The sequence below is a fragment of the Streptomyces caniscabiei genome (assembly GCF_014930365.1).
Taxonomy (GTDB): domain Bacteria; phylum Actinomycetota; class Actinomycetes; order Streptomycetales; family Streptomycetaceae; genus Streptomyces; species Streptomyces caniscabiei.
The window spans coordinates 1-230,686 of the sequence record NZ_JABXWI010000002.1 but is presented as its reverse complement, the minus strand read 5'-3'; the positions used below and the strand labels follow the sequence as shown (position 1 = coordinate 230,686).

The window sequence follows — 230,686 nt, the reverse complement described above, 5'->3', positions numbered from 1 at the left end:
CCATGCCAAGGGCTCGCAGGACGGGCGGATGCAGGCGGTGGGAGCGGCGGCTCGCGCTTCCGAATGCCGCGGTGATGTGGTCGTCCACGGCTGGGTCAATGGCGAGTCGTGCGACCTCGTACTCGTCCTTGTATGCCATGAGCTTGTGGAGGCAGCGGGCGACAGCCTCGGTCAGCTCGGTCGAGCCGTAGGCGGCAGCGCGCTCCGTGGCCGCCACCGTCTGGACGAAGTCGACGTAGGCGCGGGCGTAGCGCCTGTCCTGGTAGTCGATGAGGTCGGCCACACGCACGGTGAGGAGGCGATGCAGCTCCGATTCCTCATCATCGGTGACCAACGCCACGAGCTCGGTGGTCCCGGCGGGCAGTCGCAGTTCCACGTCTGGGAGCGTCGGGTCGGCAAGCGTGGCACTCAGCGCTTCGGGGTCGGCGACCGTCTGGCGGCCTCGCCGGAAGGCCTGCACATTGCGTTCCACGGCGACTGCGTTCAGGGTGATGGCCTCTTCGATGGCTGAAGCCGACATCGGCAGCAGCCCGGCCTGGTAAGCGGCGCCCACCAGGAGCATGTTGGCGTGCTGCTCGTCGCCGAACAACTGCTCGGCCAGCGCGCCGGAGTCCAGAGCGATGAGCTGGCGCATCGCGTCGTGGACGGCATGACGTACGACATCGGGAGCCGGGAAGCCGACGGCGGTGTCGACCACCATCTGCCCGGTGGGTATCTCGGTCGTGGTCATGACGGCGACGGTGCGGTCCGCGGAGGCGACGGAGAGGTACTTCGGGTCGGTCGCGACGAGCGGATCGCACGCGAGGTAGAGGTCGCACTGCCCCTCGGCGATCTTGGCGCCCTGTTCGACGACACCCTCGGTGATCTTGATGTCGGAGACGACCGCGCCGCCCTTCTGGGCCAGTCCGGTCTGGTCGAGGCTGCGGGCGTGGCGGCCGTCGATGACGGCCGCGGTCGCCAGCACCTGCGAGGTGGTGACGATGCCGGTTCCCCCGATCCCGGTGATCCGCATGCCGAAGGAGTCGGCGCCGACCGCGCGGACAGGCTCGGCGATGTCGGTGGCCCCCAGGGCGGGAAGCTCGGCGCGCTTCGGCTTGCCGGCGGGTGTGATGGTCATGAACGCCGGGCAGTCGCCGTCGAGGCACGAGTAGTCCAGGTTGCACGAGGATTGGTCGATCCTGGTCTTGCGGCCGAACTCGGTCGGGACCGGGTGGACGGACAGACAGTTCGACTTGCGGCCGCAGTCACCGCAACCCTCGCAGATGCGCTCGTTGATCCACACGCGCGTCGTCGGCGCCTCGGCCTTGCCGCGCCGACGCGCACGCCGTTTCTCGGCGGCGCATTCCTGGTCATGGATGAGGACGGTGACACCGGCAGTGGCCTTCAGCTCCGCCAGCGCCTCCTCGATCTCGGCCCGGTCGAGAACCTTCACCGACTTCGGAAGCCGGGCCCGGGGGATGCGGGCCCTGTCCTCGGTCGTGATGATCACCTTGGCCACGCCTTCGTCGAGGAGCGTGGCGGCGAGCCGGTCGACCGGCAGGGCGCCGACGGCGTCCTGGCCGCCGGTCATGGCGACCGTTCCGTTGTAGAGCAGCTTGAACGTGACGTTCACCCCCGCGGCGATCGCCGCCCGCACGGCCAGGCTGCCCGAATGCATGAAGGTTCCGTCACCGATGTTCTGCACGAAGTGGTCGGCGTCGACGAACGGTTCCAACCCGATCCACTGAGCACCTTCCCCGCCCATCTGGGTCATGCCGACGACCGAGCCGACCTGTTCGGGATCCATGAACACGACCATGGAGTGGCAGCCGATCCCAGCGCCGACCAGTGAGTCCCCGCCGGCGGTGGTCGAGGTGTTGTGCGGACACCCCGAGCAGTAGTACGGGCTGCGGGCCAGAAGCGGCAGCGCCAACGTCGTACGCGCTTTGGGCCGCTGACGCCATGCGCGGGCGGCTTCGATGCCGAGCGGAGCGAGCACCCTGGACAGTCCGGTGGCGATGCTGTCCACGTCGAGCTCTCCTGAGCGACTGAACAGCGATCGCCCGTCCTGGTCCTGTTTGCCGTGGACGACCGGGGCGTCGGTGCGGCCGTAGAGGATCTCCTTGACGGCGGTTTCGAGGAACGGCCGTTTCTCCTCGACGACGACCAGCTGGTCGAGACCGTCCGCGAACTCGATGACTGCCTCGCGTTCGAGGGGGAAGATCATGCCGAGCTTGAGGATCCTGATGCCGTACCGTGCGAGGTCTGTGTCGGTGAGGCCGATGATGCGGAGGCCCTCGCGGACGTCGAGGTAGGTCTTGCCGGATGTCAGGATGCCGATCGTGTCCGACGGCCCGCGCTGGACCAGGCGGTTGAGGCGGTTGAGGCGGGCGTACGCCACGGCACGAGGGAGGCGGATGTCGTGCAGGCTGCGTTCGAGGGCCATGAGGTTGGCGCCCAGCAGCATGGAGCTCGGCTTGTGCGGGCTGGGGCTCCCGTCGCCCTCGGTGCCCGTGATCCGATCGCGTGCCACGACGGCCGTGCACGCTGAGTCCGCCACGGCGGTGGTGATCTTCAGGCCCGACCACAGGCCGCTGAACCGGGAGAGGAACTGCGCGTGGAGCCCGAAGTCGAGGACGTCCTGGGCATCGGCCGGGTACAGCGTCGGGATCGCCAGGTCCGCGAGCGTCGACTCGCTGGCACACGGCACGCTGGACGACTTGGCTCCCGGGTCGTCGCCGACCAGCGCGACGGCACCGCCGGAAGGGCCGGTTCCCACCAGGTTCGCGTGGCGGAGAGCGTCGGAGGCGCGATCGAGGCCGGGGGACTTGCCGTACCAGATGCCCACGACGCCGTCGCACCGCGAAGCGCCGACCTGGCCGGCCAACTGGCTGCCCATGACGGCGGTCGCGGCGAGCTCCTCGTTCAGCCCCGGTTTGTGGACGATGTCGTGCTCGTGCAACAACGCCCCGCGTCGGCCCAACTCGATGTCGTAGCCGGCGAGTGGTGATCCCTCGTATCCCGAGACGAATGTCGCGGTACGCAGTCCGTTCGCGTTGTCACGCCGGGAGCGGTCCAGCAGAACGCGGACGAGAGCCTGGATCCCGGAGAGGTGCACGACGCCTTCCTCGCGGCGGTAGCGGTCATCCAGACGGAAGCGTCGGCTGCCCGGCTGCTCGGTCTCGGTGATGGGTGCAGTCATCGTCCTCTTCCTCACAACGATCTGGGGCTGCTAAAGGTCCCGCCCGTCTGCGCGTGCGGAGAGACGGCTTCCTCGCGGTCAGGCTGGTTCGCCCAGCCGAGCAGTCGCCCAGCCGAGCAGTGCGCCGCGGAACGCCGATACCAGTCGGCGCGTGATCTGAGCGGGCGGCAGTGAGAGCGTGTCACGCAGGTCGAAGATCTCCCGAGGGTCGAAGAGGACGTTCCACAGGAAGGCGGCCTCGTCCTCGACGCCGGCGAGCTCGCCCACCCCGAGAATCGCCACGAGTTCGCGGATGGGGCGGGCGAGGGCCTCCGCCTGGCCTTCCAAGTACGGCTCCTGGGCCTTGTACCGCGCGAGGAATCCTTCCGAGGACCGGCGGTGCACCAGCGCCGCGCCTTCGGCGAGGATGAGGTCCACCCAGAAGCCGCAGACACTCTCGAGCAGGGCCAGACCGCTGCTCGGCTGCTCGAGACTGTGATCGCGGAACTTGGTCACGATGTCCCGTCGGTAGGCGCTGAGGGCGTCGTCCGCGGACTCGAAGTGCCGGTAAGCCGTCGCGACCGACACATCCGCCTGCCGAGCGATGTCGGCGAGGCTGATCGGCTGCTCGCAACGCTCGAAAAGCTCTGCGGCGGCCTGGATCAGCTTGGCGTTGTTCAACCGCTGATCCCTGCGCATGCGCGTCCTCTTCATCTACGCGGCTCATTTCGTGGGTGCTTGCTTGGCCTGCGTGCGCATGCCCTGCTCGGATTCCGCGATCCGCGCCAGCTCGGCGGCGATTTCATGTGCCTTCTTCAGGGGCACTGCGACGACGCCGTCGGCGTCGGCCACGACCACGTCACCGGGGTTGATGACGACACCACCGATGGCGATGGGCGTCCCGACGGCTCCCGGGCCGTGTTTCCAGGGCCCTGCCGGCGTGACCGAGCGCGACCAAACGGGGAACTGCTGCTGCCGGATCTCGTCGCGGTCCCTGACGGCTCCGTCGACGATCGCTCCCACGGCTCCCCGCGAGGAGAAGTACTGGCTGAGGATGTCGCCCATCACGGCCCGGCCCGGGTAACCGAATCCGTTGATGACGAGGAAGTCGCCGGGTTCGATGTGCGCGACGGCGTCGATCACGGCCAGATCGTCTCCGGCGACCGTCAGGACCGTCAGGGCGCTGCCCACGGCACGGCAGCCGTCCCAGAGAGGTGTGATGCCACCGTCGGGCATACCGAGGCGCCCGAGTGCGTCTCCGATGTTTGCGACCGAGTGCCGCTGGAAATGCGCGAGCAACTCCCCGTCAGGGCGCTGCCATTTCGGGCCGACCTCGATGTTGGGCGAGCCGGCCGATGTCGGCGCGTAGGTCATTTCTGTCCTTCCCCTGTCACGTGATGAATGGGTGCCTGGACGACGTCGATCTCGAGGGAGGCGTCCCGGAGTCCGTGTGCCCGGCCTGTGACGGTGATCCGTCCCGTTTCCCCGGTGGCCCGGACGATCGCCAGGGCACGTCCCTTGAACGACGTGGCGGAATCGTCGAGGAAGCTCTCCTCGGTGGCCGGAGCTCCCGTACCGAATCCCTGGAGGACCCCGGGACCGTCGACCCGGATCGTGATCTTCGTGTCCCGGGCCGGGTTGAGCACACCGTTGCCGTCGACCAGGGTGATGCTGATGTGGGCCAAACGCTGAGGATCGGCGGCGAGTTCGGCGCGGTCCGTCTCCAGGCGCAGGCGCGTGGGCTCGCCGGCGGTGCGCAGCGCCGAGCGTCCCACTTCCGCTCCGTCGCGGTACGCCACGACCTCCAGGACGCCGGGCTCGTAGGGCACGTCGGCTTCGGCGACGAAGTTCCGCTCGGTACCGACGGGCACGGTCGCGACGGTGGTGCCGTTGAGCCGGAACTCGACCTCTTCGGCTGCCACGTAGGCCTCGACATGGAGCGGCGAGCCGACGGGAACGTCGAAGGTCCAGCTGGGGGAGACATCGGTCCAGGTCCATGCCCTGGGCTTGATGACATAGCCGTCGTCTCGGGGGTGTCGCACGGCGAGGTAGGGCGTCTGTGTGAGCCCGTAGACGATCTCGCGGTAGTACGAGATCGGGTGACGCTGCCCGATGATGTCGATGTCCCCGCATTCGGCGGTGAGCCACGGGTAGGGGGCGCGGTGTACCTGCTGGTCCTCGGGATAGACGTGCCGGCCGGTTCCGACCTCGCCGAGGAAGTCCCATGCGGTCCAGGTGAAGTCGCCGATGACGTGGGGGTTCTCGGTGACGAGCTGCCACAGCCGGTCGATCTTCGTCGGGAAGGTCTCCGAGCCCACGACGACGCGGTTGGGGTACGCCTCCTTGTCCAGCACGTACCGGCTCTCGCCGTAGTTGAGCCCCACGACGTCGAGAACGGAGGCAGGTTCGGCGAGTCGCTCTCCGACGACCGGCGAGGCCATGAGGGCGTCGATCAGATGTGTCACCTGGCCCAGGTAGTCGTTCAGGCCCCGGACAGGGGCGGCGTCCTGGCCCAGTTCGGCCTTCAGCGCGGGGATCTTGTCGCGAGCGATGTACATGCCCTGGAGCGCGTGGGTGACCAGGCGGGTGGAATCCTGCTCGCGTACCCGGTCGGCGATGCGGCGGCCCAGGCGCGTACCGTGGGCGGTTCCGGCTTCGATGATCTCGTTGCCGATCGAGTACATGATCACGCTGGGGTGGTTGAAGTCCTTCGCCACGAGCGAGTCGACGTCGCGTTCCCACCACTGCGGGAATCTGCGCGAGTAGTCGTCACCGGACTTCGCGACCGTCCACACGTCGAACAGCTCGTCCATGACGAGCATGCCGAGGCGGTCGCACGCGTCGAGCAGGGCGACGCTCATCGGATTGTGCGCGGAGCGTACGGCGTTGAAGCCCGCGGCCTTCAGCATCCGCACCCGCCGCTCGGCGGCGTCGGCGAAGTCGGCGGCGCCGAGGATGCCGTTGTCGTGGTGGATCGCACCGCCCCGGAGATTGACGGTCTCGCCGTTGATCCGCAGGCCGCGGATCGGGTCGGCGGTGACGGTGCGGATACCGAAGTGCGTGGAAGCCTCGTCGAGCGGGCCGCTGTCGTCGGAGAGGCGCACGGACGCGTGGTAGAGGTGGGGTGATTCGACGCTCCACAGTGACGGCCGTTGGACGTACGCCCGCTGGTGGGTGGTGATCCTGTCGCCCGCCAGGAGCGTGACCCGGGCCCGGTCGGACGTCACGACCTCGCCCCCGGCGTCCAGGATCTCGAGAAGCACTTCGACGACGCGAGTGGAGACGTCCTCGTTGACGATCTCGGTCGCCGCCACCACGGTGGCGAGATCGGCGTCGATGTCCGGCGTGGTGAGTCGCAGCCCGGTCGGGGTGACATGGACGAGGTCGCCGACGAGGACGCTGACGGGGCGGTGGAGGCCACCTCCCGAGTACCAGCGGGAGTCCTGGTGTGCCTGTGCGTCCACCCGGACGGTGTTGGCCCGGCCGTACTGCAGGAAGGGGTCCGCGCTGACGTGGAAGCGGGAGTATCCGCCTGCCCACTGTCCGGCGAGAGCACCGTTGATGTAGACCATCGCGTCGCGGTAGACGCCTTCGAACTCGAAGGTGACTCGCTTCGTCGCCCATTCCTCCGGAACGTCGAACTGCTTCTCGTAGGTCCACTTTCCGTCGCGGAAGTAACCCGTCTGCGGTCCACCGGAGTTCTCCGCGGACCGCCCTCCCCCCAGCATGGCGTCGTGCGGCAGGGTGACTTCTTCCTCACCGGCGCCAGCGACCACGATCGCCTCGTGAACGGACACGAGAGGGCCGACGCGCCACGCGTCGTTGAACGGGATGCGGATCATTGGAACTTCCTTGCTCGAGCGTTCTAGAGGGTCGCGGCCGTGGGGTCCCAGTTCTCGTCCAGGGGGGCCGGCGATGCCACGGTGGATTCGAGGGTCAGTGGTGTCCCGGCTCGTGCCGCCTCCTCGATGGCGAGGAGCACGTCGAGAACGTGGCAGGCGAGAGCGCCGGAGGCGCGTTCCGGTACGTCGTCGCGTATCGAGCGAGCGAGGTCCAGCACTCCCACTCCCCGGCCCCACGTGGACCCGACAGCGGGTACGTCTTCCGGTTCCGCATGGAGAGGGACGAACCTGCCTGTTCCAGCGAAGCGGTTGGGGTTGGGGACCTCGAGTGAAGCTTCCGTGCCGTGCAGTTCGAGGAGGTCGCGGCGGATCCCCGAATCGAAGCTCGTGACGAGGGTCGCCCGAGCGCCGGAGGCGAACTCGAGCAGAGCCATGTGCTGACTCGGTACGCGCACGTCGAACTCGGTCCCGGCGTCCGCGCCGACCAGGACGCGCCTGGCGGCTCGTGCGGTTGAGGAAACCGAGCTCACGCGCCGGACGGCACCCAAGGTCTGCACGAGCGCGGTGACGTGGTACGGCCCCATGTCCAACAGTGGGCCGGCTCCCTGGTCGTAATAGAAGGCGGGATTCGGGTGGGTGCCTTCCGGCCCCGGGGACTGCATGATCGACAGCGCGCTCTTCGGTTCACCGATGCGGCCCGCGAGGACCGCTCGTTGTGCCGTCTGCAGGGCACCACCGAGGAACGTGTCGGGCGCGCAGGCCACGCGAAGTCCTCTCCGACCGGCCTTGTCCAGCAGCAACCGTGCTTCGCGGCGGCTGATGGCGAGGGGCTTCTCGCTCCAGACGTGCTTGCCGCCCGCGAGGATCCGGGCCGACACGACGAAGTGGGCGGAGGGGACGGTGAGGTTCAGCACGATCTCGATGTCGTCGTGGGCCAGGAGCTCGTGGACGAGCAGGGGCCGCAACCCGAACTCCCGCGCACGAGCACGGGCGCGCTCCTGGTCGAGGTCCGCTATCGCGACCACGTTCAGATCAGGGAACCGCGTCAGGTTCTCGAGGTAGTGGCTGCTGATGACGCCGGCGCCGATGACGCCGACACCCACTCGCTTGTCGTTCACCGGTCGACCTCCACCAGAAAACGCAGGCTCTGCTGCACGGCTTCGAACGGGTCGCCCACGTAGTCGTCCAGTTCCACGACGCGGACCGCGTCCGGTGCGGCCTTCAGGATGTCCGCCACCGGCATCGCACCCTGGCCGACAGGCTGCTGCTCCAGGAGGGCTGTGGTGTACGGGCCGTCCTTGACGTGCAGGAACCTGACGCGCGCCCCGAGCCGGGAGATCAACTCCACGGCGGAAGCGCCACCGACCTCGGCCCAGAAGGTGTCGAGTTCCAGGACGACGTCCTCGTCCAGCGCCTCCGCGAAGACTTCGAGGCCGGTCCTGCCGCCGAAGCCCTGACGGACCTCGTGGTCGTGGTTGTGGTACCCGATGGTGACGCCTGCGTCCCGGGCAAGCCTCGCGACGCCGTTCAGACTCGCAGCCGCCGCTTCGATGTCCGCCCGCGTGGTCCAGCGCTGAGCGATGATGTGCGGTTCGATGAGCGTGCCGATTCCGAGCTCTGCTGCCATGCGGACAGCCGCGGAAGCGTTTCCATCGACAAGGCTCGCGTGTGCGCTGAGCGGGCGCAGCGGTGTCTCGGTCAGCGCACGCCGGTACGCGTCGCGGTACTGCTCGAACCTCCACAGCTCCACGTTCTCGAATCCCATCGAGGCAACACGCGCGAGCGTCCCCGGGAGATCGGTCTCGATGGCGTTGCGCAGCGTATAGAGCTGCACTGAGTACAGGCGCTCCGTCATCCGCGTTCTCCCTGGTCCAGTCCGAGTTCTCCCGCATGAGCCGTTGTCACTGTTTCGGCGAGGACGGCGAGCGCTTGGTCGACCGGTTCCACTGAAGAGGGCAGGTTCAGGAAGCCGTGCAGCACGCCGGGCACCGTGACATGCCGTACGGGTGCGCCCGACTTCACGAGTGCGGCCGCGAACGCCTCGCTGCTCGCGCGCAGATCGTCGTACTCGGCGTCGAGCACCAGGGTGGGGCAGAGTCCGTCCAGGACGGCGCTCGCGGGGAAGGCGTAGCCGTGCGGATCCGGCGTGCCGCCCAGGTAGTCGGCGCTCATCCCGGCCACGTCCTCCGGCAGGATCCGGACCATGCGCGGCAACGGCGCGAAGGCTTCGGCCAGGGCCGGCGCGAGGGGCGGGGAGACGGAGTCCATGGTCGCATAGGCCAGTACCAGGGTGGTGGGCAGCCAGTTGTCGTCGTCCCGCAGGCGAAGTACGGCTCCTGCGGCGAGGTTCGCCCCCGCGCTCGCACCGCCGACGGTGATCCGCGCCGGTTCGATGCCGAGCACCGCGGCGTTCTCGCGCACCCATCGGACGCCCGCCACGACGTCGTCGTGCGGCACCGGATACCTCACGCCGTCGACCGCGAGCCGGTAGTCCACGCTCACGACCACGGCGTCGGCCCTGGCGCACACCTCGCGGGCGGTCCAGTCGGCCTCGTGCATGTCGAGATCGCCGAAGACCCAGCCGCCGCCGTGCACCCAGACCAGGCCGGGGCGAGGCCGCTGCGGTGCTGACGGCGGCCGGTAGACGCGGACGGCTATCGGGCCGTGCGGGCCGGGAATGCTCTCGTCGCTGGTTTCGACGGAGGGCATTGCCGGTGCCGCCTTCCAGGTCCGGTATTCCTGCAGGCGCGGTTGCACAGCCGGATCGGCGAGTGCCTCGCGCCAGGACGGGAGGTCCTCGATCAGGCTGAGCCGCGCGGAGATGCTGGGATGCAGGGCCATCAGGGTCAGGTCTCCAGGGGTGTGGGGGAAATCGGGTGCAGCGCGCGTAGGCGGGAGGAGGTGGGGATGTCCGTTCAGCCTCGTGGCCGGCCGGAATCGCCGGGCGGGCAGGCCTACTTCACGCTCCCGGCGGCCAGTCCGGAGCGCCAGAACCGCTGCAGGACGAGAAACGCGACGATCAGGGGGATCACCGAGAGGAACGCGCCGGTGATGGTGATGTTGTAGGGGATGCCTTGGTTCACCCCTTCCCGCCAGTTGGCCAGCCCGACGGTGACCGGCTGGAGTTCGTCGCTGTTGAGCATGAGCAGGGGCAGCAGGTAGTTGTTCCAGATGCTGACGAACTGGAACAGGAAGATGGTGACCAGCGCGGGCGACATGATCGGCATGGCGACCCGCCAGAAGATCCGGGCCTCGCCGGCACCGTCGAGTCGCGCGGCTTCGATCAGTTCGTCCGGTACCGACGCTCCGGCGTAGATGCGTGACAGGTAGACCCCGAACGGGCTGACGATGCTGGGCAGGAAGACGGCCCAGTAGGTGTTGACGAGGTGGACCTGGCTGAACATCAGGTACAGCGGCAGCGCGAACATGACGTCCGGGATCAGGACGGCACCGAGGATGACGTTGAAGGTCAGGTCGCGACCGCGGAAGGGGTACTTGGCCAGCGCGTACCCGGCCATGGCGGACAGCGTCGTGCTCACCGCCGCGCCGCCGACGCTGTAGAGGGCGCTGTTCAGCAGCCACCGGGCGAAGATGCCGTCCTGTTCCTGGAAGACGTCACGGATGTTGGTCCACAGGTCGAAGTGGGAGAACCACAGCCCGTTCGTGGTGAACAGGTAGCCGCTGTTCTTCGTCGCGGTGACCAGCAGCCACCAGACCGGGATGAGCGTGTACAGGGCGAAGAGCGCCATGACCGCGAACACGCCCGCCCGGCCGGCCAGCGATGACGTACGCAGTCGGCCGGGAGGCCCGGCGGCGGCACGTGCTGCTGAGGGAGTGACGGTCGTCATGCGAAGGTGCCCTTCCGCTGGGTGAACTTGAGGAAGCCGAACGACAGCACGAAGGTCAGCAGGGCGAGGATGACCGACTGGGTGGCCGCGTAGTTGTAGTTGTTGATGTCCGCCGACTGCTGCGTGGCCAGGATCGGCGTGTAGGTGGGGGAGACGGTCGGGGCGACCTGACTCAGCACCGCGGGCTCGTTGAACAGCTGGGCGGTACCGATGATGGAGAACACCGTGGTGAGGATCAGCGCAGGCCGCACCGCGGGAATTTTCACGTGCCAGGCGACCCGCCACCCGGAACAGCCGTCCATCACAGCGGCTTCGGTCAGTTCGCCGGGGATCGCCTGCAAGGCCGAGTAGATGATCAGCATGTTGAAGCCGGTCCAGGCCCACGTCATCATGTTGCCGATCGAGGCGAGCACGAGGTCGTCGGACAGGAAGTTCACTTCGAGCCCGACGTGCCGCAGGGCAGCGGTGAACGGGCTGACGCTCGGCGCGTACAGGAACGACCACATGATCGCGGCGATCACGCCCGGCAGCGCGTAGGGCAGGAAGTAGATCTGCCGGAAGAACTTCTTGAACACGGAGCCACGCGAGTCCAGCAGCAGCGCCAGCAGAAGTGCCAGGCCCAGCATCACCGGCACCTGCACGATGCCGAGCGTGAACACCCGCAGGAACGACGACATGAACCGGCTGTCGTGCAGAGCCGTCACGTAGTTGTCGAACCCGGCGAAGACAGTCGTCGACGGTCCCAGTCCGAGGCCGCTGCGGCGCGTCCTGAAGAAGCTCTGGTACACCGCGTAGCCGATCGGTGCGAGCAACATCGCCGTGAACAACAGCCCGAACGGTGCCAGGAAGAGCACCGCTGAACGAGTGTGGCCACGGCCGGGGGTGCGCTTCGCTACCGAGCCGGCGATGGGGTGGGCGAGAGCGTCGCCAGGCGTTCTTGTCGCCATGCCTGCTCCTAGCTCGTGAAGTGGTCCCGTGACGTGGGGACCGGCTGGTCATTGGTGCTGGTCGGGCTGGTCGTCGCCCTGCGGCGGCGGCGCGGGCGGTGGTGGCACGGGGGAGGACGGATCCCCGCATGTCGGGGCAGAGGGCGTGAAGCGGCGGCGCCGGTGCCCGGCAGGTCAGGAAGGCCGCCGGGCGCCAGCCGTCGTTCTCCGCGCGCGTCACTTCCCGACGCTCAGTCCCTGGCTCTTCATGGCCGCGACGGTGCTGTCCTGGACGGAGGTCACGGCCTTCGGGATGGTGCCCTGCCCGGCTCCGGCCTTCTTGAGCCCGTCCTTCATGTCGGACTGAACCTGGCTCATCGTCGGGCCCCACACCCAGCCCGTGCTCGTGTTCGCGGCCGCGGTCTTGAACACGTCGTAGATGTTCTGTCCGCCGAAGTACGCCGACGGCTGGTCCACGGCAGGCAGCTGCTGTCCGCTCGTCGCGGCCGGGTAGATGCCCGTGTTCTTGATCAGACTGGTGACGCTGTCGCTGTCGGTGCTCATCCAGGTCGCGAACTCCGTGGCTTCCTTAGGGTGCTCGCACCCCTTGAGCACCACGGTCGCCGAGCCTCCGCGGTTACCGGCCGCCTTCTGCCCGGCGGACCACTGGGGCATGGGCGCCACGGCCCACTTGCCGGACAGCTCGGGCAGGTTCTTGGAGATCAGCGGAGCCGCCCACACGGCGCTGACGAGCGACAGCAGCTGCCCGTCCTGCACCTTCTTGAACCAGGCCGTGTCCAGCATCGGGTCACTGATGACCAGCTTCTTGTCCAGCAAGCCCTGCCAGTACTGTGCGACCTTGCTCGTCTGCGGGTTGTCGATGGTCACCTGCCACCGGTCGTTCGCGGTACCGAACCACTTGCCTCCGGCCTGCCAGGTCAGTGCCCCCAGGTCATAGGCGTCCTGCGGCGTGGTCGTCAGATAGGCCGAGGGGTTGGCGCTGTGGACCTTCTGCGCGGCCGCGGCGAAATCGTCCCAGGTCTTCGGTGGCGAGATCTTGTACTTCTTGAACAGGTCGGTGCGGTAGTACATCGCCATGGGCCCGGTGTCGACGGGGATGCCGAACACCCTGTCGCCGACGCTGGACATCTGCCAGGTCCACGGCACGAACTTGTCCTTGGCGGAGTCGGCGTACTGGGAGATGTCCTCCAGCGCGCCGGTGGCGATGAAGTTCGAGAGGGTGTCGTAGCCCACCTGTCCGAGACAGGGTGCGTTGCCGGCCTTCACCGCGTTCTGCATCTTGGCGTAGCCGCCGATGCTGCCCGCAGGGATCTGGCTGTACTTGACCTTGATGTCGGGGTGGGACTTGTTCCACAGCGCCACGGACTTGTCGAGGCCGACCGCCGCCCCCCAGAACTCCACCGTCACCGGCTTGCCGCCGGAACTCGAACCGCCCGAGTCGCCGGACCCGCTGCAGGCGCTGAGCGTGACGAGCGAGGCAACGGTCAACATGACCCCAGCCCCCTTCACCCACCGTGAAGCCATGGGAACTCCTTCCGTCGGCCGTCCGCCTTGCGGAGCTTGCCGGTTGATCTGCGAGCGGCGTGTCGCGCACGGAGTCGTTGAGAGCGTCCCGTCATCGGGGACTCGTCCCTACGAACACTGCCGAACGGCTTGCGATTGGGGTTTCACTTGAGGTGTGCGCCAGCCCTTGTTGGCCCGTCTGGCCTACGTGATGTGCTGGCCCCGCGGAGCAGAGTCCGAGGTTCGGAGTGCTTGCGTTCGAACCGAACTGCTCACTCTGAAGTGCGAAGCGAATCTCAGTTGCGTTGACTATGGGGCCGGGTGCGCCGCCTGTCAACGCTTTCTCGTCGACTTTTGGTAAAGAGCCTGGCTCACCGAAAGGGTCGCTGGGCAGCACGGACTTCGGGACCTCTGTGACGCACTCGAGATCCCCGGGGTCCATGCGTATGCGCGCTGTCGCCCGGGCTGATATGTGATCGAAATCGAGGGGGCAGTGCTAAAGCGCGTTGATGACGTGCGTAAAGCGGCGCAGACCCTCTTCGAGTGCCGCTTCGTCCGTGGCGAAGGACAGGCGTACGTGTCCCTCGCCCGACGGGCCGAATTCGGACCCGGCGCGTACGAGCACGCCTCCGTCGGCGAACCGTTGCACGAGTTCGACGGAGGACAGGGCGCTGTCGATACGAGGGAATGCGTAGAACGCTCCGAGAGGCCGGACGACGCTCACCGCGTCGAGACCGTCGAGGTGCCGCATGACCAGATCTCGGCGGTGCTGGAAGCGCGCCGAGAGTGCGTGCAGATCCTTGTCGGGAATGCGTAGCGCCTCGACGGCCGCGTCCTGGACGAAGGTGTTCAGAGGCCCGTTGATCGTCCGGTGAACGAGGTTGATCTTTTCGGCGACCGCGGCCGCGGCGCAGATGAAACCGATGCGCCAGCCGGTCATCGAGTACGACTTGGAGAACGTGCCGGAGAGCAACACCCGGTCCCGCACGGAGATCAGTTCGGATGCCGAGGTGAACGCGATCCCGTCGAAGACGATGTCGCTGTATGCCTCGTCCGACAGGAGGTAGAGGTCGGGGTGATCGCGGAGAATGGCGCCGACTCCTTCGATATCGGCTTTGGAGAACACCATTCCGGTGGGGTTCACGGGATTGCACAGGATGAGCATCCGGGCACCGGGTGCCGCCGCCGCGAGTTTGTGCAGGTCGATCGAGCCGTCAGGCCGCGTGGAGATCCACTCGACCTTGGCCCCTGCCATGGCCGCGTGGTCCGCGTACAGGGAGTAGGTCGGTTCGGGGAGCAGCACTCGATCGCCCGGGTTCAGCAGAGCGAGGACGGTGGCGGCGAGGCCGGCGCTGCCACCGTGAGTGACGACGACATTCGCCGGGTCGATCCCGAGGCCCTGGAAACGCGCCAGGTGGGAGGCGATTTCCTGGCGGAGATCCGGAGACCCCGTGATCTGCGAGTAACGAGTGCGACCGGCGCGCAACGCCCGGACGGCAGCCTCCACCACTGGCTGCGGGGTGTTGCTGTCCGGTTCACCCATGGCCAGAGAGATGGCGCCCGGCACCGCACCGCCCAGCGTTTTGGGCCGCCTCGATGCTGCTCTGATGCGTTCCGGGAGAGAGTCGGCGGTGCGGGAGGGGAGGGCGCTCATCCGATCTCCAGGGAGTCACGAGATGTAAAGTGCGAGAACGTTCTCACATTGAGATGAGCGGTTCAAGGGTTGGGGCGCGGCTGGATCGGCCGGAGGCAGGTGGTGGCACATGCCCGAGCGGGTGCGCGGTGTGCGCGCTGTGGGGCGCTCTGGACGAGCTGGGGTCCGGTGGGCATGACCTGAAGCCCGCCGGAGACGCCGTGGGTGGTTGGTTCCTGGTGCTGAGCTACGGCAACCGCGGGGGAGCCGCTCCTCACCGGCTGCCGGTCGTGTGCCTCAGGCGCCGGCCCAGCCCCGGAGAGCCCCGTAGTAGGCCGTCGTCAGACGGCTGATCGCTTCCTCCTCCGGGAGGCCGGTGCTGATCAGGTCCAGGATCTCGCGTGGATCGAACATGGCGTTGTACAGGAACAACGCGTGATCGAAATGCTCGTCCGGCACGTCCAGGTGCCGCATCACGCTGCGAATGGGGCGCTCCCAGGCGTCCCGGACCGGGGTGATCACCTCATCGTTGCTGCGCAGGCGGGTGAGGAAGCCCGTGCGCGATCGGATCTGGACCATGGCGGGGCCGTAGCTGCGGACCAGGCGAGCCCATTCCCGCACCACGTCCTCGAACAGGGCCGGGCCGGTCTTGGGGCAGTCGTGGCTGTAGTTGCGCAGCTGGACGATCACGCCGAGCAGGTAGGCCTTGAGGAGTTCCTCGACCGACGGGAAGTACCGGTAGGCCGTGGCCAGCGACAGGTCGGCCCGCTCCGCGATGACCCCCATGGTCATCGCGCCGGGCTCGGTCCTGAGGGCTTCCCCCACGGCCTCCAGGAGCTTGCGCCGGTTGCGGATCGCGTCGCGGCGCATGCCGCGCCCAGCACCCTGTTCCTCGTTCTTGACTGTCAGGGGGAGCCTCCCGGGATGCCTCATCGGAGAGAGGTGTCTCACCTCTGGGCAGGACGATAGTGAGGTCCGTCCGAGTCGCTCAAGCGGCGGGGCCTCGCCCGGTGCCGGGATGTGGGTGAAGGGCTTGGCCGATCTGCCTCGGTGCCCCCAGGGGCCTCTGTCCCGGAGGCCTGGGCGAGCAGATCTCAACGCGGAAGGATCGTCACCTCGGCCCGGTTGAAGCGGGAGCTGTTACCCCTGGTGTGGAACGGCACGTAGTCAGGGCTGGGGCCCGTGCTCGACGTCTCGGCCTGCGGCGAGTACTGCTGGTGCGGGTTGCCGGTGCCCAGTACGAGGGGAATCGTCAAGCGTCCCTGGGCGTCGGCGGTGGCCGACCACGCTGAAGCGCCCTCGTGGCCGCGGACGGTGACGCGATACCGCGTGCCCGGGCCAGCCAGTGAGGGCGTCCGTACCGTGGCCGAGCCGTTCCCGACCACTGTGAAGCGGCGCTTACGGGCCACCTCCAGTGCACTGAACTCGGTGACTTCCCGCCGCATCCTTACGGTCCAGTCGTAGGCGCTGTACTGCGGCCTGATCGACGAGAAGGTGAACGACCGGGGAGTGGCGCGGTGCCGCGCGCGGCGGGCGAAGTGGGCCTTCAGGTGCGGTATCCAGGCGCGGAGGTCGGCCTGCCAGTAGGGCCATGTGTGGCTGCCGGGTCCGTAGTCGTGCCACCGGTGTCGGATGTCGAGATCCAGCAGGCGCTCGTGGAAGGACACGTTCTCCTGCTGGATTCTTTGTTCCGTGGGGTCCACGGCCTCGCCGTCGTGCCGGGGCCGGCCGTTGCCCGTGTACAGGGACACGTCCGTGTGGGCCAGATTGGCCGCCAGGTCCCAGGGGTTGTCCCCGCGCCAGCGGACTTCCTGCGTCGCCCACGGGCCCCAGAGGGAAGGGTGGAGCTGCTCGATGATGGTGCGCATCTGGACGTTCTGGTGGTCGACGTCTCCGGAGAACGAGCCGACGGCACCGAAGAGGTCGGGGTGCCGGGCGGCGTACGAGACGGCCCCGAACCCGCCCATCGACAGTCCGGCGGCAGCCCGGGCCCCGCGCTCGGGGATCGTGCGGTAGTGCTCGTCCACCCAGGGGAGGAGCCTGTTGATGTGGAAGGTCTCCCACATCGGCCGGCCGTGGTGGCCGTTGTTCCACCAGTCGGCATACCACTGCGTGGAGCCGGCGTCCGGCATCACCACGATCGCGGGCAAGCCGGCCGTGATCACCTCCGCGTTACCGTCCTGCGTCCAGCTCGAAGCGCTCTGCCCGCCACCGTGGTAGAGGTACAGGACGGGATAACGGCGCCCCTTCTGCGCGTCGTAGCCGCGGGGGAGCAGTACGCGCACCTTGGTCGTGCCGTCGAGAGCGGACGAGGTGAAGGTCAGCTCGCTGAGCCGCGGCGAGAGTCGCTTCTTGTTCACCAGCGCGATGCCGGTTTCGGTGCGGGTTGCCTCGGCTGTCCGGGCTGCCTCGGCTGTCTGGGCGGGAGGGTGACCGCATCCGAAGACCATCACCGCCCCCAGAGCGAGTGCCGCGGGAATCCTCACGCGCCTGCCGTTCAAGATGGTCCGTCTCCTTGTGGTCATGCTTCGCTTCTCTGTCCGTGCCGGGCTCGCGGCGCCCGGGGACACGGGACGGCGGCTGTCTCCGGGGTCGGCGTGCCGCCGTCCCGGTGTTCGGCGATGATCGGGGGCGCGGCGTCCGTGGATGTCGTAGCCGCGCGCTGCGACGTTTCCGTGACCCGCCGCCGTCGATGTCGCCGCGGCATCTGGCGTCGTGCGCTCAAGCCGCTTCGAGACGGGTCGGCCGACCAGGCGCGAGCACGCTCATGGCTCGCCTGGTCGCCGACAAGGAGCCGGATCCCAGTCTCGCCGGTGCGCGGACACACAGGTCGGCCGCGCCCGGAGGAGCCTCGGCGGCCTTCAGCGGGAGCGTCGCCGGGGTCTTCGATACGTGTCGGCAGGGTGCTCGTCGACGAAGGCATGTCCGATCCGATCGATGCCTTGGTCGCCTGCGCCTTCGGATGTGCCGTACCTGGGGAAGTGCTCGCCGGCCTCCGCCACGCCGGGTGCGGTGGGGGTCGCGCGCCGACGAGGCCGGCGGAGAGCCGGGCGGCCGGTTCGGGGCCTTCGCCGCAGACCGGTACCGGACGAGGTCACATCGTGGACCGTGCTCGGGGCGGGTGCGGCGGCGTCGGCCAACGGCGCGGATGCAGCGGATGTCTCGGCCGGGGTGCGAGCCTCGGATGGCCGAGAGCGAGGCATGTGAGGTCTCCTTGACTGCGCGTGTGCGATCGGCGAACCGTCCACCTCAATCTCGAAATTAGATTCGTGCTTCGAGATTGAGGTGGACGCTAGCACACGGTTTCAGTCGCATGGAAGTTCTCAGGTCTCGTCGTCGACTACCCCTGCGAGGAAGGCCTCGATGCCTGTCGACACGTCCACCGCGCCCGGGTTGTACAGCCACTGCATCTGAAGTCCGTCGATGGATGCGATGAGCAGGTTCGCGAGGACCTCCGGCCTGGTGTCGACCTTCAGGCGTCCGCGACCGCGCAACTCGGCGAAGATCCGGGTCAGGTGCAGGCGCAGGCTGTCGTAGCGGGCCCGGTACAGCTCGTGAGCGGGATGCCCGTCGGCTGTGGCCTCGCTCGAGATGATGCTGTGCAGCTGGATCAGTCCGGGTCGGGCCTTGTTGGCGTGTACGACCCGCAGTTGAGTCTGCAGAACATCCAGGTCATCGGCTTCCCGGACGATCGCGGCCGTCTCCCGCTCATGTGCGGCGAGAACCTCGACCAGCAGTTCCGCCTTGCTGCCGAAGTGGTGCAGCAGGCCGGTCTGGCTGATGCCGGCTCGCTCTGCGATGTCCTTCATGGTGGCGCCGTGGAAGCCTCCGGCGCCGAATGCCTCGACGCAGGCGTCGAGGATCTTCTGCCGCACCTCCGCGGTCTTCGCATAGGACCCCCTGGGGCCGCGGGCCCCGCTGCTCGCTGCCTTCGCCTGCTTTGCCACGGGTCGAGCATAGAGCGGTGCCTTGCCCCTGACTTAATTCATCAACGTTCTTCAGTTTTAGCGTGGCGAGGCGGCGAGGCCGCCGCCCGGACGACCTCCTAGTAGGTGACCACGGCGCGGAAGCGGACGGTGCCCTTGGCGACCTTGTCGACCGCCGTGGCCACCTGCTCCTTCGGGAACGTCTCGACCATGGGGGTGACCTTTCCCGCAGCGGCGAGGTCGAGGGCCTCCCGGAGGTACTGCGGCCCGTTGTGGGTGGAACCGATCACCTGCATCCGCATGCCCATGAACGGAAGGCTCCTGCCAGCGGGCGGGACGGTGAAGGGGTCGGTGCCGTCGATGCCCGACAGGACCAGTCGCCCGCCGGGCCGCAGGCCCGTCATCGCCTCCGCCGCGGCCGGATACGAACCGGCGGTCGCCAAGATGACGTCGACGCCGCCCGCTGCGCGCAATTCGACGCCGTTCGCCACGACCTCGTCCGCGCCCAGCCGCCGTGCCACGTCGTGTTTGTCCGGTGAGCTCGTCATCGCGATCGTCTCGAGGCCGCAGGCGTGCGCGAACTGCACCGCCAGATGGCCCACCGCGCCGATACCGAGCACGGCGACCCGCTCGTGCGGCTCGGGCTCCGCGGCGCGCAGGGCGGACCAGCCCGTGTAACCCGCGCACAAGATGGGTGCGGCCGACTCGAAGGCGAGCCCGTCGGGCAGGAGTACCGTCTCGTCGGCGCCCACGACCATGTACTCGGCATGCCCTCCCTGCACGCTGAAACCGGTCGTGGTGGGTGCCGCGCACGCGAAGGCGGCCTGCCCGGTCACCGGCAGGCCCAGACGGCAGTAATCGCACCGTCCGCACGCGGCCCGTACCCAGTGGGTTCCCACCCGGTCACCGACGCGGCGCGTGGTGACCCCCGGCCCGACCGCGACGACCTCGCCCGCCGGCTCGTGTCCGGTGATCGCAGGGTCGACCGAGGGGAACCGGATCGCCCCGGTGGTGGCCAGGACGTCGTTGACGCATACGCCGGAGGCGCGCACCCGCATCAGCACCTCGCCGGGCCCTGGCTGTGGAGTAGGCACCTCGCGCAGTTCCCACCCGCCGTTGACCTCGGGTATCACGGCTGCCTTCACGGAGTTGACCTTTCTTGTGCGACGGATGAGACGGATGAAAGGAGGGCGCGGATGTCGTCGACCACCGACGGCGCAGGAGGGACGCGCGCGTCACGACATGGTCACAGCGTGCTGACGTCGGTGCGACGGCGGTCCTCCTTCATGGGCAGGGAGGTGACGGTGGCGCGGAGCTCGCGCTGGGCGGTGCCGGGGTTCCCCCACAGCACCGTCACCTCGGTGCCCGGTGCCGCCAGGTCGCGATCGATGACGCAGAGGGAGATGGTGCGGCGCAGGTGCGTGCTGTACGTGCGGGAGGTCGAGACGCCTACCGGGTTTCCGTTGACCAGCACCTGGTCGAGGCTGGCGCCGATCTTGCGGGGCATCTCCATGGGATCGGGCAACGGGCCGTCGCCGAACTGGGAGGCGAACAGGGCGATCACGTCCTCGTTGTTCCAGTGCAGGCCTGCCAGGTGGCGCGCCGGGCCGCCTTCGGCCGCCTCCGCGGCCAGCGCGTCGCGTCCGATGAAGTCGTAGGAGGTGAGGGCTCCGCGACGGCCCCAGCCGAGCTCACCGGGGCGGCGGAAGTACTCCGTCACGTCGGTTGGGATGAAACTGCCGTCCGGCATTCCGCGGGGAAAGAGCTTGGGCGCCCCTGGCGTGATGATCGACGAAGGCAGGTAGTCGATGCCGACGGTCGCGATGCCCGCCTCGATGTGGGCCACGAGTTGGGAGCGCATCCCCAGTTGGCGGATGCCGTGCTCGGCCCCGGCCTCGACGACCGCCGTCCAGACCGCGTTGGCGTCGTCGGCGGACCCGTGCAGTTCGTACCCCAGCTCCCCGGAGATCCCCGAGCGCAGAATCCGCACGGGGATGCCGCTGATACTGGTCATGCGGCTCCGGTTGAAGCCGATGTCGCGCAGGCTCTCGCCGGTCGCGGCCTCGAGTGCGAACAGCGACGTCGGCCCCTGGATCTCGAAGATGAACATGTCGGGGCTGATCACCTCGCTCTTGGCGTCCCAGCCGCCCTGGTCGATCTGCCAGGCGGTCCAGTCGACGCCGCCGCCGCTGTAGACGAACTCCTCCTCGGCCACCCGGTACAGCAGGCCCTCGGAGGCGATGTGGCCGCGTTCGTCCAGCTGGACGTGATGCTTGATCTGGCCGGGCTCGAAGCGTGACAGGTTGTTCATGCCGATGCGGGTGAGCGCGGTCAGGGCCTCGGTCCCGTGGACGCGGAGTTTGCCGATGGCCGACCAGTCGCCGATGTAGCACGACTGCGCATGGGCCAGGCTCTCCTCGCCCCAGTTGGTGTACTCGTACGGGATGAAAACGGGCGTCCACCGGAAGAGCAGACCCTTGACGTTCGCCTCGTCCTGGGCGGCGGCCGCCGGGCTGAACACCGCCGGCCGCTCCACGTCGAAGGGACGGTCGGCCAGTTCCAGCAAAGCCTGGTAGCGGTCGCGCTGCCGGTCGATCAGATGCTCCATGGAATTCCTCCGGCGGTGATGGTGGTACGGCATTTCTGACCCGGAATCGTTTCGCCGGGAAGCCGTCATTTCGCTGAGCGCCATACTCACGAGAAAGCTGGACGGCGCGGCCTGTGCCACTGCGCAGGCAGGCGACGACTGCTTGGCCGGGTTCGGCGGCCGAGGGGTCTCGCCGTCGATACACCGCACTGGTCGCGCGGTCACGTCGTCACGTCGCCGACTTCCAGACCCTTCAGCTGCTCCAGGTAGGACGCCATCCACTCCATGGAAAAGCCGCCGTTCAGCCGCAGGGCGAAGTTGTAGAGCAGGAAGGGGTGGACACCGAGCTGGAACAACTCGCGGATGTCGGTCCTGGCCAACGCCTCGCGCTCCTGGTCGGTCAGGTCGCGGTCGGCGAGGGCGGCCTCCGGGACTTCCTTCAGCTGCTGCGCCAGGTCGCCGTCGGCGGCGACCTCCCACAGCACTCGGTTGGTGGCGTACCGGCTCATGGGGCCACCACGTCCGATGCGGGGGCGGACGCATGGTCACCCCAGGCCAGGAAACCGGTCGGCGGGGCGAAGGTGCTGGCTACCTTCTCGGCGTAGTCCGGGGTGACTCCGCCCACAGCGCCGAGCGCGAAGAGGAAGTCGAGGAATCCAGGGGTGCCGCTGCCGATCGCTGCCAGCGACTCGTAGGTGGTCTCCTTGATCAGCGACTCCGTGTCACCGGCGGTGATCTGCCCCCATACCCGTTTGTCCCACTCTGTCTCCGGCTCGGTCTGGAACCGTGCCATGGCCGGGTTGCCGATCGCGTTGGACAGGTGCCCGCTGGCGATGATCGCCACCCGCAGGTCGGCGGGGTGCGCCTCCACCATCTCGACGATTGCGGCGCCGAGGTCGTAGAAACGACGCCCGGTGGCCACCGGCGGAGCCATCACGTTGGTGAAGATCGGAACGACCGGTAGGTCCTGCTCGGGCCTGAGGAAGCTCAACGGGACGGTGAACCCGTGGTCGAGCAGGAAGTCATCGCTGTAGGAGAAGTCGATCCCGCGCTCGAAGCCACCGCGCAGCAGGTGCCGCGCGATGTCCCCTTCCAGGGCGGTGTCGTAGGACCCGATGCCGAACAGCTCCTGCTCGTGCGGGAACGGGCCACGCGCCCGGACCGCCTTGCCGATCAGGAAGGTCGGCATGTTGTCGTAGAACCACTGGTTGAAGTGGTCCCCGGAAACCACCACCAGCACGTCGGGCCGCGCGGCGGCGAGCCGTGCCCGCAGTTCCGCGAAATGGGCTATTGATCGCCGCAGCGGCTCGGGAGCCGCCGATCCGCCGGCGGCAACGCCGGGGAGCAGCGGGTCATGGGGAGTGCACAGCACTTGGACGACGCTGGCCATCGCTCACCTTTCAGCATGGAACCCTCCAGGCAGACCAGCCGTACAGAGGGGACCTCCACATTCGGTGGTAACAGCGTGAGCGGTGCGACGTCGTTGTGGAATAGCGGAACCGGTATGCGCACTATCCGCGGAGCGTATGGTCCGACGACGTTCGTCATGTGGGAGGGTGCGCCGAGTTCGTGGCAGCTGAGGCCGCCCGGTGGAGCATGCCCACCAGCAGCTCGTCACCGAACCGGGGCGCAGCCCGGCCAAGGCATTGCTGGTGGCCGACTGGATGAGCCCGACGACCTCGCCGGCCCGTGTGACGCACCATTCCCCGGAGCAGCGCCACCAGCACCGGAGGGGACACCAGATCCTTTGATGCCGGCCCGTGACGCGAGCTGCATCGAAGGGCAGACACGGCGTGCGGCCGGGTATTCATCTGGTCCATGGCTGCGATATGAAACCACGTATTGGACGTGGCCCAGGCCACCCACAAGATGGTGCTGCACCACGGGAGTTCAGGGCATCCGCAGCGGAGCCGCCGGGCCTCCCGGTGCTCACCGACGCTCGTTGGCATTCGGCCCGGACGTCTCTCATCGCCCTGCACCGATCTCCTCAACCTGCCCTGACGCTCTCGGGAGTCCTGCCATGACCAGCATCCAGAACGCGCTCATCGTCGGCGGGGGCATCGCCGGCCTGACCACCGCGACTGCCCTGTCCCGTACAGGAATCTCCTGTGAGGTCGTCGACCTGGCAGACGGTCCGGCCGGGGCCGCCATCTCACTGCTCAACCGGGCCGTCGACGGTCTCGCCGAGATTGGAGTCCTGGATCAGTGCCTGGACAAGGGGCTGGCGGTGTCCCCGCAGGACATCTTCGCCTACTTCGATGCGGCGGGGAAACCGGTGTCTACGCCGCCCATGCCTCCCGCACCGACGTCCGCTCTACCGCACGGCATCCTCATCTACCGGCCGACCCTGGCGAACATCCTCCGGCGAGCCGCGGAGCAGGCCGGCGCGAGCGTCCGGAACGGCGTGGGTCTAGCCGGGCTGCGGCAGACGGAAGACTCCGTCACCGCCACCCTCACCGACGGCTCGGAGCGGTCGTACGACCTGGCCATCGGCGCGGACGGCATCCGGTCGAAGACGCGTTCGCTCATCCTGGGGAACCAGGTGACCCCGACCTACTCCGGCCTCACGATGTTCCGATGGGTCGCCGACGGGGTGCCGGACGTCGGCCCGATCGGGCACTACGAGTCTGAGTACCTCTGCGTGACCCGGCGGCAGCGGGACGGCGGCCTCTACCTCGCAACCGGCCGCGAGTTCCCGGAGCGCCCGCGCATCGATGCGGCACAGGCCCGCCAGATCGTCCGGGAGAACCTCCGCGCTTTCGCCGCGCCGCTGATGCGCGCGCTGGAGGAGCGGCTCACGGACGACACGAAGATCATCGTCAACGACTACGACTGGCTGCTCGTGTCCGAGCCCTGGTACCGGGGCCGGGTCCTGCTGATCGGCGACGCCGCGCACGCCACCACCGCCCACCTCGGTGCCGGAGGGGGGATGGCGATCGAGGACGGCGTGGTCCTCGGTCAGGAATGCGCGGCCGGCGGCCCGCTCGAGGACGTGTTCAAGCGCTTCATGACGCGGCGCTTCGAGCGGGCTCGCCTGGTCGTGCAGACCAGCGTCGAACTGGACCGCATGCAGCAGCGGGGAGAGCCGATCGCCGCCCAGAACAAGGTGCGGGGGCGGGCGATGGAGGCTCTCTCCAGCCCCTACTAAGCCCCGTGCCCGGCACATGCGGACCGACGACCACGGGAGCCGGCGAGCATGACGACGCACGACCACCGGACCGGGCGCCGCCCCTGACGGACGGCGCCCGGCGGTGCGCTCATCGACGCGCGCCTTCGCGCTCACCGGACTTCGACCCCCGTCGAAGCACCACGCTCGCGTCACCGCCCGCTCACGACAGCCGCTTTCTCGCCCGTGGCCGTGTCCGGGCGGCGCGGACCGGCGGCAGCTGGAGGCCGGGGACGACCCGGTTGCGGATGGTACCGATGCCCTCGACGGTCATCTCCACGACGTCGCCGGGCCGCAGCGGCGGCGGGTCCGGGCGGCCACGGAGGCCCCACAGCTCTGCCAGGCAACCGCCGTTCCCGCAGGTGCCCGAGCCGAGGACGTCCCCGGCGCGGACCTCGCTGCCGCGGGATGCGTAGGAGACCAGCTCCTCGAACGGCCAGCCCATGTTGGACAGCAGGTCATGCCCGATCTCGGTGCCGTTCACGGAGACCCGCATCTCGAGGGACAGGAAGCCCTCGCCGTCTCGGTACGGCTCCAGCTCGTCGGCGGTGACCAGCCACGGGCCCAGGGTGCCGGCGAAGTCCTTGCCCTTGGCCGGGCCCAGGCCGACCTTCATCTCCCGGCGCTGCAGGTCGCGCGCAGACCAGTCGTTGAGCACCGTGTAGCCGAAGACGGCATCACGGGCTTGCTCCGGACTCAGAGACGTGCCGCCCCTGCCGACGACGGCGGCGACCTCGAGCTCGAAGTCGAGCAGCTGCGAGCCGGGCGGGACGGCGACGTCGTCATGGGCACCGACGAGCGCGTAGGGGTTGGTGAAGTAGAAGGTGGGCGCCTCGTACCACTCCGACATCACTCCGCCGTCGGTCATGCTCCGTACCACCCCCTCCACATGCTCCTCGAAGGCCACGAAGTCCCGCACGGTGGGCGGGGCGAGCGGCGGCAGCAGCCGGACGCCGTCCGCCGGCACGGCCCGCGTCTCCAGCGCCGTGCCGCCCGTCTCCAGCGCGGCCGGCAGCCCCGCACGTACGAGGTCGAGCACTGTCGTCCCCTCCGGGAGGGCGTGCAGCCCTGCCTGGGAGACGACACCCGAAAACGTTCTGCCCTGGGACTCCCAGGTCGCGAACTTCATCGACCCGGACCGGCGAGGTGGAGGGGCGGCGGAGTGAGCGTGTTCGACGGACGCCGGACGACGATGACGTCGTGCACCACGGGCACGGTGGGCTCCTTACCCGTCATTTGACGGCGAGGGGGTTGACCGGTGCGCCGACGGCGCCGGTCACGGGTAGGGGGGCGGCCACGAGAAGGAACTCGTAGACGCCGTCGGCGGCGCAGTCGGCCGCCAGGGTGTCGAGGTCCCACAGCTCTCCGATGAACAGGCCGATGTGTGGGATGGCGACCTGATGCAGCGGTTGGAAGGCGACATCGAACTCGTTGGGGCGAACCTCGAAGCCCCAGGTGTCGGTGGCGATCCCGGCGATCTCGGAGGAGTGCAGCCAGTCGGCCGTGGCGAACGACAGACCGGGGGCGGGGCCGCCCGCGTAGTCGCCCCAGCCGTCGCCCGCGGCGATGCCGCGCCGAACGCGGGTGAGCTGGCCGGTCCGGACCAGCAGCAGGTCGCCGCGGCCGACCCGGGCGGTCTCACCTTGCGCGGTGATGGTCGCCTCGAGGTGTTCGGCGGTGATGGCGAAGCCGTCCGGCAGATCGCCCTCGGCACCGATCGCCCTGCCGACGTCGAGCAGCACGCCCCGGCCGGCGATCCTGTCGGCCACGGTCTCGATGCCGGTGAGCCTGTCTCCCTCGCTGGTCACCACCTGTGAGGCGCGGCGTCCGTTGTAGGCCGTGCCGTGGTCGAAGATGTGGCCGAGGCCGTCCCACTGGGTGGAGGCCTGCAGCGGCATGAACACCACGTCGTCCGCGCCGCCGAGCCCGTGCGGGAACTCCGCCGGGCCGAATTCTGCGTCCAGGCCGGAAGAGAGCATGGTGTGCACCGGGTTGGTGCGCCGCCGCCACCCCTTCTGCGGACCTTCCGCGTCGAAGCGCTGGGCCAGCGAGAAGCTCACGCCGCGGCGGGCCAGCCGCGCGCCCTGTGCCCGTTTGGCCTCGTCGAGGAAGTTCAGCGTGCCGAGGACGTCATCGGCGCCCCAGCGGCCCCAGTTGGAGACGCGCTTCGCCGCGGCCGCGATGGCCCCTTCGGGATCGGAGCGGTCGAACGTGGTCACAGGTCTTCCTCCGTGGAGTTCCGATCAAGGATCGGCAGCAAGGTCATCGGGGCTTCGTCATGAGTGCGCGGTTCCCACCGTCGGGATCGGACCCAGGAGGCGGGCGGCGTTGCCACCGCGGATGGCGTCAGTCGCGGCCTGATCGAAGCCAGCCGCCTCCAGGCGGTCGACCGGGTCGACCACGCCCATGTCGAAGGGGTAGTCGCTGCCGAGGGTCACCTGACTCGCGCCCATCGAGCCGACCAGGTGCCGCAGCTGCTCAGTGGTGTAGACCAGCGAGTCGACGAAGGTGCGGCGCAGCAGCGCGGACGGCGGCTCGACGGTGGTGTGCGCGTCGGAGCGGGCCGCCCAGGCGTGGTCGGCGCGGACCATGTAACTGGCCAGGTAGCCACCGCCGTGCGCGGACCAGATCTTCAGCCGCGGGTGCCGCTCGAGCAGTCCGGAGAACACGATCCGGGACAGCGCGAGAGCGGTTTCGGTCGGGTTACCCACGCTGTTGAACAGGTAGTAGGCATTCAGCCGCTCGCCGAGGGTGCAGCCCCAGGGGTGGATGAGCACGGCGGCGCCCAGTTCCTCGGCGGCGGCCCAGAAGTCGGCCAGCGACGGGTCGTCGAGCTCCCGGCCCGGGCCGGCGGAGGTCGAGATCTGCACCCCCCGCATACCGAGGTCGCGGACCGCTGTCACCAGCTGCCCGACCGCCAGGTCGGGGTGCTGCAGCGCTACGGCTCCGATCGGAAGCAGCCGAGTCGGTTCCTTCGCGCACAACGCGGCGATGCCCTCGTTGCCCACCGCGATGATGCGGGTGGCCAGCTCCCGGTCGGCCCACGCATGGGGCAGCGGTACTGCGCTGACCGCCTGCACCTGCACACGCGCGGCGTCCATCGCGGCCAGCCGCAGCTCGAGGTCGACCAGCTTCGGCCCGAGCTCGGCGATCTGCTCCAGGTTCACCGCCAGGGACGCCCGGCCGAGGGTGGCCGCGTCGATCTCCCGCTGCCGTGCCAGGCCCGGCTGCCCCTCGATCAGCGCGTCGACGGCCGGTACGCCCGCATGGGCGTGCACATCGACGGTGGGCACGCTCACGGCGCCACCACCTCATCCGTCCGTGCCGGCTGACAGCGCTGATCCCAGCCGTTGTCCCAGCCGATCAACCTGTCCAGGGACACGGGCCCGGGGCCAGCGAGCAGCACGAGGATGAAGCCCGCCATGATGAGGAGTGGAACCTGCGCGCCGATGCTCTCCGCCGTGTTCTCCGGCGCGAGCCCGAACTGCACCTCCCACGAGAGGGCGAGCGCCATGTGCACGATCGCCGGGATCGCGACGATCCGCGACAGCAGGCCGAGGACGAACATGCCGCCTCCGGCCACTTGCAGCAGGATCGCCGCCCAGCCGATGAGGCCGGGGAACGGCAAGCCGAAAGCCTGGCGGGCGAGTTGGCCGAACTCTGCGGGAGAGTAGTGGAAGCCGTGCGCGATCAGGGTGACCCCGGCGGCCACGCGTACGACGAGTGGTGCCAGAGGTCTGAGGCGCTGGACAGGTGGCAGGGAAACGATCGCCATGTCTGTTTCTCTTCCCGTGGGGTGACGGAGTGGATGAGCGTTGGGGAAAGCCGCGCTCGTGGATCGGCGACCGGATCAAGCGGTCGCTCGCGAGCCGCGGCCGCCCACGGGCCGCACTAGAAAGGCGGGTCGGACGAGGGGGCAGTTGTCGTGGTCGGCCGAGCTCCGGAGACGGACCGGCGCCCTCTCGAAGCCCCTGCCCAGCAGGCCCACGTCGTTCTGGGGCTCACCGGCGAGCTCGGTGGACGTCGTCCTGGCCAGGATCTCCTCCAACACGACCCTCATCTCCAAGCGGGCCAGCGGGGCACCGACGCACTTGTGGACGCCGTGGCCGAAGCCGAGGTGGCGGTTCTGGCTCCGGTCGAGGACGAACTCGTCGGGGTTGTCGAAGGCCTCGGGGGCGCGGTTGGCGGCGGCGATGTTGAGCCCAACGGGGCAGCCCCGCGGGATGGTGCGGCCGTGCAGTTCGACGTCGGGGGCGGCCATCCGGCCGAGTTCGTGGAGGGGCAGGGCGAGGCTGATCATCTCCTCCACTGCCGTCGGTATGAGGTCGGGCCGCGACCGTAGAGTCTCCTGCAGCCCGGGGACGGTGGCCACCCGGTGGATCGCCGACCCGAGTGTCTCCGCAGTCGTGAAGTGCCCGGCGGCGATCATCGCTATGGCGATTTTGATGACCTGGTCGTCGGTGAGTTTGGTGCCGTTGATCTCGGTGGCCAGGGTGCCGCTGATCATGTCGTCGTCGGGATCGAGCGGTGCGGCCCGTCGCTGCGCGACGACGACACCGGCGTACTGGGCGGAGACGCCGAACATGACGTCGTTGAATTTCTCGACGTCGTATTCCGTGTCCAGCACGATCTGCCAGTGGTCGAGCAGCTCCCGCGCGGCCTCTTCGGGAAGGTTGAGCAGCGCCGCCAAGGCCTGGGCCGAGACATGCCTGCAGAGCGTGGGATTCATGTCGGCCTCCCCGGCTGCGAGGAGCGTCTCGATGTGCTCGACGGCGTAGCGCCGGATGAGCGGCTCGAGCGCGGCCATGCGGTCCGGCCTGAAGTAGCGGTTGAGCATGCGCCGGAACAGGCCGTGCTCGGCGAGTTCAAGGTGATGGGGATCTGGTCGCCGAGCGGCATCCCGATGAACGGGGTGGTCGAGGGGTCGCTGCGGAAGCGTGCTGTGTCCAGGGCGGCGGCGCTGACGTCCGTGTACCGGGTCAGGGTCGCGTGCGTTTCGGAGGTGTCGCTGAAGGCGACCGGGCACTCGCGGCGCAGACGGGTGTACTCGGCGTACCGCTCGGGTGAGCGGATCCCACCACCGAGGGAACGGCCCCCTAGGTCCTCCTCTGGGTACCAGTCCGGTTCGACATGTGTCTCGGCGGTGGACGACATGGTGCACCTCGCTGTCCGGTGGATCAGAAATCGCTTGGGTGGGGCCAACCAGGCTGGCCGACCGAGCTCAGTCGGTCGGGAAGCGGCCGAAGTGGGGCTTGCGGCCCTGCAGGACCTCGGCGACGCAGCGGTTGCGCTGCCGTCCGAGGTAGGTGATCTCACTGTCGATGACGTCTCCGTCGTGCAGGAAGCGACCGTGGTGCTTGCCGTTCCCGGGCGGAGAGCCCATGAAGATGATGTCCCCGGGCGTCAGCCGGACGTGCTCGGAGGCGTACGCCACGAACTGCGCCGGGTCGAAGATCATGTCGCCGGTCGGCCAGTCCTGCATGACCTGGCCGTTGACCTTCAATGTGGTCCGGATGGTGTCGTCGAGCGTGAAGAACTGTGCGGGCACGACGAACGGCCCCGCCGGCTTGAACGCAGGCTGGTGCTTGCCCATCCAGTCGAAGCCCCAAGGGATGTCGGTGCGGCGGAACTGGTCGACTGTGCCTAGGTCGTTGACGATCGTGTAGCCGGCGATCAGCCCTGTCGCCTCGTCCGGGGTGAGGAACCGACCGGTGCCGCCGACGACGACCCCGAGTTCGAGCTCCCAGTCGGGCTCGTCGCCCAGGGCTGGCAGCACAACGTCGTCGGTCGCCCCCACGAGCGAGGAGTGCATCCCGACCCAGGTGAAGGGAATCCCCTCTCGCGACCGGCGCTCCATGAACGCGAGATTGCGCTGGAAGAACTCCTCGTCGGTCTCGCCCGCTCGGCGGTTGTGCTGATTGAAGGCGTTCTTCGTCAGCATCTGCGCCGAATGCGTCTTGTAGTTGGCGCCGGCGCCCAGGAGGTTGGGATGGCTGAGCGGCGGCAGCGCACGCAGCTCCGCCAACGGCCGCGTCGGTCGGGAGGAGTCGGTCCACACCTCCTCGAGGAACTGGAGGTTCGTCGTCCAGTCGGCGAAGACCTCGTGCAGGTCGTGGAACCGGTCGGACAGGTCGGTGACCATGCCGTCGGCGGTCACGAGGGCCGGGAAGGCAGGCGTCTCGCCGGCGAAGGTACCGAGGGCGAAGGTTCCCGCGCGCAGCCCGGTCGCCGGGTCGACCGGGTGTTCCGGAGCGCGCGTGACAGGGGTGGTCTCAGTCATGGGTCACGTTTCCGTTTCGGTGACGCTGGGTCGTGCGGGACGCACGACACCTGGACGGCGAAAAGTCATGGATCACCTTTCGCCATTGGTCTGTCCGACCGTTCCGGCGGACGACAAGGAGCCCGGAGGGCGGGCCGGCCGGAGGATGATCTGATTGTGAACCGGGCCACGAGGCCCGGGATATGCTCAGCCTTGTATGTGACCCATCGACGGAACGGATGCTCAGCATCGATCGGCCGGTGCGGGTCGTTCGGCGAAGCCCTCGGAGCCGCACTGCTGTGCTGGTGGGCTCGCCGAACCGCGCCTGAAACAGAAGCCGGGGGAGGACACCGCGGTGATGTACAACTCGACTCCAAGCCCCTCGGCAGGTGGACGCACCTCAGAGCCGTCAGGCCGGATACTGCGCAACCAGGACGTGGCGACCCTGCCCGTCCTGCGTGCCCTGCTGGTCGAGCGCAACGTCACCCGGGCCGGCGAGTCCGTCGGCCTGAGCCAGCCCGCCACCAGCGCGGTGCTGGCCCGCCTTCGTCGCCGGTTCGGCGACCAGCTGCTGATCCGGGTGGGCCGGGACTACGAGCTCACGCCGCTGGCCGCCAGCCTGCTGTCACGGATCGAGTCGGCCACCGAGGCGCTGGAGCGGGTGTTCGGCGATGACTTCGACCCCGCGACGACCAACCGGCAGTTCTCCCTCGCGCTCTCCGACTACACCGTCGCCATCCTGTTCGAGGAACTCAACCGGATTCTGGCCGAGGAGGCCCCCGGCGCCGGACTCGACCTTCGCCCCCTCACCACCAGCTCCCACCTCGACGCCGACGCCCTGATCCGGCACACCGACGGGGTGGTCCTGCCGCACGAGCTGGTGCAGGGCTATCCCGGCCGGCTCCTGCTGCGCGACCGCTGGGTGTGCGTCGTGGCCGACAGCAACACCGTGATCAGCAGCGAGCCGACCCTGGCCGAACTCGCCCTCCTGCCGTGGGTGAGCCAGTTCACCCACTCCGACCCGGCCAGCTTCCCGGCGCTGCGCCACCTGCGGTCGAACGGCATTGAGCCGCACGTGGAGGTGGTGACCGACAGCTTCCTCTCGGTCCCGTTCCTGCTCGCCGGCAGCAACCGCGTCGCCTTCCTTCAGGAGAGACTCGCGCGACGCCTTGCACCCGTGGCGCCCGTGCGGATCCTGTCGAGCCCGGTGGACATCGGGCCTCTCAACCTGTCGCTGCGATGGCACCCGACCATGAGCGACGATCCAGGCCACCGATGGTTCCGCGATGTCCTGGGGCGTGCGGCGGAACGCGTCGCCTAGCGAATCGTCGCCCAGCCGATGCCGGTATCCGACGCATCCGGACGGCGAGCCCGTTGCCGCCGACGGTGGTGCGCGTCACGTGGGTTCGCCGCCCACTGCCGCGGTCGTGGGTCATCGGGGTACGGTTCGCGCGGTTCACAGCCGCCGCCGCGCAGCCGTCCTGGCACGCGCCAGCCCGATCTCCTCGCGGCACTCGTGACATGCGTCGAGAAGGGCGAGGCCCAGAAAACCCAGTGGCGGTAGTCCACCTCGGTCAATGTTCCACCCCAGCCAATGTTCTACAGAACCTTGACGCATTTGGATTCTTCTGTAGAAGATCTGTTCATCGGTATCCGTACTGGCGCGAGGAGGCGCTCGTCATGGTGGTGGTGTCCTTCGACCGCAGTCCGGACGCGTACCGGCACTGGAAGCTGAGCATCGACGGCCCGGTCGCATGGCTGGAGATGGACGTCGACGAGCAGGGCGGCCTGGTTCCCGGGTACGAGCTGAAGCTCAACTCCTACGACCTGGGCGTGGACATCGAGCTCTACGACGCTCTCCAGCGGCTGCGGTTCGAGCACCCCGAAGTGCGCTCGGTGGTGCTGACCAGTGCCAAGGAGAACGTCTTCTGCGCCGGGGCGAACATCCGGATGCTGGCGGCCTCCTCGCACCACTGGAAGGTGAACTTCTGCAAGTTCACCAACGAGACCCGCAACAGCATGGAGGACGCCTCGGAGAACTCCGGGCTCACCTTCATCGCCGCCGTCAACGGCTCCTGCGCGGGGGGCGGCTACGAGCTCGCGCTGGCCTGCGACCGGATCTTGCTGATCGACGACAACTCCTCGGCGGTGGCGCTGCCCGAGGTCCCGCTGCTGGGCGTGCTGCCCGGCACCGGCGGGCTCACCCGGGTCACCGACAAGCGGCGCGTGCGCAAGGACCTGGCCGACCTCTTCGCCACCCGCCCAGACGGCGTCCGCGGCAAGACGGCGGTGGACTGGCGGCTGGTCGACGAGGTCGTCCCGCGCCGGGACTTCCGTACGATTGTCGAGCAACGCGCCCGGGAAGCAGCCGAACACAGCTCCCGCCCGGCCGACGCCCAGGGCGTCGAGCTGACCCCGCTGGGGCGCGACGTCACCGAGGGCGGCATCGCCTACCGGTACGTCCGCGCCGAGTACGACCGCCCGCTCGGCCTGGTCCGCATCACCGTGCGGGGGCCCGACGGGGACGCTCCCGCCGACGCCGCCGCGATCCACGGCCAGGGCGCCGACGGTTGGCTGCTCGCCCTCACCCGGGAGCTCGACGATCTGATCCTGCGGCTGCGGGCGAACGAGATCGAGCTGGGCACGTGGGTGCTGTGCACGGACGGCGACCCCGAGCGCGTACTGGCCCATGAGCGGGCCGTACTCGCAGCCGCCGCCGAGGGCGACTGGCTGGCGGGCGAGATCGTGCACTACTTCAAGCGCACCGTGAAACGGCTCGACGTCACGAGCCGTAGCCTCATCGCGCTGATCGAGCCGGGGAGCTGCTTCGCCGGGCTGTTCCTGGAGCTGGCCCTCGCCTGCGACCTCCAGTACATGCTGGACGGCCCTCCCGTGGACGACCCGGACAGTGACGTCCGTGCCCAACTCACCCTCTCCGAGGCGAACTTCGGCGCCTTCCCCATGGGTAACGGCCTGACCCGTCTCCAGTCCCGCTTCTACCAGGAGGACGACCACCTCGACTGGTTGCGCCGCGAAACCGGGCAGCCCCTGAACCCCGCCCAGGCCCGCGAACTCGGCCTCGTCACCGACGCGCCCGACGACATCGACTGGGAGGACGAGATCCGCATCGTCCTGGAGAGCCGGGCGGCACTGAGTCCGGACGCGCTGACCGGCATGGAGGCCAACCACCGGTTCGTGGGCCCGGAAACCCTCGAGACCAAGATCTTCGGCCGGCTCACCGCCTGGCAGAACTGGATCTTCATACGCCCCAACGCCTCCGGCCCGGAGGGCGCGCTGCGCCGCTACGGCACCGGTCAGAAGGCGGTCTACGACCGGAAGCGAGTGTGACCCGATGGCCACGAAGATCGACTACGACTCCCGGATCCCCAACAACGTCGCCCTCGCCGACGACCGGCGCCTGCAGCGGGCGCTGGAGGGCTGGCAGCCCAAGTTCCTCAACTGGTGGGGCGAGATGGGCCCGACCCTGGAGAACCACGGCGTCTACCTGCGCACCGCCGTGGCCGTCGGACGTGACGGGTGGGCCCACTTCGACCACGTCAACGTGCCCGACTACCGGTGGGGCATCTTCCTCTCCGAGCGCGACCCCGACCGCCGTATCGCCTTCGGCGAGCACAAGGGACAGCCGGTCTGGCAGCAGGTGCCCGGCGAGTACCGCGCCGACCTGCAGCGACTGATCGTCGTCCAGGGCGACACCGAGCCCGCCTCGGTCGAGCAGCAGCGGCTGCTGGGACTGACCGCGCCGAGCCTGTACGACCTGCGCAACCTCTTCCAGGTCAACGTGGAGGAGGGCCGGCACCTGTGGGCGATGGTGTACCTGCTGCACGCCTACTTCGGCAGGGAGGGCCGAGAGGAGGCCGAGGCGCTGCTCTTCCGCAACTCCGGCAGCCCCGACTCGCCGCGCATCCTGGGCGCGTTCAACGAGGAGACCGCCGACTGGCTGGCCTTCTACATGTTCACGTACTTCACCGACCGGGACGGCAAGTACCAGCTCGGTTCGCTGAAGGAGAGCGCCTTCGACCCGCTGTCGCGGACCTGCACCTTCATGCTGAAGGAGGAGGCGCACCACATGATGGTCGGCACCACCGGCGTCGACCGCGTGGTGACCCGCAGCGCCCAGCTGATCCGTGAGCACGACACCCTTGACATCGCGGCCTGCGGCGGCATCCCGCTGGACATCATCCAGAAGTACGTCAACTTCCACTACACGGTCTCCCTGGACCTCTTCGGCGGCGAGACCTCCACCAACGCGGCGAACTACTACACCGCCGGGCTCAAGGGCCGCTGGCAGGAGGAGCGCCGCAAGGACGACCACCGGCTCACCGACGACAGTGCGTTTCTGGACAGGCCGGAGTCCGACGGGAGTTGGTCCCGGGAGGAGGTTCCCGCGCTGCTCGCCCTCAACCTGGACCTGCGCGACGAGTACATCGCCGACTGCGAGAACGGCCTCAAGCGGTGGAACCGGATCCTGGAGGATCATGGCGTCGACTTCCGGCTTAAGCTGCCGCACCCTGCTTTCAACCGGAACGTCGGCCTCGCCGCCGGACACCACGTCGCCCCCGACGGCACGATCGTCGACGAGCAGATCTGGGAGTCCGGCCGCCGTCACTGGCTGCCCACCGCCGAGGACCTGGCGTTCGTCCGGTCGCTGATGCAGCCGGTGTACGAGCGGGGGAAGATCGCCCACTGGGTCGCGCCTCCGGTCAACGGCATCAACGGCCAGGCGTTCGACTACGAGTACGTCCGACTGGTGTGAGGTGAGCCAGGATGCCTGAGGTGTTCAACACGGCGGACTACCTGGTCGACCGGCACCTGCGGGAGGGCAACGGCGCCCGCACGGCCCTGGTCACTCCCACGCGGGCGCTGACCTACGAGGAGCTGGCGGCGGAGGTCCGCCGGGTCGCGGCCGGGCTGCGGGCCCTGGGCGTACGGCCGGAGGAGCGTGTCCTGTTGTGCATGGTGGACGACGTGGAACTCTTCACGGGAATCCTCGCCGCCTTCCACATCGGCGCCGTGGCCGTCCCTGCCTCGACCATGCTCACCGGCCCCGAGCTGGGCAAGCTGATGGCGGACTCCCGTTGCCGGTTCGTGCTGGGCTCCGCCGAGTTCGCCCCCGTCGTCCGGGCGGCACTCCAGGAGGCGCCGGATGCGGAGCACGCCGTCCTGACCGGCGATGACTGCACAGGACTGCCGGTCCACATCCGGGGGCGCACCTGGCAGCAGATGGTGGACGCGGCAGGGGACAGCGAGCCGTATCCGACCTGGCCGGACTCGCCCGCCCTGTGGCTGTACACCTCCGGCACCACGGGCACGCCCAAGGCGGCCATGCACCGGCACATCGACATCAAGGTGGTCGCCGAGAACTACGGGCGGCAGGTGCTGGGCATCCGGCCCGAGGACCGCTGCCTGTCGGTCGCGAAGCTCTTCTTCGCGTACGGCATCGGAAACTCCATGTTCTTCCCGCTGGCGGCTGGCGGCACGGCACTGCTGGAACCCTCCAGACCGTCCGCCGCGCTGTTTGCCAAGCGGGCGGGTGGCGACCGGGCCACGGTCCTGTTCGGCACGCCCAGCTTCTTCGGGCCCCTGCTCGCGAGCGCCGACATCCCGGACGACGCCTTCGCGACCGTACGGCTGGGCGTCTCGGCCGGTGAGGCACTGCCCGCGCGGATGTACCACGGGATGCGGCGACGGTTCGGTGTCGAGGTGCTGGACGGCATCGGCTCCACAGAGATGCTGCACATCTTCATCTCCAACCGGCCGGGCAGGATCCACCCGGGCTCCTCCGGCGAACCCGTCCCCGGCTACACGGTGCAGCTGCGCGACGTCGAGGGCCGCGTGGTGGAGGGCGACGGGGCCCCCGGAGAGCTCTACGTCCGCGGCGAGTCCGCCGCCACCGGCTACTGGTGCCGGGCCGGGACCACCCGCCAGGTCTTCCTCGGCGACTGGGTGCGCACCGGCGACACCTACCTCCGCAACGTCGACGGCACCTATACCTGCATGGGCCGCACCAACGACCTGCTCAAGGCGGGCGGCATCTGGGTCGCCCCGGCCGAGGTGGAGGAACGCCTCCTCGCTCACCCGGACGTGGCCGAGGTCGCCGTAGTGGGCATACCGGACGCTGACGGTCTGGACAAGCCGGTCGCGTGTGTGGTGCCGAAGCCCGGCCGAGAGGTCGATGCGGAGGCGCTCGTCGCCTGGTGCCGGGAGGGCCTGGCCGCGTTCAAGCGACCGCGCGGGGTGATCGGGCTGCCGGAGCTGCCGCGTACGCCCACGGGGAAGATCCGCCGCAATGTGCTGCGGGCGATGGCGCGTGACGGGTCGTGGGCAGAGTCGCCCGCGTCACCGGTGTCCCGGGGTTGAGCCGACGGCGTCTTCGCCCCTACGCCCCGGACCCCCTCTCCTCGGACGCCGGAGAGGCTGACAACCCTCCGCCGGAGGGCTGATTCCACCATGCGACAAGGAGGACGCGCATGTCCCCGCCGCCTGCGGATCACAGCACGGATCTGCTCATCGTCGGCGCCGGCCCCACTGGTCTCTTCGCCACCTACTACGCCGGTTTCCGCGGTCTGTCGGTGACCGTGCTGGACTCGCTGCCAGAGCCGGGCGGCCAGATCAACGCCATGTACCCGGAGAAGCTGATCTTCGACATCGCCGGGTTCCCCGCAGTGCGGGGACGGGAGCTTGTCGACCGGCTCCTGGAGCAGGCGGCACCCTACGACCCGCACTACCTGCTCGGTCACCGGGCCGAGACGCTGGAACGGACCGCCGAGCGCGGCTTCGCCGTGACCACGCACCAGGGCGTGCGGGTGCGGGCCAGGTCCGTGCTCGTCACGGGCGGCATCGGCACCTTCACCCCCCGCCCGCTGTCGGCCGCCGCCGCGTACGAGGGGGCCGGGCTGGCGTACTTCGTGCGCCGGCCGGAGGAGTACGCGGGCCATGACGTGGTGATCGTCGGCGGCGGGGACAGCGCCTTCGACTGGGCCCTCACCCTGCACCCGCTGGCCGCGTCCGTCACCCTGGTCCACCGACGCGAAGCCTTCCGCGCACACCCTGCCACGGTGGCCGCCGTACAAGCCCTCGGCGTGGAGATCATCACCGAGGCCGAGCTGACCGGTGCCGTGGGCGACGGACGGCGCCTCGAGGCCGTCGAGATCACGCAGCGCGACGGGCGGACTCACCGCCTGTCCTGCCGGCGGATCATCGCCGCACTCGGCTTCACCGCCAACCTCGGACCGCTCCTCGGCTGGGGCCTCGACATCGCGAACCGGCGCCACATCCCGGTCGACTCGGCCATGCGGACGTCCGTCCCCGGGATATACGCGGCCGGCGACATCAACGACTACCCCGGCAAGGTGCGGCTGATCGCGGTGGGCCTCGGCGAGGCGGCGACCGCCGTCAACAACGCCGCGCACCACATCGACCCCGAACAGCCGGTGTTCCCCGGCCACTCCACCGACGTTCCCACAGCGGCTGCGACCGCCGCCTAGCACGGAAAAGGCCCTCATGCCCTACGTCATCGCCGAACCGTGCATCGACGTCATGGACCGCTCCTGCATGGAGGAGTGCCCCGTCGACTGCATCTACGAAGGCGACCGCAAGCTCTACATCAACCCGCTGGAATGCATCGACTGCGGCAACTGCGAGCCCGTCTGCCCGGTGCAGGCGATCGCGCAGGACCGCCGGGTGCCACCGGAGCTGAAGGACTTCGTCACCGACAACAAGCGGTTCTTCGCCGAACCGCTGCCGGGCCGGGACGAGCCGATCGGCGCGCCCGGAGGCGCCACGGGCCACGGCGCGGTCGGCGCGGACACCGAACTCGTCGCCGCGTACGCCTCGCGCGGCTGAGCACCCGAGCGGGGAGCGCCGTGAGCGACGGTGAGAGCGTGGTCGACGCGCACGTCCACGCTCCGAGACTGTCCACGCTCAAGCCGGCCTGGTTCGAGTGGGCGGACACCTCGCCGAAGCCGAGGAACGACGGCCGGTGGGGCCGGCCGGCAACACCAGCGGGCTGAGCGTCGACGATCTGGCCGCGCCGCTGCGGCGACCCGGCGGCCCCTTCGCAGCAGACATCGTCGTCCGCGACGCACCGGGTTTCGCCACCAGCTGCCTCGGGGCGGCGATCGGCCTGGAGGCCACGCGGATACTCGAGAAGGGCGTGGCCTCGGCCGAGGGCGTAGACCGTGCGATGCAGCTGGGTCATCGCCACCCGACGTGGCCACTGCGGCTGAGCGACCTCGTCGGACTCGACGTCCGCCTCGACATCGCCCGGCACCTGGCCAAGACGTACGGCCCTCGCTTCGAACCGCCAAGGAACCTGCTGGAGCAGGTCGCCGTGGTGGAGCTCGGCCGGAAGACCGGCAGGGGTTTCCGAACTGGAGCGGCGCGTGATCCCTGCGGGCCCCGTGGACTTCTCCGGGGCCGTGTGGCGCCTCCAGGTGCCTCAGGCCTGGCCGTGACTCCCGGTCAGCTCATTCCACCGCTCCAGCGCCGCCGGGCTCCATTCGGCGTGCCTGCTGTGGAAGAGGTCGGCCGCCTTGGCGCCGCTCCAGTTGGCCGGCAGCAGCTTCGGTGGAAGCCGCGGGTCGAGGAAGGGGAAGCGGCGCCATTCGTGCACCAGCATGGTCTGGGTGTGCAGCATGGCGTCGCCGTCGGCGGGGCGCAGGCCGGTGAACTCGTCGATGAACGCCTCGTAGCGTTCCTCCACGTCGCTGAGGTCCCAGGCGCGGGCCACCATGACCGCCTCGCTGCCCACAGCTCCGTAGGCGGCGGTGAAGGACATCGCGTCGTCGGCGAGCCCCAGTTCCTTCAGCACGCTGAGCGCCTCCGCCTCGCGGTCGGCGTGTGGTGTGATCCACACGCCGGGCTCCGGGGAGCCGAAGCCGGCCCAGTTGAGCCGGGTGCGCACCTGGTGGCGTAGATCCCGCTTGGTCTCAGGCACCGAAACCAGCACCATCAGCCAGATGTCGTCCCAGGTGCGCTCGCCGCCGCCGAAGTCGTAGATGCGCCGCGCGCCCTCGGTCAGCAGGCGCCGCCCCGGCGGGGTGAGCGCCCAGCGCACCCGGCGTCCGACTCGCTCGGAGGCCAGCCATCCCTCGGCGGCGGTGCGGGCCAGCGCCTGGCGGGCCGACTTCTCCTCGACGTCGAACTTCGCCAGCGCGTCCACCAACGCCGAGGTCCACACCGGGCGGCCCTGGGGGAGCACGTACTCGCCGAGCATGGTCATCAGCAGCGACCGTGCGCTGACGTCACCGATCTCCCGGCGCCGGCTGACCACCGGCCGCGCACCTGTTGCGGGGACATGGCCGGTGCGGGTGCTCCGGCGGGGCCCGCGCGACGCGGCATCCACCATGGTCCCTCACTTCCCTTGCTGCCAGGCCGTCCTGCGGTGTCACGCCGTCGCGTGGCACCGGTTTCATCAGCGTATCCGGGCGCTTCGGCGGGGGAGCGGGGAGGGCCGCTCTTTACTTATACATTATCTTGTCGCAAAGTGAATTATCAGTAGAGTGTTTATCGGGTCGGCGGGTGATCGGCCCGACAGGCGAGCGAGGTGGCGGTCATGCCGGTCTATGCCCCTCGGGCCTGATGAGCCGGACATTCATTCCAGCGCCTTCGTCCACCCCGACGCCGTCGTGATCGGGAGCGTGTCGATCGGCGCGGAAGCCAGCGTCTGGCCCGGTGCTGTCCTGCGCGGAGACCTCGGTGGACGCATCGAGGTGGGCGCCCGCACCAGCATCCAGGACGGCGCCGTCCTGCACACCACCGAGCAGTGGCCGACCGTGATCGGCCCCGAGTGCGTGGTCGGCCACAACGCCCACCTGGAGGGATGCACGGTGGAGCGCCACTGTCTCATCGGCTCCGGCTCTGTGGTCCTCAATCGGGCCATCGTGCACGAGGGGGCCGTGGTCGGCGCCGCCGCACTGGTTCCGGAGGACCTCGAGATCCCGCCCAGGGCCATGGCCCTGGGGGTTCCGGTCCGGCTGCGCGAGGGGGAAGTCGATCCCTCATGGGTGGAGTACGCCGTACGCACCTACGTCGAGGCGGGCGCGCGCCATCGGCGCGACCTCAGGCGCATCGACCGCAGCTCTTCGGACTGCCGGGTGGATGAACGCTCACCTGGTTCAAGGTGAGCGGAAATCGACGAGAGAAGAGCAAGGCCCGGCGGCCGGCGTCATCGTGAACGGCTCCGGGGGGGCGAGTCGCCGCCTGAGTGGCCGTCGGTGCGCCGGCGACGCTCGCCGCGATCGGCGGCGGCAGGCCGCTGCTGCGCATGGTGACGGCCAAGGGTTGTTCGTTGTGGGCGTGTGTAGGTCCGCCGGCCGCTCCCGTGAGTGTGGGGGGTGGCCGGCGGACCTGGCGGGTGCTGCCGTCGCGCGGGTTATGCGGGGTTGCCTTGGGCCTGGGTGGAGATGTCGGCCCATTCCTGCCAGGTCTTGAGGCGCTCGGCGTAGATGTGGGGGACGAGGTGGAGGGGGGCGGTGCCGAAGAAGACGCGCAGGGGCGGGTTGTCGGCGTCGACGATCTTCAGCAGGGCGGGGCCGGTTGCGGCGGGGTCTCCGGACTTGACGTCGCTCCAGGCGGCGGCGACGGCGGTGCGCAGGTCGTCGTAGGCGGGCAGCTGTGTGGCGAAGGTGGCGGAGGAGCCGGCCCAGTCGGTTTCGAAGCCGCCGGGCTCGACGAGGGTGACCTTGATGCCGAAGCCGGCGACCTCCTGGGCGAGGGCTTCGGTCAGGCCTTCCAGGGCCCACTTGGAGGCGTTGTAGCCGCCCAGGTTGGGGAAGGAGGTGACGCCGCCGACCGTGGAGATCTGCACGATGTGGCCGCTGCCCTGGGCCCGCAGGAGGGGCAGGGCGGCCTGGGTGACCCACAGGGCGCCGTAGAAGTTGGTCTCCATCTGGTCGCGGACCTGCTGTTCCGTCAGCTCCTCGACCGCGCCGAACAGGCCGTGTCCGGCGTTGTTGACGATCACGTCCAGGCGGCCGAAGTGCTCGTGTGCCTGCTTGACGGCCTCGAATGCGGCGGCCTTGTCGGTGACGTCCAGCGTCAGCGGCAGGACCGCCTCGCCGTGGGCGGCCACCAGATCCGCCAGGGAGTCGGCGTTGCGGGCGGTGGCCGCGACCTTGTCACCACGCTCCAGGGCCGCCTGGACGAACTGACGACCGAAGCCACGCGAGGAACCGGTGACGAACCAGGTCTTGCTCATGGGAAAGCTCTCTCCTTCGAGGTGAAGTCTTATGGGAAGACCGTACATCGGACTGATACCGAGTATCAAGTCGAGTCGCGATATCGACGCTTGTGGACAGTAAGAGTGGCGAGGACGGCGGAGAGCCGGCGAGCAGAGGCGAGGGAGAGCGCGGCTGAGACGGTGAGGCCCCACCGGAAGCCTGGGTTCTGGGAGTCGTCGCAACACCCCAGTTCAAGGGGTGAGATGGAGTTCGAGATCCGCAAGGTGCGGACGGTGGCGGTTTCCTTGGTGACCTGCCGTTCGGCGCAGGTCTGCCGGTGGCGTCAGACTCGCACCCGGTAGAGCGCAGCGAGTTCCGCGGCCACGGCGGCGAGTTCGGCGCGGGCCACGGGCGGGTCGAGGACCTCGACGGCGGCGCCCAGGGAGAGCAGGCCGCGTACGTCGGGTAGTTCGCGGAAGGCGAGTTCCGCACGGGCCCAGCCGTCCTCCATGGGGTGGGGCGGGGCGACCAGCTGGGAGGCGAACAGGCGCTGGAAGATCTCCAGTTGCTCGCGGCGTACGCGGCAGTGGACGCGGATGCCGTCCGGCAGGCTCTCGAAGCGTGCGCGCAGTAGGGCCCAGACGGTGGCCAGGTTCTGGCCGGGGCGGCGGTGCGCGGGTTCGTCGGTGACCGCGGCGGCCTCGACGCGGTCGGCGCGGAACAGCCGGGGCTCACCGTCCCGGTCGGCGACCAGGTACCAGACGCCTGCCTTGCTGACCAGCCCGTACGGGTCCACGGTGTGACGGCGCGGCTCGCGGGCGTCCTGCCGTTTTCCGACATCGCCGCCGCCCGCGCGGCCGAGAAGGCGATGACGGCGAACCTTCCCATGTACGAGCCGGACCGGCCGGTCGACGTCCGTGCCGCTGTTGTCCCGGGGCCTGACGGCGCAGCGCAGGTCCCGGTCCGGATCTACGCCCCGGCCGGGGCCGAAGCGGCGGGCAGCGGCCTGCCCGGCCTGGTGTACCTGCACGGCGGCGGCTATGTGCTCGGCAGTCCGGACTTCTGCCACTCCGACCTGCTGCGGATCGCCGACCAGGTCGGCGCGGTGGTGGTCTCGGTGGACTACCGGCTCGCGCCCGAGCATCCCTTCCCGGCCGGACTGGAGGACTCCTTCGCCGCACTGGTCTGGACGGCCGGGCACGCGACGGAGCTGGGCATCGACCCGGCCCGACTGGCCATCGGCGGCGACAGCGCGGGCGGCGGGCTCGCCACGGCCGTGGCCCTGATGGCCCGGGACCGCGGTGGTCCGGCGCTCCGCATGCAGTACCTGGGCGTTCCGATGCTGGACGACCGGGTGGAGACACCGTCGATGCGGGCCTTCACCGACACCCCGGTGTGGAACCGCCCCATCGCCGAGATCTGCTGGAGCCACTACCTGGGCGGCGAAGGCCGCCTCGGAGGCCCCGACATCCCCGCGTATGCGGCCCCGGCCCGTGCCGCGGACCTCTCGGGGTTGCCGCCGGCGTTCGTCTACGTCTGCGAGTTCGACCCCCTGCGGGACGAAGGGATCAGCTACGCGCAGCGGTTGGTACAGGCGGGGGTCTCCACCGAGCTCCACCTCTACCCGGGAACGTTCCACGGCTCCGCAGGGCTCCCCGGCACGGCGATCAGCCAGGCGATGCTCGCAGGTGTGCTGGACGGCCTCCGGCGAGGACTGCGTGTGCGCTCGGCGGCGTAGCAGCACTTTTCACGGTGGCAGAGTGAGTCTGGAAACGCGCCGACGGGCCCGGTGACCACCTGCTTTCCCGACGGCTTGACGCCACACTTCGACAGGCGGGGCACCGGCGGGCGTGCCAGGCGGAGGCGCCCGCCCCGCGTGCACCAGCGGTACGGCGAGCCGGGCAGAGCGGCCCACGTCGAACACGAGGAACCGGGGGTGGCACGCTCGCGTCGGTGGCCTGCGCGGCCACGGCTCGGTGGCGCGACGTGTGAACCTCGGGCGGCGCCGTCGACTTCGCGCAGCGCCGATTGGCGGGCAGCGGAGCTGGAGGGCCGCGTCGTGCTGACGCAGCATCAGACCGCCGTGAACAACTCCGGCTCCCTCCCGCCCGGGCGGGAATCCCGGCGTGGCCGGTTCAGCGCCACCAGGTGTTCGCGATCCTGGAGGCGCCGCGGCGCCATCGTCATCAACCGGCGAAATCGGGTGCATCCCGCGCAAGGGCGCGTAGGGGAGCGGGGTGTGCCCACTGTAGGTGGTGACGAGGGGCCAGGTCGGCGGACGGCAACTCGTTGTCCACGCTGTCGTCGGACTCCGCCACCACGCAGACTCAGCGGACCTGGACCAAGGGCTCGCTGGGACAGCCGCGGACGGCCTCCCGCGGCAGGGTGATCGCGTCGTCGCGCCGGATCAGGGCCTTGACGTCGACCACGTCCACAGCCGGACCAGCAGAGTGGCGGCGAACGACGTGAGCTCGTAGGCGCGGTCGAAGCGGGCGAGCAGGTCCTCAACGAAGCGCCGCCGCAACCGGGTCGGCGCCGCACTCGTCGCGGGTCGGCGCCTCACGGCGCACGTGGACCGAGGCTTGGAGCTGGTCCGCTGGCTGGGGTCCGGTAGGCGGCTCAGTAGGAGGACGTCGGTGGCTCGCCATCCGTCCTGTGGATTGGTGGCATACCAGTTCGACCATTCCGCATCGGTGCGGCTGTTGTCACTATCAACGACGTCGGCGGGACGAGCAGGCACCGAAAGCCCGGCGCGTCGCCGGCGGCCCCACCCCACCTCCTGCCGCCCGGCCGAGAGTCGGACGGCAGCCCGCCCCAGGAGAAGACGACGATGGTGGTATCCGAAGGGACCCCTGTGCCTCCCGCGCAGGTCGCCGCTGACGCGAGCGGGTCACAACGGCCGCGCAGCCGCTTCGCCGCGCAGCCGGCCCGCCGGGACGGCCGCTGGGACCTGGACCGCCTGGCAACCTTCGGTCCACCCGCGGAGGGAATCCTGTACCGGACTTGGGGCGACAGCTACGACGTCAACACCGTCCGGGCCGCCCCGACGGCCGCCTGTGCCGAGCACGGGATGCGGCTCCTCGGTGTTCCCGACCAGCCCGGCGAACCGGCGCGGACCGCCGTCAGCCGCCTGGGTGAGAAGCGCGTCGCGGCGGAGGAAGTCGCGGCCGTGCAGGTCGACGCCACAGGACCAGCCCAGTTCCCCAGGGGTGCGGAGCAGGTCGCCGATGCCGCCGATGGGGATGAAGCCGCCGCTCGGCTTCGTCGCCGGAAACAGCGTTCACGTCGCTGTTCGCCGCTCAGTTCGGCGACGGACCGGTGCCTGAAACCATTACATGCCGCGCCGAGCCGTTCGGGCCATTCGTCGTGCCGGCGCCCTTGGCCGACCGCGACGCCGTGCGGATCGTCCTACAGGTCAACGGCGAGGTGACGCAGGACTGGCCGCCGACGAGATGGTCCTTCACGGGTGCGGCTCCAGGACCTCGTCCTTGAGGGTCTCCGGCCGGGAAACGGTGCCCACCACGGCGGCCGCTTCTTCTCTGCCGTCGACGTCGCCGGCAGCTCCATCATCGGCCCCGGCCGTCAGCGCAACCGCTGCGTGAACGAGGACCTCCGCGGCGGGTGACCAGTGAACGGAGTCGCCCCGAGCATGCCAGGCCCGGGCGGTGCCCTCTCCGCGCGCTCCAGCGCGACGCACTGCCCGGCATCTCGTCGCAGCGACCCCGGCGCCCCGCCGACCACCACCCACCCAGGAGGCACCCCGTGACCGACCAACCGCACGTCGAGACCCTGCAGCAGCGCATCGACCGCAGCGGGGGCCCGCTGGCGATGCTGCGGACCAATCCCGCCACGCACTACCCGTTCACCTACGCCCAGGAGTACACGAGCTGGCACAACGAGCAGTGGGCCTGGAAGAACGCTTGCGTCCTGTTCGACCAGTCCCACCACATGACCGAGGTGCACATCACTGGGCCCGACGTGAAGCGCTTGATCAGCGACACCGGCGTCAACAGCCCGGCAACCCTCGGCCGCGACCGCGCCAAGCAGTTCGTCGCCGTCGGGCCGGACGGCCGCTACATCGGCGACTGCATCCTGTTCGGCCTCGAGGAGGACCACCTGAGCTTGGTCGGTGTCCCCCAGGCGGCCAACTGGGTGCAGTTCCAAGCTCAACAGGGCGACTACGACGTCGAGTTCAGCGTGGACCCGGCGTCGGTCTACAACCCGCTGGGCCGCCGACAGCACTACCGATACCAGCTCAACGGCCCTCGCACCCAGGAGATCCTGGAACGCGCCGTCGGCGGCCCGATCGATCGCATTCCGTTCTTCCGCATGGGCTCCTTCGAGATCGCGGGGACCCCGGTTCGCGCCCTGAACCACACGATGGCGGGCGTGCCGGGCGAGGAGTACACCGGCCTGGAGCTCTTCGGCCCGGTGGAGCACGGCCCCCGCGTCCTGGAGACGCTGTTGTACGCCGGCGCGCAGAGCGGCCTGCGCCAGGGCGGGGCCGTGTCCTACCTGTCCTCGACGGTCGAGTCCGGGTGGATCCCCGCCGTCCCGTCCGCCGTCTACAGCTCCCCGGAGACGGCCGCCTACCGGCAGCACCTGCCCGGTTTCGGGATGGAGGGCATGATCACCATCGAGGGCAGTTACGTCTCGGACGACATCCAGGACTACTACTTCTACCCCTGGGAGCTGGGCTACGGCTCCATCGTCAAGCTCGACCACGACTTCATCGGCCGCACAGCCCTCGAGCAGGCGGCCCAGGGACCCAAGCGCCTCAAGCGCTGGCTGGAGTGGGACACCGACGACGTCATGGAGGTGGTCCGGGCCGGCTTCTTCGGAGACGGTCCCCGACCCAAGCTGCTCAGCCTGCCCAACCTGAACCCCGCCACGATCTACCTGGACAGCGTGATGCAGGGCGATCGCCTCGTGGGCCTGTCCACGTGGGGTGGCTACACCGTCAACGTCGGGCGCGTGGTGACCATCGCCATCCTCGACGAGTCCTTGACCGACGGCGACCGCGTCGAGGTCCTGTGGGGCGAGCCCGACGGCGGAGCCGGCCGGCCGCTCAGCGAACCCCACCACGTGCAGACCACCATCCGGGCCACGGTACGGAACCGGCCGCCGGCTCAGCACTGATGTGCCGGACCACTCGCCCCCCATCCGAGAGGCCGACCGTGAACCGACTCCACTCCCAGCACGACGTGATCGTGCGCGCTGACCTTGTCCGGGCCGTGAGGGGTCTCGGCTACGAGGTCATCCCGTTCGCCAAGACCGAGCAGGCCGTCCGCGACCACGTCCCGACCGACGTTCCGCTCACCGTGACCGCCTCACCGGCCAAGGGACAGGACGCGACCATCGACCTGGCGGTCGCGCTCGCGGGCCACGGTTATGCCGTGTCACCGCACCTGTCGGCCCAGCAAGTGAGGGACCACCAGCACCTGGCCGGTCTCGTCGGCAGGTGCCGCGACGCCGGTATCACCGGCGTGTTCGTGGTCGGAGGCGACCGTACCGCCACGACGACGGCGTTCGCCGACGCTCTGGCGCTGCTACGGGCGGTGCACGAACTGGACCACGGCTTCACCGACATCGGGATCGGCGGTCATCCCGAGGGCCATCCGGACGTATCGGAGCAGGTGCTGATGCAGGCGCTGGCGGACAAGGCGCCGCTCGCCACGCACATCACGACGCAGATCGTCTTCGATCCCCGAGCCATCCTGGCGTGGATCCACCGGGTCCGCGCCTACGACGTCAACCTGCCGGTCCACGTCGGCCTCCCCGGTGCCGTCCACCGGCAGAAGCTGTTGCGCGTCGCAGGCGGACTGGGCCTCGGGGAGTCGGCGAAGTTCCTGAAGAAGCAGCAGACCCTGCTCCGGCGCTTCTTCCTCCCCGGCGGCTATCGGCCGGACGCCTTGCTCTCGGGGCTCGCGCCCCATCTCGGGGAGGCCGACGACGCCGTCGCCGGGTTCCACGTCTTCACCTTCAACGATCTCGCGCCGACCGAGGCGTGGCGCCGGCGTCTTCTCTCGGACCTGACATGACCGACGCCGCGACCAGCACTGTGCCGGCGCGTACTCACCCTGCCCATCAAACCGGAGTCGCCATGTCCGCACCCACCACGTCCGCACGAACCGCGTCCGCGCCCACCACGTCCCGAGGGAGCACTTCGCGTGAGGGCGGGATCCCTGAGGACCGAGCCGACCACGGGCGTCTGCTGATCCAGTGCCCCGACCGGCCGGGCGTGGTCTCGGCAGTGAGCACGTTCCTGGCCGAGGCCGGTGCGAACATCACGAGCCTGGACCAGTTCTCGACGACTGCCGTCGGCGGCACCCTTTTCCAGCGCACCGGGTTCCACCTGCCCGGCCTGTCCGCAGCCCGGGATGAATTGGACCGTGCGTTCGAAACCGGCGTCGCTCAGCGCTGGGGCATGACTCACCGCCTCACCGAGGCCGCCCGGCCCAAACGTGTGGCCATCATGGTGTCCAAGACCGACCACTGCGTGCTCGACCTGCTCTGGCGTCACCGTCGCGGCCAACTGGACATGAACGTGGTCATGGTCGTGTCCAACCACCCCGACCTCGCCGACGAGGTTCGGCCCTTCGGGGTGCCTTACATCCACGTCCCCGCCACCCGGGACAACCGCGCCGAGGCGGAGAGCCGCATCCTCGACCTGCTGCGCGGCAACGTCGACCTCGTCGTGCTGGCGCGGTACATGCAGATCATCACGCCCTCCTTCCTCGAAGCGGTCGGCTGTCCGCTGATCAACATCCACCACAGCTTCCTGCCCGCCTTCATCGGGGCCGGCCCGTACCAGAAGGCCAAGGACCGCGGCGTGAAGCTGGTCGGTGCGACCGCCCACTACGTCACCGCCGATCTGGACGAGGGCCCGATCATCGACCAGGACGTCGTCCGGGTCGACCACCGGCACACCGCCGCCGACCTCGTACGCCTCGGCGCCGATGTCGAGCGCGCCGTTCTCTCACGCGCCGTGCGCGCGCACCTGGAGGACCGGCTCGCCGTCCACGGCAACTCCACCATCGTCTTCTGAATCGTCTTCCAAGGGATTCTCGTGACCGCGCAGCTCATCGACGGCACCACCGTTGCCCGGCAGGTCCGTTCAGACGTCGCCTCCGGCGTCGCCGCACTCGTGGACGCTGGGGGGAACGCGCCCGGCCTGGCCACCGTCCTCATAGGCGACGACCCGGCGAGCGAGGTGTACGTCCGGAACAAGCGCCGCGCCTGCACCGCGGCCGGCATGACCGACCTGCACCGGCATCTTCCAGCCGAGACAATTCAGGATGACGCTGCCGCGCTCATCGACGAACTGGCGGCCGACCCGGCGGTCTCAGGGATCCTCCTGCAACTGCCGACACCGGCCCACCTGGACGCCGCCGCCCTGCTCGCGCGCATCCCGGCGCACAAGGACGTCGACGGCCTGACCACCGTGAACGCCGGATTGCTCGCCCAGGGCAGCCCCGGCCTGCGACCCTGCACTCCCTCTGGGGTGATGGCCCTGCTCGACGCCCACCGGATTCCTCTCGAGGGGGCCGAAGCCGTCGTCGTCGGCCGCAGCGCCTTGGTCGGGAAGCCGATGGGCCAGCTGCTGCTGGAGAGGAACGCGACCGTCACGATCTGCCACTCCCGCACCCGCGACCTGGCCGCCGTGTGCCGCCGCGCCGACGTCCTGGTCGTGGCGGCCGGCATCCCGGGTCTCATCGGCGTTGACGCTGTCAAGCCCGGCGCCACCGTGATCGACGTCGGCATCCACCGCTCCACGGCGGGTCTGTGCGGGGACGTGGACACCGACGCCGTCGTCGGCACCGCGGCCTTCGTCACTCCCGTCCCCGGCGGCGTGGGCCCGATGACCATCGCCATGCTCCTGGCCAACACACTCATTGCCGCGCGAGCACAGCAGGCGGATCGGTGTGGCCATCCTGGGGTCAGCTCCCTGCGCGGCCGGCGAGCGGACGTCCTCGGCGACGGCGCCGGCACGACGCCGTGACGAGATGGCGCGACGGGACGGCCGCGGCCACGAGACGGGCAGTGGGGTCACCACCGACGGCGCCACCGTCCTCGCCGGGTACGATCACCCGTACTTCGGCCGGTGGCCTGCCGCCACCACGCGCCAGGTCGACGCAGGTCGCCTCGGGAGCGGGCCCTCGTCCGGTTGCCCGCAGCACTGAGGGGCATCGCCGGCTCTGGGCGGTACGCGGCTGGGGACGAGCTGGAACTGCACCGCTGGGACGTGCGGGTGCTCGCCGAGGGCGCGGCCGTCACCCTGGGTGAGGTGACGGTGTCCCAGCACCCGGTGGCCCGGTCCTCGCCTCCTCAGCCCAGCCGCGGGTCGACATGAACCTTGGGCCCGGCCCGGCGTCGGCCGGACGTTCACCGGCGAGCACGGGAACGGCCTGTTCCAGGCCTGCGGTCGCGGCGACGAGCGGCCTGGGGTCCACCGATCCGCCGGCATAGGCCCGGATGGTGTCGTCGAGGCCGGGGGAGGCCGACAGGATGCAGACCGCCGTCACGTCCTGAGTGCCAGCGTGCGGGTGTCGATGCTGCTGGGTTCCCCGGCCAGTCCCACGTACACGACGCGGCCGGCTCGACCAAGTCCATTGCCAGGTCGGGTAGATGGGTGGCGTTCGACGCGTCGACGACAGCGTCGAACGGCAGGTCCGGAACGGATTCCTCCGTCCATACGTGCGCGAAGCCCAGCTCGCGGGCGAAGGCGAGCGAGCTTTGGGTGCGGCCCAGCAGATGCACTTCCGTACCGGCGGCGCGGAGGAACATCGCGACCAGCAGCCGATGGTTCCCGGGCCCAGGATCAGGGTGCGGTCTCCGGGTTGCGGGGCGGTGGCCCGGGCGGCGCGCATGGCGTTGCCGCCCGGCTCCACCAGCTCGCCCAGTACGGCGTCGACGGAGTCACGCATATGTGCAACGAGGAGGCCGGCACCGCGAGTTGCTCCGCGAGGGCACCTGCCGCTCCCCTCGTATGCCGAGTTCCTGCCGTATCTCGCACACGTGCTGGTGGCCGCGTAGGCAGCGGCGGCAGGTGCGGCAGCCGAGCATGGTGTCGCCCATGATCCGTCGCCCACAACCCACGCGGGGTCGACCCCGGAGCCGACCGCCGCCACGCGACCGGTCCACTCGTGGCCCAGCCTCATCGGGAAGGCGGAGTGCCCTTGGCGGAGGTAGGCCATCTCGCCGGTGAAGAACTCCATGTCGGTGCCGCACACGCCGAGACGTCTGGTTCGCCGGGGGCGGCCACCGGTGCAGGGACCTGCTGCACCCCGTACTCCCCAGGGGCAGTCAGCACGAAGGCGCGCATGGGGCGAATGCTAGCTGTGGCCCGAGCCCTACCCAGTTCCATCACGTCACCTGGCCGCAGCCACACCGACGGGGTCAGCCCATACCGACGCCGGGTGGGGTGCCCGTGTTGATCAGGTCGCCGGGTTCCAGGACGAGGAACTGGCTCAGGTAGTGCACGATGAAGTACGGGTCGAAGATCATCGTCTTGGTGTTGCTGGTCTGACGGCGGACACCGTTGACGTCCAGCCACATGCCGAGCGCCAGGACGTCGTCGATCTCGTCGGTGGTGGCCAGCCAGGGTCCAAGGTGCCTTCCAGCTGTAACGCGGCGGACAGTGGGCCAAGGACGTATTCCTGCGCACGCTCGGGCGGCGGGCGTGAAGGCTGCACACCCCTTGGTCAGTCGTGAAGGACCATCGGCGCCATGTCGGGACACCGCCCGCACTGTTGCCCGAGCGGTGCCCCGACACGTGCCGGTCAGACGCGGCGGCGGGTGAAGCGCTGGTTGGGGTTGCCGCTGTAGGTGTACTGGGCGATGCGGGCGCCGTCGGCGGTCGAGTACTCCCAGACATCCATCGCCAGGCCGGACTCCCGGTTGACGAGGCTGATCACGCCACCACCGTGATCGACCACGCGCCACTGCTGGCTGGTGGCGCTGGTGTCGGCCTGCTGGATGATATCCGCGCCGGTCGCGGTGCCCGTGGGCTGGAGGAACAGGCCACTGTGCAGTGCCTTGACGCGGACGTGGCCGTCGCCGGCGTCGACGAACTCGAATTGCTGGTTGGGGCGACTGTTGGTGGTCCGCTGGACGAGTTGTGCGCCGGCGGCGGTGGAGGCCGCGTTGATCTCGGCGGCCTTGCCGCTGTGCTGGGCCAGCAGGGTGTAGAGGCCCGGGCCGCCGGGGGAGTCACCCAGTTGGGCTTCCCACCTGGTGTTGGACCCGGACGCGTCAGCCGGGAGGCGGTCCCGTGCGGCGGTGTCGCCGTACATGGTCCAGCGAGCCCAGTCGACGACGGTCCTCGGGAAGCGCTGGTCGCTCCAGAAGCTGGTGTGGCTGCCGCCGACGAAGGTGAGGAACGCCTTGGGCCAGGTGATCTCCGAGTACGCCTGCCGGGCCGAGGAGTACTGCGTGGTCGAGTCCCGGTCGCCGTGGACGAACAGGACCTTGGCCGAGACCGAGCTGGCTGGGTTGCCCATGTCCACGCAGGACTGGGGGTTGGCGGAGATGATCCGGCTGTCGGGCCAGGAGGTCAGCAGACCGTGGGTGACCATGCCGCCCAGGGAGTGGCCCGAGACGCCGACGCCGATGCCGGTGTTGATGTGTCCGGCCAGCGGTCCGCTCGCGTTGAGCGCGAGGGTGTTGGTCAGGATCTGCGAGACGTCCTTGGAGGTGTTGCCGGTGTTGACGTCGTTGAAGTTGTGGTTGAAGTGCGGGGCGGGGACGATGAAGCCCGCCGAGGCCAGGGCCCGGATGATGAACAGGGAGTTCTGCGGGCTGCTTCCGAGGCCGTGGGTCATGTTGTAGACGGGGAAGACCCCGCCTGCGACCGGGGCGTCCGTCACCGGGTTGCCGCCGGGGGTGCCGGTGGCCGGGTAGTAGACGTAGGTGGTGCACGGGCGGCTGCCGCGGGTCCAGTTGTACCGGCGCACGCCGACCGCGAACGGCGTGGTCGGCGCGGTGTCCAGTGGCCCGGCGGCGGCCGGTGCCTGTCCTGCCCCGAGCAGGGACAGGCCCATGCCCGTCGCTCCGGCCGCGCTCATGCTGAGGAAGGTCCGTCGTCGCAGGGTCATGGTGACTCCTTGGGTGCGGGGATAGGTGGAGGGGTCGGCGTTCGGCTGGGCCCGTTGCCGGGTGCGTCCCGTCGGCGACAGAGGCCAACAGGTCGACGGGGAGCACGGCACAACAGCGGGTGTGGGTGCTCCTGCCACCCGCGTGGGGCGGCAGGAGCGGCGTGCGGTTGGTCGGGCGCACCGGATGTCGGGGTGAGTGTGGCCGTTCCGGTCGAACACGGCCTGGTTCTCCCAGGCGCTGCCGCAGTTGTTGCTGTCGGCCACCGAGTGAGCGAAGCACTGCTGTGAAGCAGTGATGATGTCGCCGGTGCCGTCGTGGTCTCGGCGGTGCGACGTCGGTGAAGCAGGCTATGAGGTAATCAAGTCGTGTTCGCCTGGCTGGGCATGACGTCGATGACCGCCGTGACCGGTCCTGTGCCGGTCGTCCCGGTGACTGTCACCTCACCCGGACTGTCGGTCGCGCCAGGTGGCAACGGCTGCCAGCGGACGGGGACAGTGGTGATCTTGTTGTTGGCGGTGGTGAGCATGTGGATGGAGGAGGGCAGCTTCGGGGCGGCCCTCACCATGGTGCCGATGTAGATGGTGTCCTGGAGGATGTGCTTGGCGCGGCTGGCGTTGAAGACGTTGACGGACGCGTGCGGCTCCCATGTGTTCGCCAGTCCGGGCACGGCCCGGAACATCGGCTGGTAGCCGGCCGGCTCCCACACCAGGACACCTGAACCTCGGTTGTCGACCACGTCGTTGGCGGCCTGGAACACCCTCCGGATCGCGTCCGCCTGCCCCTGAATGGTTCGCGGATACGGCGAGTTGGGCAACGGCGAGCCATCGCCGCCCGACGCGGGGTAGGCGGTTTCGGCGATGTCGATTTCGTAGCCGGGATAGGTGGTGGCCATGGTGTTCAGGTTGAGATCCAGTGCCTCGGGCGTACCGTGCCATTCCGGGTAGTACGAGATGGCCAGCACATCGGGGTTCTGGCCCTTTGCCTTCACCCGGGTGAGGAACTGGTGCCAGAACTCCATGGTTTTGGCGAGCTTGTCCTTGTCGACGATCACGTGTATCTCGACCTTGGATGTCGGTGACGCGTCGCGGACGGCTTTGATCCCGGCCGTGGCCAGGGTGGTGAACCGGTCCCACGACTGGTCGTAGAGCTGCTGCTCCACGGGGTCGGTCGACCGCCAGTACTTCCACAGCAGGCCACCGCCGGGCTTGGACTGGTAGATGTCGGCCTGGTCGACGAAGTACGGCGGATTCGTCGTGCCGATGTGGGCCGCCTCGCTGCCGTACATGAAGCCATTGATGATCTCGTTGCCGACGGCCACCTTCTCCGGCGTGGTGCCCTGCCGGATCAACCGCTTCAGATAGTCGGCGGTGAAGTCGTACACGGCCTGGGACAGGTCCGCGAACTCCAGCTCGGCCCAGGCGCGTGGTTTTGGTTGCTTGCTCGGGTCCGCCCACGAGTCCGCGTAGTGGAAGTCGATCCCCAGGCCCATGCCCCGCTGCTTGATCCACTTGGCTGAGGCCAGCGAGCGCTCCGGGCCCTGGCGCGGTATCGGCGTCGGTTGACCGGTGCTCTCGCTGCGCGGCTCGTTGAATATCCGCAGCCGGGTGTGCTGCATGCCGCGGTCCTTGGCCACGTCGAGCAGATGTGGCCCGGCGCCGCGGTCTTGGGCCAGGGGGTCGACCCAGTACTGCTGGTCCTGGACGTCGTCCATCCAGGACAGATCGGCGCCGAGGGTGAGGTCGTCGCGCAGGTAGTTGAAGACCTGGAGCTCGCTGACACCTGCCCGGGCCCGGCCCGGCCCACCGGTGAACGTCAGCCGGACGAAGCGCGTTGCCGGCCGGGTGACTAGGTGCACTTCCCCTCGCGACACGGCTCGGTTGTGGGACCTGTCGGCGATGGTCCTCCACCGGCGACCGTCAGATGAAGCCTCGACGACGTACCGGTGGGCCACGCCACGGTCCGGGAAGAGCACCTTGACCTTGCGCAGGTTGTCGTAGGTTCCACCGAGGTCGACGGTGAGCCACTGCCGGGCGCCGGCACTACCGGGTTGCCAGGACGTCGTCGGGTCGCCGTCGATGGCCAGACGGGCGTTGGACGAGCCGGTGACAGCCGTCGCCGAGGCCCAGGGCTTGGCAGCGATATTGCTTTCGATCGGCTTGATGTCCGCGGTTCCGAAGGTCGCGTGGGCCGGCTTGGGCACCATGAGTAGGTTCGCGGACACCATGGTGACCAACGTCGTCGTGACCGCGATGGCGCGGGGCAGACGCTTGCTGCTCATGTCCTTCTCCTGACGATGTGATGTACGTGCAGCATGGGCTGTTCCGTACGCTCCGTTGGTCGAGAAGACCGGCGGAGCACGGGGTGTCAGCCGGCCGCGGCTCCGACATCGAGGTAGTCGACGTTGGGTAGTCCGGCTGCCGTGGTCGGATCCAATCGGATGGTGTTGCTGCCGGCGTTCAGCGGGACGGTCACGGTCTTGGTCGTCCACGTCGTCCACGCACCGGTGGACTCGAACGAAACGGTCCCCACCGTGGATCCGTTGACGATCAGGTTCGCCGGCCTCGTACCGCTACTGGAGCCATTGGCGAACCGGACCGCCACCGTCGCCGTACCAGCGGTCGCCGGGGTCACCGTGAACTGCGCGAAGGCCCCCGCAGCGGCACTGCCGTTGCAGAACCCGCCACCGGAATAGCCCGCTTGGTTCGAGTCGATCGTGCCCTGGCACACCGCCGGTGCGGTCTCCGCCTCGTACCGCTGTCCCGATGGCGCGTCGGCAGAGGTCTTGACCAGTGAGAGTTGGTCGACGGTGACGCCGCCCGAACCCGACGCCCGCACGGTGACGGTGGCAGCCCCGCTGGGCAGCGCGATGCCGGTGAGCTCGCGCTTGGCCCAGCCGCTCGACGACGGGATGCCGAGGGTGCGTTGGCTGCCGTTGGCGCCGGTGATCACGACCTGTCCGGCGCTACCCCGAGCGTGCAGGGACAGGGTGTAGGTGCCTGTGGGCACCGACTCGATCCGCTGCTCGACGCCGCCGCTGTTGCTCACCTGGAGGGCGAAGCGAGACCCGTTCACACCACCGTTGACGTTGGTCACAGAACCGCCGAGGTTCCGCCATCCCCGCACACTGGAGACGATGATGCGGTCAGCCTGGATGTCCGGGTTGAGGATGTAGTTGTTCGCCTGCCCGACACGCCACTCTCCGGTCGTGACGTTGAACTGCCACTGGCTCACCGAGTGGAACTGCGGCCTCGCGCCGGTCTTGGTTATCGGCACCCACTGGTTGTACCCGATGCCGTTCCAGGCGAAGTCGGCCCAGCGGTCGCCGGCGTAGATCACCGTGTTCTGCTTGGTGCCCTTGACCGTCACGAAGAACCCGGTCTGCGTCACGTGGCTGTAGTCCATCTCGGTGCCGGCAAGGACGTACTCGCTGCTGTACGAGCCCTGAACGTTGCTGCTGGTCGACTCATTGACGTAGTTGACCGAGGTGTTCCAGCCGTGCAGGTCCGACGCCGCGTGGTAGTACTTGCCGTCGAGCTTGAACATGGCGTTGCCCTCGCGACCGTCGCCGCGGCGGATCTCCACGCCTGGCTCGATCCGCAGCGAGTCGGACTCCCGGAACTTGGCCACGAAGCCGCGCGACCGTCCTTCGCGGTTGGAGAAGATCAGGTAGTCCTTGCCGTCGTCGTCGGTGAAGACGGTCTGATCCCCGGTGCCGGTGGTGGGCGAGTTGGTGATCTGGGTCTGGAAGTAGCCGTAGTCGAAGGTGTCGGTGGGTGAGTCGCCCTGCAGCAGCAGAACGCCGTGCCCGCCCCTGCCCGTGTGCCACATCTGCACGGCGAGCACGTACTTGCCGGTGTTCTCGTTGTACGAGACGCCGAGGCGCCCGACCCAGCCCGCACCCCCCAGGTTGGCGCCGCTGCCCACGCCTGTGGAACGCGTCGCGACCCGGTTCTCGAACTTCCAGTTCACCAGGTCCTTGGACGAGTACACGGGGATCGAGACGAAGCTGACGTTCCCGTCGTACTTCCTCGTCGGATTGGCCCGGTAGAGCTCGGCGCCGGTGTAGTGCACGCCGTACCAGTAGTAGGTGTCGCCGAACTTGAAGACCCCGCCGCCCTGCGAGTAGATGGGGTTGCCGCTGGTGTCGTTCCAGAAGGTGTTGTTCGTGATGGTCTGGAACGTGCCCTCGTCAGCGGCCTTCAGATCGGCGGCGGCGGTCATCAGTGCCGTCTTCGCTTCGGCGACGTCCGTTGTGGTGGCCGACGTGTCGCCGGCGACATCGGCGGCGGCGGTCAACGCCTTGGCGAAGGGCTTCCAGGAGTCAGCCGTGTACTTCGACGGAGTGCGCGTCTGGTAGTCGGACACGAGGTACTTGAGGCCGCGATCCACCACCGGTCCAGCAGCCGCCCCCTGATCCTGGAGCTCTGCTGCCTGTGTCTGCGTTCCAGGTGTCTCCGCCGCGGCAGTGCTCGCCGAGAGCGGTGCCGCTAACACCACGGACAACAGGGTGGCGGCGGCCAACTTCCAGTACTTGGAGACGACACGCGATCTTTGCCTCAAGAGGTCACCTTCCGTCATTCTCAAAGGCGCCGAGATCCGGCGCACTTCCGTTGAAGGGCAGTCCCACGTCGATGCCCTTGTCGATCAGGGCACTGTTCGCCGCGAGACGGAGGTGGGGCAGCACGGGCAGGCTCCCGTCGGTCCGGCGGGGCGCGTCCCAGCCGGACGTCGACACACTGCGGAACTGGGAGTCCGACAGGGGGACGCCGAGGTTCCAGGAGTTGTACGCGGCGTTCGTGCCGCTCATGTACGACGTCGGCGTACCGGTGTAGGCGATGTTGTTGCGCAGGTTGCCCCGGCCGACGGCGGCGCCGCTCGAGTCGACGCCACGCATGTTGAAGTTGGGGTGGTTTCCGTAGCCGGTGTTGTTGAAGAAGTCGTTGGCCACCGGGTGGTGGTTGGCGTAGAAGCCGGCCGCCTTGTTGAGGAACGCCACAGAGAAGCGGACGGTGTGCTTGGGCGCGTTGGCCTCGTAGTCGCCGCCGTAGCCGCCCGACTTGAAGCCGGCTCCGTTGCCGGAGGGCGTCGTCGTCCCCGGCACGTACCCGTTGCGCCAGGCCCACGAGTTCTCGATGATCACGGGCGAGTAGGTGGAGATGAGGTCGAACCCGTCATCGGCGTTCCACCACGCGCGGCAACCCTGGAACACGTTCGCGGGGCGGCCGGCCGGCGTGTAGTGCGAACCGAACCCATCGGCGTTCTCGCCGGGCCCGTCGTTGCTGCGCAGGTCGTAGTTGTCATGCGAGTCCGAGTTGAGGACGAGGTTGCCGCCCCCGCCGTTGATGAACAGGCCGGTGCCCATGTGGTGGTGGGTCTTGATCTGCTCGAAGATGTTGTTGCTGCCGGAGACCCAGATCCCCCAGGACTCGGCGTTGCGGTTGTTGTTCTGCGGAACGCCCTTGACTTCCAGTCCTTTGAGGTGGATCCAGCTGCCGGTGACGTTGAAGCCCTTGATGCGGCAGTTGTCCGTCATCCGCGAGAGGTCGAATACCGGTTTCTCGCCCGGTTGGGCCCAGTACCGGATCGGGTTGCCCGAGCTGCCGCTCTTGTTGAGGGTGATCGCGTCGACCTTGGCGGTCGGGCTCGAACAGGCGCTGTTCGCACGGGTGTAGGCGTAGGTGCCGCCCCGGAAGTAGACCGTGTCGCCCGCCTTGGCGACGGCCTGTGCACGGGCGATCGATGCCCACGGAGCGGCCTGCGTACCTGCTGCGCCGTCGTTCCCGTTCGGGGCGACGTAGTAGGTGTCTCCGGCCGCCGCGGCGCTCGCGGACGCCGAGCCGGGGGCCATGGCGACGGAACTCGCCGTGACCACCGAGAGCAGGAGGGCAGGGGTGCCGAACTTCGCGGTTCTCACAGCGTCATCTCCCGAGTCAGGTGATTTTTCCCGTGTGGCAGTAGGACTCGTGCCTGTCTGAAGAACTCAGCGCAGGTACGAAAGCTGTTTTCGAAGGGCGGGACCACGCGCGTGCTTCTTCAGAACTTCATGGCGCCGGCGGCCAGGTTGGCGATGAAGTGGCGCGAGCCGATCAGGAAGACCCCGATCAGCGGTATCACGGACATGAGCGCTCCGGCGATGACCATCGACTGGTCTGTGGTGTAGACGCCGTTCAGCTGCTGCACGGCCACTTGCAGTGTCACCTTGCCCGGGTCGGTCATCACGATCAGTGGCCACAGGTAGTCGTTCCAGATGTGGAAGAAGGTGAAGATCCCCAGGAACGCCAGCCCCGGGCGCAGCACCGGCAGCCCCACCGTCCACCACTGGCGGAAGAATCCGGCCCCGTCGACCCTCGATGCCTGGATCAGCTCGTCGGCGATCGCCCCCTGCGCGTACTGGCGCATCCAGAAGATTCCGAAAGCGTTGGCCGCACCGGGAATGATCAGCGCTTTGAGCGAGCCGACCCAGCCGAGCCAGGCCAGCGTGACGAACTGCGGCACCAGCGCCAGTTGCATCGGAATCATGAAGGTGGCCAGCACGATCCAGAACAGCACCCTCCGCCCGGGGAAGTCGAATTTGGCGAAGGCGAAGGCGGCCAGCGAGTCGAAGAGCAGCACCAGGAACGTCACGGATGTGGCGCCCACGACGGTGATGCCCATCGACCCCCAGAAGTCGATCCCGTCGAACACCTTGTTCATGTTCTCCCACAGGTGGGGGCCGGGGATCAGCTTGGGCGGGTAGGCGAAGATGTCACCGGTGGTGTTCGAGGCCATCACGAACATCCAGTAGAACGGGAAGATCGTGATCAGCACGCCCAGCAGGAGCACGGCGTGGCCCACGATCGTCCGCGACCGGGCGGCGTTCTCAGCGCGCACGGGACTTCCCCTTCCGCTTGCCGGTGCCGATCGCGTCCTCGTCCCGGCCGCCGATCAGCCGCCAGTTGATGACGGAGAACACCGCGATCAGGAGGAACAGCGCCCAGCCGACGGCCGCGCCATAGCCGAACCGGTTGAAGATGAACGCCTGTTGGTACAGGTAGAGCACGATGGTGGTGGCCTCGCCGCCGGGCCCGCCGACGTTCCCGTTGTCGTCCACCGGGAACAGCACCTGCGGCTCGGTGAACAGTTGCAGCCCGCCGATGGTGGAGGTGACGGCGACGAACAGGATCACCGGGCGGAGCATCGGGAGGGTGATCCGGAAGAAGGTCTGGCGGTTGCCGGCGCCGTCGACCTTGGCCGCCTCGAACACGTCGCTGGAGATGGCCTGCAGGCCGGCCAGGCAGATGATGGCGTTGTAGCCGACCCACCGCCAGGTGGTGATCGCCGCCACGGCGACCTTCATCGCCCACGGGTCGGACAGCCAGCCGACCTCGCCGGCGTGGATCGCCCGCAGCGCGCTGTTGAGCAGCCCGGAGCTGTCGCTGAAGACCGAGCCGAGCACCAGGGTCATCGCCACGATCGAGGTGATGTTCGGGACGAAGTAGGCCACCCGGTAGAACGCCTTGAACCGCACTGCGGTGTGCAGCGCGTAGGCGATGACCAAGGCCAGAAAGATCATCGGGACGGTGGAGAGGATCCAGATGATCAGGGTGTTGCCGATCGACTGCCAGAAGTCGGAGTCGGTCACCAGGTACGCGTAGTTGTCCCAGCCGATCGACCGCATCTCTCCGATGCCGTCCCACGACATGAACGACAGGTAGATGGAGAAACCGACCGGGAAGACGCCGAATACGGCGAAGAGGATGAAGAACGGGGAGACCGCCGTGTACATCGGCCAGTAGCGGCGCCAGCCGGGCAGCGGCCTGGACCCGTCCGGCGGTGGCTTGGCGGTCCTGCCGCGCCGCTCGACGGTCCTCCCGCGCAGCGCATCGGCGAGGCCCATTCAGATCGCCCCCTCGCGGGTGAGTTCACGCTCGATGGTGTTCTGGGCGTCCCTCCATGCCGTGTCGACGTTCTTGCCGGACTCGACGTTGGCGAGCTCGGCGGCGAAGACGGGGTCGATCACCCGGTCGTACGGGCTCCGGTAGACGGTCCTGACCTGCCGCGCCGAGGGGCCGAACACCTCGATGGTGCGCTGTCCGCCGTAGAAGGGCCGGGGCTCACGCATCTCCGGTCTCGTGAAGGAGCGCGGCGAAGACGGGAACAGCGACATCTCCGTGAACGCCCTGACCTGGTTCTCCGGAGACTGCAGCCAGGTGATGAACTTGTAGGCCGCCTCGGGGTTCTTGGAGTACTGGGTGATCGCCAGGAACGAACCGCCGACATTGCCCGCACCGCCGGGCGGGTCGGCCACCCGCCACTTGCCCTCGGTCTTCGGCGCGGCCGACTCCGGGAAGGCGAGGCCCCACCACACCGCGCCGATACCGAACGGCTGGCGGCCGCTGGTGATCACTCCGTACAAGTCGGGGGAGCCCTCCGGGGCGCCGGCCGACAGGCCGTCCCTGCCGATCCGGTAGGCCAGTTCGAATGCCTCGCGCAGTTCGTCCCGGTCGCCGATGTACCGGCCGTCCTCGGTCATGAACTTGCGGCCCAGCTGGCCCAGCCGGATGCTCCAGACCTGGCGGATGTTGGGGCAGATCACCGCGCGCTCCTGGGACTTCCGCAGTTCCTTGCCCAGGGCGATGAAGCCGTCCCAGTCCGGGGCCCGGGCGGCGAGCTCCTTCGGGTCGGTGGTGATCCCGGCTTCCTGAAGCAGGTCGGCGCGGTAGAACAGCCCGGTGGGGCCGGTGTCCATGGGGAACGCGATCATCCGGCCGTCGGGCGTGATGCACTCGTTCCACTTCCAGTCCAGGTACCGGCTCTTCAGCTCGGCCGCGCCGAAGTCGTTGAGGTCGACGAACACGTCCTGGTTGGGGAAGTAGGTGGCCACGTCGGAGTTGATGCCGATGATGTCCGGCACCAGGGACTTGCCGGCGAGCGCGGTACGCACCTTGGTGTTGAAATGGCCGCCGATGTTGGTGCGGCTGAGTCTGAAGCCCTGGGCCCCGGGAATGCCCTTCGTCTCGGCCCGGGCGACCAGCTCGTCGCTCACCGACCGGTCCCAGGTCCACAGCGTGATCTCATCCGGGTCGCCGAGCGAGCGCCGCGACCCGCAGCCGGTCGGCCCGAACCCTCCGGCGGCCGCTCCGGCGCCCAGCGCCAGAAACCGTCTTCGTGACACTGTCATGGACGCGTGTACCACCTTCCGAGGGAGCGGCTCACCCTCTGATCGCTCAGGCGGTGGCCGAACAGACATCGCGAACGGCTGCTCTGGTTGAACGGGGGGCGGCGTGTTTGAGGAGGCTCAGCACTGCCGCCGACGCGCTGCACACATCGCTGCCCACGAGCGGCGGTTATGGACCTCACGGCCCACAGGACGAAGTGGCCGCGCAGCTCCGTGTCCGCAAGCTCGGGCGGCCGACCTCCGGCATGCCCCGGCCGTCGATTACGCCACCGTCAGGTAGGGACGACTGCGTCGTCGGTCTGCGGCACCGCCGTCATTGAGGCCATCCGTGAACCGACCGTCCTCGGTTCGCGCCCACCGCCACGTGCTACCTGAGATACGCGGCGAGCGGGAGGTTCTGGCGGCGCACGTCACCGGCGACGAGCCCTGCGACCCGCTGGGCGCCGTAGGTGTCGAAGTGGGTGTGGTCGTTGCAGAAGAAGGTGCCCAGGGGACCGCTGCCTCCGTAGTCGCCGTTGTTCGGGCAGAAGCGCAGACTGTTGTAGAGCGAGACGCTGAGCGTCTGTAGGTCGATGACGGGGGCCCTGGTGGCGGATCCGGCGGCGAAGGTCTCGCCCACGAAGCCGCGGTTCTTGGTCGCTGTGCCGCCGGAGCAGGTGATGGCGGCCACCGAGGTGAGCAGCACCGGGTGCGCGCCCCGGGCCAGGGCGGCCTGCGCCATCATGGTCATCAGCTGCTGGTACCGGGCCGGGCCGACGTGTCGGGGGCAGGTCGAGGAGGAGTCGTTGATGCCGAACTGGATGAACAGGTAGTCACCGGCCTTCATTCCGGTGCTCGCGTTCAGCATCGCCTGCCAACGTGACGAGTACGTGGTGGACGTGAGGCGGCACTCACCGTCCGAGCCCTTGGTGGTGCTCACGTTCCCCTCGTACAGCCAGGTCTGGATGCTGCGGCCTCCGACGGCCTGGTTCTTGACGGTCACGTCGCTGTTGAACAGGGCGTCGAACTGGCTGCCCCAGCCGACCGGGCACCGGCCGGAGCTCGGGTTGGCCATGGTGGAGTCGCCGGCCAGCCACACGGTGACCGGCGCGGCGGCCGCCCGTGCGGCCGGGGCCTGGGCGCGGGAGGCACTGGTGCAGTTCGGGGCCACGCGGTCCGCCGCGGATGCGGCGCTGACACCGAGGCTCGACAAGGCGATCATGAGCGCGGTCGTGATGAGAATCCGTAAGTTCCTCAACGGTCCCTCCTTGGGACTGGCGCCGGGCGTCGGTCAGCGCAGGTACGCGGCCAGGGGCAGGCGCTGCTCGCGGATGCTCTGGAGCACCAGCCCGCCCATCTGGCTCGCGCCGTACTGCGAGAAGTGGGTGTTGTCCGTGACACCGTCGACGGATGAGCGCAGGAAGAGCTGTGCGGAGGCGGACGGGCCGAGGGATTCGACCAGTGTCTTGCTCTTGGTGGTCAGATCGATCACCGGCACGTTCTGCGCGGTGCCGACCGAGCGCATCTCGGCGGGCAGGTTCACTCCGAGGCCGTTGACGTGCAGTGCTGTGGGCGTGAGCCGGCTGCCGTTGAACTGACGGCGGACCGGCGGGGTCACCAGGACGGGGACGCCGCCCTTCGCACGGACCTGCGTGATCATGGAGGTGAGGTTGCTGCGGAAGGCCGACGCGCTGGTCTGCTTGTCGTTGTGGCCGAACTGGATGAAGACCGCGTCGTGTGGCTTGACCTTCGGCAGCAGGGCCGGGAAGAGCGCCGAGTTCCTCAGGAAGCTGCCCGAACTCTCCCCCGAGTCGGCGTAGTTGGCGACGGACGCTCCGGGACCCACCGTCGGCGTGATCATCTGGCCCCATCCCGTGTACGGGGCCACGGGCTGGTCGCACACGGTCGAGTCGCCGGCCAGGTAGGCGACCAGCGGCTGGGTCGCCGGTTTCACGGAGACGGCCGACACCTGCGGGTTGGTCCCCGCGAACCGGATGTCCAGACCGGGGTTTCCGGTGCCGCCCTGGCCGGTCGGCTGCCCCTCCGGCTGCCGCACGTTGACCGTGAACGAGTATGTGGCGGCGGCGCCGGCGGCCGTCTTCGTCGCCGGAAGCATCAGGCGCCGGGCCTCCACCCACATGTCGGTCTCGGCGGCAGCGGCACCGCCGATGGAGATCGTCACGTCGTAGTTGCCGGGTGAGACCGCGTAGTGACACTTGATCGGCGCAGTGCCGGAACAACCGGCCGGCAGCGCCCGTGTGGCGTCATCGGCATGCGCCGCACCGGTGCCGACCAGCGTCGCGAGGGTCAGCAGACCCACTGCTCCCAGCCTGACCCCGTGCTCTAATGTCATGCCCATTACAATCACCAATCCCCATTCTTGACCGGAGAGTTGTCCGGGTTGAGGTCCGTGGCCCGTCGCTCAGGCCTGGGTGAAGCCGTTCATGATGACGGTGGGCCGCTGCGTGGAGGAGTCCCAGGCACCCATGCCGTAGCCGGTGAACGGGGACACGCACTCCGGCTCCCAGTAGAAGATGCCCTGCCCGCCGTTGGCCTTGAGGGCCTTGATGTAGGCGACCAGCGCGGCCTGGGTGGAGGAGGCGCGGTCCACCCGGCCACCGAACTCGCTCTGCAGGAACGGTTTGCCGTAGGCATCGGAGATCTTCTTCATGTTCGCCACGATCCCGGGGGCGACGTCGGCGCTGCCGTAGGAGGAGAACACCGACATGTCCCACTTGCCGCCGTTCGCGGCGTAGCGGCTGAAGAACGTCGTCATCACGTCGTACTTCTGCGGCTGGGCCAGGTGGATACACACGATCGAGTTCGGTGACACCGTCTTGACCTGGGTGTACGCCGCATTGAGCAGCCCGGTCATCTGCGCCGGGCTGGAGACGCTGCCGACTGGGCGGCAGATCCCGCTGTTGATCTCGTTGCCGATCTGCACCCAGGTGGGGAGCACGTCGTTGTTCCTCATGACCGTCATGGTCTGGTTCACGTACGAGCCCATCGCGGTGCGCATCTGGCTGTAGCTCATGTTCCGCCAGGCCGCGGGCGGGTTCTGCACGCCGACGGAGTTCCAGGTGTCGCCGAACATGTAGTCGAGCATGATCGACATCCCGGCGGCCTTGACCCGCTTGGCGAAGGCGGCCACCTCGTTGATGCCGCAGTGCCCGTTGGCCGGGTCGTTGGAAGGGTTGACGAACGTGCGCAGGCGTACGGCGGTGATGCCGTATCCCTTGAGGATGGTCAGCAGGTCCTGGCTCTGCCCGCCGGCGTTCTTCCAGGAGTAGCCGCGCGCCTCCATCTGAGGTGCCCAGCTGATGTCGACGCCCTTGACGAAGCTCGCCGCGGCCTCGGCAGGCGTCTCGAGTTCGGCGAACGCGACGGCGGTGGCGAGCGCTCCAGCGGTGGCGGTGGTGGCCTTGAGCAGGGTTCGCCGGCTGATGCGCCCGGCAACTGGTGTGGGGGGTTGCGGGGACATGGTCGGTCCTTTCCTTCCGTCGGCCGCGAGTGAGCCATCGCGGTCGGCGGAGAGGAGGGTGGTGAGGAAGAGGCTTCGAGGAGCGAGGCGGATGGGTGGAACAACTGACTTTCAGACTCGCAGAGTTGGTGTGGCCGCGTGCGATCCAGCCGATGCGCCTCCCTCGGTGGGGCAACAACTGTGGCAGAAGTGCTTACGAGTGGCACGTGTCGAAGGGGGTGGCCTGGGCGTGCCCGGGACGCTCCTCCAGGTCGGACCTGTGAGCGATCACAGGGGGGGGTCCGACGGAAGTCCGCAATCGCATCACAACGAACTTCAGGTACATCACGCAGCTTCTCGATCGGGCCCGAAACTGTCAACCATTGCTCCACAATCCATGGAAGACGCAGTGCGATCCTGTGGACCGGAGGCTCGCCGCGCCTCGGCCGTGAGCTTGCTGAAACGGCCGGGAGTCGGCCCAGTTCAAGTGCCCTTCCAGAAGGAATGCGGCGACAGGGACGAGGCTGCGCACGGGGCATCTCGTCGGCTCGCATCCGAACACGCTCGAACAGAAAGGGTCAACAGAATGCTTGACGGGCTATCAGTGAATTTCTACCCTCGCAGCGAATGGGAGCGTTCCCACACCTGTGGTCAGACCGCCGTCTCCGCGATCTTCATACCACCCCCACATCGGAGGTCATAGTGACCGACCCGCACCGGCATCCGCGCACCGCATCGCGCCCATGGCGAATCCGAAGCCGGTCCAGCAATCGGCTGCTCGGCGGCCTGACGGCCGCCACCGCACTGGCCCTCTCCGCACTCACCGGACTGCCGCAGACCGCGCACGCCGCGACCGCGCGGCAGGTGGAACGCCTCGATCGGGGTCTGACCAGCGTCCACACCGGCAGCGGCAACCTGGTGTCGTGGCGGTGGCTGGCCACTGACCCGAACGACGTGGCCTTCAACGTCTACCGTGGCGGCACCAGACTCAACTCCTCGCCCCTGACCACCTCGACGAACTACTTGGACGCAGGCGCCCCGGACTCGGCGGACTACACGGTGCGCGCGGTGGTGAACGGCATCGAGCAGGCGCCGTCCGAGCACGCGCTCCAGTTCCGCACCGGGTACAAGGACGTGCCGATCTCCCCGCCGTCCGGGGGCACTTCACCGGGCAACTCGCCGTACACCTACGAGGCCAACGACGCCTCCGTCGGCGACCTCGACGGCGACGGTGCCCTGGACATCGTTCTGAAGTGGCAGCCGACGAACGCCAAGGACAACTCCCAGTCCGGCTACACCGGCAACACGATCGTCGACGGGATCAAGCTCGACGGCACTCGCCTGTGGCGTATCGACCTGGGCCGCAATATCCGCTCCGGTGCCCACTACACACAGTTCCAGGTGTACGACTACGACGGCGACGGCAAGGCCGAGGTCGCCATGAAGACCGCCGACGGCACGAAGGACGGAATCGGCGCGGTCATAGGCAGTTCCTCGGCCGATCACCGAAACTCCTCGGGCTACGTGCTGTCCGGCCCCGAGTACCTGACGATGTTCAACGGGCAGACGGGCAAGGCCATGCAGTCCGTCGACTACGTCCCAGCCCGAGGCACGGTGTCGTCCTGGGGGGACTCCTACGGCAACCGCGTGGACCGGTTCCTGGCGGGCACGGCCTACCTGGACGGTTCCCGACCCTCGGTGATCATGGCTCGTGGCTACTACACCCGCGCGGTGATCGCGGCCTGGGACTGGCGGAACGGGCAGTTCACCCGCCGGTGGACCTTCGACTCCAACGCCAACAGCGGCTACGCCGGCCAGGGCAACCACCAGTTGTCGGTCGCGGACGTGGACGGGGACGGCAAGGACGAGGTCGTCTACGGCGCGATGGCCGTCGACGACAACGGCAACGGCCTGTGGACGACGCGGAACGGCCACGGGGACGCGATGCACGTGGGCGACCTCGACCCGTCCCGGCCAGGTCTGGAGGAGTTCAAGGTCGACGAGGACAGCTCCAAGCCGTCCTCCTGGATGGCGGACGCGAGGACCGGCCAGATCCTCTGGTCCACCCCGGCCGGCGGTGACAACGGCCGGGGGGTGTCCGGTGACATCTGGTCCGGCAGCGCGGGCGCCGAGTCGTGGTCGTCGCTCGTGAGTGGCGTCCGCAACCCCAAGGGCGCGGTGGTCGCCAGTCGTAAGCCCGGGTCCAGCAACTTCCTGGCGTGGTGGGACGGCGACACCACGCGCGAACTCCTCGACGGCACCCACATCGACAAGTACGGCACCTCCGGCGACACCCGCCTGCTCACCGGCTCGGGAGTCCACTCGACCAACGGCACCAAGTCGACGCCGTCCTTGTCCGGCGACCTCCTCGGCGACTGGCGCGAGGAGGTCATCTGGCCGACGTCCAACAACACGGCCCTGCGGATCTACTCCACGCCGTACCAGGCCAATACGCGGATCACGACCCTCCTCCACGACACCCAGTACCGCACGGCCCTGGCCTGGCAGAACACTGCCTACAACCAGCCCCCGCACCCCAGCTTCTTCATCGGCGGCAACATGCCTACGCCACCCCGCCCCGCCGTCGCGCTGCCGAACAGCCGTGGAACCTGGCATGGTTAACAGAGCGCTGGCAGTGGTGCACGCGGCCCGCTGAGGGTGTTCTTGGGGTTCAGGACCTGCCGGAGGCGGTCGCACGGACCAGGGTGAAGTCCGGAGATCCGCTGCCGCCTTCTTCTGGCCTCATGGTGGTGAGCCGATCCCGTCAGCGGAACCCTGCCACGTAGCCGACAGCACGCCTCGCGAAGGCGCCGGCCGGTCGGCCGGTGAGGCGCTCAACACCACCGCCGCGCCGATCACGGTCGGCGGACACCAACCGTACGGCGTCTTCGTAACTCCCGCGGAGCCTGAGCTCCCGCAGATGTACGGTCACGGAAACCAGCTCCAGGACGACGCCCACCACTGGGCCGATGTCGCCGAAGCCGACGACGGCGGCGTCCTGGCCGGGGGCTGGTCGGCGACGGCACCGGAACCGTGCGCGCCGGCGTCCAGCCCATCACCTGGATTCCGTTCCGCCACTGGACCACTGCGGCCGTACGCGAACGAGGCGGCCGCCGTTTCGTCATGCCCCGGACAGCGGCCATGATGTCGTGAGAAGCCGCCGGCCCGCTCAGTCTGTTGCTGCCAGACGTACCAACGGCAGTGGTACAGAGCGGGGTCGTCCCAAAACCGTCTGCTCGTCGTATCGCGCTGGGTCCCGCACCTTCGACGCCGGGGCCCTGCCGAAGTCCTGGTGAGGCGGATGCCCATCGTGATGAGCGCCGGCCGCCGCGCTCCTCCAGGGTCGAGGGCATGTCGAGTCCGTCTCGGCGGGAATCGTGTCCCGAGAAGCCGGCCCCACCGGCACCGCCAGGACACACAGACCGTGACGCCACCCGGCGGGACTGCTCAGCCGCAGCAGCCGTCCACCTCCCAGATGCGGAGCAGCGCAGGTAGCTTCTCCGGCTGGTCGGCGCGCAGTTGACGAGATCGCACACCGTGTGGCATCGCCACCCGGCCCAACTGCGCGCCCACGAGGTATGTAGAGGCATGTACCCTTCGCCGAGACTCGGGTCCTGTTACGTGCCGGACGGAAGGCCAGAGCCGGCAACACTGCCGCTGACGCCGGTCATGATGGCGTTGATGATGCCCTGCTGGGTGACCGTGAGGGAGCGCCGGTTGAACAGCCCGAACCCGTACCGATCGGTTGCACCGTTGTCCCAGTAGACGGTGGCCGCGCCGTATTTCTTGGCGGTGGCCGCGACGGCCCGTGCAAAGTCCGCGCGATACCTGTTGTTTGACGAATCGAACGATGACTTGTCGATGGCGCCGTATTCGCCGACAACTACCGGATACCCCTTCGCGACGAATGTGTCGTACATCTTTTTCAGCTGCGAGTCCAGATAGTCTTCCTGTCCCCAGGTGGACGTCCTCGATGGGTTGGTCGCCGCTCGTCCCCATTGCGTGATGGTGCCGCTTTCCTCTCCGGCGAAATCCCACGGACTGTAGTGATGAACGGAGATCATGATTCGCCGTTCATTGGCGGGAATGGAGGGGGAGCGGTACTGGTCGGACGGAACCGCGAAGCCGTAGTTCCCCGCTGTGTAATCGATGTTTGTGTTCCAGCCGGGAACGAGCAGCCACCTTGAGCTGTTGTTTCCGCCGGTTTTGCGTACGGTGTCGACGAAAATCTGGTTGTAACTGTTGATGTTTGAGTAGCACGGTTGGGTCGGGTTGCCGTACTGCCCGTCGAACTCCTCGTTCATGGACTCCAGGATCAGGCGCTGGTCGTAGTTCTTGAACCTGTTCGCGATTTGCTGCCAGGCTTTCTGGTACTTGGCCTTGATCGCTGTTTGGGAGGGTGAATCACAGATCAGCCAGGAGCCGTTGATGGTCTTGTAGCCGTCACCGTGCATGTTGATCATCACATGCAGGCCCCTGTTGTAGGCGTAGTTGACGACTTCTTGGATTCTGTTCAGCCAGGACGGGTTTATCGTGTAATCCGGGCCGGGCCCTATGTGTCCCAGGTAGGAGACCGGGATCCGGATGGTTTTGAACCCGGCCGCCCTTACTTTGTCGACGAGGGCTTGTGTTACGGCCGGCTGTCCCCATGCCGTTTCGTTGGGGTATCCGTTGGCATTGGCTTCCAGCTGGTTCCCCAGATTCCATCCCGCGCCCATGTCGGCCACGATCTGCGAAGCGCTCGACTGTGCCACGGTGTCGGCCGATGCCTGATGCGCCGCGCCGTATACAGATGCGGAAACTGCCAACAGGACGGCAAGGAAAATGACTCTGATCTTCCCTGCTAGTGAAACCATGAGCTTTCCTCTCTTGCGTCCTTGAGGGTGTCGGACCCCCAAGTGGATCTGTCTGTGCGAGTGGGGGCGGCCGGAGCCGCCTGCTGTTCGGGCGGTGGTGTCCACGCCGGCCTGGAAACGAACGCAGTCGATTGCGCGGCGGCTGCCCTCGCGGGCGTCCGTGGGCGGCAACGCACCCTGCGCGGCCCGGATGCGCGGCGATCACGGCAGGCGCGCGCACCCGGGCCGTGCGTGGTTGCTCCTCAGCTCAGGACTGATTCCCAGGTGGTGGTGGAGGAAGTGGCGTCGGCGCGAAGGCGGTCGCGGGCCCCGGTGTCGCCGTAGAGGCTCCACCGCATCCAGTCCACGAATGTGTTGATGGTCCGGGAGTCGCCGAAATAGTTGCTGTGGCCGGCGCCGCGGAAGGTGAGGAACGCCTTGGCGGCGGGCAGTTCCCGATACGCCTGACGAGCGGAGGCGATCGGGCACGTTCCGTCCCGGTCGCCGTGCATGAAGAGGGCCTTGGCGCGGACCGACGGGCTCGGGTTGCCCATGTCCACGCAGGACATGGGGATCGCGGCGGTGATCCGTGCGTCCGGCCAGGCCGTGAGCAGGCCGTGGGTGGTCATGCCGCCCATCGAGTGGCCGGAGACGCCGACTCCGACTGCTGTGTTGATGTGGCCGGCCAGCGGGTCGCCGGCCGTGTTGAGGGCGAGGGTCCGGGTGATGACCTCGGAGACGTCCTTGGACTGGTTGCCGTTGTGGACGTCTTGGCCGCTGAGGTTGGCGAAGTGGGGGGCGGGGACGATGAAGCCGGCCTCGGCCAGGGGGCGGATGATCGCCAGGGAATTCTGCGGGCTGCTGCTGAAGCCGTGCATGAACTCGCAGACCGGGAAGACGCCTTGGGCAACGGGGGCGTTGGCGACCGGGGAGCCACCGGGGGTGCCGGTGGCGGGGTAGTAGACGTAGGTGGTCCACCGGCGGGTGCCGCGGCTCCAGGCGTATTGGCGTACGCCGACCGCGAACCGCTGGGTCGGAGCTCCGGCCCGTGCGGTGGCACCTGCTTGGCCCGTGCCGAGCAGGGACATGCCTACGCCCGCGGCTCCGGCTGCGCTCAGGGTCAGCAACCTACGCCGTTGCATGGTCATGAGGACTCCTGGTGTGGGGGGTGTGCGGAGCGCTGTTCGGTCAGGTGTCGCGCAGAGGCATTGGTGAAGCCGCAGCGGTGAGGCTGACCGAGGTGGTGGGGGGGGAGTCGCCGTTGGGGGGCAGGACGGCGAATCGTGCATGGGGGAGGACGTTCCGGGCCTGCCCGAGGTGGGCATCGGCGTGGTGTGGCCTTGCCGGCAGAGGCGCGGCGAGCCGGTGAACACCGGCCGAACCGTGACTTGTTGAGGGAGAAGCCCTTCACGCGCCCGCTATCTGACGGGGAGGTGTTGATTCTGCGGAAGCGGCGCAGGGGGTGCATCTCCTTCCACTGGTCCTGTGCTGCGCCTCTGGGAGCGTTCCCACATCGGGTTGTAACAGTCAGAGTCCCGATCGGGTGCCGGTGTGTCAATCATTGGCGCCCAACTCTGTTGCATTCGAAACGAATTCGATGGATCGCAGGGTCCGGGAGGTGCTGCGTGGTGTCTCCGCGGACCGCTCGGTCACGCTCGCGACGGTCCCTCGTCAGCCGTGGCCTATACCTGCGCTCATGCCGGCGATCGTATGGGCCTTGATGTCGGGGTGCGGTCCTTCCGCGAATCGGGTCACCACGGCGCGGACGTGGTCCTGGGCGGGCTGGAGCAGGCCGTCGTACACCGCGACGCAGACTTCCCGCGCTCGTGACCGGGGCCAGCCGGGCGGCAGCAGCCCGATGGGGAGCAGCGGGTCCAGGATGGGGAACTACTTGGGGCGACGCGCGTACACGCGGATGCACTCCACGACGCCGCATCGCTTGCCCGTCCTGACGAACCCCCCGCGCCCACGACCGTGGTGGTGGGCTCAGCCCGTTGTGTGCCGGGTCGCTCTGTCCTGGGCGGGGTTGGCCGCTGGCTCCTTGGCCGACGACAACTCCCCATGCCGGAACGCGACCTCCGGGCACACAGGACACGGGACCCGCTGATTGCCGTAGACGCACAGAACGAGCACCCCAGCGCCCGCCGCGACGCCCTGCGAGGAGGCACCCGCCGTCGGCTGAACGCCATGCCCGCGGGGGGCTGCGCGACGTCCTCGAATGCGGAGGCTGACAGGGGAGTCGGGCAGCGGGCCGGAGCCGAGAGTCGTCTGGATCTGTCCGATCCGTGCAACGGCCGTGACTTCGCCGTCGGCGACGCGCAGCCCGTACCAATGAGCACCATCGAGCCGTAGCGCGACGGTGAACACACCCTCCCCTGGATCGACGAGGAAGTCGGCCTCCCAGTGGTCTCCGCCGACCCGGGTGAACAGGCCCGAAGGCTCGCCGGTCTCGCTCGGCGTGTGACGCACGACCACCCCTTCCGGCACGCTGCGGACGAACCGGTCGGGACGCTCCCCTGGCGAGACCCACCTGAGATGCGGTCCGAGCGCGGAGAAGTCGTCCTCGAAGTCCCGCTGCCCGGTGGGGACCCCTGCGCTCGCCGGCCTGAAGTGTGGCCAGTCCTCCACCCAGGAGACGTCGGCGAGGAACGTCTCACGCCCGTTGACGTGGAAGCGCGGACTGCGGCCGCGCGGCCGTGTACCGAGATACACCGCTTCCCACGTCCCGTCGGGGCGCTCCACCAGATCGGCATGCCCGGCGTTCTGGACGGGATGAGCCGTGCTGCGGTGGCTGAAGGCAGGATTGTGCGGGGCTGCCTCGAACAGCCCGCGGGACTGCGTGAGCGTGCGACCGACACCACGTGGCCCCGGTCGGTGCCGCCTTCGGCGATGACCAGGTACCACCAGTCGCCGCGCCGGCAAAGGTGCGGCCCCTCGGAATGGGCCAGGCCGGTGCCGTGCCAGATCCATCGCGGCTGCTCGAGGACCACGCCCTGCTCCAGATCGACCGCGACCTGCCTGATGCCGATCTCGGTCTCGGACCATGAGCAGTAGGTGACCAGGCACGTTCCCTCGTCGTCCCAGACCAGGTCCGGGTCGATGCCGTCGAGTTCGGTCAGGCACACCGGCGCCGACCACGGCCCGGTCGGTCGCGTGGTAGACCTGATGACCACCGCGAGCATCGTCGATGTTCGCGGTGATCAGCCAGAACCGTCCCCCGTGATGGCGCAGCGTCAGAGCGTAGATGCCGCGACTCGACGGGCGACCGGCCCGCGGGGAACTGATCGTCCCTCGTCAGGGCGTTGCCGATCTGACGCCAGGACACCAGGTCCCGGGAATGCCAGATCGGGACGCAGGGGCTGTACTCGAACGACGAATTCGCCAGGAAGTAGTCCTCGCCGACTCGGCAAACCGATGGGTCGGGATACATCCCTGACGAGACCGGGGCGGTGGCCGCGTCGGCGCTCCCATCGCCTTCCGGCAGCATCGAACTCATGCGAAACACTTTCCATGCTTCGAATCCGGGCAGGTCAGCACCTGTGCGGACGTGCTCGAGTGGTGGGGTGTCACTGAGGCTCGGCCGATGTGCCGACCCGGCGGGCCGGGTTGTAGGCGCGCAGGAGACCGCACATGCCCAGTGTCTGCCGGGGCGGTTGGGCGATACGTGAGACGGTCGCCTTGTACAGGTGGTTGAAGTCGCCGTTGCGCAGCGAATCGATCTGCCGCAGTGCCGCCTGTGCGGCGGCCAGCGCACCGTCGTCGACTGTCTTCTCCCAGGCGTCCAGGCGTGGCTGGACGAGTCGCACGGCTGCCGCGCAGAAGTCCTCGTAGGCAGAGCGGTTGCCGCGCCGCCACTGGTGCTTCAGCTCCCTGAACCCCTCGATGGCCAGGTCCCTGCGTGCCTGGGCGCGCTCGGGGTCGGGGGTCCCGTCGGCGTCGAGGAGCGAGGCCGCGTCCGGATAGGCCTCGGGGGAGAGGTGCGCGGGCGGGAAGGTCATGACCGCGTCGCCCGCCTCAGGAAGGCCGCTGTTCTGCATGACGACGATCACGCGCAGGTCTTCGTCGTTGATGGCGCGGTGGATCGTGCCAGGGGTGAACCAGACCGTGTCTCCGGGGTGCAGCTCGGTCGTCGTGTGGCCCTTGTGGTTGAGGGTCTCCAGCCGGCCGTGGCCGCTGACGACGACGTAGCACTCCGAGCAGACGAGGTGCATGTGGGGCGAGCCGCCGTGTTCGTCGTCCGCCGTGGGCCAGGGGTACACCTCGAGCTGGCTCAGTCCCACGGCTCCGGGGAAGTCGGGGAGGGCGGTCACGGCGTGAACCTCTGGGCGATCGGCTCGAGTTCACGGCGGTCCACCATGCGGTCGATGAACACGAAGCGGTGGCTCAGGGACAGGGTCTCACCGGGCTCGAGCTTGATCTCGGTGTCGAAGGCGGGCGAAGGGTTGAGGCAGGCGAAGGCACTGCTGCGGGCGAACCACGTCAGCGGGACGGCGGCCGTGGTGGTGCCGGCGTAGGCGAGGACCGTGGCACCGCCGTCGATCTCGTCGTGTTCGCCGGTGATGGCCGCCCAGGCGCCCCGGGTGCCCATGACGGCGTCGCCTTCATGACCCCCGTCGGCGATGACGTCCGCCCCGGTCCAGGACCGGGGCCCGCGCCAGAACAGTCCCGTGTAGCCGGCGCCCGGGCGGCCGTGTGTGGTGGGGCTGCCCAGTTCCAGCGGCACGCGGTGAACGTTGGTCAGGTCGGTGGTGAAGTCCAGCGCCCAGACGCCGTCGCCGGAATCGGCGCTGTGGAAGCGAAGGGTGCGGGTCTCGTCGATCCACACCTCGTCGCTGGAGGCCACCCAGTCCAGGACCTCGGAGATCGACACCTCACTGCCGCGGTCGTCCTGCCGGTCGAAGCCGCGGTGCACCTGCCGTCCGTGGTTCTCGCGCCAGACGTAGCCGTGGCCCGGCGCCCCCTCCTCGAAGGTGGGCCCACCCCAGAAGTTGTCGCCGGACAGATGCGACCAGGTCATCTGAAGGCCCTTGTGCCAGCGGTGGTCCCAGGGCCGGTAGACACCCACGGGCGCACCGGAGAGGGTCTTCAACGGGTAGAGATACGGCTTGGGGGATTCCTCGAGAGGACTGTCCGGCCGGTAGACGTACGTGGCGAGATCCGTGCCCGCGGCCGACACCACGAACTCGGTCCCGGCCTCGTCGTAATCGATCCGGAAGTGGCTGTCAGACACCGGTCTTCTCCTTGTCGGCGTTGTCCTGGGCGGCCGAGAGGCGACCGCTCATGGAGTGGTAGAAGGGGCTGTCCGGCGTGACCATGTCCGGGGTGACGGGACGTCCGGTCGTCGCCGACTGGTAGAGGGCGGCGATGAAGGCCAGGACGCGGCGGCCGTCGTCCCCACTGGCTTCGGGGCGTTGCCCGGCGCGCAGGGAGCGCAGCAGCAGGCGCAATTGCGCGGCGTGCGAACTGGCCTCGTCGTCGAGCGGTGCCCCGAGCTCGGCGGCCGTGGCCTCGGCCCGGTGAGGTGCGGGGGTCCACGTCCAGTGAGTGTTGTCGTAACCGTAGAGGTGGGACAGTTCGACCGTGGCCTCGGGGAAGTCGAAGCGCAGGTAGCTGGTCTCTCGGGGAGAGAGGAGGCTGTTGACCATGGACACCATGGCGCCACTGGCGAAGCGGACCATCGCCATGGAGACGTCCTCGGTCTCCACGTCGCGGGCCAGCGTGCCCATGGCGGCACGGACTTCGCTCCAGTCCCCCATCAGGGACAGCATGAGGTCCATCTGGTGGATGCCGTGGCCCATGGTGGGACCGCCGCCCTCGGTCTCCCACCTGCCGCGCCACGGGACGTCGAAGTAGGCGTCGTCCCGGTACCACAGCGTGTGGCAGACGCCGACCAGGGGAGCGCCGAGGCGGCCGGTGCGGATGTGCTCCCGTAGGGCCCGGGCGGCGGACCCGAAGCGGTGCTGGAAGACGTAGGAGACGTAGGGGCCGCCCTCGCGTTCGTGGGCGGCGACGGCGTCGTACTCGGCGACCGAGAGGGTGGGGGGTTTCTCGCACCACACCGACGCTCCGGCGTCCAGGCAGGCGGTGATGGCCTCGCCGTGGGCGATCGGGGGCGTGCAGACGATGACCAGGTCCGGGTGCTGCTCCTGGAGCATCCGGTCGAGGCTGTCGTAGGCGGCGGGAATGCCCCAGCGGGCGGCGAACGCCTCGGCGCGCCGCAGGTCGACGTCGACCACGGCGATGACGGTCGCCTCGCCGTTCTGGGCCTGGACGGCGGGCATGTGGCAGCCGTCGGCGATGTTGCCGGCACCGACGATCGCCACCCTCGCGGGCTGGCTGTACTCAGTCATGTGGCTCTTTCGTGGAAGCTCGGGCGGTGCCTGGGCGCGGCACCGGGGGTTCGTCAACCGCTGACGAAGAAGGTCGGTTCGACCTGCTCAGCCCAAGGCGTGCACGCGTGACCGTGCGGTCGAGGGGAACGGCTCTGTCGGACGGACTGGGCTCTCGCCGACACGAACAGGGTGGCAGCCCGAACGTAGTGAACGATCACCTTCGTGGTCAAGGGTTGCGTAGTGATCGTTCACATTTTGCGTGACGCCCTACCGGAACGCCGACCGGGCTCAGCGGTTGACCGGGCCGCTCGACCCTCGCGGCACGAGACGGAACAGATCCGCCACCTCGGACTTCGGCTCGGGTTCGCCGCGCAGAAGGGCGAGCAGCGACAGCATCGACTGGCGGCCGACTTCTTCCTTGTTGATGTGTACCGTCGAGATGCTCGGTGAGAAGTACCGGGTGAACTCCTCGTCGTCCCAGCCGAAGACGCTCATCTCCTCGGGCACCCGCACACCGCGGTCCTGGAAGCCGCGCAGTACCCCCAGTGCGACGTAGTCGTTGGCGGCCAGCACGGCCGTCACGCCGGAATCGGCGGGCAGGTCCCGCGCGGCCTCGTAGCCGGAGCGCACGGACCAGTCCCCGTCGACGACGCCGTAGGACGTAAGACCCAGTCGCTCGATCGCCTCCACGTAGACCGCCCGCCGGTTGCGTGCCGAGGCCCAGTCCTGCGAGCCCGCGACGTGGAGGAACCGGCGGTGTCCCTGGTCCGCGAGGTGACGCAGGATCTCCTCGGCGGGCCGTCCGTCGGCCAGCCGTCCCCGGGACTGGAGGTTGTCGTCGTACTCGCCCAGCACCACCACGGGCCACTGCCCGGCGCCCCGGTCGCCGGCGAGGTCCCCGAGCGGTACGAGCGACAGCACCCCGTCCGCCTGCCGGGTCTCCAGCAGGGACAGCACGCTGCGGGCGCGCCGCGACTCGCCGCCCTCCAGCCCGACGACGTCGGTCATGTACCCGGCCTCGTGCGCCGCGGCCGAGGCGCCCCTGAGCAGAGGGATCGGAACGAAGCCGCTCAACTCGGGCAGCACGATGGTGATCCGGTGGGACCGCTGCGTGCGCATCGACCGGGCCATGAGGTTGGGCCGGTAGTCCAGCTCGGTGACGGCACGCTCGATCCTCGCTCGCGTCGCCGGCTTCATGCCGCTGTCGTTCTTCAGGAACCGGGACACGGTCTGGTGCGACACACCGGCCCGCTTGGCGACCTCCCAGATGGTCGGCCGCTTCCTCTCCGGGTCGGAGGCCGCCCTCGGACCGGCGCCCTTCGCGGCGGGCCGACCGGCCCTACCAGCCCGCAGAGGGCGCCCCGCCTGCTCGCACAGGAACTCCAGCAGCTCCGCGCCGGACGCGTCCGCGGGCAGTCCGTAGGCACCGGCGAAGGCCGCGACCCGTGGCGCGAGGTCGTCGACGCGCACCAGGCCACGGGCGGCGGCTTCGGCGACGAAGGTGCCCGTACGGGCCGCGGCGGCACGGGCTTCCAGCAGGTCGACGACGGTACGCGGCACGGTGGTCACGGGCAGCCCGTCGACGACGGTGACGTCCTCGACGTCCATGGCCGCGCGGTGCAGCACGACGGCCTCGTCACGCGTGGTACGGCGGGACGAGACCGTCAGCTCCACAGGGTCGGTGGGCCGGCCGCCCAAGCCGTGCACCGCACACGCGGAGGCGTGGGAGACGACGCCCGCCCCGGAGCCGTCCGTACGGCGCTCCCGCGCCGGGGTCCCGGGATCCAGCCGCAGCCACGCCACCTTGATCCTGAGGTGCTCCGGCTGGGGAGAGGCGGCCAGGCGGTACACGCCGTGGCCGACACTCTCCAGCGCCCCGGACCGCTCCAGCCGCAGGAGCTGGACGCCCTGCACACCGTCCAGCTTCGCCTGCGCGGTGGTCACCAGACCCCACTGACCGGCGGCCCTGGCATCCAGAGCCCGCAACACGTCGGCCTGCGTCATGCAGCAATCATTACACGGGCCTCCTGCGCCGTCCCTTCCCCCCGCGTGGACCGCCTTTCCGGCCTCGCGGGGGAAGGGACGGCGGGCGCGGCTACCTGGGCTGGAATTCCCAGACCGTGTTCGCGTCCTGCGTTCCGGTGTTCCACTTCGCCTCACCCGCGGAGTTCCCGTACAGGTAGGCCCTTCCCGTGTGGGTGTTCCTGACGCGGAGCCCGCCTGCCGTGACCCCTTCCAGGTTCCAGAGCGAGGCGTCCGCGACGGTGCCGGTGTTCCAGATGACGTTGTTGTCGGTGGCGACGGTCTCCAGATACAGGCGCCCCGTTCGCACGTTCTTGATGGTCCAGGCACCGGACGAGTCCTTGGCGACGATCCAGTCCTGGTCGTCGTACACGGTCCCGGACGCGACGATGACCGCGCCGTTCGCGTCGGTGTCCAGGTACTTGCCCGAGGACGTGTTCCTCAGCTTGTACTTTGCGCCGCTGACGAGGTACGAGACCCGCACGCACTCCTCGGTCGCCAGGGTGATCTCGGTGTTCCCGGACACGGTGCTGTACGCCTTCGTGCCGGACTTCACCCAGGTGTCGTCTCCGTCGTAGTGGCCCACCTCGACGGACCGTACGACACCGATGCTTCCCGGCAGTGTGAACGTGGCCTCGGTGGTGGTGGTGAAGGCGAACTCGGCCGCACCGCGCCTGACGCCGAATGCCTGCGCACCGCTCGATGTCGTAAACGCGATGTTGACGCCGCCCACGGTCTTGGTGGTGGTGGTGCTGGCGGTCGCGCTCCGGTTGAACGTCTGCAGGTCGGTTCCGCCGCGTTCCACCGGACGCTTGCTGGCGAGGTCCCGGTGGATCTTGTTCAGCACGTGGTTGAGCCGGGCGACCTTGTCCGAGACGGCCTTGCGGGTGACGACCTTGGTGGTGGGGTTGAAGTCGTACAGGCCGTGGCTGCTGCTGCCCGTGCTGGAGTCCGGGTCCAGGGCGGCGTACAGATTGTGGGCGGTGTTGCCTGCGATGGCGTTGAACTTCTCGACGTCCGCCGCCGCGGATCCGCCGAAGTTCTCCATGATCATGGGGAAGTTCTTCCCCTGGGCCCAGACGGCGTCCCTCCCGTAGTTGTAGAGCGTGTCGAGGCCCGTGGTGTACGGGTCCTTCCCGAAGAAGTCGATGGTCGCCGTCCCCTGGGCCCTGAGGGCCTCGTTCTCGGCGACCGGCACCGTGTCCGCGCTGCCGGCGAGGTTGGTCCGGGTGTACACGGAGTAGTCCGACTGCTTGATCACCTGTCCCAGCTGGGTCAGGTAGTTCAGCAGCACGTCCTTGCGGAACTTCGTCGCGTCGGTGTATCCGCCGCTGTTCCACAGGTCGGTGCTGTAGGTGCTGTAGCTCCGGTCGATGGACTGGCCGCCCTGCTGCTTCGACACGTTCGGTTCGTTCAGCACCTGGATGCCGACGACGGTGTGAGCGGTGTCGGCGGACGCGAGGTGGGTCATGAGCCGACCGAGTACGAACTTCTCCCTGGCGAGCAGGCTCGGATCGGTCTTGTCAAGGAGAGGGTTGCCGTTCAGGGTCAGCTTGGTGCCGTCGGACCTCACCACGGCCTGGTAGTCGTTCATCACGTAGGCCGGCATCCGGGCCGCCAGGGACGAACCGGTCGATTCGTGGCCGAACCACAGGAGTTCCAGCTTGAGGCCGAACTCCCCGCACCAGGCCAGGTACCGGTCGACGTCGGTGAAGTCGAAAACGTCCTTCGAGGTCTCCACCTTCGACCACCAGATCGGGATGTTCACCACGGTGAACCCGTCGTCGCGGATCATCCCGAGCACCGGCTTCAGCTGGGCGTCCGTCCAGCCGAACGTGTACTTGTGCTTCTCGTACCGGAACTGGACGCCACTGTGGAAGAAGGGCTTCCCGTCCACCATCAGGGTGATCTTGTCGTACGTGGATTTCGAGGTGTCGACGTGGGACACCACGCCGCCGGCCGCGGCAGCCCGCGGGAGGCCGCCGACGAGGTTCAGCGCCATGCCCCCGAGGGCCGCCGCCCCGCTCGTGGCGAGGAATCTGCGGCGCGACCAAGGGCCGGTGTTCGACTTCATTGCACTACCTCCGTGTCAGGTGAACTTCTGCCGGATAGTGAACGATCACGATTGAGGGTTCGACGGTGCCCGTCAGGAACCTTCGAGGCAGGGGGGTCGGGCGCAGCGTGATCGAGCCGACAGGCGATGGCGAGGCCCTGGCGATCAGACGGTGGCCGAAACCAACGATGGCGCACATAAGACTGGCTGAAACGCTTGTGTGTCAATGGTGTGAACGGGGAGAGTTGCTTCGCAGCCCAGAGCCGGTCGGCTCAGGTCGTGCCGGTGGGACCCCCACGTAGTGAACGATCACCTGCAGACATCTTGACCGCTCGGGTGAACGATCACTAAGTTGCCCCTGCTGTTGTCGGACACTTCATCGCCCCGGTACTTCGTGGCTTTTCTGTGCGCCCTCGGGCCGAGCCACGGCCGGGTTCCTTCCTCCCCGCCGGGCACCGGTCGGTATCACCAGATCAAGGGAGATCACGTGTATACGGTCATGCGCAGAACGGGCCGTCGGCCCCGAAGATGGGCCGGCTCCCTGGCCGCCGGCATCCTCCTCATCGCGACCTTCCTCACGGCTCCGGCCGCCTCCGCCGCCGAAACCCCCGGCGCGACGTTCCTCAACGAGACGTTCGACGCCCAGACGACCCCCGCGAACTTCGGTTTCCCGGTCGGGGCCGCCATCGGCAACGGCGTACTGGAGGTCACGAAGGGCATGGGCAATTACACGACGTCCGTGCGTCCGTTCGCGTCCTCGATCACCCAGGAGAAGACGCTCGACCTGCGGTTCGACTGGAAGACGGCCATCTCCAGCACCGGGATGAAGACCGGTCTGGAACTGCGCGACGACGCCGGGCACCTCGTCTTCGGGCTGGCCGCGACCGCAGCGGAACTCCGCTACGCCGTGACCGGACCCGACTCGGACTCCACCTCCGCTCCGGACTCACTCAATCCCACCTGGACCAAGATCAGCTTCGACCGGACCAAGTGGTACACGGTCGATCTGCACATGGACTTCACCCTCCAGAAGGTCCAGTACACGATCACCAGCAAGGAGGCGGCGCCGATCGTGCTGGCCTCCGGCACGAAAACCATCACGGGGACCAACCTGGCGAAGTTCGTCGCCTGCAACTACTACGGCACCGGTGTGCAGTCCATCGACAACTTCCGCCTGACCCGCCCCGTGAACCCCGCTTACGGATCCCTCACCGGCTCGTCCGTCTACGCCTTCGGTGACAGCATCGTCTGGGGGCACAAGTACTCCCGCAGCTTCATGAACTTCCTCGCCGAACGTGAAGGCATGACGCTGACGAAGTACGCGGTGAACGGTGCGACCGTGGGTCCCACCAGCAACCAGATCCTCACCCAGGTGCAGAACGCCAACGCGCAGGCGCCCGACTTCGTCGTCTTCGACGGCGGCACGAACGACGCCGGCGAGATCTACACCAACCACACCTACACGGTCGGCACCGTCAGCGCCTCCCAGGACCCCGCCACGTTCGACACCGGCACGTACGCCGGAACGCTCGAAACCACCATCCGCACGATGCGGCAGAAGTGGCCGTCCGCCCAGCTCGTGTACGTGGCCGCCCACAAAATGGGCTCGCGGGACTGGGACACCCAACTCGCCCTGCGCCAGGTGTACCTGCAAGCCACACAGAAGTGGGGCATCGCGGTGGCCGACGTCTTCGCGGACGCGACCCTCGACACGCGTGTTGACGCCCAGCGGGTGGCGTACACGTTCGACAACCTCGTCAACACCTTCCCAGGCAGTGGCGGCACCGGGACGCACCCGAACATCGCAGGCATCACCGACTTCTACGTGCCCGTCCTCACATCGACACTGTCCCAGCTGGCCGACACGACGACGCTCAAGGCGCGACACTCCGGCAAGTGCGCCGAGGCGGTCGGCTCCTCGACCACGGCCGGAGTCGCGATCGAACAGGCCGGCTGCTCGGGCGGCGGCGACCAGCGGTGGCAGCTGCACGACGTCGGCGGGGGCTACTACCAGATCCTCTCCCGGCACTCGGGACTGTGCCTGGACGTGGCCGGCTCCTCCACGGCGAACACGGCCGCGATCGTCCAGCAGACCTGCGACGGCCGCACCAGCCAGCAGTGGCGGCTGAGCGACACCGGCACCGGCTACGTCGAGATCGTCGCCCGTCACTCCGGCAAGTGCCTCGACGTGGACCGGGCCCTCACGACGGACGGCGCCCGGCTGCTGCAGTACACGTGCTGGAACGACGAGTCGCACACGAACCAGCACTGGACCGTGCAGGTCTGACATGAGGAACACGAGCCGCCGGGTGACGGCGGATCCGGCGGCCGACCGCACGGCCCGGACAGGGACCATGCGGCCGGCCAGGCCGGACGATCCGCGGGGCAGCCGAGCTCGACCGGCCCATGCGCTCGGGTCCGGCGAGACGGCAAGAGGAAGGGACCCGGCCTGCCATGGAGAACTCGGCAGTACAGTACCGATGGGCGTGCGGGGCGTGGAGATGCGGCGGGGGGCGGCACGGTGGACGCGGACACGGGACCGGAGAGAGCGGAGCGGGACGTGAAACGGCCGAAACCGCCGTCCAGAAAGCGTCCCACCATCCTCGACGTCGCGGCGCACGCGGGAGTGTCGCATCAGACCGTCTCGCGCTTCCTGCGGGGCAACGGAGGCATGAAGCCGCAGACGGTGGCCCGCATAGAGCAGGCCGTGGCCGAGCTGGACTACCGGCCCAACCTGGTGGCGCGCTCGATGCGCACCCGCAAGTCGAACCGCGTCACCGTGGTCCTGCCGGCCATGACGACCTTCGTGCCCTCGCAGATCCTGCGGGGAGCGTCCGCCGAGGCACAGGCGGCCGGTTACCTGCTGGACATCGTCGGCCTGGAAGGCGACGAACGGGTCAGGGGCGACCGCGTCCGCGCCCTGCTCGACTCCGGTCAGGCCGAAGGGGTGCTGACCTTCACCCCCATCGGCGACCTGGAGAAACTGGGGCTGGACCATACTCCGACCGTCGTCATAGGGGAGTACGACGACCAGATGCGGTCCCACGGGATCACGGCTGACGGCGAGCCGGCCGCCATGATCATCGACCACCTCGTCTCCCTGGGCCATCGGCGTTTCGTCCATGTCGCCGGCAGCACGGACTGGATGTCGGCACGCAAACGACGCGAGGTCTATCTGCGGACGGTCGCCGAGCGGGGCCTGGAGAACTACGCCGTCATCGACGGTGACTGGTCCGTGCGGTCCGGATACGAGGCGGCCCAGGGCCTGTCGGCGGACTCCGGTGTCACCGCGGTCCTCGCCGCCAACGACGACGTCGCCATGGGCGTGATCCGCGGCTTCCAGGACCGCGGATGGCGCGTCCCGGACGACGTGAGTGTCTTCGGATGGGACAACCAGGAGTTCACCGCGTACTTCAACCCGTCCATCTCCACCGTGGATCTCGACCGAGAGGCCATGGGCCGGCGGGCCATGCGGGCCCTGCTCGCCCGCATCCGCGAGGAGAGCGAACCGGAACTGCATCTGGACCTCGACTGCCGCCTCGTGCTGCGAGAGTCGTCCGGACCGGCGAGGACGAACCACACCATGTAGCCCGTCGGCCCTGGCAACCGGCCGCCGTGCAACGGGCGTCCGGACGGACATACGCGCCCGGAGCCCCGTCCGCACCGCGCGGAACGCGCTGACCCGGCATGTTCGCGCACGGTGGCGTTCCGGTTCCGTACCGGTCCGGAACCGGTGAAGTCGCACTAAGTACCCAAGCGTTATGCAGAGACCTCTTGACCGAGATGTGGCCGGTTACTACGCTCGCCGCGTGAACGTTCACTATTGCTGACGCACACAGCCCTCAACTCGGCGCGACGCTCGCGGTCAACCCCGCGGATCAGCTCGGCACACCGACCCAAGGCTCCAGCGTACGTTCACAACAACCCCTGTCAGAGCCGCTGCGGCCCACCCGGGAACCCGACGAGCCGGGCCAGCGCCAGGCCACCTGATCGCAAGTAACTTTCGCAGCCCGCAAAGCAGCCGAGTTGTGAAGTTGGCCGCCACGCGGCGAAACAGTCGGCGTCCTACGCCGGCTTTCTGAGACGACGTTTCCCCCGTCTGGGCACACCGCCCAGTGATGGCAGCAGAGGAGCTCCCACATGAACCACTCGTCCCGTCCGAGCAGACGCTCCCGACTCCGTGTGGTCGGGCTGACCTGTTCGGTCTTCGCCCTCGTCCTGTCCGCGGGCTGTGCCGCGGACTCCTCCGGCAACGACGGCGGCAAGACCGTCATCCGGTTCAACTGGTGGGGGTCGGACGTCCGGCACGAGCAGACCAAGCAGATGATCGCGTTGTTCGAGAAGGAGCACCCGAACATCAGCGTCCAGGTCGAGTACTCCAACTGGGACGACTACTGGAAGAAGCTGTCGACCAGCGCCGCGGCCGGTGACATGCCCGACGTCCTGCAGATCACGGACCCGTTCATGTACTCGTACATCGACAACGGGCAGCTGATGGACCTGAAGAAGGTCAAGGACGTGCTGAACACCGACAAGCTGCCCCCGAACTCGATGTCGATGACGACCGTGAAGGGCGGCCTCTACGGCGTCCCGGCCGGCGACAGCGCGTTCGGCGTCGCCGTGGATCCGGCGGCGTTCAAGAAGGCCGGTGTGCCTATTCCGGACGACACCAAGTGGTCGTGGGACGACTACGTGAAGACCGCCACCGCGATCGCCGAGTCGAAGTCGAAACTGGTCGGCAGTGTGATGCCTCTCTACCCCAACATGGTGGGCCCGTGGCTGCGGCAGCACGGTGAGGACTACTGGACCGAGGACGGCAGCGAAATAGGTTTCACCGAGAAGACCATGACCGGCTACTGGGAGTGGGTCGTCAAGCTGCGTGACAGCGGCGGTACGACCAGCCCCGAGGCAGCGGTCGAGGCCCTGGCCTCAGGAGCCGGTATCGAGCAGAACCTGGTCGCCCAGCACAAGGCGGCCATGACCGAGATGTCCGTCACCCAGCTCGGCGCGCTGGAGGCCGCCAGCGGGCGTGAGACCAAGCTGCTGCTCTTCCCCGGTGAGGACGGTGCCGCCCAGGTCGGCGCCTACACCAAGCCCGGCGTCTTCTACGGGGCCTCGGCGCGGACGGAACACCCCAAGGAGGCCGCGCAGCTGCTCGACTTCCTGGTCAACTCCCCCGAGGCGGGCAAGATCGGGAAGTTCGACCGCGGTGTTCCCGTCAACCCCGACGTGCTCAAGGCGATCACGCCCGAGTTGTCCCCCGCTGAGAAGCGGATCGCCGACTACCTGCGCCGTGCCAACGCCCTGAAGCCGACCGCGGTGCACCTCCCCAACGCGGAGGCCGGCCCCGCTGTCCCGGAGATCTTCCAGCGCCTCAACGAGGACGTGCTGTTCGACCGCCTGTCGCCGAAGGCGGCGGCCAAGAAGTTCATCTCCGAGATCAAGTCCCAGCTCTGAGCTGCCACATGTAGTAGCGCTTCCGGAAGGAATCCCCGCTGTGTCCGATCCGCGCACGAACGATCCGCGCACGAACGATCCGCGCATGAACACCTTTCGCAGTCGACTGCCGGGAGTCGTCTACGGCGGGGACTACAACCCGGAGCAGTGGCCGAGGGAGGTGTGGCAGGAGGACGTCCGGCTCATGCGAGCCGCGGGCGTGCGGCTCGTGAGCCTGGGCGTCTTCTCCTGGGCCATGCTGGAGCCGGCCGACGGCGAGTTCGACTTCTCCTGGCTCGACGAGATCATGGACCTGCTGTGGGCGAACGGCATCCATGTCAACCTCGCGACGCCGAACGCCGCGCCGCCTCCGTGGCTCGCCACGGACTTCCCCGAGATCCTGTCGGTGGACCGGCAGGGAGTGCGGCACGGCATCGGCAGTCGAGGACACTTCTGCCCCTCCTCCCCGGTCTACCGGGACCGCAGCCGGCGCATCGCCACCAAGCTGGCCGAGCGGTACGGGAGCCATCCGGCACTGGCCATGTGGCACATCGGCAACGAGTACCACTCCGACTGTTTCTGTGACCTGTGCGACGACCGCTTCCGCGAGTGGCTGCGGCAGCGCTACGGCGCCCTCGACGAGCTCAACCACCGGTGGGGCACGGCGTTCTGGAGCCAGCGCTACGGCGACTGGTCCCAGGTGCACCTGCCCCGACCTGTGCGCGGCTGGGTCAATCCCTCCCGTGAGCTGGACTTCTCCCGCTTCACCTCCGACCTCCTGCTGGAACTGGTCACACAGGAGCGCGACCTGCTCCACGGGGTCACGCCGGACGTGCCGGCGACCACCAACTTCTTCGGGTGCCGGCTGACCGACAGCCACCGGTGGGCGAAGGAACTCGACGTCGTCGCCTTCGACTGCTACCCCGACCCCGGCAAGCCCCACTCGCTGGCCGTCGCCGCCTTCCAGTACGACCTGATGCGCACCCTGCGCGGCGGGCAGCCCTGGATGCTGATGGAACAGGCGGCCGGCGCGGTCAGCCAGTGGAAGACCAACCAGGTCAAACAGCCGGGCCGGATGCGTCTGGGGTCCTACCAGGCCGTCGCGCACGGCTCCGACGCGGTGATGTTCTTCCAGTGGCGGGCATCCCGCCAGGGGCAGGAGAAATTCCACTCCGCGATGCTCCCGCACGGCGGAGAGAAGACACGGACCTGGCAGGAGGTCAAGGCCCTCGGCAACGAACTGCGGGCCATCGACGAGATCGCCACAGCGCGCACCAGCGCCCAGGTCGCCATCGTCTGGGACTGGCAGAACTGGTGGGCCGTGGAAGGCTGCGCCCACCCGGACAACGCCTTCGACTACCGGGACACCGTCGCCCGGCACTACCGGGCCCTGTGGAACAGCCAGGTCGCCGTCGACGTCGTCACCCTCGACGACGCCCTGTCGCCCTACCGCGTCCTGGTCATCCCCAACCAGTACCTGATGACACGTCAGCACAGCGCGGCCGTGCACAGGTTCGTGGAGGACGGGGGCCATCTCGTCGTCTCGTACTTCTCGGGGATCGTCGACGAGGACGACCGGATCGTCGAAGGCGGATACCCGGGGGCCCTGCGCGAGGTCATCGGCGCGCACGTGCAGGAGTTCTCTCCGCTGCCCGCCGAGGCCACGGTGCCGGTCCGGGCGGCAGCCGAACAGACCGCCCTGACCGGTTTCCTCGCCGCCGCTTCCCTGTGGCAGGACGACCTCGAAACGGAGACCGCCCGACCGCTCGCCGTCTACCGAAAGGGGCATCTCGCCGGCAAAGCCGCGGTGGTCGAGCACGAACTGGGCCAGGGCCGCGCCGTGTACGTCGGCACACGTCTGGACGACGACGCCCTCGAAGCCCTGGTGCGGCACGTCCTGGATCGTGCCGGGGTGCGACCGGTGCACGCCGCACCACGAGGCGTCGAGGTCACCGAGCGACGGACGGACACGAATGTGTACCTGTTCCTGCTGAACCACCGGCAGGACAAGGCGACCGTCGCCCTCGACCGCTCCGGCACCGACCTGATCACCGGACGCCGCCTGGAGGCCGGGCAGACGCTCGTCCTCGACGCGGCGGACGTCGCCGTCGTGCGCTGTCCGCTGTCCGCATCGCAGCACGCCGAGCCGTCGTCGAACGACTCCTGAACCCCGCACCCGATCCAAGAACCCGAGGACGATGACTGTGCTCCGCAGCCCCCTCAGCCAGGCGGCCAGAAAAGAAGAACGGACCGCATGGGTCTTCCTGTTGCCGTGGTTCGTCGGCATGGCCGGCGTCACGCTCGGCCCGATGATCGCCTCGCTGTACTTCTCGATGACCGACTACAACCTGCTGAGCTCTCCCGAGTGGGTGGGCTTCGAGAACTACAGCAAGATGCTCGACGACCCCCGATTGCGCACATCCCTGGGCGTGACCTTCGCCTACGTCGCCCTGAGCGTTCCGTTGCTGCTGGCGGTCGCCCTCGCCCTGGCGATGGTCCTCAACCGGGGCATCAAGGGGCTGGCGTTCTACCGGTCCGTCTACTACCTGCCCTCGCTCCTCGGCGCCTCGGTCGCCGTGGGCATCCTGTGGCGGCAGGTCTTCGGCACCGACGGCCTGGTGAACAAGTTCCTCGGACTCTTCGGCATCGACGGGCCCGGCTGGATCTCCAACCCGGACACCGCGCTGTACAGCCTCGTCGTCCTGCACGTGTGGACCTTCGGCTCCTCCATGGTGATCTTCCTGGCCGGCCTGCGGCAGATCCCCGAGCAGTACTACGAAGCCGCCGCCCTCGACGGCGCCGGCCGATGGAACCAGTTCCGGCACGTCACCGTGCCACTGCTCACCCCGATCATCTTCTTCAACCTCGTTCTCCAGGTCATCAGCTCCTTCCAGTCCTTCACCCAGGCATTCGTCGTCAGCGGCGGGACGGGAGGCCCCTCGGACTCGACCCTCTTCTACTCGCTGTACCTCTACGAGGAGGGCTTCGGCCGGCTCCACATGGGATACGCCTCGGCCATGGCATGGCTGCTCGTGGTGATCGTCGGTGCCCTGACCGCAATCAACTTCTACTTCAGCAAGAGATGGGTGTTCTACGGTGACGGTAAGTGAGATGACACTCCTGAAGGCCGAAGACACTCCTTCGCCTGCTCCAACTCCTGCGCCTGCTCCCGCCGCGCAGCGCCAAAGGCGGGTGGCTCGGATACGCGCGCTCATCAAGCACGTCGTGCTGATCGCCTTCGGGCTCGTGATGGTCTACCCGCTGCTGTGGATGATCGCCAGCTCGGTCAAACCCGACGCCCTGATCTTCCGTGAGCCTTCCCTGCTGCCCACTCAGACCGACTTCGGGCACTACGCCGACGGCTGGAACGCGCTGTCGCACCCGTTCGGGGTGTACCTGCTGAACTCGGCGATCGTCGTCCTGGGGGCACTGCTGGGCAACCTGGTCAGCTGCTCCATGGCGGCCTACGCCTTCGCGCGGCTGAAGTTCCGCGGGCGGGCGGTCTTCTTCGGCATGATGCTGCTGACCCTGATGGTGCCGATCTACGTCCTCATCATTCCGCAGTACGTGATGTTCTCGGAGATCGGATGGGTGAATACGTTCCTCCCGCTGATCGTTCCCAAGTTCCTGGCCACGGACGCCTTCTTCATCTTCCTGATGGTCCAGTTCTTCCGGGGTCTTCCCACCGAGCTGGACGAGGCGGCCAAGATCGACGGAGCAGGGTACTGGCGTATCTACTTCCGCATCCTGCTGCCGATCTCGTTGCCGGCCCTGGCCACCACGGCGATCTTCACCTTCATCTGGACGTGGAACGACTTCCTGAGCCAGTTGATCTACCTGACCAAGCCGGAACTGCAGACGGCACCCGTGGCCCTGCGCAACTACGTCGACGCCACCAGCGGAGCCTCCTGGGGATCACTGTTCGCGATGTCCGTCATCACACTCATCCCGGTCTTCATCGTCTTCCTCGTCGGCCAGCGCTACCTCGTCAAGGGAATCGCGACCACGGGAATGAAGTAGCTCTGTGTCGGCGACGGCTGAAAAGTGGTTCTGGATCACTTTCAGTGCCGGGGCCACGGAGGGTCACCACAAGCGCGATCATGAACGGTCGTGGGTGATGTGTTCCTCCAGGACCTGAGGTTCCACCAGATGGAAGGTGTAGTGATCGAAAACGCAGTGGTCAACGGCGAGTTGGTAGTCGTGCGGGCCCGCGCATCGGCGGAGCGGGCCGCGTGTCCCGCCTGCGGGACGGTGTCGGGCCGGGTGCACAGCCGATACGTGCGCCACCTTTCCGATACTGCGGTCGCCGGCCATCCCGGCGTCGAGCTGATCTGCCGTGACCGGTCCACCGCATATGCCGAGGCCGGACGGCTCGGCGCCCCGGACGCGATTCACGTCGCGGACCTGTGGCCACATCTTCCGCGCGCCCCGCTGGGCGAGGTCCCAGCCACGAGGTCACGGAGTGGTGCCGTGCGCCTCGCCGAGGCCGAGGAGTGCGGTGAAGCGGGCTTCGGCCCGGTCGATCTCCTCGAGCTGAGTGAGGATCGATATGGGGGTGGAGTCACCGACCACCTTCTGCATCAGTGGGGTGCGGTCCAGGATCACGTCCCGGATCGGTTGCAGAGCGCGCGGCGCGTGATGGAAGACGCGCCCGAGGGCGTAGGCGTGCTGGGACTGCCGGGCGGTGTGCGGCTTGCGGGGGGTCTCGAAGGCGTCGAGTGCCTGGCGGACAGCGGCGTAGTCGCTCAGGTCCACCCCTGCCAGGCGGCGGCCGATGAAATAGCCGTCCTCGGTGGCCATGCCGGCGCCGTACCCGGCGTACGGGGAGGTGGGGTGCGCGGCGTCGCCGACGAGGGTGGCGCGGCCCTTGGACCACTGCTTCAGCGGCTTGCGGTCGCGGATCACCCAGCGCTGAACGTGCGCGGGGTCGGTCGCGGCGATCAGCTGGGGGAGCGGACGGGCGAAGTCCTGGCCGAGGCTGGTCGCGTTCGAGTGCAGGTCCCCGGTGAATTCCCGCCTTGCGTCGAACGCTTCGAGTATCCACCACTGGTGGCCGTCACGTCCCTTGTCGCGGATGGCGGTCCAGCTGCCCTGCACCGTGCGGGTGTGGGAGAGAACGCACATCCCGGGCTCGGTCTCGACGCTCTCGTCGAAGGTGTAGCCGCCGAAGATGTGCAGGTTGTGCTCGCGCTTGGGGCTGTCGCCCCACAGAGTGCGGCGGACCAGGGAATCGATGCCGTCCGCGCCGATCACGAGGTCCGCCTCGTGGACTCGTCCGTCCGCGAGGTGCAGTCGAACACCGTTCTCGTCCTGCTCGACGCGCTCCACTGTGTGGTTGACCTGCAGGACTCCCTTGGGCAGCGCGTCGAGCAGCCGCTCGTACAGCTCGGGGCGCAGCAGGCCGATGAAGCCGCCGCCGTAGTCGCGGACAACCTGCTCAGGAAGGGCCGCGCGGACCCGGCGGCGGCCGCGAGCGTTGCGGAACTCGGACGTACAGGGCGCACCCAGGTCCTCGGTGTTCACTCCGAGCAGCCCGAGTGCCTTGATGGGTGGCGGCCACAGGTTGAGGATGTTGCCGGCGGGTCTGGCGTGCGGGTAGCGCTCGAACAGCACGACGTCGTGGCCCACCTGGTGGACGGAGAGTGCGGCGGCCATGCCACCGGGCCCTGCGCCGATGACGGCGACACGGCCGCGCTGGGCGGGAAGCTTCTTCATGGTGGGTTCCTCAGCCTTGGTCGTCGTTGACCTGGTAGATGGTGAGGGAGGGCTTGTCCCGTACACGCTCGGTGCCCGGCCAGCTGCCAGTCATTGCGAGCATGTGTATCTCTGTGAACAGGGATGGTCGCGGCGGAAATCGAGGTGCATCCACGGTTGAAACTGCCGCCCGATTCCGGTCGATGCCTTTGGCGTCGGTGAAGTCGGCGAACCGAACTGGTTGGTGCTATCGGTTGTCGTGCCTCAAGCGGCGGTGCGCAGTTTCGCGGCGGTGGCGGCGGTGATGTCGTGGTGGGTGACGCCGGGGGCGGTTTCGACAAGGACCAGGCCGTTGTCGGTGACGTCGATGACGCCCAGGTCGGTGATGACACGGTGGACGCAGGCCTGGCCCGTGAGGGGCAGGGTGCACTCGTCGAGGATCTTGGGGCTGCCGTCCTTGGCGGTGTGATCCATGAGGACGATGACGCGGCGGGCGCCGTGGACGAGGTCCATGGCACCGCCCATGCCCTTGATCATCTTTCCGGGGATCATCCAGTTGGCGAGGTCGCCGGTCGCGGAGACCTGCATGGCACCGAGCACGGCGGTGTCGATGTGGCCGCCGCGGATCATGCCGAAGGACAGGGCGGAGTCGAAGAAGGCTGCTCCCGGGAGCACGGTGACGGTTTCCTTGCCGGCGTTGATGAGGTCGGGGTCGACGTCGCCTTCAGTGGGGTAGGGCCCGATGCCGAGGATGCCGTTCTCGGAGTGGAGGACGACATGGACGCCCGGCGGGAGGTGTCCGGGTATGAGGGTGGGCAGGCCGATGCCGAGGTTGACGTAGGAGCCGTCGGTGAGTTCGGCGGCGGCGCGGGCGGCCATCTGGTCGCGGGTCCAGGGCATCAGCTGTGCACCGTCTCTCGTGCCTGGGGCGGGGAAATCGTTCGCCGTTCGATCGGTTTGTCGGCGGCCTGCGCGGGCGTGAGGGCGAGGACCCGCTGGACGAAGACGCCGGGCAGATGGATCGCGTCGGGGGCCAGCTCGCCGGGTTCTACGAGTTCCTCGACCTCGGCGATCGTGATGCGGCCGGCCATGGCGGCCAGCGGGTTGAAGTTGGCGGCGGCCTTGTTGAAGACCAGGTTGCCGTGAGTGTCGCCGCGCCAGGCGCGGACGAGCGCGTAGTCGGTGGTGATGCCGTGTTCGAGGACCTGCGCGCGGCCGCCGAAGGAGCGCTTCTCCTTTGCGGGGGAAGCGAGGGCGATGCTGCCGTCCGCCGCGTAACGCCAGGGCAGGCCGCCGTCTGCGACCTGTGTGCCCACGCCTGCCGGTGTGTAGAAGGCCGGGATGCCGGCCCCGCCGGCCCGTAGCCGCTCGGCCAGGGTGCCTTGCGGTACGAGTTCGACCTCCAGCTCGCCGCTGAGGTACTGGCGGGCGAACTCCTTGTTCTCGCCGACGTAACTGCCGGTCACGCGGCTGATGCGGCCGTCGCCAAGTAGTAGGCCGAGGCCCTGGCCGTCTACGCCGCAGTTGTTGGAGACGACCTTCAAACCGGTGGTGCCCTGGGCGTGCAGGGCGTCGATGAGGGCGGCCGGTATGCCGGACAGACCGAAGCCACCAACGGCGAGTGAGGCCCCGTCGGAGATGTCGGCGACCGCCTCGGCGGCGCTCGCGCTGACCTTGTTCACGTGCGGTCCTTTCAACCGGAGGTCGGTCGAGGGGCAAACGGGGGAGCCGGGCAGCACCGTCGACCAGTCGCCGACGGCGACGAGACTGGCGCCGGTGATGTACGAGGCCTCGCCGGAGGCGAGGAGGACGGCGGCGTCGAGCAGCTCGTCAGGGAGGCCGGCCCGGCGGAGTGGGATGTGGCAGCCGATGGCGTGGAGCAGGGTGGTCGTCGGCGAGCAGGCCGCCGCGCCTGGCCCCGGCGCCGATCATTTAGGGGATGACCCAGTTGGCCGGGTGCCTGTGTCGCATCGGTGGCGGTCACGGTCGCTCCCACCCGGGCCGGAGCCTCCCCGTGCCCTGCCGCGCGCGGTTCCGGTGACGACGATTTTGTCGGCCGGCCTGCTCTCCGCCGCGCGGTTCACGGGCGCGTTCGCGGGCGTGTACGGGCGCGAGGGACGGCCACCGGTTCGGCACCGGATACCACGGTGTTGGAGACGGTGCCGATGCCCTCGACGGTGAGGGTGACGGTGTCGCCGGGCTTGAGCGGCGGCGGGTCCTGGCGGCCGCGCACGCCCCAGAGTTCGGCGAGGCAGCCGCCGTTGCCGCAGGTGCCGGAGCCGAGTACGTCGCCGGGGCGGACCCAGGTGCCGCGGGAGGCGTAGGCGGTCATGTCCTCGAAGGTCCAGCTCATGTTGGACAGCAGGTCCTTGCCGACGACCTCGCCGTTGATCTCGGCGGTCAGCGCCAGGCGCAGGAAGCCGTCGCTGTCGCGGTAGGGCTCCAGCTCGTCCGCGGTGACGAGGTAGGGGCCGAGGGTGGTGGCGGTGTCCTTGCCCTTGCAGGGGCCGAGGCTGACCTGCATCTCGCGGGACTGGAGGTCGCGTGCGGACCAGTCGTTGTAGATGGTGTAGCCGATGATGTGGTCGCGGGCCTGCTCGGGGGTGAGGTCCCGGCCTTCGCGGCCGATGACCGCGGCGACTTCGAGTTCGAAGTCCATTGCCTGGCTGCCGGGCGGCACGGGGACGTCCTCGTGAGCGCCGATGACCGCGTAGGGGTTGGTGAAGTAGAAGGTGGGCGCGTCGTACCAGGCGTCCGGGGCCCCCGAGACTCCGTCGATGCATTGCCGTACACCCTCGACGTGCTCCTCGAAAGCGACGAAGTCGCGCACGGACGGCGGTTGGAGCGGCGGCAGCAGTCGCACCTGGGAGACGTGCGGGCCGCGCGGCACGTCCAGGCTTGCGTTGCCCGCCTCGCGCAGTGCCTCGGGACCGGCCTGGATCAGGTCGAGAAGCGTTCCCGCGCCGGGGCAGGGGCAGAGGGTGCCGTCGTCCTCGACGGTGGCAAGACGGCTGCGGCCGTGCTGTTCGTACGTGGCGAAACGCATGGCATTCCTAGGGAGCTGGGAGGGTGGACACAGGCCGGGGGCCCGGCGGCCTGACAGGGCGGGGGAGTGCGCCGAGCCCCCGGGGTCAAGGGGTCAGACCGGCGGAGCGACGAAGACGCCGCGGTCGACGTCGTTGAGCATCTCCTTGGCGACCATCTCGTTCATCGGGTTGGACGTGCCCCACTGGTCGGCGTTCTCGGGCTTCGTCAGGTCGTAGATGTGCGGGTGCCAGGTGTCCTCGTCCAGCTTTTCGAGCTCGGTGGTGTACTCCACGGTGTTGCCGTTCGGGTCGAGGAAGTACGTGAAGGTGTTGTCGCCCGCCATGTGCCGCCCGGGGCCCCAGATCTTGCGGGCGCCGGAGCGCATCACGCGGCCGGAGCCGCGCATGTACTCGTCGATGCCGCGCATCTCGAAGGAGAGGTGTTGCAGGGAGGCGTGCGGACCGCTGGCGATGGCCATGGAGTGGTGCTGGTTGCTGATCCGCATGAAGTGCATGACCTCGCCCATGTGCGGCAAGGCCATCGTGTCGGACAGCCGGAAGTCGAGGTGCTGCTCGTACCAGGCGCGGGTGGCGTTGATGTCGGGGGAGTTCAGGACGACGTGCGAGAGACGGACCGGGATGGACTCCTTCTCCTCGATACGACGGTGCCGGCGTGCCTCGACGTCGGCCGAGACCTCGATGGTGCGGCCGTCGATGTCGAAGAAGCGGAAGCCGTAGCCGCCGCCGGGGGTGTCGATCTTGCCCGGCTGGGAGATCAACTGCACTCCACCCGCGAGGAGTTGCTCGGCGAGTGTGTCCACGTCGGCGGGGTTCGCCGCGCCGTAGGAGATGAGGTCGAGGCGCTTCTCCTCGGCCTTGCGGAGCCGGACGATGTACTGCTCGGGCGAGCCCTCGGCGGCGAGGAAGGAGATGCCGGAGTCCTCGGCGACCTTGGTCAGACCCCAGACGCCGGCGTAGAAGTCGAGCTGCTTGTCGTAGTCCGGCACAGCCAGGTCGACGTGGCGTAGGTGGGTGAGCAGACGTGTGCTCATGGTGGGGGTTCTCCTCGGTGCGGTTCAGATGGTTCAGACAAGGCGGAGCAGCGCTGCAGCGTTGCCGCCGCGTACAGCGTGGAAGTGGGGGGCCGGCAGGTCCGTGACGTCGCGCAGAGCGCCGAGCGGGTCGTCGGTGCCCATGTCGAAGGGGAAGTCGGAGCCGAGTAGGACCCGGTCGTGGCCGGCCACCCGGATCAGCTCGCGCAGGACGTCCGGGTCGTGGACGAGAGAGTCGAAGTACAGCTGCTTGAGGTAGCTGCTGGGCGGGTGCGCGCAATCGCGGGTGTCGGTGCGGGCGAGCCAGGCGTGGTCGGAGCGGCCGATGTGGGTGGGCAGATAGCCGCCTCCGTGGGCGGCGACGATGCGCAACCCCGGGTGCCGGTCCAGGACTCCGGAGAAGATCAGATGGGACAGCGCGACGGCGTTCTCGGTCGGCTGGCCGACGGTGTTGGACAGGTACCACCGGTTGAGGCGCTCGTCGAGCGTGCAGCCGAAGGGATGCAGGAAGAGAATCGCGCCGCTTTCCTCGGTCCGTGTCCAGAACGGCTCGTACGCGGGGTCCGACAGTTCGCGTCCCGGCGCGTGGCTCGAGATCTCGACACCGCGCAGGCCCAGGCCGAGGGCATGTTCGAGGGCTTCGACGGCGAGGCCCGGGTGCTGGAGCGGGACGAGGCCGAGGCCGTGCAGCCGTTCCGGGGCCTGAGCGATGTGCGCGGCGGTGCCGTCGTTGGCCAGTTCCCACACCGTACGGGCCAGGTCCTCGTCGGCCCAGTAGTGGTAGTGCGACGGAGAGGGCGAGACCAGCTGGACGTCGACCCCGGAGGCGTCCATCGCGGCGAGACGGGCCTTGACGTCGGTCAGCCTCGGGAAGCGGTCGCGGAACATCGGGCCGCTGACGGCGATGGCCTCGGGGCCGTTGCGGCGGGCGTCGAGATCGCGGGCCGCGGCCAGACCGGCGTGTCCGGCGACGGCTTCCTCGATCTGAGGGAGCAGGACGTGCGCGTGGACGTCGATCGTGGGTGCGCTGTTCCGGGGACTCACGGGGTTCACGGGGTCTCCTTCAGGACGGACATCGTGCGGCCCATCAGACCGGGGGCGTCGGCGTCACGGATGCCGTCCAACTGCCACCGACCGAGTTGCACGGACGCTTCGACCACCATGCGGACACGGTCGATCCGGCGTTCGTAGAAGCCGGTCAGCAGGGCGTCGAGGGAACTCCAGTCCTGCTCCTCGCTCAGCATCTCGGCCAGTACGGAGGCATCCTCCAGCGACATGGCCGCGCCCTGGGCGAGCGTGGGAGGACAGACGTGGGCCGCGTCACCGATCAGGACGACCCGCCCGCGGTGCCAGGAGCCCTCGACGAGCAGCCGGTCGAACCAGGTGTAGTTGACCTTGGCGGGGTCGGTGATGCTCGCGGCGATCTCCGGCCACGCACCCCCGTACGGCGCGGCCAGCCGCCGCATCTCGTCCGCGTACGAGGCCGGGTCGATGGAAGCGCGGTCGCGGTTGGCCTCGACGAGGTAGGCGTAGATGGTGCTCTTGTTGGTGGGGCAGTAGCCGGCGATGTAGCACGGTCCGCCGTAGGACAGGTCCATGCGCTCCACGCCCTCGGGGCGGGGCACGGGGACGCGCCAGATGGCCATGCCGGTCGGTTCGGGTTTGTCGCTGATGCCGATCATCGCGCGCGTGTGGGAGCTGACGCCGTCGGCGGCGATGACAAGGTCGTAGCGGCCCTCGGTGCCGTCGCTGAACCGGGCGGTGACGCTGGACGCGTCCTGGACCAGTTCCTCGGCGGTGGTGCCCAGGCGTATCGCCGCGCCGCTCTCGAGGACGGCCTCACACAGAATCTCCTGGAGCCGGGGCCGCTGCATGCCGAAGATCGGGGGCAGGTCGTCCCCACCGGTGCGGATGTCCTGCTGGACATGGAACACGGTCCCGTCGGGCGCGGCCAGGCCGACGGCGTCGACGGCGTAGCCGCTCTCCCGGACCTTGTCCCATACGCCCACTTCGCGCAGCACGCGCAGCGCGTTGCCCTGGAGGGTGATGCCGGAGCCGAGCACGTTCCAGTCGGGTTTGGCCTCGATCAGTTCCACGGCGATGCCCGCCCGCCGCAGCAGCACGGTCACGGCGTTGCCGGACGCGCCGCCGCCTATGACGAGGACGGTGCGGGGGCGAGGGTCGTTCATGGGTTCTCCCTGAGATGGTGCCGCGCGACTTCGAGCGGCAGAGGAGGTGTTGCGGGCCGGGCGGGCGAAGGTGGCGTAGCCGTCCGGGCGCGGCTCGCCCGGCCGTCCAGGTCGTTACTTGACGGCGATGGGATTCACCGGTGAGCCGACGGAGCCGGTGATGGGCAGTGGCGCGGCGGTGAGCCAGAACTCGTACCGGCCGTCGGCGGCGCAATGCGCGGCGAGGGCGTCGAGGTCCCACATCTCCCCGATGAGCAGACCGATGTGAGGGATGGCGACCTGGTGCAGCGGCTGGAAGGCGTGGTCGAACTCGTTGGGCCGCACCTCGAAACCCCAGGTGTCTGTGGCGATCCCGGCGATCTCGCTCCGGTGCAGCCAGCCGGCCGTACTGAAGCTCAACCCGGGTGCCGGCCCGCCCGCGTAGTCGCCCCAGCCTTCGTGACGGGCGCGGGCCAGCCGCCCGGTGCGCACGAGGACCAGGTCCCCACGACCGACGGTCACACCATGCGAGGCAGCGGTTGCGGTCAGGTGCTCCTCGGCGATGGCGAAGCCGTCGGGCAGTTGGCCGTCCTGACCGACGACCAGACCCACATCGAGGAGGACGCCCCGCCCGGCGACGTGCGAAGCCATGTGCTCGATACCGGTGACCAGATCGCCTTCGGAGGTGACGACCTTCTCCGCCGAGCGGCCGTTCCACGCCTTGCCGTGATCGAAGATGTGCCCGAGCCCGTCCCACTGGGTGGAGCACTGCAAGGGCATGGCGATCACGTCGTCGGCGCCACCGAAACCGTGCGGAAAGCCCTGGCCACCCAGAGCGGCGTCGGTGCCGGTGGCGAGCATCGTGTGCACCGGGTTGGTACGCCGCCGCCAGCCTTTCTGCGGGCCGTCCATGTCGAAGCTCTGTGACAAGGAGAAGCTGACGCCGTCGCGGATCAGGGCCGCGCCCTCGCGGCGCTTGGCCTCGGTGAGGAAGTTGAGCGTGCCGAGCACGTCGTCCTCGCCCCAGCGGCCCCAGTTCGAGTACGCCTTCGCGGCCTCGGCGATCGCCGCCTCGGGATCCGTACGGTCGATACGATCGGCGCTCATCGGGTTTCCTCCGCGACACAGCGGGTGCGCTGGGCGCCGAGCCCGGTGACCGAGCCGTCCATCACGTCGCCGTCGCGCAGCAGTCGGCCCCAATGGATGCCGTTGCCGGCCGGGCTGCCGGTCAGAACCAGGTCGCCGGGCAGTAGTTGGGCGGTCTGGGAGATGTAGGAGATCAACCGTGCGACACCGAAGATCATGTCCTTGGTGGACTCGTCCTGCATGGTCTCGCCGTTGAGTTTCAGGGTGACCTGCAGGTCGGAGGGGTCCGCGATGGAGCCGGCCGGGACGATCCACGGACCGAGCGGGGTGAAGCCGGGGGCGTTCTTGCTGCGCAGCCAGTCGGTGCCGATCGGGGGCATGTCCCGGCGGAAGACGGTCGCGCGGTCGGTCAGGTCGTTGGCGATGGTGTAGCCCGCGACGTACTCCAGTGCCTCATCCACGGTGACCCGGGAGGCGGGACGGGAGATCACCGCGGCCAGTTCCAGCTCCCAGTCGGGCTTCTCGGCCCAGGCGGGCAGCACCACGTCGTCGTAGGGACCGCTGATCGTGGTCGGCAGGCCGATGAAGACGTACGGGAGGTCCTCGGCGGCCCGCTTGTCCATGATCGCCGCGACCTCGGCGCGGGCCTCCTCGACGGTGCCCGAGGCGTCCGGGGCGCGGTGTGCGACCGCCAGGTCGATCACGTGCTGCCGGTAGTTGGCGCCCGACTGGAAGATCTGCCGCGGCTCGACGGGCGCGTGCGCCGTCATCTCGGCCAGCGGCCGCCAGTCGCGCTCCGGGTCCCCTGCGAGGGTGTGCAGCCGCGGCAGCAGCTCGTCCCAGCGCTCCATGAGTGCGAGCGTGGTCAGCGCGGGTTCACCCAATGCCGTACGCAGGTCGAGTACCTGGCCGTCCTGGGCCACGAGGCCCGGGAACCTGGTCTCGCCCGGTGCCGAAAGGGTGCCGATGGCGAACGGTCCGGAGAAGGGGGTGAAGAGTGCCGACGTGGCTGCGGATGTCACGGAGATTTCCTCCCGATTGCGGTGCCACTAATCTGGCCCGTAGCTTGCAATCAGGGAAATCGATTTCCTGTATATAAGAATCCAGCCGGCGAATACCCATGGTGCCGGCTCCGGAATTGGGATGCTTCGTGAACTTGGCCAGCCTGGACCTCAACCTCGTTGTTGCCCTGCGCGCCCTCCTGCAGGAGCGCAACGTCACCAGGGCCGGCCAGCGCATCGGTCTCAGTCAACCCGCGATGAGCGCGGCCCTGGCCCGGCTGCGCCGCCACTTCGACGACGACCTCCTCGCCCGGGTGGGCGGAGGGTACGAACTGACCGCCCTCGGGCAGGCCCTCCTCGACCGGACCACCACCGCATGCGACCTGCTGGAGCGCGTCTTCTCCAGTCAGGCCGAATTCGACCCCTCTCGCGAGGAACATGAGTTCACGCTGATCGCCTCGGACTATGCGGTTGCCGTATTCGGCACCGAACTCGCCCGCACCGTCCAAGCCGAGGCACCAGGCATCCGGCTCAGGTTCAAACAGGTACCGAACGAAATCATCGACAGCACCGGGTCGCTGCTCAGCACCGTGGACGGGCTACTGCTGCCCCACGGCATCATTCGCGGCTTCCCCACGGTCGAGCTCTACCAGGACAGCTGGGTCTTCCTCGTCGCCGACGACAACCCCGAGGTCGGCGAGCAGCTCACCCTCGACGACCTGGCCCGACTGCCCTGGGTGACGTACCAACGAGCCTACGATGCCCCCGCCGCCCGTCAGATCGCCATGCTCGGCATCGAGCCGCGCGTGGCGGTCTCCGTCGACAGTTTCCAGCTGATGCCGCTCCTGGTCGTAGGCACCCGCCGGGTAGCTCTCCTTCAAAGGCGTCTCGCCGATGAGCTGGACGGACTCGCACCCGTCCGCATCATGGAACCGCCCTATGACGCCGTGCCGATCCAGCAGGCCTTGTGGTGGCATCCAGTCCATATGCACGACGCGGCGCACATGTGGCTGCGGGAGACGATGGTCCGGGTCGCCGAGATGATGGAAGCCGGTCGGCCTACGATCTCCCGTCCGCCGAAATGAGGGTGGGGCTATGCCCTGCATCGGCAAAAGGCACCGCCGAGCGACGGCCGACGCTGAATGGCGGCCGCCGCGTGGAGCCGGTTTGAGTAGTTGCTGCTTGCTGATCTGGCTGGAAAGGTTCGCCGACCGGCCCTGTACCAGCGGCGACGATCGCCTGCTCAAGCTGCGTGTATCGGGTCGCGCCCCCGGGATGGGCGTGCTGCTAGTCCCGGAAGATCCGCTGGTTCCGACTCCGCGGCGAGGGAGGAGGGGCTGCTGTCCCGTACAACCAGTTCGGGCTCCAGCGCGACCGAGGTTCCTGTTCTCGGCTCGCCCTCGATCTGCGCGACAAGGAGTTCAGCGCGCGACGCCCGGCCTCGCCGAAGTCTTGCCGCACCGTGGTCGACGGAGGCCACACGTATTCGGCCTCGGGGATGCCGTCGTAGCCGACCGGGCTGACATCGCCGGCACGTCGCGGCGCGCCTCGCGGAGGGCACGCAGTACCCCGAGGGCCATCTGGTCGTTGGCGTCGAAGAAACGGCGGTGACATCGGGCATGGCGGCCAGGCGCCGCCCCTGTTCATAGCCCGACTGTGCACACCAATCGCCCGTAAGGGGTCTGTCGAACGAACCGCTCTGGCCCGTCGGTGGTGACATCGGGTAGCCGTCAGGGCAGGAGGATGCGATGGCGGAGGAGGTCGAATCCGGCGCGTCCGTGCATTTGTCTCATGATCCTCTGATGCGGGTGTTGACGCCTTAGGTGCGGCCGTTGTGGTCGAGCAAGGCGAGGTCGGCGTTCACGGCGGGCCGGTCGATTTCGAGGCCGTTGGTGAAGCTGCGCAGCTGGGGCAGGCCGACGGCACGGGCGGCCGTGATCCACTCGGTGAGTTTCACGTCGTTGTCCTCGCCCGAGTGCGGTCATCGCCGGGCAGGCCACGGCGATCTGCTCCAGCAGGGTCGTTTCCTTCGGGCGCAGGTTTTCGGGGTCGGTGAGCAGGAGACGGCCGGCATGACGTGGGGTGGTGACGGGGCGATCGCCTTCGGCGCGGCCCTGATTGAGGTAGAAGATCCACGCCGATCACCCGTGGGACCGCCTGCTGCGGCAGCGGCAGGCGTCGCAGATGGCGCAGTGCGGTACTGCGGGAGACCGGCACGGCCAGCAGGCCGGCGAGGCGTGCGGCCGCCCGGCCGTATAACTCGCGCGCCACCTGGGGGTATCTGTCAGACAAGCCGCACCGTGCGGCGCTGATGGCGCTACAGCAGTCCGGGAATCTGCTCGCGGAAGGTCTGCCTCCGGCAGCCCAGGACCGGACGGACCAGCCGCCGTGCCCTCAGGTGGACGAGGACCGGGCGGCCGCCGACCGGCACGTCCGTCCCCGTCCGGCGGTGATACCTGTGCACCTTCCCCGTCGGCGTCCGGCACACCGGACACGGCACCGCCGCATCCCGAGTGCGAGCCGTGACCACCACCGCGTCACCTCCGTCCACCACGTCCTCGACAACCAACACTGACAGCCCGGGAAACACCGTGCTGAGTGGGAGTCGACATCCATCACAAGATCATGGTCAAGGACGGCTACCTGGTGTCACCACCGATGCGGGCCAGAGCCGAACGTCTTAGAGGTCCTAACAAAGGCGTTTCACGTGGCGGTGGGTGATCAGGCAGGCGGCGAGGCCGAGGAAGGCTTCGTGGATGTCGTCGCGTCGTTCCCATCGGATGCGTAGGCGGCGGAAGCCGTGCAGCCAGGCGATCGTGCGCTCGACCACGTAGTGGAAGATACCGAGGCCGGAGCCGTGTGGCTGGCCCCGTTCGGCGATGACCGGGCGGATGCCGCGGGCCCAGAGCAGGCGCCGGCAGGTGTCGTGGTCGTAGCCGCGGTCGGCCAGGAGCGCGTCGGGGCGGTGCCGTGGCCGGCCGACGAGTCCGGCCACGGCCGGGACCTTGTCCAGCAGCGGGATCAGCTGGGTGACGTCGTTGCGGTTTCCGCCGGTCAGCGACACCGCGAGCGGGATGCCCTGGCCGTCGGTGAGGACGTGGTGCTTGCTGCCCGGCCGTGCGCGGTCGACCGGGCTGGGCCCGTTTTTGAGCCACGCCGAGCGGCCCGCACGTGGGAGGAGTCGATCACCGCCCGCGATCACTCCAGCTTCTTCGCCGCCCGTAGCTTCTTCAGCAGCACCAAGTGCAGTTGGCCCCACACACCGGCCTCGTTCCACGCGGCCAGACGCCGCCAGCACGTCATGCCCGAACCGAAGCCCAGCTCCTGGGGCAGGTACTCCCACTGGATGCCGGTATGCAGCACGAACAGGATCCCGCACAAGGCCTGCCGGTCCGGCAACCGAGGCCGCCCCTCCACCAGCTTCGGTCCCGGCTCGGGCAGCAACGGCTCGATCAGCGCCCACAGTTCATCCTGTCGCATTCGAAGCGGATTCGATGGATCGCAGGGTCCGGGAGGTGCTGCGTGGTGTCTCCGCGGACCGCTCGGTCACGCTTGCGACGGTCCCTCGTCAGCCGTGGCCTATACCTGCGCTCATGCCGGCGATCGTATGGGCCTTGATGTCGGGGTGCGGTCCTTCCGCGAATCGGGTCACCACGGCGCGGACGTGGTCCTGGGCGGGCTGGAGCAGGCCGTCGTACACCGCGACGCAGACTTCCCGCGCTCGTGACCGGGGCCAGCCGGGCGGCAGCAGCCCGATGGGGAGCAGCGGGTCCAGGATGGGGAAGTGCCGGTAGGCGTGCATGACTTCGGTCCGTGCGCGCACCGCGTCGGCACCGGTGACGCCGTCGGCGCTGATGTGCGGGAGCAGGCCGCTCCAACGGCTGATGAAGGCCTGGTAATGCTCGGCGATGCCGGTCAGGTCCCATGCCTCGACCGGGTTGCGGTCGACCTCCGTGTCCAGTTCCTCCTGCCGCGCGCGGAACACGGTCAGCGCTCCCCGCGCCAGGTCGGCCACCTCGATCCGTCCCTTGGGGGTCAGGGGGTGCGGCGACACCCAGAGCGCGTCGTACAGCGGCGCGAATCCGCGCCAGCGCAGCGCGGTGCGCAAGGCGCGCCGCCGCGTGCTCTCCTGTTCCGGGACGGAGAAGGCGATCAGTGTCCACCGTCCGTCCCATGAGTCGGGTTGGGTGGTGAAGGTGGCGATCGAGCTGGCGCCGCTCCACAGGTCGACGGCGGCCTGAGACGTCAGCCGGTAGGAGCTGTGCCGCCCTTGCCGGCTGCCCTCCAGCACCCCACGGCGCATCAGCCTGCTGATCGTCGTACGGGCGGCGCCCGGGGTCACCTGGAACTCTCCGAGCAGTGCCACGATCGCCGCCGACGGCAACCACGCCCGGCCGGGGAACGTGTAGTCGGCGATCAATGTCACCGTGAGTCCCTGCGGTGAGACGTTGCTTTGCCAGCCGGGCGACCGCACGGGGCCGACGGCGCCGTCACCCTCGTCGGAGAAGATCTCCTCGAGGTTGGACAGGTTCGGCAAGGTCGGCTCCGACGCGGTGGACAGGGTCGGCACCACTTTAACGGTTGTGGAATCACCGGGTGTAGCTCCGCCGCGACTGCTCCACCAGGCGGGACCTCCGCGCGCAGGTGAAGGCGCCCCGGCAGTGCCCAGGTGCGCGACACCGGCGTACTCGGAGGGCGACGGCAGCGAACCGTCATCCCGGCCCGATGATGACCTGGCGGCGCAGAAAGAGGTTCATGGCGCTCATGGTCAGCACTGTCCGGCCGTGCTGGTCGATGACCTCGATGCCGGGGTGACGAGACGGCGATCCGGCTTGGAGCGCGAGAGGCGGGCGTCCTGCACCGTCGCCCGCAGGAGCAGGCTGTCGCCGGGCCTGACGGGCTGGACCCAGCGCAGTTCGTCGATGCCGGGTGAGGCCAGGCTCGCCACCTTGCTGACGTAGTGGTCGACATACATCCCCATCGTGACGGAACAGGTGTGCCAACCGCTGGCGATGAGACCGTTGAACGGCCCCTGCCGGGCTGCCTGTGGATCGTTGTGGAGGCTCTGCGGGTCGAACTCGTCGGCGAACCGAAGGATGTCCTGCCTGGTCATGGTGATGCTGACGTAGACGTTCACGGCACCCGGCACGTAGTCCTCGAAGTACCGGTCCTCGACCGGGGTGGCGAAGTCGGTGGCGCTCAGGGTCGTGGTGGTGCCTGTCGTCATGCGCGGCGCGGACCCGGTCCTCGGCTGCCATCGCGGCATCAGTCCGAGCGTGCTGTCCGCCCGCCTGAGGGACCTCGTCGCCGACGGCATCCTGGGGAAAAACCCGCTATCGAGCCCTCGGTGCGCGCGGACGCGACGAGTACCGCCTCACCGACAAGGGCCGCAGTCTCCTGCCCATCCTGATCGCCCTCGATGACTGGGCCGAGCGCTGGATCGTCCCGTCCGGCGCCGGCACGATCTCTTTGCTCCACCACGAGTGCGGCAGCCCGGTACAGACGGTGGTGGCCTGCGCCTCCGGACACGACATCACCGCGCCCGGCCAGGTCACGATGCTTCCGGGCCCGGGGGCGAAGCTCGCGGCCGGGTCTGACTGACCGGCACACGGTGGGGAGCGGGGAGCGGGCTCGGCACCCCTGCCTCCCGCTGCGCCTCGAGCTCCCGCGCCCACGTACTGCCCTGGACGTCGCGCTACGGCCTCAGCGAAGCCGGCAATGGATGGGAAGGGCTTGGCATCGCATGGTTGGCGGGCGCAGCCGTCACCGCCGGGTGAGGGTGGACGGCGCCCCGGCGGACTGGTCACCCTCGTCGCTCAGGCTCAGGGTGTCTCGGCCGGTCATCGTGACGACGTAGACATTGCCGCTGGGGCAGGCCACTTCGGCCGACGGGTCGGTGGATTGGCTGGTGACAGCCTTGAGGACCATTGAGGCCTTGCGTACCTCCCGCAGTTGCAGGGTCTCGGTGCATCCCAGCTCAAGGCTGGTGTTCACTTCGGTCACGTTGCTGACCTGCTTGCCCGCCAATTCACCCCGTTCTGCCGGGTGGAGAGTCAGAGCGAAGGTGAACCGGTTGGTTCGGCGCTGATTATCATCGTCGGGGGTGGGATTGCCCGGCCCGGTGCCGACCCATGCACCTGCCCAGGCCGCGGGAAGCGATGTGGCGGCGGATGACGGCGAAGGCGTTCCGCCGGACGCGTCATCGCCGGAGAAACGCTGCACCACGAACGTGCCTGCCGTGGCCATCAGCGCCGCGGCCGTGGTCCCGACGACCACCCGGCCGGTACGGCTTGACACCCACCGTCGCACAGCGTCGGAAGGCGGCAGGACGGCGGTCCCCGCGTCGGCCGCAGCCGGGCCGTCTTCGGACTCACGTGACACAGCCGGCACGGATGGCGATCGCAATGTCGTGGAGATCAACGCGTGCGCCTCCTCCTCCCGCACGGCGAGATCTTTTTCCAGCGCCTCGGGCAGCAACTGCGGCCAAGTACCGCACCGGCCGCCCAGGCGTTCCAACAGAACGCTGACAGTGCCGGGCGTGGGCCGCTGCTCGGGGTCCTTGGCCAGACAGGACCGCAAGAACGGGGTCAGGGCCGGCGGAACGCCGTCGAGGTTCGGCTCCTGATGCACGATGCGGTAGAGCTGCACCGCGGGCGAGAACTCCTCAGTCGGACGGGAAAACGGGCCCCGTCCCGTCGCCGCGTACACCAGCACCGCAGCCAGCGAGAACACATCCCCGGGCGCACCCGATTCCCCGGCACTCGCCTGCTCCGGCGCCAGATAGCCGGGAGTGCCGATCACACCACCGGTCCTCGTGTGACGCGAGTCCTCCCTCGCGCGGGCGATCCCGAAATCGATGAGCAACGGACTACGGCGGCCCAGCAGCACATTGGACGGCTTGACATCCCGGTGGGCCAGCCCGGCCCCGTGGACCGCTCCCAGCGCCCCGAAAAGTTCGGACGCCAGTGCCAGTACGCACGGCTCGGGCAGCGGGCCGTACCGCCGCACCCACTCCGCCAGGGACGGCGCCGCCACGTACTCGGTGGCGAGCCACTGTGGGCGCTGCCCCACCGGGCTGTAGTCCACCACCGCAGGCGTCCAGGGGGAGCGCACCTGGTCGCTGTTACGGATTTCCCGCGCGAACCGCTCCTCGAACCCCTGCTCCCGTCCGAACTCGGCACGCACCGTCTTCAGAGCCAGCGGACGCCCCGACACCGTCCGGGACAGATACACCCGCCCCATGCCACCCTCACCGAGCCGCGCCAGCAGGGGATAACCCCCAACAGCCCCCGGATCCGACTCGTCCAGCAATTCCACGCCCCGCGCCCTCTCCTATGTGCACTGCCGATCAGGTTCAGCCCCCCGGACCAGCACAACCAAGCACCGTATCCGTGGCGTCCGGGCCAAGCATCACCTGTTACACCCGCAACACACTATTCTCAGCGAAACGCCTGGCAGCCCGAGGCCCCCTCACCGGCTGAGAGGCCAAGTGGACGGTCAAAAGGGAAGATCCGGGCTGGGGAGGTGCTCGGGCAGGGTGGGCGGCCTTGCAGCGAATGTGCCGGAAGCCACGGCGGACGCGGGCGGGGGCGAGTCCGCCCAGGAAAACCGGCCTTTCAGTCGGCTCGTGAGTGCCACCCGCTCGGGCTCGACCCGGCGACCTGGGCCGCGTTGCGAACTGCGTGCTCAGGTGCGGAGGCGGACGCGCGAGGTCTGGAGGAGCCACGGCCGGTGTGTGCCCTGGGGAACCAGCAGTGAACCGCGAAGCTCCGCGCTCAGGACCGAGTTCCTCGCTGCTCGCCACCACAGGCCGGCGCTGCGCGCGGGACTGTCCTCCTGCTTCGCTCGCTTGCAGTGGCTACAGGCAGGGATTGGCCGACAGCCATCAACAGGTAGGCGAACTCAGCCACGGCCACCTCGTCCGGTTCGAGGCGAGCAGGAACTGAGCAGCGTCATGACGCCCGCCGTCTCACGGTTCGTCGAGCAGGCGCTGGCCGTTGCGATGCCCATCACGAGTGGCGTCTACGGCGATCGCAGCAGCCGGGGTGGCGAGGAATGGCGTGCACTCCTAGTGCAGCAGTTGCACATGGGCGGCCGCGGCCTGCTGGATTGCGCTGATCTGGGTGTTGTACGCCCCCATCATGGCCGCTTTGCCGGTGGCGAAGCTGCCCGCGGTCACACCGGCGGTCAGGTCCTCGACCATCGTCGACGTATTGACGCTGGCCCCGGAGGAGAGCAGGTCCAGACCGTACTTCCACATGCCGGCGAGCGTCTCGGGCTTCAGCGAGACGTTGCCGTCCTTGTCGAAGAGGTTCTCACCGTGCTGGACGTCCCGTGACCGGTGCAGCGGTTTCGTGGAGGGCCTGCGTGAGTTCGGCATCGACGTCGACGAGCGGCTGGTGGTCGAAGCCGAGTTCAGTCGCCGAGGGGGGCGTGCTGCGGCCCGGGAGCTCCTCCAGCAGGGACTGGACGGCACGGAACTCGTCTTCGCGGTCAGCGACGTCATGGCGATCGGTGTGATGATCGCGCGACGCCGGGCTTGTCCCTGGCCGGGACATCGCCGTCGCCGGCTTCGACGACATCGGCCCGGCGGTGGACGTCGTCCCGGAGCTGACGTCCGTGAACGTTCCTCTGCAGCAGGTCGGGCTCCGCGCGATGGAGCTCGCGCTCTCCGACGATGACGTCCCGCGGATCGTACCGGTCGCCACGAACGTCGTTCTGCGGGCAAGCACCCCCCCTCGATGACCGTCCCGGCTGATCGCGTGGTGAGCGTCGACTGTCCGTCCTGAGCTGCTCCGCGGCCCGGCCGACGCCCTCGTGGCGGGCGACGGTCTTCCGGCCTGCCGAGCGCGCCGTAGCCGATGAGTACGGTGCCGTCCTCGGGAGAAGCTCCGCTCAGATCAGGGCAAGACGCCGAGCCGCGCCGGGCGGCGGACCATGACCAGGCCCGGAGCGGGCTCACGGCGACAGCCGGGAGCGAGCCGCCAGCGGGGCCAGTGGTGCGGACGCAGTGGGCGCCGTAGGACTCCATCAGCTTGGCCTGGCGGGCCAGTTCGGCGGGTTCGGCCAGTGGGACATCATCAGGAAGCCCGCCACATCCATGCCCAGCCCGCGGGCCGCGGCGATGTGCTGGGCGGAGACGCCGGCCTCGGGCCAGTGGGTGGCCACGAGCACGGAGCGGATGCCCGGCGAGTGAGCGCGTTGCAGGTCGTGCAGGGTGCCGACGCAGGGCGGCAGCGGGTGGTCGAGAGCCGGATCGCTACTTCGGTCGCCTCCGCCTGAGCCATCGCTCGCATGTGCCACGCAGGCTCGATGGCTGGACCGGGAGCTGTGTCGAAGCGTAGTTACTCATGCTCAAGAATCCACAGAGGAACTACTTGATACTGAGTATCATAGAGGGCTAGAGTCGCGTATTGCAAGTTCGTTTCGAACGGGAGTGTCCTTATGAGCAAGATCTGGTTCGTCACCGGTTCCTCGCGTGGCTTCGGTCGTCAGTTCGTCCAGGCGGCCCTGGAGCGTGGTGACAAGGTCGCGGCCACCGCCCGCAACGCCGACTCCCTGGCGGATCTGGTGGCCGCCCATGGTGAGGCGGTCCTGCCGCTGACGCTGGACGTCACCGACAAGGCCGCCGCATTCGAGGCCGTCAAGCAGGCACACGAGCACTTCGGCCGCCTGGACGTGATCGTCAACAACGCCGGACACGGCCTGTTCGGCGCGGTCGAGGAGCTGACGGAACAGCAGGTCCGCGACCAGATGGAGACCAACTTCTACGGCGCCCTGTGGGTCACCCAGGCCGCCCTGCCCCTCCTGCGGGCCCAGGGCAGCGGCCACATCGTGCAGATCTCCACGGTCGGCGGCGTCGCCTCCTTCCCCAACCTGGGCGGCTACAACGCCTCCAAGTGGGCCCTGGAAGGCCTGACCGAAGCCCTCGCCCAGGAGGTCGCCGGCTTCGGCATCAAGGTCACCCTCGTCGAGCCCGGCGGCTTCGAAACCGACTGGGCCGGCTCCTCCGCCACCTTCGCCACACAGCTGCCCGCCTACGACGACCTGCGCACCGCCGTCGCCGCCGCCTGGAGCGACGTCAAGTCCGGAGACCCCGCCGCAACCGGCCCCGCCCTGCTGAAGATCGTCGACGCCGACAACCCGCCCCTGCGCGTCTTCTTCGGCACCGCCCCCCTCCACCTCGTCCCCCACATCTACGCCGAGCGCCTCAAGACCTGGCAGGAGTGGGCGGCGGTCTCCGCCGAGGCCGAGGGCGCCGCGGCCTGAAGCCGCCGCGCGGCAGCGAGACGCCGCGGGCCGATCCGTGACGAGGTGGATGGTTCGGGCGGCAGCCCGCAGACATGAAGGCGGGCTCGGTGGTCAGGAGTCACTCGCGGCTCCCGAAGTGTCCCGGGCGGCCCGCGGCGCACTGTAGGCCCGTCCCGGCGAGGTGACGGGAAGGGCCGGGCGGGTGCGGGGCGGTCATCCTCCCCTTCTGTCCCGGTGGCCGTCCAGTCGCCTGACCACAGACCGGAACCCCAGTCGGGCCCGACCCCATCCGCGTCCAGAGTCATCCGTTCGACAGGGGGCAGAGAGTCATGCCGGCCCCGGAGGGCAGCGGCGTCCTTGTGGGACCGCAGAAAGCATGACGGGGGTGTGTGGGTACGAGGAGGGTCAACTTTTCGGGGCAGGTGCCGGAGTCGCAGCCGACCTCGGCGCGGGGTCCGCCCGGCCGGGAGCGCCCAGCGGGCCTGCGGTCACCGTCACGTTCCCTGCGCGCGGCCCAGCGTTTCGTCGTATGCGCTGCCGTCCCTGAGGGCGGACTGGGTGCGGCCGAGCAGGTCCTCCGGGGCAAGTGGACCCTCACCTCGCATCCGCTGACGCGCTCCGTGGGAGTGACTTGAGCGGCCGGCGTGGACAGTGTGGCCGCCGGGAGCCCATGTATCTGATGCTCAGTATCAGATTGAGTCGCTGTTGTATTCTTTACTCATGACCGACTCCGCCCGCACCTCCGCCCAGTCCGCAACCAAACCGCCCGGCCTGCGGGAGCGTATGCGCGCGACGGTCCGGAAGGAAGTCGTCGAGGTCGCGCTCCGGCTCTTCATCGAGCAGGGATTCGACGGGACGACCGTCGACCAGATCGCCGGTGAGGTCGGGCTGTCGCGTGCCAGCCTGTTCCGGTACTTCGGCACCAAAGAAGACATGGTCCTGCAGGGCTTGGAGGAGACCGGCGGTCAGATCGCGGAGGCGCTCGCCGCCCGCCCTGACGCCGAGGGTCCCTGGGAGGCGCTGCGCAGGGCGTTCGACGTCCTCACGCAGGCGAACGAGCAGGCGCCCGAGCAGACACTCAGCTATCTGCGCATGCTCCAGGAGACTCCGTCATTGCGCGCCCGGCACTTCGAGAAGCAGCTGAGCTGGCAGGCGATGCTGGAGCCGGAGATCGCCCGGCGGCTGGGCGTCAGCGCCGACCAGCCGGAGGAGGTCGGGCCGAACGCGCTTTCCGGGGCCGCGCTCGCCTGTCTGGATGCGGCCGCGACAGGCTGGGTGGCCTGTGAGGGCGCCGTTCCCTTGGCCGTACTGCTCGACCGTGCGATGGGCACGCTGACGGAATAGTTTCACCAAGGTCCCCTGCCTCTGGAGCCACGGGGGTAGGCAACGGGGTTTGTCCCTGGCGGAGTTGGCCGGGCAGGCGAGGCTGGCGAAGCAGGCGCTCTCGAATCTGGAGCAGGGCGCGGGCAATCCCATGGGGGACACGCTGTTCTCGATCGCCGTGGTGCTCGGCGTACCCGTGACCCGGCTGGTGGCCGAGTTGTCGGTGGCGAACCCCAGTCCGCGCTCGGCCACCTCCGAGCGGATCCCGGCGATGCGTTGACCGCGGAGATACCGAGAGACAAGGGCAGCCGTCGGCGGTCGACGATCAGGTGGATTTTCGATCCGTTCTTGCCGCGGTCGATCGGATTCGGTCCCGTCAGCCGCCCCTCTTGAGCGCACGGACGTTGACGGAGTCGATCGCGCACCGCGACCAGTCCAAGTCGCCGCGGGAATCGAGGTCGTCCAGGACCGGGCGGTGGAGCTTGACCCACACCCGGGCCTCGATTCACTCGGTGAACCGGCGAAAGGCGGTCACCCCCGACAGCCCAAAGCCCGATGGCAGTTGGTTCCAGGTATATCCCTAGGTGGCCACAGAGATGATCGCGGCCAACACCTCGCGGTCACCTGGCCAGCGCCGTTCCCCGCCCTGAGGCCGTTCCGGAGCTGGCGGGACCACCCGCTGCTGCCGCCGACTCCCTGAAGCCACGAGGAAGGGCCCGTTGAGCTGCGAAAATTGCTGACTCGTCGGTGACGGTCGAGCGATGTGACGGGGCAGAGGGCGCTGCTGAGTGAGTCCAGAGTCTGGCCGTCTGTGGGGCGCTGTGGCAGGACCCTTGCTCACTCGATGCCAACTTCCCTGACGGTTCGTCAGGTGCTGAAGGGCGGGATGGGAACAAGAGGTTCTGGTCTGCTGGTGGTACAGGCTCTGCGCGCTGTTGACCAGCAGAAACGGTGCTGGGCACTCGGCGCAGGGGACAGGCGCGAGGGTGCTGGAGATCAGATGGCGGATCGATCACCGTGTGCCTGAGCCCCCGAAGCGCGGAGAGCGCTCGCCACCTCACGCTCGTCAGGCGCGGGGACCCTGCGGAGCTTGGCCACCCCTGCGGGTGCGGGGACCACACTCGGGGATTTGGGGCTCCAGGGCTGCCGGGTGTCGGTCGACAGTACTAGGGGCCAGGGTGGTGCGGTGACTGCTCAGGTTTGCAGGGAAAGCGGCGATCAAGGTCGACGAGGGTGGGCCGGCCGAGGGAGATGCGGACGGCGATCGACGCAGGGGTGAACGGTGTCGGGACCACGGATGAAAGAGAACGGCGGTCGAGGGGCTACCGCATACTGGGCGAGTTGCGAGTGCAGGCTTCATGGTGTGTCCGCGCCCCCGCCGCAACGGTCCGCCATGTCCGAGCCGTACCTCCTGCCGCCTCCCCCGCAGAAGAAGAGCCGGACTGGTGTCGTCCTGGGGGCTGTGGGCGGGGTCATGGCCCTGTTGATCGTCGCCTGGCTCGTGGTCATGGTCGCCAAGGTCGGCGCCGACGGAGACTTTCCCGAGGCTCGGTACCGGTTGACCCTGTCCAAGGCCCTGCTCGGCGGTGAGTACCAGTTGGAGCAGGACTTCTCCGGTTCACCGCAGGACAGTTTTGTGCAGCACGCCGAGAGCGCACTGGGTGGTCGGGACGTCCGGGCGGCCGTCGCGAGCTACAGGCCCGTCGACCGCGGTGGCCGACTGAACGTCAGCGGCGTGTACGGCCGGTTCAAGGACACTGCCGACGCCCGGAACACCATGCTGAAGGACGCTGCCGACTTGGAGGGCATGTCGGTCGCCCGGGCACCCGAGGACTTCCGCCCCTCCGGCTCGGACGTCACCATCACCTGCCAGGTGGTCGCCAAGGAGGACCTGAACATGCGGGTCGTCAAGCCGCTGTGCGCCTGGAACGGCAACACTGGCGCGCTGATCGGCGAGATCGACCCCGCGGTCCCCTCCAAAAACGCCAGGGACGTGGACCTGGCGAGCCTGGCTGAGCGCACCCTCCGCATGCGAGCCGAGCTTCGGCGACCGATCAGCTGAAGGAGGCCGACCCCGGCAGGGGTTCGTGCGTGAGCATGTCCGAACGGGCTCACCGCCATGTCGCGCCTCACCATGTGATCGCCACTGTCCCAGCCGGCAGACAGCGGCGTCGCGATCCGCACCGCTGCCGACTTCGCGGGCTGTACAGCGGCCCGTAATCAGTCGACCCGCTGTTGCCCGGACGTCACCTCGTGGTCGGCTGCGGCGCAGGCGCTGGGCAGGGCCGGCCTCAACCACCCGGACTGCTTCACCCACGCAGTGGTCTTCCGACGGTGTCCCGCCTGCCACGAACACAGCATCGTAGGCGCGATAGTTGCGAAGACTTTCGGGTGTCTGCGCAGGCCATTGACGTGCTAAGGGTTCGGTTCTACGGTCCCGGCCGACGACGCGACCGCTGTTCGGCGAGACGAACGGCACCCCACCTAGGAGCGTCCGCATGAGCCGTGACCCCCGTACCTCCCACACCCCCCGCACATCCCGCCCGTTCCACCCCTCGCGCAGAGCAACCCTCCTGGCCGTCCCGGCCGCGGTACTGCTCGCCCTGGCCCCCACCGCCGCATCCGCCTACCCCAACCCCGGCACGGTCACGGGGGCCACCGTCGTCCATGATCCGACGATGATCCGCACCTCCGCCGGGCGTTACCTCCTCTACGCCACCGGAGGCGCTCTGTCCTACCGCACGTCCACCGACCGGATCGCTTTCGGGGCAGGGGGCGACGCCTTCTCCACCCGGCCGAGTTGGTGGTCGCAATACGGGGCGACCGAGGCCTGGGCCCCGGACATCTCGTACCAGGGTGGCAAGTACCTGATGTACTACTCCGTCTCGACCTTCGGGTCGAACAAGTCGGCCATCGGGCTGGCCGGTTCGACGACCGGTCTCCCCGGCTCCTGGGCCGACCACGGCATCGTCTACTCCTCCTCCGCGTCCAACGACTACAACGCCATCGACCCCAATCTCTTCGTCGACGACGACGGCACCTGGTGGCTGTCCTTCGGGAGCTGGTGGACGGGGCTGAAGATGATCCAGATCAACCCCTCCACCGGCAAACAGCTCGCAGGTGACACCACCCGGTACTCCCTCGCCTCCCGCCCCACCGCCACGAAGGCGGTCGAAGCGCCGTTCGTCGTCAAACGGGGCGGTTTCTACTACCTCTTCGCCTCCTACGACACCTGCTGCGCGGGCACCGGCTCCACCTACAAGGTCAAGGTCGGGCGGGCCACCAGCGTGACCGGGCCGTACCACGACAGGAACGGCGTCGCGCTCATGAACAACGGCGGGACACCGGTGCTGGAGTCCCACGGCCGGTACATCGGCCCCGGTGGCCAGTCGATCATGAAGGACGCCGACGGAGACCTGATCGTCTACCACTACTACGACGGCGACGACAACGGCCGGCCCAAACTCGGCATCAACCTCCTGAACTGGAGCGGCGGATGGCCCGTCGCCCACTGACCACAGCGCGCCGGAGAGCAGTCCGGCCGACCGCGCCCCGGTGGAGCGTCGGAGTTGCTGCCCGGGATTCGCGCCCTGTATGAGGAGAATGCGGGCGCGTATGCGGGCGCCTCGGACGGGGCACTCGGTTCGAGTGCCCCGTCCGAGGCGACGGCCCGGTGCGGATCAGGCCGGATCAGGTCGGCTCAGGCACCGAGCGCGCGGTCCCGTCCGCGCTCGCGCGTGTCACCGGCGCCGCGTCGCCAGGAGCGCGGGGCACCAGACCGATCAGTACCGCACCGATGAGACCGGGCACCGCGAGGGCGTAGAAGTTCCACTGGTACGCCAGCCCCGCCCCGATGATGAGGCCGAGCAGGGGTGGGGCGAGCATCGAGCCGATGCGGCCGAAGCCCAGTGCCCAGCCCAGCGCGGTGGCGCCCATCCGTACCGGGTAGTGCTTGGAGACATGGGCGAGGACGAACGTCTGCGTTCCCATCGCGCCCACGCCCCCCATCGCGACGGCCGCGTACAGCACCGCCGTGGGCAGTCGCAGGCTGAGGAGGATCACGGCCGCGCCAGCCAGGAGGTACGTCGTGACGATGATCGGCTTCGAACCGAGTCGGTCGGCGGCGAAGGAGATGAGGAGCTGGCCGACGACGGCTCCGAGGTTGAACATGAGCAGGAAGCCGAGTGCCGACCCGGAGGAGTAGCCGGCCCGGCGCATGATCTCGGGGAGCCAGGTGTTGTACCCGTAGATCATGAACAGGCACAGGCACGACATGGCCAGGAAGCAGAGTGTCGCCGCGACGTAGTCGCGCGAGAACAGGGCCTTGACGGGTGACATGCCGTCCCGGCCGGCCGCGTCCGACGGAGAGTGGGTCGACGTCGTCGCCTCCCGGGGCGCCTCCTCAAGGTCGATGTTCCAGCGGCGAGCTGTCTTCTCCGCTTCGGCGTGCCGGCCCTTCGCCCGGAGGAAGGTGATCGACTCGGGCAGGAATTTCAGGGCCACGGGCACGACGAGGATGAGGGGGAGGAGCCCGAGCAGGAACATCGCCTGCCAGCCGTACTGGGGTATCACCGACATGCCCACCAGGGCGGCGATGATGCCGCCCACGGGAAAGCCGCTGAAGATGATCGCGAATACCAGGTTGCGCGTTTTCGGGTGCGAGTACTCTCCGCTGAGGGCACTGGCGGTCGGCAGTACGCCACCGAGCCCGAGGCCTGCGAGGAACCGGAAGAACCCGAACAGTTCCGGGGACGTCGCGGTCGCGCACAGGCCGGTCATCACCGAGAACCAGGTCAGGCAGGCGATCAGCGTCTTGCGTCGGCCCAGGGTGTCGGTGAGCGTGCCGACGGTCGTGGCTCCGATGAGCATGCCGATCAGGGCGAACGAGCCGATCAGACCGGCGCCGGCGGGAGTCAGACCCCACCCGCCTTCGTGAAGCAGCGACGGGATGACAGCGCCGTAGATCACGACGTCGTACCCGTCGGCGACGATGGCGAGCCCGCAGATCGCGAGAACCAGCACGGTGACCGGAGGCCAGGTGGTCTGGCCGCGACTTCCTCCGCGACTGTCTTCGAGCATGACAATTCCTCTCACATGGCTTGCGGGTATGAGTCTCTTTCGCCCGTGGATGCGGCGTGCGTACGTTCGGCGGCGGCAGCCCCGGGCCCGCCGGAGCCATGCCGGGCATGCGGGGCTGAGCGCACGCAGTCAGATCAGTGACCGGTTGTGGCGGCCGGACCGTATCGACTGCGGCTCACCTCGCATCGCTAAGTGTGCACACTATTACAGGGCTGTAAAGGGTGGAGTGCGCGAAAAGGGAGAAGTTGTGTGAGCTGAATGCCCCTGGTCGCGTCGGCGGCGCGAGGGAATGTGTATGCAGAACTGGGGTGAGCGGGCGTCTCAAGGCATCGCGCCGGAACCCAGGCTCCTGGAGACGCTCCGGCCCGCCAGCACAACAGCGGGCGCCAGCAGATGTGTTCGGGCGTCGACACCCACCACGGACAGGGCCGCCACCAGGCGGCCCTTCGCATCGGTCACCGGTGCCGCCACCGAATGGGCCTCCGGGCTCATCTCCTCATGCACGACCGCGACGCCGGTCCGGCGGCATTCCGCCAGTGTCAGACGCAGTGCTCCCGGGTCGGTGATGGTCCTCGGAGTGAAACGTGCCAGGCCGTTCCGCACGACCTCGGTGAACAGCTCCTCGCCGGTGTGCGCCAGCAGCACCTGGCCGGCGGCGGACGCGTGCAGAGGCAGTCGCCCGCCGACCTGGGACACCACGGGAACCGCTCCCGCCGAGGAGATCCGCTCGACCACCAGGGCGTCGGTACCGTCGAGGACGGCCAGTTGCACGTGCTGGCGTGTGGCGGCGTGCAGATCTTCCATGACGGGCATCGCCAGGACGCGCAGGGGCAGCCCGCGCGGGTTGAGCGTGCCCAGCTCCCACAGGCGCAGGCCGACGACGTAGGCACCGGTGGGGAGGCGTTCCAGCGCCCCCCACCCCGTCAGTTCGCCGACCAGCCGGTGGGCGGTGGCGTGGCGGAGGCCGGTGAGGCGGCAGATCTGGGCAAGGGTCAGTTCCCGGCGATCCGGCGTGAACGCGTCCAGGATGGCCAGGGCCCGCGAGATGACTGTGCGACCGAGGTCGCCACTGTTGGCCGTTTCGGGTCCTCTCACCATGGCGGCGGGCCTTCCGCCGGCGTCATTCTCGGCCCGACGGACGCTCATCGCTTCACGCGGTGTCCGTTCAACGGACATCGTAGTGACCTTCGTATGTCCTGGCCTGGACTCTTCTCCCACTTCGACACAGCGGAAAGGAGTTGGGGCATGTGCATGACCGGGACGCCGCGAGCAGGTGGCGGCCATGGCGCCGAGACACTCGACGGAGCGTTGCCGAGTTTCGAGCACGAGAGCCTGACGCAGCGAGTCGTCTTCGCCTCCGGCCAGGCGGCCGAGCGGGTGCGGGCGGAGGTGCGCAGGCTCGGCGCCTCACGGGTGATGGTGATCGCGGCACCCGCCGAGGCCGAACTCGCGTGGGAGGTCACAGCCGACCTGCCGGTCGTGCTGCGGTGGGACGAGGCGGTCATGCACGTCCCCGTCGACGTGGCCGAGCGGGCTCGCGCCGCGGCGGCCGCACACCGGGTGGACTTGCTGGTCAGCGTCGGGGGCGGCTCCACCACCGGCTTGGCGAAGGCGATCGCGCTGACCAACGGGCTGCCGATCCTTGCCGTCCCCACCACCTACGCGGGCTCCGAGGCCACCAGTGTGTGGGGTCTGACCGAGCGGGCACGCAAGACCACCGGCGTCGACGCACGCGTCCTGCCGCGCTCCGTCGTGTACGACGCGACGCTGACGGTGTCGCTACCCGTACGGATGAGCGTCGCCTCGGGGCTGAACGCGCTGGCCCACTGCGTCGACGCGATGTGGGGCCCCCGTGCGGACCCGATCGACCGGGCGCTGGCGGGGGAGGGGATCCGCGCGCTGGCGGCGGGCCTGCCCGCGGTGGTCGCCGACCCGGTCGGCCTGCCGGGCCGGGAGCAGGCGCTGTACGGGACGTACCTGTCCGCGGTGGCGTTCTCGTCGGCGGGGTCGGGACTGCACCACAAGACCTGCCATGTCCTGGGCGGCAGGTACGACCTGCCGCACGCCCAGACCATGCGGTGGTGCTGCCCTACGTGCTGGCGTTCAACGCACCGGCCGCGCCGGAATCCGAGAAGCGGATCGCCGCCGCGTTCGGTTCGGATTCGGCGATCGAGGGACTGCAACGGCTGCGGCGTGACGTGGACGCGCCGAAGGGGCTGCGCGACTTCGGGTGGGCGGAGGCCGAGGTCGACGACGCGGTGGAGGCCGTCCTGGACGCGGTACCCGACGGCAATCCACGTCCCGTTCGGGCCGAGGACATCCGACGACTGCTGCGTGCGGCGTGGCAGGGCGCCGACCCGCGGACGGTGACCGACGACTCGACGGCGAGAACCCACGACAACTCGGTTGCGAGAACCCACGACGACTTGATGGCGAGGAGAGACGATGAGAGGTGAGCGCGGCGGGGCGGCCGATCGGACGACCCCCGAACAGCACGCCCGCGAACAGGCGCTGGTGGAGAAGGTCGTGGCCTCCTTCGAGACCGCGCGGGACCCGCGGCTCAAGCAGTTGACGCAGGCCCTGACCCGCCACGTGCACGCGTTTCTGCGCGAGGTGCGGCTGACCGAGGCGGAGTGGGCGTCCGCGATCGAGTTCCTCACCGCGGCCGGGCACATCACCGACGACAAGCGGCAGGAGTTCATCCTGCTGTCGGACGTGCTCGGGGCGTCCATGCAGACGATCGCGATCAACAACGAGGCCCACGCGAACGCCACCGAGGCGACGGTGCTCGGCCCCTTCTTCGTCGAGGGCTCACCCGAGGTCCCGCTGGGCGGGGACATGTCCTTCGGCGCCGCCGGGCAGCCGTGCTGGGTCGAGGGCAGGGTCACCGACACCACGGGCAAGCCGGTGCCGGGAGCCCGCATGGAAGTGTGGGAAGCCGACGAGGACGGCTTCTACGACGTGCAGTACGACGACGACCGCACCGCCGCGCGAGGACACCTCTTCAGCGACGACACCGGCACCTACCGGTTCTGGGCGATCATGCCGACCCCGTACCCGATTCCGCACGACGGCCCGGTCGGCGCGCTGCTCGCCTCGGTGGGCCGTTCGCCCATGCGCGCTTCCCACCTGCACTTCGACGTCCGCGCCGAGGGCAAGCGGACCCTGATCACCCACATCTTCGTCCGAGGCGACGAACTGCTCGACACCGACGCCGTGTTCGGCGTCAAGGACTCGCTCATCCACGACTTCGTCGAGCACCCGGCAGGCACACGCACACCGGACGGCCGCGACCTCGGGGGCCGGTCCTGGTCGAGTGTCCGCTTCGACATCGTCCTGGCACCCGCGGACACTGCGGGGCCGGGCACGGCTTCGCGCGAGAGGACCCCCGAATGAGCAGCCGGGCCGAGAGACGAACGCCGCACCCGCGCGTGGCCGTGGTCGGCGGAGGAATCGGCGGTCTCGCCACGGCGGCGTTCCTGCACCGGGCCGGGATCGAGGCGACCGTGTACGAGCAGGCGCCCGCCCTCACCGACGTCAAAGCGGGCCTCGTCGTGTCCCCGAACGCGGTGCGCCTGCTGCGCGGCCTCGGCCGGCTCGACCGCTTCCGCGAACGCGCGGTGCCGCTGGAGGTCGGGTGGGAGTTCCGGCGCTGGGCGGACGGGCGCGTGCTCTTCTCCCAGAACCTCGGAGAAGAGTGCGTACGGCGCTTCGGCGAGCAGAGCTACGTCGCCCATCGTGCCGACCTCCTCGCGGCGGTGCGGGCGGCGGTCCCCGAGGGGGCGCTACGGCTCGGGACCCGTCTCGCCGGTCTGCGGCGGCTGGACGGGGCAGTGGAGCTGACGTTCACCGACGGGACGCGGGAGGTCGCCGACGTGGTCGTCGGCGCCGACGGCGTCCACACCACCGTGGGGCAGTACGTGACCGATACGGGCTCACCCCGGTTCTCGGGCATCTGCGCCTGGCGATGCCTGGTGCCGGCCGAGCGCGCGCCGGAGTTCGCGCGCCATCCGGTGCAGACGCTGTGGCTCGGCCCCGACCGGCACCTGGTCCACTACCCGATCTCCGGGGGAGCGCAGATCAACATCGTCGCGTTCGGCCCGGCGTACGACTGGACGACGGAGTCGTGGTCGGCCGAGGGGCGGATCGAGGACCTGCGCGCCGAGTTCGCCGGGTGGTCCGAGGACCTGCGGGCGCTCCTCGCGGCGGCGGAACGGACGGGACGGTGGGCGCTGCTGGACCGCGACCCGCTGCCCCGCTGGACGAAGGGGCCCGTCGCGCTCCTCGGCGACGCGGCACACCCGATGTTCCCCTTCTTCGCCCAGGGAGCGGCACAGGCCATGGAGGACGCCGCCGTCCTCGCGGGCTGCCTCGCCGGCCGGCCGGAGGACCCCACCGCCGCGCTGAGCCACTACGAGGACATCCGTCGCCCACGCGCCACCAGGGTGCAGCAGCTGAGCCGGGGCAGGGCGGACAGCAACCATCTGCCCGACGACCCCGCCCAGCGGGCCAGGGACGCCTCGTTCTCCACCGCGGACGCCTTCGCCCACAACGGGTGGATCTACGGCCACGACGCCGAGCTCACCGTCCGTGAGGCGATGGCGACCGGCTGAGCCTCCTCCCTCGGAACACCACGACGGGCCGGTCGGAGGCAGTGATAGCCTTGCCGGAAATATCACCTATGTCTTGTTGCTCAGTGGTGGAGACCTGACCGCCGCCCCGCTGTGCACGGGTGAGCGGGAGGCGCGGTGACGCCGGGTGACGACGCCCAGGGGGACAGCGCTTGGGGTACGGAGGTCCTGAACCTCGTGCTCCGACAGGCGGTGACGTGCGTGGGCGGCCCGGGGGCCCTGGTGCACCGGTACGACCGTGCCCTCGGCCGGCTGCTCCTGGTCGCCGTCAGTGGTCTCGACCGGGCGAGCGCGCGCGAGTGGGCCGATCTCTCCGACGAGCAGGACGTGGCGCCCGCGCACGCCCTGCGGCAGGGCGGCTACGCCTACGCATCCGGCGACAGCCTGGGCACCGGAGCGGGCGGCACCGCGGCCGTACCCCTACCCGGCGCCGACGGGCCGATCGGTGTGCTGTCCGTCCTCACGGCAGGACCCGGTGAGCCGCGCGAGGCGCGGCGGGACCTGCTCGGCGCGTTGGCGGGGTGGACCGGTGGCCGCCTCGGCGGCGGGCCCGGCGCGTCGCCCGCCCCCGGGTCGGTGGCCGCCGGAGCCGAGCGGTCCGTACGCGTGGGTGAGCTGACCGCCGCGCTGGCCGAGGCCGTCACCTCCCGCGACGTGGTGAAGGCCGTCGCCGAGTACGTCCTGCCGCCGTTCGGGGCCGACGGGCTGGTGTTCCAGATCCTCGAAGGCGGACGCCTGAACGTCGTCGGTGCCGCCGGCTATCCCCAGGAGTTCCTCAGCCTGCTCGACGGCATGCCGCTCGCCGCCCATGCCCCGGTCCGCGATGTGCTGCGCACCCGTACCCCCCGGTTCATCGAGGCGAAGGCGGAGATCTCCCGGCGCTATCCGACGATGCGGAGAGTGAACGAGGCCTCGCCGAAGGAGGCCGTGGCCTTCCTGCCCATGATCGCCTCCGGCCGCGCCATCGGCCTGTGCGTGGTGTCGTTCAGCCGCCCGCGTTCCTTCAGCAACGAGGAACGCGCCCTGCTGACGGCTCTGAGCGGCTTGGTCGGTCAGTCGCTGGAGCGGGCACGACTGTACGACGTGGAGCACGCACGGGCCCGGGAACTGCAACGCGGGCTGCTCCCCAGGACGCTGCCGCGCCTGCCGGCCGCCCACGCCGCAGCCCGGTACCTGCCCGCGGGACGCGGCGAGGAGGTGGGCGGCGACTGGTACGACCTGATCCCCCTGTCCGCCGATCGGGTCGCCATGGTGATCGGCGACGTGATGGGGCACGGCATCGCCGAGGCGGCCACCATGGGCCGGCTGCGCACGGCCGTCCGCACCCTCGCCGACCTGGAGATGCCCCCCGACGAACTGTTCAGCCGTCTCAACGACCTGGTCTCCGAGTTCGGCGAGGACTTCTACGCCACCTGCCTGTACGCCGTGTTCGACCCCGTCGCCCGCACCTGCACCTACAGTCTCGCCGGGCACCCGCCGCCGGTCGTCGTGCACCCCGACGGCGGCGTGCACAGTCCCGACGTCGCGCCCGACCCGCCGCTCGGCGCCGCCAAACCGCCGTTCGAGACGCACCAGCTGCGACTGCCCTACGAGAGCCTGCTCGTCCTGTGCACCGACGGGCTCGTCGAATCCCCGACCCGCGACGCCGACCAGGGCATGGCGCAACTGCGGCAGATCCTGTCCCGCACCGCCGTCGGCACCGCCTGGTCCGGGGCCGGCGACGAGGACGGTGACGCCCGGTTCCTGGAGGAGCTGTGCGACACGGTCGTGGCGGGCCTGCTGCCCGACCGCGAGCAGACGACCGACGACGCCGGACTGCTCGTCGTGCACGCTCGGTGCACCGTCGCCGATGATGTCGCCTCTCTCGACCTGCCGAACGACCCCCGGGCAGCCGGACAGGCCCGGGAGTACGTCCGGGAACGACTCGACGCCTGGGGGCTGGAAGACCTCGTGTTCACCACCGAACTGCTGGTGAGCGAGCTGGTGGGCAACGTCGTCCGGCACGCCAGGGACCCCGTCCGCCTCCGCCTGCTGCGCAGCCGCTCACTGATCTGCGAGGTCTACGACGGCAGCCTCACCACCCCCCGCATCCGCCACGCCAGTTACTCCGACGAGGGCGGACGCGGCCTGCAACTCGTCGCCGCCCTCTCCCGGCGCTGGGGCGCCCGCTATCTTCAGGACGGCAAGTGCATCTGGACGGAGCAGGACCTGCCGCCCACGTAGCCGCCGGCGCCGCGCACCGCTCGGCGGGGTTCAGCAGTCGATCGTGAGGGAGGCTCCCGCGACGCGGGACACGCACGCGCACCCACGGAACGGTGTCGCAGGTACGGAGCCACCCGTGCCGAACGTCTCGAAGCGGAGTCCGGCGGGTGGCTTCGCGGCACGCTCCCAGGCCGAACGGACAGCGGTGCGCAGCCCGTTCGGGCCGCAGACGTACAGCACGCCACCGTCGGGAACCGACGCGACGACCTCGTCCGGGTCGACGAAGGTCCCCTTCCTGAGCGGGAACTCGTCGATCGGACCCACGAAAGTGATCTCCGCGCCGGGACGCAGCTCGTGCATCCGCCGCGATCCGCCGCGTCCGTCCCGCTGGAGGGTATGGCGATGCGGAGCAGGCCGTCGTCGCGGCCCCGGTCCACCAGCGAGTAGGAGCGCGTCCTTGGCCCTCACCTCTGGTGCGCGGCAACAGGGTGCGACCGACTTGGGTGTCCCATGCTGCGGCGTACCAGGCGTTCAAAGGGAACATGGTGGTTTTCCTCCTCCGGTTCGGCGATGGCTGGGCAGAGCCCGGAGCGCGGTGCGAATGAATGTGCTCCCGCCGGAACGCTGAATACCGCTGAGGAATGAGTCCAATGAATGCTGGAAATGCCTTGCAGCCACCTCGTCAATGAACCGCTCGCATCAGCTGTTCTCGGAGCCAGGTACGTCCGGGGTCACCGGCGGTGCGTGGATTCCACACCAGATCGATCCCGAGCTTCGGCAGGGCGACCGGTGACTCCATCACCCTGAGCCTGTGCCGGTCCGCCAGCCGCCGGGCCAGCCGGCGCTGCAGCAGCGCGATCATGGGCGTGCCGCTCACCATCGAGGGGATCAGCAGAAACTCGAAGACGACGCACCGGACGACGAGACCGGGGATCAGTCGGGCCAGCGCCTGCTGCGCGCCGACCCGCCCTCCTTGCCACTCGAACACCACGTGTGGCAGCCGGGTGAGGTCGTCGACGGTGAGCGCCGCCCCGATGCGGTCGTTGTCCGCGTCGGCGACCACCACCCAGTCCTCGTCGTAGAGCCGCTCCCGGGGCAGCGTGGTCGGCATGGTGTCCGGCAGCAGCGCCACGTCGGCCGTCGCGCCGCCGCGGGTGAGGTCCAGGGAGCCCTCGGGCGGCTCCAGCAGCAGGCGGACACCCGGCGCGGACACGGCCAGCGCCGCGCACAGGCCGGGTAGGACGGGCAGGGCCGCGGCACCGGTCGCGGCCATGCGAAAGGTGCGGTCCGAGGTCGCGGGGTCGAACTTCGGAGCGGTGAGCACGTGGTGAGCCGTCGTCTCCAGGATCAGGTTGACCGGCCCGACCAGCGCGCCGGCGCGCGCGGTGAGTACATAGTGGCGGCCGACCCGGACGAGGAGGTCGTCGCCGAGAGTGCGCCGCAGTCGCTGCAGGGCGTTGCTCATCGCCGGCTGGGTCAGTCCGACCGCCTGGGCGGCCCGCGTGACACTGCGGTGCTTGAGGAGGGCCGCGAGCAGAGGCAGCAGATTGAGGTCGACCCGGTGCAAACCGGGAGCGGTGTTCGTCGGTCGTGCATTGCCGTTCACGGCGGCTATTCACCTCACTTATGTTTCGCATGCGAAATGCTGATTCGACGGATCACCGGTCCGGCATTACCGTCCTGGAATGCGGAGCTCTCGGTGATCGCCGCGAATTCCTTGTGACAGCAGCCGACGGAGGTAGTGAATGTCGCCAATCGATTCGGACAAGGCCGAGTTGCGTCAACTCGTCGAGGACTGGGCCCTGTGGCGCGACGCCGGCGACTGGGAGCGTTTCGCCACGGTGTGGCATCCCGACGACGGCTGGATGACCGCCACGTGGTTCCAGGGCCCCGCGCGCGACTTCATCGCGATCAGCCGGGAGGGCTTCGACAACGGCGTCAGCATCCTCCACTTCCTCGGCGGTCACACCGCCGAGGTCGTCGCTGACCGCGCCGTCGCCCAGACCAAGATGACCATCAACCAGCGCGCCGAGGTCGACGGAGTCGAGGTCGACGTCGTCTGCACCGGGCGTTTCTACGACTTCTGCGTGCGCCACGAGGGCGCTTGGAAGATCGTGCGCCGGCAGCCGATCTACGAGAAGGACCGTCTCGACGTGGTGGACCCCGCAGCGACGCTGACTCTGGACCCCGGGTTGCTGGGCCGCTTCCCCGTGGGCTACCGCCATCTCGGCTATCTCCAGACCAAGGCCGGCTTCACGGTGAAGACCGGGCTGCCGGGCCTGACGGGCGACGTCGTGCGACGCCTCTACGAAGAGGGCGCGAAATGGCTGGCGGGCTCGGCCACTCCGGGCGATCCCCACTGATCGACCTCATCGATGTGCGTGGGGCGCCTGCCGGCGTGAGTCCGGTTCAGGCGCCCTTCGTCATGCGGCCGAGCGGAGCGGCCCCTCGGCCGGGGTGTCGGGCGACGCCCCGGCCGAGACCGTGGGTTGTCATGTCGCGCCTCGGCCGAGGGAGGCCACTGTCACGTCGCACCTCGGCCGGGGGAAGGCGCTGTCACGTGTCCCAGTCCTCGGGGCGCACGGTGAGCGCCACCCGGCCGAGGCTGTTGTCGTCCTCCATGTAACGGTGGGCGTCGGCTGCGCGGGCAATGGGGAACGTGCGGTCGACCACGGCCCGGAAGCCGTTCTCCACCTGCTTCCACAGTTCCGCCACCGCCGCCGGGTTGCCCGTGCGGACCCCGATGATGCGGTGGCAGTCGGAGTACACGCGCCGCAGGTCGATTCCCACCTTGCCGCCGAGGAAGGCGCCCGAGGTGACCACCGCGCCGCCGCGGGCCAGCGAGTCGACGGTGGCGTCCCAGACGTCCGGGTCGCCGAGGTTGTCGACGGCGATGTCGACACCGCGACCGCCGGTGGCCTCGCGCACGTGCTTCACGAAGTCCGGTGCGTTGGTGTCGAGCACGAGGTCGGCTCCCGCGGCGGCCATGGCCGCGCGCTTGTCCGCCGAGCGGGACGTCGCGATGACCTTGGCCCCCAGGTGCTGGGCGTAGGCGGCCGTGGTGGAGCCGAGTGCGGAGGACGCGCCCTGGACGAGCACCCAGTGTCCGGGGCGGAGCCCTGCCTGGGTCATCTGGTTGGCGGCGACCGGGCCGAGGAGCGCGAGGGAGGCGGCCATTGCGGCCGGGATGCCGTCCGGGACCCTGTGGACGTTGACCGCGGGTACCACGCAGTACTGCGCGTAGGCGCCGGGCCGGTGTGTGCCTATCACGGTCAGGCCGTCGCAGACTTCCTCGCGGCCGTCCGCGCAGTAGGCACAGGTGCCGCAGGCGACACCGGGCAGGACGGCCACGCGGTCGCCGACCTGGACGGAGCCCACGCCCTCGCCCAGTGCGGCGATCGTTCCGGCGTGGTCCGCGCCCAGGATGTGGGGCGGCTCGATGGTGGCGTAGGGGTGGTTGCCCGCGCGGGCCGTGAGGTCGAGCAGTCGGCCGATACCGACCGAGGAGACCTGGACGAGGACCTCTCCGGGGCCGGGGCACGGTGTGTCGACCGTGGCCTGCTCCAGGACGTCGGGCGGTCCGAACCGGCGGAACAGCATGGCTCGCATGGTCGCCGGAACCGGCAGCGCCGGGGACCAGCCGAGCTCGGAAACGGTCAGCGTGTCGCGCATGACGCCACCACCTTGTTCTCCAGGCGACCGACGCGCTCGATCTCGATGACTATGTCATCCCCGGCGGCCAGGAACTCCCCGCGCGGTACGCCACAGCCGGCCGGTGTGCCGGTGAGGACGACGTCTCCGGGTTCGAGGCGGGTGATGCGGCTGGCCGCCGCTATCACTTCCGGGATCTTCACCATCATCTGTGCGGTGGAGGAGTCCTGCTTCAGGACTCCGTTGACGCTGAGCTGGATCCGCAGGTTCTGCGGGTCGGCGATCTGCCAGGCCGGCACCACCCCGGGGCCGAGCGGGCAGAAGCCGTCCTGCCCCTTGTGGCCGACCCAGTCGAACGTGAACGGCTCGGCGACCGGCTTGTCGGACCTGAGCCGGTCCCGGGCCGAGATGTCGTTCGCCGCCAGGTAGCCGGCCACATGACCCATTGCCTGCTCGGGCGCGAGATCGCGCCCGCCGCGACCGATGACGACGGCCAGTTCGGCCTCCCAGTCGACGCGGGCGCCCGGATAGGCGGGCAGCGGCACCGGGTCCCCCGGACCCGTCACGGTCGTCGTCGGCGGCTTGAGGAAGAAGAACGGGTCCCCCAGCTCGTCGGGGCGTTCGCAGCCCATCTCGGCGATGTGGTCCCAGTAGTTGGCGCCGGCGCAGAGCACCTTGCCCGGATAGGTGAGCGGCGGGGCGAGCCGGGCGCCCGCGACGGCGTCGGACGTAGCCGGTGTCCAGTCACGGAACAGCGGGGCGAGTGACTCCCAACGGGCGAGTACGTCCATCAGCGTGAGGCCTTCGGTCCCGGGTGGACCCTGGACCACGGTTCCGTCGGTGTAGGCACCGACGGTGACTTTCTCCGAGTCGTCGACCCGGTACTGCACCAGCGACCATTCAGGCGGTTTCATGTTTCCTCCGGCATACGGCTCTCTGAAGCAGCTGAACCATAGTGCATACACATTAGGAGGGGAAGGGTGTGCTTCGGGATGCGTGGCGGCGATGATGGAGCGGGGCGCCCATGTGGTCCATGTCATGGCCCTGCATGGACTCTGGCCTGTTCAGGGCCGTCGCTCTCGAGCTGGAAAAGCTTTCCCCGGGCGTATGGACATCGAGTCCAGGAGGTGTACACACTTAGCGAGGGTGCTCGTGTGTGATGCGGGCTTGCCAGAACCATGAGGAGTGCACATGTTGCGTGTCAAAGGTCTCCTGCACTACGGGCTCCAGGTGCCGTCGCTCGAAACGGGCGCGGACTTCTACGGCGCGTTCGGACTGGAGACGACGGAGCGCGGCAACGCGGTGGTGATCCGCTGCGACGGCCGGGAGCAGGACCAGACGGTGCTGATGGAAGGGCCGGTCAAGCGGCTGCACCACATTGCCTTCGCGGTGGACCCGGACTCGCTGCCCGAATGGCAGCGCCACATCGAGGGCCTGGGCCTGAAGCTGCTGGACGCGCCGGCCGAGGTGCCCGGCGGGCTGTGGTTGCGTGACCACGAGGGAAACCTGGTCAACCTCCGGGACGAGGGGATCGCCCCCTGGCGCGAGTTCGGGACCACGGACGCCCAGGACGCCAACGTCGGCGACCGCGTCCGCCGGATCGACCAGGCCCGCTGGCTGAACGCGACCGAGAACACCCGCCCCCAGCGGCTCGGACACATGCTGATCTTCAGCTCCGACGTGAGCGTGTCCGAGGCCTTCTACATCCGCACGCTCGGGCTGCGCCTGTCGGACCGCATCGTCGACGGCGGGCCCGTCTTCCTGAACTCGGGGCCCGGTGACCACCATGTCTTCGGGTTCGTCCCGGGAACGCACCCCGGCTTGCACCACTCCAGCTGGATGGTCGCCGACATCGACCAGATCGCGATGGGCGCGCGGAACATGGCCGCCGTGGGTTACGAGAAGGGCTGGGGCCTGGGCCGCCACACCCTCGGCTCGAACCTCTTCCACTACATCCAGGACCCCTGGGGCAGCTGGATCGAGTACTCCGGCGACATGGACCGCATCACCGAGGACTGGCAGCCGAACGACTGGGACTGCCCGGCCGCGATCTGGAGTCCCGAGATGCCGGTCGACTTCATCACCAACCAGGAGGACAAGCCGAACCACCCCGTCTCGAGTTCGGAGAGTTCCTCATGCTTCCCACGCTGAGCGTGCGGCGCCCGCCCGGCGAGCCCGCCCGGCAGCTCACCGTGGGCGTCTTCCCGGGCGCCGGCGGTGTGCATCTCCACCACGCCCTCGACTCCGGGTACTTCCGGCAGGCGGGGCTGGAGGTGAACCTCGTGCAGGTGGTCTCCTCCGACCAGCAGCTGGCAGGCTGGAACGACGGTGACTTCGACCTCATGCACACCTCCCCCGACCACCTGCTCCGCGGGCTGCTGAAGCGGGACCCGGTGGCCGTCCGCGCCGAGGGCATCGGCGAACTCGCTGTCCACCGGCGTGGGGGAGCCCCTCAGCCGACGGACCGATGGGCCGTGGACAACGCGCACAGCGCCTTCGCGTTCGTGCTGCGCGCCGTACTCAGCGACGTCGCCGCCTTGCCGGTGACCGACGACCGACTCGTCCCGGTGGGCGGTACCTCGCAGAGGTTCCAGGCCCTGCTGTCGGACGCCGTGGACGGCACCACACTCCACCCACCGTTCGACGTCCTCGCCGCCGAGCAGGGCTTTTCCCGCGTCGGCGGCCACCTTCAGGTCGTACCCGACCTCATCACCAACGTGGTGGTGGCCCCACGTGAGACAGCGAAGGCATGGCACACCCGTGCCTACGTCGAGATCTGCCGCCAGAGCACCGAGGAACTGCTCGCCTCCGGCGCACCGGGCGTCGAGGCGGCCCTGCTGCGGCACGGCATGCCCGAGGCGGCCGCCCGGGCCGCGGTCCCCGGTCTCCTCGGGCCCGCCGGCCTGTCGACCTCACCCGAGGTGACCCGGCGCGGCATGGAGGCGGTGGCCGACCTGCGCCGCCGCTGCACACCTGACTGGCAACCCGTCCGCCTGCTCACATCTCTGATCGGACCCGGCCAAGAAGGCTGACGCCGGTCGCAGCCGAGGTGGAGGCGCGGCCGGTGCCGGTACGGGCGCTGACCAGGCGCCCCAAGGGCCGCCGAGAGCGGCATCCCGATCCCGGCCGCCAACCCGGGCACCGCCGCGTACGCGGCTCACCCGTGACCGGACTGCGTGTCGGCGGCGCCGGTCGTCCTCGCCACGTCGAGGAACCCGCACCGTCGACGGCTCTGCGCCTCCGGGCTGGAGGCAGTCGTCCAGGCCGCGCGGGCCATCGCGCTCGGTGCCCGCCTCCGTCGCCATGGCGGGCGGCGTCGAGTCGTTGACCCGCGCGCCATACGTCCTGCCCAAGCACGACCGCCCCTTCCCGGCCGGCCACACCGAGTCGTACTCCACCACCCTCGGCTGGCGCATGGTCAACCCCGCGATGCCACCGCAGTGGAACTTGCCCCTGGGGGAGAGCGCGGAACTGATCGCGGAGAAGCACGGCATCAGCCGTGAGGCACAGGACGCCTACGCGCTCGCCAGTCACGAGAAGGCCACCAGGGCCTGGAAGGACGGCCGGTACGACGCCGAGGTCGTACCGGTACCGGTACCGGATCCGCGGCGCGAGGGCGGCCCGGTGCTGCTCACCCGCGACGAGTGCGTACGGGAGAACGCGTCCCTGGAAGCGATGGCCGGGCTCCAGCCGGCCTTCCGTCCCGTGGGGGGCACGGTCACCGCGGGCAACTCCTCACCCCTCGACGACGGCGCCGCCGCCCTCCTGCTCGCGGAAGAGGAGGGGCTCTCGAAGCGGTCGACCGGGCGCTTGCCGGAGCGAGCCGTTCCCTCGCCGATCTCGATGTCGTCGAGCTGAACGAGGCGTTCGCCGCACAGGTGCTCGGGTGCTTCGCCGAGTGGCCCGAGTTCGAGCCCGGGATCCTCAACCCGCGTGGCGGGGCCATCGTCATCGGACACCCTCTGGGCGCGTCCGGCGTGCGGCTGGCCGGGGCGGTCGCCCACCAGCTCGCGGCCGCGGGCTCGGGTGTGGGCGTGGCGACCCTGTGCATCGGAGTGGGGCAGGGCCTAGCCCTCGTTCTCGAACGATGAGTCACCCCGGACCGACCGGTCTGGGCGGTACCTCGCCAGGTGGATACAGTCACCCGGCTCCTGAGCCTGGTCGAAGACGGGCGAGGCAGTCGTCCACCGTGGAGTTGATAGGGCGCTCTGTATCGGCTGCATACACCTGGGTACACTCCACGGCGTGAGCAGGAGCAGAAGCGAGTCCCGCGAGGAACAGCGGCCGGCCGATGACGAGGGCGAGGCGCGGGCCGAGTCCGCGGCGTCGGGCGGGAGCCCCGCTTCGGCCTCGGGCGGGCGTCGACTCGCTCTCGACGTCCATGGACGCCTGCGCACGATGATCCTGAACGGGGAGCTGCCTCCGGGGTCGGCCCTGCTCCAGGCCGAGATGGCCCGGAAGCTGGGCGTCAGCCGTACCCCCATGCGCGAGGCGTTCCGGCTGCTCCAGGAAGAGGGGCTCATCGACGCGCGGCCCGACCAGCGCGCGCGGGTGCGGTCGGTGGACCCCGAGGACCTCGACGCCGTCTACGGGGCTCGCATCATGCTCGAAACCCTCGCCGTCAGCATGACCGCGAAGTCGTTCACGACTGCCGACATCGAGCGCATGAGCGACGCCCTGGAACGGATGAAGGCGATGGCGGTCGACAAGCACCCCGACGAGTGGCACGCGGCGCACCACGCGTTCCACGGCATCGCCACCCAGGCGGTGGGCCCTCACCTGCAACGCATGATCGCCTCGCTCGGAGAACACAGCGAGCGCTACATCCGCCTGGCTCAGCTGGGCGCGCCCGCGTCATGGGGCAAGGCGTACGCGGAGCACGAAGCGCTCCTGACGGCGATGCGCGAGAGCGACCCGGCCGAAGCCGCACGCGTGGTCGCCCGTCACCTGGCGCGCACCGCGCTGAGCGTGCTGGCGGACATCGCCCCCGAGTACGAACCCGCCGCCACCCGGACGGCCCTGGGGCTCGCGGGCAACGGCCAGTCCTGACGTCCCGTCGCCCTCCGGCGGTCACAGTTCCTCACCGATGGCCCGCGCCATCGACCGCAGAGGTCGGGCCAGTTCCGTCAGCCTGCCCTTCGGGCACCGGGCGGACGGCGCCGCCACGGCGACGGCGGCCACGGCCGTACCTGTGTGGTCGCGCACGCACACACCGACCGCGTTCACGCCCCGCTCACTCTCCTGGAGGTTGAGGGCCCAGCCGGCGCGGCGGATCGCCGTCAGCTCGGCCACCAGGCGCTCGACGTCCTCCGGTGCCTTGGCTCCTTCCCCGGGGAGTCCGTTGGGGTAGAGCGCCCGGAGTCGCTCCGGCGGCAGTTCGGCGAGCAGTGCCTTGCCGCCCGAAGTGACGTGGGCGGGCAGGAGCGCGCCCGTGCGGTAGCCCACGCGCAGCGCCTGCGGACCTTCCACTCCGTCCAGGAACCGGGTCCCGTTGCCCTCCAGCACCATGAGGTGGGTGGTCTCGCGGACCGTGTCCGCCAGGCGCTGCAAGTGGGGACGGGCAACGGTGATCAGGTCGGGAGGCGGGGCGGCCTGACTGCCTCTGATCGCCCGCAGAGCCGGCCCCGGACGGTAGGCCTTGTGACGGTCCTGTTCCGCGAACCCCTCGAACACGAGCATCGCCAGGATCCGGTGAGCCGTCGACCGCGCGACGCCCAGCCGGTCGGCGACGTCCATGACGCGCAGCTCACCGTGCTCATGCAGGAGTCGGACGGTCCGCAAGGCGTTGCCCGCCGCGCTCACCGGATACGAGGGGAGTGGATCCCGTGAATTCTGCATACAGGAATCATAGCCACGATGTGTTCCAGCCTAAGGAATCCAGCAGTAGCGTGGCAGTCATCGACAAACTGAACACACTTTGAACGGGCTGTCTTCGTGCATGCCCTGGAGGTTGCGGTGACCGACACAGCAAGCGGACTGGCCCAGCACAAGCTGCTCGATGAGCTGTATGCAGATTTCGAGGACGCGGGCCTGATACCACTGTGGAACCAGCGCGACGATCTCATGCCGACGTCGCCGCAACCGGCCGCGGTCCCGCACCTGTGGCCGTGGGCGCGGCTGCTGCCGATCGCGGAGCGCTCCGGACGGTTGGTGCCGGTGGGGCGGGGCGGTGAGCGCCGGGCCATGGCACTGTCCAACCCGGGCCTGCCCGGCCTGCCGTACGCCACCCCCACGCTCTGGGCCGCGATCCAGTACCTGGGACCGCGCGAGGTCGCTCCCTCGCACCGGCACAGTCAAGGGGCCTTCCGGTTCGTCGTGGACGGCGAGGGCGTGTGGACGAACGTCGACGGGGACGCCGTGGCGATGCGGCGCGGCGATCTGCTGCTGACACCGAGCTGGGCCTTCCACGAGCACCAGAACGTCACCGACGAGCCCATGACGTGGATCGACGGTCTCGACATCCCGCTGGTCTCCCAACTGGACGCCGGTTTCTTCGAGTTCGGGCCCGACGAGCTGTCCACCCGGGCCACGCCCGAGCGTTCGCGCGGTGAGCGGCTGTGGGCTCACCCGGGCCTGCGCCCGATCAGCCGGCCCGACCGGCGCAACTCCCCGTTGGCCGCCTACCGCTGGGAGCACACCGACGCCGCCCTCACCGCACAGCTGGAGCTGGAGTCCGAAGGAGTCGCCGGGGTGATCGAGCCCGGACACGCCGGTGTCCGTTTCTCCAACCCCACCACCGGCAAGGACGCCCTGGTCACGATGCGCACTGAGATGCGCCGACTGCGGGCGGGGGCGCGGACCACTCCGGCGCGCACGGTCGGCTCGGCGATCTGGCAGGTCTTCGAAGGCGCGGCCACGGCCCACGTCGGCGACCGGGTCTTCGACATCGCCGAGGGCGACCTGTTCGCCGTCCTCTCCTGGTGCGAGGTCGCCCTCACCGCGCGCACCGAGGTGGATCTGTTCCGCTTCAGCGACGAACCCGTCTACGAGGCCCTGGGCCTCGCCCGCACCCACCGAGGAGAACAGAAGTGAAGCTGGCCACCATCCGGATCGACGGCATCACCCGCGCCGTCCGCATCGACGAGAACGCCGCCGTGGACCTGGGCGAAAGCGACCTGGTCGACTTCCTGCGCCGCCCCGACTGGTCCGCCCGGGCCGCGAACGCCGACGGCGACCGCTACGAAGGCCCCCTGGACTACGCCCCGGTGGTCGTGACGCCGGAGAAGGTCGTCTGTGTCGGCCTCAACTACCGCAACCACATCCTGGAGATGGGCCGGGATCTGCCCCAGCACCCCACACTGTTCTCCAAGTACGCACGGGCGCTGGTCGGCGCGTACGACGACGTGATCCTGCCCGCCACGGCCACACAGACGGACTGGGAGGCCGAACTCGCCGTGGTGATCGGGGCCGAGGTCCGGCACGCGGACCCGGAGGAGGCGCGGGCCGCGATCGCCGGATACACGATCCTCAACGACGTCACTGCCCGGGACTGGCAGTTCCGCACACCGCAGTGGCACCAGGGCAAGACCTTCGAGGCCACGACACCCGTCGGGCCATGGCTGGTGACCGCCGACGATCCCGCCGTGGCCGCCCGGGGACTGGACCTGGTCTGCGAGGTCGACGGCGACACGGTCCAGAAGGCCGACACCGGCGACCTCGTCTTCGACCCGGCCACCCTCGTCGCCTATGTGTCCGAGATCGTCACCCTCGTCCCCGGCGACGTGATCGCGACGGGAACCCCGGGCGGTGTCGGGCACGCCCGCACGCCGGCTCGTTACCTGCGGGACGGATCCGTGCTCGTCACCCGGATCGAGGGGATCGGCGAGTGCCGTAACACCTGCCGCGGGGAGCTGCGGTGAGCGGTCGGCCGGACGCGATGCTGGAGTGGCTGGCCAAGGGGACGGCCGCCTTCGAGGCCGCGGTGCGCCGGGCGACCGATGCGAGCCTCCTCCGCCCTTCGTGCCTGCCGGGCTGGAGCCGGGCACATGTCGTCGCGCACCTGGCCCGCAACGCGGACGCCCTGCTCAACCTCCTGAACTGGGCTCGCACGGGTGTCGAGACTCCGATGTACGCCAGTCCCGGCCTGCGGGCCGCCGAGATCGAGGAAGGGGCCCGTCGCCCGGCCGACGAGCTGCGCGCGGACCTGCTCCAGGCCGACGGCCGACTCGCCGGGGATCTCGCGGCACTGCCCGACGAGTGCTGGGAGGCGACCGTCCGGACCGCCAGAGGACGCGAGGTGCCGGTCCGGGAGGTCCCCTGGATGCGGGTGCGAGAGGTATGGGTCCACGCCGTCGACCTGGACACCGGCACGAGCTTCGACGACATCCCCCGTGAGGTCTGCGCCGCCTTGGTCGACGACGTGGCAGCCGGCCTCCGAGCTCGCACGGACATGCCTCCCGTCGAGCTCCGGGCCGAGGACGGCGGCCGTACCTGGCTCCTGGGCGTGCCCGGCGCGGCGAAGCCGGTCTCGGTGACCGGTGATCTCCCCAGCCTGGCCGCCTATGCCACCGGCCGGCGCGTACCAGGCCCTCTGTACGGCGCAGGTGGTGGATCCGTACCGAAACTGCCCGCATGGCTGTGAGACCCGCGACGACGGCACCGCGACATGCCCCTTGAGCGCTCCCGGCTGCCGCCAATGGGTTCAGCCTGTGAAGAACATCGATGTGCTCGTCCTGCACGGATCTCCGGGCGCCGGGAAGACGACCCTGGCGCGGGTCGTCCCGGATTTCCTGCGGGAGGCCGATCTGGCCCACGGGGTGATCGGCCTGGACGAGATCTCGCTGGTCCATACCGACCAGGGCCGTTCCCTCGCGCGCGAGAACCTCGAGGCCATCTGGCCCCGCTACGCCGCCGTCCCCGGTCAGCCGCCGGGAGATGCCGTCACGGGCGTCGGCGGGTGTGGCGGCCTCGGACGACAGGGGGGAGATAACGGGGTGTACGTGGTGTTTGGGGCATGAGCGCTTCTTGTGAAGTCTGCGAAAGGCCAGAAAGACGAGAGATCTGCTGGGTCAGCGACAGATGGCGCTGGACTGCCGGCACAGATCGACGTGGCGCCGCTCCACCAGCGCGGAGGACGCGCCCGGGTGATCAGCGGAAGTATTCATGATCAGGACCTTGCCCATGGGCACTCGGGGTGTCAAGGGGCGTCCGCACCGTGAGCGGGGAGATGTCTGTGTCCGCCGGTGACATACGCAGGGACGCGCCAGAGGGCCGGACCCACAGGGAGATCCTCGAACGCGTCCACCCGGGTATCACCGGCACACGGGTGCCGGTGATACCCGGGTGCGCGGCCCCTGGTGCACCTGTTGACGGTGGTCCGGAGCAGGTCAGTGGCCGGGCTGGGGGCCGGGCCGGCTCGAGCGCATCTGCCATTGGGTCATCGCGCCGAAGGCCAGGACGTTGGCTCGGCGGGTGGTGAAGCGCGAGGTCAGGGTCATCACCCGGTTGAAGGCGCCGGAGACGACGCTGGGCGGTGGGTTGCGCTTGTCCAGTGTGCGCAGTGCGGTGGTGACGACCTGGCGCGGGGTCTGCAGCCGGACTCCGCGGGCCATGTCGTCGGTGCCGGCCGTGTCGAAGAACTCGGTGCGGGTGGGGCCCGGGGAGAGGGCGAGCACGCGCAGGCCGGTGCCGCGCGATTCCTGCCACAGTGCCTCGGTGAAGCTGAGCACGAAGGCTTTGGTGGCGCCGTAGACGGCGGCGTTGGGCCAGGGCTGGTAGCCGAGGGAGCTGGCGACGTTGACCAGGACGCCGGTCAGCTGGCCGATGAAGGCCCTGGTGACGTCGACCAGGGCGGCCACGTTCAGGTTGATCTCCTGCTGGACGCGTGCCGGGTCCTCCTGGCGGAACGGGCTGTGGGTGCCGAAGCCGGCGTTGTTGACGAGGCTGGTGACGGTGATCCCGCGCCGGGTCATCTCCTGGGCCAGTGCCTCGCCCGCGGCCGGCACGGTGAGGTCGAAGGGCACCACGGTGGCGGTGATCTGGTACTTCGCGGACAGCTCGTCGGCCAGGGCCTGAAGCCGGTCCGCGCGGCGGGCGACCAGCACGAGATCCGAGCCGCGCTCGGCGAACTGGCGGGCGAACTCCGCGCCGAGCCCGGCACTCGCACCGGTGATCAATGTGGTCTGGGTACGGTAGTCGATCCTGTTCATGGCGGTCGGGGACACGGCGCCCACGCGGGCACTTCTGCCCCTTCTCTCCTTTCAATTCATGCGACGGTCCGTGACCGTCATCGGGTGTTCGTCTGTTGTCGAGGCGGGCGCGGAGCCTGCCTGGGCGATGGTCGTGGCGTGTGAGGTGATCCCGGTGGTGACCTCGGCGCCCCATGCCCGCATCTCGGCCGCGCGGTCGTCCTCGCGGCGGCTCAGGCTTGTGTGTGGGTGCTGAGGGGCGGCGGGCCCCGGGGTAACTCCGTTACCGGAGCAGGAAGTTGAGGAGGGTTTCGGTGCGCTTGCTGAAGGGGGCGCGCAGCAGGCGGGTGGCGTTCCGGCGTCCTTGGACGTGGATGCCCTTGGGGTGGCTGAGCGTGCGGAAGCCTTCGATGCCGTGGTACTTGCCCATCCCGCTGGCACCGACGCCGCCGAAGGGGAGGTCGTCCTGCGCGACGTGCATGATGGTGCCGTTGACGGTGACGTTGCCGGAGGTCGTGCGGTCGAGGACCTTGCGCCGGTCGGGGCCGTTGTCGCCGAAGTAGTAGAGCGCGAGCGGCCGCGGGCGTGCGTTGACGTAGGTGATGGCGTCGTCTATGTCGCGGTAGCCGAAGACCGGCAGGATGGGGCCGAAGATCTCCTCGTGGGCGATGCGCATGTCGTCGGTGACGCCGAGTACGACGGTCGGTGCGAGGGTGTGCGGGCGGCGGGCCGCGTCGCCAGGCCGGTGTCCGACCTCGATGATCCGCGCCCCGTGGGCGCGGGCGTCGTCGATCAGGTGGGTGAGGATCCTGTACTGCTTGTCGTCGATGATCGAGGTGTAGTCGTCGCTGGTGGGTCCGTCGGGGTAGGCGGCCTTCACCAGTCGGTCGTAGGCGGCGATGAAGGCGTCGATCTCGGATTCGTGCACCAGGGCGTAGTCGGGGGCGATGCAGGTCTGCCCGCCGCTGAGTAGCTTGCCGAAGACGATGTCGGACACGGCCCGGTCGTGGACGTGTCCCTTGGCCACGATGGTCGGGGACTTGCCGCCGAGTTCCAGCGTGACAGGGACGAGGTGGTCGCCGGCCGCCTTCATCACGGCCCGCCCGACCTCGGTGCTGCCGGTGAAGACGAGATGGTCGAACGGCAAGGAGGAGAACGCGGATCCGTCGCCGCTGACCATCGTGACCTGCTCCGGCGGGAAGAGCTCGCTGAGCATCGACGCGAGCACCGCGTTCGTCGCCGGGGTCAGCTTCGACGGCTTGAGCATGACGCGGTTGCCGGCCGCGATCGCGGTGACGACGGGCATCAGCGACAGGTTGACCGGATAGTTCCACGGCGAGATGACGCCGACCACGCCGAGCGGCTGGTACTCGATGCGGTTACTGCCGAAACGCAGCAGCGGCTCGATGCGGCGGCGGGTCGGGCGCATGAACCGGCGAAGGTTGCGCCGCAGGTAGTCGATGCCCTGCACGACCCCCACGACTTCCATCAGCGCGCTCTCGTGTCGCGAGCGATGTCCGAAATCGTCGTTGATCGCCTCCTCTATCTCGCCACGCCGGGCGATCAGCGCCGCCCTGAAGCGGGTCAGATCGCTGCGCCGCGCCTGGAGGGAGGGCGCTCCGTCGCGGAGGTAGGCGGCGCGCTGAGTTTCGAGGATGTGGTGGAAGCGCTCCGCGTCGGTGGGCTGCGCGGTGATGTCGGTGACGGTCATGATCGCGTTCCTTAGCTGTGGGTGAGGGAGCTGTCGGTGAGAGCGACGGGTGCTGCGGGCGCTGGCGGCGGGCCATCCTGCCCGTGAACCGGACCATCGAGCAGCGCGGCCCGCTCATGGCATTCACTCTACGCATGGCTTTGCACTGAGTGCAAGTAGATGCATCACGTGAGTCGAAGTACCATCAATGCATGACTCGGAAACCGACACCCCTTCGGGAACAGACCCGCTCCGTGGTCCGATCACTGCTGGCCCGGACCGCCATCGAGCTGTTCGCCGCCAAGGGCTTCGACAACACGACCCTCGACGAGGTCGCCGCCGCCGCGGGCGTCTCCCGGCGGACCCTGTTCAACTACTTCCGCAACAAGGAGGACCTCGCGCTCAGCGGCCTGGACGAACAGGGCGAACTGATCGCCGCGCGTCTCGCCGAGCGCCCGGCCGACGAGGATGCCTGGACGGCGCTGCGCGCGGCGTTCCAGGTGCTCGAAGAGATCGACATGGCAGGGGAAGCGCGCCTGGAGTTCATCACGCTGCTGTTCGGCAACGACTCCCTGCGTGCAGGGCACGCCGAGAAGCAAGGCCGCTGGCAGGACCTGTTCGCCCCGCTGATCGAACCGCGACTGCCCGACTCCGAGCGCCGCACCCTGCAAGCCCGCGCCGTCGCAGCCACAGCGATCATCTGCATGCAGACAGCCAACGAGGAATGGGTACGCCTGGGCGGCCGGGCCGACATGTTCGACCTCTACGACACCGCCGTACACGCCGTCCGACGACCCACCTGAAACCGGCCGCGTCCGGGATCGCCGGCCGCGTCCAGGATCTGCGGCCGACGCCTCAGTGCTCGAAGACCGCCGTCGCCACCGGCACTGCCAGCAGCAGGCTGAGTCCGACCAGGGGGAGGCGGTCCAGCCACAGGATGGCGGCGAATTCGCGCAGCGTCGCGGCCAGCCAGTAGGCGGGGGAGGTCGGCGCGCCCACGACGTGCACGGACACGCCGGCGCGGCGGGCCAGCAGGCTCGTGCGGTAGACGTGGAAGCCGCTGGTGACCACCGTGGCACGGAGGCCGGCCGTGGTGCCGTCCACGAGGGCCGCGCTGAAGCGGAGGTTCTGCCTGGTGTTGACGGAGCGGTCCTCCCGCACGATCCGGTCGGCGGGCACTCCGCGTCCGCGCAGATAGTCGGCCATCGCGTCCGCCTCGGAGCGGACCTCGTCGTCGCCCTGGCCGCCCGAGACGACGAAGACCACACGAGGCGTGTCCGGTGCGGGGGCGGCGTCGATCGCGAGGGCGTGTTCCAGCCTGCGGGTCAGCAGCGGGCCGGGCCGGTCGCCGTCGAGCCCGGCGCCCAGGACGACGACATGGGTGGTTTCCGGCAGGGGCGTGCTGCGGCCCTGGACGAACACATAGCCGACGAAGGCCAGGAAGAGCAGAGTGAGGTAGCTCGCGGCCGCGTTCACCGCGACCACGAGGGCACCGAACGCCTCGCCGCCGACCGCGTGGAAGACCGCGTTGAGGCCGAGCACCGCCAGCAACCCGCAGCCGGCGGCCCCGGTCGCCAGCAGCGCTGCCTGCGGTCCGTAGCGCCGGACCAGGAGGATGCCGTCCGCCAGCAGCAGCAGGCCCAGCGCGAGCACCACGAGCAGGGCGGCGCCGGCGAGACCGGTGGTGATGGTCGGGTGGGCTGCGGCGCTGCGGCCTGCCACGCCGAGTCCGGCAGAGGTCAGCGCGAGACAGAACAGGACGGCGGTGGAGAACCGGTGCGGTGCCAGCAGGGCGTTGACGACACCGCCCGCGGCGAACACGACCGCGGCGAGGTACTCCGGGTACTCCGGCATGTGCCGCACCGCTCCGCTCTCCCGCCCACCGGGCCGCTGCCCGTGCCCGCCCGCCGCTCGCCGCCCGCGGGTTCCCGGACCCGGTACGAGCGGCTGCCGGCCATCCTCCCAGACCTGCTGTGGTGCGCCGAACGCGGGCGGCGACGGTGGTGTGCAGGACCGGAGCACGCGTCGTGCCTGTGTGTCCTGCCCGGCGGCCGCGCAGAACACACAGGCACGGTGTGTCCTGCAGCCCGGCCCGCAGGCGGTACGCCCGCCCGTGCCGCGGCAGCCGCAGTCCGCTGCCCGCTCCTGCCGCGTCGCGACAGGTCCCGGCCGCAGGTGTCAGTTCAGTGGCTTGTTCAGGACTGCCTTGCGGTGGCTGAACGTCTCGATGGAGTACCTGCCGTGGTAGTTGCCCATGCCGCTTTCCCCCACCCCGCCGAACGGCAGGTCGGAGACGGTGAGATGAGCGAGCGGCAGGCCGTACCCGAGGCCGCCGGAGGAGGTCTCTGCGGCGATCCGGTCGCGGGTCTCACTGGACTCGCTGAAGACGTACAGCGCGAGGGGCTTGTCACGGTCGTTGATGAAGCCGATCGCCTCGTCGAGTCCGGATACGGTGACGAGGGGAAGGATCGGCCCGAAGATCTCCTCCTGCATCACAGGGGACTTCGGGTCGACGTCCGCGAGCACCGTGGGCGCGATGTACTTGCCGGCGCGGTCGCTGCCGCCGCCGACCACGACACGGCCGGAGTCGAGCAGGGCGGACAGCCGGTCGAAATGCCGCTCGTTGATGATCCGGCCGTATTCCGGCGAGGACGCCGGGTCGGCACCGTACAGGGCGTCGACGGCGCGGACCAGGGCGGCCTCCAGGGCGGCTGCGGTCTCCGGGTCGGTGAGGACGTAGTCGGGGGCCACACAGGTCTGTCCGGCGTTGAGGAACTTGCCGCGGGCCAGCCGGTCGGCGACCACGTCGAGGTCGGTGCCGCGGTCGACGAACACCGGGGATTTGCCGCCGAGTTCCAGGGTGACCGGCGTGAGGTGCTCGGCCGCGGCGCGCATCACGATGCGGCCGACGGTGCCGTTGCCGGTGTAGAAGACGTGGTCGAACCGCTCCGCCAGCAGGGCCGTGGTCTCCGGGACGCCGCCCTCGACGACGGCGACCGCGTCGGCGTCGAGATAGGCCGGGAGAAGCTCGGCCAGCGCGGCGGAGGTGGCCGGGGCCAGCTCGCTCGGCTTGGCCACCACCGCGTTGCCGGAGGCGAGCGCGCCGACCACCGGGGCGAGCAGCAACTGGGCCGGGTAGTTCCACGGGGCGATGACGAGTACGACGCCGAGGGGGTCGTACCGCGTCCAGGCGGTCGCGTCGGCGCCCAGGTGCGCGGGGACGGGCGCGGCCTCGGGGCGCAGCCACCCGTCCAGGTGGTCCAGGGTGTGGTCGATCTCCCGGACGGTGAAGTCGATCTCGGTGCGGTAGGCCTCGGTGCTGCTCTTGCCGAGGTCCGCCTTGAGGGCGGCGGCAAGGTCGGCGCCCCGCTCGGTGAGCATCGCCCGCAGTTGGCGCAGCTGGCCGGTGCGCCATTCGACGGGCTTGGTGCGTCCGGCGCGGAAGGTGGCGCGCAGCCGGGCCACGACGTCGGCGGGCTGCTCGGGTGTGTGGTGGCTCATGGTGCCTCGCAGGTGGACGCGGGCGGTCGCCGCCCGGCGCGGAGTCTCGATCACATGTCTGTCAGCCTTTCTTGTGCTCCGCCACATCCCGTCGACGCGTCTTCGTGACGAGACTCACGAGGCCAGGCTCACGAGGCCAGGCTCACGAGGCCAGGCTCACGAGGCGAGGCTCACGAGGCGAGGTCGAATCGCGCCGGAGGACTCGCCGAGAGCGAGGCCTGACAGCGCGACTCCGACAGCGCGACTCCGACGGCGGCGGTCGCCGCGGTAACTCCGGTGTACGAGGCCTGACGCGGTGTTCAGTCGAGGACCGCCGTGGCCTCGATCTCGACCAGATGCCCGGGCACGTCCAGCGCCGCGACGCCGATCAGCGTGGCCGGTGGCGCGTGGGTGACTCCCAACTTCGCGGCCGCCCGGGCCACCCCGGCCATGAGCAGGGGCATCTTGTCCGGCGTCCAGTCGACGACGTGGACGGTGAGCTTCGCGACGTCGTCGAACGACGCGCCCGCTCCGGCCAGCGCGGTGCCCACGTTGAGGTAGCACTGCTCGACCTGGGCGGCCAGGTCGCCCTCGCCGACCGTGACTCCGTCGGCGTCCCAGGAGACCTGTCCAGCGACGAACACCGTCCTTGTACCGGACGCGATCGCCACCTGGCGGTAGACGCCGATCTGGGGCAGTCCCTCGGGGTTCAGCAGGGTGATGGCCATGGTCGTACGGCTCCTTGTGCTCTCTTGTGGTTACTCGGGAACCGTAGGAGAGTGAGCGCTGACGTGGAAGAACGCACTTTCTGGTGACTGGGGAACCTGATGGTGACCAAGCTGGTCAACGGCTCGGCCAAGGACGAAGCCGATGTGACGCGGGCGGATTCCCTGGCGCGGGAGATCTTCACGGACATCGCCAACAAGTGGGCGCTGTTGATCATCGAAGCGGTGGGCGACCGCACCCTGCGCTTCACCGAGCTGCGGGCCGAGATCGAGGGCATCAGCCACAAGATGCTCACACAGAACCTGCGGCTGCTGGAGCGCAACGGCCTGGTCGAGCGCACGGTGTACCCGACCGTCCCGCCACGCGTCGAGTACACCCTCACGGAACCGGGCCGGGCCCTGCGCGCGACGGTCGACGCCATGTGCGACTGGACGCACCGCTATCTGGGCGCCATCGAGACGGCCCGGGACCGGTTCGACTCGGTCTGACGGTTCGACTCGGCCTGACGGCGTGTGGGGCGGGGCGTGCGGCGGACGCGCAGCCGGGGGGCGGGAGGACGCCGGGACGCGGCCGGGCCCACCGCGGGCGCCGGCGTTCGGTGTTCCCCTGCCCGGCGTTCAGTTGCCGGCCGTGAAGAGGGACCGGTTGGCGATGTCGATGATGAACGGGCCGATGTGGGTGGGGTACCGGTCGACGATGGCCTTCTTGTACGCGTCGCCGTCGTCGCCGAGGAGTTCGTGGGCGTCGGTGAGGTAGCGGCGGACGTCCTCGTAGACGTCGGGGCCGGAGGGCAGGCCGTGGCCGGCGAGGATCGTGTCGTAGCCGGATGCGGCGGCCAGGGCGTCGAGGGCCCGCTGCCAGCCGCTGATGTCGTTGTTGCCCAGGTAGAGGTGGACGTCGTTGTAGACGAGGTCCTGGGCGACGAGGACGCCCTGTTCCGGCAGCTTGACGAGCAGTTCGTCGGCGGCCTCGCCGCCGGAGACGGCCTCGAAGACGAACGGGACGCCGTCGATGACCTCGGTGCCCGGGGCCACGTCCACGGTCGGGGTGAACTCGGCGAGCGGGATGACCACGCCGGTGGGCAGATGGCTGTCCCCGCGGGCGATGATCTGCTCGCGCACCTCGGGTAGGGCGTGGACGGGGACGCCGAAGCGGGCGGCGCCGTTGTAGTGGTCGGGGTGGGCGTGCGTGACGATGAGCCGGTCCAGCGGCTTGCCCAGGCCCTTGGCGTAGGTGACGGCCTCGTCGGCGTAGGAAGGGAGCAACTGGGCGTCGATCGCGATGATCCGGGCCGGGGTCTCGATCAGCTGGGTGGTGGTGTGGAAGGTGTCCGCCGGCGACATGTAGCTGTGGATGCGAACCGTGCCCTTGTCGAGGACCGTGACCGTGCCGTTCATGGGGATGCTCCTTGAGGTGGAGGCGGCTCGGCGCCGTCTCGATGTCCTCAACTCTCGCCGTGAAAGCGCAGGCAGACGAGATACGCTGAAGACGCGGCATGGTCATTCGAGGACATCTGGAGATCGCGATGGTCCACGCGGATCCTGCGGGAGCCGATCGCGCCCGGGACGGGTCCATCCTCCGGCTCGACTTCGATCCGCCCGAGGAGCGGGTCCCCGGCTTCGAGATCATCGACCTGGCCACGCTGCACGAACGGCGTCGACGGCGGGGCAGGCGGCCCGACCTGGTGCACCGGGTGGACTTCCACACCCTGACGCTGATCACGGAGGGCAGAGGGGAACACGCGATCGACTTCGTGACCTACCCCTGCCGCCCCGGCACGCTGCTCCGGGTCCGGCCCGGCCAGGTCCAGAGCTTCGTCCGGCCGGGCACGGCCAACGGCACGCACCTGCTGTTCACCCCGGCCTTCCCGCCCCACAGCAGCAGCGCCGACCGGCTGGTGAACGAGTGGTACGGGCCCGCGTGCCGACAACTGGGCGCCAGTCCGTCGTACGCGGTGCTGCACACCCTGCTGGGCCAGATCCGGGGCGAGTACTACCGCCCCGAGCAGTCCGTGTCGGCGGAGATCCTCCAACTCCTGCTCGCCACCGTGCTGTTGCAGATCGACCGGCTGCCTCCCTCCGAGGGCGGCGTCGACCCGCAGGCGGGCGGCGAGGTCTACACCCGCTTCCGCGCCGAGCTGGAACGCTCCTACGCCGCGACCCGCCGCGCCGCCGACTACGCCCACCGGATCGGCTATACGGTCAAGACCCTGACCCGCGCCTGTACGGCCGCCACCGGGCAGCCCGTGAAACACGTCATCGACGGCCGGGTCGCCCTGGAGGCACAGCGCCTGCTGGCCCACACCGACCAGCCGGTGGCGACCATCGCCCGCCGCCTGGGCTTCCTCGAACCCACCAACTTCGGCAAGTTCTTCACCCGCCACACCGGAATGACGCCGGGCGCCTTCCGCCGGACCCACCAGGGGCATCAGGGCTGAGCCAGGGTTGTCAGGGCGGGAGCCCTCCAAGGCCATCAGGTCCGAGCGAGGCCGTGGTGTGCGGCGCACGCCGCAGGACGCCTCCGAACGCAGCAAGCTCGGCGGGCCCTCGACTCCGGATCGCCGCCGATGTCACGTGACGCGGTGCCCCGTGGGTGAGGGTGCCCTAGGGCCCTTCTGATGGATCTCCGCGGCGTCGCGGCGCCCGGCACGCACGCTCGCCGCACGCCGCGAAGGGCCAGGTGGCTCCGCCACAAGACCCTCCACGCCGCACGCCGAGCGCACGCTCCCCCACTCTCGGCTCCGCTCGAGCGGGAGGGACCCCCACGACGCCGCTCCTTCTCCCACGGAGATCCATCAGAAGGGCCCTAGCGGGCGTGAGCGGGAGGCTGCGCAGCGACAGGGTGCTCGGCGGCGGGAGCGTGCCGTGCGCCGCCTCGGTGCGGAACGACTGGAGCAGGTACGCCACCAGGCGCCGGGACGCCGCGTGGTCGCCCGGCAGCGCGGTGACCAGGGCGCAGTGGGACAACAGGGCCACGGCAAGGTCGGAGGGGTGGAAGTCGGCCCGCAGTGCGCCCGCCGCCTGTGCCCTGCCGACCAGGGTCATGAAGTCCCGCTCGGCCCGCTCCCGCGCAGGCGCGTGTTCTCGGGTGCTGTCCGGGAAGGCCGCGACGAACGCGGCCGGGAAACCCCGTTCCTCCCGTTGCAGTTCGCAGACCGTCTCGACCAGCCGCTGGAAGCCCTGCCACGGATCGGGGTCGGCCAGCGCCTCGGTGAGCGCGCGGGCACAGGTCTCCATCTGGTGCGCGAACGCGGCCCGCACCAGGGCGTCCCGCGTGGGGAAACGCCGGTACAGCGTCGCCACGCCGACCCCCGCCCGGCGCGCCACCGTCGCCATCGGCGCGTCGATGCCGTGCTCGGCGAAGACCAGGCGGGCTGCGGCGAGGCCCCGCTCCCGGTTGCGCCGGGCGTCCGCCCGCAGCCCGTCCTGCCCCGCGATCCGAGAGGGTTCCCCCACCGCTGTCTCTCACCTCCGGCCAAATGGACGATCTCGTCCGTTTGCCAGCCTACGCTCGGGCGCCAGGATCCCCCCGCACGGCCACTGGTGGCGAAGGAGAGAACGCGACGATGAACGACCGAATGACGAACGACCAAATGGCGAACGACCGAACGACGAACGACCGAACGATGAACCGAACGACGAACGACCGCACGATGAAAGCCGTGCTGTTCGACCGCTTCGGCGGCCCTGAGGTGCTGTACGTGGGCCGAGTGCCCCGTCCCGCACCGGCGCCCGGCGAGGTTCTCGTGCGGGTGCGCGCGTTCAGCGTGAACGGCGGGGAGTTGGCGGCCCGTTCCGGTCGGGCCCGCCTCATCACCGGCCGGAGGTTCCCGCAGCGCATGGGGCTGGACTTCACCGGCGAGGTCGCCGCACTCGGCACCGGCGCGACCGGCGTCGCGGTCGGCGACCAGGTGTGGGGCGTCCTCGGCCGCACCTCCGGATTCGGCAGCGCCGCCGAATACCTGACGGTGCGGCCCGAGCGGCTCGGCCGGATCCCGGACGGGCTGGACCCCGTGGCCGCCGCCGCGCTGCCGGTGGCCACCACCGCCGTCACGGCCCTCCGCGACAGGGCCGCACTGCGCCCCGGCGAACAGCTGCTCGTACGGGGTGCGGCGGGTGGCGTCGGCAACGCCGCCGTGCAGCTCGGACAGGCGTACGGTGCCGAGGTCACCGGCCTGGCCCGCGCCGCCAACCTCGACTTCGTCCGCACACTCGGTGCCCACCACGCCGTCGACCACCATGCCGTGCCCCTGGCGGAGCTGGGACCGTTCGACGTGGTCCTCGACACGGCGGGCACCGACCTGCGCACCGTAAGGCGGCTGCTGAAGCCCGGCGGTCGCATGGTCACCATCGCCGTCGACCTGACGCGGCCCGTGGCCTCGCTGGGCTACATCGCGGCCAGCGCCGTCCACGGACGCGGCCGGGTGCGCTTCTTCAGCGGCAACCCCGGACGCGCCCACTTCGACGACCTCGCCCGCCAGGTGACGGAGGGGCGGCTGCGGCCGGCGGTGGACACGGTCTTCCCCCTGGAGGAGACGGCGGCGGCACACCGGGCGCTGGAGGCGGGCGGAGTGCGCGGCAAGTACGTGGTCAGGGTCGACTGAGGTGCCTCGGGAGGTGCCGAGGCCCTTCCAGGAGTGTGACCGAGGGACCTAGGAGCGGATGTGGGTGCGGGCTTCCTCGATCCAGCCAGACACGGCCTTCGCACCGCAGCTCTCGGCCACCGAGCGTGCCTCGTCGAGGTGATGGGACGCCGCCGCCGGGTCGCCGGTCTCCGCCGCGAGGTAGGCCAGTGCCACCAGGCCGGCCGCCTCCCCGGGCCTGAAGCCGATCTCACGGCGCAGCGCCACCGACTCGGTCAGCCGCTCGCGGGCCCGGTCGAAGCGGCCCGCGTCCCTGTCGACGAAGCCGAGATGCCGAATCGCGTAGGACATCGTCATCCGGTCGTCGACGGATTTCGCCAGCGCGTACGACCGCTCGAAGTACGGCCTGCCGGTGACACCGTCGCCCTTGACCACCTGATGCCAGCAGCCGACCCAGAACAGCGCGTCCGCCTCACCCGGCACATCCCCCAGACGCTCGTACAACTCGGCCGCGCGCTCGAACAGCGCCAGCTCCTGGGCGTCCTCCTCGCGGTCGTTCAGGAACCGGACGTGCAGCACCTTCCCCCGTGCCATGGCCAGCGGCGCCTCGACCGCGTCCAGCACGTCGTCCGACCGGTCGAGCGCGGACGCGTCCCCGCGGAACATCGCCGCTTCGAACAGCTCTCCCGTACGTGCGATCCAGTCCTGCCCCTGCATACCCCGGCCCTTCCCCGTCGGACGTGACAGCGCCGAGGCTATCCCCGGACTCCCTTACAGGACACGGGAGTTGTCGCGGCACGGCGGCGGGAGGGTGGGGCGACCGGCACCGTCGTCGTTCGCCGGTCGCCGTTCGTCGAACGGCCAGTCACCCGCCGGCGGCCTTGACCTCACGTACCAGTTCGACGGCCCGGCCCAGGGTGGTGAGCCGGGCGTCGAGTGTGTCGCCGGCCGGGTAGAAGCGGACGGTGTCGACGCCGGCGGCGCGCCAGACGCGCAGCCGTTCCCGCACCATCTCCTCCGTGCCGATCAGCGTGGTCGCCAGCACCATCTCGTCGGTGACGAGGGCGGCCGCGCCGTCCCGGTCCCCGGCCTGCCAGCGCTCGCGGACCTCGGCCGCGACCTCGGCCCAACCCTGGCGGCTGTAGGCGTTGTTGTAGAAGTTCGTGGTCGCGGATCCCATGCCGCCGAGGCTGAACGCCAGTTCCTTCTTGCGCCCGGCGACCATCGCCCGCAGCGCGTCCTCGTCCTCCGCGAAGGCGACCTCGGCGCCCTGGCAGATGTCGAGGTCGGCGCGGGTGCGACCGGCGGCGGTCAGTCCTTCGTCCAGGTGGTCGAAGTACGCCTCCTTCGCGCCCTCGGGTACGAAACTGGTGCCCAGCCATCCATCGGCGATCTCCCCGGTCAGGCGCAGCATCTTCGGCGAGAGGGTCGCCAGGTAGACGGGGATGTCGTACTCGGCGCGCATCGACAGACGCATGGGCCTGGCCTCGCCCGGCAGCGGGATCCGGAACTCCCGCCCGGCGTAGGAGACTTTGTCGCCCGAGGCGGCCTGTCGCACGATCTCGACGGTCTCGCGCATCCGGGACAGCGGCCGGTCGAACGGCACCCCGTGCAGTCCCTCGATCACCTGCGGTCCCGAGGGGCCGAGCCCGAGGAGGAAGCGCCCCTCGGAGATCTGCGACAGCGTGATCGCGGCACGGGCGATGGCCATCGGCGTGCGGGTACCGAGCTGGATGATGCCCGATCCGAGCAGCAGGCGTTCGGTTCGCGCGGCGAGGTAGCCCAGCGGCGAGGGTGCCTCCGAACCCCATGCCTCCGCGACCCAGCAGATGTCCAGGCCGAGTTTCTCCGCTTCGGTGACGTAGTCGACGATCTGGCGCCAGTCGCCCCCGGAGGCTTCGATCGTGGTGGAGGTACGCATCACAGGCCCGCCTCGCCCACGGCCTCGGCACCCTCGGCCAGCTTCTTGATCTCCCTCAGGGTGACGGTCATGTTGGCCTCGAACTCCCGCATGCGTACGAAGACGATCTTCTGTTCCTTGTCCGGCATGTGATCGATGGCGAACGAGAGGCCCGAACGGGCGGGCCCCATCTGCATCCACTCCCGCAGCAGCGTGCCGTCGTTCTCCGGCTCCAGGGTGAACCGCCAGAGCGCGGTGGGGTGTTGGGGATCCTCGACGGCCCAGGCGAGCACGCGGGACGGCTCGTACTCGACGATGTGGGACGTGGTGCTCCACTCACCCAGTGCCTCGTGCTTGCTCGTGCCGACGAACCGGGCTCCGAGCGCGGGGCCGTCGCGGTCGTCCAGCCAGCGCACCGACTCCAGTTCGGGGCTCAACCGCGGCATCAGCCCGATGTCGGACACCAGGGTCCACACCCGCGTCGGTGGGGCGGCGATCCAGGTTCGGACCTCCACCGTCGGCCTGTCCGCGTAGCGCGCGCCCGTCCACTCCATGATCTGGCGGCCTCCCTGGCACCGAGAACTCTTACGCAATCAACTGACCAGCAAAGTTGCGTAGATAGACCCACATGTCAAGAGGGGGCGCACGGGCTGTGCCGGATGACTCAGCCCGCGAACCGCTCCCGCACATCAGGCCGTTCGGCCAGGTGGGGCGGGTAACCGGGCCCCATTCGGGGGTGTGTGTCGTCGGCGGTCATCGGCTCGCCGCAGGCCGCGCACACCACCTCGGCGTGGCTCTCCCGGCCGCACGCATCGTGACGCATCGTCACCGGCGGGCCCGCCTCACCGGCCAGCCAACGGTCCCCCCACCGGTTCATCACCAGCAGTACGCCGTAGAAGTCGCGGCCCATCTCGGTGAGTACGTAGTCGTGGCGGACCGGGTCGGTCTGGTACGGCCGCTTCTCCAGCAGGCCCTCGTCCACCAGGCGGCGCAGCCGGTCCGTCAGTGTGTTGCGGGCGATCCCGAGCGATTCCTGGAAGGCGTCGAACCGCCGGATGCCGTAGAACGCCTCCCGCAGCACCAAGGGTGTCCACCAGTCCCCGAGTAGATCCATGGTCCGCGCGATCGAGCAGGGCCACTGCGCAAAGGATGTCCGCCTCATGGCGGCCAGCATAGGTGCGTCCGGTCGAGAGACCCAGCAGGTCAGCCGGAGAAGTCCGGTCGCGGAAGAGGCACGCGAGGTCTTGCGCCCGTGTGAGGGAGATGTCGCACCTCGCGGGGCCGGGCCCGGGCCCGGGATGAGGAACTGGACCCGGACCGGCCCCGCGAGGGTGGGGTCATACTCGGTCGGCTGCGATCAGGATGTACTGGAAGGAGCCGTCCCGGTAGGACTCGATGAACGCCTCCTCGATCCCGGTGACCAGCGAGGACGTGGCCCGCAGCTCCCAGTACGGCAGCGTCTCCCGCGTAAGGTCGACGATGGTGTGCGGCACCAGACGGTTGTCGGCCATGGCGCGCAGATACTCGCGGCGGGAGTGGATGTTGCACTCGAAGTGGGCGTTGATCTGGGAGACCCACTTCGACGGCTGGCCGTATCGGGGGTTCCAGCAACCGGTGATGGTCACATACCGGCCGCCCACCTTCAGGAAGCGGGAGTGCTCCGCGAACAGGTCGTGGAGGTCGACGTACATGGTCGACTCGTTGTTCCACGAGGCCGTGACGCTGCCCTTGTCGAAGGGCGTGTCGAGCATGTTGCACACGCGCGAGCGGACATGGTCCTCGACGCGCAGTTCCCGCGCACGCCTGTTGCCGAAGTCGGCCTGCGTGGCGGACAGGGTGACGCCCTCCACCTTGGAGCCGAAGCGCTGATGAGCCATGATCATGGACCCGCCGCGCCCGCAGCCGGCGTCGACGAGGGTGTCGTCGGGGCCGACGCCGCCGAGGTGGTCCAGCAGGAACTCCGCCTGCGCCGACTCCAGTCGGTGCAGCTCCGCGATGAGCTTCTTCTCGTACTCGCTGTCGGCCGGGTCACCGAGCGCGGAGTGGTCCACGGCACCGATGCCGTAGTGGTGGTGGTAGAGGCCGTCGACGTCGCCGAGGCGGAGGTTGACGGGCCGTGCCTCGTTGTTCCAGTAGCGGGCGATGTCCTTTTGGTACGGCGAGGCCGGAGCCGGGATCTTCGCGGTGGCGGTAGCGGTGGTGGGGGCGGTCGTGGGGGCGGTCGTCTCAGTGGTCATTGAATATCCGTTCTTCACCAGAAATCGGGCAGGCTGTAGCGGTAGGTATTGGTGCGGTGCCAGTCGTGGTTGCCGTCGACCCAGGCGGCCACGCCCCTGAGGAAACGCAGCACGGTGGGCAGGGGGCATGCCTGTGCGAGGTCGGCCGCGGCCGCCTCGAAGGCGTGCTGCAGTTCGTTGTGGACCTCGACGGCCTTCAGATAGGCGTCGCGCTCGGAGAGCTGCTCGCGTTCCGCGAGCACCACCGGCAGGTTCAGGTGGTGGCCCGGGCTGTCGAGCTCCTTGGTGTACGAGTACAGGTCGTTGACGATGGTCGTCGCGTTGCCGGCCAGGGCGATGACCCGTTGCATGTCCGGCCGGGCGTGCAGGTCCGCGGGCAGTTCGTAGCCGCCGACGGTGTCGGTGATCGTGGGGCAGGGGCGGAAGTTGTTGAACTGGCGCATCGCCAGGTACTCCCACACCTCCGGGACATGACCGGTCTCCGCCCAGGCGGCCTCGGCGAGGTACCCCATGTGCAGCCGGGCCATGTCGTGCCGGTAGCGGTCGGCCTGCGAGGGCGTGGCGGCGCGGACGAAGTGGTCCATCGCGCTGTGGTACGCCCGGCGCGGGGCGTCCGAGGCGAGGGACTCCTGCCACGCCGGCGCGTACTCCCCGGTGCTGTGGAAGTGGTCGAGTGCGGTGTGCGCGAGGAGCAGGCGTCCGCCGAGACCGACGGGTGACCCGCCGTGGTCCTCGCAGTAGCAGTCGTCCACCGCGTTCTCCGCGACCATCAGCCGCGTGGCGAGCATCAGATGGTCGACCGTCGGGGCGTCGGGGTGGCAGCCGACCATGTAACGCCCGACGGAGAAGCCGTCGAACTGCCCCTCCCACTCCTCCGGATAGAGCTGGACCTCGTCCTCCGCCCAGCGCTTGATGCGGCGGCTCACCTCCTCGACGCGCACAGGATCGGGCTCCGGGACGGGGTGGTGGTAGAGGCCGGGCACCGCTCGTCCCTCGGCGGCCGGAGCGCGTGCCGGGGACACCGGGTCCGGGAGCGGGGGGCGGTGACGGCCGGCCACGGAGAGCGAGGCCGTGCCCGGTCCGGTCGGTCCGCGCAGGATCGCCCGGAGGGCGGAGTCGGGCGCGGTCGTGTGGGCCGCGGTCGTGTCGGGCGCGTCCCGTACGGCGGCGGCCGCGGGCGCCTGTGCCTGTGCGGGCTCCGGCGTCGGGGGCGGTGACATCGGCGGACCCGGGATCGTGACCGGCGGATGCAGGGACGCCAGAAAGCCGGTGGGGATCGGCGTGACCGGAGGGTTCGCGACCACCGGTGCGGGGGCGTCCGGCACGGCCGCGGGCGGTGTCGGCCGCTGCTCAGGGGGTGCTGATCCGAGGGGCCCGGGGTCGGGCATCGGCGTCTCCTTGCTGCGGTGGGGTGGGTGCTCGGTCGTGCGTGCGCGCATACGGAGGCGCGGGGGCGCGTACGCGCTTACGCGGGGCGTGCCGGGTGCGTACGCGAGCGGGGCGTGGCGGGTGCGTACGTACGCACCCGGGGGCGTATGGGGCACGTGCGGACGCGGGGCGGGTCACCGGGCCGCGCACCCACGTACGTGACGCGGGGCGGGTCGGGCGTGGACCTGCCGCGGTTCGGGTCCGTCTCAGCGCGGTCTGTCGGTGATCTGCACGTTCTCCAGCACTCCGAGGGCGTCGGGCAGGAGCACCGCGGCGGAGTAGTAGGTGCTGACGAGGTAGGAGACGATCGCCTGTTCGTTGATGCCCATGAACCGGACGGAGAGGCCCTCTTCGTACTCGTCGGGCAGTCCCGTCTGCCGCAGGCCGATGACGCCCTGGTTCTTCTCGCCGGTGCGCATCGCGATGATGGAGCTGGTCTGCTCCCTGCTGATCGGGATCTTGTTGCAGGGCAGGATGGGCACCCCGCGCCAGGCGGGGACGGACTGTCCGCCGAGGTCGACGTGGTCGGGGACGAGACCGCAGGCGTTGAAGCCGCGTGCGATGGCGGCGATCGTCCTCGGGTGGGCGAGGAACATCCTGGTGCCTCGGCGACGGCAGAGCAGGTCGTCCATGTCGTCCGGGGTCGGGGGACCGGAGCGGGGCTGGATGCGCTGCTTGAAGTCGGCGTTGTGCAGCAGCCCGAACTCGCGGTTGTTGATCAGCTCGTGTTCCTGGCGTTCCCGCAAGGCCTCGACGGTGAGCCGGAGTTGCTCCTCGCTCTGGTTCATCGGGCCGTTGTAGAGGTCGGCGACCCGGGTGTGGATTCTCAGCACGGTCTGCGCGACGGAGAGTTCGTACTCGCGGGGCCGTAGTTCGTAGTCGACGAAGGTGCCCGGCAGGTCGGGTTCGCCGAAGTGACCGGCCGACACGGCGATCTCGGCCTCACCGTGCTTGTTCTGCGGCTGCCGTGCGCGGGAGGCGAACGTGTCGACATGGGCCCGGAGACGGGGCGCGGACTCCAGGACCGCGCTGAAGTCCGCACGGGAGAGGGTGAGGAGGGTGCCGGAGGTCTCGGCGGTGACCGTGCAGTCGTGGCGGGCGTCGGAGTCCGTCAGCGCGCTCTCGCCGAAGTGGTCGCCGTCGGCCAGCACCGCGACGGCCACCTTCTCGCCGTACTTGCCCTCGGAGGTCCGGCTGACCCGGCCGTGGGCGAGCAGATGGATGCGGTCCGCGGGGCTGCCGCGCTCGACGAGGACGTCGCCCGCCGCGAAGTCGCGCTGCGCGCAGCGGCCGGCGAGGGCGGTGAGGACGTCCGTGTCCTCGAATCCGCGCAGCAGGGCCAGCTCACCGAGCTCCCGGGGGATCACCCGGACCGTGGCGCCCTCCTGGACGAACTCGAGGCGCCCGTCGCCGAGGGTGTGGCGCAGCCGTCGGTTGACCCGGTAGGCCCCGCCTCCGGCCTCGACCCAGGGCAGCATCCGCAGCAGCCAGCGGGAGGTGATCTCCTGCATCTGCGGGGCGGACTTGGTGGTGGTGGCGAGGTTGCGGGCGGCGGCGGTGCTCAGGGACTGCTGCGGCGCGCCGGGTGTGGTCCGGGCGTCCGGGACGCTGTCGACGGACATCGGGGGGTGTCTCCTTGCACGACGGGGCGTCCGGCGCACACGGGTGCGCCGACCGGGGGACAGGGAGGGATGGGCAACGGGCGAGAAGGATCACGGGAATCCGTCCACCTGCAAAAACCTAGCCTCCGGACCGGCCGGATCCACCAGGCAGACGAGATGCTTACCTCGAAGCAGTGACAATCGGTGCGATGCGGTTTATCGGTGCGTGATGGGGCATCGCGCTCCACCGGTCCGGCTGTCGCAAGTGATCTGGGACATATGATCCGGTCATTCCTTATGGGTAGCTTGAGGTGCTTGCCCCTTTCGTGGTGGTGCGTCGTCGAGCGTGCCGCACCCCGATCCCCGCTCCGGGAGACCCATGCGCCCTCGAATAGCCTCCGTGCCGCCCCTCGCCCTGGCCGGCGGTGCGCTGACCGTCGGTGTCGGCGGTCTGTATCTGGCCGGCCTGCTCGTCACCGGTGGTGAGATCGAGTCGGGCACGACCGTGCGCGGGGTGGACATCGGCGGCCTCAGCCGCACCGAGGCCGTCCGCAAGCTGGACGACCACCTGGCGGCGGCCGGCTCGCGGGAGCTGGCCGTGCGGGTCGGCGACCGCCGAGGGAGCGTCGACCCCTGGCAGGCCGGACTCGCCTTCGACGCCGAGCGGACCGTCGACCGGGCGGCCCGCACGGCCTCCGATCCCCTCGGCATGATCGGCGGCCTCTTCCGCTCGGGCGGTGACATCGAGCCGGTCGTACACCTGGACGAGGGGAAGGCCCGCGCCGCCCTCGGGAAGCTGGCGAAGGGCCTCGACCGGCGGGTCGACGACGGGGCCGTGAACTTCGAGGACGGGCGGGTCGAGCAGGTCGCCCCGCACCGGGGCTACGCACTGGACGTGGACGCCGCCGTCGGCACCCTGCGGACCTCCTTCCTGCGCGGTACGGCGGACACGGTCACGGCGCTGCCCGCACGGGAGACCGAGCCGAAGGTGGACGCGGCGGAGGTGCGGCGGGCGGTGCGCGAGTTCGCGCGGCCGGCCATGTCGGCGCCCGTCACCCTCACCGCGGGCGGCAGCCGGTTCACGATCGGCCCGGCCGTCGTGGGCGAGCACCTGACGATGCGGCCGGACGACTCCGGCAGGCTCGTCCCGAAGCTGGACGGGAAGGGCCTGCGGGCGGAGCCCGAGGTGGCCGGCCCCCTGGCCGGCGTGACCGCCACGGCCCGCGACGCCGGGCTGCGGCTGGACGGCGACCGGGTCGTGGTGGCCGACGACGCCCGGACCGGCGTAGAGGTCACCGACCGGGCGCTGAGCGGCGCCGTGCTGCCGCTGCTCACCGAAGCGGGCACGGCCCGTACCGGCGAGGTGGCCGTACGGCGGATCCAGCCCCAGGTGACCCGGGAGAACGCGGCGCACCTGGGGCTGACGGAGAAGATGTCGTCCTTCACCGTCCACTTCGAGCCGGCCGCGTACCGCACGAAGAACATCGGGCGGGCCGCCCAGCTCATCAACGGCTCCCTCGTCATGCCCGACGAGACCTGGAGCTTCAACCGCACCGTGGGACAACGCACCGAGGCCAACGGCTTCGTCGAGGGCGTCATGATCCTCGACGACAAGTTCACCAAGGCGGCCGGCGGTGGTGTCTCCGCCGTGGCCACCACCATGTACAACGCGTTGTTCTTCGCCGGGGTGAAGCCGGTCGAGCACGGCGCCCACTCGTTCTACATCGAGCGGTACCCGGAGGGCCGTGAGGCGACGGTCGCCTGGGGCAGCCTCGATCTCCGGTTCACCAACGACTCCGGTCACGCCCTCTACATCCAGGCCGAGGCCACCGACACCTCGGTGACCGTCACCTTCCTCGGCACCCGGAAGTACGACGACATCAAGTCGGTGAAGGGACCCCGGACCGGGGTGAAGCCGCCGGAGAAGAAGGTGAGCACCGACGAGAAGTGCGTGCCGCAGACCCCGCTCGAAGGCTTCGACGTCACCGTGGAACGGGTCTTCTACGACGACGGCAAGGCGGTGAAGCGGGAGCCGTTCCGCACTCACTACACCCCGCGCGACGAGATCACCTGCGAGGCCCCCGAGGAAGCCGAAGCCGACCGGCCCGACGCCCGATAGGCGGCGCCCGAGGACGGACGGACGGGCGGCGCTCGGCGCCGCCCGTGTGGTGGGTCCGCCGCGGCCGTGGAGGGCCGCGGCGGACGGTGTCTCACGAGGTGAACGGCGTGGAGCCGTCCTCCGCGGCGATCTTCCACAGATGGTCGGCGGTCCCGGTGTCGTCCCACTGCAGGGCCTGGGCCCCGGACGACGTGGACATGTTCTGGATGCCGAGGACCATGCCGCTGTTCTTGTTGACGATCTTGGCGTAGCCGCCGCCGGCGTCGACGATCGACCACAGATGGTCGGCGGTCAGGGTGTCACCCCACTGGAGCGCGGTGGCCCCGGCGGTCTTGGAGGCGTCCTTGATGCCGAGGACCTGACCGCTGTTGGTGTTGAAGATCTTGTAGTAGCCGTTCTCGGCGGGGACCACCTTCCACCAGTGGTTGTCGCCGCTCGCGGCGGTCTGCTGCTGTACGGCGCCTCCGGCGGCGATCGATGCGCCGCCGATGCCGAGTTCCAGGTTGCTGTTCTTGTTGGTGATCTTCACCCGGGGTGTCTCGGGGTACCAGGACTCCAGCTCGGTGACGCCGACGAACTTGCCCGCCTGAGGGGTGAAGAGCACCCGGAACTGGGACGTGGTGATCGTCGGGAAGGTCACCTCGTTGGGGTTGTTCGCGACCGGCGCGGCCGGACTCTTCGTCTGGCTGGGCACATTCACCCAGGCCCCGTCCTTGAGGTACTGCACGGTGTAGCTCGCCGGGACGCGGATGTTCGCGCCGTCGTCGTAGGTGTAGAACTTCACCTCGTTGATCTTGCGCGGTGCCCCGAAGTCGACGCCGAGGTGGTCGGTGGCGTTGGGCGAGCCGGAGTTGGTCCAGCGGTCGTCGGGGATCTTGTCGTAGCGGATCCAGCCGTCGGTGGCCCGCAGCGGGGCGTCGAAGGTGGTCGGCTTGCAGGTCTGGCCGCTGTGGCAGTGCGGGCCGTTGGAGACGGTGTTGGTGTAGGAGGCGAAGGCCTTCGGGTACGGCTGGGTGACCGTGCGGCCCAGCCAGTCCTGCTCGGCGGTCAGCGGGTTGGCGGCCACGTTCATCAGCCGGGCGGGCTGCGCCGGGGTGACGGGGGCGGCCACGTTCACGGTGGTGTTGCCGACCGTCGCGGACTGGTGGATGCGCACGCCGTCCTGGAAGATCTGCAGGCCGCTGCCCTTGCCGTAGTGCGAGCCGTCCCGGTCCCAGCGGATCGAGTACGTGTGCCCGTGGTACGGCAGGCTCTCCACCGCGAACCAGTCCCAGCCGGACGGGACGAGCGGCTTGAGCACCAGCGTGTTGTTCGCCTGCGGCTTGATGCCCAGCAGACCGGAGAGCACCAGGTCGTTGAAGCTGGAGTGGTTGTAGTGCTCGCTGAAGTTGAACCCGTCGTAGATCCAGTCGCCGGTGTCACCGTTGGCGGCCTCGGCGATGTACGGCTTGCCGTCCTTGTGCTGGAGGTCGGCGAACTGGGCCAGCATCGTCTGGTAGTCGGCCTTGGTGACGAAGCTCTGCGTGGGGTAGTCCTGGAGCAGGTTCGCCAGGCCGGTGAGGATCTGGCTCGTCTGGTACGGCCAGCTCGGGCCGTTCCAGTGGCAGCAGTTGGCGTCGTCGCGCTTCTGCTCGGCCGGTATCGCCTCGTAGTTGAAGTACGGGTTGGCGGTGATCCGGTCCAGCTCGGCGAAGCCCGTGCCCTTGGTGAACTTCAGTGTGTTGGCCCCGGTCTTCATCGGGACCTGCACGGTGACGGACTTCGACTCCGAGAACTGGCCCCAACTGCCCCCGGCGGCGTAGCTCACCGTGACCGGGTTGGCCGTGTCCCCGTTCACGACGACCTTGTGCGTCGAGGTGGCGGAGGTGGCGTTGGCGTAGTGGACCGTCACGGGGTACGTGCCGTTGCCGGGCGCGTCCACGGTGAAGGTGACCGCGCTGTCGTCGAAGTCGATCTGGCCGACGTACTTGCCGTTCGATGCGGTGGAGGAGTCGTGGGTGTTCGCGTGGACGACGGTGGCCTGCTCGGCCTCGAAGTCGTGCACCCGCTCCAGGGTCGTCGGCCCGAACGGCGCCTTGAACCGCTTGGCGTCGGTCAGGTACTTCCACGCCGACGAGTACTGCGCGTCGGGGAGGTTGAACGCCCAGGGGGCGTAGCCCATCGCCTCGCGCCAGGTCGTCCGGGTCTGCTTCAGGGTGCCGTTGGTGTTGTCCGTGTTGTAGACCTGCATGAAGAAGTTCCGCTGCGGGTCCCACAGCGAGTTCTGCACGGCGGCCTTGAGCTGCGCGGCCTTGCCGTCGTACTCGCTCGCGGTCGCCGTGTCGCCGTTCATCGTGGAGATCTTGCTGATGGCCTGGGCGGCGGCGAACATGTACGCGTTGATCGTGGGCCGGTAACCGCGGCCGCCGCTGAACCAGTTGCTGCTGTGCATCGACGTCTCGGTGTACTCCGTGGCGTCGGACAGCGGGGTCTGGTGGAACAGGTCGCTGGAGGACTGGGTGCCGTTGACCGTGACGTCGGTGTCGAAGTTGGAGTCCCACCGCTTGTAGAGGGCGATCAGGTGGGGGAGCGCGGACTTGATCTGCGCCGCGTCACCGGTCACGAGATAGCGCTGGTACGCGGCGCTCGTGATCCACTCGCTGAAGTTGCGCGCACCCGAGTTGCCCGCCCCGCGCAGCCAGAAGTCCAGGTAGTCGCCCGCGTAGTCGCGGTTGTGCAGCCAGCGCCCGTCCAGCAGGTGGTAGCCGGTCGCGTCCGGCAGCGCGGTGTACGGGTTCCCGGCGTAGCCGATCGGCACGTCGTACTCGGTCGACACGTACCCCGTGCCCGGGACGGTGTAGCGCAGCGCCCGTTTGAAGGTGCTCCACCGGTAGTAGTAGACCTCGTCGATGTCGTTGTCGGGGGTGTCCAGGAACGGGATGTTGTCCTTGTACCACTGGCGCTCGTCCAGCTGGTTGGCCGCGAGGATCGCGTCCTTGTCCAGGGCGACCGCGTCGGGGTCGTCGGCGGCCAGCGCCGGGCTCGCTCCCGGGCCGGCCGACAGCAGGCCGACGGACAACACCGAGGCGCACAGGACGGCCAGCACGCGGCGCTCGGGTCTGCGGGGATGACGCATAGAGGTGTCCTCCATTGGGCACTCATGCGGTGGTTCGAAATGTTCGAGATTGCGAACACTGTTCGAAAAGCTGCCAGACGCTAAAGGCGCTGATCGGGGGAAGTCAAGAGGGGTGACAAGGGTTCGCGGGGCCGGTTCGCCGCATGCCCGCGCGGGCGTGCGGTCCCCTGCCGAGGGAGGTATGACTGACAGGGAACCCGGCGGAAGGGGTGAGCGCACCCCTGTGCGCCGCCGGAAGGAGCCCCGGTATGCCTGAGGAAGAGACCCGGAGCGGGAGCGGTGGACAGGACCGCGTCACCGCCGCGCCGGGTGGGCTGCTGGATGTGCTGCGGGTGGCGGCCCTCGTCCTCGGCAGCGACGGCCGGATCGTGCTGTGGAGCCCCGAGGCGGAGTCCCTGCTCGGCTTCAGTGCCGAGGAAGCGCTGGGCCAGGACGCGGGCGTCCTGCTGGTGGACCCCGACCACCGGAGCCTGGCGCACGACCTGTTCGACCGCGTACGCACGGGTGCCCGCTGGGCCGGTGTCTTCCCCGTACGGCACAAGGACGGCACCACCCGCCGGGTGGAGTTCCGCACCATGCAGCTGCGCGACGCCCGCGGCGACATCCACGCCCTCGGCCTGGGCACCGACGCCGACACCGTGCGCGACGTGGAGCGGGACCTGGCCCTCTCCCACATCCTGGTCAGCCAGTCACCGGTCGGCATCGCGGTCTTCGACACCGATCTGCGGTGGGTGCGGGTCAACCCGTCACTGGAACGCATCAACGGCGTCCCCGAGGAGGCCGTACTGGGCCGCCGCGTCGGCGAGGTGCTGCCCGCCCTCGACGTCGAGGCCATCGAGTCACGGATGCGGCGGGTCCTCGGGACCGGCGAGCCCCTGCTGGACCAGCAGACGGTCGGCCGGACGGCCGCCGACGGCGAGGAGCACGCCTACTCCGAGTCGTACCACCGGATCCAGGACGCCAACGGCCGGGTCCTGGGCCTCGCGATGGCGATCATCGACATCTCCGAGCGGCAGCGGGCCACGACCGAGATCGCCGAGGCCCGCGAACGCCTGGCGGTGATCGCCGACGCCGGCGTCCGCATCGGCACCACGCTCGACCTGCGTCGCACGGCACGGGAACTCGCCGACGTGGCCGTTCCCACCCTCGCCGACCTCGCGGCCGTCGACGTACTGGACGCGGTGGTCAACCCCGGAGGCACGGCCGCGCCCCGCACGGACGGCTCCCTCGACTTCTGGGCGCTCGCCCTCAAGGCGAACCGTCCCACCGACGCGATCGAGGCCCCGGACCCGGTCGGGGAGCCCGCCCAGTACAGCTCGTCCCGGCTGGTCACCCAGTGCGTGCGCGAAGCGCGGCCGATCCTGCTGGAGCACGTGGACGACGCGGCGGCCCGGCGCATCGCCCGCGACGAGGCCGCGGCGCGGGCACTGCGTCGTGCCGGCGTCCACTCCTGTCTGGTGGTTCCGCTCGTGGCACGCGGCGAGGTCCTGGGCACGCTCAGCCTGTACCGCACGACCGGCCCCCGGCCCTTCGACGACCAGGACCTCACCCTCGCCGGCGAACTGGCCGCACGCGCCGCCATCTGCGTCGACAACGCCCGCCTGTACGGCCGCGAACGCGACATCGCGCTCACCCTCCAGCGCAGCCTGCTGTCCCAGGAGCCACCGCAGCACGGCGGCATCGAGGTCGCCTCCCGCTATGTGCCCGCCATCAGCGAGGTGGGCGGGGACTGGTTCGACGTGCTGCCGCTCAATGACGGCAAGGTCGGACTCGTCGTCGGCGACGTCATGGGCAAGGGGGTGCACGCCGCCGCGATCATGGGCCAGCTGCGCACCGCCACCCGCGCCCTCGCCCGGCTCGACCTGCCGCCGGCCGAACTCCTGCACCACCTCGACGACCTCGCCGCCTCCCTCGGCGACGCGGACACCCTGGCCACCTGCCTCTACGTCGTCTGCGACCCCCGGCACGGCCGCTGCCAGCTCTCCCGCGCCGGCCACCTGCCACCGGTCCTCGTCGACCCGCGGGGCAGAGCCGAACTCCTCGACGTCGCCGGTGGGGTGCCGCTCGGCGTGGGGGGCGTGCCGTTCACCGTCGAGGAGCGGGAACTCGCCGAGGGGGCGCTGCTCGTGCTGTTCACGGACGGCCTGGTGGAGAGCCGCGCCACGCCCGTCGCGACGGGACTGCAACGCCTGCTCGAACTCCTGGACGGCACCAGGCTCCCCCTGGAGGAGACCTGCGACATGCTCCTCGGCGCCCTGGACCACGAACGCAACGACGACGTGGCGCTGCTCCTCGCCCGACGCGGCGGCCCGTGCCCACCGGTCGCCTGACCCGCCACGTCGGCGACCGCGCACCCGCCGCCCGACCGGCCCCCGGGCACAGGCGCGCAGGTCACCGCCCAGTAGAGTGCGCCTCTGTCGTCCCCGAGAGCCGCCCCCGAACCGCCGAGGTAGCACGCAGTGACCCCCGCACGACCAGGACCGCCGTACGCCGTCACCGTCGTCGGACTCGGCGCCGACGGCTGGCGAGGCGTCCCGGACGCCTCCCGGGAGGCCCTGCGCGACGCCGAGGTCCTGATCGGCGGCCCACGCCAGCTCGACCTGCTGCCCCCGGAGTGCGCGGGCGAGCGGATCGCCTGGCCCTCGCCCCTGCGGCCCGCCGTCCCCGCCCTGCTCGCCGCGCACCACGGCCGCCGGATAGCCGTCCTCGCCAGCGGGGACCCCATGTTCTACGGCATCGGCCGCGCCCTCGCCGAGGAGGCCGGTGACCGGCTGCGCGTCCTGCCGCACCCCTCCTCCGTCTCCCACGCGGCGGCCCGCCTCGGCTGGCCGCTGGAGGACGTCGAGGTCGTCACGCTCGTCGGGCGGCCCGCGCCGAGGCTCGCCGCCGCCCTGCACGACGGACGCCGGCTGCTGGTGCTGAGCGCGGACGCCGGCACGCCCGCCGAGGTCGCCGCCCTGCTGCGGGACCGCGGCTTCGGGCCGAGCCGGATACGCGTCCTCGAACAGCTCGGCGGCGCACGGGAACGCATCGGTGACCCGGCCACCGCCGACGACTGGACGCACCCCCGGCCGCCCGGCGACCCCCTCAACATCGTCGCCGTCGAGTGCCGGCGGGCCCCGGACGCCCTCCGGCTCGGCGCCGTCCCCGGCCTGCCCGACGAGGCGTACGAGCACGACGGGCAGCTCACCAAACGGTATGTGCGCGCCGCCACCCTGGCCGCGCTCGCCCCGGCCCCCGGCGAACTGCTCTGGGACGTCGGCGGCGGATCCGGCTCCATCGCGATCGAGTGGATGCGCACCCACCCCTCCTGCCGGGCCGTCACCGTCGAACGCGACCCCGTACGGGCCGCGCGCATCACCCGCAACGCCGACCGGCTCGGCGTGCCCGGACTGCGGGTCGTCACCGGGGCCGCGCCCGCCGCACTGGCCGAACTGCCGCGCCCGGACGCCGTGTTCATCGGCGGCGGCCTCACCGCGACCGGCCTGCTCGACGCCTGCTGGGCCGCGCTGCCCGCGGGGGGACGGCTGGTCGCCAACACCGTGACCCTGGAGTCCGAGGCGCTGCTCGCCGAGGCCCACCGCCACCACGGCGGCGAACTGGTACGGCTCGCGGTGGCGCAGGCCGTGCCCGTGGGCGGCTTCACCGGATGGCGGCAGGCCATGCCGGTGACCCAGTGGGCGGCCCGCAGACCCTTCGCCCCCCTCGACCCCCGCGACACCGCTTCGGAGGCAGACAGATGACCGTGTACTTCATCGGCGCCGGCCCCGGCGCCGCCGACCTGATCACGGTCCGTGGCGCCCGCCGGCTCGCCGCCTGCGAGGTCTGCCTGTACGCCGGCAGCCTCGTCCCCCGCGAACTGCTCGCCGAATGCCCGCCGGACGCCCGACTCGTCGACACCGCCCGGCTCGACCTGGACCAGATCACCACCGAACTGGTCCGTGCGCACGAGGAGGGCCACGACGTGGCCCGGCTGCACTCCGGGGACCCCTCCGTGTTCAGCGCGGTCGCCGAGCAGATGCGGCGGCTGGACGCGGCCGGGGTGCCGTACGAGGTGGTGCCGGGCGTGCCCGCCTTCGCCGCGGCGGCGGCCTCCCTGAAGCGGGAGCTGACCGTGCCGACGGTCGGCCAGACCGTGATCCTCACGCGCGTCGCCCAGCGGGCCACGCCCATGCCGGACGGCGAGGATCTCGCCACCCTCGGCCGCAGCGGGGCGCTCATCGTGCTGCACCTGGCCGTCCGTTACGTGGACCGGGTCGTCGAGGAACTCCTCCCGCACTACGGCGCCGACTGTCCCGTCGCCGTCGTCGCGTACGCCTCCCGGCCCGACGAGGTGATCATCCGGGGCACGCTGGAGGAGATCGCCGGGCGGGTGAAGGAGGCGGGGGTGCTGCGCACGGCTGTGATCATGGTCGGGCGGACGCTGGGGGCTTCGCAGTTCCGCGACAGCCACCTGTACTCGCCGGGGCGGGACCGGCACGAGTGTTGAGGGGGAGGGGGGTGCGTGGGGGGTTGCGGTGCGTTGTCGGGTGCGGGTGAGTGGGGCTTCTCGCGCAGTTCCCCGCGCCCCTGAAAAGCAGGGGCTGCGCCCCGTGCTTTTCAGGCCCGCATGGCCGTGGCTCTCCGGGCCCGCAGGGCCTGGCTTTTCAGGGGCGCGGGGAACTGCGCGAGCAACCACGAACCACCCGCGGTCGCCCACGCACCTGTACCCCCGAGCTGTCAGGCGCCCCGGCCCCCGGTGCTACGCTCCCCTTGCCTCCCGCGGGGGAAGTCCGGTGAGAACCCGGCGCTGACCCGCAACGGTGTGCGTGACGGCCGGGCAAGCCGTCGCGTGAGCCCGATCGCCCGTGGGTGGTGCGACCCGTTGAACGCTCGCCGTGGACTGCGAGAGGGGACCGCACGGCCCCCGCGCCGTACGGGCTGTTCCTCGACCGACGTCCGTCAGGCGGCCCCAGGCGAAGGACCGCCCCGACCGTGCGCCGCAGCCCCGCCCCCAGCCGAATACCCCTGCCCCCACTGCTGACCGGCCTCGCACTCCTGCTGCTGCTGTCGCTCGTGGCCGGCACCGGCCTGGGCGCCGCCGGCATCGGCTGGCCGGACGTCCTGCGGCTGCTCTGGGCCGGTGTCACCGGCGGGACCCTGCACACCGACGACGCCGCCTCGTACACCATCGTCTGGGAGATCCGGCTGCCCCGGGTCGTGCTCGGCGCCGTCGTCGGTGCCGGGCTCGCCGCCGTCGGCGTGGCCGTCCAGGCGATCGTGCGCAACGCGCTCGGCGACCCGTTCGTGCTCGGCATCTCCTCCGGCGCGGCGGTGGGCGCCAACGCGGTCATCCTGCTCGGCGCGTTCGCCGGACTCGGGATCTGGGCGCTGTCCGTCTCCGCGTTCCTCTCGGCGCTCGCCGCCATGGCCCTGGTGTACGCCGTGGCCCGCTCGCCCCACGGACTGACCCCGCTGCGCCTGGTCCTGACCGGGACGGCACTGGCGTACGGCTTCGAGGCGGTCACCACGGTCATGGTGTTCGGCGCGGCCCGGGGCGAGGCGGCCCGGTCGGCGCTGATGTGGCTCCTCGGCAGCCTGGGCGGAGCGACCTGGGCACAGGTGCCGATCGTCGCCGTGACCGTCGCGGCGGGCTGGGCGTGGCTGCGGCGACGGGCCGAGTCGCTCAACGCCCTCGCCATGGGCGACGAGACCTCCGCCGCGCTCGGCGTCCGGCCGGAGCGGCTGCGCCGGGAGCTGTTCCTCGTCACCGCCGCCGTGACCGGGACCGTGGTCGCGGTCAGCGGGGCCATCGGGTTCGTCGGGCTGATGGTGCCGCACGTCGTGCGGATGCTGGTCGGCGCCGACCACCGCCGGGTGCTGGCGGTGGCCCCGCTCGTCGGCGCCGTGCTGCTGGTGTGGGCGGATGTGCTCTCCCGGCTGCTGCTCGCCCCCGCCGAACTGCCCGTCGGGGTCGTCACCGCCGTGGTGGGGGTCCCCGCCTTCCTGCTGCTGATGCGGCGCGGCGGCTACGCGTTCGGAGGCCGCTGACCATGCGACTCGACATCGACGGCGTGACGGTCGAGGCCGCGGGCGCCCGGCTCGTCGACGACATCCGGCTCACCGCCGCGAGCGGGGCGTTCGTCGGGCTCGTCGGCCCCAACGGCAGCGGCAAGTCCACCCTCCTGCGGTGCGTCTACCGGGCGCTGCGCCCGGCCGCCGGCGCGGTGCGGCTGGACGGGGACGACGCGCACGCCATGCCGGCGCGGCACGCCGCCCGGCTGCTGGCCGCGCTGCCGCAGGAGTCGACCGCCGAGTTCGACTTCACCGTCGCCGAGGTGGTCGCCATGGGCCGGCTGCCGCACCGGGACCGGACGGCCGCCTCCGACGCGGAGATCTGTGCGCGGGCCATGAGCCGCACGGGCGTGGACCATCTCGCCGACCGGGGGTTCCCGGCCCTGTCCGGCGGCGAGAAGCAGCGCGTCCTGCTCGCCCGCGCCCTCGCCCAGCAGCCGCGGGTGCTCGTCCTCGACGAACCCACCAACCACCTGGACATCGCCCACCAGCTGGACGTGCTGTCCCTGGTCCGCGACAGCGGCGTCACCGTGCTCGCCGCCCTGCACGACCTCAACCTCGCCGCCGCGCACTGCGACGTCCTGTACGTGATCGCGGGCGGCCGGATCGTCGACTCCGGCCCGCCCCACGACGTCCTGCGCCCCGACCTGCTCGCCGAGGTGTTCGGGGTCCGCGCCCACCCCGTACGGCACCCGGAGACCGGTGCCGTCCAACTCCTGTTCGACCTGCTCCCGCCCACCGCCTGACACCCCCGACCACTCCCTCCCCGAGGACCCTCATGCGCAAGCTGCTCGCCGCCGCCCTCTGCCTCGCCGCGACCGTCACCGCCACCGGCTGCGGCGCGACCGTCGAACCGTCCGACGACGCCGGAGCCCGGTCCGCCGGGAAGGCGGTCACCCTCACCAACTGCGGCCGCGAGATCACCTTCGACAAGGTCCCCGAGCGCGTCGTCACCAACGACGTCGGCATCACCGAGCTGATGTTCGCCCTCGGTCTGGAGGACCGCATGGCCGGGTTCGCCATGCCCGACGACAAGGGCGATCTGAGCGGGGTGCCCTGGAAGGACGGCTACGACGAGGTGAAGTGGCTGTCGAAGGACCAGCTGACCAAGGAGAACGTCCTCGACGCCAGGGCCGACCTCGTCTTCGCCGGCTGGAACTACGGCTTCCGCGAGGACGCCGGCTTCACCCCGGACGCCCTGGAGAAGCTCGGCGTCCCCTCGTACATCCTCACCGAGTCCTGCCGCAACGGGCGGACCGGGACCTCGCGCGGCATCATGCCGCCCCTCGACGCCCTCTACACCGACCTCACCAACCTCGGGAAACTGTTCGGCGTCGAGCAGCGGGCGGCCACGCTGATCGCCGACTTCAGGAAGCAGATCGCCGGCGTGCGCGCGCAGGCACCCGCGAAGAAGCCCAAGGTCTTCCTCTACGACAGCGGCCAGGACCAGCCCTTCACCTCAGGCCGCTACGCCGCCCCCGAACAGATCATCACCGAGGCCGGCGGCGTCAACGTCATGCACGACGTCGAGGACTCCTGGACCACCGTCGGCTGGGAGAGCGTCGTCCAGCGGAACCCGGACGCCATCGTGATCTGCGACTACGGCGACGTCAGCGCCGAGCAGAAGAAGAAGTTCCTCCTCTCCTACGCCCCGCTGCGCGACGTCTCCGCGATCAGGCACAAGCGGATCTTCGTCCTCGACTACGTCGACCTCGTCGAGAGCCCCCGCAACCCGTCGGCCGTCGCCCGCCTCGGCGCCTACCTGCGCACCGTCGCGAAGGGCTAGTGCCGCGTCAGGCAACGTTCGCCCCGTCGCGACGCCCGGCACGCCCTCTCGCCGCACCGGCCGAAAACCCAAGTACATCCAGTACGAGGGCTTTCGGCCGGCACACCGAGAGCACGCACCGGACGCCGCTCCTTGACGGGCAAACGTTGCCTGACGCGGCACTAGCTCCCAGCCTCAGCGCACCTCGCTGCGGCCCACCACCGTGCCCGCGCGGTCGATGCAGATGACGTCGACCGCGACGGGCGCGCCCCGCAGCACGGCCAGGGCCTCGTCGCGGGCCGTCGTCGCCACCAGATCGCCGAGCGGCACCCCGGCCGCCTGACAGAGCTGGAGCGCGGCAAGTCCGGTGTTGGCCCCGGCGACCTCCGCGGCGAGAGCCTCGTCGGCCCCGGCGCGGCGGGCGAGGTCCGCGAGGAAACCCTTGTCGACCTGGGAACGGGCGGAGTGCAGGTCGAGATGGCCGGCGGCGAGCTTGGAGAGCTTGGCGAAGCCGCCGCAGACGGTCAGCCGGTCCACCGGGTGGCGGCGCACGTACTTCAGGACCGCGCCCGCGAAGTCGCCCATGTCGAGCAGCGCGTCCTCAGGCAGCGCGTACTCGGCGACGACCGTCCGCTCCGAGGTCGACCCCGTGCACCCGGCGAGATGCGTGCGACCGGCCGCCCGCGCCACGTCCACGCCCCGCCGGATGGAGTCGATCCACGCCGAGCAGGAGTAGGGGACGACGATCCCGGTGGTGCCGAGGATGGACAGGCCGCCGAGGATGCCGAGACGGGGGTTCCAGGTGGAGCGGGCGATCTCCTCGCCGTGGTCGACGGAGACGGTGATCTCGACGTCGCCGGTGCCGCCGTGGCGGGCGGCGACCTCGGCGACGTGGTCCCGCATCATCTGGCGGGGGACCGGGTTCACGGCCGGTTCGCCGACGGGCAGGGGCAGGCCGGGGCGGGTGATCGTGCCGACCCCGGGGCCCGCCCGGAAGACCACCCCCGCCCCGGCGGGCAGCAGCCGTACCGTGGCCCGGACCAGCGCGCCGTGCGTGACGTCCGGGTCGTCGCCCGCGTCCTTCACGATCCCCGCCATCGCGCTGCCGCCGGTCAGCTCCTCGGCCGCGAGCGCGAACGCCGGGGTCTGTCCCTTCGGCAGGGTGATCGTCACCGGGTCCGGGAACTCGCCCGTCAGCAGCGCGGTGTACGCCGCCGTCGTGGCCGCCGTCGCACACGCACCGGTCGTCCAGCCGTGCCGCAGACCGGTGTGCTTGAGTTGGGCCGCGCGACCGCCCTTCGCCGCGCCGCCGCCCCCGTCGGCACCCTGCTTCTCGTCACCGCTCATGAACGGACCCGGACTCCCATGCACGTACTGATACTCGGCGGAACCACGGAGGCCCGCCGTCTGGCCGAACTGCTGCACGCCATCCCGGGCGTCCGCCTGACCAGCTCCCTCGCCGGACGGGTCGCCAGCCCCCGGCTGCCCCCGGGCGAGGTCCGCGTCGGCGGCTTCGGCGGGGCCGAGGGGCTGGCGGCCTGGCTGCGCGAGCACGGGGTGGACGCGTTCATCGACGCCACGCATCCTTTCGCCGGGACCATGAGTTTCCACGCGGCACGGGCGGCCGCCACCACCCATGTTCCCCTGCTCGCGCTGCGCAGGCCCGGCTGGGCCCCGGGCCCCGGCGACGACTGGCACGACGCCGGCTCCCTGACGGAGGCCGCGCGGCTGCTGCCCACGCTCGGGCGGCGGGTGTTCCTCACCACCGGGCGCATGGGCCTGGCCGCGTTCGCCGCCCTGGACGACCTGTGGTTCCTCGTCCGGTCCGTCGACCCGCCCGAGGCCCCGTACCCGGCCCGGACCGAGGTGCTGCTCGACCGGGGCCCGTTCACCCTCGACGGGGAGCGGGAGCTGCTGCGCCGCCACCGCGTCGACGTCGTCGTGACGAAGGACAGCGGGGGAGCGGCGACCGCGCCCAAGCTGACCGCCGCGCGCGAGGCGGGGCTCCCCGTGGTCGTGGTGCGCAGGCCGCCCGTGCCCGAGGACGTCCCCGTGGTGGCGGACCCGGAGGCGGCGGCCCGATGGGTGGCCGAGCGCCTCCACGCCCGCTGACGCCCGTCCGCCGCACGCGCTCCCGCCCCGCTCACGTCCGCCCGCCGCACGTCCTCGTCCCGCTCACGCCTCCGGATACCGGCGGGGCGTCCACACGATCTGCTCGCCGTCCCCGCGCCGGACCGCCCGGGTCTGGGAGGAACCGACCAGCAGGATCGTGCGCATGTCGACCTCGGCCGGGTCCAGGTCCGCCAGCCGTACGATCCGCACCCGCTCGCCGGAGCCGCCCACGTCCCGGGCGACCACGACCGGGGTGTCCGGCGCCCGGTGTTCGAGGAGCAGCTCGCGCGCCTTGCCCACCTGCCAGGTCCGGCTGTGCGAACCGGGGTTGTAGAGCGCGAGCACCAGGTCCGCCGAGGCCGCCGCGCGCAGCCGCTCGGCGATGACCTCCCACGGCTTGAGCCGGTCGGACAGGGAGATCGTGGCGTAGTCGTGGCCGAGCGGGGCCCCCGCGCGGGCGGCGGCCGCGTTGGCGGCGGTCACCCCCGGCAGCACCCGCACCGGCACGTCCGCGTACTCCTCCTGCGCGGCGACCTCCAGCACCGCCGTCGCCATGGCGAAGACCCCCGGGTCACCCCCGGAGACGACCGCGACCCGCCGCCCGCGCCGGGCCAGATCGAGGGCGAACTCGGCACGCTCCGACTCGACCCGGTTGTCCGAGCCGTGCCGCACCTGCCCCGCCCGCCGGGGCACCCGGTCCAGATAGGTGGTGTAGCCGACGAGGTCGTCGGCGGCGGCGAGCGCGCCCCGCGTCTCGGGCGTCAGCCACAGCGGACCGGCGGGCCCGGTGCCGACGACGACGACTTCGCCCCGCTCCCGGGCCTCGGGCCGCTCGACGTCGACCTGGCTGGGCAGCACGGCCACCGAGAAGTACGGCACCGACTCCGGGTCCACGTCCGCCAGTTCGCCGAGCCGCTCGCCGGCCATGGTGGCCCGCTCCACATAGCGGGCCTCGCCGAGCCGTCCCGAACTCTCCAGCGCGCTCCGCACCTTGGTGAAGGTGCGCCCCAGCTTCATCACCACGGCCACGTCCGTCGCGGCGAGCCGCGCGGTCAGCTCCTCCTCCGGCAGGGTGCCCGGCAGGATCGTCAGCACCTCCTCGCCCTCGGCGAGCGGAGTGCCGAGCCGGGCCGCGGCGGCCGACACGGACGTGACACCGGGGATCACCTCGGTGTCGTAGCGGTCGACCAGCCGCTTGTGCATGTGCATGTAGGAGCCGTAGAACATCGGGTCGCCCTCGGCGAGGACCGCGACCGTGCGCCCGGCGTCGAGATGTGCCGCGAGCCGGGCCGACGCCTCCGCGTAGAAGTCCTCCATCGCACCCTTGTAGCCGCCGGGGTGGTCGGTGGTCTCCGTCGTCAGCGGATACATCAGCCGTTCCTCGATGTGGTCGGCGCGCAGATGCTTCGCCGCGATCGAGCGGGCGATGGAACGGCCGTGCCGGGCGCTGTGATACGCGATCACGTCCGCCTCGGAGATCACCTCGACGGCCCGGACGGTCATCAGGGACGGGTCACCGGGGCCGAGCCCCACCCCGTACAGCTTGCCGCTCACTCTTCCTCACTCGCGATCGCGTTGAGCGCGGCGGCGGCGATGGCGCTCCCGCCACGACGGCCGCGGACGACGAGGTGCTCCAGGCCCGACGGATGCTCCGCCAGCGCGTCCTTGGACTCGGCGGCGCCGACGAAGCCGACCGGCACACCGATGACGGCGGCGGGCCGGGGCGCGCCCTCGTCGATCATCTCCAGCAGCCGGAAGAGCGCGGTGGGCGCGTTGCCCACGGCCACCACCGAGCCCTCCAGCCGGTCCCGCCACAGCTCCAGCGCGGCGGCGCTGCGCGTGGTGCCCAGCTTCGCCGCCAGCGCGGGGACGGCCGGGTCGGAGAGCGTGCACAGCACGTCGTTGTCGGCGGGCAGCCGCTTGCGGGTCACCCCGCTGGCCACCATCTTGACGTCGGTGAAGATGGGCGCCCCGGCCCGCAGCGCCGCACGGGCGCGGGCCACCACGTCGGGGGTGTACGTCAAGTCCCGTACCAGGTCGACCATTCCGCAGGCGTGGATCATCCGGACCGCGACCTGGCTGACATCGGCGGGCAGGGCCGCGAGGTCCGCCTCCGCGCGGATGGTGGCGAAGGACTGCCGGTAGATCGCCGGGCCGCCCTTCTCGTAGTCGTAGGTGGTCACGGTGGTCTTCTCGCTGCTCTCGGTCGTCGTACGGGGGTCGTTCGTGCGGGTCGTGCGCGTGCTCGGGTGCGTGGTCTCGGGTGTGCGTCGTGCGTGTCGTGCGGGTTCTCGGTCGTTATGGGGTGATCTCCCCCAGGGCGTCGGCGAGTCGGGAGGCGTCCGTCATGGACGCGGTGCGGGGGCTCCGGCCGGGGGCGGTGCGGGAGAGCGCGTAGCCGCCGCCCTCCACCGCCACCACGTCGATCCGTTCGCCCCGGGGGTGGCCGCAGCGGCGCTCGCAGCCGGACCAGTACAGGGGGAGTCCCGCGCGGCCCGCCGCCTCCAGGCTGCCGGTCGCGTCCGCCCGCACGTCCGCCAGGGACTTCGCGCAGCCGGGCCGGCCGATACAGGCGCCCACGCGCGGCCAGGGGGAGGCGGGATCGGTGACGAGACCGGTCACCGCGAGCCGGGCGAGCGCGTCGGCCGTCTGCTCCTCGCCCAGACCCGGTACGGGGACGACGACTCCGCGCCAGGGCGTCAGCCGCAGTTCGCGGCAGGGTGTCGTGGCCGCGAGAGCGGTCAACTCCCGCCACTGGAGGGGGGTGAGGCGACCGAGCGGGACGTGGACGGAGAGGGCGTCGCCGACGGCTCCCGGCAAAGGGCCGCCGGGTCCGGAAGGTGGTCGCTCGGGTCCGGAGGATGGTCCGTCGGGTCCGGGTGTGGCCGTACCGCTCTCGTCACGGACCCGGAGCGCGGTGGCGACGCCGGCGGCCGACAGCCGGTCCCGGACCTCGCGGAGAAGCGTGTCCTGGGACGGGAGTTCGGTCACACGCCAGACGCGCGCCCCGCTCTCCCGCGCCGCCTGAAGGAAGGTCTCGGCGGCGGTCAGCGCGGCCCGGGCCGCGTCCTCGCCGGACACCGACAGGCTCTCGCCGGCCGTCCCCAGACTCAGCAGCGCACCGTCGCCCCCGGCCGCCCGGACCGTCACATCGGCGTCCAGCGCGGCCACGTCCCCCCGCCCGTCGTCGAGCGCGAACAGGAACCGGCCCGACAACCGCCGCGCCGCCTCGCTCGCGCACAGCGCGGTGTCCAGGGCGGTCAGCCAGGGCCGTACGTCGCGCAGACCGCGTCCGTCGAGACCGGACAGCGGCGAGGCGACGACGTTGCGCACCCGCTCGTGCCCGGCGGACGGCAACAGGCCCGCCGCGTCCAGCGACCCGGCCAGCTCGCCCCCGCAGCCGTCGGCCAGTCCGCGCAGCTGCACATTGCCGCGGGAAGTGAGGTGAAGATCACCGTCCCCGAGCCGCCCTGCCGCCTCCGCGAGCGCCTCGGCCTGGCGGACGGTCAGCACACCGCCGGGCACGCGGACCCGGGCCAACGCCCCGTCGTCCGCCGTGTGCAGCCGCAGCGTCCCCGGGCAGGCGTCGCCACGGTCCCGTGTGACCGCTGTGGCCTGGGACGATGAACGCGGGGGAGGCGTGGACATGGCGGCGAGCATACCCACCGGCACAACGGACGTATCCTCCGCCCTTTTGGGGCAGCCTTCCTTTTGAGGCGACCCTTACTATGCTGCTCGGTGGATCATCCGGTCCATCGACGCCACCACGGCGACAGGGGAGGAAGCCCGGTGTGAGTCCGGCGCGGTCCCGCCACTGTGAGCCCGTCCCAGGAGGGTCGGGCGAGTCAGGAACTCCCTTCCCCGTACCCCTCGGCCCGTCCGAGCAGGGGAGACTTCCGATTCGACACCGCCCGGGGCGCGGACCCCGAGGAAGGCCAGCAGCCGCATGCAGTCATCGCCCGGGGAGCGCTCCGCGCAGCCCCGCATCCTGCTCCTGTCGACGTCCGACACCGACCTGCTCAGCGCCCGCGCGGCCGCCGGCCCGGTCCCCTACCGCTTCGCCAACCCCTCGCGCCTCGCGCTGGACGACCTCCCGGCTCTCCTCGACGGCACCGACCTGGTCGTCGTACGCCTCCTCGGTGGCATCCGCGCCTGGCAGGACGGCCTCGACCTGCTGCTCGCCGACGGCCGCCCGGTCGTCGTCCTCACCGGTGAACAGGCGCCCGACGCCCAGCTGATGGCCGCCTCGACCGTCCCGGTCGGCATCGCCGCCGAGGCCCACGCCTATCTCGCCCACGGCGGCCCCGCCAACCTGGAGCAGCTGGCCCGCTTCCTCTCCGACACCGTCCTGCTCACCGGCCACGGCTTCGACGCGCCCGCGGCCGCGCCCTCCTGGGGCCCGCTGGAGCGCACCGCCCGCGACACCGCCGACGGCCCGACCATCGCCGTGCTCTACTACCGGGCCCACCACATGAGCGGCAACACCGCCTTCGTGGGCGCCCTGTGCGAGGCGATTGAGGAGAAGGGCGCCCGCGCGCTCCCGCTGTACGTGGCCTCCCTGCGGGCCCCCGAGCCCGAACTGATCGAGGAACTCCGCGCCGCCGACGCCATCGTCACGACCGTCCTCGCCGCGGGCGGCACCAAGCCCGCCGAGGCGTCGGCGGGCGGCGACGACGAGTCCTGGGACGCGGGCGCCCTGACCGGCCTCGACGTACCGATCCTCCAGGCCCTGTGCCTGACCGGTTCGCGTTCCGCCTGGGAGGAGAGCGACGAGGGCGTCTCCCCGCTCGACGCGGCCAGCCAGATCGCCGTCCCCGAGTTCGACGGCCGCCTGATCACCGTCCCGTTCTCCTTCAAGGAGATCGACGAGGACGGCCTGCCGGCCTATGTCGCCGACCCCGAGCGCGCCGCCCGCGTAGCCGGGATCGCCGTACGCCACGCGCGACTTCGCCACATCGCCAACGCCGACAAGCGTCTCGCGCTCGTCCTGTCCGCCTACCCGACCAAGCACTCCCGCATCGGCAACGCGGTCGGCCTGGACACCCCCGCCAGCGCGGTCGCCCTGCTGCGCCGCCTGCGCGAGGAGGGCTACGACTTCGGCACCGACGCCGAGGTGCCGGGCCTGGCCTCCGGCGACGGCGACGAGCTGATCCGCGCCCTCATCGAGGCGGGCGGCCACGACCAGGACTGGCTCACCGAGGAGCAGCTCGCCCGCAACCCGGTCCGGATCCCGGCCGCCGACTACCGCCGCTGGTACGCCGGACTCCCCGAGGAACTGCGCACGTCCGTCGAGGAGCACTGGGGCCCGCCGCCCGGCGAGATGTTCGTCGACCGCAGCGCCAACCCGGAGGGCGACATCGTCCTCGCGGCCCTGCGCTTCGGCAATCTGCTGATCCTCATCCAGCCGCCGCGCGGCTTCGGCGAGAACCCGATCGCGATCTACCACGACCCCGATCTGCCGCCCTCGCACCACTACCTGGCCGCCTACCGCTGGATCGCGGCCCGCGCCGACGACGGCGGTTTCGGCGCCGACGCGATGATCCACCTGGGCAAGCACGGCAACCTGGAGTGGCTGCCCGGCAAGAACGCGGGCCTCTCCGCCGCCTGCGGCCCCGACGCCGCCCTCGGCGACCTGCCCCTGATCTACCCGTTCCTGGTCAACGACCCGGGCGAGGGCACCCAGGCCAAGCGCCGCGTCCACGCCACCCTCGTCGACCACCTCGTGCCGCCGATGGCCCGCGCCGACTCCTACGGCGACATCGCGCGCCTGGAGCAACTCCTCGACGAGTACGCCCAGATCTCCTCCATGGACCCGGCGAAGCTGCCCGCGATCCGCGCCCAGATCTGGACCCTCATCCAGGCCGCCAAGCTCGACCACGACCTGGGCCTGGACGACCGCCCCGAGGACGACGGCTTCGACGACTTCCTGCTGCACGTCGACGGCTGGCTCTGCGAGGTCAAGGACGCCCAGATCCGCGACGGGCTGCACGTCCTCGGCAACCCCCCGGCGGACGCCGACCGCGTCAACCTCGTCCTCGCCATCCTGCGCGCCCGCCAGATCTGGGGCGGCACCCAGGCCCTGCCCGGCCTGCGCGAGGCGCTCGGCCTCGACGAGTCCGCCGCCACCCGTGTCACCGCCGACGAGGCCGAGGCCAAGGCCCGCGCGCTGGTCGAGCGGATGGAGGAGCTGGGCTGGGACCCCGACTCCGTCCCCGACGAGCACGGCGAACAGGTCACCGCCATCCTGGAGTTCGCCGCCCGCGAGGTCGTCCCGCGTCTGGAGGCCACCACCGCCGAACTCCACCACGTGGTCCACGCCCTCAACGGCGGCTTCGTCCCGGCGGGCCCCTCCGGCTCCCCGCTGCGCGGCCTGGTCAACGTCCTGCCGACGGGCCGGAACTTCTACTCCGTCGACCCCAAGGCCGTCCCCTCCCGCCTCGCCTGGGAGACCGGCCAGGCCCTCGCCGACTCCCTGCTGGAGCGCTACCGCGCCGACAACGGCGAATGGCCCACCTCGGTCGGGCTGTCGCTGTGGGGTACGAGCGCGATGCGCACGGCGGGCGACGACGTCGCCGAGGCCCTCGCCCTGCTCGGCGTCCGCCCCGTCTGGGACGACGCCTCCCGCCGCGTGACCGGCCTGGAGGCCATCCCGGCCGAGGAGTTGGGCCGTCCCCGTATCGACGTCACCCTGCGCATCTCGGGCTTCTTCCGGGACGCGTTCCCGCACACCATCGGGCTGCTCGACGACGCCGTACGTCTCGCCGCGTCGCTCGACGAACCGGCCGAGGCCAACCACGTCCGGGCGCACGTCCAGGCGGACCTCGCCTCCCACGGCGACGAACGCCGGGCCACCACCCGGATCTTCGGCTCCCGCCCCGGCACGTACGGCGCCGGACTGCTCCAGCTCATCGACTCCCGCGACTGGCGCACCGACGCCGACCTCGCCGAGGTCTACACGGTCTGGGGCGGCTACGCCTACGGCCGGGAGCTGGACGGCCGTCCGGCCCGCGAGGAGATGGAGACCGCGTACAAGCGGATCGAGGTGGCCGCGAAGAACACCGACACCCGCGAGCACGACATCGCCGACTCCGACGACTACTTCCAGTACCACGGAGGCATGGTGGCCACCGTGCGCGCGCTGCGCGGCACGGCCCCCGAGGCGTACATCGGCGACTCCACCCGGCCCGAGACGGTCCGCACCCGCACCCTCGTCGAGGAGACGTCCCGGGTGTTCCGCGCCCGCGTCGTCAACCCCAAGTGGATCGAGGCGATGCGCCGCCACGGCTACAAGGGCGCCTTCGAACTCGCCGCCACCGTCGACTACCTGTTCGGCTACGACGCCACCACCGGCGTGATCGCCGACTGGATGTACGACAAGCTCACCGAGACCTACGTCCTGGACGAGACCAACCGCGAGTTCCTCCAGCAGGCCAACCCCTGGGCCCTGCACGGCATCGCCGAGCGGCTGCTGGAGGCGGAGTCGCGCGGGATGTGGGAGAAGCCCGACCCGGCGGTGCTGGAAGGGCTGCGCCAGGTCTACCTGGAGACCGAGGGCGATCTGGAGGGCGGCGAGGACTGACGCCGGGCACCGGCGGCCCGGACGAGGGTGTCGAAGAGGGCCTGCTGCACGGGGTCCTCTTCGGCCGTGTCCTCGGGGTGCCACTGCACGGCGGTGAACCAGCCGGGGGAGCCCGGGAGTTCCAGTCCTTCCACCGTGCCGTCGGCGGCGCGGGCGGTGACCTCCAGACCCTCGCCGAGTCGGTCCACCCGCTGGTGGTGGTAGCAGGACACCTCCGCCTTCTGTGCTCCGGCGGCCTGCTCCAGCAGGGTGCCGCGCCGGAGCGCCACCGGGTGCACGAGGTGGCGGTGTTCGTGTTCCGGGCCGCCCATGTCCTGTTCCAGGGTGCCGCCGAGGGCGACGTTGACGACCTGGAGGCCCCGGCAGACCGCCAGCAGCGGGATGCCCGCGTGCAGGGCGGTGCGGGCGACGCCGAGGTCGAAGTCGTCCTGCACCTCGTCGACGTCGTAGACGCCGGCGTGGGTGTCGGTGGCGCCGTAGCGGTGCGGGGCGAGGTCGCCGCCGCCGGGCAGCAGCACGCCGTCGAAGCGGGCGAGGCGCTCGGCCACGTCGCCGTCGGCCACCGGGTGGATGCTCGCGGGTTCACCGCCCGCCCGCCACACGGCCTCGACCAGCGCGCGGGCGTTGACCTCGGCGGCGTACCGAAGCGCGGACGTCGTGGCGGCGAAGCGGGCGGGGATCGCGATCAGGGGCCGGGTCACAGCTGGATCCAGGTCGTCTTCAGCTCGGTGTACTTCTCCAGGGCGTGGGCGGACTTGTCCCGGCCGTTGCCCGACTGCTTCATGCCGCCGAACGGCACGGTCAGGTCGCCCTCCTCGTAACAGTTGACCCACACCGTTCCGGCCCTGAGCGCACGCGAGACGCGGTGGGCGGTGGTCAGGTCGGAGGTCCACAGGCCGGCGGCGAGTCCGTACTCGGTGGCGTTGGCCAGCCGCACGGCTTCGTCGAGGTCGTCGAAGGTGAGCACGGACAGGACCGGGCCGAAGATCTCCTCGCGGGCCAGCCGCATCCCGGGGTCCACCCGGTCGAAGACGGTGGGCTCCAGATAGCTGCCGCCCGTTTCGGCGCGGGTCCGGGAGCCGCCCGCGCGCAGGCGGGCACCCTCGGTCAGGCCGGTGGCGACATGGTCCCGCACGCGCTCCAGGTGGTCCTCGCCGACCAGGGCGCCCATCTCGGTGTCCGGGTCGAGCGGGTCGCCGACGCGCAGCTCCCGGGCGCGGGCGACGATCGCCTCCGTGACGCGTTCGGCGACGGAGGAGTGCACCAGGAGCCGGGAGGGCGCGGTGCACATCTCGCCCTGGTTGAAGAAGATGCCCCAGGCCGCCGTCGCGGCGGCCTTCTCCAGGTCGGGGGCGTCGGGAAGGATGATGTTCGGCGACTTGCCGCCCAGCTCCAGCCAGACGCGCTTGAGGTTGGAGTCGGCGGCGTAGCGCAGGAAGTGCCGCCCGACGGCCGTGGACCCGGTGAACGCCAGGACGTCCACGCCGGGGTGGAGCCCGAGGGCGCGTCCGGCCGTCGGTCCGTCGCCGGTGACGACGTTGAGGACGCCCGGTGGCAGTCCCGCCTCGGTGGCGATCCGGCCGAGCAGCAGAGCGGACAACGGGGAGTTCTCGGACGGCTTCAGCACGACCGTGCAGCCGGCCGCCAGCGCCGGGGCGACCTTCCAGCTGGCCAGGGTGAGGGGGAAGTTCCAGGGCACCACCGCGCCTACGACACCGGCGGGTTCCCGGGTGACCAGGGCCAGCGCGTCGGGGGCGGTGTGGGGCGACTCGTCGGTGAGTTTGTCGGCCAGCTGGCCGTACCAGCGGAAGGTGGTGATCGCCGCCCGCAGTTCGATGTCGTGCGCCTCCGTGTACGGCTTGCCCATCTCCAGGGTGATGGTCAGGGCGAGCTTCTCCCGCTGTTCCTCCAGGAGTTCGGCGACGCGCAGGAGCGTCCGGCCGCGGTCGGCGGGGGCCAGCCGGGGCCAGGGGCCGGTGTCGAAGGCGCGGCGGGCGGCGGCCACGGCCAGGTCGACCTCGGCGCTCCCGGCGCCGGCGACCTCGATGAGGGTCCGCCCGTCGCGGGGCGACACGACGGCGAAGGAGGCGCCCCCGCCCGGCTCGTCCTTTCCGTCGATGTGGTGCCGGTCGGGCAGCTCCAGTTCCTCGGCGCGACGGAGCAGGGCGTCGTGGGCGGGGGCGGGCATCGGCTCTCCTCTTCTTGTCCTGGCGGGGGCGGGCGGTGGCGGTGGCGCGGACGGGTGTGTCGGGCGCCGGTGGTCAGTCCGTGGCGGCCCGGGCGCCCCGGGTCAGCCGTGCCACGACGAGCCCGAGGACCAGCACCGCGGGAACGGTCAGTTGCAGCCACAGGGCGGTGGTCCGGTCGCCGCCGATGAGCGTGGTGAAGTTCTCGATGATCAGCCAGATCGCCCAGGCGATGCCGAGCGCGCCGAGGACCGGCGCGATCAGGGTGTTCCAGGGCCGGGTGTCGGCGCGGGTGCGGCGGAAGAAGACGATCACGGAGACCGAGGTCAGGAAGTACAGCAGCATCATCGCCAGGACGGCCACCCCGCTGAACCAGGAGAACAGCGTGAGCACGGGGTCCTTGCCCAGCAGCGCGAACGGCATGACCAGGGCGGCCGCGATCACCGTCTGGACGACGCCCGCCGCCCAGGGGGAGTGGCGCCCGTTCAGCGTGGTCAGTCCGCGCGGCAGCAGGCCCTCGCGGCCGAGGGAGAACAGGTAGCGGTTGGCGGAGTTGTGGAACGCCAGGATGCCGGCGAACAGCGAGGTGGCCAGCAGGACGGGCAGGACGTCGCCGGTCCAGGCGCCGAACTCGGCGGCGATCGGCGCGAAGACCCAGCCCGCGGCGTCGCCGCCCTCCAGCGCCTTGCCCGCCTCGGCCGTGGCCCGGGAGGCGCCGTGCGCGGAGACCAGCATCCACGAGGTGAAGGCGAAGAAGCCGGTGACGACCGCGACCGACAGATAGGTGGCGCGCGGGACCGTCTTCCTCGGCTCCTTGGCCTCCTCGCCGTAGATGGCGGTCGCCTCGAAGCCGAACATCGACGCGACGGCGAACATCAGCGCCACGCCGGGGGCGCCCTGGAGCGCCGCGTCCGGCGAGAAGCTGTCGGCGAGGCCGAGCCCCTCGGGGCCGCCGCCCTTGAAGAAGGTCACGAAGGCGAAGGCGATCAGGATGCTGAACTCCGCGAGGACGAACACGGCCAGCAGCTTGGCGCCCATCTCGATCCCGGCGGCGCCGAGGACCTGGACCACCACCATCGTGACCAGCGCCCAGACCCACCAGGCGATCCGCACGTCTGCGTAGTGCTCGACGAGGCCGCTGACCGTCGCGCCGTACAGGCCGTACATCGCGGCCTGGATGGCGCAGTAGGCGAAGAGCGCGACACCGGCGCTGCCGGAACCGGCCGAGCGGCCCAGTCCCTTGCCGATGTACGTGTAGAAGGCGCCCGCGTCCACGACGTGGCGGCCCATCGTGACGAAGCCGATGGAGAACAGCAGGATCACCACGCCGGCCGCGATGTACGCGGCGGGGACCCCGGCCCCGTTGCCGATGACGACGGCGATGGGGACGGCTCCGGCGATCCCGGTCAGGGGGGCCTGGGCGGAGAGGACGAAGAAGAGGATGCCCAGGACGCCGAGGGAATCGGGCTTGAGCCTGCCTGCGGTGGATGGATCGTGCGAGCTGTGCGGGGCGACCGCCGTCTGACTGTCCACTCGGATCACCTGTCGGGGACGGGGAGGGATGAGGGAGTTTCGCGCGGGAGGTATCGCGCGGGAGGATTCGCGGATTCGTTTAGGCCCAAACGAATTGCCTCATCGTGGGCCCGAACTATCCGTTTGGCAAGGGGTCGGCTGAAGATTTTCGGCAGGTGTGACCGTGGTGCGGCGAACGCCGAAAAGCCCCGGACGCCGGACGCCCGGGGCCGCGAACGCCGAGGTCAGAGGCTAGGCACGCCCGTCGCCGTCGCTGCCGTCGCTGCCGTCGCCGCCGTCGGCGTGGAGAAGGCGCAGGAGGGCGCGCAGCTCCTCCACGGCCCGTTCCGTGACCTCCGGCTCGTTGAAGACGAGCTGGTGCAGGACGAGACCGTCGAGCGCGGCGAAGACCAGCCGGGTCAGCGCCTTGTCCGCGCCGGCCGGCAGCATCCGGCCCAGCTCGCGCTGGGCGGCGTCGAAGTACTGGTCGTACAGCTCACGGATCTGCGGCAGCAGCTCCGGCCGGCGACGGGACTCCAGCAGCAGTTCGTACTGGAACGCCTGGGTGTCCGGATCGGCCGTGACCATCTCCGACAGCCCGGTGGAGAAGTCCGCGACCCTGCCGGTGCCCGGTTCGAGGGAGCTGGTGTCCAGGGAGGTGCGGATGGTGTGGGCGAGGGCCTCCTCGATCAGGGCGTCACGCGAACCGAAGTGGTGCACGACGAGCCCGTGGGTGACCCCCGCCTCCTCCGCGACCGCCCGGTAGGTGAGCCGGCGCAGCCCGCCCCGGGCCACCACACGCACGGCGGCGTTGAGCAGGGCCTCGCGCCCCTCGCCGTAGTGGAGGCGCTTGCGTGGCCGTCGGCTCTTCGGGACGTCGGCGGAGTCGGTCATGCGCGTGACCCTACCCGGCCGCCACCTGCGCCTCCCCGTCGCGGGACGTCACCGCCCGGCCCGCCGGACCCCCGACGCGGCGTCACCGCCGGGGCGGCCGGATGCCACGGAACTCCCAGTCGCCGCCGAGCGCCGTCGACAGGACCTCCTCGGACTCGGTGGGCTGCGCGCCGACGTCCGCGCGTACGGCGGTGGGGCCGGTGACGATGGGGTTGGTGAGCCTGCCCAGGCCCTCCACCTCCACCTCGACGACGTCACCGGGCTGTACGGGCCGGGAGTTCGCGGGCGTGCCGGAGAGCAGCACGTCCCCCGGGTACAGCGTGATGGTGCGGGCGATGTCGGCGACGAGGTAGTGCATGTCCCACTTCATCTCGTCCGTCGAACCGTCCTGGACGACCTCGCCGTTGACGTACGTCCGCAGCCGCTTGCCGTGGAAGTCCCAGTCGGTGACCAGGCCCGGGCCGAGCGGGCAGAGGGTGTCGGACCCCTTCACCCGGAGCATCGAACCGGCGTCGGTGTCGCGGAAGTCGTGCAGGCCGTAGTCGTTGGCGATCGTGTAGCCGGCGATGTACGCGCCCGCCTCGGCCGGGGAGATGTTCCTGGCCGTCCTGCCGATGACGATGGCGACCTCGCCCTCGTAGTTGAGCCACTTGCAGCCCTCGGGGCGGACGATCGCGCCCTTGTGGGAATTGAGCGACGAGGTCGGCTTGTGGAAGTACGTGGGCGTGTCGGGGAGCTCGATCCGGAACTCGTCGACCCGGCTGCGGTGGTTGAGGTGGACGGCGACGACCTTCGACGGCACGACCGGCGGCAGGTGGTGCGCCTCCTCGGTCTTGACGCGACGGCCGTCCCCGGCGACGAGTTCGTCCCCGTCGACGGTGACCTGGACGGTGGCGCCGTCGAGGAGGATGCGGCGGTACTCAGGCATGGGTGGGCTCCGTGGTGGTCGTAGGGGTGCTGCCGGTCCAGCCGCCCGCGGGGCGGTCGAACCAGAGGTGGACCTGGCCCGTGCCGACGGAGTTCTCGTACTCCCCGTACTGCCGGGCCCTGGCGGCACAGGCCCGCTCACCCAGCGCGCCCGCCATCATCAGGTAGTGGAAGAACTTGGCCTCGGGCTTGAACTTCCAGAACTCGTCCATGGTGTCGAGGACCTTGTCGTGCCGGCCCTCCTTGAACCAGGTGATCCGCTCCTCGTCGGCCGCGCGGGCCTCGGGGGTGAAGATGTGGACCGGATCGCTGGCCTCGTGGTCGCGCAGCTCGCGCAGCGGCCAGAAGGTGTGCGACAGCGCGCCCGAGGCGATGACCAGCACCCGTCGCCCGGGGGTGGCGGCGATCCCGTCGGCGAGCGCCCGCCCGAGCCGGAGATGGTCCTCCATGTCCCCGGTCTGACAGACCCCGATGGTGACCCACCGCTTGTCGGGCAGCCCCTCGCCGAGGAACTTCCAGAGGTTGATCGTGGCGTAGTAGATCGGCAGGTACTCGTCCTCGATCGCGGTGATCCAGGTGCCGTGCTTGTCCGCGAACTTCTCGATGTTCAGGGCGAGTTCGGGGTCGCCGGGAAAGTCGTAGGGCATCCGGCACATCCCGCGCGGCAGCTCCTCGGAGGTGAAGAGACCGGCGCGGCGCGCCTGTGCGGCGACGACGAACTCGACGGTGGTCGCCCAGTGCGAGTCGAGGACGACGACGGTGTCGTAGTCGTCACGGTCGAAGACGTCCCGGCGCAGCTCCCGTAGACCGGTGACGAGGGTGATCTCCTTGCCCTCGTTGAGCTCCAGCCGGTCGGCCTCCGGCAGGACGATGGTGGGGACGTGGGCGAGAAGTCCCGCCCCGACGATCTCACCCATGGCTGTTCCATCCGTTCGGTGCGGTCACGGTGTTCTTCACGTCGCAGTAGAAGTCGAAGCTCCAGGTGCCGCCCTCCCGGCCGACCCCGGACTGACGGGAGCCGCCGAAGGGTGCCTGGAGGTCGCGTACGAAGAAGCAGTTCACCCACACCGTGCCCGCGACCAGCCGCTCGGTGACCCGTGCGGCGCGCTCCCGGTCGCCGGTGGCGAGGGTGGCGGCCAGCCCGAAACGGGTGTCGTTGGCGAGCCGGACGGCCTCGTCCTCGTCGGTGAAGGTCTGTAGGGTCAATACCGGCCCGAAGACCTCCTCCTGCACGATCTCCGAGTCCTGGGCGACGTCGGTGAGCAGGGTGGGCGCGTAGTACTGCCCGTCCTCGCGGTGCCCGCCGATCACCACCCGGGCCCCGGCCGCCACCGCCCGCCGCACGAACCCGTCGATCTTCTCCAGCTGCCGGGGATGGATGTTCGGCCCGATGTCGGTGGCCTCGTCCCGGGGATCACCCTGGCGCAGGGCGCCGGCCTTCTCCGTGAACCGCCGGGTGAACTCCTCGGCGACCGACTCCTCGACCAGGAACCGGGTCGCGGCCAGGCACACCTGGCCGGCGTTGTCGTACTGCTCCACCGCGAGGTCCACCGCCAGGTCCAGATCGGCGTCCGCGAACACCAACAGCGGTGACTTGCCGCCCAGTTCGAGGCTGAGCGGGGTGAGGTTCGGCGCCGCCGACGCGGCGATCCGCTTCGCCGTCGGCACCGACCCGGTGAAGCTGATCCGCCGGACGTCCGGATGCGAGGTGAGCGCGTCGCCGATCTCCGAGCCGTAGCCCTGCACGACATTCAGCACCCCGGCGGGCAGCCCCGCCTCGGCGGCGATGTCCGCCAGCAGCGACGCGGTGAGCGGGGTCCACTCGGCGGGCTTGAGGATCACGGTGTTCCCGGCGGCGAGCGCCGGGGCGACCTTCCAGGTGGCCAGCATCAGCGGCGCGTTCCACGGGGTGATCAGCACGCACGGGCCGGCCGGGTCCCAGCTCACCTGGTTGGTGTGCCCGCGCGTCTCGAAGTCCTCGTGCTCCAGCGTCAGCAGCCAGTCGGCGAAGAACCGGAAGTTGTGCGCCACGCGGGGCATGACACCCCGACGGTGGGACCGCAGCAACGCCCCGTTGTCGTTCGTCTCGACGATCGCCAGCTCTTCGAGCCGCTTCTCGACCCCGTCGGCGATGGCGTGCAGAATCCGGGCGCGCTCGGCGCGGGGGGTGGCGGCCCAGCCGGGAAAGGCGTCCCGGGCGGCGGCGACGGCGGCCTCGACCTCGGCGGGCCCGCCCCGCGCGATCTCACCGAGGACGTTCCCGTTGATGGGGGAGACATCGGTGAAGGTCCCGGCGGAGGCGACCCGCCGCCCACCGATCCAGTGCCGGGTGTCGACGGAGACTCCGGCGACGGTAATTTTGTCAGACATGAAGGGGGATTCCTTTTCGGAGAGGAGCCAGACCAACCCACCCAGGGGCGCGGGGAACTGCGCGACCAGCCACAACGAACCCGCAGTCGCCCATGAACCTCACTCGGCAATCGCTTCGGACGTCCCGGACTCCAACAACCGCCCGCCGTCCCAAACCACCCCCACCTGCCGGTAGTACGCGGCGATCGGCTCACGAACCTCCAACCGAGCCAGCTCCTCCGTCGGCGCCTCGAACAACTCCAACTCGGCCTCCCCCACCCACGGCTGACCCGCCTCGAAGGACGCCGCCCCGGTCTCGATCAACTCGTCCAGCGCCAGCCCCTTCCCGGCCTCGATCGACGGCAGCCACCGGTGATGCGCCATCGGATGCGCGTTCACGAACCCGTTCGTCTCCGCCGGCTCCCGCAGCGTCACCACCGCCTGGGCCAGCCTCCGGTCCGCCGCGGCCAGGGTCGCCCCGAACCGGGCCCCGGCCGAGATCCGCGGAGCGGGCCCGTACGGGTGCGGCCGGGTCTGGTGGATGGACCCCAGCTTCTTCGGATAGCCCTGGTGCAGACCGCGGGCGATCGCGAAGTCCTTGTCGACCCAGATGTAGACGCACCGCGAGAACGTCCGCCCCTTGTACCGGCAGCGGACGACCGCGAAGGCCTCCTTGTACTGGGAGCGGACGGGGTCGAGCAGTTCCGCCCCCGACGCCGAGCAGGACTGCCAGTCGGCCCAGATCAGCGCGACCGCGCCGGGGTCCTCGTCGGCCAGCTCCAGTGGCTCGGGCAGCAGTTCACGCACCCGCGCCGGATCCGTGCGGTACTCGATCGTGAGCAGGTCGCCCGAGTAGTGCCACGGCGGCGACGGGATCAGCGACGAGGCTCCGCTCGCCGTCTTGGGGTGGAAGTATCCACGGACACTGGTCATGGTCAGGAGATCCTTACGCGGTGAGGGCGGGCTGCTGGAGCAGTGCGGCGCGGTGGCGGGCGGCGGCGGACACGGTCGTGGGTCCGCCGAGCGCGACGACCCCGACCAGCCGGCCGCCGTGGTGGTAGCCGACCAGGACGTCGCCGTCGGGGTCGCCGTCCAGGACCCGTACGTCGTCCCTGCCGAGCACGGGCGCGCCGAAGGACTGCAACCGGAAGTCGTGCTGGTCGCTCCAGAAGGTGGGCAGCGGCGCGAAGGGCGCCGGCTCGGCGCCGGTGAGGACCTTCGCCGCGTGCTTGGCCGTGTCCGTGGGGATGGACCAGTGCTCGACCCGGCGGGGCACACCGTCGTAGCGGGCGTTGGGGAAGCGGGCGACATCGCCGACGGCGACCACGTCCGCGTGGCCGCCGACCCGCAGGTGCTCGTCGGTCAGCACCCCGTCGGTCAGGTCGAGGCCGTTGCCCTCCAGCCACTCCACGTTGGCGAGCGAGCCCACGGACTCCACGACCACGTCGGCGGCCAGCACGGTCCCGTCGGCGAGCACCACGCCCGTGACCCGGTCCTCGCCCTCGAACCCGGCGACGCCCGTGCCGAGCGCGAACCGCACACCGCGCTCCTCGTGCCGTCGCAGCAGCGCACGTCCGAGCAGCTCGCCGAGCGGGCCGACCATGGGCAGCGGCAGCGGATCGACGACCGTCACCTCGGCGACGCCGAGGGCCACGGCGGTGGCGGCCACCTCGCAGCCGATGAACCCGGCCCCGACCACGACCACCCGGACGCCCGGCCGGGTCAGCTCCGCCCGCAGGCCCCGCGCGTCGGCGAGGGTGCGGACGGTGTGCCGGCCGGCGAGCGGGCCGGGGCAGGAGAGCCGGCGGGGCCGCATACCGGTGGCGACGACCAGAGCGCCGTACGACAGCCGCGACCCGTCGTCGAGGACGACGGCCCGCTCGGCGAGGCGGGCGGCGACGACCCTGGTGCCGAGCCGCCACTCCACGTCGGCCACGCTCGCGCGGGGCCGGAAGGCCAGCGACTCGAAGGACGCCTTCCCGGCCAGCACCTCCTTGGAGAGCGGGGGCCGGTTGTAGGGCATGTGCGGTTCCTCGCCGACCAGGGTGATCGCCCCGGTCCAGCCCGCCGCGCGCAGCTGTTCGGCGGCGCGCAGCCCGGCCATGGAGGCGCCGGCGACGACCACACGGCCCGGGCCCTGCGCCCGGCCCGCCTCGTTACCCGTTGCCGTCATGGGCTCAGCCCTCGATCCGGATGGCCTGGAGCGGGCAGACGTCGGCGGCTTCCGCTACCTCGTCCAGGAGTGCGTCGTCGGGGTCGCTGACGTAGCCCAGGCGCCCGTTCTCGTCGAGCTGGAAGACGTCGGGGGCGGCGAACACGCACTGTCCGTGATCCTGGCACTTGTTCATGTCGACGACGACCTTCATGGCCGGTCCTCCTGACGTGGCTCGTTTGACTCCAAACAACATAGGAAGCGGCTCACCCCTGGTCAATACCTGTCCAGGTGGATAATTTTTTGGTCCGGACCCCTTGCGGGCCGCTGGACCCGTTCCTATCGTTTGGCACCAAACAAACGGCCTCAGTCGTCGAGGAGACAACGGTGAGCGCATCCGAAACACCGGCCGTCAGGCAGCACCAGGAGCGGCTGGCCGCCGAGGGCATCGACGTGGTCCGGGTGACGTATCCCGACCTGATCGGTACCGACCGGGCCCGGGACGTGCTGCTCGACCAGCTGCCGACGGCCTGCGAGCACGGGCTCGCCTTCTGCCGGGCGGTCTACCACACCTCACCCCAGGGGGACGTCGTCCCCGTCGCCGGCGGTCTCGACGCGGGCCTGCCCGACATCCATGTGCGGCCCGACCTGGACACCCTGCTCGCCCTGCCCTGGGAGCCCGGTGTCGCCACCTGCCTCGGCGAGAGCATCGACCCCGCCACCGGGGCACCCGCCCCCGAATCGCCCCGCGACCTGCTGCGCTCGGTCCTCGCCCGCTGCGCCGAACAGGGCCTGCGCCCGGTGGTCGGCCCCGAGCTCGAATACTTCCTCTGCGACGCGGACCCGGCGTCCCCGACCGGCTGGACGCGGTACTCCGGCGCCACCGGCGCCGTCTACACCGCCGGCCTGCGCGCCGACCCCGAAAACCATCTGCTGCGCACCCTGCGCCACCTCCGCGACCTGCGCATCGGCGTCACCAATGGCAACCACGAGTTCGACGGCGGCCAGTTCGAGATCAACCTGACGCACTCGGACGCCCTCTCCGCCGCCGACCGCTCCTTCCGCTTCAAGGCCGCCGTCAAGGAACTCGCCCGCAAGGAGGGCCGCCTCGCCACCTTCATGGCCAGGCCCTTCAACGACGCCGGCGGCTCCGGCTTCCACCTCCACCTGTCCTGCGACGACGACCAGGGCCGCAACGCCTTCGACGACCCCGCCGGCCGCCACGGGCTGTCCGACACCGCCCGCCACGCCATCGCCGGGGTCCTCGCCCACGCCCCGGCGCTCGCCGCCCTCGCCAACCCGACCGTCAACTCCTACAAGCGCTTCGGCCCCGACACCCTCGCGCCCTGGCTCATCGACTGGGGCCTGGACAACCGCAGCGCCATGGTCCGCATCCCGCCCGAGCGCGGCGCCGGTGCCCGCCTCGAACTGCGTCTCGGCGACGCCGGCGCCAACCCCTACCTCCTGATCGCGGGCACGATCGCCGCCGCACTGCTCGGCGTCCGGGCGGGGGAGGAACCCCCGGCCCCGCTGGAGGGCTACGGCTACGACACCGCCAGGTCGGCCGTGCTGCCGATGAACCTCTCCGCCTCCCTCGACGCCCTGGAGGCGGACACCGCCCTCACCGAGATCCTCGGCAAGGCCTTCACCACCTCGTACCTCAGCTACAAGCGCGACGAGGTCGAACGCTTCCAACGGCACGTCACCGACTGGGAGTTCACCGAATACGCCTACCACCTGTGACGCCTGGGAGCACCCCCACCATGACCACTTCAGCCCGCCCCGCCTCCGTGCGCGAGGCCGTGCAGGAACCCATGCCGCTGGACGACGTGGACCTCGCCGACCTCGACAACTTCACCGACGGCGTCACCCCCTGGCGCATGTTCCACACCCTGCGCCACCGGGACCCGGTCCACTGGCAGCCCGAGGAGGCCCCCAACTCCGGCTTCTGGGCGGTCACCCGGCACGCCGACATCGCCCGCGTCGACCGCGACGCCGACACCTTCACCTCGACGAGGTTCGTCAACCTGGAGGAGGTCGACGAGGACCAGATCAGGACCCGCGCCTCCATCCTCGAACTGGACGGCGTCCGCCATCGCGCCCTGCGCAGCGTGATTCAGCGCCAGTTCGGCGCGAGCGTCATCAACAGCTACACCGACTTCCTGCGCGGTCTGACCGCCACCACTCTCGACGCGGCTCTCGCCAAGGGCACCTTCGACTTCGTCGCCGACGTCTCCGCCGACTTCCCCATCAACGTCCTGGCCCGCCTCCTCGACGTCCCCCCGGAGGACAACCAGCGGCTCATCGACTGGGGCAACCGCATCATCGGCAACACCGACCCCGACTACGCGGACGTCCTGCTGAACAGCGCCGAGAGCGAGCAGTACCGGCATCTGCCGTTCCGCTCGCCCGCCTCCCTCGAAGTCTTCGAGTACGGCCGCGAACTGGCCCGGCAGCGACGCGGCGGCGACGGCACAGACCTGGTCTCCCGGCTCGTCAACACCACCCCGCGCGACGGCGTCCCGCTCTCCGCGCAGGACTTCGACAACTACTTCCTGCTCCTGGTCGTCGCCGGCAACGAGACCACCCGCCACACCATCACCCACTCCATGCTGGCCCTGCTCCAGCACCCGGAGCAGCTCGCCCGCCTCCAGGAGGACCCGTCCCTGATCCCGGTGGCCACCGAGGAGTTCCTGCGCTGGGCCTCGCCCGTCTACCACTTCCGCCGCACCGCGACCCGTGACGTCGAACTCGGCGGCAAGCAGGTCAAGGAGGGCGACAAGGTCGTCATGTGGTACGCCTCCGGCAACCGTGACGAGGAGGTCTTCGGCAACCCGTACGACTTCGACGTCGCCCGCGCCGACAACGACCACGTCACCTTCGGCAAGGGCAGCCCGCACCTGTGCCTGGGCAATCTGCTGGCCCGCACCGAGATCCGCATCATGTTCGAGGAGCTGATCCCGCGCCTCGCCGACATCCGCCTCGTCGGCGACGTCCCGCGCGTCCGCTCCAACTTCGTCAACGGGATCAAGAAGCTGCCGGTCGAGGTCACCCTCGCCTGACGGACGCCCGGGCACCGGTGGGGGAGATGCCCGCCGGTGCCCGGGTGCTTTCCCCCCCGGCAGGCCGGCCGCTACATCCTTCCTGCCGCCGGACACGTCGACGCACGGCCGGTGCGGCCCCCCACCCGACCGGAGCGGGCACAGGATGTCGGGTGGGGCGGGGTGGCCGCTTCCTAGCGTGGTGGTCGAAAGGAAGGAGGCCGGGGTGCTGGAGCGGCTCAACCAGGCCATGGAGCACATCGAGCGCCATCTCGATCAGTCGATCGAGGTGGCGGACCTGGCGCGGATCGCGGTGACGTCGGAGTACCACCTGCGGCGGCTCTTCTCCGCGCTCGCGGGCATGCCGCTGTCGGAGTACATCCGACGGCGGCGGCTGACCGTGGCCGGTGCCGAGGTGCTGGTCCATGAGCGGACCCTGCTGGAGATCGCGGTGCGCTACGGCTACGGCTCGGGCGAGGCGTTCGCCCGGGCGTTCCGCGCCCTGCACGGCGTCGGCCCCGGGGAGGCCCGGCGCACCGGCGCGAGTCTGCGCTCGCAGCCCCGGATGTCCTTCCGCCTCGTCGTCGAAGGGAGCAGCAGCATGCGGTATCGCGTCATGGACAAGGAGGAGTTCCGGGTGGTCGGGAGGAAGACCCGTGTCCCGCTCGTGCACGAGGGGATGAACCCGGCGATCGCCGACTTCATCCGGGGCCTCGGACGGGAGACGCTCGACCGGATCGAGAGCCTGTCCGACCAGGAACCGAAGGGGATCGTCTCGATCAGCGACAATCTCGACGCCGGCCGGGCCGAGGGCACCGAACTCGACTACTTCCACGGAGCGGTGACGCGAGCCGCCGCGCCCGAGGACATGGACGAGCTGGTCGTCGAGGCCGGGACCTGGGCCGTGTTCGAGAACTCCGGGCCCTTCCCGCAGGCGCTCCAGCATCTGTGGCGGGACGTGTTCACCCAGTGGTTCCCGTCCAACCCGTACCGGAGCCGCCAGGGGCCCGAGATCCTGCGGACCAGGCTCTCGCCCGACGCGGCGCGGGCCGACGCGGAGCTGTGGATCCCGGTCGAGCGGACCTCGCTCTGAGCGCCGGCGCGCGGCGACTTCACCCCGTCGCGCGCCTGCCCCCGTCTCCCGTCCGCCGCTAGCGTGGAACGGCGTCGACCTGAGGTGGGGGCATGAGGGCGATCGTCGTGGGGGCGGGCATCGGCGGACTGGCGGCCACCCTGAGTCTGCGGCGGGCCGGGTGCGAGGCGACGCTCGTCGAGCAGGCGCCTCGGTTCACCGAGATCGGGGCGGGAATCCAGCTCGCGCCCAACGCCACCCGTGTGCTGCGCCGGCTCGGCCTGCTGGACGCGGTCGACGCGTGCGCCACCCGGCCGTCCCGGCTGAGCTTTCGCACCTGGTCCGACGGCGCCGAGATCTGCCACTACGCGCTGGGGCGCGAGGCCGAGGAGGCGTTCGGGGCGCCGTACCTCCAGGTCCACCGGGCCGATCTGCACCGGGTGCTGGCCGCCGCGGTGCCGCCCGGGGCGGTGCGGCTGGGCACCACGGTGGTGGACGTCGGACAGGACGACCGGGCGGCCCATGTGACGACCGCCGCCGCAGAACGACTGGAGGCGGACCTCGTCGTCGCCGCCGACGGGGTGCGCTCCGCCGCCCGCCGACGCCTCTTCGGCGCCGACGAGGCCCTGTACTCGGGGACCGCCGCGTACCGGGCCCTGCTGCCGGCCGAGGAGGTGACGGATCTGGACCTGCCGGAGTACGCGCTCTGGCTCGGCCCGGGACGGCACTTCGTGCACTACTGGGTGCGGCGCGGCGAACTGCTCAACGTCGTGGGCGTCGTCGGGACCGACGCGGCCCGGGAGTCATGGACCGCCCGGGCCGAGCCGGGGGAGCAGCTCCGCGCGTTCGAGGGATGGGACCCCCGGGTGCGCCGCCTCCTCGGCCGGACGGGGACGGTGCTCCGGTACGGCATCCACACCCGCGCCCCGCTCGCCCGCTGGAACACCGGCCGGGTCACCCTGCTCGGCGACAGCGCCCACGCGATGGTGCCCTTCCAGGCCCAGGGCGCGGCCCAGGCCCTGGTCGACGCGGCCGTGCTCGGCGACTGTCTCGCCGGTGCGACACCGGCCGACGTGCCCGACGCGCTCGACCGGTACGTACGCCGCCGGCTCTCCGCCGCCACGAAGGTGCAGGCCGGTTCCGCGCGGGCGGGGGAGGACTACCACCTGCCGGACGGACCGGAGGCCGACGCCCGCGACGCCCGTATGGCCGCGCAGGCGGCGGAGCACGAGTTCGGCCCCCACGCGGGCGCCTGGGGTGTCGACGCGTTCGAGGAGCCGTCGCCGTAAGGGCCCGAAGGGCCGGTGGGGCCGTGCGAGATCGGCACGGAGTGTCTCTTTCGGACGAACATCCAATCTTTCGGCGAGGTGAACTCGCGGGGTTCTGCCGAGTCTCCACTTGATCCATAGTTACGGGCGTGTTTCGGAAGTCTCATTCCGAATAGCGGAATTAGCTCGGAGGATGCCCGTGTCGCTGTCCGTCCCGTCACCGTCGCTGCCCCGGCGCGCCGCCCGTCTGCTGCGCACCTCGCTCTTCCTCCAGGTCGGCCTCGCCCTGGTGCTCGGCGTTCTCGTGGGACGGCTCTGGCCCGACGCGGGCACCGCCGTCCAGCCGCTGGGCGACGGCTTCGTGCGGCTCATCAAGGCCGTGATCGCGCCGCTGGTGTTCTGCGTCGTCGTCACCGGCATCGCCAAGGCGGGCAACCTGCGAGCCTTCGGCCGGATCGGCCTCAAGGCGCTGATCTGGTTCGAGGTGGCGACCACGTTCGCCCTGCTCATCGGGCTGCTCGCGGGCAACCTCGTCCAGCCGGGCGCCGGGATGAACGTCGACCCGGCACAGCTCGACGCCGCCGCGGTCGACTCGCGGACGGGCGGCGGTGCGCTGCCCTCGACCAGCGAGTTCCTGCTGCACGCGCTCCCCGAGAGCGCGGTGGGCGCCTTCGCCGAGAACTCCCTGCTCCAGGTCCTGGTCCTGGCCTGCCTGGTGGGCGCCGCCCTGCTCCACCTGGGCCACACCAAGGTGCCCAAGATCCTCCCCGCGGTCGAGCAGGTGCAGGAGGTCGTCTTCGCGATCGTCGGCTTCATCATGAAACTCGCCCCGCTCGCCGTCTTCGGTGCCACCGCCCATCTGGTCGGCCAGTACGGGCTGGGCGTGATGTCGACGTACGGCAAGCTGATCGCCGTCTGCTACACGGTCGCCGCCCTGTTCCTGGTGCTCCTGGCGGTCGTGCTCAAGGCGGTCACCGGGCTCAGCCTGTGGCAGTTCGTCCGCTACACCCGTGAGGAGATGCTGCTCGCGCTCGGCACCGCCTCCAGCGAGACCGTCATGCCCCGCATGATGCAGAAGCTGCGCCACGCCGGCTGCCGCGACGACGCCGTCGGGCTCGTCGTGCCCACCGGGTACTCCTTCAACCTCGACGGCGCGTCCATCTACCTCTCCATCGCCACGCTCTTCATCGCCCAGGCCGTCGGCGTCGACCTCACCCTCGGGCAGCAGGTCACCGTCGTCCTGATGCTGATGCTCACCAGCAAGGGCATGGCGGGCGTACCCGGTTCGGCCTTCCTCGCCCTCTCGGCGACCGCCTCCGCGCTCGGGGTCGTTCCGGCCGGCGCCGTCGCCCTCCTCCTCGGCGTCGACCGCATCATGGACTCCATGCGCGTCGCCACCAACCTCCTCGGCAACTGCGTCGCGGCCTTCGGCGTCTCCCGCTGGGAGGGTGCCCTGGACACCGCTCGCGCGAAGAAGGTCCTCGGGGGAGAGCTGCCCTTCGTCGGGGAGGAGGCGGACACGGAGGACCACGACGTGCGCGTGACGGCCGGGAACGTGACCCCGGCCGAGGCGGTCGTGAGCCCCCGCGAACCCGCCGAGTCCCAGGACGAGCCGGGCAGGGACCGTCCCGCCAGGACGGCGTGAGACACGAGCGGAGCGGGGGCCCCAGGACCGTCAGGTCGCGGGCTTCCAGCCCGGCAGCGTCGGCAGGACCTTCTCGGCGACACGGAACAGCGCCTCGTCGTCCGGTCGCTGGGAGTCCTGGCGGTAGATGACGAGTTCGAAGGTGCTGCCGCTGTCCTTCGGGTCGGTCGCGACCAGCAGCTGCCGGGCGACGCCGCCGGGCCCGGACTGCGCGTCGCTGCCGTCGAGCCGGAACGAGATGGAGATGGTCCGGCCCGAGGACAGGGCCGCCGCATGCCCGAGGACCTTCCTGGTCTGGACGTCCGCACCCAGGTAGGCGATCGAATCGGCGACCGGGAGATCCTCGGACGACGCCGACAACTCGACGGTGTACGTGTCGAGTTCGACCCTCGCCTCGGGGGTGACGGTCTTGGTGCCGTCGAACCAGGTGGACTCGTTGTCGCTGCCCGACGCGGTCACCGCCTGCTCGGTCGGTGTCCCGAGGAGCTCCGGCAGGTCGGAGCGGTTCAGGGCGGTGCACAGCCGCGCGCCCGAGACCTCGGTCCGGGGCGCCGGGGAGGCGTCGTCCGAGGACGAGCAGACGGCCGGCCCCAGGGTCTCGGGGGTCGTGTCGAGAAGGTCCGCGAGCAGCCACATCCCGCCCAGCAGCACACCGACGGTCGCCACCGCCGAGACCACCTGGGCCGCCGTCCCCATCTCCTTCGGCGGACCCACGCGCACGTCCGTGCGCGGACCCGGCTCCGCATCCGCTGTCGAGTCCGCTCCGGAAGCGGCCGAATCGTCGATCATGTCCCCGTGCCCCCACCTTGATGTGCACACGCCTGACGCGCGCCGGGGGAGCCTAACCGCTGATCGCCGCGAGGAGAAACGGGATTCCGTACGGGCCCTTCCCGTCGCCCTCGAACCCTGCTGAGCAGGCGTGAAGAAGGGCCTCGCAGGGGAGACCGAGACCCTGTGCGCCCGCCGCTCGCGGGCGTTCGTCGCTGTCCCCGCGATCCCCCCCGCCATGGTTGAACGTGAAGGGAAGAACGTGAAACGAAGCAGCGGTACGGCCGAGCAGGGCTCCCTCGGTGTCGCCGTCGTCGGCACCGGCCGGATGGGCGCCGACCACGCGCGCCGGATCTCCGAGGTGATCAGCGGCGCCCATGTGGCCGCCGTGGTCGACGTCGACACCGACCGCGCCGACGCGGTCGCCGCCGGCATCGCGGCGTGCGTGGCCTTCGACGACCCCGCCGAGGCCCTCGCCGCCCCGGGCGTCGACGCCGTCCTCGTGGCCTCGCCGGGCCCCGCCCACGAGGCCGCGCTGCTCGCGGCGTTCGCCCACGACCTGCCCGTCCTGTGCGAGAAGCCCCTCACCCCGGACACCGCCTCCGCGCTCCGACTGCTGGAGGCGGAGCAACGGCTGGGCCGGCGCCGGGTGCAGGTGGGGTTCATGCGCCGCTACGACCGTGAGTACGTCAAGCTCAAGGCCCTGCTGGACAGCGGCGACCTGGGCCGGCCGCTGCTGCTGCACCACCGGCACCGCAACGCCGCGCCCCCGCCCGGTTTCACCGACGCCATGGCCGTCAACGACTCCGTGGCCCACGAGATGGACATCACCCGCTGGCTGCTCGGCCAGGAGATCACCGCTGTCACCGTGCTGCGGCCCCGCCCCTCCGCACACGCTCCCGCCGGCCTGAGCGACCCGCAGCTCGTCGTCTTCGAGACCGACGGCGGCGCGGTGGTCGACGTGGAGATCTTCCTCAGCGCCCGCTACGGCTATCAGGTGCAGGCCGAGGCCGTCTGCGAGGACGGCACCGCCCGGATCGGGGACGGACACGACATGCTCGTCAACACGGCGGGCCGCTGGGGCGGCACGGTCACGCCGAGCTACCTCGAACGGTTCGAGGACGCCTACGACCGACAGGTCCAGGCCTGGGTGGACGCCACCCGGCGCGGCGAGGTCACCGGGCCCAGCACCTGGGACGGGTACGCCGTCGCCGCGATCTCCGAGGCGGGCGTCCGCGCCCAGACCGAGGGCGTCCGCGTGGAGGTGGAACTCGCCGCCCGCCCCGCCCTCTACCGCTGACCTCCGGCGTCCGGGCGATCGCCGACGCTTCCACCGCCCCAGGAAGCCGAACCCGGGCCACGAACCGGTCGGCCACTCCGGCGACGACCTCACCGTCGCCGGTTCCGCAGGCGCCGACCTCCGGCGGGCGGAGGGACAGCCGCACCGACCCGCAGTGGCTGATCGTCCACCGGGGGGCCGCCACTGTGGTCCTGGGGCACCAGCACCAACCTGCTGTGGACCTTCACCGAGGTCTGACGCCCACGGACGCCCGTCGACGCCCGCTCACACCTGGTCGGTCAGATCCAGCAGCACCTTGGAGGCGACCGTACGGTCCCGCGCGGTCTCGAAGGCGGCCACGGACCGCTGCAACGGGAAGGTGTGCGTGACGACCGGGTCGACGGGGAGGCCCTGGGCCAGCAGGGACAGGGCCTCGTCGAACTCGGTGTCGAAGCGGAAGGAGCCGCGCAGCTCCAGCTCACGGGTGACCGCCACATTGCCGAGCAGGCCGATCTCCCCCGGCGGCAGCAGCCCGAGCATGACCACGGTGCCGCCCCGCCGCGCCCGCTCCACACAGCCGCGCAGCCCGGTCGGCGCCCCGGACGCCTCCACGGCGACGTCGAAGACGCCGGCCCAGTGCGGGTCGGCGGGCCGGTCCGCCCGCGCGGTGGCGGTCGCGCCCACCGCGGTCGCGATCCGCAGCGGCTCCTCGTGCAGATCGGCGGCGACGACCTCGGCGGCTCCGGCGTGCCGCAGCGCCGCCACCACCAGACAGCCGATCGGGCCCGCCCCCGTGACCAGGACCCGCCTGCCCCGCACCTCGCCCGCCCGGCGCACGGCGTGCAGCGCCACCGCCAGCGGCTCGGCGAGCACGGCACGGCGCAGGTCGAGCCCGGCCGGCAGCTCGCGGACCTGACCGGCGGGCACGCTGAGACGCTGCGCGAACCCGCCCTGCACATGCGGGGTGTGGGCCGCGCTGCCCAGATAGCGGGTGTGGGCGCAGACGTTGCGGGCGCCCCGCGCACACTCCGGGCAGACCCCGCAGGGCGTGGCCGGATGGATCGCGACCGGCGCGCCGACCGGCGGGGTCTCGGGCCCCTCGGCCCCGGGACCGAGCGCGGCGACATGGCCGACCACCTCGTGACCGAGCACCATGGGCTCGCTCACCGCGAAGTCGCCCACCCGGCCCCGGTGGTAGTAGTGCAGATCGGATCCGCAGATCCCGCCGAGCGCCACGGCGACCTCGATCTCGCCGGGCGCGGGACCGTCGTGGGGCCGCTCCTCGACCCGCAGGTCACCGGCTCCGTGGACAACACACGCGTGCATGGGGGGCTCCTTGGGGGGTCGGCCGGGTCACAGGACGGACAGCATGCCGCCGTCGACGTACAGCAGCTGCCCGTTCACGAAGTCCGAGGCGGGGGAGGCGAGGAAGAGCAGGGCGCCGACCAGGTCCTCGACCTTGCCCCAGCGCCCGGCGGGTGTCCGCCCGCGCACCCAGGCGCTGAACTCCTCGTCCGCGACCAGCGCCGAGGTCAGCTCGGTGTCGAAGTAGCCGGGGCCGATGCCGTTGACCTGGATGCCGTGCGGTCCCAGGTCGGCGCACATGCCCTTGGTGAGCATCTTCAGACCGCCCTTGGTCGCCGCGTAGGGGGCGATGCCGGGGCGTACCGCCTCGCTCTGCAGCGAGCAGATGTTGACGATCTTGCCGTGGCCCCGGGGGACCATCCGGCGGGCGACCTCACGGCCCACGAGGAAGGCGCTGGTGAGGTTGGTGTCGAGCAGGCTGTGCCAGTCCTCGTCGGTGAAGTCGAGGAAGGGAGCGCGGCGTTGGGCGCCGGTGTTGTTGACCAGGATGTCGACGGGGCCGGCCCGGTCCTCGATCCGGGCGACGGCGGCGGCGACCGAGGCGGGGTCGGTGACGTCGAACGCCTCCGCGAGGACCGCCTCGCCGAACGTGCCGGCCAGCTCCTCGCGGGTGCTCTCCAGGGCGACCGGGTCCCGGCCGTTGAGGACGACCGTGCAGCCGGCCTCCAGAAGGCCGACGGCCAGTGCGCGGCCGATGCCCCGGCTCGACCCGGTGACCAGGGCGACCTTCCCGGTGACGTCGAAGAGAGGGTGGCTCGTCATACGCGGATCTCCCTGTTTTCCCACTGAGTGGAAAAGTTATCTGCTCAACGGAAAAACATCGTGGGTGCGGCGGCCGGTCGCTGTCAACCGTGGAAGGCTTTTCCACTCAGTGGTAACTTGCCGCCGTGAGCGGCAGCGAGGTACCCACGGACGTGGTCGGACGGGCGGTCAGGCTGCTCGTCCTGGTCGGCGAGCACCCGCACGGCATCACCCTGTCCGCGCTGGCCCGCGCCGGCGGCGTCCCCGTCAGCACGGCCCACCGGCTGGTCAACTCCCTCTGCCGCGAGGGCCTGGTGGAGTTCGAGGCCGACGGCAAGCGCTACAAACCGGGTCTCGGACTCTTCCGGCTCGGCCAACAGGCCGGACAGGTGTACGGCTTCGCCGGCACCGCCCTCCCCGTGATGCAGCGCGTGACCCGGCAGACCGAGGAAGCCACCCTGATGTCCGTCCTCGACGGCACCCGGCACCTGTACGTGCACTATGTGGACGGCCCCCTCCCGGTCGGCGTCCGCAGCGACCCGGGCCACCACGGCCCGCTGCACTGCACCTCGATGGGCAAGGTCCTGATGGCCTTCGCCCCCGCCGACGTACGCGCGGACCTCCTGGACCGTGTCGAACTCACCCCGCACGGACCGAACACCGTCACCGACCGCGCCGAACTGCGCGCCCATGTCGCCCGCGCCGCCGAGCTCGGCTACGCCACGGCCGACGAGGAGCACCACGCCGGCCTGCGCGCCGTGGCGGTGCCGATCCTGCGCCCCGACGGCACCGTCTTCGCCGCCCTCTCCACCGCCGCGCCCGCCTTCCGCCGCGACCTGGACGACCTGGTCGCCATGGTGCCGCTGCTGCGGTCGGCGGCGGCCGAGCTGGGCGTCCGGCTGCCGGCCCGTTGACCCTGGCCCCCGTCTGCGGTGAACTGCCCGGCATCGGGGGCGAGTTCACGGCTGAGAGGGCTGACGGACATGGCAGACCCGGACCGGAGGCGCACCGGACCGCTCGACGGGAAGACCGCACTGGTCACCGGGGCCGGCACCGGCATCGGCCGGGCGACGGCCCTGATGCTCGCCGAGGAGGGCGCGACGGTGGTCCTCGCCGGACGGCGGCCCCACCTCCTGGACGAGGTGGCCGCCACCGTCACCGCCGCCGGGGGCACGGCGCTCGCCCGCCCGACCCATGTCGAGGACGCGGACGACGTGGCGGGGCTGATCCGCTGGACCCGGGACACGGCGGGCCCCGTCGACGTCCTCGTCAACAACGCGGGGGCGGCCGGCCGGGTCGGCGACGTCCGCCGGCTCGGCGAGGACGAGTGGCACGCCGTGGTCGACGTCAACCTCACCGCGGTCTATCTGCTGGCCCGGGCCGTCCTCCCGGACATGCTGGAGCGCGGCGGCGGCTCGATCATCACGATCTCCTCGCTCGCCGCCGTACGGCCGACCCCACTCGGGGGAGCCCCGTACGGCGCGGCGAAGGCGGGCGTGCGCAACTTCATGGCCTATCTGCGCAACACCTACCGCGACGACCTGATCCGCGCCACCTGCGTCCTCCCGGGCGAGGTCGACACCCCGGTCCTGGACAGCCGCCCGGAACCGCCGAGCGCGGAGCGCCGCGCCGCCATGGTGCTACCGGAGGACGTGGCCCGCGCCGTACTGCTGTGCGCCACGCTCCCCCCGCGCACGGTCGTCGAGGAACTCGTCATCGCCCCTACGGTGTCGGCCCGGACCGGGGGCCGACCGGCGCCAGAGCCGCCGCGGCCGTCTTGAACAGCGGCTGCTTCGAGGCGGGGTCCCAGGCGGTGAGGGTGGTCTCGTTCGCCGCCCGGGGCGGTGACTTCTCGTCGGGACCCACCCCGGAGGGCGTGTCCCAGTAGCCGTAGTGGAACGGCACGAACAGCACACCGGGACGTACGTCCGTCAGCCGGAGCCGCCCGCGCAGGGGCACCACGCCGGGTGCGCACCTCGGGCCGCCGTGGAGGTGCACAGCCGGGTGTTCCCGTCGAGGAGTTCCCGTGAACGGCTCACCACCCGGTCCATCGCCGTGGCCCAGTCGGTCTCGACCAGTTCCCCGCCCGGACCGCCCTGCCGGACCAGCGGCCTGGTCAAGCGGTCGGGGGAGCAGTTCGCCTGCCGGCCGAAGAGGTCCTTCGGCTCCGGCCTGCCGCGGTTGACGCGGTCCACGGCCCTGCCCCGCACCCCGGCGATACGGCGGTCGACGATCGCGATGTCCATGGCGTCGCCGTCGGAGTGCAGCAGCGACGCGGTCCGCACCCACCGCCGCACCGTCTCGGGCCGTACGCCGTCTGAACCGTGCGCTCCGCGGTCGGGGCGGGTACCCGGGCGCGGCCTCGGCTGACGGAGGACCCAGCGGACATGGGAACGGCCGGGCCGGCCCCGTGAGGAGCCGGCCCGGCCGCCGTGACCGGTCGATCAGGTCGGTCGGACCAGGCAGGTCAGACCAGGTCGAACCGGTCCAGGTCGGAGACCTTGGCCCAGGCCGCGACGAAGTCCTTCACGAACTTCTCCTTGGCGTCGTCGCTCGCGTAGACCTCGGCGAGGGCGCGCAGCTCGGAGTTGGAGCCGAAGACGAGGTCGGCACGGGTGCCGGTCCACTTGACCTCGCCGGTGTCCGCGTCACGGCCCTCGAAGAGGGTCTGGTCGGCGGAGGTGGACTTCCACGTCGTGCCCAGGTCGAGCAGGTTGACGAAGAAGTCGTTGGTGAGGACGCCCGGGGTGTCGGTGAAGACACCGTGCGTGGACTGGGCGTGGTTGGCGCCCAGGACGCGCAGACCACCGACGAGGACCGTCAGCTCGGGGGCGCTCAGCGAGAGCAGGTTCGCCCGGTCGATCAGCAGGTACTCGGCGGGGAGGCGGTTGCCCTTGCCCTGGTAGTTGCGGAAGCCGTCGGCCGCCGGCTCCAGCGCGGCGAAGGACTCGGCGTCCGTGTGCTCCTCGGTCGCGTCCACCCGGCCCGGGGTGAAGGGCACCTCGACCGCGTGGCCGGCGTCCTTGGCGGCCTTCTCGACCGCGGCGGCACCGCCGAGGACGATCAGGTCGGCCAGGGAGACCTTCTTGGCACCGGAGTTGAACTCCGCCTGCACGCCCTCCAGGACGCTCAGGACGTGACGCAGATCGTCCGGGTTGTTGACCTCCCAGCCGCGCTGGGGCTCCAGGCGGATCCGGGCACCGTTGGCGCCGCCGCGCTTGTCGCTGGAGCGGAAGGTGGAGGCCGACGCCCACGCGGTGGACACCAGCTGCGAGACGGACAGACCCGAGGCGAGCAGCTTGCTCTTGAGCGCCGCGATGTCGGCCGCGTCGATGACCTGGCCCTCGGCCTCCGGCAGCGGGTCCTGCCAGATCAGGGTCTCCGCCGGGACCTCCGGGCCGAGGTACAGCGACTTCGGGCCCATGTCACGGTGGGTCAGCTTGAACCAGGCGCGGGCGAAGGCGTCCGCGAACTGGTCGGGGTTCTCGTGGAAGCGCTTGGAGATCTCGCCGTAGATCGGGTCGAAGCGCAGCGAGAGGTCGGTGGTGAGCATCGTGGGGAGCTTCTTGGCGTCGCTGTGGGCGTCGGGGATGATCGCCTGCGCGTCCTTGGCCACCCACTGGTTGGCGCCGGCGGGGCTCTGGGTGAGCTCCCACTCGTAGCCGAAGAGGATGTCGAAGAAGTCGTTGCTCCACTGGGTGGGCTTGGTGGTCCAGGTGACCTCCAGGCCGGAGGTGATGGCGTCGCCGCCCTTGCCCGTGCCGTAGGTGGACTTCCAGCCGAGGCCCTGCTGCTCCATGGTGGCGGCCTCGGGGTCGTCGCCCACGTTGTCCGCGGGGCCGGCGCCGTGGGTCTTGCCGAAGGTGTGGCCACCGGCGATGAGGGCGACGGTCTCCTCGTCGTTCATCGCCATCCGGCGGAAGGTCTCACGGATGTCGCGGGCCGCGGCGAGCGGGTCCGGGTTGCCGTTCGGGCCCTCGGGGTTGACGTAGATCAGGCCCATCTGGACGGCGCCGAGCGGGTTCTCCAGCTCGCGGTCGCCGCTGTAGCGCTGGTCGTCCAGCCAGGTGGTCTCGGGACCCCAGTAGACGTCCTCGTCGGCCTCCCAGACGTCGGCGCGGCCGCCGGCGAAGCCGAAGGTCTCGAAGCCCATCTGCTCCAGGGCGACGTTGCCGGTGAGGATCATGAGGTCGGCCCAGGAGATGGACTGGCCGTACTTCTTCTTCACCGGCCACAGCAGACGGCGGGCCTTGTCCAGGTTGCCGTTGTCCGGCCAGCTGTTCAGCGGCGCGAAGCGCTGCTGGCCGCGGCCGCCACCGCCGCGGCCGTCGTGGATGCGGTAGGTGCCGGCGCTGTGCCAGGCCATCCGGACCATCAGCGGGCCGTAGTTGCCGAAGTCGGCGGGCCACCAGTCCTGCGAGGTGGTCAGCACCTCCGCGATGTCCTGTTTCACGGCCGCGAGGTCGAGGCTGCCGAACGCCTCGGCGTAGTCGAACGTCTCGCCGAGGGGGTTCGCGACGACGGGGTCCTTGGCGAGGATCTTCAGGTTGAGCCGCTCCGGCCACCACTGACGGTTCCCGCCGCCCTGGGTCGGGTGCGCGGCGCGCCCGTGGGCGACGGGGCAGCCTCCCGTCTCCTCGGGCTTCGCGTCGGTGACGATCGCGTCGTGGTTCTCGGTCATCGGGGGAGTCCTTCCGAAAAACGGGGGTGGATCACGGTGCTGAACTGCCGGCTGTGGAGCATGAGGGGCACTGGCCCCAGTAGATGACCTCGGCCTCGTCGATCGCGAAGCCGCGGTCGTCGGAGGCGGTCAGACACGGGGCGTGCCCGACCGCGCAGTCGACGTCGACCACGACGCCGCACGAGCGGCACACGAGGTGGTGGTGGTTGTCCCCGACACGGCCCTCGTACAGGGCCGGGCTGCCGGGTGGTTCGAGGCGGCGCACGAGTCCCGCGCCGGTGAGCGCGTTCAGCGCTTCGTACACGGCCTGGAGAGAGATGTGGCCGACACGGTCGCGCACGCCCGAGGCGATCGCCTCGACGCCGAGGTGGTCGCCCCTCCGGACGGTCTCCAGCAGCGCCACGCGCGCGGCCGTCACCCGCAGGCCGGCACCGCGCAGCTCCTCGGCGGTGTTCGGGGGCTGGGATGCGGTCATGGCGACCAACCTACCCTCATAAACACGAACAGTTCAAGAAAACGAACCGTGCAAGTTTTGGGGTGGCTCCGCGGCCGGGCGACGACATCGCCCCAGGGGATCAGCCCAAGGTGAGCAGCAGGATCGCGATCAACGCTCCGACGAGCCCCGCCGTCTGCCGGAAGTTCACCCGTTCGTGGAGCAGGGTCAGGCCGAGGACCGTGGGGACGGCCGGATACAGGGACGCCAGGACGACCACCACGGAGACCAGCTGCCGCTGGGCCGCCCAGAGGTAGAGGATCAACGCGAGCGCGGCCCCGCGCCGATCGCGGCGGCCGACGCCCACACCGTCACCGGCTGCCGGAACCGTCCCGCCCGCCGCCACAGCCCCGGTGCGAGCAGGACCGCCGCCGCCGGCCGCCCCGCGACCATCGGCCACACCCCGCTCCCCGCACCGGCCTGGGCCGGCCCGAGGTACTGCACCGCGACACCCACACTGGCGAGCAGCCCGTCCAGGGCCGCGCCCGCCCGGAACCCGGGCACCCCGCCGCCGCTCCCGGCCCGCGTCGCGGAGGCGTCACCGTGCCGGACCCCGGCCGGCTCCGCCCGGCTGTCGGGGCCGCCGCCGTACGACACCAGCCACAGCGCGGGCACCGTGAGGCAGATGCCCAGCCAGGTCGCACCGGCCGGCCGGTCACCGAGGTGGAGGACACCGCACAGCACGGACAGCGCGACCCCGGTGAGCGCGCTGACCGGCATCACCACGGTCATGCCGCCCCGGCTCAGACCCCGGTTCGGATACGTCATCGCCACCGCGCTCCCGAGGCCGGAGAGCGCACCCCAGGTCACGTCCACGCCCCGCACGTCCGGCGCCGGCACCGCGAACGCCACCACCAGTGCCGGCAGCAGGCCGCCCGTCTGGCCCAACAGCGTGACCACGGCGAAGTGCGCCCGGCGGGACAGCAGCCCGCCGGCGAAGTCGACGATGCCGTACAGCGCGGCGGACGCGAGCGCGAGAAAGGCGGCCATTCGTCCGTGGGTGCCCGCGGAAGCCCATCCATGGTGCGTCGGGGGCGGGAGGGGTACCCGGAAGCGGCCCGAGCGGTGCACGACCCCCGCGCGGCGCTCGGGCTCCGTCGAGCGCCGCGGCCCCGGCGAAGCGCTCCGGCCGGGCCGCCCGCCCAAGGAGGTGCCCCCGGATGAGCCCCATCGAGCACGCGAGCCCTACCGATGCGCCTGCCCCGGACGCGCGGGCCTACGACGCCGAGCCGTTCCTGCCGAGCCGCGGCGGCCTCCCCGCGCACCGCCGGGCCGCGGCCGACTGCCGAGGCTGCCCCCTGCACGAGGACGCCACCCGGACCGTCTTCGGCAAGGGGGACCGATCCGCCCGTCTCCTGCTCGTGGGCGAGCAGCCCGGGGACCAGGAGGACAGACAGGGCGAGCCCTTCGTCGGCCCCGCCGGGCGGCTGCTGCGGCGCGCCCTCGACGAGGCCGGGATCGACTGGGACGCGACCTATGTGACCAACGCGGTCAAGCACTTCAAGTTCACCCGGCCCCCGGGCGGCGGCAGACGCCGTATCCACAAGGCGCCCGAACTGCGCGAGGTAGCCGCCTGCCGCCCCTGGCTGCTCGCCGAACTCCGCCTGGTCCGGCCCGAGATCGTGGTGGCCCTAGGGCCTGTCTGACAATTCCCGTCTGCCTCGCGACGCCATGCATGCCCTCTCGCCGCACCGGGCACAGACCCAAGTACATCCAGTACGTGGGCCTGTGCCCGGCACGCCGAGAGCACGTGCCTGACGCCGCGAGGCCGCCCTCCGGGCGACGACGGGAATTGTCAGACAGGCCCTAGGCGCCACCGCCGGCAAGGCCCTGCTCGGCGGCTCCTTCCGGGTCACCAAGGACCGCGGCGCGCTGCTGCCCCTGCCCGCCGAGGAGGCGGAGGGGGCGCGCGTCGTCGCCACCCTGCACCCCTCCGCCGTACTCCGCGCCGACGACCGCGACGCCGCGTACGCGGGCCTGGTCTCCGACCTCAGGGTGGCCGCCGAGGCGTTGGCGGAGGATGGACCGCGATCTCGAAGCTAGTGCCGGGTCAGGCAACGTTCGCCCCGTCGCGACGCCCGGCACGCCCTCTCGCCGCACCGGCCGAAAACCCAAGTACATCCAGTACGAGGGCTTTCGGCCGGCACACCGAGAGCACGCACCGGACGCCGCTCCTTGACGGGCAAACGTTGCCTGACGCGGCACTAGCCCTGGCCGTCACCCCCGGTCACCAGGACGACCTCCAGGGTGCGCGGGCCGTGGACCCCCTCCACCCGGTCCAGTTCGATGTCGCTGGTGGCGGACGGGCCCGAGATCCACGTCAACGGGCGGGTCGGGTCCAGGAGTTCGATGGCCTGCGGCACCGACGACACGACCTGGTCCGGCACGCGGACGACGCAGATGTGGTGGTCGGGCACCAGGGTGATCCGGCGGCGGCCCTGGTCGGGGGAGCCGTCCAGCACGATCGTGCCGGTCTCGGCGATCGCGAGCGCGCAGGCGGTCACGACGCTGTCGACCCCGTCCAACTCGTGCGCGGTGCTCTCGCCCCGGTCCGGCACCCGTGTCAGGTCGGTCGCCGACAGCCACTCCTCGCGCAGCGCCGGCGGCACCAGCACCGTCTTCGAGCCGTGCGCGCGCAACAGCCCGGCGATCACCTCCGCGAGCCCGTCCGCGTCCGTGCGGTGCACGCGCGCCCGGTAGTCCGCCAGGTTCTCGGCCAGCAACTCCACCGTCTCGGCCGGGCTCAGCCCGCCGTGCTCACGGAGATAGCCCCGCTGGACGGCCTGCTCGTACTGGGGGTCCCTCCCAGGCCCTTCAGGCACTGGGGGAGCGTCGTCCTGGCGTACGTCGGCGAGGGCGCGCCGCACCCGCCCCAGGATCAGATCCCTGCTGCTCACTTGCCCGTGTCCTTTCCGCCGTCGGTCCGCTGCCACCAGTCGCGGAACGGCTCGGGGGGCAGCGCCGGAAGATCGCGGCTGGCGCTCCACGCCTTGCCGGGGCCCGGCAGCGTGCGCGGATGGAAGCGCCGCGTGCGGGACGCGAGCCGCTGCCCGGTGCGCAGTGCGCCGGGGTGGCCGAACGCCCACCGCGCCGCGCGCATCGCCGCCCGTTCGGCCGCGTGCCCCTTCGTGGGCTTGAGGACGACCTTGTTGCCGTTCTCCGTCACAGGTCCGCCCTGGGCGACCCGCTCCCGCAGATGCACCAGCACCTCGGGGATGTCGATGGCGACCGGGCACACCTCGTAACAGGCGCCGCACAGCGAGGAGGCGTACGGCAGCGAGGAGTCGATCTCGCTTCCCGTGCCCCGGAGCTGCGGGCTGAGGATGGCGCCGATCGGGCCGGGGTACACCGAGCCGTACGCATGGCCGCCCGCCCGCTCGTACACCGGGCAGACGTTGAGACAGGCCGAGCAGCGGATGCAGCGCAGGGCCTGGCGGCCGACCTCGTCGGCGAGCGTGTCGGTGCGGCCGTTGTCGATGAGGACCAGGTGGAAGGTCTGCGGCCCGTCCTCGTCGGTCGTGCCCGTCCAGGTGGAGGTGTACGGGTTCATCCGCTCGGCGGTGGAGGAGCGGGGGAGGGTCTGGAGGAACACCTCCAGGTCCTGCCAGGTCGGCACGATCTTCTCGATGCCGACGACCGAGATCAGCGTCTCGGGGAGGGTGAGGCACATCCGGCCGTTGCCCTCGGACTCCACGACCACCAGCGTGCCGGTGTCCGCGACCATGAAGTTGGCGCCGGAGACACCGACCTTGGCCCGCAGGAACTTCTCCCGCAGATGCAGCCGCGCGGCCTCCGCCAGTTCGGCCGGTGTGTCGGTCAGACCCTCGGGGGCGGGGCGCCCCCACTCGCTCATCTCGCGGGTGAAGATGTCCCGGATCTCGCCCCGGTTGCGGTGGATCGCCGGGACGAGGATGTGCGAGGGCCGGTCCTTGCCCAACTGCACGATGAGTTCGGCGAGATCGGTCTCGTAGGCGTGGATGCCCTCGGCCTCCAGCGCCTCGTTCAGCCCGATCTCCTGCGTGGCCATCGACTTGACCTTGACGACCTCGCTCTCGCCGGTCGCCTTGACGAGATAGGTGACGATCCGGTTGGCCTCGTCCGCGTCGGCGGCCCAGTGGACCGTGCCGCCCGCCGCCGTCACCGACTCCTCCAACTGCACGAGGTACCGGTCGAGATGACGGAGCGTGTGGTCCTTGATCTGCTTGCCGGCCTCGCGCAGCTCCGCCCAGTCGGACACCTCCGCGACCGCGGTCGCGCGTTTGGCGCGGATGGTGTGGGTGGCGTGGCGCAGGTTCCCGCGCAGGGTCGTGTTGTGGACGGCCTCGTGCGCGGCCTTCGGGAACGCCGGCATGCCGACGAACGTCCCGCTCATACCAGCGGCTCCTCTTCCGTGCTCGCCAGGATCTCCGCGATGTGGACGGGCCTCACGGCCGTCCGCAGCCGCGTCATCGTGCCGCCGATGTGCATCAGACACGAGTTGTCGGCCGCGCACAGCACCTCGGCGCCCGTCGACTCGGCGTTGCGCACCTTGTCCGCGCCCATCGCCGCCGAGACGTCGGAGTTCTTCACGGCGAACGTACCGCCGAAGCCGCAGCACTCGTCGGCACCCGGCAGCTCCAGCAGTTCCAGCCCCTTCACGGCCTGGAGCAGCCGCCGGGGCCGCTCACCGAGGCCGAGGCTCCGCAGCCCGTGACAGGTCGGGTGGTAGGTCACCTTGTGCGGGTAGTACGCGCCGACGTCCGTCACGCCCAGCACGTCCACCAGGAACTCGGTCAGCTCGTACGTCTTCGGCACGACCGGCGCCAGCGTCCGCGCCAGACCGTCCCCGCGTCCCTCCGCCCGCGCCCGCTCGCCCATCCGCGGGTACAGCTCCCGCACCATCGCCCCGCAGGAGCCGGACGGCGTCACGATCGCCTCGTAATCCTGGAATACATCGGAGAACTTCCGGGCCAGAGGCTCGGCCTCGTGACGGTACCCGGTGTTGTAGTGCGCCTGTCCACAGCACGTCTGACCCATCGGGAAGTCGACGTCGACACCCAGCCTGGTCAGCAGTTTCACCACGGCCCTGCCGGTGTCGGGATAGAGCGTGTCGTTGACACAGGTCAGGAACAGGGCGACACGCATCGCGGCTCCTTGGGGGTCGGTCATCGGATGAGTGCAGAGTACGACGCGCGTACGCGAAGAGCGAGGGGTCCCGCGCGACGATCGGCGGGGACGGGCGAATCCGCACGCCGATCGTCGCCGGGGGCGGCCCCGTCGGCGGAGGTCCCGCTCACCTCCCGGCGAGCCGGGCCTCCGCCGCGTGCCAGGCTTCCGGGTCGCCCTGCGGCTCGTACCGCACCAGCGGCTGGGTGCGGGCGAGCAGCCGCCGCATCGCGGCGCGGTCGCCGACCAGGCCGTGGGTGCGGGCCTGGACGAGGACGTTGCCCAGGGCCGCGGCCTCCGCCGGTCCGGCCACCACCGGCAGCCCGCAGGCGTCGGCGGTGAGCTGGCAGAGCAGGGCGTTGCGGGTGCCGCCGCCCACGATGTGGACGACGTCGACGGGGTGGTCGGCCAGCGCCTGGGCCTCGGCCACGGCCCGCCGGTGGGCGAGGGCGAGCGAGTCCAGGATGCACCGGGTGATCTCGGCGGGCGTCTGTGGGACGGGCTGCCCCGACTCCCGGCACGCCTCGGCGATCCGCTCGGGCATCCGGCCGGGCGCGAGGAACACCGAGTCCCCGGCGTCCACCACGGACCGCAGCGCGGGCACCGCGGCGGCGGACCGCAGCAGTTCTCCGAGATCGGGGTCCCCCCACGCCCGTACGCACTCCTGCAGCAGCCACAGCCCCATGATGTTCCGGAGGTAACGGACCGTGCCGTCGAGCCCCAGCTCATTGGTGAAGTTGGCCGCCCGGCTCGCCTCGGTCAGCACCGGGGCGTCCAGCTCCAGACCGGCCAGCGACCAGGTCCCGGTGCAGATGTACGCGAACCGCTCCCCGGTCGCCGGCACGGCCGCCACCGCCGAGGCGGTGTCGTGCGACCCGACCGCCGTCACCGGGACCGGACCGGAGAGGCCGGCTGCCTCCAGGACCTCGGGCCGCAGCAGGCCCGCCGGGTCACCGGGCTGCCGCAGCGGGGCGAACAGACCGAGGTCGATGCCCAGCCGGTCCGCGACGTCCCGCGACCACGCACGGGTCCGCGGGTCGATCAGCTGCGTGGTGGAGGCGTTGGTCAGCTCGGTGCCCTGCTCCCCGGTCAGCCAGTACGTCAGCAGGTCGGGGATCAGCAGCAACCGCTCGGCATGGGCGAACTGGGCGGACGACCGGGCGGCGACCAGCTGGTACAGCGTGTTGAAGGGCGCGTACTGCAACCCGGTCGCCGCGTACAGCTCGGCGGCGGGCACGGTCGTCCACACCTTCTCCGCGACACCCTCGGTCCGGGCGTCCCGGTAGTGCGCCGGATTGCCGAGCAGGGCGCCGTCCGCGTCCAGCAGTCCGTAGTCGACGGCCCAGCTGTCGATCCCGACGGAGTCCACCCGCCCGTCGCCGAGGGCGCCGGCTGCCTTCAGTCCGTCGAGCACTCCCGCGTACAGCGACAGCACGTCCCAGCGCAGCCCCTCGGGGGTGCGCACCGGCCGGTTGGGGAACCGGTGCGCCTCGACGAGCTCCAGCGAGTCCCGGCCCGCGCGGCCGACCATGACGCGCCCGCTGGACGCACCGAGGTCGACCGCCGCGTACGACTTCACGGACCCGCCGGTCGCACGCGCGCTCATCGGAGGAAGGCGGCGGCCACGCCGGCGTCGACCGGGACGTGCAGACCGGTGGTGTGCGTCAGCTCCCCGCCGGTCAGCGCGAACACCGCGTTCGCCACGTGCTCCGGCAGCACCTCGCGCTTGAGGATGGTCCGCTGGGCGTAGAACTCGCCGAGCTTCTCCTCCTCGATCCCGTAGGTCGCCGCGCGCTGGGCGCCCCAGCCGGCCGCGAAGATCCCCGAACCGCGCACCACACCGTCGGGGTTGACCCCGTTGACGCGGATGCCGTGCTCACCCAGCTCGGCGGCCAGCAGCCGCACCTGGTGCGCCTGGTCGGCCTTGGTGGCGGAGTAGGCGATGTTGTTGGGTCCGGCGAAGACGGCGTTCTTCGAGGCGATGTAGACGATGTCGCCGCCCAGGCCCTGCGCGATCATCACGCGGGCCGCCTCGCGCGAGACGAGGAACGAGCCGCGGGCCATGATGTCGTGCTGGAGGTCCCAGTCCTTGGCCGAGGTCTCCAGCAGCGGCTTGGAGATCGAGATGCCCGCGTTGTTGACGACGAGATCGACTCCGCCGAAGGCCAGCGCGGCGGCCTTGAACGCCTCGGCGATCTGCCCCTCGTCCGTCACGTCGACGGTCACGGCGACGGCCTTGTCCGCCCCGCCCAGCTCCTCGGCGACGGCGGCGGCGTTCTCCGCGTCGAGGTCGGCGACGACGACACAGGCGCCCTCGGACACGAGCCGGTGCGCGATGGCCTTGCCGATCCCGCTGCCCGCACCCGTGACGAGCGCGACCCGGGTCGCCAGCGGCTTCGGCTTCGGCATCCGCTGGAGCTTGGCCTCCTCCAGCGCCCAGTACTCGATGCGGAACTTCTCCGACTCCTCGATCGGCGCGTACGTCGACACCGCCTCGGCGCCCCGCATCACGTTGATCGCGTTGACGTAGAACTCGCCGGCCACCCGCGCGGTCTGCTTGTCCTTGCCGAAGCTGAACATGCCCACGCCCGGGATCAGCACGATCGCCGGGTCGGCGCCGCGCATCGCGGGGGAGTCGGGCTCGGCGTGCCGCTGGTAGTAGGCGGCGTACTCCTCGCGGTACTCGGCGTGCAGCTCCTTCAGCCGGGCGATCGCGGAGTCCAGATCGGCGGTCGGCGGAAGATCCAGGACCAGCGGCCGGACCTTCGTACGCAGGAAGTGGTCGGGGCAGGAGGTCCCCAGGGCCGCGAGCCGCGGGTGCTCGGCTGCGGCCAGGAAGTCGAGGACCACGTCGGAGTCGGTGAAGTGGCCGACCTGCGCCTTGTCCTGCGAGGCGATCGCCCGGACGTACGGGGCGAGGGCGGCGGCCCGCTCACGGCGCTCGGCGGCGCCCAGTGCCTCGTACCCCTCCATGACGGGCCCGAAGGGCTCCGCCTTGCCCTTCTCCGCCAGGAACGCCTCGGCGGTACGGATGATGTGCAGCGAGTTCTTCTCGCACTCCTCGGCGGTGTCGCCCCACGCGGTGATGCCGTGCCCGCCGAGGACGCACCCGATCGACTGCGGGTTGGCTTCCTTGATGGCCGCGATGTCCAGCCCCAGCTGGAAGCCGGGCCGCCGCCACGGCACCCACACCACGCTGTCCCCGAAACACTCGGCGGTCAGCTTCTCCCCGTCGGCCGCGCAGGCGAGCGCGATCCCGGAGTCGGGGTGCAGATGGTCCACGTGCGCGGCGTCGACCAGCCCGTGCATCGCGGTGTCGATCGACGGCGCGGCCCCGCCCTTGCCGTGCAGGCAGTAGTCGAACGCCGCCACCATCTCGTCCTCGCGCTCGAGGCCCGGGTAGACGTCGACGAGCGCCCGCATCCGGTCCAGCCGCAGCACGGCGAGCCCGGCCTCGGTCAGGGTGCCCAGGTCGCCGCCGGACCCCTTCACCCACATCAGCTCCACGTCACCGCCGGTGACGGGGTCGGTGTCGGTGCCCTTGGCGGAGGCGTTGCCGCCGGCGTAGTTGGTGTTCCGGGGATCGGCGCCGAGCCGCCGGGACCGGGCGAGCAGCGCTGCGGCTTCGGGATGGGTTGCCATGTGCGGTCAATCCTTACGGTGAGATGAGTACGGGTTTCTGGGTGACGGGTACGGGGTTCAGCTCGGGGCTCGGGGTGCGTTGCCGGGTGCGGCCCGGTGGGGCTTCTCGCGCAGTTCCCCGCGCCCCTGAAAAGCAGGGGCTGCGCCCCGCGCTTTTCAGGCCCGCAGGGCCGTGGTCTTTCAGGCCCGCAGGGGCCTGGTCTTTTAGGGGCGCGGGGAACTGCGCGAGCAACCCACCACGACCCGCGGCCTGCCACGCACAGTCACCCGGCGGACGAATCGCAGCAGATCAAGCCCCCCAACCCGCCTGCTCTCCCCCCACCCGCTCCTCGACGATCTTCGCCGCCCACCCGGACGCGCGGTACGCCTTCAGCGGCTCGGGGTCCAGCCCCATCTCCTCCCGCACCTCCCGCAGCAACGGCCGCACATCCGTGTTGTACGCGTCCATCACGACCGCGTTGGCCTCCAGCACGTCCCCGGCCTGCTGAGCGGAGCGCAACGCGTCCCCGTCCACCAGCAGCGCCTTCGCCGTGGCCTCCTGCACGTTCATCACGGACCGGATGATCGCCGGGATCTTCGCCTCGATGTTGTGGCACTGGTCGAGCATGAACGCGACCTCGGGGGTGAACCCGCCGCCGCGCACGACCTCGTACATGATCCGGAACAGCTGGAACGGGTCGGCCGCGCCCACCATCAGGTCGTCGTCGGCGTAGAAGCGCGAGTTGAAGTCGAACGCGCCGAGCTTCCCCTCCCGCAGCAGCGTCGCCACGATGAACTCGATGTTGGTGCCCGGCGCGTGGTGCCCGGTGTCGACCACGACCTGAGCCTTCGGGCCGAGCTTCAGGCAGTGGGCGTAGGCGGTGCCCCAGTCCGGCACGTCGGTCGTGTAGAACGCCGGCTCGAAGAACTTGTACTCCAGCAGCATCCGCTGGTCGTCCCCGAGCCGCCCGTAGACCTCGGCGAGGCCCTCGGCCAGCCGGTCCTGGCGCTCACGGATGTCGTCCTGGCCGGGATAGTTCGTCCCGTCCGCGAACCACAGCTTCAGATCGCGCGACCCGGTCGCGTCCATGATGTCGACGCACTCCAGCAGATGGTCGACGGCCTTGCGGCGGATCGCCGCGTCCGGGTGGCAGATGCTGCCCAGCTTGTAGTCGTCGTCCTGGAAGGTGTTGGAGTTGATGGCGCCCAGCTTCACGCCGCGCTCCTCGGCGTGCTTCGCGAGCGCCGCGTAGTCCTCCACCTTGTCCCAGGGGATGTGCAGCGCCACGGTCGGCGCCACGCCCGTGAACTCATGGACCTTGCCGGCGTCGTCCAGCTTCTCCCAGGGGTCGCGGGGGACACCCTGTTGGGCGAACACCTTGAAACGGGTTCCGGAGTTTCCGTACGCCCACGACGGCGTCTCGACGGCCTGGGTCTTGAGGGCGGCCTTCACCGCGGCGAGCTCGGTCACGTCAGGGCTCCTACCGGCTTCGATGTCTGAAACGATTCAGCACGGGAAACTATGAGCGCCACGCCGCACTGTCAACCCCCCAGGTCAACCCGGCTTTCCGTGACCCGGTTGTGACCTCTCATATCGAAAAAATTTCGACCGAAACCCATTGACGTGACCTGCGAGTGATGCCTAACGTCCCGGCAACCAAGTTGAAACCTTTCACGACGCAGTGGAGGCGGTTTCCCCGCCGACCACGCCCCGTCGTCGAGGAGCCCTCATGACCCACCGGTCCGACAAGGGTCCGGCCCCCGTTCTCGCTCTGAAGGGCGTCTCCAAGTCCTTCGGCGCCGTACGCGCCCTGCGGGACGTGTCCCTGGAACTGTTCCCGGGCGAGGTGCACGCACTCGCCGGAGAGAACGGCGCGGGCAAGTCGACCCTCATCAAGAGCCTCGCCGGGGTGCACCGACCGGACTCCGGTCAGGTGCTCCTCGACGGCGAGCCCACCGTGTTCCACGGCCCGGCCGACGCCCGCGACGCGGGCATCGCCGTGATCTACCAGGAGCCCACGCTCTTCCCCGACCTCTCGATCGCCGAGAACATCTTCATGGGCCGCCAGCCGCGGCGCGCCCTCGGCCGCATCGACCACAAGGCCACCCACGCGGCCACCCTCGCGCTGATGCAGCGGCTCGGTGTCGAACTCGACCCCGACCGCCCGGCACGCGGCCTGTCCATCGCCGACCAGCAGATCGTCGAGATCGCCAAGGCGCTCTCCTTCGACGCCCGCGTCCTGATCATGGACGAGCCCACGGCGGCCCTCACCGGCAGCGAGGTGGCCCGGCTCTTCGGCGTCGTCCGCACCCTGCGCGAGCAGGGCTCGGCCGTCCTCTTCATCTCCCACCGCCTGGAGGAGATCTTCCAGATCTGCCAGCGCGTCACCACGCTGCGCGACGGGGCCTGGATCTCCAGCGAACCGATCGACGGCATGACCGAGGACGACCTGGTCCGCCGCATGGTCGGCCGCGACCTGGACGAGCTCTACCCGAAGCAGGAGGTCGAGCCGGGCGAGGTCGCGCTCAGCGTGCGCCGGCTGACCCGCGAGGGCGTCTTCACCGATGTCTCCTTCGACGTCCGCCGGGGCGAGATCGTCGGCCTGGCCGGCCTCGTCGGCGCCGGCCGTACGGAGGTGGCGCGCGCCGTCTTCGGCATCGACCGCTGGGACGCCGGCGAGGTCACCCTCGACGGCAGGGCCCTCACCAACGGCGCCCCCTCCACCGCGATGGCAGCCGGGCTCGCCCTGGTCCCCGAGGACCGCCGCGCCCAGGGCCTGGTGATGGACATGTCCATCGAGCGCAACATCGGCCTCACCGGACTCCGTACGACCGTGAAGGCCGGCCTCATGGACCGGGGCGCCGAGCGCAGCCGCTCCCTCGACTGGGCCGTCAAGCTCCAGGTGAAGTACGCCCGGATCGCCGACACCGTCAACACCCTGTCCGGCGGCAACCAGCAGAAGGTCGTCCTCGCCAAGTGGCTCGCCACCGGCCCGAAGGTGCTGATCGTCGACGAGCCCACCCGCGGCATCGACGTCGGCACCAAGGCCGAAGTGCACCGCCTGCTCAGCGAGTTGGCCGCCGACGGCGTGGCCGTGCTGATGATCTCCTCCGACCTGCCCGAGATCCTCGGCATGGCCGACCGCGTGCTCGTGATGCACGAGGGCCGGCTCACCGCCGAGATCCCTCGCTCCGAAGCCACCGAGGAATCCGTGATGGCCGCAGCCACCGGGAGGGCCGCCGCATGACGGTGACCACCCCTCAGAACACCCCCGTCGCCGAGGTGCCCAAGTCCAGCGGCACCCGGCTCGTGGACCGCGTCTTCAAGATGCGCGAACTCGCCATCCTGGTCGTCTTCCTGGTGATGATCGTCGTCACCCAGCTGGGCAACAGCGAGTTCCTCACCGAACAGGGCATCAAGGACCTGCTGCTCAACGCGACCATCCTGGTGCTGGTCGCCGTCGGCCAGTCACTGGTCGTCATCACCCGCAACGTCGACCTCTCGGTCGGCTCCATCCTCGGCATCAGCGCCTTCGCCGCCGGTACGTACCTCCAGGGCGGCGGCAACGCGGTCGTGGCCGTGCTCCTGGCGGTCCTGATGGGCATCGGCTTCGGCCTGCTGAACGGACTGCTCGTCAGCCTCGGCCAGGTGCCCGCCCTCGTCGTCACCCTCGGCACGCTCTACATCATCCGGGGCATCGACTCGATCTGGGTCGGCTCCCGCCAGATCACCGCGTCCGCGCTGCCCGACGGATTCATCGACTTCGGCTCCGGCGGCATCTCCGCGGTGCCGTACCTGGCACTGATCGCGGTGGCGGTCCTGGTCGCCACGGCGTACTACATGAAGCACTTCGGCAGCGGACGCGAGCTGTACGCGCTCGGCTCCAACCCGGAGGCCGCCCGCCTGGCCGGCATCCCGGTCCGCAAGCGGATCCTGCTGGCGTACACCTTCTGCGGCGCCCTCGCCGGCCTCGCCGGCGCGCTCTACCTGGCCCGCTTCGGCAACGTCGACTCCAGCACCGGCAACGGCTACGAACTCACCGTCGTCAGCGCGGTCGTGGTCGGTGGTGTCGTCTTCACCGGCGGCTCCGGCAGTGTCTACGGCGCGGCGCTCGGCGCCCTGCTGCTGACCTCCATCAACAGCGTGCTGCCCGCCCTCGGCGTCAGCTCGGTGTGGGTGCTCGCCATCAACGGCATCCTGCTCATCCTCGCCATCGCCGTGGACCGCGTGGTCGCGGTGCGCGTGGCGACCGCACTGAAGAAGAGGAACGCCCGCCATGGCTGACTCCACCCTGTCGCGTGCGATCCGCTGGGACACGGTCGTCGGCGCCCTCCTCATCGTCGTGCTCCTGCTGTCCTTCACCACCGTCGACGGCTTCGGCAACGCGCTCAACCTGTCCTTCCTGATCGGCAACACCCTGCCGATCGCGCTGGTCGCCCTGCCGATGACCCTCCTCGTGGTCTCCGGCGAGATCGACCTCTCGGTCGCCTCCACCGCCGGCCTCTCCGGCGCGGTGATGGGCGCCCTGTGGAACCAGGGCATGACCATCGAGACGATCATCCCGATCTGTCTGGCCCTCGGCGTGGTCTGCGGACTGATCAACGGACTGCTGGTCACCAAGCTCGGCCTGTCCTCCCTCGCCGTCACCATCGGTACGCTCGCCGCCTACCGGGGCATCGCGCAGATCGTCCTCGGCTCCGACGCGGTCACCGACTTCCCCACCCAGTACCTGGACTTCGCGGCGGGCCGGATCGGCGACAGCTTCGTCCCGCAGGCCTTCATCCCCTTCCTGGTCCTGCTGGTGATCGCCGTGATCGCCCTGCACGCCACCCCCTTCGGCCGCTCGGTCTTCGCGACCGGAGCGAGCGAGGAGGCCGCCCGGTTCGCCGGCATCCGGGTCAAGCGGCAGAAGCTGATCCTCTTCACGGTGACCGGCCTGATGGCCTCCCTCACCGGCATCTTCTGGGCCCTGCACTACGCCAGCGCCCGCTACGACAACGCCACCGGGCTCGAACTCTCGGTCGTCGCCGCCGTCCTGCTCGGCGGTATCGACTTCGACGGCGGCAAGGGAACGCTCGGCGGCGCGATCGCCGGCGTCTTCCTCCTCGGCACCCTGCAGAACGTCATGAGCCTCCAGGACGTCTCGGCCCAGTCGCAGATCGTCGTCACCGGCGTCCTGCTCGTCCTCTCCGTGCTCGGCCCCCGGGTCGCACGCCAGATCTCCGTCGCCAGGGCCGGCCGCAGAGCCGCCCCCGCGCCGGTCACCAAGGCGCCCACTCCAGCCCCCTGAACGGCTGGGCCCCCACCGCCGACCCGTACACCGTCACCCGTCCGCCCCTCCGTATCAAAGGACCCCTCATGCGCAAGACCACCCTTCGTCGCTCCTGTGCGGCGCTCGCCGCCGTCACCTCCTTCGCCCTCGGCGTCACCGCCTGCGGCGGCACCACGAAGAGCGACGTCAAGGACGACTCCGCCTCCGCCGCGGCCACCGGCAAGGCCGACCCCAACGCCGAACTGAAGAAGGGCCTGACCGTCGGCTTCCTGCCGAAGCAGGTCAACAACCCGTACTTCACCTCCGCCGACAAGGGCGGCGAGGCGGCCCTGAAGGAGCTGGGCTCCAGCTACAAGGAGGTCGGCCCGTCCAGCGCCACGGACACCTCCGGCCAGGTCAGTTACGTCAACACGCTCACCCAGCAGCAGGTCGACGCCATGGCCGTCTCCGCGCAGGACCCGGGCGCCCTGTGCACCGCGCTCAAGCAGGCCATGAGCAACGACATCAAGGTCGTCACCTACGACTCCGACACCAAGCCGGAGTGCCGCAACGCCTTCGTCTCGCAGGCCAGCGCCGAGGACCTCGGCCGCACCGAGGTCCAGCTGCTCGCCGAGCAGATCGACTACAAGGGCGAGATCGCGATCCTCTCGGCCGCGCAGACCGCGACCAACCAGAACACCTGGATCGAGTTCATGAAGGACGAACTCAAGGACCCCAAGTACAAGGACATCAAGCTCGTCAAGGTCGCCTACGGTGACGACGACGCCCAGAAGTCCTTCCAGCAGACCCAGGGCCTGCTCCAGGAGTACCCGAACCTGAAGGGGATCATCTCCCCGACCACGGTCGGCATCAAGGCCGCCGCCCAGTACCTGTCGGGCTCCAAGTACAAGGGCAAGGTCATGCTGACCGGCCTCGGCACCCCCAACGACATGCGCAAGTACGTCAAGAACGGCACCGTCGAGGCGTTCGAGCTGTGGGACCCGGCGAAGCTCGGCGAGCTGGCCGCCCGTACCTCGGTGGCGCTGGTCTCCGGCCAGATCACCGGCAAGGAGGGCGAGACCTTCACCGCCGGTGACATGGGCGAGTACACCATCGGCAAGGACGGCGTCATCAGCCTCGGCAAGCCCACCGTGTTCAACAAGGAGAACATCGACAAGTTCAACTTCTGATCTTCGTCGACGAGTCACAGCCACCCCCTCACCCCCCAGGAGCGGTATCTCATGCAGCGCGTCTGCTTCCTCCTCAAGGTCCGTCAGGACCGGATCGACGAGTACCGCGAGCGGCACGCCGCCGTGTGGCCGGAGATGCTCGAAGCACTCACGGCCACCGGCTGGCACAACTACTCCCTCTTCCTGCGCGACGACGGACTGCTGGTCGGCTACCTGGAGACCGAGGACTTCCAGGCCGCGCTGGCCGGCATGGAGGCCGCCGAGGTCAACGCCCGCTGGCAGAAGGAGATGGCGCCGTTCTTCGAGTCCCTCGACGGCGCCCGGCCCGACGAGGCCATGAAGCCGCTCACCGAGGTCTTCCACCTCGCCTGACACCCCCCACGCAGCAGCACCCTCCCCCCTCCCCACCTCGCTCGACAACGGAGTCCCCGAGATGAAGAGACGTACGCTGCTCGGTGCCGCGCTCGCCGGTGCCGTGGTGACCCCCGCCCTCGGCGCCGCCACCGCCCGCGCCGCCGACCCCGGACCCTCGGTCACCCAGACCGGCAACACCCTGCTCGACAGCCAGGCCATCTACTTCGTGTCCTACGACGGACTCGTCAACAACAACGCGTTCCAGAAGAACGCCCTGCTCACCTACAAGGGCTACCAGTACGCCGTCTGGTACACCGCCGACCGCAACGCCGTCGTCGGCCGCCGTGTCCTCGGCTCCGGCACCTGGTCCACCGTCAAGGTCGGCCACACGCTGCGCTACAACGACTCCCACAACGTGATCTCCATGGGCGTCTCCAAGGTCGACGGCCGCCTCCACCTCAACATGGACTCGCACAGCGACGGCTTCACCTACGTCAAGTCCGTCGCCGGCCTCATGGACAACCCGGCCGGTCTGAGCTGGACCACCAGCCGCTTCGGCGCCCCGCAGTCCACCCTGGACGGCCTCGCCCTCACCTCGCAGTTCACCTACCCGCAGTTCGTCTCGATGCCCGACGGCAAGCTCCAGCTGAGCTACCGCGCCGGCATCTCCGGCAACGGCCGCAACGCCCTCGCCGAGTACAACGGCAGCTCCTGGACCAACCTCGGCGAGTGGACGGCCTCCACCGGCACCTACACCAGCGAGCACGGCTCCTCGACGGCCCGCAACATGTACCTGCACGGCATCGACTACGACCGCAACGGGCGCCTGCACGCCATGTTCACCTGGCGCGAGCAGAACGGCGCCGTGATGTGCAACAGCGGCGGCATCACCAACCACGACACCGGCTACGTCTACTCCGACGACCTGGGCCGCACGTGGCGCAACAACGCGGGCGCCGTCGTCGGCACCACCGGCGGCTCCGACAAGGTCTCCGTCACCGACGCCGGCCTCGTCGTGGACGCGCTCAACCCGGACCACTCCCTGATGAACCAGGAGAGCCAGTGGACCGACTCCGCCGGCCGACCGCACGCCATCATCAGCTACGTCCCCGGCCGCTTCGGCCAGTGCACGACCAACTACGTCGCCAACCGCACCGCCAACGGCCGCGCCTTCCTCGTCCGCAAGAGCGCCTCCGGCCCCTGGACGAAGACCGAGATACCGGTGCCGCTCAACTCCAGCCAGCGCACCAAGCTGGTCATGGACAAGTACAACAACGCCTACGCGCTCTTCCCGTTCGGCCGGATCGCCGGAGCCACCGCGGCGTCCGGGCACACCGACTGGAAGATCCTGTTCGACGGTTCCGGGCTGAACGCCTTCGGCGAGGTCGTGTTCGACGAGAGCCGGATCGCCCAGGACAACGTCCTGTCCGTGATGTACCAGGTGAAGTCGAGCGGCACCACACCGTCGGCGCTCCGCGTGATCGACTTCGCCCTGCCCGCCTGACACCCCCTGTACGAGGGTAACGTTCCACCTCCTGACCGGGCCGTTCGTGCGGCGGCCCGACGGTAATGTGAACGTATGCCCGCCGCTCCGTACCTTCCTGGAGGTCCCCGTCCGATGTCGCAGTCGGTGGGTATCAAGGACGTCGCCGCCGCCGCCGGAGTCTCCGTCGGCACGGTCTCGAACGTCATCAACCGGCCGGACTCGGTGGCCTCCGGCACCCGCGCCCGCGTGCTGGCCGCCATCGACCGCCTCGGCTATGTCCGCAGCGAGTCGGCGCGCCAGCTGCGGGCCGGGCGGAGCCGGATCATGGGGCTGCTCGTGCTCGACATGGGCAACCCCTTCTTCGTCGACGTCGCGCGCGGTGCCGAGCGGGCCGCGCGCGACGCCGGGCTCGGCGTGATGGTCTGCAACAGCGCGCAGAGCGCCGGCGAGGAGTCCGAGTACCTCTCGCTCTTCGCCGAACAGCGGGTGCGCGGGGTGCTGCTGACCCCCGCCGACGCCACGGGACGCAACATCGAGGCGTTCCGCCGCCACGGCATCCCCTTCGTCCTCGTCGACCGGGTCGCCGAGGGCACCACCGAGTGCTCCGTCTCCGTCGACGACGTCGCGGGCGGTGCCCTCGCCGTACGTCATCTGGTGGACGCGGGCCACCGCTCCATCGCGTACGTCAGCGGACCGGCGGGGCTCAACCAGGTCCGCGACCGCCGTACGGGCGCCCTGGGCGCTCTGCAGGAGGCGGGCCTCGGCCCCGAGGCCCTGCGGGAGCTGCCCACCGAGCGCCTCGACGTGGCCGCCGGCCGGGACGCGGGCGCCCGCCTGCTCGGCCTCGCCGACCGCCCGACGGCCGTGTTCTGCGCCAACGACCTGCTCGCCCTCGGCGTGCTCCAGGCCATGTACGCGGCCGGGGTGAGCGTCCCCGGCGACCTCGCCATCGTCGGCTACGACGACATCGAGTTCGCCGCCGCGGCCGCCGTCCCCCTCACCTCCGTCCGGCAGCCCGCCGTCACCATGGGCGCCCTCGCCGCCGAACTCCTGCTGGAGGAGACCGAGGCCGACACCGCGACCGTCCCGCACGAGCACCGGCGGGTCGTCCTCCAGCCGGAACTGGTGGTGCGGCGCTCCAGCCTCTCGGCACGCTGAGCGCCCGTTCAGTAGCCGCGCACCGACCGCGGCCGGGGTACTGATCGACGGTTCAGTGGGAATTTCTTGATCCACGGGGTCGGCCGGGCGGAGAATCTGTGCTGGACTGGACCACGGCCTGGAATCCGTCCGCTCAGGGAGCCCTGTTGTCCGTCAGCTACCGGCAGCCCGGTGTCGTCCTCACCGACCGTCGCTTCGCCGTCCCCCTCGATCACGACGACCCGGCGGGGGAGCGGATCGAGCTCTACGCGCGCGAGGTCGTCGCGAGCGACAAGGCGGACGCCGAACTGCCCTGGCTGGTCTATCTGCAAGGCGGCCCCGGCTTCGGGGCGAACCGTTTCGTCGGCCGTGAGGCCTGGCTGGACCGGGCCCTGGAGGAGTACCGGGTGCTGCTCCTGGACCAGCGCGGCACCGGCGCCTCCACCCCAGCGAACCGCCAGACCCTCCCGCTGCGCGGCGGCTCCGCCGAACAGGCCGACTACCTGGCCCGCTTCCGCGCCGACTCCATCGTCCGCGACTGCGAGGCCATCCGCCCCGAGGTCACCGGCGGCGCCCCCTGGGCCGTCCTCGGCCAGAGCTTCGGCGGCTTCTGCGCGGTCACCTATCTCTCCGAGGCGCCCGAGGGCCTGAGCCGGGTCGTCATCACCGGCGGACTGCCCTCCCTCGAAGCGACCGCCGACGAGGTCTACCAGGCCGCGTTCCCGCGCATCGAACGCAAGGTCGCCGCGCACTACGCCCGCTATCCACAGGACGTCGAGCGGGCCCGGCAGATCGCCGAGCACCTGCTCCAGCACGACGTCGTCCTGCCGAACGGCTACCGCTTCACCGTCGAGGCGTTCCAGTCCCTCGGCATCCTCCTCGGCCGCGGCGACGGCAGCCACCGGCTGCACTTCCTGCTGGAGGACGCCTTCGTCCGCACGCCGCACGGCCACGCCCTCTCGGACGCCTTCCAGGAGGAGGTCCAGGGCCTGCTGTCGTACGCGGGCCACCCCCTCTACGCCCTCCTGCACGAGGCCATCTACGGCCAGGACCCGGGCCCCACGGACTGGGCGGCGGAGCGGGTGCGCGGGCGGCTCCCCCAGTTCGACGCCGCCAAGACACTGACCGGCGACGGACCGGTGCTGTTCACCGGGGAGTCCGTGCACCCCTGGATGTTCGACAACGACCCCGCCCTGCGCCCGCTGCGCGAGACCGCCGAGGACCTGGCCCGGGAGCGGGGCTGGCTGCCCCTGTACGACCCGGAGCGCCTCGCCGCCAACGAGGTCCCGGTCGCCGCAGCGATCTACCACGACGACATGTACGTCGACACCGCCCACTCCCTCGCGACGGCCCGCTCGATCCGGGGCCTGCGCACCTGGGTCACGGACGAGTTCGAGCACGACGGCGTACGCGCCGGGGGCCCGAGGGTGCTGGACCGGTTGCTGGCGCTGACGCGCGACGAGGCGTGATCACCGGCGCGGGGCCGGGACCCGGCGTTACTGTGCCGACATGACCGAGCCGCAGCAGGACCAGCTCAAGCCCCTGCCCGACGACTGGCACCGCGCCCTCGCCGTCGTGGCCCACCCGGACGACCTCGAGTACGGCTGCTCGGCGGCGGTCGCCGCGTGGACCGACGCGGGCCGTGAGGTCGCGTACGTCCTGGCGACGCGCGGCGAGGCGGGCATCGACACCCTGGAGCCCGCGCGGTGCGGCCCGCTGCGGGAGCGGGAACAGCGGGCGAGCGCCGCCGTGGTCGGTGTCTCGACGGTCGAGTTCCTCGACCACCGGGACGGCGTCGTCGAGTACGGGCCCGCCCTGCGCCGGGACATCGCGGCCGCGATCCGCCGGCACCGCCCGGAACTGCTGATCACCCTCAACCACCGCGACACCTGGGGCGGAGTCGCCTGGAACACCCCCGACCACGTCGCGGTGGGCCGTGCCACCCTGGACGCCGCCGGGGACGCCGGGAACCGCTGGATCTTTCCCGAACTCCTCGAACAGGGCCTGGAGCCCTGGGACGGCGTCCGCTGGGTCGCCGTCGCCGGCTCCTCCAGCCCCACCCACGCCGTCGACGCCGGCCCCGGTCTCGAACGCGCCGTCGCCTCCCTCCTCGAACACCGCACGTATCTGGAAGTGCTGACGAAGGAGGACCCCGAGACGTACGTGCGCGACTTCCTGACCGGCTTCGCCCGGACCACGGGGGAGCGGTTCGGCGGCAGACCGGCCGTCGCCTTCGAGGTGTTCGCCCGCTGACGGGGAGACCGACAGCGGCTCGTTAGGGTGAACCGTATGGAACAGAGATCCGGAGAAGCCCTCGATCCGCTCGCCCTCAGTGATCTGCGCGCGGACTGCGGCAGTTGCTTCGGCCTGTGCTGCGTCGCCCTGCCCTTCGCCCGCTCGGCGGACTTCGCCGTCGACAAGCCGGCGGGCAAGGCGTGCGGCAACCTCCGGGACGACTTCCGGTGCGGTGTCCACGACCGGCTGCGGACCGAAGGGTTCGGCGGCTGCACCGTCTACGACTGCTTCGGCGCGGGGCAGAAGGTCTCGCAGGGCACGTTCGGGGGTGAGAGCTGGCGGACCGGCGGCCGCGAGCACGCCCGGCTGATGTTCGACGTCTTCCCGGTCGTCCGCCAACTCCACGAACTTCTCTGGTACTTGACCGAATCGCTGACCCTGCCCGCCGCCCGCCCCGTGTACGCCGACCTCCGCCGCGCCCTCGACGAGACCGAGCGGCTGACCGGGCGGACGGCCGAGGAACTGGCGGAGCTGGACGTCGCCGCGCACCGGCAGCGCGTCAACACCCTGCTGCTGCGGGTCAGCGACCTGATGCGCGCGGGCGCCGGACGCAAGCGGAACCGGCGGGGCGCGGACCTCATCGGCGCCCGTCTCAAGGGCGCCGACCTGAGAAAGGCCGACCTCCGCGGCGCCTATCTCATCGCCGCCGATCTGACCGGCGCCGATCTGCGTGGCGCGGACCTGATAGGCGCCGACCTCCGCGACACCGACCTCACCGACGCGGACCTGACCGGTGCCTTCTTCCTGACCCAGCCCCAGCTCAACGCGGCACGCGGCACCGCCGGCACCCGGCTGCCGACGTCAGTCACCCGCCCCGGTCACTGGACGACGTGACCGCCGCTCCACGTTCAGCCGCAGCCCCTCCGGCATCAGCGTCAGCCGCTCCGCCACCCGCAGCCGGTACCCCGGTTCCTGAGTCAGCTCGTACCGGCGCAGCAGCAGGCCCAGCACCAGCGTGGCCTCGTGCAGCGCGAACTGGCGGCCGATGCAGGCCCGCGCCCCCGTGCCGAACGGCTTGAACGTGTGCGGCGCCCGCGAGCGCACCGCCGCCGCGTCGAAGCGGTCCGGGTCGAACCGGTCGGCGTCCGCGCCCCACACCTGCGGGTCCCGGTGCAGCATCGCGGTCAGCACCAGCGCCCAGGCGCCCCGCCGCATGGGATGGACCCCGCCGAGGACGGTGTCCGCACGGGCCTCCCGGGAGAAGGCGGGCGCCGTCGGCCACAGCCGCAGCGCCTCGTCCAGCACCCGGCGCACGTACCGCAGCCGGGCCACCTGCTCGTAGCCGGGCCGTACGGCGTCGCCCCACACCCGGTCCACCTCGGCGCGGGCGCGGGCCGCGAGGTCGGGGTGCCGGGCGAGGTAGTGCAGGGCGAAGGACAGGGCGCCCGAGGTGGTCTCGTGCCCGGCGACCAGGAAGGTGATGACCTGCCGTCGGACGTTCTCGGCGGACAGCCGCTCCCCGGTCTCCGGGTGCGCGGTCTCCAGCATCCGGTCGAGCAGATCGCCGTCACCACGGCCGCCCGCGTGGCTTCGACCGGACTCCTGCCGCGCCCGCACCACCGAGTCGACCGTCTCGTTCAGGAACGCCATGTCGGCCTGGTTGCGCCGGGCGGCGCCGCGCAGCAGCGGCATCAGCGGGTCGGGGACGATGTTGCGGCGCTGCGCGTGCGTCAGGGTGCCGACCATCGCGGCGACGAAGGGGTGCGGCCGGTCGCGGTCGAAGGAGCCGAAGTCATGGCCGAAGCCGGTGCGGGCGATCGTCTCCAGCGTCAGCTTGGTCATGTCGCCGGGCACGTCCACGGCGCTGCCCGCCGCCCCCGCCCGGTCCCAGTGCTCCATCAGGCGCTCGGCGACGTCGAGCATCATCGGGTGGTAGCCGGCCATGGCCTCCCGGCTGAAGCCCGGGGCGAGGACGTCGTGCGCGAGCTGCCAGTTGGGCTCGTGGTTGTACGCCGTGAAGAGTCCGTCCCCGGCCACGGGGCGCAGATTGGCGACGCCGACGCCCACGTGCTTGGCGAACCGCGACTCGTCCGCCATCTCGGCCGCGAGCGCGGCACCCCCGACGAAGACGACCTCCTTGCCGAACGCCTTCCGCCGGAAGATCGGCCCGAGCCGCCGCCCCAGGCGCACGGACTCCTGGACCGGTGTCCGCACGTTCGTGCCCAGCGCGTCGCCGATGACGGGGATCCGGTACGGCGGGTGCGGTATGCGGTGCAGCTCGGGCCAGCCCAGCTCGGCGCTGCGGAATCCCCTCACAGCCGTGGGCCCTGTCGTCGCCGTCATGACCACGTCTCCCTCGCGCGCACGCCGTGCCGAAGCCGCCGTACGGCTGTTGTACTCGGGTTCAATAGTGGGCCCAGTCTCGTCCCGCTGTTGAACTCGCGTCAAGTAAAGTGACGGCATGGCAGCCAGGCAGTCGGAGCGGCCCCGTCGCCGGCTCAGCACCGAGGAGCGGCGGGAGCAGTTGCTCGCGGTGGGGGCCCGGCTCTTCTCGGAGAGCCCGTACGACGACGTGTGGATCGAGCAGGTGGCCGAGATCGCCGGTGTCTCCCGCGGGCTGCTCTACCACTACTTCCCGAACAAGCGGGTCTTCTTCGCGGCCGTCGTGGAGCGCGAGAGCGAGCGGATGCTGCGGATCATGACCCCTGCCCCCGGTGACTCCGCGCGTGAGCGGCTGACCAACGGGCTCGACGCGTTCCTCGCGTACGTCGAGGAGCACGCCCACGGCTTCCGGGCCTTCCATCGCGCGGACGCCACCGGGGACCAGGGCGTGCGCAAGGTCTACCAGCGGGCGCTGGCCGCCCAGGAGGCCCAGATCATGGCCGCCCTCGCGTCGGACACGGAGTTCGCGGCGGCCCTCGAAGGGCGTCCGGAGATGCGGCTCGCCGTGCGCGGCTGGCTGTCGTTCACCACGGCCGTCTGCCTGGAGTGGCTGAGGGGCTCGGAGTTCTCCCGGACGCAGGTGCGGGATCTGTGCACGCGGGCCCTTTTCGGGGTGCTAGCCCCCTGAGCGTCGTCGCCACGGCGACGACAAAACCATGAACCACGGGACGGTGGTTGGCGTACGCCCCGATCTTCGGTAGGTTAGGCAAGGCTTACCTAAGGGAGGTTTGGGATGGGTGACCGTCACACCTGGACGGCCGCGCCCGCCGCGGCGGAGCGTGCCCGCTCGGTGCTCGCGGCGGCGTGGTCCTGCGCGGTGACTGCCGAGGGCGGCCGCGAGGAGTTCGTCGGCGCGCACAGCGTCACGGAGGACGGCCGGGTGATCCTGCGCGTCCCCGAGGACAGTACGCTCGTCGCCGCCGCGATCTGCGCACCGCGCGGCGAACCGTCCGCCGTGCTGGAGTTCGCCGACGTGGCGCCCGTCCCCGTGCGCAACCGCATCAGGGCCCGGCTGTGGATCGCCGGCTGGTTCGCCCCCAAGGACGGCGACCTGGAGTTCAAGGCCACCCGCATCGTGCTGCGCGAGCCGTCCGGCGCGGTCGTGGTCGACCTCGACGAGTTCGCCGCCGCCGCACCGGATCCGCTGGCCACGGCCGAGTCCCGGCTGCTGACGCACCTCGCCGACGCACACCCGGACGCCGTCGAACGCCTCACCCGGCTCGTCCCGCACGACAGCCTGCACGGCGCCGTACGCGTCCAGCCGCTCGCCGTCGACCGGCACGGCCTGACCCTGCGCATCGAGCGGGCCCGCGGCAACGGCGACGTACGCCTGACGTTCCACAAGCCCGCCGACGACATGGCGCAGCTCACCGAGCGGATGCACATCCTGCTCTCCCGGGCGAGCGCCGCGTCCTGCCCGCGCGCGCTACAGCGGCAGCGCACAGACGGCGACGGGTGACGCGAACGGCGCGCCCGCGCGCCGCAGTTCACCGCTGTCCTGATCGACCCGGAAGACACTGACCGCGCCGGACCGCTGGAGCGCGGCGAACAACAGGTCGCCGTCCGGCGAGAGGGCGATCTGGCGCGGGAAGTCCCCGCCGACCGGCACGGTGTCCAGGAGCCGCAGCCGCGCGCCGTCCGCCTCGACCGCGTAGCGCGTCAGACTGTCGTGCCCCCGATTGGCGAGATAGGCGTACGCGCCGTTCGGCGTCACGACCAGCTGCGCCGGGTAGTTGGTGCCCGACCCCGTGCCCGTGGGCTGCGGCGGGCCGGGCGAGAGGCGCCCGCGGTCGGGCTCGTAGGCACAGACCACGACCGTGTTGTCGACCTCGTTCGCGAGATAGGCGTACCGGCCCTCGGGATGGAAGGTCAGGTGCCGGGGCCCCGCACCCGGGCGGACGCTCGCCCGGGAGACCTCGGTGAGCGTGCCCCGGGACTCGTCCAGCCGGTAGGTGTAGACCGTGTCGGTGCCCAGATCGACGGCGAGGACATGACCGCCGTCGGGGCTCGTGACGATCTGGTGCGCGTGCGGCCCGTCCTGGCCGGGGCCCGGCGCCGGAGCGCGGTGCACCACCAGGTCCGTGCGCTCGCCCAGCGCGCCCGACTCCTCGACGGGGTGCACCGCGACACTGCCCGAGCCGTAGTTGGCGCTCAGCAGCCACCGCCCGCTCGGGTGGACCGACAGATGACAGGGCGCCTCGCCGCCACTGCTCCGGGTGCCGAGGACCTCGCGGTCGGAAAGCCGTACGGCGGTCACCCCGCCCTCCGGCCGCTCGTTCACCGAGTAGAGCGTCCGCCCGTCCGGGTGCACGGCGAGGTACGACGGGTCGCCCACCCCGGTGATCGTCCCCTCGCCCGTGATCCGCCCGCTCCGGAGGTCGTACGTCGCCACGCCGATCCCGGTGCCACCGCCCTCGGCCGAGGTGTAGGTGCCGAGGTAGAGCGGCTGGGGGCCGGTGCGGGCGGGGGAGGGGGACGCGGTCGCGGACTCGGTGCCCGACCCGGCGCCGGCCTCCGCCGACGGAGCCGTCGACGCGCCGGACGCGGGGGAGGACGGCGTGGACCCGGCCGTCCCGTCGGACCCCGCGCAGCCCGCCAGGGCCGCCGGGAGGGCTCCCGCCATCAGTCCCAGGGCGCGGCGCCTGCTCCAGCCGCCCCGGTCCCCAACCGCCTCGCTCGTCATTCGTGCACCTCGGGTGTCGCGTCACTCGGCCGCCACCACCTTGACGGGTCGGGGCGCCCCGGCGCAAAGGCGCCAGGCGGGCGTCGCGCGTGTGCGACACCCGCCTGGCGCCTTCGCGCGCGGGCGGTCGGGGCCGTCCGCGGGTCGCCGCCCCCGGCTACCAGTCGCCGTCCTGGACGGGCTTGCCCGGTGCGTCACCCAGCGGTTTCACCTGTCCCGGGGCGGGTGCCTGCCAGGGGTCGAGGTCGTCGCCGAGCCAGTCACCGACGGGCTTCACCGTGCCGAGAGTGTCGGCCGGGTCGAGATCGTGGGCGTCGTTGTCGTAGTACTCGAACCAGGGGAGCCCGGCCCGGGTGTAGGCCGCGCGGTCCACGGGCGACGGCGGCGGGGCCTCCCCGGTGATCCGGCGCCACTCGGGCGGCGTGACCAGGTGCACGAAGACCCGCCCGGCGGGCCGCCGCGCCCAGCTGCCGCGCGGCCAGGTGTCCCGGTAGACCTCCTGGCGCATCGACCCGCCGACCCCGAGACCCATCGCGGCGGGTGCCCGGGACGGGGCGGCGGGAGCACTGCGCGCCGGTGCCGCCCCGTACGCCGCCATGGGGGCGGCCGTCGGGTACGCGCCGCCCGGGGCCGCCGGCCCGCCACCGGGCGCGGCGGGCATCGGGGC

Annotated in this window: 187 protein-coding genes, 15 pseudogenes and 1 riboswitch (1 of these 203 cut by a window edge); of the genes and pseudogenes, 79 read left to right on the top strand and 123 right to left on the bottom strand. The window is 70.3% G+C overall.

Going from position 1 to position 230,686, the window contains the following annotated elements:
• The 18 genes from HW837_RS05545 to HW837_RS05460 form a co-directional block, all read right to left on the bottom strand.
• Positions 1–3,181, bottom strand: the 5' portion of a protein-coding gene (locus HW837_RS05545; protein ID WP_193381429.1) for an indolepyruvate ferredoxin oxidoreductase family protein. 350 nt of this gene lie to the left of the window's left edge; only the first 3,181 of its 3,531 coding nucleotides appear in the window; the start codon lies at positions 3,179–3,181; its stop codon lies off the left edge, out of view.
• Positions 3,182–3,259: 78 nt separating this feature from the next.
• Positions 3,260–3,841: a TetR/AcrR family transcriptional regulator gene (locus tag HW837_RS05540; RefSeq protein ID WP_196789972.1), complete on the bottom strand. Its 582-nt coding sequence runs from the start codon at positions 3,839–3,841 to the stop codon at positions 3,260–3,262.
• Between the two features lie 42 nt (positions 3,842–3,883).
• Positions 3,884–4,534, bottom strand: a complete 651-nt coding sequence (locus tag HW837_RS05535) for an RraA family protein (RefSeq protein ID WP_193381431.1) — start codon at positions 4,532–4,534, stop codon at positions 3,884–3,886.
• On the bottom strand, positions 4,531–7,002 hold the full coding sequence (locus HW837_RS05530) for a glycoside hydrolase family 2 TIM barrel-domain containing protein (protein WP_193381432.1): 2,472 nt from the start codon (positions 7,000–7,002) through the stop codon (positions 4,531–4,533). Before HW837_RS05530 ends, HW837_RS05535 begins: the two co-directional genes overlap by 4 nt.
• Positions 7,003–7,025: 23 nt before the next feature.
• Positions 7,026–8,120, bottom strand: coding sequence for a Gfo/Idh/MocA family protein (locus HW837_RS05525; protein ID WP_193381433.1), 1,095 nt, complete (start codon positions 8,118–8,120; stop codon positions 7,026–7,028).
• Positions 8,117–8,857 carry a sugar phosphate isomerase/epimerase family protein gene (locus tag HW837_RS48445; RefSeq protein ID WP_193381434.1) on the bottom strand — a complete coding sequence of 247 codons (741 nt, stop codon included), beginning with the start codon at positions 8,855–8,857 and terminating at the stop codon, positions 8,117–8,119. The genes HW837_RS05525 and HW837_RS48445 overlap by 4 nt, the downstream gene beginning before the upstream one ends.
• Positions 8,854–9,843, bottom strand: coding sequence for an alpha/beta hydrolase (locus tag HW837_RS05515; RefSeq protein WP_193381435.1), 990 nt, complete (start codon positions 9,841–9,843; stop codon positions 8,854–8,856). The genes HW837_RS48445 and HW837_RS05515 overlap by 4 nt, the downstream gene beginning before the upstream one ends.
• Before the next feature lie 113 nt (positions 9,844–9,956).
• The gene (locus tag HW837_RS05510) at positions 9,957–10,850 is read right to left on the bottom strand and encodes a carbohydrate ABC transporter permease (protein ID WP_193381436.1); all 894 of its coding nucleotides are present in this window, start codon (positions 10,848–10,850) and stop codon (positions 9,957–9,959) included.
• Positions 10,847–11,797: a carbohydrate ABC transporter permease gene (locus HW837_RS05505; protein WP_193381437.1), complete on the bottom strand. Its 951-nt coding sequence runs from the start codon at positions 11,795–11,797 to the stop codon at positions 10,847–10,849. Before HW837_RS05505 ends, HW837_RS05510 begins: the two co-directional genes overlap by 4 nt.
• A gap of 216 nt (positions 11,798–12,013) precedes the next feature.
• The gene (locus HW837_RS05500; RefSeq protein ID WP_193381438.1) at positions 12,014–13,288 is read right to left on the bottom strand and encodes an ABC transporter substrate-binding protein; all 1,275 of its coding nucleotides are present in this window, start codon (positions 13,286–13,288) and stop codon (positions 12,014–12,016) included.
• A gap of 508 nt (positions 13,289–13,796) precedes the next feature.
• Positions 13,797–14,954 (bottom strand): pyridoxal phosphate-dependent aminotransferase, encoded by a 1,158-nt coding sequence (locus tag HW837_RS05495; RefSeq protein ID WP_193381439.1) that lies wholly within the window; start codon positions 14,952–14,954, stop codon positions 13,797–13,799.
• Between the two features lie 276 nt (positions 14,955–15,230).
• On the bottom strand, positions 15,231–15,803 hold the full coding sequence (locus tag HW837_RS05490) for a TetR/AcrR family transcriptional regulator (protein WP_237270019.1): 573 nt from the start codon (positions 15,801–15,803) through the stop codon (positions 15,231–15,233).
• 224 nt (positions 15,804–16,027) lie between these two features.
• On the bottom strand, positions 16,028–17,434 hold the full coding sequence (locus HW837_RS05485; protein WP_193382325.1) for an alpha/beta hydrolase: 1,407 nt from the start codon (positions 17,432–17,434) through the stop codon (positions 16,028–16,030).
• A gap of 822 nt (positions 17,435–18,256) precedes the next feature.
• A complete protein-coding gene (locus tag HW837_RS49920) occupies positions 18,257–18,880 on the bottom strand; it encodes a TetR/AcrR family transcriptional regulator (protein WP_193381442.1) in 624 nt (207 codons plus the stop codon).
• Positions 18,881–18,978: 98 nt separating this feature from the next.
• Positions 18,979–20,004 (bottom strand): alcohol dehydrogenase catalytic domain-containing protein, encoded by a 1,026-nt coding sequence (locus tag HW837_RS05475; protein ID WP_193381443.1) that lies wholly within the window; start codon positions 20,002–20,004, stop codon positions 18,979–18,981.
• Between the two features lie 101 nt (positions 20,005–20,105).
• Positions 20,106–21,467 carry an aminomethyl transferase family protein gene (locus HW837_RS05470; RefSeq protein WP_193381444.1) on the bottom strand — a complete coding sequence of 454 codons (1,362 nt, stop codon included), beginning with the start codon at positions 21,465–21,467 and terminating at the stop codon, positions 20,106–20,108.
• 200 nt (positions 21,468–21,667) lie between these two features.
• A complete protein-coding gene (locus HW837_RS05465) occupies positions 21,668–21,955 on the bottom strand; it encodes a hypothetical protein (RefSeq protein ID WP_037681893.1) in 288 nt (95 codons plus the stop codon).
• Entirely contained in the window at positions 21,952–22,836 is an 885-nt protein-coding gene (locus tag HW837_RS05460; RefSeq protein ID WP_193381445.1) for a DODA-type extradiol aromatic ring-opening family dioxygenase, read from the bottom strand. The genes HW837_RS05465 and HW837_RS05460 overlap by 4 nt, the downstream gene beginning before the upstream one ends.
• 630 nt (positions 22,837–23,466) lie before the next feature.
• Between HW837_RS05460 and HW837_RS05455 the strand changes: the two genes are divergently transcribed.
• Positions 23,467–24,594, top strand: a complete 1,128-nt coding sequence (locus HW837_RS05455) for an FAD-dependent monooxygenase (protein WP_193381446.1) — start codon at positions 23,467–23,469, stop codon at positions 24,592–24,594.
• A gap of 181 nt (positions 24,595–24,775) precedes the next feature.
• On the opposite strand, the gene HW837_RS05450 is transcribed toward HW837_RS05455, so the two are convergent.
• The 6 genes from HW837_RS05450 to HW837_RS05425 all read right to left on the bottom strand — a co-directional run bounded on the left by HW837_RS05450 (position 24,776) and on the right by HW837_RS05425 (position 30,892).
• Entirely contained in the window at positions 24,776–25,741 is a 966-nt protein-coding gene (locus HW837_RS05450) for a fumarylacetoacetate hydrolase family protein (protein ID WP_193381447.1), read from the bottom strand.
• A gap of 103 nt (positions 25,742–25,844) precedes the next feature.
• Complete coding sequence (locus HW837_RS05445; protein WP_193381448.1) at positions 25,845–26,831, bottom strand: cyclase family protein; 987 nt, start codon at positions 26,829–26,831, stop codon at positions 25,845–25,847.
• 57 nt (positions 26,832–26,888) lie between these two features.
• A complete protein-coding gene (locus HW837_RS05440; RefSeq protein WP_193381449.1) occupies positions 26,889–27,911 on the bottom strand; it encodes an amidohydrolase family protein in 1,023 nt (340 codons plus the stop codon).
• Positions 27,908–28,387, bottom strand: coding sequence for a DoxX family protein (locus HW837_RS05435; RefSeq protein WP_193381450.1), 480 nt, complete (start codon positions 28,385–28,387; stop codon positions 27,908–27,910). Before HW837_RS05435 ends, HW837_RS05440 begins: the two co-directional genes overlap by 4 nt.
• A gap of 75 nt (positions 28,388–28,462) precedes the next feature.
• Positions 28,463–29,419 (bottom strand): cytochrome P450, encoded by a 957-nt coding sequence (locus HW837_RS05430; protein ID WP_193381451.1) that lies wholly within the window; start codon positions 29,417–29,419, stop codon positions 28,463–28,465.
• 414 nt (positions 29,420–29,833) lie between these two features.
• Entirely contained in the window at positions 29,834–30,892 is a 1,059-nt protein-coding gene (locus HW837_RS05425) for a fumarylacetoacetate hydrolase family protein (RefSeq protein ID WP_193381452.1), read from the bottom strand.
• Between the two features lie 415 nt (positions 30,893–31,307).
• On the opposite strand from HW837_RS05425, the gene HW837_RS05420 reads away from it, so the two are divergent.
• From HW837_RS05420 to HW837_RS05385, 8 genes and pseudogenes are all read left to right on the top strand, one after another.
• Entirely contained in the window at positions 31,308–32,192 is an 885-nt protein-coding gene (locus HW837_RS05420; RefSeq protein ID WP_196789974.1) for a LysR family transcriptional regulator, read from the top strand.
• 359 nt (positions 32,193–32,551) lie between these two features.
• A complete protein-coding gene (gene boxC, locus HW837_RS05415) occupies positions 32,552–34,219 on the top strand; it encodes a 2,3-epoxybenzoyl-CoA dihydrolase (protein WP_193381453.1) in 1,668 nt (555 codons plus the stop codon).
• Positions 34,220–34,223: 4 nt separating this feature from the next.
• Positions 34,224–35,645, top strand: a complete 1,422-nt coding sequence (boxB, locus tag HW837_RS05410) for a benzoyl-CoA 2,3-epoxidase subunit BoxB (RefSeq protein WP_193381454.1) — start codon at positions 34,224–34,226, stop codon at positions 35,643–35,645.
• An 11-nt stretch (positions 35,646–35,656) separates the two neighbouring features.
• Entirely contained in the window at positions 35,657–37,249 is a 1,593-nt protein-coding gene (locus HW837_RS05405; RefSeq protein WP_193381455.1) for a benzoate-CoA ligase family protein, read from the top strand.
• A gap of 110 nt (positions 37,250–37,359) precedes the next feature.
• On the top strand, positions 37,360–38,376 hold the full coding sequence (locus HW837_RS05400; protein WP_193381456.1) for an NAD(P)/FAD-dependent oxidoreductase: 1,017 nt from the start codon (positions 37,360–37,362) through the stop codon (positions 38,374–38,376).
• Between the two features lie 16 nt (positions 38,377–38,392).
• Positions 38,393–38,734 (top strand): ferredoxin, encoded by a 342-nt coding sequence (gene fdxA / locus HW837_RS05395; RefSeq protein WP_193381457.1) that lies wholly within the window; start codon positions 38,393–38,395, stop codon positions 38,732–38,734.
• Between the two features lie 20 nt (positions 38,735–38,754).
• Complete coding sequence (locus tag HW837_RS48440) at positions 38,755–38,901, top strand: hypothetical protein (protein ID WP_237270017.1); 147 nt, start codon at positions 38,755–38,757, stop codon at positions 38,899–38,901.
• Positions 38,880–39,263 (top strand): annotated as a pseudogene (locus HW837_RS05385) (3-hydroxyacyl-CoA dehydrogenase family protein); the annotation flags it as partial. The gene HW837_RS48440 and the pseudogene HW837_RS05385, both read left to right, overlap by 22 nt.
• A gap of 66 nt (positions 39,264–39,329) precedes the next feature.
• Here HW837_RS05385 and HW837_RS05380 read toward each other — a convergent pair.
• On the bottom strand, positions 39,330–40,163 hold the full coding sequence (locus HW837_RS05380) for a PaaX family transcriptional regulator (RefSeq protein ID WP_313895615.1): 834 nt from the start codon (positions 40,161–40,163) through the stop codon (positions 39,330–39,332).
• Between the two features lie 292 nt (positions 40,164–40,455).
• On the opposite strand from HW837_RS05380, the gene HW837_RS05375 reads away from it, so the two are divergent.
• Entirely contained in the window at positions 40,456–41,016 is a 561-nt protein-coding gene (locus HW837_RS05375; protein WP_193381459.1) for a gamma carbonic anhydrase family protein, read from the top strand.
• Positions 41,017–41,264: 248 nt separating this feature from the next.
• On the opposite strand, the gene HW837_RS05370 is transcribed toward HW837_RS05375, so the two are convergent.
• Together HW837_RS05370 and HW837_RS05365 are read right to left on the bottom strand one after the other, a co-directional pair.
• The gene (locus tag HW837_RS05370; protein ID WP_193382323.1) at positions 41,265–42,089 is read right to left on the bottom strand and encodes an SDR family oxidoreductase; all 825 of its coding nucleotides are present in this window, start codon (positions 42,087–42,089) and stop codon (positions 41,265–41,267) included.
• A 305-nt stretch (positions 42,090–42,394) separates the two neighbouring features.
• Positions 42,395–42,847 carry a helix-turn-helix transcriptional regulator gene (locus HW837_RS05365; protein ID WP_313895616.1) on the bottom strand — a complete coding sequence of 151 codons (453 nt, stop codon included), beginning with the start codon at positions 42,845–42,847 and terminating at the stop codon, positions 42,395–42,397.
• A gap of 3 nt (positions 42,848–42,850) precedes the next feature.
• Between HW837_RS05365 and HW837_RS05360 the strand changes: the two genes are divergently transcribed.
• The 6 genes from HW837_RS05360 (at position 42,851) to HW837_RS05335 (ending at position 50,404) form a co-directional block, all read left to right on the top strand.
• Positions 42,851–43,789, top strand: a complete 939-nt coding sequence (locus tag HW837_RS05360; RefSeq protein ID WP_313895617.1) for an alpha/beta hydrolase — start codon at positions 42,851–42,853, stop codon at positions 43,787–43,789.
• 2,024 nt (positions 43,790–45,813) lie between these two features.
• The gene (locus HW837_RS05355) at positions 45,814–47,190 is read left to right on the top strand and encodes an aminomethyl transferase family protein (protein WP_313895618.1); all 1,377 of its coding nucleotides are present in this window, start codon (positions 45,814–45,816) and stop codon (positions 47,188–47,190) included.
• Between the two features lie 71 nt (positions 47,191–47,261).
• A complete protein-coding gene (locus tag HW837_RS05350) occupies positions 47,262–48,092 on the top strand; it encodes a methylenetetrahydrofolate reductase (RefSeq protein ID WP_313895619.1) in 831 nt (276 codons plus the stop codon).
• 62 nt (positions 48,093–48,154) lie between these two features.
• Positions 48,155–49,099, top strand: coding sequence for a formyltetrahydrofolate deformylase (purU, locus tag HW837_RS05345; RefSeq protein WP_193382059.1), 945 nt, complete (start codon positions 48,155–48,157; stop codon positions 49,097–49,099).
• Between the two features lie 21 nt (positions 49,100–49,120).
• Entirely contained in the window at positions 49,121–50,053 is a 933-nt protein-coding gene (folD, locus tag HW837_RS05340; RefSeq protein WP_193382058.1) for a bifunctional methylenetetrahydrofolate dehydrogenase/methenyltetrahydrofolate cyclohydrolase FolD, read from the top strand.
• A gap of 165 nt (positions 50,054–50,218) precedes the next feature.
• Complete coding sequence (locus HW837_RS05335) at positions 50,219–50,404, top strand: hypothetical protein (RefSeq protein ID WP_193382057.1); 186 nt, start codon at positions 50,219–50,221, stop codon at positions 50,402–50,404.
• Here the strand turns inward: HW837_RS05335 and HW837_RS05330 are convergent.
• The 12 genes and pseudogenes from HW837_RS05330 to HW837_RS05275 form a co-directional block, all read right to left on the bottom strand.
• Positions 50,380–51,376, bottom strand: a pseudogene (locus HW837_RS05330) (zinc-dependent alcohol dehydrogenase). The gene HW837_RS05335 and the pseudogene HW837_RS05330 overlap by 25 nt on opposite strands.
• A gap of 74 nt (positions 51,377–51,450) precedes the next feature.
• The gene (locus HW837_RS49915) at positions 51,451–51,792 is read right to left on the bottom strand and encodes a fumarylacetoacetate hydrolase family protein (RefSeq protein WP_319687393.1); all 342 of its coding nucleotides are present in this window, start codon (positions 51,790–51,792) and stop codon (positions 51,451–51,453) included.
• A 41-nt stretch (positions 51,793–51,833) separates the two neighbouring features.
• Positions 51,834–53,147 carry an RICIN domain-containing protein gene (locus tag HW837_RS05320; protein ID WP_193382056.1) on the bottom strand — a complete coding sequence of 438 codons (1,314 nt, stop codon included), beginning with the start codon at positions 53,145–53,147 and terminating at the stop codon, positions 51,834–51,836.
• Positions 53,148–53,506: 359 nt separating this feature from the next.
• Positions 53,507–55,426, bottom strand: coding sequence for a glycosyl hydrolase 53 family protein (locus HW837_RS05315; RefSeq protein ID WP_193382055.1), 1,920 nt, complete (start codon positions 55,424–55,426; stop codon positions 53,507–53,509).
• 86 nt (positions 55,427–55,512) lie between these two features.
• Positions 55,513–57,726: a family 43 glycosylhydrolase gene (locus HW837_RS50280; protein ID WP_408995506.1), complete on the bottom strand. Its 2,214-nt coding sequence runs from the start codon at positions 57,724–57,726 to the stop codon at positions 55,513–55,515.
• On the bottom strand, positions 57,713–59,062 hold the full coding sequence (locus HW837_RS05305) for a right-handed parallel beta-helix repeat-containing protein (protein WP_313895621.1): 1,350 nt from the start codon (positions 59,060–59,062) through the stop codon (positions 57,713–57,715). Before HW837_RS05305 ends, HW837_RS50280 begins: the two co-directional genes overlap by 14 nt.
• 119 nt (positions 59,063–59,181) lie before the next feature.
• A complete protein-coding gene (locus HW837_RS05300) occupies positions 59,182–60,018 on the bottom strand; it encodes a carbohydrate ABC transporter permease (RefSeq protein ID WP_313895622.1) in 837 nt (278 codons plus the stop codon).
• Positions 60,008–61,024: a carbohydrate ABC transporter permease gene (locus tag HW837_RS05295; protein WP_193382054.1), complete on the bottom strand. Its 1,017-nt coding sequence runs from the start codon at positions 61,022–61,024 to the stop codon at positions 60,008–60,010. Before HW837_RS05295 ends, HW837_RS05300 begins: the two co-directional genes overlap by 11 nt.
• Positions 61,025–62,308: an ABC transporter substrate-binding protein gene (locus tag HW837_RS05290; protein WP_193382053.1), complete on the bottom strand. Its 1,284-nt coding sequence runs from the start codon at positions 62,306–62,308 to the stop codon at positions 61,025–61,027.
• Positions 62,309–62,672: 364 nt separating this feature from the next.
• On the bottom strand, positions 62,673–63,542 hold the full coding sequence (locus HW837_RS05285; protein ID WP_196790342.1) for an SGNH/GDSL hydrolase family protein: 870 nt from the start codon (positions 63,540–63,542) through the stop codon (positions 62,673–62,675).
• 33 nt (positions 63,543–63,575) lie between these two features.
• On the bottom strand, positions 63,576–64,637 hold the full coding sequence (locus HW837_RS05280) for a rhamnogalacturonan acetylesterase (protein WP_196790341.1): 1,062 nt from the start codon (positions 64,635–64,637) through the stop codon (positions 63,576–63,578).
• Between the two features lie 69 nt (positions 64,638–64,706).
• Positions 64,707–65,765, bottom strand: a complete 1,059-nt coding sequence (locus HW837_RS05275; protein ID WP_193382052.1) for a glycosyl hydrolase 53 family protein — start codon at positions 65,763–65,765, stop codon at positions 64,707–64,709.
• Between the two features lie 681 nt (positions 65,766–66,446).
• On the opposite strand from HW837_RS05275, the gene HW837_RS05270 reads away from it, so the two are divergent.
• Complete coding sequence (locus tag HW837_RS05270; protein ID WP_390623599.1) at positions 66,447–68,366, top strand: rhamnogalacturonan lyase; 1,920 nt, start codon at positions 66,447–66,449, stop codon at positions 68,364–68,366.
• Positions 68,367–69,361: 995 nt separating this feature from the next.
• Here HW837_RS05270 and HW837_RS05265 read toward each other — a convergent pair.
• From HW837_RS05265 to HW837_RS05215, 11 genes and pseudogenes are all read right to left on the bottom strand, one after another.
• On the bottom strand, positions 69,362–70,600 hold the full coding sequence (locus tag HW837_RS05265; protein WP_193382051.1) for a glycoside hydrolase family 5 protein: 1,239 nt from the start codon (positions 70,598–70,600) through the stop codon (positions 69,362–69,364).
• Positions 70,601–70,842: 242 nt separating this feature from the next.
• Positions 70,843–71,727, bottom strand: a complete 885-nt coding sequence (locus HW837_RS05260; RefSeq protein WP_193382050.1) for an alpha/beta hydrolase family protein — start codon at positions 71,725–71,727, stop codon at positions 70,843–70,845.
• Positions 71,728–72,250: 523 nt separating this feature from the next.
• The gene (locus tag HW837_RS05255) at positions 72,251–72,457 is read right to left on the bottom strand and encodes a PaaX family transcriptional regulator C-terminal domain-containing protein (protein WP_319687395.1); all 207 of its coding nucleotides are present in this window, start codon (positions 72,455–72,457) and stop codon (positions 72,251–72,253) included.
• A 108-nt stretch (positions 72,458–72,565) separates the two neighbouring features.
• Positions 72,566–73,483, bottom strand: a complete 918-nt coding sequence (locus HW837_RS48425) for a family 43 glycosylhydrolase (protein ID WP_390623601.1) — start codon at positions 73,481–73,483, stop codon at positions 72,566–72,568.
• A pseudogene (locus HW837_RS50275) lies at positions 73,426–73,761 on the bottom strand (family 43 glycosylhydrolase); the annotation flags it as partial. The gene HW837_RS48425 and the pseudogene HW837_RS50275, both read right to left, overlap by 58 nt.
• Positions 73,695–74,066 (bottom strand): family 43 glycosylhydrolase, encoded by a 372-nt coding sequence (locus HW837_RS50270; protein ID WP_408996864.1) that lies wholly within the window; start codon positions 74,064–74,066, stop codon positions 73,695–73,697. The gene HW837_RS50270 and the pseudogene HW837_RS50275, both read right to left, overlap by 67 nt.
• Before the next feature lie 79 nt (positions 74,067–74,145).
• The gene (locus tag HW837_RS05235) at positions 74,146–74,889 is read right to left on the bottom strand and encodes a cupin domain-containing protein (protein ID WP_313895624.1); all 744 of its coding nucleotides are present in this window, start codon (positions 74,887–74,889) and stop codon (positions 74,146–74,148) included.
• Complete coding sequence (locus HW837_RS05230; protein WP_193382048.1) at positions 74,886–75,809, bottom strand: DUF6807 domain-containing protein; 924 nt, start codon at positions 75,807–75,809, stop codon at positions 74,886–74,888. The genes HW837_RS05235 and HW837_RS05230 overlap by 4 nt, the downstream gene beginning before the upstream one ends.
• Positions 75,802–76,929 (bottom strand): Gfo/Idh/MocA family protein, encoded by a 1,128-nt coding sequence (locus tag HW837_RS05225; protein WP_193382047.1) that lies wholly within the window; start codon positions 76,927–76,929, stop codon positions 75,802–75,804. The genes HW837_RS05230 and HW837_RS05225 overlap by 8 nt, the downstream gene beginning before the upstream one ends.
• Before the next feature lie 270 nt (positions 76,930–77,199).
• Entirely contained in the window at positions 77,200–78,915 is a 1,716-nt protein-coding gene (locus HW837_RS05220; protein WP_193382046.1) for a substrate-binding domain-containing protein, read from the bottom strand.
• A 91-nt stretch (positions 78,916–79,006) separates the two neighbouring features.
• A complete protein-coding gene (locus HW837_RS05215; RefSeq protein WP_193382045.1) occupies positions 79,007–81,007 on the bottom strand; it encodes an RICIN domain-containing protein in 2,001 nt (666 codons plus the stop codon).
• A gap of 466 nt (positions 81,008–81,473) precedes the next feature.
• On the opposite strand from HW837_RS05215, the gene HW837_RS48420 reads away from it, so the two are divergent.
• The 6 genes from HW837_RS48420 (at position 81,474) to HW837_RS05185 (ending at position 90,442) form a co-directional block, all read left to right on the top strand.
• Positions 81,474–83,273, top strand: coding sequence for an RICIN domain-containing protein (locus tag HW837_RS48420; protein ID WP_193382044.1), 1,800 nt, complete (start codon positions 81,474–81,476; stop codon positions 83,271–83,273).
• A 234-nt stretch (positions 83,274–83,507) separates the two neighbouring features.
• Positions 83,508–84,575 (top strand): LacI family DNA-binding transcriptional regulator, encoded by a 1,068-nt coding sequence (locus HW837_RS05205; RefSeq protein ID WP_319687390.1) that lies wholly within the window; start codon positions 83,508–83,510, stop codon positions 84,573–84,575.
• Positions 84,576–85,126: 551 nt separating this feature from the next.
• Positions 85,127–86,443, top strand: a complete 1,317-nt coding sequence (locus HW837_RS05200) for an ABC transporter substrate-binding protein (RefSeq protein ID WP_193382043.1) — start codon at positions 85,127–85,129, stop codon at positions 86,441–86,443.
• 85 nt (positions 86,444–86,528) lie between these two features.
• On the top strand, positions 86,529–88,589 hold the full coding sequence (locus HW837_RS05195) for a beta-galactosidase (protein ID WP_193382042.1): 2,061 nt from the start codon (positions 86,529–86,531) through the stop codon (positions 88,587–88,589).
• A 31-nt stretch (positions 88,590–88,620) separates the two neighbouring features.
• The gene (locus HW837_RS05190) at positions 88,621–89,532 is read left to right on the top strand and encodes a carbohydrate ABC transporter permease (RefSeq protein WP_193382041.1); all 912 of its coding nucleotides are present in this window, start codon (positions 88,621–88,623) and stop codon (positions 89,530–89,532) included.
• An 82-nt stretch (positions 89,533–89,614) separates the two neighbouring features.
• Entirely contained in the window at positions 89,615–90,442 is an 828-nt protein-coding gene (locus HW837_RS05185; RefSeq protein ID WP_313895625.1) for a carbohydrate ABC transporter permease, read from the top strand.
• Positions 90,443–90,877: 435 nt separating this feature from the next.
• On the opposite strand, the gene HW837_RS05180 is transcribed toward HW837_RS05185, so the two are convergent.
• The 9 genes from HW837_RS05180 to HW837_RS05140 all read right to left on the bottom strand — a co-directional run bounded on the left by HW837_RS05180 (position 90,878) and on the right by HW837_RS05140 (position 100,476).
• On the bottom strand, positions 90,878–92,137 hold the full coding sequence (locus HW837_RS05180; RefSeq protein ID WP_193382039.1) for an FAD-dependent oxidoreductase: 1,260 nt from the start codon (positions 92,135–92,137) through the stop codon (positions 90,878–90,880).
• Positions 92,138–92,380: 243 nt separating this feature from the next.
• Positions 92,381–93,016 (bottom strand): CoA transferase subunit B, encoded by a 636-nt coding sequence (locus HW837_RS05175; protein WP_193382038.1) that lies wholly within the window; start codon positions 93,014–93,016, stop codon positions 92,381–92,383.
• Positions 93,016–93,798: a CoA transferase subunit A gene (locus HW837_RS05170; RefSeq protein WP_193382037.1), complete on the bottom strand. Its 783-nt coding sequence runs from the start codon at positions 93,796–93,798 to the stop codon at positions 93,016–93,018. Before HW837_RS05170 ends, HW837_RS05175 begins: the two co-directional genes overlap by 1 nt.
• A gap of 398 nt (positions 93,799–94,196) precedes the next feature.
• A complete protein-coding gene (locus tag HW837_RS05165) occupies positions 94,197–95,162 on the bottom strand; it encodes a fumarylacetoacetate hydrolase family protein (protein ID WP_193382036.1) in 966 nt (321 codons plus the stop codon).
• A gap of 93 nt (positions 95,163–95,255) precedes the next feature.
• Positions 95,256–96,194: a VOC family protein gene (locus HW837_RS05160; protein ID WP_193382035.1), complete on the bottom strand. Its 939-nt coding sequence runs from the start codon at positions 96,192–96,194 to the stop codon at positions 95,256–95,258.
• A 33-nt stretch (positions 96,195–96,227) separates the two neighbouring features.
• Positions 96,228–97,247 carry an amidohydrolase family protein gene (locus HW837_RS05155; RefSeq protein ID WP_313895626.1) on the bottom strand — a complete coding sequence of 340 codons (1,020 nt, stop codon included), beginning with the start codon at positions 97,245–97,247 and terminating at the stop codon, positions 96,228–96,230.
• Positions 97,244–98,383, bottom strand: coding sequence for an FAD-dependent oxidoreductase (locus HW837_RS05150; RefSeq protein ID WP_193382034.1), 1,140 nt, complete (start codon positions 98,381–98,383; stop codon positions 97,244–97,246). The genes HW837_RS05155 and HW837_RS05150 overlap by 4 nt, the downstream gene beginning before the upstream one ends.
• 114 nt (positions 98,384–98,497) lie before the next feature.
• The gene (locus tag HW837_RS05145) at positions 98,498–99,469 is read right to left on the bottom strand and encodes a cyclase family protein (RefSeq protein WP_193382033.1); all 972 of its coding nucleotides are present in this window, start codon (positions 99,467–99,469) and stop codon (positions 98,498–98,500) included.
• On the bottom strand, positions 99,466–100,476 hold the full coding sequence (locus tag HW837_RS05140; protein ID WP_193382063.1) for a fumarylacetoacetate hydrolase family protein: 1,011 nt from the start codon (positions 100,474–100,476) through the stop codon (positions 99,466–99,468). The genes HW837_RS05145 and HW837_RS05140 overlap by 4 nt, the downstream gene beginning before the upstream one ends.
• A 122-nt stretch (positions 100,477–100,598) precedes the next feature.
• Between HW837_RS05140 and HW837_RS05135 the strand changes: the two genes are divergently transcribed.
• Positions 100,599–101,534 carry a LysR family transcriptional regulator gene (locus HW837_RS05135; protein WP_193382062.1) on the top strand — a complete coding sequence of 312 codons (936 nt, stop codon included), beginning with the start codon at positions 100,599–100,601 and terminating at the stop codon, positions 101,532–101,534.
• A gap of 158 nt (positions 101,535–101,692) precedes the next feature.
• Here the strand turns inward: HW837_RS05135 and HW837_RS05130 are convergent.
• The 5 genes and pseudogenes from HW837_RS05130 to HW837_RS05110 form a co-directional block, all read right to left on the bottom strand.
• Positions 101,693–102,130 (bottom strand): annotated as a pseudogene (locus HW837_RS05130) (substrate-binding domain-containing protein); the annotation flags it as partial.
• 49 nt (positions 102,131–102,179) lie between these two features.
• Positions 102,180–103,039: pseudogene (locus HW837_RS05125) on the bottom strand (transposase family protein).
• A 99-nt stretch (positions 103,040–103,138) separates the two neighbouring features.
• Positions 103,139–103,929, bottom strand: a pseudogene (locus HW837_RS05120) (IS5 family transposase).
• Positions 103,930–104,017: 88 nt separating this feature from the next.
• Positions 104,018–105,019 (bottom strand): PaaX family transcriptional regulator, encoded by a 1,002-nt coding sequence (locus HW837_RS05115; RefSeq protein WP_313895627.1) that lies wholly within the window; start codon positions 105,017–105,019, stop codon positions 104,018–104,020.
• A 198-nt stretch (positions 105,020–105,217) separates the two neighbouring features.
• Positions 105,218–105,676: a MaoC family dehydratase gene (locus HW837_RS05110; RefSeq protein ID WP_237270015.1), complete on the bottom strand. Its 459-nt coding sequence runs from the start codon at positions 105,674–105,676 to the stop codon at positions 105,218–105,220.
• 170 nt (positions 105,677–105,846) lie between these two features.
• Here HW837_RS05110 and HW837_RS50265 point away from each other — a divergent pair, with 170 nt between their 5' ends.
• On the top strand, positions 105,847–106,050 hold the full coding sequence (locus HW837_RS50265; RefSeq protein WP_237280687.1) for a hypothetical protein: 204 nt from the start codon (positions 105,847–105,849) through the stop codon (positions 106,048–106,050).
• Positions 106,051–106,212: 162 nt separating this feature from the next.
• Here the strand turns inward: HW837_RS50265 and HW837_RS05100 are convergent, their stop codons facing one another.
• Together HW837_RS05100 and HW837_RS48065 are read right to left on the bottom strand one after the other, a co-directional pair.
• A complete protein-coding gene (locus tag HW837_RS05100; RefSeq protein WP_193382031.1) occupies positions 106,213–107,766 on the bottom strand; it encodes a serine/threonine-protein kinase in 1,554 nt (517 codons plus the stop codon).
• Between the two features lie 751 nt (positions 107,767–108,517).
• Entirely contained in the window at positions 108,518–108,829 is a 312-nt protein-coding gene (locus tag HW837_RS48065; protein ID WP_196790350.1) for a hypothetical protein, read from the bottom strand.
• A gap of 161 nt (positions 108,830–108,990) precedes the next feature.
• Here HW837_RS48065 and HW837_RS50260 point away from each other — a divergent pair.
• Positions 108,991–109,194 (top strand): annotated as a pseudogene (locus HW837_RS50260) (substrate-binding domain-containing protein); the annotation flags it as partial.
• Positions 109,195–109,432: 238 nt separating this feature from the next.
• Here the strand turns inward: HW837_RS50260 and HW837_RS05090 are convergent.
• Positions 109,433–109,686 (bottom strand): annotated as a pseudogene (locus HW837_RS05090) (4-hydroxy-2-oxovalerate aldolase); the annotation flags it as partial.
• A 207-nt stretch (positions 109,687–109,893) separates the two neighbouring features.
• Here HW837_RS05090 and HW837_RS05085 point away from each other — a divergent pair.
• From HW837_RS05085 to HW837_RS05075, 3 genes are all read left to right on the top strand, one after another.
• On the top strand, positions 109,894–110,718 hold the full coding sequence (locus HW837_RS05085) for an SDR family oxidoreductase (protein ID WP_193382322.1): 825 nt from the start codon (positions 109,894–109,896) through the stop codon (positions 110,716–110,718).
• A 702-nt stretch (positions 110,719–111,420) separates the two neighbouring features.
• Positions 111,421–112,044, top strand: coding sequence for a TetR/AcrR family transcriptional regulator (locus HW837_RS05080; RefSeq protein WP_193382215.1), 624 nt, complete (start codon positions 111,421–111,423; stop codon positions 112,042–112,044).
• Between the two features lie 49 nt (positions 112,045–112,093).
• Entirely contained in the window at positions 112,094–112,303 is a 210-nt protein-coding gene (locus tag HW837_RS05075; protein ID WP_237270013.1) for a helix-turn-helix domain-containing protein, read from the top strand.
• On the opposite strand, the pseudogene HW837_RS05070 reads toward HW837_RS05075, so the two are convergent.
• Positions 112,298–112,729 (bottom strand): annotated as a pseudogene (locus tag HW837_RS05070) (transposase); the annotation flags it as partial. The gene HW837_RS05075 and the pseudogene HW837_RS05070 sit on opposite strands and share 6 nt — an antisense overlap.
• 687 nt (positions 112,730–113,416) lie before the next feature.
• Between HW837_RS05070 and HW837_RS05065 the strand changes: the two are divergent.
• Both HW837_RS05065 and HW837_RS05060 read left to right on the top strand, forming a co-directional pair.
• Positions 113,417–114,085, top strand: a complete 669-nt coding sequence (locus HW837_RS05065) for a hypothetical protein (RefSeq protein ID WP_193382214.1) — start codon at positions 113,417–113,419, stop codon at positions 114,083–114,085.
• 436 nt (positions 114,086–114,521) lie between these two features.
• Positions 114,522–115,538: an arabinan endo-1,5-alpha-L-arabinosidase gene (locus HW837_RS05060; RefSeq protein ID WP_193382213.1), complete on the top strand. Its 1,017-nt coding sequence runs from the start codon at positions 114,522–114,524 to the stop codon at positions 115,536–115,538.
• Positions 115,539–115,713: 175 nt separating this feature from the next.
• Here the strand turns inward: HW837_RS05060 and HW837_RS05055 are convergent, their stop codons facing one another.
• Together HW837_RS05055 and HW837_RS05050 are read right to left on the bottom strand one after the other, a co-directional pair.
• Positions 115,714–117,102, bottom strand: coding sequence for an MFS transporter (locus tag HW837_RS05055; protein ID WP_193382212.1), 1,389 nt, complete (start codon positions 117,100–117,102; stop codon positions 115,714–115,716).
• 321 nt (positions 117,103–117,423) lie between these two features.
• Complete coding sequence (locus HW837_RS05050; RefSeq protein ID WP_193382211.1) at positions 117,424–118,200, bottom strand: IclR family transcriptional regulator; 777 nt, start codon at positions 118,198–118,200, stop codon at positions 117,424–117,426.
• Positions 118,201–118,293: 93 nt separating this feature from the next.
• On the opposite strand from HW837_RS05050, the pseudogene HW837_RS05045 reads away from it, so the two are divergent.
• The 4 genes and pseudogenes from HW837_RS05045 to HW837_RS05030 all read left to right on the top strand — a co-directional run bounded on the left by HW837_RS05045 (position 118,294) and on the right by HW837_RS05030 (position 123,956).
• A pseudogene (locus HW837_RS05045) lies at positions 118,294–119,558 on the top strand (maleylacetate reductase).
• Positions 119,548–120,498 carry a dioxygenase family protein gene (locus HW837_RS05040; RefSeq protein ID WP_193382210.1) on the top strand — a complete coding sequence of 317 codons (951 nt, stop codon included), beginning with the start codon at positions 119,548–119,550 and terminating at the stop codon, positions 120,496–120,498. Before HW837_RS05045 ends, HW837_RS05040 begins: the two are co-directional and overlap by 11 nt.
• Positions 120,495–121,715: an FAD-dependent monooxygenase gene (locus HW837_RS05035; protein ID WP_193382209.1), complete on the top strand. Its 1,221-nt coding sequence runs from the start codon at positions 120,495–120,497 to the stop codon at positions 121,713–121,715. The genes HW837_RS05040 and HW837_RS05035 overlap by 4 nt, the downstream gene beginning before the upstream one ends.
• 135 nt (positions 121,716–121,850) lie before the next feature.
• Entirely contained in the window at positions 121,851–123,956 is a 2,106-nt protein-coding gene (locus HW837_RS05030; protein ID WP_193382208.1) for an ATP-binding SpoIIE family protein phosphatase, read from the top strand.
• Between the two features lie 30 nt (positions 123,957–123,986).
• On the opposite strand, the gene HW837_RS05025 is transcribed toward HW837_RS05030, so the two are convergent.
• The gene (locus HW837_RS05025) at positions 123,987–124,295 is read right to left on the bottom strand and encodes a ferredoxin reductase domain-containing protein (RefSeq protein WP_193382207.1); all 309 of its coding nucleotides are present in this window, start codon (positions 124,293–124,295) and stop codon (positions 123,987–123,989) included.
• A 322-nt stretch (positions 124,296–124,617) separates the two neighbouring features.
• Positions 124,618–125,541, bottom strand: a complete 924-nt coding sequence (locus tag HW837_RS05020; RefSeq protein WP_193382206.1) for a LysR family transcriptional regulator — start codon at positions 125,539–125,541, stop codon at positions 124,618–124,620.
• Between the two features lie 139 nt (positions 125,542–125,680).
• Here HW837_RS05020 and HW837_RS05015 point away from each other — a divergent pair, with 139 nt between their 5' ends.
• Positions 125,681–126,298, top strand: coding sequence for a nuclear transport factor 2 family protein (locus HW837_RS05015; protein ID WP_193382205.1), 618 nt, complete (start codon positions 125,681–125,683; stop codon positions 126,296–126,298).
• A 193-nt stretch (positions 126,299–126,491) separates the two neighbouring features.
• Here HW837_RS05015 and HW837_RS05010 read toward each other — a convergent pair whose 3' ends face one another.
• Both HW837_RS05010 and HW837_RS05005 read right to left on the bottom strand, forming a co-directional pair.
• Complete coding sequence (locus HW837_RS05010) at positions 126,492–127,607, bottom strand: zinc-binding dehydrogenase (RefSeq protein WP_193382321.1); 1,116 nt, start codon at positions 127,605–127,607, stop codon at positions 126,492–126,494.
• Positions 127,592–128,500, bottom strand: coding sequence for a fumarylacetoacetate hydrolase family protein (locus HW837_RS05005; protein ID WP_193382320.1), 909 nt, complete (start codon positions 128,498–128,500; stop codon positions 127,592–127,594). Before HW837_RS05005 ends, HW837_RS05010 begins: the two co-directional genes overlap by 16 nt.
• 277 nt (positions 128,501–128,777) lie before the next feature.
• On the opposite strand from HW837_RS05005, the gene HW837_RS05000 reads away from it, so the two are divergent.
• The 4 genes and pseudogenes from HW837_RS05000 (at position 128,778) to HW837_RS04985 (ending at position 132,635) form a co-directional block, all read left to right on the top strand.
• A complete protein-coding gene (locus tag HW837_RS05000; RefSeq protein WP_193381896.1) occupies positions 128,778–129,737 on the top strand; it encodes a VOC family protein in 960 nt (319 codons plus the stop codon).
• On the top strand, positions 129,722–130,618 hold the full coding sequence (locus HW837_RS04995; protein ID WP_193381895.1) for an ABC transporter substrate-binding protein: 897 nt from the start codon (positions 129,722–129,724) through the stop codon (positions 130,616–130,618). The genes HW837_RS05000 and HW837_RS04995 overlap by 16 nt, the downstream gene beginning before the upstream one ends.
• 195 nt (positions 130,619–130,813) lie before the next feature.
• Positions 130,814–131,677 (top strand): annotated as a pseudogene (locus HW837_RS04990) (thiolase family protein); the annotation flags it as partial.
• A gap of 154 nt (positions 131,678–131,831) precedes the next feature.
• The gene (locus tag HW837_RS04985) at positions 131,832–132,635 is read left to right on the top strand and encodes a GntR family transcriptional regulator (RefSeq protein ID WP_193381894.1); all 804 of its coding nucleotides are present in this window, start codon (positions 131,832–131,834) and stop codon (positions 132,633–132,635) included.
• 21 nt (positions 132,636–132,656) lie between these two features.
• Here HW837_RS04985 and HW837_RS04980 read toward each other — a convergent pair whose 3' ends face one another.
• Positions 132,657–133,424, bottom strand: a complete 768-nt coding sequence (locus HW837_RS04980) for an IclR family transcriptional regulator (RefSeq protein ID WP_196790198.1) — start codon at positions 133,422–133,424, stop codon at positions 132,657–132,659.
• Positions 133,425–133,541: 117 nt separating this feature from the next.
• Between HW837_RS04980 and HW837_RS04975 the strand changes: the two genes are divergently transcribed.
• The 4 genes from HW837_RS04975 (at position 133,542) to HW837_RS04960 (ending at position 136,543) form a co-directional block, all read left to right on the top strand.
• On the top strand, positions 133,542–134,618 hold the full coding sequence (locus tag HW837_RS04975; protein WP_193382319.1) for a cupin domain-containing protein: 1,077 nt from the start codon (positions 133,542–133,544) through the stop codon (positions 134,616–134,618).
• Positions 134,615–135,445: a fumarylacetoacetate hydrolase family protein gene (locus tag HW837_RS04970; RefSeq protein WP_193381892.1), complete on the top strand. Its 831-nt coding sequence runs from the start codon at positions 134,615–134,617 to the stop codon at positions 135,443–135,445. Before HW837_RS04975 ends, HW837_RS04970 begins: the two co-directional genes overlap by 4 nt.
• On the top strand, positions 135,442–136,167 hold the full coding sequence (locus tag HW837_RS04965; RefSeq protein ID WP_193381891.1) for a maleylpyruvate isomerase family mycothiol-dependent enzyme: 726 nt from the start codon (positions 135,442–135,444) through the stop codon (positions 136,165–136,167). Before HW837_RS04970 ends, HW837_RS04965 begins: the two co-directional genes overlap by 4 nt.
• Before the next feature lie 67 nt (positions 136,168–136,234).
• Positions 136,235–136,543: an ATP-binding protein gene (locus HW837_RS04960; protein WP_193381890.1), complete on the top strand. Its 309-nt coding sequence runs from the start codon at positions 136,235–136,237 to the stop codon at positions 136,541–136,543.
• A gap of 51 nt (positions 136,544–136,594) precedes the next feature.
• Here HW837_RS04960 and HW837_RS50255 read toward each other — a convergent pair whose 3' ends face one another.
• From HW837_RS50255 to HW837_RS04950, 3 genes are all read right to left on the bottom strand, one after another.
• Positions 136,595–136,690: a putative leader peptide gene (locus HW837_RS50255; protein WP_390623511.1), complete on the bottom strand. Its 96-nt coding sequence runs from the start codon at positions 136,688–136,690 to the stop codon at positions 136,595–136,597.
• 222 nt (positions 136,691–136,912) lie between these two features.
• Entirely contained in the window at positions 136,913–137,758 is an 846-nt protein-coding gene (locus HW837_RS04955) for an SDR family NAD(P)-dependent oxidoreductase (RefSeq protein ID WP_313895490.1), read from the bottom strand.
• Between the two features lie 238 nt (positions 137,759–137,996).
• Positions 137,997–139,424: a coniferyl aldehyde dehydrogenase gene (locus tag HW837_RS04950; protein ID WP_193381889.1), complete on the bottom strand. Its 1,428-nt coding sequence runs from the start codon at positions 139,422–139,424 to the stop codon at positions 137,997–137,999.
• A 191-nt stretch (positions 139,425–139,615) separates the two neighbouring features.
• Here HW837_RS04950 and HW837_RS04945 point away from each other — a divergent pair, with 191 nt between their 5' ends.
• Entirely contained in the window at positions 139,616–140,206 is a 591-nt protein-coding gene (locus HW837_RS04945; protein ID WP_193381888.1) for a TetR family transcriptional regulator, read from the top strand.
• Between the two features lie 52 nt (positions 140,207–140,258).
• Here the strand turns inward: HW837_RS04945 and HW837_RS04940 are convergent, their stop codons facing one another.
• The 3 genes from HW837_RS04940 to HW837_RS04930 all read right to left on the bottom strand — a co-directional run bounded on the left by HW837_RS04940 (position 140,259) and on the right by HW837_RS04930 (position 143,611).
• Complete coding sequence (locus tag HW837_RS04940) at positions 140,259–141,257, bottom strand: YdcF family protein (RefSeq protein WP_052682986.1); 999 nt, start codon at positions 141,255–141,257, stop codon at positions 140,259–140,261.
• Positions 141,258–141,581: 324 nt separating this feature from the next.
• Positions 141,582–142,904, bottom strand: coding sequence for an aldehyde dehydrogenase family protein (locus HW837_RS04935; protein WP_045560233.1), 1,323 nt, complete (start codon positions 142,902–142,904; stop codon positions 141,582–141,584).
• Positions 142,905–143,203: 299 nt separating this feature from the next.
• The gene (locus HW837_RS04930; protein ID WP_193381887.1) at positions 143,204–143,611 is read right to left on the bottom strand and encodes a RidA family protein; all 408 of its coding nucleotides are present in this window, start codon (positions 143,609–143,611) and stop codon (positions 143,204–143,206) included.
• A gap of 99 nt (positions 143,612–143,710) precedes the next feature.
• Between HW837_RS04930 and HW837_RS04925 the strand changes: the two genes are divergently transcribed.
• Positions 143,711–144,097 (top strand): winged helix-turn-helix transcriptional regulator, encoded by a 387-nt coding sequence (locus HW837_RS04925; protein WP_045559971.1) that lies wholly within the window; start codon positions 143,711–143,713, stop codon positions 144,095–144,097.
• A 129-nt stretch (positions 144,098–144,226) separates the two neighbouring features.
• Here HW837_RS04925 and HW837_RS04920 read toward each other — a convergent pair whose 3' ends face one another.
• Entirely contained in the window at positions 144,227–145,006 is a 780-nt protein-coding gene (locus tag HW837_RS04920) for an MBL fold metallo-hydrolase (RefSeq protein ID WP_093790503.1), read from the bottom strand.
• A gap of 128 nt (positions 145,007–145,134) precedes the next feature.
• Here HW837_RS04920 and HW837_RS04915 point away from each other — a divergent pair, with 128 nt between their 5' ends.
• Positions 145,135–146,046: a helix-turn-helix domain-containing protein gene (locus tag HW837_RS04915; protein WP_193381900.1), complete on the top strand. Its 912-nt coding sequence runs from the start codon at positions 145,135–145,137 to the stop codon at positions 146,044–146,046.
• A 379-nt stretch (positions 146,047–146,425) separates the two neighbouring features.
• Here HW837_RS04915 and HW837_RS04910 read toward each other — a convergent pair.
• Positions 146,426–147,064 (bottom strand): annotated as a pseudogene (locus HW837_RS04910) (TetR/AcrR family transcriptional regulator); the annotation flags it as partial.
• Positions 147,065–147,234: 170 nt separating this feature from the next.
• Between HW837_RS04910 and HW837_RS04905 the strand changes: the two are divergent.
• Positions 147,235–148,212, top strand: coding sequence for an NAD(P)-dependent alcohol dehydrogenase (locus HW837_RS04905; protein WP_045560235.1), 978 nt, complete (start codon positions 147,235–147,237; stop codon positions 148,210–148,212).
• 48 nt (positions 148,213–148,260) lie between these two features.
• Here HW837_RS04905 and HW837_RS04900 read toward each other — a convergent pair whose 3' ends face one another.
• From HW837_RS04900 to HW837_RS04870, 7 genes are all read right to left on the bottom strand, one after another.
• On the bottom strand, positions 148,261–148,908 hold the full coding sequence (locus HW837_RS04900; RefSeq protein WP_193381885.1) for a tetratricopeptide repeat protein: 648 nt from the start codon (positions 148,906–148,908) through the stop codon (positions 148,261–148,263).
• Positions 148,909–149,056: 148 nt separating this feature from the next.
• A complete protein-coding gene (locus HW837_RS04895) occupies positions 149,057–150,112 on the bottom strand; it encodes an LLM class flavin-dependent oxidoreductase (protein ID WP_193381884.1) in 1,056 nt (351 codons plus the stop codon).
• Positions 150,112–150,645: an SRPBCC family protein gene (locus tag HW837_RS04890; RefSeq protein ID WP_045559976.1), complete on the bottom strand. Its 534-nt coding sequence runs from the start codon at positions 150,643–150,645 to the stop codon at positions 150,112–150,114. Before HW837_RS04890 ends, HW837_RS04895 begins: the two co-directional genes overlap by 1 nt.
• Positions 150,646–150,755: 110 nt before the next feature.
• A complete protein-coding gene (locus HW837_RS04885) occupies positions 150,756–151,253 on the bottom strand; it encodes a winged helix-turn-helix transcriptional regulator (protein ID WP_045560236.1) in 498 nt (165 codons plus the stop codon).
• 175 nt (positions 151,254–151,428) lie between these two features.
• On the bottom strand, positions 151,429–152,328 hold the full coding sequence (locus HW837_RS04880; RefSeq protein WP_193381883.1) for a geranyl diphosphate 2-C-methyltransferase: 900 nt from the start codon (positions 152,326–152,328) through the stop codon (positions 151,429–151,431).
• 14 nt (positions 152,329–152,342) lie between these two features.
• Positions 152,343–153,716 carry a family 2 encapsulin nanocompartment cargo protein terpene cyclase gene (locus HW837_RS04875; protein ID WP_193381882.1) on the bottom strand — a complete coding sequence of 458 codons (1,374 nt, stop codon included), beginning with the start codon at positions 153,714–153,716 and terminating at the stop codon, positions 152,343–152,345.
• A gap of 246 nt (positions 153,717–153,962) precedes the next feature.
• A complete protein-coding gene (locus tag HW837_RS04870) occupies positions 153,963–155,378 on the bottom strand; it encodes a family 2B encapsulin nanocompartment shell protein (RefSeq protein WP_193381881.1) in 1,416 nt (471 codons plus the stop codon).
• A gap of 358 nt (positions 155,379–155,736) precedes the next feature.
• Here HW837_RS04870 and HW837_RS04865 point away from each other — a divergent pair, with 358 nt between their 5' ends.
• Positions 155,737–157,476 carry a VanW family protein gene (locus HW837_RS04865; RefSeq protein WP_193381880.1) on the top strand — a complete coding sequence of 580 codons (1,740 nt, stop codon included), beginning with the start codon at positions 155,737–155,739 and terminating at the stop codon, positions 157,474–157,476.
• 91 nt (positions 157,477–157,567) lie between these two features.
• Here the strand turns inward: HW837_RS04865 and HW837_RS04860 are convergent, their stop codons facing one another.
• Positions 157,568–160,606 carry an MGH1-like glycoside hydrolase domain-containing protein gene (locus tag HW837_RS04860; protein ID WP_234442667.1) on the bottom strand — a complete coding sequence of 1,013 codons (3,039 nt, stop codon included), beginning with the start codon at positions 160,604–160,606 and terminating at the stop codon, positions 157,568–157,570.
• Positions 160,607–160,839: 233 nt separating this feature from the next.
• On the opposite strand from HW837_RS04860, the gene HW837_RS04855 reads away from it, so the two are divergent.
• The 6 genes from HW837_RS04855 (at position 160,840) to HW837_RS04830 (ending at position 168,431) form a co-directional block, all read left to right on the top strand.
• Complete coding sequence (locus HW837_RS04855) at positions 160,840–162,921, top strand: SpoIIE family protein phosphatase (protein ID WP_193381879.1); 2,082 nt, start codon at positions 160,840–160,842, stop codon at positions 162,919–162,921.
• Between the two features lie 129 nt (positions 162,922–163,050).
• Positions 163,051–164,334: a bifunctional cobalt-precorrin-7 (C(5))-methyltransferase/cobalt-precorrin-6B (C(15))-methyltransferase gene (locus HW837_RS04850; protein ID WP_045559983.1), complete on the top strand. Its 1,284-nt coding sequence runs from the start codon at positions 163,051–163,053 to the stop codon at positions 164,332–164,334.
• Positions 164,331–165,080, top strand: a complete 750-nt coding sequence (gene cobM / locus HW837_RS04845) for a precorrin-4 C(11)-methyltransferase (protein WP_193381878.1) — start codon at positions 164,331–164,333, stop codon at positions 165,078–165,080. The genes HW837_RS04850 and cobM overlap by 4 nt, the downstream gene beginning before the upstream one ends.
• A 485-nt stretch (positions 165,081–165,565) precedes the next feature.
• Entirely contained in the window at positions 165,566–166,621 is a 1,056-nt protein-coding gene (locus HW837_RS04840; RefSeq protein ID WP_045559985.1) for a FecCD family ABC transporter permease, read from the top strand.
• Between the two features lie 2 nt (positions 166,622–166,623).
• Positions 166,624–167,391: an ABC transporter ATP-binding protein gene (locus HW837_RS04835; RefSeq protein WP_045559986.1), complete on the top strand. Its 768-nt coding sequence runs from the start codon at positions 166,624–166,626 to the stop codon at positions 167,389–167,391.
• Positions 167,392–167,423: 32 nt separating this feature from the next.
• Positions 167,424–168,431 carry an ABC transporter substrate-binding protein gene (locus HW837_RS04830; protein ID WP_193381877.1) on the top strand — a complete coding sequence of 336 codons (1,008 nt, stop codon included), beginning with the start codon at positions 167,424–167,426 and terminating at the stop codon, positions 168,429–168,431.
• A 174-nt stretch (positions 168,432–168,605) separates the two neighbouring features.
• Here HW837_RS04830 and HW837_RS04825 read toward each other — a convergent pair whose 3' ends face one another.
• On the bottom strand, positions 168,606–169,757 hold the full coding sequence (locus HW837_RS04825; RefSeq protein ID WP_193381876.1) for a cobalt-precorrin-5B (C(1))-methyltransferase: 1,152 nt from the start codon (positions 169,755–169,757) through the stop codon (positions 168,606–168,608).
• Positions 169,758–169,775: 18 nt separating this feature from the next.
• Between HW837_RS04825 and HW837_RS04820 the strand changes: the two genes are divergently transcribed.
• Positions 169,776–170,522, top strand: a complete 747-nt coding sequence (locus HW837_RS04820; protein WP_045559989.1) for a cobalt-precorrin-6A reductase — start codon at positions 169,776–169,778, stop codon at positions 170,520–170,522.
• A gap of 63 nt (positions 170,523–170,585) precedes the next feature.
• Here HW837_RS04820 and HW837_RS04815 read toward each other — a convergent pair whose 3' ends face one another.
• From HW837_RS04815 to cobG, 3 genes are all read right to left on the bottom strand, one after another.
• Positions 170,586–172,076 carry a precorrin-2 C(20)-methyltransferase gene (locus HW837_RS04815; RefSeq protein ID WP_045559990.1) on the bottom strand — a complete coding sequence of 497 codons (1,491 nt, stop codon included), beginning with the start codon at positions 172,074–172,076 and terminating at the stop codon, positions 170,586–170,588.
• Positions 172,073–172,705 (bottom strand): precorrin-8X methylmutase, encoded by a 633-nt coding sequence (locus HW837_RS04810; protein WP_193381875.1) that lies wholly within the window; start codon positions 172,703–172,705, stop codon positions 172,073–172,075. The genes HW837_RS04815 and HW837_RS04810 overlap by 4 nt, the downstream gene beginning before the upstream one ends.
• Positions 172,706–172,820: 115 nt before the next feature.
• Positions 172,821–174,182 carry a precorrin-3B synthase gene (cobG, locus tag HW837_RS04805; protein ID WP_193381899.1) on the bottom strand — a complete coding sequence of 454 codons (1,362 nt, stop codon included), beginning with the start codon at positions 174,180–174,182 and terminating at the stop codon, positions 172,821–172,823.
• A gap of 80 nt (positions 174,183–174,262) precedes the next feature.
• A riboswitch (cobalamin riboswitch) is annotated at positions 174,263–174,393 on the top strand.
• A 75-nt stretch (positions 174,394–174,468) separates the two neighbouring features.
• Between cobG and cobN the strand changes: the two genes are divergently transcribed.
• Positions 174,469–178,101, top strand: coding sequence for a cobaltochelatase subunit CobN (cobN, locus tag HW837_RS04800; RefSeq protein WP_193381874.1), 3,633 nt, complete (start codon positions 174,469–174,471; stop codon positions 178,099–178,101).
• Here cobN and HW837_RS04795 read toward each other — a convergent pair.
• The 10 genes from HW837_RS04795 to HW837_RS04750 all read right to left on the bottom strand — a co-directional run bounded on the left by HW837_RS04795 (position 178,059) and on the right by HW837_RS04750 (position 188,335).
• On the bottom strand, positions 178,059–178,802 hold the full coding sequence (locus HW837_RS04795) for a gamma-glutamyl-gamma-aminobutyrate hydrolase family protein (protein ID WP_045559994.1): 744 nt from the start codon (positions 178,800–178,802) through the stop codon (positions 178,059–178,061). The genes cobN and HW837_RS04795 overlap by 43 nt on opposite strands.
• On the bottom strand, positions 178,799–180,289 hold the full coding sequence (locus HW837_RS04790) for an aldehyde dehydrogenase (RefSeq protein WP_193382318.1): 1,491 nt from the start codon (positions 180,287–180,289) through the stop codon (positions 178,799–178,801). Before HW837_RS04790 ends, HW837_RS04795 begins: the two co-directional genes overlap by 4 nt.
• Positions 180,290–180,362: 73 nt before the next feature.
• A complete protein-coding gene (locus HW837_RS04785) occupies positions 180,363–181,820 on the bottom strand; it encodes an APC family permease (RefSeq protein WP_093790513.1) in 1,458 nt (485 codons plus the stop codon).
• Between the two features lie 231 nt (positions 181,821–182,051).
• Positions 182,052–182,693 (bottom strand): TetR/AcrR family transcriptional regulator, encoded by a 642-nt coding sequence (locus HW837_RS04780; RefSeq protein WP_193381872.1) that lies wholly within the window; start codon positions 182,691–182,693, stop codon positions 182,052–182,054.
• Positions 182,694–182,775: 82 nt separating this feature from the next.
• Complete coding sequence (locus tag HW837_RS04775; protein WP_193381871.1) at positions 182,776–183,621, bottom strand: fumarylacetoacetate hydrolase family protein; 846 nt, start codon at positions 183,619–183,621, stop codon at positions 182,776–182,778.
• Positions 183,614–184,537 (bottom strand): 3,4-dihydroxyphenylacetate 2,3-dioxygenase, encoded by a 924-nt coding sequence (locus HW837_RS04770; protein ID WP_093790515.1) that lies wholly within the window; start codon positions 184,535–184,537, stop codon positions 183,614–183,616. The genes HW837_RS04775 and HW837_RS04770 overlap by 8 nt, the downstream gene beginning before the upstream one ends.
• Positions 184,530–185,990 (bottom strand): aldehyde dehydrogenase, encoded by a 1,461-nt coding sequence (locus tag HW837_RS04765; protein WP_045560000.1) that lies wholly within the window; start codon positions 185,988–185,990, stop codon positions 184,530–184,532. The genes HW837_RS04770 and HW837_RS04765 overlap by 8 nt, the downstream gene beginning before the upstream one ends.
• A 99-nt stretch (positions 185,991–186,089) precedes the next feature.
• On the bottom strand, positions 186,090–186,902 hold the full coding sequence (locus HW837_RS04760; protein ID WP_193381870.1) for an acetoacetate decarboxylase family protein: 813 nt from the start codon (positions 186,900–186,902) through the stop codon (positions 186,090–186,092).
• Between the two features lie 13 nt (positions 186,903–186,915).
• Positions 186,916–188,142, bottom strand: a complete 1,227-nt coding sequence (locus HW837_RS04755; RefSeq protein WP_193381869.1) for an NAD(P)/FAD-dependent oxidoreductase — start codon at positions 188,140–188,142, stop codon at positions 186,916–186,918.
• Positions 188,143–188,146: 4 nt separating this feature from the next.
• Positions 188,147–188,335 carry a ferredoxin gene (locus HW837_RS04750; protein WP_193381868.1) on the bottom strand — a complete coding sequence of 63 codons (189 nt, stop codon included), beginning with the start codon at positions 188,333–188,335 and terminating at the stop codon, positions 188,147–188,149.
• Between the two features lie 173 nt (positions 188,336–188,508).
• Here HW837_RS04750 and HW837_RS04745 point away from each other — a divergent pair, with 173 nt between their 5' ends.
• The 5 genes from HW837_RS04745 to HW837_RS04725 all read left to right on the top strand — a co-directional run bounded on the left by HW837_RS04745 (position 188,509) and on the right by HW837_RS04725 (position 195,147).
• Positions 188,509–189,864, top strand: a complete 1,356-nt coding sequence (locus HW837_RS04745) for a glutamine synthetase family protein (protein WP_193381867.1) — start codon at positions 188,509–188,511, stop codon at positions 189,862–189,864.
• A gap of 20 nt (positions 189,865–189,884) precedes the next feature.
• Positions 189,885–191,183, top strand: coding sequence for a cytochrome P450 (locus HW837_RS04740; protein WP_193381866.1), 1,299 nt, complete (start codon positions 189,885–189,887; stop codon positions 191,181–191,183).
• A 205-nt stretch (positions 191,184–191,388) separates the two neighbouring features.
• Positions 191,389–192,255: an AraC family transcriptional regulator gene (locus HW837_RS04735; protein ID WP_045560006.1), complete on the top strand. Its 867-nt coding sequence runs from the start codon at positions 191,389–191,391 to the stop codon at positions 192,253–192,255.
• Between the two features lie 92 nt (positions 192,256–192,347).
• Positions 192,348–193,523, top strand: coding sequence for an FAD-dependent monooxygenase (locus HW837_RS04730; protein WP_045560007.1), 1,176 nt, complete (start codon positions 192,348–192,350; stop codon positions 193,521–193,523).
• Positions 193,524–193,695: 172 nt separating this feature from the next.
• Positions 193,696–195,147, top strand: a complete 1,452-nt coding sequence (locus tag HW837_RS04725; RefSeq protein WP_045560008.1) for a cation:dicarboxylate symporter family transporter — start codon at positions 193,696–193,698, stop codon at positions 195,145–195,147.
• A gap of 30 nt (positions 195,148–195,177) precedes the next feature.
• On the opposite strand, the gene HW837_RS04720 is transcribed toward HW837_RS04725, so the two are convergent.
• Positions 195,178–195,861: a DUF6215 domain-containing protein gene (locus HW837_RS04720; protein WP_256255083.1), complete on the bottom strand. Its 684-nt coding sequence runs from the start codon at positions 195,859–195,861 to the stop codon at positions 195,178–195,180.
• 316 nt (positions 195,862–196,177) lie between these two features.
• Between HW837_RS04720 and HW837_RS04715 the strand changes: the two genes are divergently transcribed.
• The gene (locus HW837_RS04715) at positions 196,178–197,215 is read left to right on the top strand and encodes a Gfo/Idh/MocA family protein (protein ID WP_313895489.1); all 1,038 of its coding nucleotides are present in this window, start codon (positions 196,178–196,180) and stop codon (positions 197,213–197,215) included.
• Between the two features lie 264 nt (positions 197,216–197,479).
• Here the strand turns inward: HW837_RS04715 and HW837_RS04710 are convergent, their stop codons facing one another.
• Entirely contained in the window at positions 197,480–198,520 is a 1,041-nt protein-coding gene (locus HW837_RS04710) for an L-idonate 5-dehydrogenase (RefSeq protein WP_045560010.1), read from the bottom strand.
• Positions 198,521–198,547: 27 nt separating this feature from the next.
• Positions 198,548–199,321 (bottom strand): SDR family oxidoreductase, encoded by a 774-nt coding sequence (locus tag HW837_RS04705; protein WP_045560011.1) that lies wholly within the window; start codon positions 199,319–199,321, stop codon positions 198,548–198,550.
• A 125-nt stretch (positions 199,322–199,446) separates the two neighbouring features.
• Here HW837_RS04705 and HW837_RS49910 point away from each other — a divergent pair, with 125 nt between their 5' ends.
• Both HW837_RS49910 and HW837_RS48410 read left to right on the top strand, forming a co-directional pair.
• Positions 199,447–200,214: an IclR family transcriptional regulator gene (locus HW837_RS49910; protein WP_045560012.1), complete on the top strand. Its 768-nt coding sequence runs from the start codon at positions 199,447–199,449 to the stop codon at positions 200,212–200,214.
• Between the two features lie 69 nt (positions 200,215–200,283).
• Positions 200,284–201,081, top strand: coding sequence for an SDR family oxidoreductase (locus HW837_RS48410; protein WP_193381864.1), 798 nt, complete (start codon positions 200,284–200,286; stop codon positions 201,079–201,081).
• On the opposite strand, the gene HW837_RS04690 is transcribed toward HW837_RS48410, so the two are convergent.
• The 6 genes and pseudogenes from HW837_RS04690 to HW837_RS04670 all read right to left on the bottom strand — a co-directional run bounded on the left by HW837_RS04690 (position 201,023) and on the right by HW837_RS04670 (position 205,464).
• Complete coding sequence (locus HW837_RS04690; RefSeq protein WP_193381863.1) at positions 201,023–201,262, bottom strand: molybdopterin dinucleotide binding domain-containing protein; 240 nt, start codon at positions 201,260–201,262, stop codon at positions 201,023–201,025. The genes HW837_RS48410 and HW837_RS04690 overlap by 59 nt on opposite strands.
• Positions 201,235–201,597, bottom strand: a pseudogene (locus HW837_RS04685) (nitrate reductase); the annotation flags it as partial. The gene HW837_RS04690 and the pseudogene HW837_RS04685, both read right to left, overlap by 28 nt.
• Before the next feature lie 170 nt (positions 201,598–201,767).
• Positions 201,768–203,981 carry a catalase/peroxidase HPI gene (gene katG, locus HW837_RS04680; RefSeq protein WP_045560015.1) on the bottom strand — a complete coding sequence of 738 codons (2,214 nt, stop codon included), beginning with the start codon at positions 203,979–203,981 and terminating at the stop codon, positions 201,768–201,770.
• A 31-nt stretch (positions 203,982–204,012) separates the two neighbouring features.
• The gene (locus tag HW837_RS04675) at positions 204,013–204,456 is read right to left on the bottom strand and encodes a Fur family transcriptional regulator (protein WP_045560238.1); all 444 of its coding nucleotides are present in this window, start codon (positions 204,454–204,456) and stop codon (positions 204,013–204,015) included.
• 100 nt (positions 204,457–204,556) lie between these two features.
• Complete coding sequence (locus HW837_RS48405; protein WP_234442670.1) at positions 204,557–204,739, bottom strand: EamA family transporter; 183 nt, start codon at positions 204,737–204,739, stop codon at positions 204,557–204,559.
• Positions 204,736–205,464: an EamA family transporter gene (locus HW837_RS04670; RefSeq protein WP_237270009.1), complete on the bottom strand. Its 729-nt coding sequence runs from the start codon at positions 205,462–205,464 to the stop codon at positions 204,736–204,738. Before HW837_RS04670 ends, HW837_RS48405 begins: the two co-directional genes overlap by 4 nt.
• 170 nt (positions 205,465–205,634) lie before the next feature.
• Between HW837_RS04670 and HW837_RS04665 the strand changes: the two are divergent.
• Both HW837_RS04665 and HW837_RS48400 read left to right on the top strand, forming a co-directional pair.
• A pseudogene (locus HW837_RS04665) lies at positions 205,635–206,111 on the top strand (UdgX family uracil-DNA binding protein); the annotation flags it as partial.
• 166 nt (positions 206,112–206,277) lie between these two features.
• Positions 206,278–206,517 (top strand): annotated as a pseudogene (locus tag HW837_RS48400) (UdgX family uracil-DNA binding protein); the annotation flags it as partial.
• Between the two features lie 161 nt (positions 206,518–206,678).
• Here HW837_RS48400 and HW837_RS04660 read toward each other — a convergent pair.
• The 6 genes from HW837_RS04660 to rhaI form a co-directional block, all read right to left on the bottom strand.
• A complete protein-coding gene (locus HW837_RS04660) occupies positions 206,679–207,371 on the bottom strand; it encodes a LutC/YkgG family protein (protein ID WP_045560017.1) in 693 nt (230 codons plus the stop codon).
• Positions 207,368–208,846, bottom strand: coding sequence for a LutB/LldF family L-lactate oxidation iron-sulfur protein (locus tag HW837_RS04655; protein ID WP_193381862.1), 1,479 nt, complete (start codon positions 208,844–208,846; stop codon positions 207,368–207,370). The genes HW837_RS04660 and HW837_RS04655 overlap by 4 nt, the downstream gene beginning before the upstream one ends.
• A complete protein-coding gene (locus tag HW837_RS04650; RefSeq protein ID WP_045560018.1) occupies positions 208,843–209,598 on the bottom strand; it encodes a (Fe-S)-binding protein in 756 nt (251 codons plus the stop codon). The genes HW837_RS04655 and HW837_RS04650 overlap by 4 nt, the downstream gene beginning before the upstream one ends.
• 148 nt (positions 209,599–209,746) lie before the next feature.
• The gene (locus HW837_RS04645) at positions 209,747–211,225 is read right to left on the bottom strand and encodes a rhamnulokinase (RefSeq protein WP_196790196.1); all 1,479 of its coding nucleotides are present in this window, start codon (positions 211,223–211,225) and stop codon (positions 209,747–209,749) included.
• Positions 211,222–213,261: a bifunctional aldolase/short-chain dehydrogenase gene (locus tag HW837_RS04640; RefSeq protein WP_193381861.1), complete on the bottom strand. Its 2,040-nt coding sequence runs from the start codon at positions 213,259–213,261 to the stop codon at positions 211,222–211,224. Before HW837_RS04640 ends, HW837_RS04645 begins: the two co-directional genes overlap by 4 nt.
• Positions 213,262–213,550: 289 nt before the next feature.
• The gene (gene rhaI, locus HW837_RS04635; RefSeq protein ID WP_045560021.1) at positions 213,551–214,711 is read right to left on the bottom strand and encodes an L-rhamnose isomerase; all 1,161 of its coding nucleotides are present in this window, start codon (positions 214,709–214,711) and stop codon (positions 213,551–213,553) included.
• A gap of 259 nt (positions 214,712–214,970) precedes the next feature.
• Between rhaI and HW837_RS04630 the strand changes: the two genes are divergently transcribed.
• The 10 genes from HW837_RS04630 (at position 214,971) to HW837_RS04585 (ending at position 225,788) form a co-directional block, all read left to right on the top strand.
• Positions 214,971–216,488, top strand: coding sequence for a sugar ABC transporter ATP-binding protein (locus HW837_RS04630; RefSeq protein WP_045560022.1), 1,518 nt, complete (start codon positions 214,971–214,973; stop codon positions 216,486–216,488).
• On the top strand, positions 216,485–217,525 hold the full coding sequence (locus tag HW837_RS04625) for an ABC transporter permease (protein WP_045560023.1): 1,041 nt from the start codon (positions 216,485–216,487) through the stop codon (positions 217,523–217,525). The genes HW837_RS04630 and HW837_RS04625 overlap by 4 nt, the downstream gene beginning before the upstream one ends.
• A complete protein-coding gene (locus HW837_RS04620; RefSeq protein WP_045560024.1) occupies positions 217,518–218,531 on the top strand; it encodes an ABC transporter permease in 1,014 nt (337 codons plus the stop codon). The genes HW837_RS04625 and HW837_RS04620 overlap by 8 nt, the downstream gene beginning before the upstream one ends.
• A 68-nt stretch (positions 218,532–218,599) precedes the next feature.
• Positions 218,600–219,682, top strand: a complete 1,083-nt coding sequence (rhaS, locus tag HW837_RS04615) for a rhamnose ABC transporter substrate-binding protein (protein ID WP_045560025.1) — start codon at positions 218,600–218,602, stop codon at positions 219,680–219,682.
• A gap of 51 nt (positions 219,683–219,733) precedes the next feature.
• Positions 219,734–220,054: an L-rhamnose mutarotase gene (locus HW837_RS04610; RefSeq protein WP_045560026.1), complete on the top strand. Its 321-nt coding sequence runs from the start codon at positions 219,734–219,736 to the stop codon at positions 220,052–220,054.
• 61 nt (positions 220,055–220,115) lie between these two features.
• On the top strand, positions 220,116–221,540 hold the full coding sequence (locus HW837_RS04605) for a BNR repeat-containing protein (RefSeq protein WP_193381860.1): 1,425 nt from the start codon (positions 220,116–220,118) through the stop codon (positions 221,538–221,540).
• Positions 221,541–221,654: 114 nt separating this feature from the next.
• Complete coding sequence (locus tag HW837_RS04600; RefSeq protein ID WP_045560028.1) at positions 221,655–222,680, top strand: LacI family DNA-binding transcriptional regulator; 1,026 nt, start codon at positions 221,655–221,657, stop codon at positions 222,678–222,680.
• Positions 222,681–222,826: 146 nt separating this feature from the next.
• Positions 222,827–224,128 (top strand): alpha/beta fold hydrolase, encoded by a 1,302-nt coding sequence (locus HW837_RS04595; RefSeq protein ID WP_193381897.1) that lies wholly within the window; start codon positions 222,827–222,829, stop codon positions 224,126–224,128.
• Between the two features lie 40 nt (positions 224,129–224,168).
• A complete protein-coding gene (locus tag HW837_RS04590) occupies positions 224,169–224,912 on the top strand; it encodes a PIG-L deacetylase family protein (protein ID WP_045560029.1) in 744 nt (247 codons plus the stop codon).
• 36 nt (positions 224,913–224,948) lie between these two features.
• Positions 224,949–225,788 (top strand): pentapeptide repeat-containing protein, encoded by an 840-nt coding sequence (locus HW837_RS04585; RefSeq protein WP_045560030.1) that lies wholly within the window; start codon positions 224,949–224,951, stop codon positions 225,786–225,788.
• Here the strand turns inward: HW837_RS04585 and HW837_RS04580 are convergent.
• Complete coding sequence (locus HW837_RS04580; RefSeq protein WP_045560031.1) at positions 225,756–227,237, bottom strand: cytochrome P450; 1,482 nt, start codon at positions 227,235–227,237, stop codon at positions 225,756–225,758. The genes HW837_RS04585 and HW837_RS04580 overlap by 33 nt on opposite strands.
• 118 nt (positions 227,238–227,355) lie before the next feature.
• On the opposite strand from HW837_RS04580, the gene HW837_RS04575 reads away from it, so the two are divergent.
• Positions 227,356–227,964, top strand: coding sequence for a TetR/AcrR family transcriptional regulator (locus HW837_RS04575; protein ID WP_045560032.1), 609 nt, complete (start codon positions 227,356–227,358; stop codon positions 227,962–227,964).
• Positions 227,965–228,069: 105 nt separating this feature from the next.
• A complete protein-coding gene (locus HW837_RS04570) occupies positions 228,070–228,795 on the top strand; it encodes a DUF2470 domain-containing protein (RefSeq protein ID WP_045560033.1) in 726 nt (241 codons plus the stop codon).
• On the opposite strand, the gene HW837_RS04565 is transcribed toward HW837_RS04570, so the two are convergent.
• Together HW837_RS04565 and HW837_RS04560 are read right to left on the bottom strand one after the other, a co-directional pair.
• Positions 228,763–230,019 (bottom strand): lactonase family protein, encoded by a 1,257-nt coding sequence (locus tag HW837_RS04565; RefSeq protein ID WP_093790524.1) that lies wholly within the window; start codon positions 230,017–230,019, stop codon positions 228,763–228,765. The two genes, HW837_RS04570 and HW837_RS04565, sit on opposite strands and share 33 nt — an antisense overlap.
• Positions 230,020–230,176: 157 nt before the next feature.
• Positions 230,177–230,686: GyrI-like domain-containing protein (locus tag HW837_RS04560; protein ID WP_237270007.1), on the bottom strand; the 510-nt coding region annotated here is incomplete at its 5' end.

Bases quoted from the DNA above. Each gene is read 5' to 3' on its own strand.
- HW837_RS04860 (WP_234442667.1), bottom strand. From the start codon at position 160,606: ATGGAGGACACCTCTATGCGTCATCCCCGCAGACCCGAGCGCCGCGTG.
- HW837_RS05470 (WP_193381444.1), bottom strand. From the start codon at position 21,467: ATGGAGCATCTGATCGACCGGCAGCGCGACCGCTACCAGGCTTTGCTG.
- HW837_RS05430 (WP_193381451.1), bottom strand. From the start codon at position 29,419: ATGGCCGCGCTCGAGCCGCTCATCCGGCGCTACGCCGTCGAGCACATC.
- HW837_RS04575 (WP_045560032.1), top strand. From the start codon at position 227,356: ATGGCAGCCAGGCAGTCGGAGCGGCCCCGTCGCCGGCTCAGCACCGAG.
- HW837_RS05400 (WP_193381456.1), top strand. From the start codon at position 37,360: ATGTCCCCGCCGCCTGCGGATCACAGCACGGATCTGCTCATCGTCGGC.
- HW837_RS05175 (WP_193382038.1), bottom strand. From the start codon at position 93,016: ATGCCCTGGACCCGCGACCAGATGGCCGCCCGCGCCGCCGCCGAACTC.
- HW837_RS04780 (WP_193381872.1), bottom strand. From the start codon at position 182,693: ATGACCGACTCCGCCGACGTCCCGAAGAGCCGACGGCCACGCAAGCGC.
- HW837_RS04980 (WP_196790198.1), bottom strand. From the start codon at position 133,424: ATGCAGAATTCACGGGATCCACTCCCCTCGTATCCGGTGAGCGCGGCG.
- HW837_RS05370 (WP_193382323.1), bottom strand. From the start codon at position 42,089: ATGAGCAAGACCTGGTTCGTCACCGGTTCCTCGCGTGGCTTCGGTCGT.
- HW837_RS04885 (WP_045560236.1), bottom strand. From the start codon at position 151,253: ATGAGGCGGACATCCTTTGCGCAGTGGCCCTGCTCGATCGCGCGGACC.
- HW837_RS50270 (WP_408996864.1), bottom strand. From the start codon at position 74,066: ATGCTGCCGGAAGGCGATGGGAGCGCCGACGCGGCCACCGCCCCGGTC.
- HW837_RS05060 (WP_193382213.1), top strand. From the start codon at position 114,522: ATGAGCCGTGACCCCCGTACCTCCCACACCCCCCGCACATCCCGCCCG.
- HW837_RS05435 (WP_193381450.1), bottom strand. From the start codon at position 28,387: ATGGCGATCGTTTCCCTGCCACCTGTCCAGCGCCTCAGACCTCTGGCA.
- HW837_RS04600 (WP_045560028.1), top strand. From the start codon at position 221,655: ATGTCGCAGTCGGTGGGTATCAAGGACGTCGCCGCCGCCGCCGGAGTC.
- HW837_RS04825 (WP_193381876.1), bottom strand. From the start codon at position 169,757: ATGAGCGGTGACGAGAAGCAGGGTGCCGACGGGGGCGGCGGCGCGGCG.
- HW837_RS48065 (WP_196790350.1), bottom strand. From the start codon at position 108,829: ATGCCGAACTCACGCAGGCCCTCCACGAAACCGCTGCACCGGTCACGG.
- HW837_RS04580 (WP_045560031.1), bottom strand. From the start codon at position 227,237: ATGACGGCGACGACAGGGCCCACGGCTGTGAGGGGATTCCGCAGCGCC.
- HW837_RS04865 (WP_193381880.1), top strand. From the start codon at position 155,737: ATGCGCCCTCGAATAGCCTCCGTGCCGCCCCTCGCCCTGGCCGGCGGT.
- HW837_RS04590 (WP_045560029.1), top strand. From the start codon at position 224,169: ATGACCGAGCCGCAGCAGGACCAGCTCAAGCCCCTGCCCGACGACTGG.
- HW837_RS04940 (WP_052682986.1), bottom strand. From the start codon at position 141,257: ATGCCGGAGTACCCGGAGTACCTCGCCGCGGTCGTGTTCGCCGCGGGC.
- HW837_RS05495 (WP_193381439.1), bottom strand. From the start codon at position 14,954: ATGAGCGCCCTCCCCTCCCGCACCGCCGACTCTCTCCCGGAACGCATC.
- HW837_RS05190 (WP_193382041.1), top strand. From the start codon at position 88,621: ATGACTGTGCTCCGCAGCCCCCTCAGCCAGGCGGCCAGAAAAGAAGAA.
- HW837_RS05180 (WP_193382039.1), bottom strand. From the start codon at position 92,137: ATGAAGAAGCTTCCCGCCCAGCGCGGCCGTGTCGCCGTCATCGGCGCA.
- HW837_RS04835 (WP_045559986.1), top strand. From the start codon at position 166,624: ATGCGACTCGACATCGACGGCGTGACGGTCGAGGCCGCGGGCGCCCGG.
- HW837_RS04755 (WP_193381869.1), bottom strand. From the start codon at position 188,142: ATGACGGCAACGGGTAACGAGGCGGGCCGGGCGCAGGGCCCGGGCCGT.
- HW837_RS05490 (WP_237270019.1), bottom strand. From the start codon at position 15,803: ATGCGCCGCGACGCGATCCGCAACCGGCGCAAGCTCCTGGAGGCCGTG.
- HW837_RS04705 (WP_045560011.1), bottom strand. From the start codon at position 199,321: ATGACGAGCCACCCTCTCTTCGACGTCACCGGGAAGGTCGCCCTGGTC.
- HW837_RS04855 (WP_193381879.1), top strand. From the start codon at position 160,840: ATGCCTGAGGAAGAGACCCGGAGCGGGAGCGGTGGACAGGACCGCGTC.
- HW837_RS04775 (WP_193381871.1), bottom strand. From the start codon at position 183,621: ATGCCTGAGTACCGCCGCATCCTCCTCGACGGCGCCACCGTCCAGGTC.
- purU (WP_193382059.1), top strand. From the start codon at position 48,155: ATGTCCGCACCCACCACGTCCGCACGAACCGCGTCCGCGCCCACCACG.
- HW837_RS04675 (WP_045560238.1), bottom strand. From the start codon at position 204,456: ATGACCGCATCCCAGCCCCCGAACACCGCCGAGGAGCTGCGCGGTGCC.
- HW837_RS05080 (WP_193382215.1), top strand. From the start codon at position 111,421: ATGACCGACTCCGCCCGCACCTCCGCCCAGTCCGCAACCAAACCGCCC.
- HW837_RS04730 (WP_045560007.1), top strand. From the start codon at position 192,348: ATGAGGGCGATCGTCGTGGGGGCGGGCATCGGCGGACTGGCGGCCACC.
- HW837_RS05320 (WP_193382056.1), bottom strand. From the start codon at position 53,147: ATGACCCTGCGACGACGGACCTTCCTCAGCATGAGCGCGGCCGGAGCG.
- HW837_RS05085 (WP_193382322.1), top strand. From the start codon at position 109,894: ATGAGCAAGATCTGGTTCGTCACCGGTTCCTCGCGTGGCTTCGGTCGT.
- HW837_RS05025 (WP_193382207.1), bottom strand. From the start codon at position 124,295: ATGCACGAGCTGCGTCCCGGCGCGGAGATCACTTTCGTGGGTCCGATC.
- HW837_RS05260 (WP_193382050.1), bottom strand. From the start codon at position 71,727: ATGACCATGCAACGGCGTAGGTTGCTGACCCTGAGCGCAGCCGGAGCC.
- HW837_RS04925 (WP_045559971.1), top strand. From the start codon at position 143,711: ATGGTGACCAAGCTGGTCAACGGCTCGGCCAAGGACGAAGCCGATGTG.
- HW837_RS05200 (WP_193382043.1), top strand. From the start codon at position 85,127: ATGAACCACTCGTCCCGTCCGAGCAGACGCTCCCGACTCCGTGTGGTC.
- HW837_RS50255 (WP_390623511.1), bottom strand. From the start codon at position 136,690: ATGAATACTTCCGCTGATCACCCGGGCGCGTCCTCCGCGCTGGTGGAG.
- HW837_RS04630 (WP_045560022.1), top strand. From the start codon at position 214,971: ATGACCCACCGGTCCGACAAGGGTCCGGCCCCCGTTCTCGCTCTGAAG.
- boxC (WP_193381453.1), top strand. From the start codon at position 32,552: ATGGTGGTGGTGTCCTTCGACCGCAGTCCGGACGCGTACCGGCACTGG.
- HW837_RS04950 (WP_193381889.1), bottom strand. From the start codon at position 139,424: ATGACCGTCACCGACATCACCGCGCAGCCCACCGACGCGGAGCGCTTC.
- HW837_RS04935 (WP_045560233.1), bottom strand. From the start codon at position 142,904: ATGAGCCACCACACACCCGAGCAGCCCGCCGACGTCGTGGCCCGGCTG.
- HW837_RS05050 (WP_193382211.1), bottom strand. From the start codon at position 118,200: ATGGTGAGAGGACCCGAAACGGCCAACAGTGGCGACCTCGGTCGCACA.
- HW837_RS48445 (WP_193381434.1), bottom strand. From the start codon at position 8,857: ATGACGGAGCGCCTGTACTCAGTGCAGCTCTATACGCTGCGCAACGCC.
- HW837_RS04890 (WP_045559976.1), bottom strand. From the start codon at position 150,645: ATGGAGTGGACGGGCGCGCGCTACGCGGACAGGCCGACGGTGGAGGTC.
- HW837_RS05290 (WP_193382053.1), bottom strand. From the start codon at position 62,308: ATGACAGTGTCACGAAGACGGTTTCTGGCGCTGGGCGCCGGAGCGGCC.
- HW837_RS04750 (WP_193381868.1), bottom strand. From the start codon at position 188,335: ATGAAGGTCGTCGTCGACATGAACAAGTGCCAGGATCACGGACAGTGC.
- HW837_RS04920 (WP_093790503.1), bottom strand. From the start codon at position 145,006: ATGAACGGCACGGTCACGGTCCTCGACAAGGGCACGGTTCGCATCCAC.
- HW837_RS04830 (WP_193381877.1), top strand. From the start codon at position 167,424: ATGCGCAAGCTGCTCGCCGCCGCCCTCTGCCTCGCCGCGACCGTCACC.
- HW837_RS05145 (WP_193382033.1), bottom strand. From the start codon at position 99,469: ATGAGCGCCGATCGTATCGACCGTACGGATCCCGAGGCGGCGATCGCC.
- HW837_RS05425 (WP_193381452.1), bottom strand. From the start codon at position 30,892: ATGACTGAGACCACCCCTGTCACGCGCGCTCCGGAACACCCGGTCGAC.
- HW837_RS04875 (WP_193381882.1), bottom strand. From the start codon at position 153,716: ATGCCCGACCCCGGGCCCCTCGGATCAGCACCCCCTGAGCAGCGGCCG.
- HW837_RS05110 (WP_237270015.1), bottom strand. From the start codon at position 105,676: ATGACGACAGGCACCACCACGACCCTGAGCGCCACCGACTTCGCCACC.
- HW837_RS04900 (WP_193381885.1), bottom strand. From the start codon at position 148,908: ATGCAGGGGCAGGACTGGATCGCACGTACGGGAGAGCTGTTCGAAGCG.
- HW837_RS05040 (WP_193382210.1), top strand. From the start codon at position 119,548: ATGAGAGGTGAGCGCGGCGGGGCGGCCGATCGGACGACCCCCGAACAG.
- cobN (WP_193381874.1), top strand. From the start codon at position 174,469: ATGCAGTCATCGCCCGGGGAGCGCTCCGCGCAGCCCCGCATCCTGCTC.
- HW837_RS05005 (WP_193382320.1), bottom strand. From the start codon at position 128,500: ATGAAACCGCCTGAATGGTCGCTGGTGCAGTACCGGGTCGACGACTCG.
- HW837_RS05315 (WP_193382055.1), bottom strand. From the start codon at position 55,426: ATGAGCAGCAAGCGTCTGCCCCGCGCCATCGCGGTCACGACGACGTTG.
- HW837_RS05405 (WP_193381455.1), top strand. From the start codon at position 35,657: ATGCCTGAGGTGTTCAACACGGCGGACTACCTGGTCGACCGGCACCTG.
- HW837_RS05510 (WP_193381436.1), bottom strand. From the start codon at position 10,850: ATGACGACCGTCACTCCCTCAGCAGCACGTGCCGCCGCCGGGCCTCCC.
- HW837_RS04650 (WP_045560018.1), bottom strand. From the start codon at position 209,598: ATGCGTGTCGCCCTGTTCCTGACCTGTGTCAACGACACGCTCTATCCC.
- HW837_RS04570 (WP_045560033.1), top strand. From the start codon at position 228,070: ATGGGTGACCGTCACACCTGGACGGCCGCGCCCGCCGCGGCGGAGCGT.
- HW837_RS05000 (WP_193381896.1), top strand. From the start codon at position 128,778: ATGTTGCGTGTCAAAGGTCTCCTGCACTACGGGCTCCAGGTGCCGTCG.
- HW837_RS04870 (WP_193381881.1), bottom strand. From the start codon at position 155,378: ATGTCCGTCGACAGCGTCCCGGACGCCCGGACCACACCCGGCGCGCCG.
- HW837_RS04640 (WP_193381861.1), bottom strand. From the start codon at position 213,261: ATGGCAACCCATCCCGAAGCCGCAGCGCTGCTCGCCCGGTCCCGGCGG.
- HW837_RS05055 (WP_193382212.1), bottom strand. From the start codon at position 117,102: ATGCTCGAAGACAGTCGCGGAGGAAGTCGCGGCCAGACCACCTGGCCT.
- HW837_RS04880 (WP_193381883.1), bottom strand. From the start codon at position 152,328: ATGACCACTGAGACGACCGCCCCCACGACCGCCCCCACCACCGCTACC.
- HW837_RS50280 (WP_408995506.1), bottom strand. From the start codon at position 57,726: ATGACGGAAGGTGACCTCTTGAGGCAAAGATCGCGTGTCGTCTCCAAG.
- HW837_RS05035 (WP_193382209.1), top strand. From the start codon at position 120,495: ATGAGCAGCCGGGCCGAGAGACGAACGCCGCACCCGCGCGTGGCCGTG.
- HW837_RS05375 (WP_193381459.1), top strand. From the start codon at position 40,456: ATGCCCCTCGGGCCTGATGAGCCGGACATTCATTCCAGCGCCTTCGTC.
- HW837_RS04645 (WP_196790196.1), bottom strand. From the start codon at position 211,225: ATGAGCGCGCGTGCGACCGGCGGGTCCGTGAAGTCGTACGCGGCGGTC.
- HW837_RS04605 (WP_193381860.1), top strand. From the start codon at position 220,116: ATGAAGAGACGTACGCTGCTCGGTGCCGCGCTCGCCGGTGCCGTGGTG.
- HW837_RS05465 (WP_037681893.1), bottom strand. From the start codon at position 21,955: ATGAGCCGGTACGCCACCAACCGAGTGCTGTGGGAGGTCGCCGCCGAC.
- HW837_RS04765 (WP_045560000.1), bottom strand. From the start codon at position 185,990: ATGTCTGACAAAATTACCGTCGCCGGAGTCTCCGTCGACACCCGGCAC.
- HW837_RS04915 (WP_193381900.1), top strand. From the start codon at position 145,135: ATGGTCCACGCGGATCCTGCGGGAGCCGATCGCGCCCGGGACGGGTCC.
- HW837_RS05065 (WP_193382214.1), top strand. From the start codon at position 113,417: ATGTCCGAGCCGTACCTCCTGCCGCCTCCCCCGCAGAAGAAGAGCCGG.
- HW837_RS05455 (WP_193381446.1), top strand. From the start codon at position 23,467: ATGACCAGCATCCAGAACGCGCTCATCGTCGGCGGGGGCATCGCCGGC.
- HW837_RS04610 (WP_045560026.1), top strand. From the start codon at position 219,734: ATGCAGCGCGTCTGCTTCCTCCTCAAGGTCCGTCAGGACCGGATCGAC.
- HW837_RS05515 (WP_193381435.1), bottom strand. From the start codon at position 9,843: ATGGCCCTGCATCCCAGCATCTCCGCGCGGCTCAGCCTGATCGAGGAC.
- HW837_RS05160 (WP_193382035.1), bottom strand. From the start codon at position 96,194: ATGAGCACACGTCTGCTCACCCACCTACGCCACGTCGACCTGGCTGTG.
- HW837_RS05015 (WP_193382205.1), top strand. From the start codon at position 125,681: ATGTCGCCAATCGATTCGGACAAGGCCGAGTTGCGTCAACTCGTCGAG.
- HW837_RS04585 (WP_045560030.1), top strand. From the start codon at position 224,949: ATGGAACAGAGATCCGGAGAAGCCCTCGATCCGCTCGCCCTCAGTGAT.
- cobG (WP_193381899.1), bottom strand. From the start codon at position 174,182: ATGCTCGCCGCCATGTCCACGCCTCCCCCGCGTTCATCGTCCCAGGCC.
- HW837_RS04740 (WP_193381866.1), top strand. From the start codon at position 189,885: ATGACCACTTCAGCCCGCCCCGCCTCCGTGCGCGAGGCCGTGCAGGAA.
- HW837_RS05225 (WP_193382047.1), bottom strand. From the start codon at position 76,929: ATGACTGAGTACAGCCAGCCCGCGAGGGTGGCGATCGTCGGTGCCGGC.
- HW837_RS05460 (WP_193381445.1), bottom strand. From the start codon at position 22,836: ATGGCCAGCGTCGTCCAAGTGCTGTGCACTCCCCATGACCCGCTGCTC.
- HW837_RS04930 (WP_193381887.1), bottom strand. From the start codon at position 143,611: ATGGCCATCACCCTGCTGAACCCCGAGGGACTGCCCCAGATCGGCGTC.
- HW837_RS05295 (WP_193382054.1), bottom strand. From the start codon at position 61,024: ATGGGCCTCGCCGATGCGCTGCGCGGGAGGACCGTCGAGCGGCGCGGC.
- HW837_RS04995 (WP_193381895.1), top strand. From the start codon at position 129,722: ATGCTTCCCACGCTGAGCGTGCGGCGCCCGCCCGGCGAGCCCGCCCGG.
- HW837_RS05010 (WP_193382321.1), bottom strand. From the start codon at position 127,607: ATGCGCGACACGCTGACCGTTTCCGAGCTCGGCTGGTCCCCGGCGCTG.
- HW837_RS04770 (WP_093790515.1), bottom strand. From the start codon at position 184,537: ATGGGTGAGATCGTCGGGGCGGGACTTCTCGCCCACGTCCCCACCATC.
- HW837_RS04710 (WP_045560010.1), bottom strand. From the start codon at position 198,520: ATGCACGCGTGTGTTGTCCACGGAGCCGGTGACCTGCGGGTCGAGGAG.
- HW837_RS04820 (WP_045559989.1), top strand. From the start codon at position 169,776: ATGCACGTACTGATACTCGGCGGAACCACGGAGGCCCGCCGTCTGGCC.
- HW837_RS05165 (WP_193382036.1), bottom strand. From the start codon at position 95,162: ATGCGTTTCGCCACGTACGAACAGCACGGCCGCAGCCGTCTTGCCACC.
- rhaS (WP_045560025.1), top strand. From the start codon at position 218,600: ATGCGCAAGACCACCCTTCGTCGCTCCTGTGCGGCGCTCGCCGCCGTC.
- HW837_RS05150 (WP_193382034.1), bottom strand. From the start codon at position 98,383: ATGAACGACCCTCGCCCCCGCACCGTCCTCGTCATAGGCGGCGGCGCG.
- boxB (WP_193381454.1), top strand. From the start codon at position 34,224: ATGGCCACGAAGATCGACTACGACTCCCGGATCCCCAACAACGTCGCC.
- katG (WP_045560015.1), bottom strand. From the start codon at position 203,981: ATGACCGAGAACCACGACGCGATCGTCACCGACGCGAAGCCCGAGGAG.
- HW837_RS05220 (WP_193382046.1), bottom strand. From the start codon at position 78,915: ATGACGCAGGCCGACGTGTTGCGGGCTCTGGATGCCAGGGCCGCCGGT.
- fdxA (WP_193381457.1), top strand. From the start codon at position 38,393: ATGCCCTACGTCATCGCCGAACCGTGCATCGACGTCATGGACCGCTCC.
- HW837_RS04670 (WP_237270009.1), bottom strand. From the start codon at position 205,464: ATGGCCGCCTTTCTCGCGCTCGCGTCCGCCGCGCTGTACGGCATCGTC.
- HW837_RS05535 (WP_193381431.1), bottom strand. From the start codon at position 4,534: ATGACCTACGCGCCGACATCGGCCGGCTCGCCCAACATCGAGGTCGGC.
- HW837_RS05505 (WP_193381437.1), bottom strand. From the start codon at position 11,797: ATGGCGACAAGAACGCCTGGCGACGCTCTCGCCCACCCCATCGCCGGC.
- HW837_RS04905 (WP_045560235.1), top strand. From the start codon at position 147,235: ATGAACCGAACGACGAACGACCGCACGATGAAAGCCGTGCTGTTCGAC.
- HW837_RS05280 (WP_196790341.1), bottom strand. From the start codon at position 64,637: ATGACATTAGAGCACGGGGTCAGGCTGGGAGCAGTGGGTCTGCTGACC.
- HW837_RS05530 (WP_193381432.1), bottom strand. From the start codon at position 7,002: ATGATCCGCATCCCGTTCAACGACGCGTGGCGCGTCGGCCCTCTCGTG.
- HW837_RS04620 (WP_045560024.1), top strand. From the start codon at position 217,518: ATGGCTGACTCCACCCTGTCGCGTGCGATCCGCTGGGACACGGTCGTC.
- HW837_RS05500 (WP_193381438.1), bottom strand. From the start codon at position 13,288: ATGTTGACCGTTGCCTCGCTCGTCACGCTCAGCGCCTGCAGCGGGTCC.
- HW837_RS05450 (WP_193381447.1), bottom strand. From the start codon at position 25,741: ATGAAGTTCGCGACCTGGGAGTCCCAGGGCAGAACGTTTTCGGGTGTC.
- HW837_RS48410 (WP_193381864.1), top strand. From the start codon at position 200,284: ATGGCAGACCCGGACCGGAGGCGCACCGGACCGCTCGACGGGAAGACC.
- HW837_RS04625 (WP_045560023.1), top strand. From the start codon at position 216,485: ATGACGGTGACCACCCCTCAGAACACCCCCGTCGCCGAGGTGCCCAAG.
- cobM (WP_193381878.1), top strand. From the start codon at position 164,331: ATGACCGTGTACTTCATCGGCGCCGGCCCCGGCGCCGCCGACCTGATC.
- HW837_RS04895 (WP_193381884.1), bottom strand. From the start codon at position 150,112: ATGCGTACCTCCACCACGATCGAAGCCTCCGGGGGCGACTGGCGCCAG.
- HW837_RS05195 (WP_193382042.1), top strand. From the start codon at position 86,529: ATGAACACCTTTCGCAGTCGACTGCCGGGAGTCGTCTACGGCGGGGAC.
- HW837_RS05275 (WP_193382052.1), bottom strand. From the start codon at position 65,765: ATGTCCCCGCAACCCCCCACACCAGTTGCCGGGCGCATCAGCCGGCGA.
- HW837_RS05265 (WP_193382051.1), bottom strand. From the start codon at position 70,600: ATGGTTTCACTAGCAGGGAAGATCAGAGTCATTTTCCTTGCCGTCCTG.
- HW837_RS04725 (WP_045560008.1), top strand. From the start codon at position 193,696: ATGCCCGTGTCGCTGTCCGTCCCGTCACCGTCGCTGCCCCGGCGCGCC.
- HW837_RS04565 (WP_093790524.1), bottom strand. From the start codon at position 230,019: ATGACGAGCGAGGCGGTTGGGGACCGGGGCGGCTGGAGCAGGCGCCGC.
- HW837_RS04655 (WP_193381862.1), bottom strand. From the start codon at position 208,846: ATGAGCGGGACGTTCGTCGGCATGCCGGCGTTCCCGAAGGCCGCGCAC.
- HW837_RS04790 (WP_193382318.1), bottom strand. From the start codon at position 180,289: ATGCCCGCCCCCGCCCACGACGCCCTGCTCCGTCGCGCCGAGGAACTG.
- HW837_RS04945 (WP_193381888.1), top strand. From the start codon at position 139,616: ATGACTCGGAAACCGACACCCCTTCGGGAACAGACCCGCTCCGTGGTC.
- HW837_RS05215 (WP_193382045.1), bottom strand. From the start codon at position 81,007: ATGAAGTCGAACACCGGCCCTTGGTCGCGCCGCAGATTCCTCGCCACG.
- HW837_RS04760 (WP_193381870.1), bottom strand. From the start codon at position 186,902: ATGACCAGTGTCCGTGGATACTTCCACCCCAAGACGGCGAGCGGAGCC.